This window comes from Streptomyces sp. NPDC053431, assembly GCF_044544925.1.
Classification (GTDB): Bacteria; Actinomycetota; Actinomycetes; order Streptomycetales; family Streptomycetaceae; genus Streptomyces.
Window position 1 is genome coordinate 510,299 of record NZ_JBITXX010000003.1, and the last position, 197,695, is coordinate 707,993.

The 197,695-nt window shown below is 73.1% G+C and carries 172 protein-coding genes, 2 tRNA genes and 1 pseudogene (1 of these 175 only partly in view); 113 read left to right on the plus strand and 62 right to left on the minus strand.

The window, feature by feature from the left end; translation table 11 throughout:
• On the minus strand, positions 1-1,593 hold the 5' portion of the coding sequence (locus ACIGXE_RS11830) for a prolyl oligopeptidase family serine peptidase (protein WP_399746025.1). The gene continues 279 nt to the left of window position 1, outside the view; 1,593 of the gene's 1,872 nt are visible here — the first part of the coding sequence; its start codon is at positions 1,591-1,593; the stop codon falls past the left edge of the window.
• Between the two features lie 70 nt (positions 1,594-1,663).
• On the opposite strand from ACIGXE_RS11830, the gene ACIGXE_RS11835 reads away from it, so the two are divergent.
• On the plus strand, positions 1,664-2,491 hold the full coding sequence (locus tag ACIGXE_RS11835) for a class I SAM-dependent methyltransferase (RefSeq protein ID WP_399746027.1): 828 nt from the start codon (positions 1,664-1,666) through the stop codon (positions 2,489-2,491).
• On the opposite strand, the gene ACIGXE_RS11840 is transcribed toward ACIGXE_RS11835, so the two are convergent.
• Together ACIGXE_RS11840 and ACIGXE_RS11845 are read right to left on the minus strand one after the other, a co-directional pair.
• A complete protein-coding gene (locus ACIGXE_RS11840; protein ID WP_399746029.1) occupies positions 2,472-2,780 on the minus strand; it encodes a DUF6191 domain-containing protein in 309 nt (102 codons plus the stop codon). The genes ACIGXE_RS11835 and ACIGXE_RS11840 overlap by 20 nt on opposite strands.
• A 27-nt stretch (positions 2,781-2,807) precedes the next feature.
• Positions 2,808-3,872 carry an Lrp/AsnC family transcriptional regulator gene (locus tag ACIGXE_RS11845; RefSeq protein WP_399746031.1) on the minus strand — a complete coding sequence of 355 codons (1,065 nt, stop codon included), beginning with the start codon at positions 3,870-3,872 and terminating at the stop codon, positions 2,808-2,810.
• A 176-nt stretch (positions 3,873-4,048) separates the two neighbouring features.
• On the opposite strand from ACIGXE_RS11845, the gene ACIGXE_RS11850 reads away from it, so the two are divergent.
• The 3 genes from ACIGXE_RS11850 to ACIGXE_RS11860 all read left to right on the plus strand — a co-directional run bounded on the left by ACIGXE_RS11850 (position 4,049) and on the right by ACIGXE_RS11860 (position 7,543).
• Positions 4,049-6,124 carry a hypothetical protein gene (locus ACIGXE_RS11850; protein ID WP_399746033.1) on the plus strand — a complete coding sequence of 692 codons (2,076 nt, stop codon included), beginning with the start codon at positions 4,049-4,051 and terminating at the stop codon, positions 6,122-6,124.
• Between the two features lie 73 nt (positions 6,125-6,197).
• The gene (locus ACIGXE_RS11855) at positions 6,198-7,217 is read left to right on the plus strand and encodes a YdcF family protein (protein ID WP_399746035.1); all 1,020 of its coding nucleotides are present in this window, start codon (positions 6,198-6,200) and stop codon (positions 7,215-7,217) included.
• 44 nt (positions 7,218-7,261) lie between these two features.
• Positions 7,262-7,543 carry a hypothetical protein gene (locus ACIGXE_RS11860; protein WP_399746037.1) on the plus strand — a complete coding sequence of 94 codons (282 nt, stop codon included), beginning with the start codon at positions 7,262-7,264 and terminating at the stop codon, positions 7,541-7,543.
• 144 nt (positions 7,544-7,687) lie between these two features.
• Here ACIGXE_RS11860 and ACIGXE_RS11865 read toward each other — a convergent pair whose 3' ends face one another.
• The 3 genes from ACIGXE_RS11865 to ACIGXE_RS11875 all read right to left on the minus strand — a co-directional run bounded on the left by ACIGXE_RS11865 (position 7,688) and on the right by ACIGXE_RS11875 (position 10,494).
• Entirely contained in the window at positions 7,688-8,857 is a 1,170-nt protein-coding gene (locus tag ACIGXE_RS11865) for a protein kinase (RefSeq protein ID WP_399746039.1), read from the minus strand.
• 237 nt (positions 8,858-9,094) lie between these two features.
• Entirely contained in the window at positions 9,095-9,412 is a 318-nt protein-coding gene (locus ACIGXE_RS11870) for a hypothetical protein (RefSeq protein WP_399746041.1), read from the minus strand.
• Between the two features lie 287 nt (positions 9,413-9,699).
• Positions 9,700-10,494, minus strand: a complete 795-nt coding sequence (locus ACIGXE_RS11875; RefSeq protein WP_399746043.1) for a helix-turn-helix transcriptional regulator — start codon at positions 10,492-10,494, stop codon at positions 9,700-9,702.
• A 435-nt stretch (positions 10,495-10,929) separates the two neighbouring features.
• On the opposite strand from ACIGXE_RS11875, the gene ACIGXE_RS11880 reads away from it, so the two are divergent.
• The 16 genes from ACIGXE_RS11880 to ACIGXE_RS11955 all read left to right on the plus strand — a co-directional run bounded on the left by ACIGXE_RS11880 (position 10,930) and on the right by ACIGXE_RS11955 (position 33,464).
• Positions 10,930-11,292, plus strand: a complete 363-nt coding sequence (locus tag ACIGXE_RS11880; protein ID WP_399746045.1) for a hypothetical protein — start codon at positions 10,930-10,932, stop codon at positions 11,290-11,292.
• A gap of 151 nt (positions 11,293-11,443) precedes the next feature.
• Positions 11,444-11,629, plus strand: a complete 186-nt coding sequence (locus tag ACIGXE_RS11885; RefSeq protein ID WP_399746047.1) for a hypothetical protein — start codon at positions 11,444-11,446, stop codon at positions 11,627-11,629.
• A gap of 30 nt (positions 11,630-11,659) precedes the next feature.
• Complete coding sequence (locus ACIGXE_RS11890) at positions 11,660-12,259, plus strand: helix-turn-helix domain-containing protein (RefSeq protein WP_399746049.1); 600 nt, start codon at positions 11,660-11,662, stop codon at positions 12,257-12,259.
• Positions 12,260-12,411: 152 nt separating this feature from the next.
• The gene (locus ACIGXE_RS11895; RefSeq protein ID WP_399746051.1) at positions 12,412-12,828 is read left to right on the plus strand and encodes a cobalamin B12-binding domain-containing protein; all 417 of its coding nucleotides are present in this window, start codon (positions 12,412-12,414) and stop codon (positions 12,826-12,828) included.
• Complete coding sequence (locus ACIGXE_RS11900) at positions 12,825-14,141, plus strand: methylaspartate mutase (RefSeq protein ID WP_399746053.1); 1,317 nt, start codon at positions 12,825-12,827, stop codon at positions 14,139-14,141. Before ACIGXE_RS11895 ends, ACIGXE_RS11900 begins: the two co-directional genes overlap by 4 nt.
• Before the next feature lie 256 nt (positions 14,142-14,397).
• On the plus strand, positions 14,398-15,414 hold the full coding sequence (locus ACIGXE_RS11905) for an asparagine synthetase A (protein ID WP_399746055.1): 1,017 nt from the start codon (positions 14,398-14,400) through the stop codon (positions 15,412-15,414).
• The gene (locus tag ACIGXE_RS11910; protein ID WP_399746057.1) at positions 15,411-16,700 is read left to right on the plus strand and encodes a glutamate synthase-related protein; all 1,290 of its coding nucleotides are present in this window, start codon (positions 15,411-15,413) and stop codon (positions 16,698-16,700) included. Before ACIGXE_RS11905 ends, ACIGXE_RS11910 begins: the two co-directional genes overlap by 4 nt.
• A complete protein-coding gene (locus ACIGXE_RS11915) occupies positions 16,693-17,946 on the plus strand; it encodes an MFS transporter (protein ID WP_399746059.1) in 1,254 nt (417 codons plus the stop codon). The genes ACIGXE_RS11910 and ACIGXE_RS11915 overlap by 8 nt, the downstream gene beginning before the upstream one ends.
• Positions 17,939-19,468 carry an amidase family protein gene (locus tag ACIGXE_RS11920; protein WP_399746061.1) on the plus strand — a complete coding sequence of 510 codons (1,530 nt, stop codon included), beginning with the start codon at positions 17,939-17,941 and terminating at the stop codon, positions 19,466-19,468. The genes ACIGXE_RS11915 and ACIGXE_RS11920 overlap by 8 nt, the downstream gene beginning before the upstream one ends.
• 93 nt (positions 19,469-19,561) lie before the next feature.
• Positions 19,562-19,765 carry an MbtH family protein gene (locus ACIGXE_RS11925; protein WP_399746063.1) on the plus strand — a complete coding sequence of 68 codons (204 nt, stop codon included), beginning with the start codon at positions 19,562-19,564 and terminating at the stop codon, positions 19,763-19,765.
• A 38-nt stretch (positions 19,766-19,803) separates the two neighbouring features.
• Entirely contained in the window at positions 19,804-26,163 is a 6,360-nt protein-coding gene (locus ACIGXE_RS11930; RefSeq protein ID WP_399746065.1) for an amino acid adenylation domain-containing protein, read from the plus strand.
• Complete coding sequence (locus ACIGXE_RS11935) at positions 26,160-30,140, plus strand: amino acid adenylation domain-containing protein (protein WP_399746067.1); 3,981 nt, start codon at positions 26,160-26,162, stop codon at positions 30,138-30,140. The genes ACIGXE_RS11930 and ACIGXE_RS11935 overlap by 4 nt, the downstream gene beginning before the upstream one ends.
• A gap of 40 nt (positions 30,141-30,180) precedes the next feature.
• Positions 30,181-30,585 carry a nuclear transport factor 2 family protein gene (locus ACIGXE_RS11940; RefSeq protein ID WP_399746069.1) on the plus strand — a complete coding sequence of 135 codons (405 nt, stop codon included), beginning with the start codon at positions 30,181-30,183 and terminating at the stop codon, positions 30,583-30,585.
• Between the two features lie 68 nt (positions 30,586-30,653).
• Positions 30,654-31,718 (plus strand): branched-chain amino acid aminotransferase, encoded by a 1,065-nt coding sequence (locus ACIGXE_RS11945; RefSeq protein WP_399746071.1) that lies wholly within the window; start codon positions 30,654-30,656, stop codon positions 31,716-31,718.
• Positions 31,719-31,858: 140 nt separating this feature from the next.
• Positions 31,859-32,839 carry an aldo/keto reductase gene (locus ACIGXE_RS11950; RefSeq protein WP_399746073.1) on the plus strand — a complete coding sequence of 327 codons (981 nt, stop codon included), beginning with the start codon at positions 31,859-31,861 and terminating at the stop codon, positions 32,837-32,839.
• Positions 32,840-32,855: 16 nt separating this feature from the next.
• Entirely contained in the window at positions 32,856-33,464 is a 609-nt protein-coding gene (locus tag ACIGXE_RS11955) for a hypothetical protein (protein WP_399746075.1), read from the plus strand.
• 181 nt (positions 33,465-33,645) lie between these two features.
• Here the strand turns inward: ACIGXE_RS11955 and ACIGXE_RS11960 are convergent, their stop codons facing one another.
• The 4 genes from ACIGXE_RS11960 to ACIGXE_RS11975 all read right to left on the minus strand — a co-directional run bounded on the left by ACIGXE_RS11960 (position 33,646) and on the right by ACIGXE_RS11975 (position 36,240).
• Entirely contained in the window at positions 33,646-33,999 is a 354-nt protein-coding gene (locus ACIGXE_RS11960; RefSeq protein ID WP_399746077.1) for a hypothetical protein, read from the minus strand.
• A 432-nt stretch (positions 34,000-34,431) separates the two neighbouring features.
• A tRNA-Pro gene (locus ACIGXE_RS11965) sits at positions 34,432-34,505 on the minus strand.
• Positions 34,506-34,543: 38 nt separating this feature from the next.
• Positions 34,544-35,275: a Pr6Pr family membrane protein gene (locus ACIGXE_RS11970; protein ID WP_399746079.1), complete on the minus strand. Its 732-nt coding sequence runs from the start codon at positions 35,273-35,275 to the stop codon at positions 34,544-34,546.
• Positions 35,276-35,301: 26 nt separating this feature from the next.
• The gene (locus ACIGXE_RS11975; RefSeq protein ID WP_399746080.1) at positions 35,302-36,240 is read right to left on the minus strand and encodes a metallophosphoesterase; all 939 of its coding nucleotides are present in this window, start codon (positions 36,238-36,240) and stop codon (positions 35,302-35,304) included.
• 74 nt (positions 36,241-36,314) lie between these two features.
• Between ACIGXE_RS11975 and ACIGXE_RS11980 the strand changes: the two genes are divergently transcribed.
• Complete coding sequence (locus ACIGXE_RS11980; protein ID WP_399746082.1) at positions 36,315-36,779, plus strand: GatB/YqeY domain-containing protein; 465 nt, start codon at positions 36,315-36,317, stop codon at positions 36,777-36,779.
• 87 nt (positions 36,780-36,866) lie between these two features.
• Here ACIGXE_RS11980 and ACIGXE_RS11985 read toward each other — a convergent pair whose 3' ends face one another.
• Positions 36,867-39,095, minus strand: coding sequence for a transglycosylase domain-containing protein (locus ACIGXE_RS11985; RefSeq protein WP_399746084.1), 2,229 nt, complete (start codon positions 39,093-39,095; stop codon positions 36,867-36,869).
• Positions 39,096-39,456: 361 nt separating this feature from the next.
• Between ACIGXE_RS11985 and ACIGXE_RS11990 the strand changes: the two genes are divergently transcribed.
• The gene (locus ACIGXE_RS11990; RefSeq protein WP_046910200.1) at positions 39,457-39,801 is read left to right on the plus strand and encodes a WhiB family transcriptional regulator; all 345 of its coding nucleotides are present in this window, start codon (positions 39,457-39,459) and stop codon (positions 39,799-39,801) included.
• Between the two features lie 80 nt (positions 39,802-39,881).
• On the opposite strand, the gene ACIGXE_RS11995 is transcribed toward ACIGXE_RS11990, so the two are convergent.
• Both ACIGXE_RS11995 and ACIGXE_RS12000 read right to left on the minus strand, forming a co-directional pair.
• Positions 39,882-41,207 carry an ArsA family ATPase gene (locus ACIGXE_RS11995; RefSeq protein ID WP_399746086.1) on the minus strand — a complete coding sequence of 442 codons (1,326 nt, stop codon included), beginning with the start codon at positions 41,205-41,207 and terminating at the stop codon, positions 39,882-39,884.
• Positions 41,204-42,166 carry an ArsA family ATPase gene (locus ACIGXE_RS12000; protein WP_399746088.1) on the minus strand — a complete coding sequence of 321 codons (963 nt, stop codon included), beginning with the start codon at positions 42,164-42,166 and terminating at the stop codon, positions 41,204-41,206. Before ACIGXE_RS12000 ends, ACIGXE_RS11995 begins: the two co-directional genes overlap by 4 nt.
• Positions 42,167-42,280: 114 nt before the next feature.
• Between ACIGXE_RS12000 and ACIGXE_RS12005 the strand changes: the two genes are divergently transcribed.
• From ACIGXE_RS12005 to ACIGXE_RS12025, 5 genes are all read left to right on the plus strand, one after another.
• Positions 42,281-42,442, plus strand: a complete 162-nt coding sequence (locus ACIGXE_RS12005; RefSeq protein ID WP_005314434.1) for a DUF4177 domain-containing protein — start codon at positions 42,281-42,283, stop codon at positions 42,440-42,442.
• Entirely contained in the window at positions 42,439-42,915 is a 477-nt protein-coding gene (locus tag ACIGXE_RS12010) for a RidA family protein (protein WP_399746090.1), read from the plus strand. The genes ACIGXE_RS12005 and ACIGXE_RS12010 overlap by 4 nt, the downstream gene beginning before the upstream one ends.
• A gap of 170 nt (positions 42,916-43,085) precedes the next feature.
• Entirely contained in the window at positions 43,086-43,985 is a 900-nt protein-coding gene (locus tag ACIGXE_RS12015) for an NUDIX hydrolase (protein WP_399746092.1), read from the plus strand.
• Positions 43,982-44,812: an MBL fold metallo-hydrolase gene (locus ACIGXE_RS12020; RefSeq protein ID WP_399746094.1), complete on the plus strand. Its 831-nt coding sequence runs from the start codon at positions 43,982-43,984 to the stop codon at positions 44,810-44,812. The genes ACIGXE_RS12015 and ACIGXE_RS12020 overlap by 4 nt, the downstream gene beginning before the upstream one ends.
• 83 nt (positions 44,813-44,895) lie before the next feature.
• Positions 44,896-45,780 (plus strand): SPFH domain-containing protein, encoded by an 885-nt coding sequence (locus ACIGXE_RS12025; protein ID WP_399746096.1) that lies wholly within the window; start codon positions 44,896-44,898, stop codon positions 45,778-45,780.
• Between the two features lie 138 nt (positions 45,781-45,918).
• Here the strand turns inward: ACIGXE_RS12025 and ACIGXE_RS12030 are convergent, their stop codons facing one another.
• Positions 45,919-46,593, minus strand: coding sequence for a Crp/Fnr family transcriptional regulator (locus ACIGXE_RS12030; protein ID WP_046910193.1), 675 nt, complete (start codon positions 46,591-46,593; stop codon positions 45,919-45,921).
• Positions 46,594-46,821: 228 nt separating this feature from the next.
• Between ACIGXE_RS12030 and nth the strand changes: the two genes are divergently transcribed.
• From nth to ACIGXE_RS12045, 3 genes are all read left to right on the plus strand, one after another.
• Positions 46,822-47,736 (plus strand): endonuclease III, encoded by a 915-nt coding sequence (gene nth / locus ACIGXE_RS12035; protein ID WP_399746098.1) that lies wholly within the window; start codon positions 46,822-46,824, stop codon positions 47,734-47,736.
• 170 nt (positions 47,737-47,906) lie between these two features.
• Positions 47,907-48,605: an NUDIX hydrolase gene (locus ACIGXE_RS12040; RefSeq protein WP_399746100.1), complete on the plus strand. Its 699-nt coding sequence runs from the start codon at positions 47,907-47,909 to the stop codon at positions 48,603-48,605.
• A gap of 47 nt (positions 48,606-48,652) precedes the next feature.
• On the plus strand, positions 48,653-49,852 hold the full coding sequence (locus tag ACIGXE_RS12045) for a MarP family serine protease (RefSeq protein WP_399746102.1): 1,200 nt from the start codon (positions 48,653-48,655) through the stop codon (positions 49,850-49,852).
• A gap of 376 nt (positions 49,853-50,228) precedes the next feature.
• Here the strand turns inward: ACIGXE_RS12045 and ACIGXE_RS12050 are convergent, their stop codons facing one another.
• The 5 genes from ACIGXE_RS12050 to ACIGXE_RS12070 form a co-directional block, all read right to left on the minus strand.
• Positions 50,229-51,176, minus strand: coding sequence for an alpha/beta fold hydrolase (locus ACIGXE_RS12050; RefSeq protein ID WP_399746103.1), 948 nt, complete (start codon positions 51,174-51,176; stop codon positions 50,229-50,231).
• Entirely contained in the window at positions 51,173-51,667 is a 495-nt protein-coding gene (locus tag ACIGXE_RS12055; protein ID WP_399746104.1) for a phage holin family protein, read from the minus strand. The genes ACIGXE_RS12050 and ACIGXE_RS12055 overlap by 4 nt, the downstream gene beginning before the upstream one ends.
• A 37-nt stretch (positions 51,668-51,704) precedes the next feature.
• Entirely contained in the window at positions 51,705-53,138 is a 1,434-nt protein-coding gene (gene nhaA, locus ACIGXE_RS12060) for a Na+/H+ antiporter NhaA (protein ID WP_399746106.1), read from the minus strand.
• A gap of 253 nt (positions 53,139-53,391) precedes the next feature.
• Positions 53,392-55,347 (minus strand): acetate--CoA ligase, encoded by a 1,956-nt coding sequence (acs, locus tag ACIGXE_RS12065; protein WP_399746108.1) that lies wholly within the window; start codon positions 55,345-55,347, stop codon positions 53,392-53,394.
• Between the two features lie 195 nt (positions 55,348-55,542).
• Positions 55,543-57,972 (minus strand): bifunctional SulP family inorganic anion transporter/carbonic anhydrase, encoded by a 2,430-nt coding sequence (locus ACIGXE_RS12070; RefSeq protein WP_399746110.1) that lies wholly within the window; start codon positions 57,970-57,972, stop codon positions 55,543-55,545.
• A 278-nt stretch (positions 57,973-58,250) separates the two neighbouring features.
• On the opposite strand from ACIGXE_RS12070, the gene ACIGXE_RS12075 reads away from it, so the two are divergent.
• Entirely contained in the window at positions 58,251-59,561 is a 1,311-nt protein-coding gene (locus ACIGXE_RS12075) for a hypothetical protein (RefSeq protein WP_399746112.1), read from the plus strand.
• A gap of 134 nt (positions 59,562-59,695) precedes the next feature.
• Here ACIGXE_RS12075 and ACIGXE_RS12080 read toward each other — a convergent pair whose 3' ends face one another.
• Positions 59,696-60,682: an ATP-binding protein gene (locus ACIGXE_RS12080; protein WP_399746114.1), complete on the minus strand. Its 987-nt coding sequence runs from the start codon at positions 60,680-60,682 to the stop codon at positions 59,696-59,698.
• Between the two features lie 102 nt (positions 60,683-60,784).
• Here ACIGXE_RS12080 and ACIGXE_RS12085 point away from each other — a divergent pair, with 102 nt between their 5' ends.
• Complete coding sequence (locus tag ACIGXE_RS12085) at positions 60,785-61,603, plus strand: oxidoreductase (protein ID WP_399746116.1); 819 nt, start codon at positions 60,785-60,787, stop codon at positions 61,601-61,603.
• A gap of 340 nt (positions 61,604-61,943) precedes the next feature.
• Here ACIGXE_RS12085 and ACIGXE_RS12090 read toward each other — a convergent pair whose 3' ends face one another.
• Entirely contained in the window at positions 61,944-62,798 is an 855-nt protein-coding gene (locus ACIGXE_RS12090) for an HAD family hydrolase (RefSeq protein ID WP_399746118.1), read from the minus strand.
• A gap of 499 nt (positions 62,799-63,297) precedes the next feature.
• Here ACIGXE_RS12090 and ssd point away from each other — a divergent pair, with 499 nt between their 5' ends.
• The 7 genes and pseudogenes from ssd to ACIGXE_RS12125 form a co-directional block, all read left to right on the plus strand.
• Positions 63,298-64,398: a septum site-determining protein Ssd gene (gene ssd / locus ACIGXE_RS12095; protein ID WP_399746362.1), complete on the plus strand. Its 1,101-nt coding sequence runs from the start codon at positions 63,298-63,300 to the stop codon at positions 64,396-64,398.
• Positions 64,395-65,546: a TadA family conjugal transfer-associated ATPase gene (locus tag ACIGXE_RS12100; RefSeq protein WP_399746120.1), complete on the plus strand. Its 1,152-nt coding sequence runs from the start codon at positions 64,395-64,397 to the stop codon at positions 65,544-65,546. Before ssd ends, ACIGXE_RS12100 begins: the two co-directional genes overlap by 4 nt.
• The gene (locus ACIGXE_RS12105; protein ID WP_399746122.1) at positions 65,543-66,412 is read left to right on the plus strand and encodes a type II secretion system F family protein; all 870 of its coding nucleotides are present in this window, start codon (positions 65,543-65,545) and stop codon (positions 66,410-66,412) included. The genes ACIGXE_RS12100 and ACIGXE_RS12105 overlap by 4 nt, the downstream gene beginning before the upstream one ends.
• Positions 66,409-67,167, plus strand: a complete 759-nt coding sequence (locus ACIGXE_RS12110; protein WP_399746124.1) for a type II secretion system F family protein — start codon at positions 66,409-66,411, stop codon at positions 67,165-67,167. Before ACIGXE_RS12105 ends, ACIGXE_RS12110 begins: the two co-directional genes overlap by 4 nt.
• A 48-nt stretch (positions 67,168-67,215) precedes the next feature.
• Complete coding sequence (locus tag ACIGXE_RS12115) at positions 67,216-67,413, plus strand: DUF4244 domain-containing protein (protein WP_399746364.1); 198 nt, start codon at positions 67,216-67,218, stop codon at positions 67,411-67,413.
• Complete coding sequence (locus tag ACIGXE_RS12120) at positions 67,400-67,816, plus strand: TadE family type IV pilus minor pilin (RefSeq protein WP_399746125.1); 417 nt, start codon at positions 67,400-67,402, stop codon at positions 67,814-67,816. The genes ACIGXE_RS12115 and ACIGXE_RS12120 overlap by 14 nt, the downstream gene beginning before the upstream one ends.
• Positions 67,813-68,082, plus strand: a pseudogene (locus tag ACIGXE_RS12125) (Rv3654c family TadE-like protein); the annotation flags it as partial. The gene ACIGXE_RS12120 and the pseudogene ACIGXE_RS12125, both read left to right, overlap by 4 nt.
• 40 nt (positions 68,083-68,122) lie before the next feature.
• On the opposite strand, the gene ACIGXE_RS12130 reads toward ACIGXE_RS12125, so the two are convergent.
• A complete protein-coding gene (locus tag ACIGXE_RS12130; RefSeq protein WP_399746127.1) occupies positions 68,123-70,675 on the minus strand; it encodes a DEAD/DEAH box helicase in 2,553 nt (850 codons plus the stop codon).
• 79 nt (positions 70,676-70,754) lie between these two features.
• On the opposite strand from ACIGXE_RS12130, the gene ACIGXE_RS12135 reads away from it, so the two are divergent.
• The 11 genes from ACIGXE_RS12135 (at position 70,755) to ACIGXE_RS12185 (ending at position 88,223) form a co-directional block, all read left to right on the plus strand.
• Positions 70,755-71,108, plus strand: a complete 354-nt coding sequence (locus ACIGXE_RS12135) for an STAS domain-containing protein (protein WP_265865258.1) — start codon at positions 70,755-70,757, stop codon at positions 71,106-71,108.
• Positions 71,109-71,164: 56 nt separating this feature from the next.
• A complete protein-coding gene (locus tag ACIGXE_RS12140) occupies positions 71,165-71,623 on the plus strand; it encodes an ATP-binding protein (protein ID WP_399746130.1) in 459 nt (152 codons plus the stop codon).
• Positions 71,624-71,902: 279 nt separating this feature from the next.
• Positions 71,903-74,257, plus strand: a complete 2,355-nt coding sequence (locus tag ACIGXE_RS12145) for a sodium-translocating pyrophosphatase (protein WP_399746132.1) — start codon at positions 71,903-71,905, stop codon at positions 74,255-74,257.
• A gap of 189 nt (positions 74,258-74,446) precedes the next feature.
• Positions 74,447-75,100, plus strand: coding sequence for a small secreted protein (locus tag ACIGXE_RS12150; protein WP_399746134.1), 654 nt, complete (start codon positions 74,447-74,449; stop codon positions 75,098-75,100).
• A gap of 298 nt (positions 75,101-75,398) precedes the next feature.
• The gene (locus ACIGXE_RS12155; RefSeq protein WP_399746135.1) at positions 75,399-76,952 is read left to right on the plus strand and encodes a methyltransferase; all 1,554 of its coding nucleotides are present in this window, start codon (positions 75,399-75,401) and stop codon (positions 76,950-76,952) included.
• 1,190 nt (positions 76,953-78,142) lie between these two features.
• A complete protein-coding gene (locus ACIGXE_RS12160) occupies positions 78,143-78,340 on the plus strand; it encodes a hypothetical protein (protein WP_399746137.1) in 198 nt (65 codons plus the stop codon).
• 226 nt (positions 78,341-78,566) lie between these two features.
• The gene (gene topA, locus ACIGXE_RS12165; RefSeq protein WP_399746138.1) at positions 78,567-81,392 is read left to right on the plus strand and encodes a type I DNA topoisomerase; all 2,826 of its coding nucleotides are present in this window, start codon (positions 78,567-78,569) and stop codon (positions 81,390-81,392) included.
• Between the two features lie 119 nt (positions 81,393-81,511).
• Complete coding sequence (gene tmk / locus ACIGXE_RS12170; RefSeq protein ID WP_399746140.1) at positions 81,512-84,901, plus strand: dTMP kinase; 3,390 nt, start codon at positions 81,512-81,514, stop codon at positions 84,899-84,901.
• A 172-nt stretch (positions 84,902-85,073) separates the two neighbouring features.
• The gene (locus ACIGXE_RS12175) at positions 85,074-86,276 is read left to right on the plus strand and encodes a DNA polymerase III subunit delta' (protein ID WP_399746142.1); all 1,203 of its coding nucleotides are present in this window, start codon (positions 85,074-85,076) and stop codon (positions 86,274-86,276) included.
• 220 nt (positions 86,277-86,496) lie between these two features.
• Entirely contained in the window at positions 86,497-88,053 is a 1,557-nt protein-coding gene (locus ACIGXE_RS12180; RefSeq protein ID WP_399746144.1) for an alpha/beta hydrolase, read from the plus strand.
• Positions 88,054-88,149: 96 nt separating this feature from the next.
• Positions 88,150-88,223: transfer RNA gene (locus tag ACIGXE_RS12185), tRNA-Thr, on the plus strand.
• A 184-nt stretch (positions 88,224-88,407) separates the two neighbouring features.
• On the opposite strand, the gene lepB is transcribed toward ACIGXE_RS12185, so the two are convergent.
• Positions 88,408-89,163: a signal peptidase I gene (gene lepB / locus ACIGXE_RS12190; RefSeq protein WP_399746146.1), complete on the minus strand. Its 756-nt coding sequence runs from the start codon at positions 89,161-89,163 to the stop codon at positions 88,408-88,410.
• A 161-nt stretch (positions 89,164-89,324) separates the two neighbouring features.
• On the opposite strand from lepB, the gene ACIGXE_RS12195 reads away from it, so the two are divergent.
• Both ACIGXE_RS12195 and ACIGXE_RS12200 read left to right on the plus strand, forming a co-directional pair.
• On the plus strand, positions 89,325-90,020 hold the full coding sequence (locus ACIGXE_RS12195; RefSeq protein ID WP_399746148.1) for a pyridoxamine 5'-phosphate oxidase family protein: 696 nt from the start codon (positions 89,325-89,327) through the stop codon (positions 90,018-90,020).
• Positions 90,021-90,154: 134 nt separating this feature from the next.
• A complete protein-coding gene (locus tag ACIGXE_RS12200; RefSeq protein ID WP_399746150.1) occupies positions 90,155-90,499 on the plus strand; it encodes a VOC family protein in 345 nt (114 codons plus the stop codon).
• A gap of 84 nt (positions 90,500-90,583) precedes the next feature.
• Here the strand turns inward: ACIGXE_RS12200 and ACIGXE_RS12205 are convergent, their stop codons facing one another.
• Together ACIGXE_RS12205 and ACIGXE_RS12210 are read right to left on the minus strand one after the other, a co-directional pair.
• A complete protein-coding gene (locus ACIGXE_RS12205) occupies positions 90,584-91,357 on the minus strand; it encodes a sigma factor-like helix-turn-helix DNA-binding protein (protein WP_399746152.1) in 774 nt (257 codons plus the stop codon).
• A gap of 24 nt (positions 91,358-91,381) precedes the next feature.
• Positions 91,382-91,783 (minus strand): DUF6479 family protein, encoded by a 402-nt coding sequence (locus tag ACIGXE_RS12210; protein ID WP_399746154.1) that lies wholly within the window; start codon positions 91,781-91,783, stop codon positions 91,382-91,384.
• 272 nt (positions 91,784-92,055) lie between these two features.
• Between ACIGXE_RS12210 and ACIGXE_RS12215 the strand changes: the two genes are divergently transcribed.
• A complete protein-coding gene (locus tag ACIGXE_RS12215) occupies positions 92,056-92,565 on the plus strand; it encodes a SigE family RNA polymerase sigma factor (protein WP_399746156.1) in 510 nt (169 codons plus the stop codon).
• Between the two features lie 298 nt (positions 92,566-92,863).
• A complete protein-coding gene (locus ACIGXE_RS12220; RefSeq protein ID WP_399746158.1) occupies positions 92,864-94,180 on the plus strand; it encodes a hypothetical protein in 1,317 nt (438 codons plus the stop codon).
• Between the two features lie 199 nt (positions 94,181-94,379).
• On the opposite strand, the gene ACIGXE_RS12225 is transcribed toward ACIGXE_RS12220, so the two are convergent.
• Both ACIGXE_RS12225 and ACIGXE_RS12230 read right to left on the minus strand, forming a co-directional pair.
• Positions 94,380-96,110 carry a bifunctional 3'-5' exonuclease/DNA polymerase gene (locus tag ACIGXE_RS12225; protein WP_399746160.1) on the minus strand — a complete coding sequence of 577 codons (1,731 nt, stop codon included), beginning with the start codon at positions 96,108-96,110 and terminating at the stop codon, positions 94,380-94,382.
• A 77-nt stretch (positions 96,111-96,187) separates the two neighbouring features.
• Positions 96,188-97,504: a LuxR C-terminal-related transcriptional regulator gene (locus ACIGXE_RS12230; protein ID WP_399746162.1), complete on the minus strand. Its 1,317-nt coding sequence runs from the start codon at positions 97,502-97,504 to the stop codon at positions 96,188-96,190.
• 203 nt (positions 97,505-97,707) lie between these two features.
• Here ACIGXE_RS12230 and ACIGXE_RS12235 point away from each other — a divergent pair, with 203 nt between their 5' ends.
• Together ACIGXE_RS12235 and ACIGXE_RS12240 are read left to right on the plus strand one after the other, a co-directional pair.
• A complete protein-coding gene (locus ACIGXE_RS12235; RefSeq protein WP_399746164.1) occupies positions 97,708-98,625 on the plus strand; it encodes an NADP-dependent oxidoreductase in 918 nt (305 codons plus the stop codon).
• A gap of 291 nt (positions 98,626-98,916) precedes the next feature.
• Entirely contained in the window at positions 98,917-99,396 is a 480-nt protein-coding gene (locus ACIGXE_RS12240; protein WP_399746166.1) for a DUF4265 domain-containing protein, read from the plus strand.
• Between the two features lie 82 nt (positions 99,397-99,478).
• Here ACIGXE_RS12240 and ACIGXE_RS12245 read toward each other — a convergent pair whose 3' ends face one another.
• The 3 genes from ACIGXE_RS12245 to ACIGXE_RS12255 all read right to left on the minus strand — a co-directional run bounded on the left by ACIGXE_RS12245 (position 99,479) and on the right by ACIGXE_RS12255 (position 103,218).
• Entirely contained in the window at positions 99,479-99,961 is a 483-nt protein-coding gene (locus tag ACIGXE_RS12245) for a DUF1877 family protein (protein WP_399746168.1), read from the minus strand.
• Positions 99,962-100,222: 261 nt separating this feature from the next.
• On the minus strand, positions 100,223-102,451 hold the full coding sequence (locus ACIGXE_RS12250; RefSeq protein WP_399746169.1) for an FtsX-like permease family protein: 2,229 nt from the start codon (positions 102,449-102,451) through the stop codon (positions 100,223-100,225).
• Positions 102,445-103,218, minus strand: coding sequence for an ABC transporter ATP-binding protein (locus tag ACIGXE_RS12255; RefSeq protein WP_399746171.1), 774 nt, complete (start codon positions 103,216-103,218; stop codon positions 102,445-102,447). Before ACIGXE_RS12255 ends, ACIGXE_RS12250 begins: the two co-directional genes overlap by 7 nt.
• A 599-nt stretch (positions 103,219-103,817) precedes the next feature.
• Here ACIGXE_RS12255 and ACIGXE_RS12260 point away from each other — a divergent pair.
• The 6 genes from ACIGXE_RS12260 (at position 103,818) to ACIGXE_RS12285 (ending at position 109,697) form a co-directional block, all read left to right on the plus strand.
• On the plus strand, positions 103,818-104,969 hold the full coding sequence (locus tag ACIGXE_RS12260; protein ID WP_399746173.1) for a DUF2786 domain-containing protein: 1,152 nt from the start codon (positions 103,818-103,820) through the stop codon (positions 104,967-104,969).
• A gap of 133 nt (positions 104,970-105,102) precedes the next feature.
• Positions 105,103-107,148, plus strand: coding sequence for an FUSC family protein (locus tag ACIGXE_RS12265; RefSeq protein WP_399746175.1), 2,046 nt, complete (start codon positions 105,103-105,105; stop codon positions 107,146-107,148).
• A gap of 88 nt (positions 107,149-107,236) precedes the next feature.
• Positions 107,237-107,815, plus strand: coding sequence for a hypothetical protein (locus tag ACIGXE_RS12270; RefSeq protein WP_399746177.1), 579 nt, complete (start codon positions 107,237-107,239; stop codon positions 107,813-107,815).
• A gap of 84 nt (positions 107,816-107,899) precedes the next feature.
• On the plus strand, positions 107,900-108,454 hold the full coding sequence (locus ACIGXE_RS12275; protein ID WP_399746179.1) for a SigE family RNA polymerase sigma factor: 555 nt from the start codon (positions 107,900-107,902) through the stop codon (positions 108,452-108,454).
• 28 nt (positions 108,455-108,482) lie between these two features.
• The gene (locus tag ACIGXE_RS12280; protein WP_399746181.1) at positions 108,483-109,244 is read left to right on the plus strand and encodes a hypothetical protein; all 762 of its coding nucleotides are present in this window, start codon (positions 108,483-108,485) and stop codon (positions 109,242-109,244) included.
• 240 nt (positions 109,245-109,484) lie between these two features.
• Positions 109,485-109,697 (plus strand): DUF397 domain-containing protein, encoded by a 213-nt coding sequence (locus ACIGXE_RS12285; protein ID WP_030219358.1) that lies wholly within the window; start codon positions 109,485-109,487, stop codon positions 109,695-109,697.
• A 65-nt stretch (positions 109,698-109,762) separates the two neighbouring features.
• On the opposite strand, the gene ACIGXE_RS12290 is transcribed toward ACIGXE_RS12285, so the two are convergent.
• Complete coding sequence (locus tag ACIGXE_RS12290; RefSeq protein ID WP_399746183.1) at positions 109,763-110,266, minus strand: ATP-binding protein; 504 nt, start codon at positions 110,264-110,266, stop codon at positions 109,763-109,765.
• Positions 110,267-110,591: 325 nt separating this feature from the next.
• On the opposite strand from ACIGXE_RS12290, the gene ACIGXE_RS12295 reads away from it, so the two are divergent.
• The 7 genes from ACIGXE_RS12295 to ACIGXE_RS12325 all read left to right on the plus strand — a co-directional run bounded on the left by ACIGXE_RS12295 (position 110,592) and on the right by ACIGXE_RS12325 (position 117,728).
• Positions 110,592-111,464 carry a helix-turn-helix domain-containing protein gene (locus tag ACIGXE_RS12295; protein ID WP_399746185.1) on the plus strand — a complete coding sequence of 291 codons (873 nt, stop codon included), beginning with the start codon at positions 110,592-110,594 and terminating at the stop codon, positions 111,462-111,464.
• A 94-nt stretch (positions 111,465-111,558) separates the two neighbouring features.
• Positions 111,559-113,034 carry an aldehyde dehydrogenase family protein gene (locus tag ACIGXE_RS12300; protein WP_399746187.1) on the plus strand — a complete coding sequence of 492 codons (1,476 nt, stop codon included), beginning with the start codon at positions 111,559-111,561 and terminating at the stop codon, positions 113,032-113,034.
• Positions 113,035-113,127: 93 nt separating this feature from the next.
• Positions 113,128-113,670 carry a DinB family protein gene (locus ACIGXE_RS12305; protein WP_399746189.1) on the plus strand — a complete coding sequence of 181 codons (543 nt, stop codon included), beginning with the start codon at positions 113,128-113,130 and terminating at the stop codon, positions 113,668-113,670.
• Between the two features lie 143 nt (positions 113,671-113,813).
• Positions 113,814-114,458 carry a PadR family transcriptional regulator gene (locus ACIGXE_RS12310; RefSeq protein ID WP_399746191.1) on the plus strand — a complete coding sequence of 215 codons (645 nt, stop codon included), beginning with the start codon at positions 113,814-113,816 and terminating at the stop codon, positions 114,456-114,458.
• A gap of 107 nt (positions 114,459-114,565) precedes the next feature.
• Positions 114,566-115,522: an ATP-binding cassette domain-containing protein gene (locus ACIGXE_RS12315; protein WP_399746193.1), complete on the plus strand. Its 957-nt coding sequence runs from the start codon at positions 114,566-114,568 to the stop codon at positions 115,520-115,522.
• Between the two features lie 32 nt (positions 115,523-115,554).
• Positions 115,555-116,283, plus strand: coding sequence for an ABC transporter permease (locus ACIGXE_RS12320; RefSeq protein WP_399746366.1), 729 nt, complete (start codon positions 115,555-115,557; stop codon positions 116,281-116,283).
• A gap of 428 nt (positions 116,284-116,711) precedes the next feature.
• A complete protein-coding gene (locus ACIGXE_RS12325; protein ID WP_399746194.1) occupies positions 116,712-117,728 on the plus strand; it encodes a WD40/YVTN/BNR-like repeat-containing protein in 1,017 nt (338 codons plus the stop codon).
• A gap of 8 nt (positions 117,729-117,736) precedes the next feature.
• Here ACIGXE_RS12325 and ACIGXE_RS12330 read toward each other — a convergent pair whose 3' ends face one another.
• Both ACIGXE_RS12330 and ACIGXE_RS12335 read right to left on the minus strand, forming a co-directional pair.
• Positions 117,737-119,152, minus strand: a complete 1,416-nt coding sequence (locus ACIGXE_RS12330) for a glutamate decarboxylase (RefSeq protein ID WP_399746196.1) — start codon at positions 119,150-119,152, stop codon at positions 117,737-117,739.
• A 28-nt stretch (positions 119,153-119,180) separates the two neighbouring features.
• A complete protein-coding gene (locus ACIGXE_RS12335; protein ID WP_399746198.1) occupies positions 119,181-120,449 on the minus strand; it encodes an ion channel protein in 1,269 nt (422 codons plus the stop codon).
• 115 nt (positions 120,450-120,564) lie between these two features.
• On the opposite strand from ACIGXE_RS12335, the gene ACIGXE_RS12340 reads away from it, so the two are divergent.
• On the plus strand, positions 120,565-121,326 hold the full coding sequence (locus ACIGXE_RS12340) for a MerR family transcriptional regulator (protein ID WP_399746200.1): 762 nt from the start codon (positions 120,565-120,567) through the stop codon (positions 121,324-121,326).
• A gap of 155 nt (positions 121,327-121,481) precedes the next feature.
• Here the strand turns inward: ACIGXE_RS12340 and ACIGXE_RS12345 are convergent, their stop codons facing one another.
• Positions 121,482-121,850 (minus strand): YbjQ family protein, encoded by a 369-nt coding sequence (locus ACIGXE_RS12345; protein WP_399746202.1) that lies wholly within the window; start codon positions 121,848-121,850, stop codon positions 121,482-121,484.
• A 159-nt stretch (positions 121,851-122,009) separates the two neighbouring features.
• On the opposite strand from ACIGXE_RS12345, the gene ACIGXE_RS12350 reads away from it, so the two are divergent.
• The gene (locus tag ACIGXE_RS12350; protein WP_399746204.1) at positions 122,010-122,711 is read left to right on the plus strand and encodes a DedA family protein; all 702 of its coding nucleotides are present in this window, start codon (positions 122,010-122,012) and stop codon (positions 122,709-122,711) included.
• Positions 122,712-122,737: 26 nt separating this feature from the next.
• Here ACIGXE_RS12350 and ACIGXE_RS12355 read toward each other — a convergent pair whose 3' ends face one another.
• Together ACIGXE_RS12355 and ACIGXE_RS12360 are read right to left on the minus strand one after the other, a co-directional pair.
• The gene (locus tag ACIGXE_RS12355; RefSeq protein ID WP_399746368.1) at positions 122,738-124,390 is read right to left on the minus strand and encodes a threonine/serine exporter ThrE family protein; all 1,653 of its coding nucleotides are present in this window, start codon (positions 124,388-124,390) and stop codon (positions 122,738-122,740) included.
• 144 nt (positions 124,391-124,534) lie between these two features.
• The gene (locus tag ACIGXE_RS12360) at positions 124,535-125,026 is read right to left on the minus strand and encodes an inorganic diphosphatase (RefSeq protein ID WP_365345955.1); all 492 of its coding nucleotides are present in this window, start codon (positions 125,024-125,026) and stop codon (positions 124,535-124,537) included.
• A 105-nt stretch (positions 125,027-125,131) separates the two neighbouring features.
• Here ACIGXE_RS12360 and dacB point away from each other — a divergent pair, with 105 nt between their 5' ends.
• From dacB to folE, 6 genes are all read left to right on the plus strand, one after another.
• Positions 125,132-126,556, plus strand: a complete 1,425-nt coding sequence (gene dacB, locus ACIGXE_RS12365; RefSeq protein WP_399746206.1) for a D-alanyl-D-alanine carboxypeptidase/D-alanyl-D-alanine-endopeptidase — start codon at positions 125,132-125,134, stop codon at positions 126,554-126,556.
• Between the two features lie 151 nt (positions 126,557-126,707).
• The gene (locus ACIGXE_RS12370; RefSeq protein WP_399746208.1) at positions 126,708-127,856 is read left to right on the plus strand and encodes a zinc-dependent metalloprotease; all 1,149 of its coding nucleotides are present in this window, start codon (positions 126,708-126,710) and stop codon (positions 127,854-127,856) included.
• Between the two features lie 197 nt (positions 127,857-128,053).
• Entirely contained in the window at positions 128,054-129,082 is a 1,029-nt protein-coding gene (gene tilS / locus ACIGXE_RS12375) for a tRNA lysidine(34) synthetase TilS (RefSeq protein ID WP_399746210.1), read from the plus strand.
• A gap of 42 nt (positions 129,083-129,124) precedes the next feature.
• Complete coding sequence (gene hpt / locus ACIGXE_RS12380) at positions 129,125-129,664, plus strand: hypoxanthine phosphoribosyltransferase (protein WP_132917781.1); 540 nt, start codon at positions 129,125-129,127, stop codon at positions 129,662-129,664.
• Positions 129,665-129,855: 191 nt separating this feature from the next.
• Positions 129,856-131,880 carry an ATP-dependent zinc metalloprotease FtsH gene (gene ftsH / locus ACIGXE_RS12385; protein ID WP_399746212.1) on the plus strand — a complete coding sequence of 675 codons (2,025 nt, stop codon included), beginning with the start codon at positions 129,856-129,858 and terminating at the stop codon, positions 131,878-131,880.
• A gap of 99 nt (positions 131,881-131,979) precedes the next feature.
• On the plus strand, positions 131,980-132,585 hold the full coding sequence (folE, locus tag ACIGXE_RS12390; RefSeq protein WP_399746214.1) for a GTP cyclohydrolase I FolE: 606 nt from the start codon (positions 131,980-131,982) through the stop codon (positions 132,583-132,585).
• A gap of 75 nt (positions 132,586-132,660) precedes the next feature.
• Here the strand turns inward: folE and ACIGXE_RS12395 are convergent, their stop codons facing one another.
• The 6 genes from ACIGXE_RS12395 to ACIGXE_RS12420 form a co-directional block, all read right to left on the minus strand.
• A complete protein-coding gene (locus tag ACIGXE_RS12395) occupies positions 132,661-133,149 on the minus strand; it encodes a DUF3180 domain-containing protein (protein ID WP_399746216.1) in 489 nt (162 codons plus the stop codon).
• Positions 133,150-133,206: 57 nt separating this feature from the next.
• Positions 133,207-133,806, minus strand: a complete 600-nt coding sequence (folK, locus tag ACIGXE_RS12400) for a 2-amino-4-hydroxy-6-hydroxymethyldihydropteridine diphosphokinase (protein WP_399746218.1) — start codon at positions 133,804-133,806, stop codon at positions 133,207-133,209.
• Complete coding sequence (gene folB, locus ACIGXE_RS12405; RefSeq protein ID WP_376626591.1) at positions 133,803-134,162, minus strand: dihydroneopterin aldolase; 360 nt, start codon at positions 134,160-134,162, stop codon at positions 133,803-133,805. Before folB ends, folK begins: the two co-directional genes overlap by 4 nt.
• A 120-nt stretch (positions 134,163-134,282) precedes the next feature.
• Positions 134,283-134,681 (minus strand): nuclear transport factor 2 family protein, encoded by a 399-nt coding sequence (locus tag ACIGXE_RS12410; RefSeq protein WP_399746370.1) that lies wholly within the window; start codon positions 134,679-134,681, stop codon positions 134,283-134,285.
• Positions 134,682-134,743: 62 nt separating this feature from the next.
• A complete protein-coding gene (gene folP / locus ACIGXE_RS12415) occupies positions 134,744-135,604 on the minus strand; it encodes a dihydropteroate synthase (protein WP_399746220.1) in 861 nt (286 codons plus the stop codon).
• Positions 135,605-135,672: 68 nt separating this feature from the next.
• A complete protein-coding gene (locus tag ACIGXE_RS12420) occupies positions 135,673-137,514 on the minus strand; it encodes a phosphatidylglycerol lysyltransferase domain-containing protein (RefSeq protein ID WP_399746222.1) in 1,842 nt (613 codons plus the stop codon).
• Positions 137,515-137,687: 173 nt separating this feature from the next.
• On the opposite strand from ACIGXE_RS12420, the gene ACIGXE_RS12425 reads away from it, so the two are divergent.
• Positions 137,688-138,800, plus strand: coding sequence for an alpha/beta hydrolase (locus ACIGXE_RS12425; protein WP_399746224.1), 1,113 nt, complete (start codon positions 137,688-137,690; stop codon positions 138,798-138,800).
• Here ACIGXE_RS12425 and ACIGXE_RS12430 read toward each other — a convergent pair.
• Positions 138,787-139,890, minus strand: a complete 1,104-nt coding sequence (locus ACIGXE_RS12430) for an ABC transporter ATP-binding protein (protein ID WP_399746225.1) — start codon at positions 139,888-139,890, stop codon at positions 138,787-138,789. The two genes, ACIGXE_RS12425 and ACIGXE_RS12430, sit on opposite strands and share 14 nt — an antisense overlap.
• 141 nt (positions 139,891-140,031) lie before the next feature.
• Between ACIGXE_RS12430 and ACIGXE_RS12435 the strand changes: the two genes are divergently transcribed.
• From ACIGXE_RS12435 to ACIGXE_RS12450, 4 genes are all read left to right on the plus strand, one after another.
• Positions 140,032-140,721 carry an ABC transporter permease gene (locus tag ACIGXE_RS12435; protein WP_399746227.1) on the plus strand — a complete coding sequence of 230 codons (690 nt, stop codon included), beginning with the start codon at positions 140,032-140,034 and terminating at the stop codon, positions 140,719-140,721.
• 1 nt (position 140,722) lies between these two features.
• Positions 140,723-141,388 carry an ABC transporter permease gene (locus ACIGXE_RS12440; protein WP_399746229.1) on the plus strand — a complete coding sequence of 222 codons (666 nt, stop codon included), beginning with the start codon at positions 140,723-140,725 and terminating at the stop codon, positions 141,386-141,388.
• Between the two features lie 15 nt (positions 141,389-141,403).
• A complete protein-coding gene (locus ACIGXE_RS12445; RefSeq protein ID WP_399746231.1) occupies positions 141,404-142,393 on the plus strand; it encodes an ABC transporter substrate-binding protein in 990 nt (329 codons plus the stop codon).
• 131 nt (positions 142,394-142,524) lie between these two features.
• Entirely contained in the window at positions 142,525-143,580 is a 1,056-nt protein-coding gene (locus ACIGXE_RS12450; RefSeq protein WP_399746233.1) for a hypothetical protein, read from the plus strand.
• Between the two features lie 230 nt (positions 143,581-143,810).
• Here the strand turns inward: ACIGXE_RS12450 and ACIGXE_RS12455 are convergent, their stop codons facing one another.
• Together ACIGXE_RS12455 and ACIGXE_RS12460 are read right to left on the minus strand one after the other, a co-directional pair.
• Positions 143,811-144,953 (minus strand): NADH-quinone oxidoreductase subunit D, encoded by a 1,143-nt coding sequence (locus tag ACIGXE_RS12455; RefSeq protein ID WP_399746235.1) that lies wholly within the window; start codon positions 144,951-144,953, stop codon positions 143,811-143,813.
• A gap of 203 nt (positions 144,954-145,156) precedes the next feature.
• Positions 145,157-146,107, minus strand: a complete 951-nt coding sequence (locus ACIGXE_RS12460) for an SAM-dependent methyltransferase (protein WP_399746372.1) — start codon at positions 146,105-146,107, stop codon at positions 145,157-145,159.
• 148 nt (positions 146,108-146,255) lie between these two features.
• Between ACIGXE_RS12460 and ACIGXE_RS12465 the strand changes: the two genes are divergently transcribed.
• Genes ACIGXE_RS12465 through ACIGXE_RS12475 form a run of 3 tightly spaced genes read left to right on the plus strand, consistent with a single transcriptional unit; the run spans position 146,256 to position 148,786 of the window.
• Positions 146,256-147,458 carry a sensor histidine kinase gene (locus ACIGXE_RS12465; protein WP_399746237.1) on the plus strand — a complete coding sequence of 401 codons (1,203 nt, stop codon included), beginning with the start codon at positions 146,256-146,258 and terminating at the stop codon, positions 147,456-147,458.
• A gap of 49 nt (positions 147,459-147,507) precedes the next feature.
• Entirely contained in the window at positions 147,508-148,176 is a 669-nt protein-coding gene (locus ACIGXE_RS12470; protein ID WP_399746239.1) for a response regulator, read from the plus strand.
• Position 148,177: 1 nt separating this feature from the next.
• Positions 148,178-148,786, plus strand: coding sequence for an ATP-binding protein (locus tag ACIGXE_RS12475; protein WP_399746240.1), 609 nt, complete (start codon positions 148,178-148,180; stop codon positions 148,784-148,786).
• A 6-nt stretch (positions 148,787-148,792) separates the two neighbouring features.
• Here ACIGXE_RS12475 and ACIGXE_RS12480 read toward each other — a convergent pair whose 3' ends face one another.
• Positions 148,793-149,881, minus strand: coding sequence for a DUF5937 family protein (locus tag ACIGXE_RS12480; RefSeq protein ID WP_399746242.1), 1,089 nt, complete (start codon positions 149,879-149,881; stop codon positions 148,793-148,795).
• Between the two features lie 100 nt (positions 149,882-149,981).
• Here ACIGXE_RS12480 and ACIGXE_RS12485 point away from each other — a divergent pair, with 100 nt between their 5' ends.
• A complete protein-coding gene (locus tag ACIGXE_RS12485) occupies positions 149,982-150,212 on the plus strand; it encodes a hypothetical protein (protein ID WP_399746244.1) in 231 nt (76 codons plus the stop codon).
• Positions 150,213-150,282: 70 nt separating this feature from the next.
• Here the strand turns inward: ACIGXE_RS12485 and ACIGXE_RS12490 are convergent, their stop codons facing one another.
• A complete protein-coding gene (locus ACIGXE_RS12490) occupies positions 150,283-151,470 on the minus strand; it encodes a threonine aldolase family protein (RefSeq protein WP_399746246.1) in 1,188 nt (395 codons plus the stop codon).
• A gap of 180 nt (positions 151,471-151,650) precedes the next feature.
• Here ACIGXE_RS12490 and ACIGXE_RS12495 point away from each other — a divergent pair, with 180 nt between their 5' ends.
• The 10 genes from ACIGXE_RS12495 (at position 151,651) to ACIGXE_RS12540 (ending at position 159,811) form a co-directional block, all read left to right on the plus strand.
• Entirely contained in the window at positions 151,651-152,640 is a 990-nt protein-coding gene (locus ACIGXE_RS12495) for a Rossmann-like and DUF2520 domain-containing protein (protein WP_399746247.1), read from the plus strand.
• The gene (gene panC / locus ACIGXE_RS12500) at positions 152,637-153,701 is read left to right on the plus strand and encodes a pantoate--beta-alanine ligase (RefSeq protein WP_399746249.1); all 1,065 of its coding nucleotides are present in this window, start codon (positions 152,637-152,639) and stop codon (positions 153,699-153,701) included. The genes ACIGXE_RS12495 and panC overlap by 4 nt, the downstream gene beginning before the upstream one ends.
• Positions 153,698-155,422, plus strand: coding sequence for an L-aspartate oxidase (locus tag ACIGXE_RS12505; protein ID WP_399746251.1), 1,725 nt, complete (start codon positions 153,698-153,700; stop codon positions 155,420-155,422). Before panC ends, ACIGXE_RS12505 begins: the two co-directional genes overlap by 4 nt.
• On the plus strand, positions 155,419-156,438 hold the full coding sequence (gene nadC / locus ACIGXE_RS12510; RefSeq protein ID WP_399746253.1) for a carboxylating nicotinate-nucleotide diphosphorylase: 1,020 nt from the start codon (positions 155,419-155,421) through the stop codon (positions 156,436-156,438). The genes ACIGXE_RS12505 and nadC overlap by 4 nt, the downstream gene beginning before the upstream one ends.
• Complete coding sequence (locus tag ACIGXE_RS12515) at positions 156,438-157,244, plus strand: type III pantothenate kinase (RefSeq protein WP_399746255.1); 807 nt, start codon at positions 156,438-156,440, stop codon at positions 157,242-157,244. Before nadC ends, ACIGXE_RS12515 begins: the two co-directional genes overlap by 1 nt.
• A gap of 115 nt (positions 157,245-157,359) precedes the next feature.
• Entirely contained in the window at positions 157,360-158,025 is a 666-nt protein-coding gene (locus ACIGXE_RS12520; RefSeq protein WP_399746374.1) for a hypothetical protein, read from the plus strand.
• 14 nt (positions 158,026-158,039) lie between these two features.
• Complete coding sequence (locus ACIGXE_RS12525; RefSeq protein ID WP_399746257.1) at positions 158,040-158,219, plus strand: hypothetical protein; 180 nt, start codon at positions 158,040-158,042, stop codon at positions 158,217-158,219.
• Between the two features lie 124 nt (positions 158,220-158,343).
• Positions 158,344-158,787 carry a BlaI/MecI/CopY family transcriptional regulator gene (locus ACIGXE_RS12530; protein ID WP_399746259.1) on the plus strand — a complete coding sequence of 148 codons (444 nt, stop codon included), beginning with the start codon at positions 158,344-158,346 and terminating at the stop codon, positions 158,785-158,787.
• A gap of 9 nt (positions 158,788-158,796) precedes the next feature.
• On the plus strand, positions 158,797-159,318 hold the full coding sequence (locus ACIGXE_RS12535) for an amino-acid N-acetyltransferase (RefSeq protein ID WP_399746261.1): 522 nt from the start codon (positions 158,797-158,799) through the stop codon (positions 159,316-159,318).
• Positions 159,319-159,472: 154 nt separating this feature from the next.
• Positions 159,473-159,811 (plus strand): Lsr2 family protein, encoded by a 339-nt coding sequence (locus tag ACIGXE_RS12540; RefSeq protein WP_399746262.1) that lies wholly within the window; start codon positions 159,473-159,475, stop codon positions 159,809-159,811.
• Here ACIGXE_RS12540 and ACIGXE_RS12545 read toward each other — a convergent pair.
• Entirely contained in the window at positions 159,790-160,428 is a 639-nt protein-coding gene (locus tag ACIGXE_RS12545; protein ID WP_399746264.1) for an SCO3374 family protein, read from the minus strand. The genes ACIGXE_RS12540 and ACIGXE_RS12545 overlap by 22 nt on opposite strands.
• A 463-nt stretch (positions 160,429-160,891) precedes the next feature.
• On the opposite strand from ACIGXE_RS12545, the gene ACIGXE_RS12550 reads away from it, so the two are divergent.
• Entirely contained in the window at positions 160,892-163,414 is a 2,523-nt protein-coding gene (locus ACIGXE_RS12550; RefSeq protein WP_399746266.1) for an ATP-dependent Clp protease ATP-binding subunit, read from the plus strand.
• Positions 163,415-163,508: 94 nt separating this feature from the next.
• Here the strand turns inward: ACIGXE_RS12550 and ACIGXE_RS12555 are convergent, their stop codons facing one another.
• Positions 163,509-166,442 (minus strand): NACHT domain-containing protein, encoded by a 2,934-nt coding sequence (locus tag ACIGXE_RS12555; RefSeq protein ID WP_399746268.1) that lies wholly within the window; start codon positions 166,440-166,442, stop codon positions 163,509-163,511.
• Between the two features lie 485 nt (positions 166,443-166,927).
• Between ACIGXE_RS12555 and ACIGXE_RS12560 the strand changes: the two genes are divergently transcribed.
• A complete protein-coding gene (locus tag ACIGXE_RS12560) occupies positions 166,928-167,641 on the plus strand; it encodes a M23 family metallopeptidase (RefSeq protein WP_399746270.1) in 714 nt (237 codons plus the stop codon).
• An 11-nt stretch (positions 167,642-167,652) separates the two neighbouring features.
• Here ACIGXE_RS12560 and ACIGXE_RS12565 read toward each other — a convergent pair whose 3' ends face one another.
• Positions 167,653-168,216, minus strand: coding sequence for a TetR/AcrR family transcriptional regulator (locus ACIGXE_RS12565; RefSeq protein ID WP_399746272.1), 564 nt, complete (start codon positions 168,214-168,216; stop codon positions 167,653-167,655).
• Positions 168,217-168,322: 106 nt separating this feature from the next.
• Here ACIGXE_RS12565 and ACIGXE_RS12570 point away from each other — a divergent pair, with 106 nt between their 5' ends.
• The 3 genes from ACIGXE_RS12570 (at position 168,323) to ACIGXE_RS12580 (ending at position 170,949) form a co-directional block, all read left to right on the plus strand.
• The gene (locus ACIGXE_RS12570; protein ID WP_399746274.1) at positions 168,323-169,903 is read left to right on the plus strand and encodes an MDR family MFS transporter; all 1,581 of its coding nucleotides are present in this window, start codon (positions 168,323-168,325) and stop codon (positions 169,901-169,903) included.
• Between the two features lie 154 nt (positions 169,904-170,057).
• Entirely contained in the window at positions 170,058-170,471 is a 414-nt protein-coding gene (locus ACIGXE_RS12575; RefSeq protein WP_399746376.1) for an AraC family transcriptional regulator, read from the plus strand.
• Positions 170,472-170,499: 28 nt separating this feature from the next.
• A complete protein-coding gene (locus ACIGXE_RS12580; RefSeq protein ID WP_399746276.1) occupies positions 170,500-170,949 on the plus strand; it encodes a VOC family protein in 450 nt (149 codons plus the stop codon).
• Positions 170,950-171,043: 94 nt separating this feature from the next.
• Here the strand turns inward: ACIGXE_RS12580 and cseC are convergent, their stop codons facing one another.
• From cseC to ACIGXE_RS12610, 6 genes are all read right to left on the minus strand, one after another.
• A complete protein-coding gene (cseC, locus tag ACIGXE_RS12585; RefSeq protein WP_399746278.1) occupies positions 171,044-172,363 on the minus strand; it encodes a two-component system sensor histidine kinase CseC in 1,320 nt (439 codons plus the stop codon).
• A complete protein-coding gene (gene cseB, locus ACIGXE_RS12590; protein ID WP_399746280.1) occupies positions 172,360-173,058 on the minus strand; it encodes a two-component system response regulator CseB in 699 nt (232 codons plus the stop codon). The genes cseC and cseB overlap by 4 nt, the downstream gene beginning before the upstream one ends.
• Positions 173,059-173,094: 36 nt before the next feature.
• Positions 173,095-173,727 carry a hypothetical protein gene (locus tag ACIGXE_RS12595; RefSeq protein WP_399746281.1) on the minus strand — a complete coding sequence of 211 codons (633 nt, stop codon included), beginning with the start codon at positions 173,725-173,727 and terminating at the stop codon, positions 173,095-173,097.
• Positions 173,728-173,771: 44 nt separating this feature from the next.
• Positions 173,772-174,353 carry a SigE family RNA polymerase sigma factor gene (locus tag ACIGXE_RS12600; protein WP_365345866.1) on the minus strand — a complete coding sequence of 194 codons (582 nt, stop codon included), beginning with the start codon at positions 174,351-174,353 and terminating at the stop codon, positions 173,772-173,774.
• 400 nt (positions 174,354-174,753) lie between these two features.
• Positions 174,754-175,692, minus strand: coding sequence for an A/G-specific adenine glycosylase (locus ACIGXE_RS12605; protein WP_399746283.1), 939 nt, complete (start codon positions 175,690-175,692; stop codon positions 174,754-174,756).
• Positions 175,693-175,808: 116 nt separating this feature from the next.
• Positions 175,809-176,456, minus strand: a complete 648-nt coding sequence (locus tag ACIGXE_RS12610; RefSeq protein ID WP_399746285.1) for a phosphatase PAP2 family protein — start codon at positions 176,454-176,456, stop codon at positions 175,809-175,811.
• A 184-nt stretch (positions 176,457-176,640) separates the two neighbouring features.
• Between ACIGXE_RS12610 and ACIGXE_RS12615 the strand changes: the two genes are divergently transcribed.
• The gene (locus ACIGXE_RS12615; protein ID WP_399746287.1) at positions 176,641-177,471 is read left to right on the plus strand and encodes a hypothetical protein; all 831 of its coding nucleotides are present in this window, start codon (positions 176,641-176,643) and stop codon (positions 177,469-177,471) included.
• A gap of 81 nt (positions 177,472-177,552) precedes the next feature.
• Here ACIGXE_RS12615 and disA read toward each other — a convergent pair whose 3' ends face one another.
• The gene (gene disA, locus ACIGXE_RS12620) at positions 177,553-178,611 is read right to left on the minus strand and encodes a DNA integrity scanning diadenylate cyclase DisA (RefSeq protein WP_399746379.1); all 1,059 of its coding nucleotides are present in this window, start codon (positions 178,609-178,611) and stop codon (positions 177,553-177,555) included.
• A 158-nt stretch (positions 178,612-178,769) separates the two neighbouring features.
• Positions 178,770-180,173 (minus strand): DNA repair protein RadA, encoded by a 1,404-nt coding sequence (gene radA / locus ACIGXE_RS12625; RefSeq protein ID WP_399746289.1) that lies wholly within the window; start codon positions 180,171-180,173, stop codon positions 178,770-178,772.
• A gap of 195 nt (positions 180,174-180,368) precedes the next feature.
• Between radA and ACIGXE_RS12630 the strand changes: the two genes are divergently transcribed.
• Positions 180,369-182,060, plus strand: a complete 1,692-nt coding sequence (locus ACIGXE_RS12630; RefSeq protein ID WP_399746291.1) for a hypothetical protein — start codon at positions 180,369-180,371, stop codon at positions 182,058-182,060.
• Positions 182,061-182,270: 210 nt separating this feature from the next.
• Here ACIGXE_RS12630 and ACIGXE_RS12635 read toward each other — a convergent pair whose 3' ends face one another.
• Complete coding sequence (locus ACIGXE_RS12635) at positions 182,271-183,056, minus strand: hypothetical protein (protein ID WP_399746381.1); 786 nt, start codon at positions 183,054-183,056, stop codon at positions 182,271-182,273.
• A 131-nt stretch (positions 183,057-183,187) separates the two neighbouring features.
• On the opposite strand from ACIGXE_RS12635, the gene ACIGXE_RS12640 reads away from it, so the two are divergent.
• From ACIGXE_RS12640 to ilvD, 4 genes are all read left to right on the plus strand, one after another.
• Positions 183,188-184,114: a Ppx/GppA family phosphatase gene (locus ACIGXE_RS12640; protein WP_399746293.1), complete on the plus strand. Its 927-nt coding sequence runs from the start codon at positions 183,188-183,190 to the stop codon at positions 184,112-184,114.
• Positions 184,115-184,209: 95 nt separating this feature from the next.
• Positions 184,210-185,055, plus strand: a complete 846-nt coding sequence (locus tag ACIGXE_RS12645; protein ID WP_399746295.1) for a sugar phosphate isomerase/epimerase family protein — start codon at positions 184,210-184,212, stop codon at positions 185,053-185,055.
• Entirely contained in the window at positions 185,052-185,666 is a 615-nt protein-coding gene (locus tag ACIGXE_RS12650) for a TetR family transcriptional regulator (protein ID WP_399746297.1), read from the plus strand. Before ACIGXE_RS12645 ends, ACIGXE_RS12650 begins: the two co-directional genes overlap by 4 nt.
• 94 nt (positions 185,667-185,760) lie before the next feature.
• Positions 185,761-187,614, plus strand: a complete 1,854-nt coding sequence (gene ilvD, locus ACIGXE_RS12655; RefSeq protein WP_399746299.1) for a dihydroxy-acid dehydratase — start codon at positions 185,761-185,763, stop codon at positions 187,612-187,614.
• An 897-nt stretch (positions 187,615-188,511) separates the two neighbouring features.
• On the opposite strand, the gene ACIGXE_RS12660 is transcribed toward ilvD, so the two are convergent.
• Positions 188,512-190,653, minus strand: coding sequence for a PQQ-binding-like beta-propeller repeat protein (locus tag ACIGXE_RS12660; protein ID WP_399746300.1), 2,142 nt, complete (start codon positions 190,651-190,653; stop codon positions 188,512-188,514).
• Between the two features lie 170 nt (positions 190,654-190,823).
• On the opposite strand from ACIGXE_RS12660, the gene ACIGXE_RS12665 reads away from it, so the two are divergent.
• The 5 genes from ACIGXE_RS12665 to proC all read left to right on the plus strand — a co-directional run bounded on the left by ACIGXE_RS12665 (position 190,824) and on the right by proC (position 194,423).
• Positions 190,824-191,120: an SH3 domain-containing protein gene (locus tag ACIGXE_RS12665; RefSeq protein WP_399746302.1), complete on the plus strand. Its 297-nt coding sequence runs from the start codon at positions 190,824-190,826 to the stop codon at positions 191,118-191,120.
• A gap of 36 nt (positions 191,121-191,156) precedes the next feature.
• A complete protein-coding gene (locus tag ACIGXE_RS12670) occupies positions 191,157-191,681 on the plus strand; it encodes a hypothetical protein (protein WP_399746304.1) in 525 nt (174 codons plus the stop codon).
• Between the two features lie 241 nt (positions 191,682-191,922).
• Positions 191,923-192,747, plus strand: coding sequence for an ABC transporter ATP-binding protein (locus ACIGXE_RS12675; RefSeq protein WP_399746306.1), 825 nt, complete (start codon positions 191,923-191,925; stop codon positions 192,745-192,747).
• Positions 192,744-193,529 (plus strand): ABC transporter permease, encoded by a 786-nt coding sequence (locus ACIGXE_RS12680; RefSeq protein ID WP_399746308.1) that lies wholly within the window; start codon positions 192,744-192,746, stop codon positions 193,527-193,529. Before ACIGXE_RS12675 ends, ACIGXE_RS12680 begins: the two co-directional genes overlap by 4 nt.
• An 84-nt stretch (positions 193,530-193,613) precedes the next feature.
• Complete coding sequence (gene proC / locus ACIGXE_RS12685; RefSeq protein ID WP_399746311.1) at positions 193,614-194,423, plus strand: pyrroline-5-carboxylate reductase; 810 nt, start codon at positions 193,614-193,616, stop codon at positions 194,421-194,423.
• A gap of 93 nt (positions 194,424-194,516) precedes the next feature.
• On the opposite strand, the gene ACIGXE_RS12690 is transcribed toward proC, so the two are convergent.
• Complete coding sequence (locus tag ACIGXE_RS12690; protein ID WP_399746313.1) at positions 194,517-195,116, minus strand: cysteine hydrolase family protein; 600 nt, start codon at positions 195,114-195,116, stop codon at positions 194,517-194,519.
• Positions 195,117-195,190: 74 nt separating this feature from the next.
• Between ACIGXE_RS12690 and ACIGXE_RS12695 the strand changes: the two genes are divergently transcribed.
• Positions 195,191-196,201, plus strand: coding sequence for a GlxA family transcriptional regulator (locus ACIGXE_RS12695; protein WP_399746315.1), 1,011 nt, complete (start codon positions 195,191-195,193; stop codon positions 196,199-196,201).
• Here the strand turns inward: ACIGXE_RS12695 and trpS are convergent.
• On the minus strand, positions 196,168-197,166 hold the full coding sequence (gene trpS, locus ACIGXE_RS12700; protein ID WP_399746317.1) for a tryptophan--tRNA ligase: 999 nt from the start codon (positions 197,164-197,166) through the stop codon (positions 196,168-196,170). The genes ACIGXE_RS12695 and trpS overlap by 34 nt on opposite strands.
• Between the last annotated feature and the right edge of the window lie 529 nt (positions 197,167-197,695).

A 197,695-nucleotide genomic window follows, 5' to 3' on the forward strand; every position in this document is an offset into this window, starting at 1 on the left:
CACCTCCTCGGGGGAGCCGCCGAGCAGGGTGCGGTCCAGCGCCTTCAGGGCCTCCATCTCGTCCTCGTACGCCGTCACGTAGTCGGCGACGGGCACGGCGGCCAGGCCGACCGCCCAGGCGTCCGGCTGGGTGCCGAGGCCGAGCAGGGTGAGATAGCCGCCCCAGGAGCCGCCGGCGAGGACCAGCCGCTCCGGGTCGGCGAGGCCGCTCGCCACCGCCCATTCCCGGACCGCGGCGATGTCCTCCAGCTCGATCAGGCCGACCCGGTGCTTGAGCGCGTCCGTCCACTCCCGGCCGTAGCCGGTGGAGCCGCGGTAGTTCACCCGCACCACCGCGTAGCCGTGGTCGACCCAGGCCGCCGGGCCGGAGGCGAAGGCGTCGCTGTCGTGCCAGGTCGGTCCGCCGTGCACCTCGAAGACCGTGGGGAACGGCCCCTCGCCCTCCGCCGGGCGCTGCACCAGGGCGTGCACGCGGCCGCCGGGGCCCTCCACCCACACGTCCTCCACCGGCACCGACGGCGGCGCCTTCGGGCCGGGCGGGTCGAGGACGACCGAGCCGTCCGTGGAGCGCACCACCGGCGGCCGGGCGGCCGAGGACCACAGATACTCCACGGACCCGTCCGGGCGGGCCGTCGCGCTCGACACCGTGCCCGCGGGAGTCTCCACCCGGACCAGGGCGCCGGTGGCGAGCTCGTACCGCCAGAGCTCGCTGCGCGCCTCGAAGCCGTGCACGATCAGGAGGCCGGAGCCGTCCGGATACCACTCGGCCGACACGTCGCCCGGCAGGTCGAGCCGCAGGTCGGTCTCGACGCCCGTGGCCACGTCCCACAGCATCGGCTCCCAGCGGCCGCGCCGCTGGTGCCCGACGAGCAGCCGGGTGTCGCCGGCCACCGGCGCGAAGCCGAGCACGCTCAGGCCGAGCTCCTCCGTGCCGCCCTTGGTGTCGTCGAGCTCGGCGAGCACCGACGCGTCCTCCGCGCGCAGCACACGGATCGCCGAGTGCATCGCGTCTCCGTGCTCGGTGTGCTCGACGGCGACGAGGCGCGCGTCGTGCGAGAGGTCGCCGACGCCCGCCGACTCCCGGTGCCGGTAGATCTCCACCGCGGCGTCCGCGCCCGGGCGCAGCAGGTGCACCGTCGAGCCGTCCTCGTCCGTGGAACGGCCCACCACCACCGTGCCGTCCCGGCCGAGGGCGAGGCCGGCCGGGTAGGAGGCGGCGAGTCCGGGCACGGCGGGCTCGTCCGGGCCGCTCGCGAAGGGCTGGCGCATCCACACGCCGAACTCGTCGCCGTCGGTGTCGGCGAACCACCAGATCCACCGCCCGTCCGGGCTGAGCGTGCCGTCCGTCGTGCCGTTCGGCCGGTCGGTGACCTGGCGCCGCGTGCCGGTCGCGCGGTCCCACGCGTACAGCTCGTACGTCCCCGTCGCGTTCGACACGAACAGCGAGCGGTCCGGGGCCTCCTCGGCCCACTCGGGCAGCGAGACCCGCGGGGCGCGGAAGCGCTGCTCCCAGGCGGGGGCCGCCGCGAAGTCCTCGAAGGCGCCGCCGGTGTCCGTGCCGGCGGCCGTGGTGTCGTCCGTGCGCTCAGTCATGGAGCCATCATGCTCTGCCCGGCCGGCAATTCGTTCGCCCCGTCCGCAGCCTGTGGATAACCTCCCGGGCATGTACGCACCGACCCCTGAGGACTGGCACGCGGCCAACCGGGCCCGCTGGGACGAGCGAGTTCCCCTGCACGTGGCCAGCGAGTTCTACGACCTGGACGCCTTCCGCGCCGGCAAGGACGCCCTGCGCGACTTCGAGCTCGCCGAGGTCGGCGACGTCACCGGACGCTCGCTGCTGCACCTCCAGTGCCACATCGGCCTGGACACCCTGTCCTGGGCCCGGCACGGCGCGGACCGCGTGGTCGGCCTGGACTTCTCCGAGCCGGCCGTGGACGTGGCCCGCTCCCTCGCGGCCGACCTCGGCCTCACGCCGGAGCGGGCCGCCTTCGTCGCCGCCGACGCCTACGACGCGGCCGAGGCCGTGCCGGACTCCTCGTACGACGTCGTCTACACCGGCGGCGGGGCGCTGAACTGGCTGCCCGACATCGAGCGCTGGGCCGAGACGGCCGCCTCGCTGGTCGCGCCGGGCGGCTTCCTCTACGTCGCCGAGTTCCACCCGATCACCGACTCGTTCGACGACGAGACGGCGACCCGGCTGGTCCACGACTACTTCGTGCGCGAGCCGTGGGTGGACACCTCGACCGGCACGTACGCGGACCTCGACGCCGCCACCGTCCACAACCGCAGCGTCGAGTGGGTGCACCCGGTCGGCGAGGTCGTCACGGCGATCGCGAAGGCGGGGCTGCGGATCGAGTTCCTGCACGAGCACGACGTGACGCTGTTCCCGCGCTTCCACGCGCTCGCGCGGCACGAGGACGGCTACTACCGCTTCCCGGCCGACCGGCCCCGCTTCCCGCTGATGTACTCGATCAGGGCCTCGAAGGCGTAGCGGAGGGCGTGAGCCTGATGACGGCGCGCCCGCCCGCCAGATCCACCGTGGAGTGGTGCGGCGGGGCGCCGTCCTCCTCGTCGTCGCGCATCACGAGGGAGCTCTGGCGCTCCTTCAGCTCGTTCTGCTTGCCCTGCGAGAAGGTGGCGTGGAGCTGCTCGAAACCGGTCGAGGAGACCTGGCCGCGGCGCCGCCCGCGCCCCGTGGCGCGCAGGATCTGATCGCCGAGGGCGAGCACCGTCAGCAGGATGACCAGACCGGGAAGCGTCACGAACACGGCGAACTCCATGCCCGCCATTCTCAACCGGTGCAGGCCTCAGCGGCATCGGTCGCGAGGAGGAGCCGGGCGCCGTATGTCCGGCCGTATGTGGTGCGTCCGGCGCCCGTCCGGGCCGAGGACCTGAGCGCCCGCCTTGTGGATCCGCAGCGACAGCGCCGTCCCGGTGATCCGGATCGACGGCGCGGCCCGCTCCATCCCCGTCGTGATCTCGCGGAGCTCGCCGACCGAGCGCAGCCAGGCCCCGACGGCCAGGTTGTGGCTGCCCGTCACGGAGGTGACCAGGCGGGTCTGCCGCAGCCGGGCCAGGGCCGTCGCGGTCGGCGTCACGGCGAGCGGCGGCACGTCCGCCTTGATCAGCGCCCACACCGGCCGCCCCGAGAAACGCGGCGCCGGTACGCAGTGGTGCACCAGCGCCCCGCCGTTCACCAGGGCGTCCAGCCGGCGCCGTACGGTCGACTCGCTCACCCCGCAGGTGCGGGCCAGCTCCGCCGCGCTGCGCCGGGCGTCCCCGGCCAGCTCCGTGATGAGGGCCTCGTCGAGCTCGCCGAGCGGCCGCGGCCGGCGCCGGCGCGCCCCCGGGCCGCCGGACCCCGGGCCCGCCGTCTCCGCGAGCTGCTGGACCTGGCCCGGGGTGAGCTGGTCGAGCCGCCACAGATCGCGTGCGCTGTGCACCCCGGTGACGACCTGGGTCCGGGACCGGCTCACCCCGGGCAGCCGCTGCACCCGGCGCGACAGGTAGTCGTCGAGCGCGTGGAGGTCGGGGCACAGGACCAGGAGCAGCAGATCCGCCTCCCCGGTCACCTGGTGCACGCTCAGGGTGCAGCCGTCGCCGGAGAGCTCGATCGCGGTCTCCTCGGAGCGGCCGCCCGCGCAGTCGACCTCCACCCACGCGTGGAGCGGCCCCTCCGGGCCGCGGGTGCGGGGCAGCAGGCTCGCCCACGCGTAGCCGCCGGACGTCAGGAGCTCCCAGCGGCGGGCGAGGGTGTCGGGGCTCGCGCCGAGGACCGTCGAGAGCTGGGTCCAGCTGGCCCGCGGGGTGATCTGCAGCGCGTGGATCAGCGCCAGATCCGCCTCTCCCAGGACGGATTCCCCGGTACGCATGTCCCTCCTTGGCCGATTGACGACAATCCGCTGGCCGGATCGGCCGGGGACCCCAGGATTTTCCCCCGGGGGCATATGCATTCAAGCGGTACGCGCGGCGCCCCACCACGAGGTCGGACTCCCGTCACAGGAAGTCACGGCGGTCACAGCGGTCGAAACGGGGTGGACAGGGGCAGATGGCGGAACCGGGAGCGCCGAGGGGCCGGGAGCGGGAACTCGCCGTGCTGCGCGGCCGCATACGTGACGGGGCACGGCTCGTGACCCTGACCGGGCCGCCGGGTGCGGCCAAGACCCGGCTGATCCAGGAGGCCGTACGGCACGAGGACCTCGGCGCGCGCTGGGAACCGGCGGGTTCGCTCGGCCCGCAGCACCTGCCGGACCTCGCCGGGCGGCTCCGGCAGGGCCTGGAGGACCCGGCGGCGCCTCCGCTCCTCGTCCTGGACGGCTGGGAACGCCTCGGCCGCGGCGGCCGGGCCCTCGTCGCGGGCCTGCTGCGCGAGGTCCCGGCCGCGGTCCCGCGCCTCACCGTCCTCGTCACGGCCCTGCGCCCGCTGTACCTGGAGGGCGAGGCGACGGTCGCCGTGGGCCCCGGGTCCCTCCGCCCCGGGTCCCTCCACGGTGGGTCCCTGCGCGCCGGGTCGCTCGGCGCCGAGTCCTCTCGCCCCGAGTTCCCTCGCCCCGAGGCGCCCTGCCCCGAGGCGCCCCGCCCCGAGCCCGCGCACCCCGGGTCCCTCGGCGCCGAGCCCGCGTGTGCCGAGGCCGCGCGCCCTGAGTCGGCGAGCCCCGAGCCCGCGCGCGCCGAGCCCGCGCGCCGTGGCGACGAGCGCCCCGCCGTCCCGGCCCGCCTCGCGCGGGTGGCGCGGGAGGCGCGGGAGGCTCAGGGAGCGCGGGTGGCGCGTGCGGTGCGGGTGGCCGGGGCTCCGGGTGACGAGCCCTGTGCGCGCCGACTGGCCGCCGCCGAGCAGGGCTACGCGCGGTGCGACCGGCTCGAACGGCTCCTGTGGGAACGCCTCTCCGTCTTCGAGGGCTCCTTCGGGCGGGAGGCCGTCAGGGAGGTCTGCGCCTCCGGCACGCTGCCCGCCGACGCCGTCCTCGACGTCCTGGACCGGCTCGCCCCGCTCGCCCTGCTCCCCGTGGACGACCGCGGATCCGGCGAGGACCGCTTCTGGATGCCGCAGCCGATGCGCGCCGTCGGCGCCCGCCGGCTGGCCGCGCGCGGCGACCGCCGGGCCGTCGTCCTCCGCCACCGGAGGTGGTACGTGACGGTGGCCCGCCGCGCCGCCGACTGGTGGCACGGCGGCCGGCAGTTCGACGCCCGCGACCTCGCGCTGCGCGAACTGCCGGACCTGGCCGCGGCCATGGACCCGACCACCGCGCCGCTGTCGCCGACCGCCGAGGCGGACGCCGCCGTCGAGATCGCGGTCTCCCTGTGGTTCCTGTGGGTGGCCTGCGGCCGGGTCACCGAGGGCCGCGCCCGGCTGCGGCACGCGCTCAGCCTCCATGCCGGGCCCGCCCCGGCCCGCGCCCTGTGGCTCGCGGCCTACCTGGAGCTGGAGGCCGGCCGCCCGGAGGAAGCCGACCCGCTCCTCGTCCGGGCCTGGGCGGCGGCCGTGCGGGAGGGCGACGACCGGTGCCTGGGGATGCTGGCGCACCTGCGCGGCGCGACCGCCCTGCACCAGGGGCGGACGGAGGCGGCGGCGGCCGAGTTCCGCGACGCCCTGGCCGTGACGGGGGAGTACCCGGACCTCGGCCCGACCCGGCAGCTGTGCCGGACCGCGCTGGCGCTGGCCCTCGTCCGTACCGACCCGGAGGCGGCACAGGAGGCCCTGGACCGGGCGGCGGAGCACAGTTGGGCAGGCCGCGACGTCTGGGCGGACGCCTGGGCGCAGTACGCGCGGGCCGAACTCCTCTACTGGGAGGGCGAGACGACCCGGGCCGCGGACCACGCCACGCGCGCGTTGCGCGGTCATCTGAAGCTCGGCACCGTCACCGGGGCGGCCTGCGCCGCCGAACTCCTCGCCCAGATGCGGATCCTGCGCGGCCGGGCCATGACCGCCGCCCATCTCCTGGGGGCGGTGGACCTCTTGAGGTCCGACACCTTCGACGACGGCTACCGTCCGGCCGACTTCTGCGCGCCCGGGCGCGCACGCAGTGAGACGGCCCTGCGCGACCGCCTCTCGGACGGCGAGCTGCGCAGGGCGTACGCGGAGGGCGCGCGGCGGGGCCTGGACGCGCTGGTCAGGGAGCCCTGACGAGACGTGAGTCCGCGGCCGGATCCGTACGAGAGGAGGCCGGGCTGTCGGAGGCGGTGTCTACGATGACGGCATGTTCGCCTATGTCGTGGCCGCCGTCTTCCTCCTCCTCTTCGGAGCCGGTGTGCTGCGCGACCGGCGGCGCTTCGGCAACGCGGTGTACCTGGGCCTCGCCGTGACGTTCCTCGGCCTCGGCCTGCTCGCCGGGCTCGCCGACGCCCCGCCCGGCGTCGGCGTGACGGTGGTGGTGATCCTGCTGCTGGTGCTGTCGCTCGGCCCGGTGGCCCTCGCCGGGCTGCTGTGCGCCAACGGGGTCAAGATGGTCCGCAAGGAGGGCCGGAGCCCCGCCAACCTGCTCTCGCTGCTCGCCGGACTGGGCATCCTCGGTGTGATGGGCCTGATGGCCGCCGCCGTCGTCACCCACTCGACGACCCTCGGCATAGTCGTCGGCACCCTCCTGATGGTCCTCGGCTACGTCTCCTTCCTCTTCCTCTGCTTCATCGGCTACGCCTTCCTCTACGGCCGGATGGGCATCCGCCGGGACGCCGACTACGTCGTCGTCCTCGGCTCGGGCCTGACCGGCGGCCGCCGCGTGCCGCCGCTGCTCGCGAGCCGGCTCGACCGCGGCCTCGAGGTGTACGCGACGCTGGCCGAGCGCCGCGAGGTGGACCGGACGCCCGTCCTCATCACCTCCGGCGGGCAGGGCCCCGACGAGGAGCTCCCCGAGTCGCACGCCATGGCGGACTACCTCGTGGAGCGCGGCTTCCCCGCCGACCGGATCGTGCGCGAGGACCGCTCGCGCACGACCGAGGAGAACATGCTCTTCAGCCACGCCCTGATGGAGGCCGAGCGCCCCGGCTCCGAGTGCGTGATCGTCACCAACAACTTCCACGCCTTCCGCGCCGCCCTGATGGCCCGGAAGGCGGGCGTCAACGGCCAGGTGGTCGGTTCGCCGACCGCCGCCTACTTCTGGCCGAGCGCGACCATCCGGGAGTTCGCGGCCGTCTTCCTCCAGTACAAGGCCGTGAACCTGGGGATCTGCGGGGCGCTGGTGCTGATGGGCGGGCTCGCGTACGTCGCCACGTTGGTCTGACCGTCCTACGCTGGGGGAGTCCCCCTGCACGCGGAGGCGACGTCATGAGAGCGCGGCACCACTTCCACATCGAATACCGGGGCCACTCGGTGAGCGCCACCGTCCAGACCGGCCACAGGCCGGTCCTCGAGGTGCTGGTGGACGGCAAGGAGACCGGCCATGCCGCGTCGCACGACGACCGCCCGGTGACCGTGCACGTCGAGCTGCCGACCGACCCGCCGATCCCCGTGACGGTCCGCGCGACCCCTGGGCCCGGCGTGCCGCGATGCCTGCTGATCGGGCCGGAGGAGCAGGAGGGGCACGTGATGGCCCCTCGCGTCTTCTAGGCGGCCCTCGCCTCGACCAGGGGCGAAGGGGGCCCTCGCTTCGACCAGGGGCACGCCCTTCGCGTCCACCAGGGCGGCGGCGCCCTGCCCCTGGCCCGCCGCACGGGCCCGTGGGCCCGTCTAGGCCGAGCCAGGCCGTTCCGATCAGCTCAGCCAGGCCATCCCGATCAGCAGGAAGATCACGAAGGCGACGGCTCCGGCCACGGCCGCTGTCCTGCGCGGACGGCGCCGCGAGATCGCCGCGAGCGGGTTCTCGGCGGGCGCCTGGGCCCGGCGGGAGCGGGCGGGAACGGCGGCGGGGGCCTGCTGCGGGCCGCGCGGGGGCAGGGAGTGCGCGCCGCGCTGGGGGACCGGCTGCGACACGGGCTGCCGCCGCGGCTGCGGCGCGGGCCGGTGGTGCGCCGGTGACGGGTGCGCCGGGGGCTGGTGCGCGAGCGGCTGGTGTGCGGGCGGTACGGGCAGGGGCGTGGGCGCGGTCCGCGGCATGGCCTGGGGGGCGCCGTGCGGCACCGCCTGCGGCAGCGGCAGCGGCTGGTCGCGCCAGGCGCCGGAGGTGAACCAGTCCGCGATGGCCTGCGCGGCGGGGCGCTGCTCCGGCTGCTTGGCGAGCAGCGTCAGCAGGAAGGCCTCGAAGGCGGCCGGCATCGCCGTGCCCCGCTGCCGTGGCGGCGTCGGCGGGGTGTCGATGTGCTGGTAGAGCAGCGCGGTCGCGGTGTCGGCGCGGAAGGGCGGCTGCCCGGTGAGCAGTTGGTAGAGCACGCAGCCCAGCGAGTACACGTCCGAGGCGGGCGACGCGGGATTGCCGAGGGCGCGCTCGGGTGCCAGATAGAGGCCCGTACCGACGATCTGCCCGGTGGTGGTGAGCGCCGCGGAGGGGTCGTCGACGAAGCGCGCGATGCCGAAGTCGGCCAGCTTCACCGTGCCGTCGGAGTCCCTCAGGAGGTTGCCCGGCTTGATGTCCCGGTGCACCACGCCCTGTCGGTGTGCCGCCGCGAGGCCCGCCGCCGCGTGCGCGGCCACGGTCGCGACCTGCTCGGCGGAGAGGATCAGCGGCTGCCCGGGGGTGGAAGCGAGGCTGTCGCCCTGCACCAACTCCATGACCAGGTAGAGCTTTCCGTCCCAGGTCCCGAAGTCGAAGACGCCGACCACGTGCGGATGGCTCAGCCGAGCCGCGGTCTGCGCCTCCAGGCGGAAGCGGTCGGCGGCCGAGGGGTCGTGCTCGTGACCCAGCATCAGCTTCACGGCGACATCGCGGCCGAGCACCTCGTCGGTCGCTCGCCACACCTCGCCCATGCCGCCCCGTCCGACACACACTTGGAGCCGATATCGGTCCGCGACCAGCACCTGTGACCCACCCTTCCCTCTGGACGCCTCATCGTAGAGCGGCTTTTGAAGGGTTCTTGCGGCGCGTCCGGGTCCCGGACGGGGAGAGGGAAGGGGCGCGGAGAGGGGGAGGAGCGGGGAAAGGGGTGGGGAGAGGGGTGGGGAAAGGGGAGACAGCGGTACGGCGCCGGGCCGGGGGACCGGCGCCGTACCGCTGTCCCGGTCTCCTCAGGCGGTACGCGTTCCCGCCATCCTGACCAGCAGGTGGCCGAGGGCTCCGCCCTGGGGGCCGAGCTCCGTCCCGTACCGGCGGATGACCCGGTTCTCGTGCGTGAGGTCGGCCGACGGGCGCCGCGCCGCCTGGCGGACGTCACGGAGCGCGGACGAGAAGGCGTTCCGGCGGGCGATCAGGGCGATGATCTGGTCGTCGACCGCGTCCAGCGAGTCGGCGAGCAGCTCCTCGGTGCCGGCGACGCGCGGCACGCGCGGGGCGCCGGGCCCCCGGACACCCGTCTCGGCGAGCATCGTGTCCAGCATGCGAACCATGGGGCTCTCCTTCTACGGGTCCGGTCCGGTCTCGTACGGGGTCCCCGCCGGCCCCGGCCCCATCGGCAGTGCCGTCGCCGGGGCGCCCGCGGCGAGATCCCCGGTGCGCCACCCTAGGGACGCCGGCGCGGCCCGACCGGCAGCTTCGGGCGGCGGTTCCGCCCTGCCTGCCGCCTGCCTCCTGCTGCCTGCCGCCTGCCGAGCGCCGCCTGCCGCCTGCGGTCTGCGGAGGAGCGGAGGGGGGAGGGGTGGAGGGGTGGAGGAGCGGAGGGGGGAGGAGCGGACGATCAGCAGACGTCGGCCGACAGCCAGCCCTTGGCCACCGCGCGGCAGCCCGCCTGGAAGCGGCTGCGGGCGCCGAGGAGCTCCATGAGGTCGGCGGCGATGCGGCGGGCCGTACGCGGCGAGACGCCCAGGCGTTTGGCCACGGCCTCGTCGGTGAGGCCCTGGCCCAGGAGGTGCAGGGCCGCCTGCTCCTGGGCGTTGAGGCCGTGCGCGTCGCGCTCGCGCGAGGGCGTGCCGAGCGGGGTGGCGCGGGTCCAGATGGTGTCGAAGAGCGCGACCAGGGCGGTGAGGGTGCCGGTTCCGGTCAGCACCAGCGCACCCGCTGAGGTGTTCTCGTCGTCGACGGGCACGATGGCGATCTTGCGGTCCAGGATGGTCAGCCGGACCGGGAGGGACGGGGCGGTGCGCACCTCGCCGCCGTACTCCGTGAGCCACTTCGCGTACGAGACGGTGGCGGGGCTGTTGCGGACGCTGTCGAGGTACAACGTCCGCATGCGGACGCCGCGTTCGAGGAGTGCCTGGTCCTGGGGGCGGGCCGCCGCCATGTTGGCCGCCTGCTGGCCGCCGCCGGGGGCCAGGGCGAGCACCTCTTCGCGGACGTCGCGGACCAGGAGCCGGATGCGGTCCCTGATCTCCTCCAGGCCGTCGAGGCGCTCGATTCCGTCGATGTTCTGGTGCGCGCGGGACGTGGTGAAATCCGCCGCCAATTGCGCGGCCGCCAAACGGATTTGTTCGGTCCGATGCTGTTCCGCCGCGACGCGTTCTTCCTGGCGGGCCATGAGGGCCTGAATCGCCATCTCGGGATTCACCGCGCGGAATGTGTACGGGCTGTCGAAAGGCGTGCGCACCAAAGCCAGTTCGCTTAGTTTGTCAAGTGCGTCGCGGAGTTCTGCCTCGGTCAGGTTCAACGAGCCCTGAAGATCGGGCAGGTCGGCCTGTGGATGGGCCAGTATCGCCCGATAGACCCGTGTGCAGGTTTCGTCTAACCCCAGGACATGCAGCAAGAGGTTCCCCGTTTGTGTCGGTCACGACGGTCGCTGGTGGGTGCGGCGGGTGGTGAAGCGTTTCTGCGCAGTGTGTGCACAGTGTGTGCGTCAGGAGGAGGATCGCCGAAACCCGGCGGAATGTGCAACTGGTCCGCCCTCGCCGTGGCGTGGCATATTCCGGCCATGGCCTCAATGGTCCCGGTTTGACACTTGATGACGGGTGCGTCGCCGTCCGACGCTCGTCTGATGATTCTCGTCCACGTTCGCATTCGATCACCCGAGGCTCTTCCCGAACGAGATGTGCTCGTGCGAATTCTTTCCGAGCACGTAACCCCCGGCGAACGCGTGGAACACTTCAGCGTCCATCCCGACGGCCCCGGCTCCGTCACCGTCGGCTGTTTCGTGCCGGCCGAATCCCTCTTGATCGCGGAAAGCGTGGCGCTCGCCGTCGCCCAGCGCGCCGTACGGTCCTCTCCGGCCCTGAAGGGCGCCTGGATCACCAGCAGTTCGGGCGCGATCGTCGCGGAGTACTTCGAGCGGCTCCGTGATTCCGCAGGTCACGATGGACGGTCTATGCGATTGCCGGATCAGGACATCGCGGATTGCTGACAGGGGCCCCGGCCCCGGGCGAATCTCTTCTCACCGAAGCGCACCGGCCGGGAACGACAGGCCGGGGCGGTCGGTGGCCGGGACCGTCACCGCGGGACGTACCGGTCATGGATCAGCCGTCAGCAGACCACCAGAAGCCAAGGAGTACGTCGTGTCTCGCAGCCGTGTCCTCTTCCCCAAGCTCGCCGCGGTCGTCACCCTCGTCGCCCTGCCCGCCCTGGGCACCGCCGCCTTCGCCGGCAGCGGTACGGCGTCGAGCACGCAGATCACCGCCGACGCCACGCCGGCGCCGTCCGTCACGCCGACCACGGGCAAGGACACCACGGGCTGGGAGTGAACCCGGCGCCGAGCCGGCCCTGGAGGTGACATGAGCATGTCGGTGGCCGTACGGCCAGGACTCTTCGCGACGCTCCTCCAGTCCTACCGGACGACCGAGGGGCTCACCCAGCAGCAGCTCGCCGACTTCGCCACCCTCAGCGTCCGGGCCATCCGCGACCTGGAGCACGGGAGGGCGGAACGCCCCCGACGGGACACCGTCCGTCTGCTCGCCGAGGCACTCCGGCTCGATCCGGCCCGGCGCGCGGAGTTCGAACGGGCCGCCCGAGGCGGCATCCTGTCCCGCACCGCCGGAACACCCGCGACACCCGCCGGGACCCACGTCGGACCGCGCGGAACATCCGCCGGAACGTCCGCCCGGACTCCCGACGGAGCAAAGGCCGGAACATCCGCCGGAACCCCCGCCGGAGCACCTTCCGACGCATCCGCCGACGCACGTCCCGACCTCATCGACCGGCCGTCCTCCGACGGCCCCCGCACCTACGAGTACAGCACCGTCCTGCTCGACTCGCTCGCGTCCGACTCGGGCGACGGCGAGTGGTCACGCGCCCTCAACGACCTGGCCGCGCACGCCTGGCGCCTGGTCTCGGTGGACCGCGGCGTGGCCTTCCTGGAGCGCCGGCTCGGCTGACCGCCGGGCCCGACCGTGCCCGCGCGCCGCGATCCGGCGCCGGCCCGCGCTCACAGGGCTCGCGGCCCCTCGTCTCTCGGACTTCCCTCCTGAAGGTTGATATGCAGCTATCACAGGCCGGGGCACCCCCCGCCAGGAATGCCCTGCACGTCGTGGTCACCAGCGTCGCCTCCGACTCCCACACCTGGAACCTGATCTACCTCCAGCTCCTCCTGGAGGAGCTCGGCCACCGGGTGACCAACCTCGGCGCCTGCGTCCCGGACGACCTCATGGTCGACGAGTGCCGCAGGCTGCGCCCCGACCTCGTCGTCATCAGCAGCGTCAACGGCCACGGCCACCACGACGGCCGGCGGGTCATCGGCCGGCTCCGCGACTGCCCGGAGCTGCGCGAGACCCCGATCGTCATCGGCGGCAAGCTCGGCATCACCGGCGGCGGTGACCGCGGTCCGCTGGAGGAGCTGCGCGCCGCCGGATTCGACGCCGTCTTCGAGGACGGCACCGGCATCGCCCGGTTCCAGGGCTTCGTCCGCGCCCTGCCGGCGAGAGTGATGGCGAGAGTGACGGCATGAGCGTCGGCTTCGGTGCCTTCGTCAAGGAGGCCCAGGACGTGGGCGACCTCGTGGTCCAGCCGCGCATGGGGATGAGCGACCCGGCCGAGATGCGCCGCGGCCTGCTCGCCACCAAGCACGCGACCGCGACCACCGTCGGCACCCTCACCCTGGACAGCTACACCCGCGTCAACGACATCGAGGCGGCCCGCCGGGCCCTCGCCGCCGGCGGCGCCCTCAACGGCTATCCGATCGTGAACCACGGCACCCGCCTCACGCGGGAGGTCCTCGACGGTGTCATGGACCCCGGCTTCCCGGTGCAGGTGCGGCACGGCTCCGCACAGCCCGAGGCCATCTTCCGCGCCCTCGTCGGCTCCGGGCTCACCGCCACCGAGGGCGGCCCCGTCTCGTACTGCCTGCCCTACAGCCGCGCGCCGCTCACCCGGTCGGTGGCCAGCTGGTCCCGGTGCTGCGAGGTCTTCGCCCGGCTCCGGGACGCCGGCGAGGAACCGCACCTGGAGACCTTCGGCGGCTGCATGATGGGCCAGCTCTGCCCGCCGGGACTGCTCGTGGCGCTCAGCGTCCTCGAAGCGCTCTTCTTCCGCGCCCACGGCCTGCGCAGCGTCTCGCTGAGCTACGCCCAGCAGACCAGCACCGCCCAGGACGAGGAGGCGCTGCGGGCGCTGGGCCGGCTCGCCGGCGAGCTGCTCCCCGACGTCGACTGGCACATCGTGCTGTACGCGTACATGGGGGTGTACCCGCGGACCGAGGACGGCGCGCTGCTGCTCCTGGGGCGGGCGGCCCGCCTCGCGACCCGGGCCGGCGCCGCCCGCCTGATCGTGAAGACGGCGGCCGAGGCGCACCGCATCCCCACCGTCGAGGAGAACGTCACGGCCCTCGAACTGGCCTCGGCGGCGGCCGCGGACGAACGCGCCCGCGCCCTGTCGGGCGGCCGGCCGCCGGCGGCCCCGGACACCGGGATCTACGAAGAGGCCCACACGCTCGTCCGGACCGTCCTCGACCTGGACCCCGACGTCGGCCGGGCCCTCGTGCGGGCCTTCGGCCGCGGGCTGCTCGACGTCCCCTTCTGCCTGCACCCCGACAACCCCGGCCGGTCCCGCGCCCGCGTCGACACCGACGGCCGGCTGCGCTGGACCGAGATCGGCGCCATGCCCATCGCGGGCGTCGCCGAGGTCACCCCGGCCTCCGGGATGACCTCGGACGCGCTGCTCAGCTCGCTCTCGCACGTCCAGCGCACCTACGACGAGCTCGCCCTGAAGGCGGCGGACCAGCGCCGCGCCGTGGCCGGCCGCCAGCCGGCGCTCCTGCCGTAGGGCCGCCGGCCCGATCCGGACGACGGGCCGCAGGACCACCGCCTGCCGGCCCGCTCCGCAAAAAAGGCCTCAGGTCCGCCTCCCGGCCCGCTCCGCAAGACAGGCCTCGGGTCCGCCCAGGACGGCCCACCGGTCCGACCGAAGGACAGGCCCGACGGCCGCCCGCCGGCCCGCTCCGAAAGACAGGCCAGGCCAGGCCCCGGCCACCACCCGTACGTCTCACGACCTCCCGACCCGACCGACAGGACGCGACATCATGACCCTGACCTCACCCGAGACGGCCGACCGGGGCGAGCTGCTGCCGCCCGCCGACCCCCGGGAGCACCTCAGCTCGCCGGTCACCCGGGCCGCGCTGCGGATCCAGCAGCGGCTGCTCGCCGGTGCCCGCGAGTACCTCACCGGTGCCGGCTTCGCGGAGATGATGCCGCCGATCATCGGCCCGGTGACCGACCCCGGCATCCGCGGCTCGAAGCAGGTCGACCTGGACTTCTACGGCCACAAGTACAAGCTCATGACCAGCGCGATCCTGTACAAGCAGGCCTCGCTGCTCGCCTTCGACAAGATCTTCTGCATCGCCCCGAACGTGCGCCTGGAGCCGCTGGAGACCGCGAACACCAGCCGTCACCTGGCCGAGTTCCACCAGATCGACGTGGAGATGGCGGGCGCCTCCCGCGACCAGATCACGCAGGTCGTCGAGGAGCTCGTGCGGCACATGATCGGCCGCGCGGTCGCCGAGTGCGCCGAGGACTTCGAGCTGCTCGGGCGGGACACCGGTGTCTTCGAGACGCTGCTCAAGGAGGCCTTCGGGCGCCGCACCCACGCCGACGCGGTGGCCGAGCTGCGCGCCGGCGGCCACCCGCAGAACCCGGACGCCGAGATCGACTGGCAGGGCGAGGTCATCGTCTCCGAGGCCGCCGACCGGCCCTTCTTCCTCACCGACTACCCCAAGGGCTCCCGCGGGTTCTACGACCGGGAGAGCGCCGAACGGCCGGGCGTGCTGCGGAACTTCGACCTGATCGCCCCCGAGGGCTACGGCGAGCTGTGCAGCGGCAGCGAGCGCGAGTTCGACTACGGCCGGATCGTCACCCGGATGCGCGAGACCGGCGAGAACCCCGCGAAGTACGGCTGGTACCTGGCCATGGTCCGCGAGGGCATCCCCGGCTCGGCCGGCTTCGGCATCGGTGTCGAGCGGCTCACCCGCTACGTCACCGGCCTCGACGCCGCCTGGCAGGCCAACGCCTTCCCCAAGCTCCCGGGCCGGGTGTCGCCGTGACCGGATTCCGCACCCCCGCCTTCCCCGAGGAACGGATACGCGAGCGGGCCCGCCTGGGCACCGCCGCCGCCTTCCCCGACCTGGACGCCTACGGCGCCACCGCCTTCGGCCAGGACGCCGCGGACGCCACCGGCCAGGACGCCCTCGACGCGCTCCGGATCGCCCCGCCGGTCTTCATGCCGCTGCGCTTGGAGAAGCTCATCGACCTGGGTCGCGAGCCGCTCCACTCGGACGTCGAACTCGGCACGCGGATCGGCGGGTTCACCTCCCCGCTGCCCGTGTACCTGTCCGCCTTCGGCTCCACCAAGGCGGCCGGCACCGACCACGTCCTGGCCCTCAGCCGGCAGGCCGGCCGGCTCGGCATCCCCATGGTCGTCGGCGAGAACATCATGCCGATCGCCGGCTACGGCCGGGCCGGGGAGGACAGTGGACGCACCGTCCTCGACCGGATCCACGCCTACACCGCGGAACTCCCCGACGGTCTCGGCGGTCTCGTCGTCCAGCAGAGCACCGAGGACGCCGACGCCGAGGTGTGGAACCTCGTCTACAGCGACCCGGGCGCCCAGGCCCTGCTCGACAGCGGACGCCTGGCCTTCGAGCTGAAGACCGGACAGGGCGCCAAGCCGGGCCTGGGCGGGCTCACCGTGCTCGACCGGGCCGAGGCCCGGCGGGTCGACGAGCAGTACGCCATCGAGCCGGTCTACGGCACCGAGGCCGAGCGCGTACTGCGCTGCAGCAGCCCCGGCACCTTCACCGAGGAGATCCTGCGGCAGCAGATCCACCTCATGCGCAACAACTACCCGCGCGCGAAGGTGTGGGTGAAGCTCCACCCCGGCCGGGACATCGGCCACGCCGCGGCCGTCGCCTGGGCCGCGGGCGCCGACGCGGTCACCGTCGACGGTGCCGAGGGCGGCTCCGGCTGGGCGCCGCGCGCCTTCCTCGCCCAGGTCGGGCTGCCGCTCGGCGAGTGCCTGAGCCGGATCGGCGGACCCGCCGGCAGCCTGCTGGCCTCCGGCCGGATCTGGGAGGGCGGCCGGGCCGCCAAGTGCCTGGCCCTCGGCGCGACCGCCGTCGGCCTCGGCCGCGGCGCGCTGGTCGCCGTCGACGAGGACGCCGAGAACGGCCTGGTCCACCTGGTCGACTGCCTCGCCCTGGAACTGAGGATGCTGATCAGCGCCCTGGGCAAGTACACGCCCCGGGACCTCGGCCCCGAGGACCTGTGGGCACCCCAGCCGCTCCTCCCGGCGGTCGCCGAGGAGCCCCGGAGGGCGGTCGCCCATGAGTGACACCGACACCGGCACCCAGACGGCCCCGGCCCCCGCGCGCCGCTCCGCCGGCCACTACCTGGGGTTCAACTACCTGACCTTCACCGGTGCGATGGGGCTCTCCGCGCTCGGTGACGCCGCCTGGTACGTGGCCCTCACCTGGACGCTGTCCCGCGAGGTCAGCGCCGCCGCGGCCGGCAGCCTGCTCGCCCTGGCCGCGCTGCCCCGGATGATCGCCCTGCTCGGCGGCGGCGTGCTCGCCGACCGCACCGGGCCCCGCCGCCTCATGGTCCTCACCGACCTGGCCCGCTGCGCGGTGATGATCGGCGCGGCCGGGCTGCTCCTCCTCACCCGCCCCTCCGTACCGCTGCTCTTCGTCACCGCCGCCCTGGTGGCGCTGCTCAGCGCCTTCTTCATCCCCGCGTCCGGAGCCATCAAGCCACTGCTCCTCGACGAGGCCCATCTGCTCCGCGGCAACGCCCTGTTCGTCCTCGGGCTGCGCGGCGGGCAGGCGGCCGGCGGACCGATCGGCGCCTCCCTGATCGCGCTCGGCGGGCTGCCGCTGATCGCCCTCACCAACGCCGTCGGCTACGCCGTGTCCGCCCTGGCGAGCGCCAAGGTGAAACTGGTCCACGACGTGCCGCCGCCACCGGAGCGCAAGCCGTTCCTGCGCGAACTCACCTTCGGGCTGCGCTACCTGCGGGGCGAGCGGCACCTCGGGCTCATCCTGGTCGTGCTCGCGCTGAGCGAGCTCAGCTGCGCCCCGCCCGTCAACCTCGGCCTGGTCGTGCTGTCCGACCGGGCCGGCACGGGGGCGGCCGGAGCCGGCTACCTGCTCACGGCCTACACCGTCGGCGCCGTCGGCAGCTCGTTCGTCACCATGCTGCTGCCGAAGGCGAAGCGGGTGGGGATGGCGCTGCTCGCGGAGACCGCCCTCGCGGCCGCCTGCCTGGCCGCCCTGGGCAGCGTCACCCACCTGTGGGCGGGGCTCGTCCTGTACCTGCTCCTCGGCCTGGTCACCGGGCTCTCCGGAGTCATCCTCGTCTCCCTGACGCAGCAGTGGACCGGAGCGGAGGTACGCGGCCGGGTCATGGCCGTGCTGTCCCTCGTCATCTTCGGTGCGGCCCCGCTGGCGAACGCCGTCTACGGCATGTCGCTCGACTGGCTCGGCTTCGCCCCCACCCTGCGTGTCTTCGCCGCCCTCTGTCTCGCGTCCACGGCGATCATCGCGCTGACTCCGACCCTGAGGAGCGCCCGCCTTGGCTGACAACCCACGCGGCGAATCCCGCGTCAGCGGCTTCCCCGCCCTCACCGACCTGCACCGACGGCTCCGCGGCGGCACCCTCACCAGCACCGCCCTCACCCGTCTGTGCCTGGACCGCATCGCCGCGGTCAACCCCGTCCTGAGCGCGGTCCTCGCGGTCGACGCCACCGCGCTGGAGCAGGCCGCCGAGGCGGACCGGCGCTACGCGGCCGGCGCCCCGCTCGGCCCGCTCGACGGCATCCCGGTCCTGATCAAGGACAGCATCGACACCGCCGGGCTCGCCAGCACGGCCGGCTCCCGGCTGCTCGCCACCGCCCCGCCCCGCCAGGACGCGGCGGTCGTGACACGGCTGCGCCGGGCCGGCGCGGTGGTCCTCGGCAAGACCAACCTCACCGAGTGGTCCAGCTTCCGTACGACCCAGGGCTGCGAGGGCTGGTCGGCGGTCGGCGGGCAGACGGTCAACCCGTACTCCCCGCAGCGCACCGCCTCCGGCTCCTCCTCCGGCTCCGCGGTCGCCGTCGCCACCGGCATGGCGCCGCTCGCGCTCGGCGCCGAGACGGACGGCTCGATCGTCAGTCCGGCCGGGGTCTGCGGGGTCGTCGGCCTCAAGCCGGCCCCCGGCACCCTGCCGCTCGACGGGGTCGTCCCGGTCTCGGACACCGAGGACTCGGTGGGCCTGCTCGCCGGGCGGGTCGCCGACGCCGCCCTCGCCCTCGACGTCCTCACCTCCGGCGCCCCGGCGCCGGGCGCCCCGGCCTCCGGCGCCCCGGCGTCGGGCGCCCCGACCTCCGGTGTGCCCCTGGCGTCGGGCGCGCCCCCGGCCCCCGGCTCGGACCCGGCCCTCGCGGCCCACGGCCCGCTCGGCGGCGCGGGGCGGCGGCTCGGCCTCTGGCGGGTGCCCCGGATGCCGGCCCAGGTCGGCGCCGTCCTGGACGCCGCCGCCGGATCGCTGCGGGCCGCCGGGTTCACCGTGGTCGACGTCGAGATCGACATCGACCGGGAGATCCTGGTCGACGGACTGCGTGCCATGTACGCCGAGTTCACGCCCAGCCTGGAGAAGTACCTGGCCGGCCGGGACGGCGTACCGCGCACCCTGGCCGAGATCGTCGAGGCCAACCGGGTTGACCCGGTGGAGCTCTCGCTCTTCGGCCAGGACCTGTTCGAGACGGTCCTCGGCCTCGCCGACGCCGACCGCGCCAAGGCGGAGGGCGGCCGGGCCAGGGCCGTGGAGCGCGCCGTGGACCTGCTCGACGGCACCCTGCGCCGGTACGGCGTCGAGGCCGTCGTCGCCCCCACCAACGAGCCCGCCTGGCTCGTCGACCACCAGCTGGGCGACCCGTACTCCCCGGGCAGCTCCACCCTGCCGGCGCTCGCCCGGCGGCCCAACGTCACCGTGCCGGCCGCCCACGGCGGACTGCCCGTCGGCATCTCGCTCTTCGGCCCGGCCGAGGAGGGCTCGCTGCTCCGGCTCGCCCTGGAGGCCGAGCACGCGCTGGCCCGGCAGCCGCACGCACTGCTCGTCTGACCCGTACGCCGCGGTCGCGGCCGCGCCGGCCCCGACCCGTACCCGCGACACCACACCCCCGTCCGACATCCGGAATCCGAGGAGGAGTCCGACATGACCAACCCCTTCGACCGTGACGACATCGAGTTCCTCGTCGTGGTCAACCACGAGAACCAGCACTCGATCTGGCCCGCCCGCACCGACGTCCCCGAGGGCTGGCGCCGGGTGCACGGCCCGGCCGGCCGCGCCGAGAGCCTCGCGTACATCGAGGAGAACTGGACCGACATCCGCCCGAGCTCGCTGACCGGCGCGGCCTGACCACCGCCACCGTCCCTGAAAGACCGATGGGAAGACCGATGACTCCGCTTTCCTACGCACAGGCACGGCTGTGGTTCCTCCAGCAGGTCGAGGGCCCCGGCCCGACCTACAACGTTCCCCTGACGGTCCGGCTGCGCGGCACCCTCGACACCCGGGCGCTGCGTGCGGCGGTCCATGACGTCGTGGCCCGGCACGAGGTGCTGCGCACGGTTTTCCCCGAGGTCGACGGCGAGCCCCGCCAGCAGACCCTGGACGCCGCCGAGAGCACCGTGCCCTGGACGGTCACGTCCGTGACCGAGGACGCCCTGCCGGACGCCGTGCGCCGGGCCGCGGCCCGGGGGTTCGACCTCGGGCGCGAACTCCCCTTGCGCGTGCACCTGTTCCGCGTCGCCGAGGACGACCACCTGCTCCTGCTCGCCATGCACCACATCGCCACCGACGGCTGGTCGCTGCGCCCCCTGCTGCGTGACGTGGCCGCGGCCTACGAGAGCCGGCTCGCCGACCGCGCGCCGATCTGGGAGCCGCTGCCGGTGCAGTACTCCGACTACACGCTCTGGCAGGAGGACCTGCTCGGCGCCGCCGACGACCCCGGGAGCACCGTCCGCCGCCAGCTCGACTACTGGCGGACGGCCCTCGGCGGCCTCCCCGACGAGCTGCCCCTGGTCTTCGACCGCCCCCGGCCCGGCTCCGCCTCGTACCGCGGCGGAGTGCTGCGCGCCTCGCTCGACGCGGATCTGCACCGCCGGATCGTGGCCTTCGGACGGGAGAGCCGGGCGACCGTCTTCATGGTCGTCCAGGCCGCCCTGTCGGGTCTGCTCACGCGGCTCGGGGCGGGTACGGACGTGCCGTTGGGTACGCCGGTGGCGGGGCGTACGGACGAGGCGCTGGACGATCTGGTCGGGTTCTTCGTGAACACGCTGGTGCTGCGTTCGGACGTGTCGGGTGATCCGACCTTCCGGGAGCTGGTGGCGCGGGTGCGGTCGACGGACCTGGAGGCGTACGCGCATGCCGACGTGCCGTTCGAGCGGCTGGTGGAGGAGCTGAACCCGCCGCGCTCGCTGGCCCGGCACCCCCTCTTCCAGATCATGCTGCTGCTCCAGAGCCACGAGCCGCCCGCCCTCCAGCTCCCCGGCCTCACCTCGGCCGCCACCGAGGTCGTCGAGCTGGACGTGGCGAAGTTCGACCTGACCGTCGAGCTCGCCGAGACCTTCGGACCGGACGGCGAGCCGGCCGGCATCAGCGTGCTGCTCAAGTACGCCACGGACCTCTTCGACCGGCCCACGGTGGAGCGCCTCATGGAGCGCCTCACCCGCGTCCTCACCCAGGCCCTCGCCGCACCGGACCTGCCGGTCGGACGCTGGGACGTGCTGTCGGCGGGGGAGCGGAACACGCTGCTCGCCGAGTGGGCGGGCGGCGAGGAGCGGTTCCCCGCCGAGTCCTGCGTCCACGAGGTGTTCGCCCGGCAGGCGGCGGCCACGCCGGACGCGGTGGCGCTCGTCTTCGGCGAGGACCGGGTCCCGTACGGGGAGCTGGAGGCGCGCTCGAACCGGCTCGCGCGCCGTCTCGTCGCCTCGGGTGTCGCGCGCGGCGACGTGGTGGGCGTGTACCTGCCCCGCTCGGTGGAGCTGGCCGTGGCCGTCCTGGGCGTCCTCAAGGCCGGCGGCGCGTACACGGTCCTCGACCCCGAGTTCCCGGTGGAGCGCGTCTCCGCGGTGCTCGGGCAGACCGGCGGCCGACTCGTGATCACCGAGAGCGCCCTGTCGGGACGCCTCGCCGGACTCGACGAGCTGGTCCTCGACCGGGAGGCGGACGCCATCGCCGCCCTGGACGGCTCGGCGCCGGAGCCGGTCGCCGGCCCGGCGGACGCGGCCTGCGTGATGTTCACCTCGGGCTCCACGGGCACGCCGAAGGGCGTCGTCTCCCCGCACCGCGCGATCGTCGGCACCCTGGCCGGCCAGCGGTACGTGGACTTCGACCCCGGCCAGGTGTGGCTGCAGTGCGCGCCCGTCTCCTGGGACGCCTTCGCCCTGGAGCTGTTCGGCGCGCTGCTGTCCGGCGCGACCTGTGTCCTCCAGCCGGGCCAGCGGCCCGAACCGGCCGTCATCTCCCGGCTGGTGGCGGAGCACGGGGTGACGACGATGCACGTGTCGGCGAGCCTGCTCAACTTCCTCCTCGACGAGTACCCCGGTGTCTTCGCCGGTCTCCGTCAGGTGATGACGGGCGGCGAGGCGGCCTCGGTCGCCCATGTGACCCGTCTGGTACGGGAGTTCCCGCAGGTGCGGCTGGTCAACGGCTACTCGCCGGCCGAGTCGATGATCTTCACCGTCGCCCACCGCATCACCGAGGCCGACGCCGGCTCCACCTCCATCCCGGTCGGCCGGGCGCTCAACAACAAACGCCTGTACGTGCTCGACGAGCAGCTGAACCCGGTCGCGCCCGGCGTGATCGGCGAGCTGTACATGGCCGGTGTCGGCCTCGCCCACGGCTACGCGGGCCAGCCCGCGCTGACCGCGGGGCGGTTCGTGGCCTGCCCGTTCGGGCCTCCCGGTGAGCGCATGTACCGCACCGGCGACCTGGTGCGCTGGCGTGCCGACGGCATCCTGGAGTTCCACGGCCGTGCGGACGACCAGGTCAAGATCCGTGGCTTCCGCGTCGAGCCCGGCGAGATCCAGAATGTCCTCGCCACCCACCCGACGGTCGGCCAGGCGGCCGTCGTCGTCCGCGAGGACACCCCCGGCGACAAGCGCCTCGTCGGCTACGTCGTCCCCGCCGACCCGCGGACGCGGCCCGACGCGGCCGAGCTGCGCGCCCATGTGGCGGACCGGCTGCCGGAGTACATGGTGCCGGCCGCCCACGTCGTCCTCGACGCCTTCCCGCTCACCCCGACCGGCAAGCTCGACCGGCGCGCCCTGCCCGCCCCGGCGTACGCGTCCCGGGCCGGCGGCCGCGCCCCGCGCGACGAGCGCGAGGAGGCGCTGTGCGCGCTCTTCGCGGAGCTGCTCGGCCGCGACAGCGTCACGATCGACGACAACTTCTTCGATCTGGGCGGCCATTCGCTCCTCGCCGCCAAACTCATCACCCGCCTCCGCTCCACGCTCGGCGTCGAACTCGCCGTACCGGATCTCTTCGAGGCACCCACAGTTTCCGACTTCGCGGCGCGCACCGTCGATGCCCGCCAGGCGAGAAAGGGCTCCAGCGTCATGGACCGACCCGAGGACATCCCTCTCTCCTACGCCCAGCGCAGGCTGTGGTTCCTCAACAAGATGGAGGGACCGAACAGCACGTACAACGTCGCCTTCGCGATCCGCCTGCGCGGCCCGCTGGACGTCGAGGCGCTGCGCACCTCGATCGTCGACGTCGTGGCCCGGCACGAGGCCCTGCGCACGGTCTTCGTCGAGCTGGAGGGCGAGCCGCACCAGCGGGTGCTGCCCTCGGCCGACGCACGGGTGAGCGTCGAGGTGACCCGGGTCGAGGCCGACGGGCTCGTCGTCGCGCTCGACACGGCCTCCCGCTACACCTTCGACCTCGGCACCACCCTGCCGGTGCGCGCCGACATCTTCGTCGTCAGCCCCACCGAGCACGTGCTGCTGCTCGTCATGCACCACATCGCCAGCGACGGCTGGTCCATGGGCCCCGTCCTGCGCGACCTGACCTACGCCTACGCGGCCCGCAGCGCCGGTGACACCCCGGTCTGGGAGCCGCTGCCCGTGCAGTACGTCGACTACACGCTCTGGCAGCAGGAACTGCTCGGCGACCCCGCCGACCCGGACAGCCTGATAGCCCGCCAGCTCGACTACTGGCGCGAGGCCCTCGACGGGCTCCCCGAGGAGACCCCCCTGCCGGTCGACCGGCCCCGCCCCTCCGACCCCTCCCACAAGGGGGAGATCACGGAGGTGATGCTCGGCAAGGACCTGCACCGGCGCATCCTCGCCTTCGCCCGGGAGTCCCAGGCGACCGTCTTCATGGTGATCCAGGCGGCCGTGTCGGGTCTGCTCGCCCGCCTGGGCGCGGGTACGGACGTGCCGTTGGGTACGCCGGTGGCGGGGCGTACGGACGAGGCGCTGGACGATCTGGTCGGGTTCTTCGTGAACACGCTGGTGCTGCGTTCGGACGTGTCGGGTGATCCGACCTTCCGGGAGCTGGTGGCGCGGGTGCGGTCGACGGACCTGGAGGCGTACGCGCATGCCGACGTGCCGTTCGAGCGGCTGGTGGAGGAGCTGAACCCGCCGCGTTCGCTGGCCCGGCACCCCCTCTTCCAGATCATGCTCGTGGTGCAGAACAACGCCGAGGCCAAGCTCTCCCTGCCGGGCGTCGAGGTGCAGGTCGACCCGGTCCTCACCGGCTCCGCGAAGTTCGACCTCACCTTCGGCTTCACCGAGACCTTCGACGCGAACCGGGAGCCGGCCGGCATCCTCACCGTCGTCGAGTACGCCACCGACCTGTTCGACGGCGCGTCCATCGAGGCCCTGGTGGCCCGGCTCGAACGCCTCATGGAGGCCCAGCTGGACGACCCGGACCTGCCGGTGGGCCGCTGGGACGTGCTGTCGGGAGCGGAGCGCACCGCGCTCCTCGACGACTGGGCGGGCGACGACGCCGAGTTCCCGGCCGAGTCCTGCGTGCACGAGATGTTCTCCCGGCGGGCGGCGGCCACCCCGGACGCGACCGCCCTGGTCTTCGAGGACCAGCGGGTGACCTACGGCGAGCTGGAGGCGCGCTCCAACCGGATGGCCCGCCATCTGACCGCGTCCGGCGTGCGGCGCGGCGACGTGGCCGGCGTGTACCTGCCGCGGTCGGTGGACCTGGTCGTGGCCGTCCTCGGTCTGCTGAAGGCCGGCGGCACCTACACGATGCTGGACCCGGAGTTCCCGGTGGAGCGGGTGTCCGGCGTCCTCGCGCAGACCGGCGGCCGGCTCGTCATCACGGAGAGCGCCCTGTCCGGACGGCTCGACGGCTTCTCCGAGGTCGTCATCGACCGGGACGCGGCGGCGATCGGCACCCTGGACGCCTCGCCGCTGGAGCGGATCGCCACCCCCGCGGACGGCGCCTGCGTCATGTTCACCTCCGGCTCGACGGGCACGCCGAAGGGCGTCGTCTCCCCGCACCGCGCGATCGTCGGCACCCTCACCAACCAGCGGTCCCTCCCGTTCGGCGCGGACGACGTCTGGCTGCAGTGCGCGCCCGTCTCCTGGGACGCCTTCGCCCTGGAGCTGTTCGGCGCGCTGCTCACCGGCGCGACCTGCGTCCTCCAGCCCGGCCAGCGGCCCGAGCCGGCCCTGATCTCGCGGCTGATCCACGAGCACTCCGTCACGTCCCTGCACGTCTCCGCGAGCCTGCTCAACTTCCTCCTCGACGAGTACCCGGGCGTCTTCGCCGGACTGCGCCACGTCATGACCGGCGGCGAGGCCGCGTCCATCCCGCATGTGATGCGCCTGGTGCGGGAGTTCCCGCAGGTGCGGCTGGTCAACGGCTACTCGCCGGCCGAGTCGATGATCTTCACCGTCGCCCACCACATCACCGAGGCCGACGCCGGCTCCGCCTCCATCCCGGTCGGCCGGGCCCTCTCCAACAAGCGCCTCTACGTCCTCGACGAGCAGCTCAACCTCGCCGCCCCCGGCGTGATCGGCGAGCTGTACATGGGTGGGGTCGGCCTGGCCCACGGCTACGCGGGCCAGCCGGCGCTGACCGCGGGGCGGTTCGTGGCCTGCCCGTTCGGGCCTCCCGGTGAGCGCATGTACCGCACCGGCGACCTGGTGCGCTGGCGTGCCGACGGCATCCTGGAGTTCCACGGCCGTGCGGACGACCAGGTCAAGATCCGTGGCTTCCGCGTCGAGCCCGGCGAGATCCAGAATGTCCTCGCCACCCACCCGGCGGTCGGCCAGGCGGCCGTCGTCGTCCGCGAGGACACCCCCGGCGACAAGCGCCTGGTGGCCTACGTCGTCCCCGCCGACCCGGCCGTGGCCCCGGACCCCGGAGAGCTGCGCGCCCACCTCGCCGACCGGCTGCCGGAGTACATGGTCCCGGCCGGTTACGTGACCGTCGACGCCTTCCCGCTCACCCCGACCGGCAAGCTCGACCGGCGCGCCCTGCCCGCCCCGGTGTACGAGTCCCGGGAGGGCGGCCGGGCCCCGCGCAACGAGCGCGAGGAGAAGCTGTGCGGACTGTTCGCCGAGATCCTCGGCCGTGACGGCGTCACCATCGACGACAACTTCTTCGACCTGGGCGGCCACTCGCTCCTCGTCACCCGCCTGATCAGCCGGGTCCGTTCGGTCCTCAGCGCCGAACTCACCATCAAGGCCGTCTTCGAGTCGCCGACCGTCGCCGGCCTCGCCGACCAGCTGACCACCGCCCCGAAGGCCCGCCCCATGCTCCGGGCCCGCAGGAGGGAAGGCTCCTCGTGATACCCCTGTCCTTCGCCCAGCGCCGGCTGTGGTTCTTCGAGCAGGCGCACGGTTCGACCGCCGCGTACAACCTGCCGTTCGCGCTCCGGCTGCGCGGCACCCTCGACCAGGACGCCCTGCGCACCGCGCTCGCCGACGTCGTCGGCCGGCACGAGGCCCTGCGCACCCTGTGCCTCACCGTGGCCGACGAGCCGTACCAGCGCGTCCTCGACCCCGGGGAGCGCGAGGTTCCCTGGCACGTCTCGGACTGCGCCGAGGAGGACCTGGCCGAGGCACTCGCCCACGGCCCGGTCGGCTTCGACCTCACCCGCGAACTCCCGGTGCGCGCCCACCTGTTCGTGACCGCACCGGACGACCACACGCTGCTCCTCGTGATGCACCACATCGCCACCGACGGCTGGTCCCTCGGCCCCCTGGTGCGCGACCTGGCCGCCGCCTACGAGGCCCGCCTCGCCGGCCGCGCGCCCGACTGGGAGCCGCTGCCCGTCCAGTACTCCGACTACACGCTCTGGCAGCAGGACCTGCTCGGGGACCCCGACGACCCGGACAGCCTGCTCGCCCGGCAGCTCCGGCACTGGACCGACACCCTGGCCGGGCTGCCCGAGGAGTCGGCGCTGCCCTCCGACCGGCCGCGGCCGGCCCAGCCCTCGCACCGCGGCGGCGCCACCGCCCTGACGACCGGCCCCGGACTGCACCACCGGCTGCTCGCGCTCGCCCGCGAGGAGCAGGCCACCGTGTTCATGGTGGTGCACGCCGCGCTGGCCGCGCTGATGCACCGGCTCGGCGCGGGCCCGGACGTGGTGATCGGCACCGCGACCGCGGGCCGCACCGACGACGCGCTCGACGACCTCGTCGGCTTCTTCGTCAACACGCTCGCGCTACGGACGGACCTCTCCGGAGACCCCACGTTCCGTGCGCTGCTCCGCCAGGTGAGGGAGGCGGACCTGGACGCGTTCGCCCACGCCGACGTGCCCTTCGAACGCCTCGTGGAGGAACTGAACCCGCCGCGCTCCCTGACCCGCCACCCGCTGTTCCAGATCATGCTCCTCGTCCAGCAGGAGAAGTCCGGGGAGGCCCTGAGCCTGCCGGGCCTGGCGGTCGCGCCGATGGGCGCCGGCACCAGGACGGCGAAGTCCTTCGACCTGACCATCGCCATCGGGGACACCTACGACGCCGACGGCGCCCCGGCCGGCCTCAGCCTCAACGTGGACTTCGCGGCCGACCTCTTCGACATGGGCACGGTCGACACGATCATCGAGCGGCTCGTACGGCTCCTGGACGCGGCCCTCGCCGACCCCGACGTCCCGGTCGGCCGGCTCGGCCTGCTGGCCGAGGACGAACTCGCCGCCCTGCCCGAGCGGTGGACCGGGCCCGCGCTCGACGTGCCGCCCGGCACCCGCGTCCCCGACGCGATCGCGGCGCACGCCCGGCGCACCCCAAAGGCCACGGCCCTGACGTACGGCACCGAGCACCTCACGTACGCGGAGTTCGACGGGCGCGCCAACCAGCTCGCCCACCACCTGGTGGACGCCGGCGTGCGCCCGGGCGACCTGGTGGGAGTGTGCCTCGGCCGCGGCCTCGACATGATCGTCGCGCTGCTCGGCATCCACCGGGCGGGCGCCGCCTACGTCCCGCTGGACGCGAGCTATCCCGCCGAGCGGCTCGCCTTCCTCATCGAGGACTCGCGGGCCACCGCCATCGTCACCGGCGGCGGCGTGCGGGCCCTCGTCCCGGACACCGGAGCGGTCGTCGTCGACCTCGACGCCGAGGCCGCGGCCCTGGCCGCCCGGCCGGTCGCCGCACCCGCGGCCGAGCTCACGGACGGCGACGCCGCGTACGTCATCTACACCTCCGGCTCCACCGGCCGCCCCAAGGGCGTCGTCGTCGAGCACCGCAACCTCGCCGACCTGTGCGCCTGGCTGACGGAGGAGTACGCGATCGTCCCCGGCGACCAGGTCAGCCAGGTGGCCACCCAGGGCTTCGACGCCTCCGTGATCGAGATCTGGCCCGCCCTGTTCGCCGGTGCCGCCCTCCGCATAGCCGAACAGGAGGTCCTGGACGACGCCGACGCCCTGGTCGACTGGGTCGCCGACGCGGGCATCACCTTCTGCCTGCTGCCCACCCCGCGCGTCGACCTCGTCCTCGACGACCTCACCGACCGGGCCCCCGCCCTGCGCTTCGTCTACTGCGGCGGCGACGTGCTGCGCAACCGGCCCCGCCCCGACGCGAGCTTCGTCTTCACCAACATGTACGGCCCCACCGAGTGCACCGTCGCCGCCACGGCCGGCGCCGTGGCCCCGCAGGGCGCCCCCGGCGCCCAGGGACTGCCGGACATCGGAGGCCCGATCGCCAACACCCGCTGCTACGTGCTCGACGACTGGCTGCGGCCCGTCCCCGACGGCGTCCGGGGCGAGCTCTACCTCGCCGGCGCCGGCGTGGCCCGCGGCTACCTGCGCCGGCCGGACCTGACCGCGGGCCGCTTCGTCGCCGACCCCTACGGACCGCCCGGCGCCCGCATGTACCGCACCGGCGACGCCGTGCGCCGGCTGCCCGACGGGCGCCTCGTCTTCGCCGGCCGCACCGACGAGCAGGTCAAGCTGCGCGGCCTGCGCATCGAGACCGGCGAGATCGAGTCCGTCCTCGCCCGCCACCCCGACGTCGGGGCGGCCGTCGTCCGGGTGGGCCGGGGCACCGGCGGCGCGGAGGCCCTGATCGCCCACGCGATCCCGGCCGGGGAGACCCGCCCGGACCCGGCCGCGCTGCGCGCCTTCGCCGCCGGCTCGCTCCCCGAGTACATGGTCCCCGCCCACGTGGTCGTCCTGGACGCCTTCCCGCTCACCCCCAACGGCAAGATCGACCTGCGGCGGCTGCCGGCCCCCGAGACCGGCCCCCTCGGCCAGGACGCCCGGCCCCCCTTCCGCCCGCCGCGCACCGAGCGCGAGCACCTCCTGTGCGGGATCTTCGCCGACGTGCTGCGGGTCGAACGGGTCGGCATCGACGACGGCTTCTTCGACCTGGGCGGCCACTCGCTCCTCGCCACCCGCCTGATCAGCCGGATCCGGGCCGCGTTCGGGGTGCGCTTCGGCCTCAGGACCCTCTTCGAGACCCCGACCGTGGCCGGCCTCGCCGGCCGCCTCGACAGCCCGGACACCGCCGAGGCGCAGGGCGTGCTGCTGCCGCTGCGCTCCACCGGCAGCCTGCCGCCGCTGTTCTGCGTCCACCCCTCCGCCGGTGTCGGCTCCGTCTACTCCGGACTGCTCACCGCGCTCGGCCCCGACCAGCCCGTCCACGGCCTCCAGGCCCGGGCGCTGACCGCACCGGACACCGCGCCCGACTCCGTGCGCGCCATGGCCGCCGACTACCTCGCCGAGATCCGCGCCGTACAGCCCGAAGGGCCGTACCACCTGCTCGGCTGGTCCTTCGGCGCGGGCGTCGCCCACGAGATGGCGGTCCAGCTCCAGGCCCGGGGCGAGGAGGTGGCCCTGCTCGCCATGCTGGACGGCTACCCGCCGGACCCCACCTGGGACCGCGCCTGGCGGGCCGACGCCCCCGAGACCCTGGCCGCGCTGCTGCTCAACCTCGGCCACGACACGGCACCGTGGGGCGCCGGCGGACCCTCGTACGCCGAGTACGAGGAGGCCGTACGGGACGTCCACGGGCCGCTCGGCGGACTGCCCGCGGACATCGCCGCGGCCCTCCCGGGTGCCTTCGCGGCCAACCTCAGCCTGCTGCCCGGCTTCACCCCCGGCGTCTTCGACGGCGACGTCCTCTACTTCCACGCCACCGCCGACAAGCACGAACTCTCGCCACGGCCGGAGTCCTGGCTGCCCCATCTCACCGGCCGGCTCGACCTGCACACCGTCGACTGCGACCACGGCGGCATGGTCCGCCCCGGCCCGCTGTCGGTCATCGCGCCCCGGCTGCGCGCCCGGCTCGCCGGGCGAACCCCGGTCGCCGCGGCGCTCCCGGCCGCCTGACCGCCGTACCCCGCCCTCTCTCCCACAAGGAGGCACGCCCATGACCACCGCCGCATCCCGGCCCACCGGCGCCCGCGGACAGCACGACACCAGCCACGGCGTCCGGCAGGTGATCCGCTTCTACGAGCGGGTCGACAGCGGCGACGCGCTCGCCATGTCCCAACTCTTCGCGCCCGGCGCCGTCTACACCCGCCCCGGCTACGAACCCTTCATCGGCCCGGCCGGACTCCTGCGCTTCTACACGGAGCTGCGCACCATCCGCGAGGGCGGCCACGTCCTCGACCGGATCGTCGAACAGGGCGACGACGTCGCCGTGTTCGGCGAGTTCCACGGCGTCCTGCACAGCGGCGCCCCGGTGGACCTGCGCTTCGCGGACTACTTCGGCCTCGGCTCCGACGGCCGCTTCGTGCGCCGCGACACCTACTTCTTCGCCCCGCTCGTCTGACCGGCCGCCACCCGGACCGGCCCGCACCCCACCGAACCTCCACCCGAACTCACCGAGGAGCCACCACCATGACCTCCGTCGTCGAACCGCCGCTCAGCCAGGTCGTCCGGAACCCCGGGCACGGCGAGTCCTTCACCGCCCACATGATCAGCATGGAGTGGTCCGAGGAGGGCGGCTGGACCAGCCCCGAGCTCATGCCGCTGTCCGACCTCGTCATCCACCCCGGGATGATCGGCCTGCACTACGGCCAGGTCACCTTCGAGGGGCTCAAGGCCCACCGCCGCACGGACGGCCGGATGGGCGTCTTCCGCCCGCGGGACCACGCCCGCCGCTTCCAGCGCTCGGCCCGCCGGCTCGCCATGCCCGAACTGCCCGAGGACACCTTCGTCGAGGCCGTCGAGCGTCTCATCGCCGTCGACGAGGTCCACCTCTCCGACGACCCCACGCACAGCATCTACCTGCGTCCCTTCATGTTCGCCACGGACACCACGCTCATGCTGCGCCCGTCCCGCACCTACCGCTTCCTGCTCATGGCCTTCGTGGCCGGCGGCTTCTTCGGCGAGAACGTCGAGTCGGTGTCCGTCTTCATCAGCCACGACTACGTCCGCGCCTTCCCCGGCGGCACCGGCGACGTGAAGATCGCCGGCAACTACGCCCCGTCCTTCCTCGCCCAGCGGCAGGCCGAGGCAGCCGGCTGCCAGCAGGCCGTCTGGCTGGACGCCATCGAGCGCCGCTACGTCGAGGAGATGGGCGGCATGAACATGTTCCTCGTGCGCGGCAGCGGGGCCGACGCGCACATCGTCACCCCGGAACTCACCGGCACGCTCCTCCCCGGCGTCACCCGCAACACCCTGCTCACCCTCGCCGAGCGCCTCGGCCACACCGCCTCCACGGAGCGCATCACCGTCGACCAGTGGCGCGAGGAGAGCCTCGACGGCACCATCACGGAGGTCTTCGCGTGCGGAACCGCCGCCGTGGTGACCCCGGTCGGCCACGTGCGCGACCCGAAGGGCGGCGACTGGACCATCGGCGACGGCCGGCCCGGCCCGGTCACCCTGCGCATCCGCCAGGCCCTGGTCGACCTGCACCACGGCGAACTGGCCGACCCGGACGGCTGGCTGCACCTCGTGTGACGGGCGGGCGGTCCGTCCCGGCGGGGACGGACCGCCCCCGCCGGGAGGGCCACGCCGTGCAGCGGTCCGACGCCAACTGCCCCGGAAATGCCGCCGCTTCCTGCCGGTCGGCACCGTCCGCCCGCCCCTACGGTCGCCGCATGACGCGACGACGACGCCTGCAGGGAACCGCACTCGACGTCCACCCGCTCTGCCTCGGCGGCAGTGTCTTCGGCTGGACCGCCGACACGAGCACCTCCCACCGGGTCCTGGACGCCTACGCCGACGCCGGCGGCAACTTCCTGGACACGGCCGACTCGTACAGCCAATGGGCCCCCGGCAACGACGGCGGCGAGTCGGAGCGGGTCATCGGCGCGTGGCTCGCCTCGCGCGGGAACCGCGACCGCATGGTCGTCGCCACCAAGGTGGGCCGTTCGCCACGGAACCCCGGCCTCGGGGCGGCGAACATCCGGCGCGCCGCCGAGGAGTCCCTGCGCCGGCTGCGCACCGACCACATCGACCTCTACTACGCCCACATCGACGACCCGTCCGTCCCGTTCGCGGAGACCCTCGGCGCCCTCGACGACCTGCGCCGCGAGGGCCTGGTCCGGCACATCGCCGTCTCCAACATCAGCGCCCCCCGCCTGGCGGAGGCCCTCACGGTCGCCGACCACGCGGGACTGCCCTGCTACAGCGCCCTGCAGACCCCGTACAACCTGGTGCGCCGCGCCGAGTTCGAGCGGGACCTGCGGCCCGTGTGCCTGGCCGCCGGACTTCCGGTCATCCCGTACTTCGCCCTGGAACAGGGCTTCCTCACCGGCAAGTACCGCCGCGGCCGCACGGTACGCAGCGCCCGGGCCGAGGCCGCCTCGGCACCGGGGCGCACGGCGGCGGGCCGGGCGGTCCTCTTCGCGCTCGACGAACTGGCGGCGGCCCGCGGGACGACCCCCGCGGCCCTCGCGCTGGCCTGGCTCGCGGGCCGGCCCACCGTCGCCGCGGCCCTCGCCAGCGCCCGCACCCCCGACCAGCTGGAGGAGCTCCTGGCCGGCACGGACCTGGCCCTGGAGGACGCCGAAGTCGCCTTCCTGGACACCGCCTCCCGCATCCCCGAGCCGCTGTACGTAGGGGCCTTCCGACCCTAGGAACCGAGGAGCACCCGTGACCGCGATCCCCGTACCCCCGGCCGTGGTGATCGGCCGTGACCTGCTGGCCCCCTTCCTGGCGGCCGCCCGGCAGGAGTACCGCGACTGCACCCCCGAGGCCCCACCGGGCTGTTTCGCCGTCCTCGTCGGCACCCTCGACGAGGACGCGGCGGAGGTCCTGCGCATCGAGCACGCCGAGAACGTCCGGGCCGTCGACCGCACGGCCGAGGCGGAGTTCGCCGCGTCGGTCGTCCCGTGCTTCGGCGCGGCCTACGCGAACCGCCGCCGCGGCTTCTGGTGCTCCTCCCGCGACCTGCTGCGCATCCACCGCGCCGCCGACCGCGACGGCCTGGAGGTCCTCGGCTCGATCCACCTGCACCCGGACTGGCACCACATCGGCCCACCCGCCGAACGCGGCCTCCGCATCAGCCAGCGCCCGACCCCCATGGACCGCTACATGTTCGCGCACACCGGCTACCCGGTGAACATGATCTGCTACCTGGAGACCCCGGACCCCACGCCCGCACCCACCCCGCCCCCCACGGACTTCCTCGCGGCCTGGGCCCCACCACCCCACCCGGACGCCCCGGAATGCCCGGAGCTCACCCTCAAATACCGCGACTGAACCGGGTCAGGGCTGCTTCCTTGGGCTGCTATGCGTCTCACCTGCGCTGAATCGTCGGACGGCGGCCTTGACGGGTCCTGCTCTGCTGCTTCGCCGCCCATGGCATCGAGCAAACGTTGCCGCGCCGCGTTCAACCGGTCGGCGTAGTCCGGCGTGACTGGCTGTTCATCCACGCGAGCTCCTACAGCTCTGTCCAAGTGTGTGGCTCTAGGTAGGCGTGCCATCCACGGAAGAACCAATCGGCGAGGTCTGACAGCCGTTCTATACACGCAACGTAGTAGTCGCTGGGCTCTGGCCGTGGGAAGTTCGGGTGGCTGGTCCAGGCAGGTACTTCGATGGCCACGTGGTAATAGCCTTCCGCCAGCCAGCGAGGAAACTCCTCCGCGGCTTCCATGCCCTGACAGACGGTGCGCATGGCCCGCTCAAGGCGAGAGAAGGCGCCTCGGTCCCAAACAAGGTCGGTTCGCAGCTGGAGAAGGAAGCTTCCCGGCTCGCTACGGAACTCGTGTTCCAGGGTCTTCAACGCTTCGTCCACGACAGGCATGGTCCCAGGTCATCCGTCGGCCAAGCTGCGCAGGTCGGCGAAGCGGCCACGTGTGGACCGCTCGGCTTGTCCTGGGCCGATGGCAGGCGGGGGGGAGTTCCCCACCGTCATCCCCCACCGGCCGGCACCCGCGTACGGTGCCCCCGCCGTCCCGGAGCCGGAGCGGCCCCGCCGGAGGCATGTCGGTGACCCGGGGCATCGGTGGCCGTTGGGACTCGACTCATGCCCGTGGGCCTGCATGTCCGGCCCGTGATCCAGACCGGTGTGGTCATGGACGGGATCCTCGGCGCCGACCGCGGCGGCCGCGCCGACCGCGGCGGCTGTGGACACGCGGGGAGCGGGCGTCACGCAGATGGACACGCAGACAGAAACAGGTGAGGCCGGTACTGAGATCAGTACCGGCCTCACCTGCTACTTCGGCTGTCGGGGTGGCGGGATTTGAACCCACGACCTCTTCGTCCCGAACGAAGCGCGCTGCCAAGCTGCGCTACACCCCGATGTCGCTGCTCTGTTCTTCACGTCGCGGCGACATCGATTACTTTAGCCCACCCGCGCCCAGAGACGAAATCCGGTTTTCGCGGGGCGCCACCGCAGGTCGGAAGCGGTCCGCGGTGACCAGGGCGAGACCGAGGGCGTAGAAGGCCAGGCCGAGGACGAGGGCGTTGGTGAGGACGCCGGGGTAGCCGTGGGCGGTGACGTCGAGGAAGGGGTACGTGTAGCGGGTCGGCGTGTCGGGGGAGACCAGGGCGCCGCGGACGAGGGCGAAGACCAGGTAGGTGCCGGGGGCGGCGAGCCACTGGGCGGCGTGGCGCCACCGGAAGGTGCCGGGCCGGGTGAGCAGGAGCCAGTCGAGGACCACGCCGATCGGCGTGACGGTGTGGAGGAGCTGGTTGGCGACGGCCCGGGCGCCGGTGAGGCGGGCGATCGCGGCGGCCTCGTTGAACTCGCTCGCCTCGTTGTCCAGGACCAGGTGGAAGACCAGCCCGACCACCGTGATGCACAGCAGCACCCCGCCGGTCCACAGCGCGGGCAGCGGCGGGCGCCGGGTCCCGGCGCGGACGGCGCCCAGGCCGAGGACGACGGCGACGGCGGTGTTCGACCAGATCGTGAAGAAGCTGAAGACCACCAGGGGGCTGCCCTCGACGCACTCGATCATGATGCCCGTCACCGCGGCCAGGGCGATCAGGCCGCGGAAGAGGGCGGTCACGGCGGGCGCGGTGGTCCCGGTGGGTGCGGTGGTCCCGGTCGGTGCGGGGCGATACGGCATGGGCTCACCGTATGCGCCGCCCCCGCTCAGTCGCGGGCGGTCAGCGTCAGGAGTGTCGCCTCGGGCGGGCAGGCGAAGCGGACCGGGGTGTAGCGGTTGGTGCCGCAGCCCGCGGAGACGTGCAGGTACGAGGTGCGGCCGGCCACCGTGTGGGTGGAGAGGCCCTTCACCCGGTCGGTGTCCAGGTCGCAGTTGGTGACCAGGGCGCCGTAGAAGGGGACGCAGAGCTGCCCGCCGTGGGTGTGCCCGGCCAGGAGCAGCTCGTAGCCGTCCGCCGTGAAGGCGTCCAGCGCCCGCAGGTACGGCGCGTGCACCACGCCCACCGTGAAGTCGGCGTCCGGGTCGGGGCCGCCCGCGACCCGCTCGTACCGGTCCCGCTTGATGTGCGGGTCGTCGATCCCGGTGAAGCCGAGCTCCAGGTCGGGCAGCTTCAGCCGGCCGCGGGTGTTCGTGAGGTTCAGCCAGCCCGCCGCGTCGAAGGCGTCCCGCAGCCCCTCCCACGGGTTGTGGACGGCGCCGACCACCGGCGGGTTGCCGTTCAGACCGTGCCGGCCCTGCATCTTCTCCTTCAGATAGAGGGCGGGGTTGCGCAGTCGCGGCCCGTAGTAGTCGTTGGAGCCGAAGACGTACACGCCCGGGAACTCCATCAGCGGCCCGAGCGCGTCGAGCACCTCGGGCACGGCCTGCGTGTCGGAGAGGTTGTCGCCGGTGTTGACGACGAAGTCGGGACGCAGCCCCGCGAGGGACTGGAGCCAGGCGCGCTTCTTGCGCTGGCCGCACACCATGTGGATGTCGGAGACCTGGAGGACCCGCAGGTCACGCATGCCCCGTGGGAGCACCGGGACGGTCACCCGGCGCAGTCGGAACGAGCGGGCCTCGAAGCCCGCCGCGTAGACGAGACCGGCCGCGGCCGTCGCCGTGAGACCTGCCGTGATCTTCAGGGGGATCCCGTACCGTGCGCGCATCCCCCTATCGTCGCAGACCCGACGGGCGGAAATGCGCGGGCGGTACGCCCCTGTCACCTGACACACTTGAGCCCATGACCACGCTCAAGGCCAAGCTTCAGGACGACCTCAACGCCGCGATCAAGGGCCGCGACGAGCTGCGCTCCTCGACTCTGCGGATGACCCTCGCCGCGATCACCAAGGAGGAGGTCGCGGGCAAGACCAAGCGCGATCTCTCCGACGACGAGGTGCAGAAGGTGATCGCCAAGGAGGCGAAGAAGCGCCGCGAGGCCGCGGACGCCTTCGCCCAGGGCGGTCGCGCCGAGCAGGCCGAGCGGGAGCTCGCCGAGGGCGGGGTCCTCGACGCGTACCTGCCCCAGCAGCTCTCCGACGAGGAGCTGGAGGGCATCGTGGCCGCCGCCGTCGAGGAGGCGAAGGCCGCCGGCGCCGAGGGGCCGCGCGCGATGGGCGCCGTCATGAAGATCGTGAACCCGAAGGTGGCCGGGCAGGCGGAGGGCGGCCGCGTCGCCGCCGCCGTGAAGAAGCTGCTCGCGGGCTGACCCTCGTACGCCGAAGGCGCCCCACCCGGTTCTCCGGGTGGGGCGCCTTCTCATGTGCGTCGTTCCAGGGCCGCGGCGCGGACGGGATCAGCGCCCGTTGCCGCCGCCATGACCACCGCCGCGGCCGGTGGTCCCGCCGATCAGGTCCGGCGGGATCACGATGCCGCCCGGCAGCGTCGCGCCCGGGCCCGGCTTGTTGTCCTCGGGGCGCTTGTTCTTCTCCTTGTCCTTGTCCGCGGGCTGCGCGCCACGCGGCACGGCGATCGGGACGAAGGAGGGGGTCTCGCCGGCGTTGAGCGCACCGGTCATCGCGATCCGCCAGATCGGGCCGGGGAGGCAGCCACCGCAGACCTTGTCGTAGTACTGGCCGCCGATGGTGATGTCGTACATCGACTTCTTCTCGCCGACGTCGTCACCGACCCACACCGCCGTGGACAGGTTCGGCGTGTAGCCGACGAACCAGGCGTCCTTGCGGTCGTTGGTCGTACCCGTCTTGCCCGCGTTGTCGCGGTCGCTCAGACCGGCCTTGGTACCCGTACCGTCCTCGACGACGCCCTTGAGCATCTGGTTGACGGTGTCGGCGGTCCGCTCGCTCATCGCCCGCGAGCACTCGGTCTGCGGGACCTTCAGCTTCTCGCCGTTGGCCGTCGTGATCGACTCGATGGCGATGGGCGTGCAGTACATGCCGCGGTTCGCGAAGGTCGCGTACACCGAGGCCATGTCGAGCGGGGTCGCCTCCTGGCCGCCGAGGGTGATGGAGGGGAGCTCCCTCAGCTTCTTGCCGAGCTCCCGCTCGTAGCCCATCTTCTGCGCCATCGTCACCGTCTCGCACAGACCGGCCATCTGCTCCAGCTGCGCGAAGTAGGTGTTGATGGACTTGCCGAGGGCGCTGGTCATGTCCCAGCTGCCAGCCTCGGACTGCATCTCGTTCTGCAGGTCCCAGCTGCCGGAGCCGGCGGGGCCGCCCGCGCAGGTGTTGTACGAGCTCATCGGCACCGAGATCTTCCACGGCGTCGAGAACGACTGTGCCGGGCTGAGGCCCTTCTCCAGGGCGGCCGCGGCCGTGATCGGCTTGAACGTCGAGCCGACCTGGAAGCCGTAGGTCGTGCCGCCCATCTTCTTGCCGACGGCGAGGTTGAGCGTCGTCTGGTGCAGCTTCTGGTCGAGGCCGTACGGGCGGGACTGGCCCATCGACAGGATCTTGCCGCTGCCGGGCTGGACCTGGACCACCGAGGCGGCGACTGGGTCGTCCTTGTCGACCTTGGCGACGGCGGCCTCGTTGGCGGCTTCCTGGGCGCGCGGGTCGAGCGTGGTCCGGATGGTCAGACCGCCCAGGTTCCACAGCTTCTGGCGCTCCTCGGCCGTCTTGCCGAAGACGGGGTCGTTGAGGATCGTCTTGCGGACGTAGTCGCAGAAGAAGCCGGCGCCGTCCACGGCGGTGATGCAGCCGTTCTTCGGCGCCTTCACCTTGAGCTTGACCGGGGTGGCCTTCGCCTGGTCGGCCTCCGCCTGGCTGATGTCCTTGACGTCGGCCATGCGCTGGAGCACGACGTTGCGGCGCTTGGTCGCCTCCTGGAGGTCGTTGACCGGGTCGTAGCGGCTCGGCGACTGCACGAGCCCGGCCATCATCGCGGCCTCGGGCAGGCTGAGGTCGGCGGCGTGCTTGGAGAAGTAGCGCTGCGAGGCGGCCTCGATGCCGTACGCCTGCTGCCCGAAGAACGTGATGTTGAGGTAGTTCTCCAGGATCTTCTTCTTGCCCAGCTCCTCCTCGACCTGGATGGCGAACTTCAGCTCGCGCACCTTGCGGCCCATGGTCTGCTGGGTGGCCTGGGCGACCTTCTCGGGGTCGTCGCCGGCCTCCTCGACGAAGACGTTCTTCACGTACTGCTGGGTGAGGGTCGACGCGCCCTGCGCGACCCCGCCCGACTGCGCGTTGCGGTTGATGGCGCGCAGCACGCCCTTGAGGTCGATCGCGCCGTGCTCGTAGAAGCGCGAGTCCTCGATCGCAACGATCGCCTTCTGCATGTACGGCGAGATCTTCTCGATCGGCACGACCTTCCGGTCGCGCGAGTACACCGTGGCGATGTGGCCGCCCTCGGCGTCGAGGATCGTGGTGCGCTGACTCAGCGGCGGTGTCTTCAGGTTGGACGGGATTTCGTCGAACCCCTCGACCGTGCCCTTCGCGGCCAGCCCCAGCGCTCCGGCCGCGGGCAGGGCGATGCCCGCCAGCACGGCTCCGGAGAGCACACTGACACCGAGGAACTTGGCGGCCTGCTGGGTCCCGGTCAGACCTCCGCCCGAGCGCTTCTTTGGCATGGGGGCAGCCTACGTTCTCATTCGCCGGACACACGTATATGCCTTGGCCTAAGCTGCTCCCAACTGTCACAGCAGTGGGGTCTCGCATCAAGACCCGTGCGTGACGTCGGCGTGAATTTCCGCGTACCCGAAGCGCGGTGACTTCATGCCTGAATCCGGCTCATGTCCGTTATGGGCATGATGTCCTGGGGTCACTCCCCTGGGTGATCTCACGCACACGCATAGTCCGTTCGGGCCATTCAAGATTGGGCCCGAAGGGGGTGTTGCGCTGTCCCCACCTTCCGTAACGTCCCAACTGGCAGCGGTGAATATGCCGCTACCGCCGTGGGGGAGCCTCGATTCGGGAGAGGACGGCGCCGGTATGGGCTGGGTAGCTGACTGGAGTGCGCAGGCGGCCTGCCGCACTACCGATCCGGATGAACTTTTCGTGCAGGGTGCGGCGCAGAACAGGGCGAAGGCGGTGTGCACCGGGTGTCCGGTGCGGACCGAGTGCCTCGCCGACGCCCTCGACAACCGCGTGGAATTCGGCGTGTGGGGCGGCATGACGGAGCGCGAGCGACGCGCCCTGCTGCGCCGCCGACCGACCGTCACCTCGTGGCGCCGGCTCCTGGAGACCGCGCGCACCGAGTACGAGCGGGGAGCGGGCCTGCTGCCCGTGGCGATGGACGACGACGCGACGTACGAGACGTACGCGGCGGTGGGCTAGGGCCGAGGGCCTGTCCCACGGCGCCGGACCCGTCGCTGGCCCTGTCGCCGTACCCGTCGGCGGACCGGTCGGCGTGCCCGTCAGGGCATACGACCGATCGTCAGACGGTCACCGATGGCCCGCAGCCCGTCGAGGTCGTGCACATCGCCGGGCAGGGCGGCCACTTCGGCGACCGCCACCTCGGGGTGGAGCGCGGTGAAGCGATCGCGCGTGCGCTGTTCGCGTGCGAGCACCTGCATCCGCTCGGCATGGAGACGGAGCAGTCCTGCGGTCAGTTGCTGAACATCCGTGTCCGCGTCGGCTGTGGGGGCAGCCTCGGACTCGGAACGTGCGGCGGCGGTGGCGAGGTCTGCGGTGGGGTCCGCAGTGGGGTCTGACTGCTCGGAAGAGGTGGCCCGGGAGCCACGCCCGGGAGCATTCCCGCCCCCCTGATCCACAATGCGCCCCTCGTCAAGATTTTCCGCGGCGGCCCGCGCCCGCTCGGCCGACAGCCGGGCGGCGCCGCTGCCGTGGACGCGATTGAGGACGAGACCGGCCAGCGGCATCTCCTCCGCGGCCAGCCGCTCCACGAAGTACGCCGCCTCGCGCAGCGCGTCCCGCTCCGGCGTGGCGACCACGAGGAAGGCCGTGCCCGGGGCCTGGAGCAGCTTGTACGTGGCGTCCGCGCGGGTCCGGAAGCCGCCGAACATCGTGTCCATCGCCGCCACGAAGGTCTGCACGTCCTTCAGGAACTGCCCCCCGAGCAGCTTGCCCAGGGTCCCCGTCATCATCGACATGCCGACGTTCAGGAACTTCATCCCGGCCCGGCCGCCCACCTTGGCCGGCGCCATCAGCAGCTTGATGAACTTCCCGTCCAGGAAGGAGCCGAGCCGCTTCGGCGCGTCCAGGAAGTCCAGGGCCGAACGGGACGGGGGCGTGTCGACCACGATCAGGTCCCACTCGTCCCTGGCCCGCAGCTGGCCCAGCTTCTCCATCGCCATGTACTCCTGCGTGCCGGCGAAGCCGGCCGACAGGGACTGGTAGAAGGGGTTCTCCAGGATGGCCCGGGCCCGGTCGGCGTCCGCGTGCGCCTCGACGATCTCGTCGAAGGTCCGCTTCATGTCGAGCATCATCGCGTGCAGCTCACCGCCGTCGCTGCCCTTGATGCCGTCCACCTTCCGCGGCACGTTGTCCAGCGAGTCGATGCCCATCGACTGGGCGAGCCGGCGCGCCGGGTCGATGGTGAGCACCACCACCCGCCGCCCGCGCTCCGCCGCGCGCACCCCCAGGGCCGCCGCGGTCGTCGTCTTGCCGACCCCGCCCGCGCCGCAGCACACGATGATGCGGGTGGCCGGGTCGTCGATCAGCGGATCGAGCTCCAGGACGGGCGCGGTGTCCAGGCCGCCGGCCGCCGTCTTCTCCGTCACGCGCCCACCCCTTGCCTCCGCAGCTCCTTCGCCAGCCGGTAGAGCCCGGCGATGTCCGCCCCGTCCCCGAGGAAGGGCAGCTCGAACGTCGGCACCCCGATGCCGTTCAGCGCCTCCCGCTGGGCCCGCTCCAGCTCCACCCGCTGGGCGTGCTCCGCCGCCTGTTCGAGCAGCGGCTCGACCAGCTTCGTGCCGCCCTTGATGCCGGCCGCCGCCAGCGTCCCGGCGACGGCGTCCCGGTGGGCACCGGACGCGGCCCGCACCGCCGCCTCGTCCAGGACGTGCGGCCGGACCATGTTCACGATGGCGCGGCCCACGGGGAGTTCGGCCGCGCGCAGCTCGGCGATGCCGTCGGCGGTCTCCTGGACCGGCATCTCCTCCAGGAGCGTCACGAAATGCACCGCCGTGTCCGGGGACTTCAGGAAGCGCATGATCGCCTGGGCCTGGTTGTGTATCGGGCCGATCCTCGCCAGGCCGGCCACCTCGTCGTTGACGTTGAGGAAGCGGGTGATGCGGCCGGTCGGCGGCGCGTCCATCACCACGTAGTCGTAGGTGAAGCCGCCCTGCTTCTCGCGGCGGCGCACCGCCTCGCACGCCTTGCCGGTCAGCAGCACGTCGCGGACGCCCGGGGCTATCGTCGTCGCGAAGTCGATGGCGCCGAGCTTCTTCAGGGCCCGGCCCGCGCTGCCCAGCTTGTAGAACATCTGGAGGTAGTCGAGGAGGGCGCGCTCGGCGTCGATCGCCAGGGCGAACACCTCGCCGCCGCCCGGCGCGACGGCGATCTTCCGCTCCTCGTACGGCAGCGCCTCCGTCTCGAAGAGCTGCGCGATGCCTTGTCTGCCCTCCACCTCGACCAGGAGGGTGCGCTTGCCCTCGGTCGCGAGGGCGAGCGCGAGTGCGGCGGCGACCGTCGTCTTACCGGTACCGCCCTTGCCGCTGACGACCTGGAGCCTGCTCACGTCTTCGAGCCTAACCACTGGCGGCCCGGACCAATCAGAGGGCCGCCCCGGACGCGCCCCTGATTGAGCCCCTACGGGAACAGGGCGCTCCGCCACAGCGGCTACAGTCGGCTCATGACCAAGTGGGAGTACGCGACTGTGCCGCTGCTGGTGCACGCGACGAAGCAGATTCTTGACACCTGGGGCGAGGACGGCTGGGAGCTCGTCCAGGTCGTGCCCGGGCCGAACAACCCCGAGCAGCTCGTGGCCTACCTGAAGCGGGAGAAGTCCTCGTGAGCGGGGCCGGAGCCGTCGAGGCGAAGATCGCCGAGCTGGGCCTGACCCTGCCCGAGGTCGTCCCGCCGATCGCCGCGTACCAGCCGGCCGTGCAGTCCGGCGTGTACGTCTACACCTCGGGCCAGCTCCCGATGGTGGACGGCAAGCTTCCGGTGACCGGCAAGGTCGGCGCCGAGGTGACGGCCGAGGAGGCCAAGGACCTGGCCGCCCGCTGCGCGCTCAACGCGCTCGCGGCCGTGAAGTCCGTCGCCGGTGACCTGGACCGGATCAAGCGGGTCGTGAAGGTGGTCGGCTTCGTCGCCTCCGCCCCCGACTTCACCGGGCAGCCCGGTGTCATCAACGGCGCCAGCGAGCTGCTCGGCGCCGTCCTCGGCGACAAGGGCGTGCACGCCCGCAGCGCCGTCGGCGTCACGGTCCTCCCGCTGGACGCCCCGGTCGAGCTCGAGGTCCAGGTGGAGCTCGTCCAGGACTGAGCCCCGTCCCGCGGAGGTCAGCCCTGAGCCCCGCCCCGGGGCAGGGCCGAGCCCCGTCCCGCAGGCCGCCCGCTCAAGCAGGCCGCCCGCGTCGTCCGTAGAGCCGGTTTCCTCCCGTCCGGAGGGAATCGGCTCTCGTGCATTTCGATGCTTGCGCATAGCATCCGGCCATGTCGAATGGTCAGTCGAACGGTCAGTGGTACCCCCCGGAATGGCCCGATCGCATCCGTGCCCTCGCCGCCGGTGAGCTCGTTCCCGCGACACCCCGGCGGGCCGCCACCGTGCTGCTCCTGAAGGACGGCCCGGACGGCCCCCTCGTCCACATGCTGCGCCGCCGTGCCTCCATGGCCTTCGCGGGCGGCGCGTACGCCTACCCCGGCGGCGGGGTCGATCCGCGCGACGAGCACCCCGTGCGCTGGGCGGGCCCCTCCCGCGAGGAGTGGGCGGCCCGCCTCGGGCTCACGGACCCCGCCGAGGCCCAGGCCGTGGTCTGCGCGGCGGTGCGCGAGACGTACGAGGAGGCGGGCGTCCTGCTCGCCGGCGAGACCGAGGACACCGTCGTCGGCGACACGACCGGCGAGGACTGGGAGAAGGACCGCGAGGCCCTGGTCGCCCGCGAGCTGTCCTTCGCCGACTTCCTCGACCGGCGCGGGCTCGTGCTGCGCTCGGACCTGCTCGGCGAGTGGGCCCGCTGGATCACGCCCGAGTTCGAGCAGCGGCGCTACGACACCTGGTTCTTCGTGGCGGCCCTGCCGGTCGGCCAGCGCACGCGGAACGCCTCCACCGAGGCCGACCGCACGGTGTGGATCCGCCCGGCGGACGCCGCGGCCGGCTACGACCGGGGCGAGTTCACCATGATGCCGCCGACGATCTCCACCCTGCGCGCCATCCAGGGGTACGCAAGCGCCGAGGCGGCCCTGGCCGCGTCGGCGGACCAGGACATGACCCCGGTCCTCGCGCAGGCCCGGCTCGACGGCGACCGGCTGGTGCTGAGCTGGCCGGGGCACGACGAGTTCACCAAGCACATCCCCACGGAACCGTCCGCGGGGGCCGCCGGAGGTGCGTCATGAGCGAGGCCGCCGCCCTCCCGGGGCAGCCGCGCGGGGCCGTGGTCTCCGGGCCCGGCACCACGCGCGCGTACAACATGCTCGCGCCCAACCCCTCCGCGATGACCCTGGACGGCACCAACACCTGGATCGTCGCCGAGCCGGACTCGGACCTCGCCGTCGTCATCGACCCCGGGCCGCTCGACGAGGGCCATCTGCGGCGGGTCGTCGAGACCGCCGAGAGGCTCGGCAAGCGCGTCGGCCTGACCCTGCTCACCCACGGGCACCCGGACCACGCCGAGGGCGCGGCGCGGTTCGCCGAACTGACCCGGACCACGGTGCGGGCGCTCGACCCCGCGCTGCGGCTCGGTGACGAGGGCCTGGCCGCGGGAGACGTGATCACCACCGGCGGGCTCGAACTGCGGGTCGTCCCCACGCCCGGGCACACCTCGGACTCGCTCTCCTTCCACCTCCCGGCCGACCGGGCGGTGCTGACCGGGGACACGATCCTCGGGCGCGGCACGACGATCGTGGCGCACCCCGACGGGCGCCTCGGCGACTACCTGGACTCGCTGCGGCGGCTGCGCTCGCTCACCCTGGACGACGGGGTGCACACGGTCCTGCCGGGGCACGGGCCGGTCCTGGAGGACGCCCAGGGCGCCGTGGAGTTCTACCTGGCGCACCGCGCGAGCCGGCTGGCACAGGTGGAGACGGCCGTCGAGAACGGCTACCGGACGGCTCCGGAGGTGGTGGCCCATGTGTACGCGGACGTGGACCGCTCGCTGTGGCCGGCCGCCGAGCTCTCCGTACGGGCACAGCTGGAGTACCTGAGGGAGCGCGGCCTGATCTGACCAGGGCGACCCCGCAACCGGGAGCGGCCGCGAAGTGTCTTACGCTCCGCTTACATCTGGCCGTAGCTCTTGGGGGGAAGCCCGTGTTCGTCATCGCCATCCTGCTGGTCATAGCGGCAGCGGTGCTCTACTTCATCGGCCGCGCGAACGACAGCGGCGGTCTCAAGCTCGGTGCGCTCGGCGCCGTGATCGCCGCGCTGTTCTCGCTGGTCGTGAGCATGACGTACGTGATCAGTGCCTACGAGGTCGGCGTCCCGGTCGCCTTCGGCAAGGTCGGCACGCCGATGACCTCCGGCATGCACCTGACGTCGCCGTTCACCAACGTCACGACCTTCTCCACGCGGCCCGTGGACCTCAACCTCTCCGACAAGGACGTGGTCGAGGTCCGCTCCTCGCAGGGCGGCGTCATGTACGCCGAGGTCACCGTGAAGTGGGCGGTCCACCCGTCCAAGGCCGTCGAGCTGTACAAGCTGGCCGGCAGCGAGGACGCCATCCAGCAGCGGCTGGTCTACCCGGACAGCCGCGAGATCGTCCGCAACGTCTTCGCCCGCTACACGAGCGAGCAGGGCTACGCCTCCGACCGCGAGAAGATCAACGCGGAGATCGCCGGCCTCATCAAGGAGCGCCTCGCCCCGCGCGGCATCGACGTCACCACCGTCAACCTGCGCAATGTGAAGCCCTCGCAGGCCCTGCAGGACCAGATCGACCGCAAGATCCAGCAGCAGCAGGCCACCGAGCGGGCCCTCGAGGCCGCCCGTACCGCCAAGGCGGAGTCCGACCGGCGCCGGATCGAGGCCGAGGGCATCGCCCGCGCCAACAAGATCCTCAACGACTCGCTGACCGACAAGGTCCTCATGAACCAGTGCATCGAGGCCTACAAGGAGGCCGCGGCGAAGAACCCGGTCTACGCGGTGCCCTGCGGGGGCGGCGGCTCGAACCCGCTGATCGTGGACGGCACCAAGCGCTGATCCCGGCGGCACGGCACGCGGAAGGGGGCCGCCCGGTTCGACACCGGGCGGCCCCCTTCTCGTGCGTACGTGCTGACGCGGGACGCGTACGTACGCGCCGTACGTTGCGACGCGTGCGTACGTTCCGACGCGGGACGTCTACCGCGAGCGCTTCGCGAGGCGCTCCACGTCCAGCAGGATCACGGCACGCGCCTCCAGGCGCAGCCAGCCGCGCTGGGCGAAGTCGGCCAGGGCCTTGTTGACCGTCTCGCGGGAGGCGCCGACGAGCTGGGCCAGCTCCTCCTGGGTGAGGTCGTGGACGACGTGGATGCCCTCCTCCGACTGCACGCCGAAGCGGCGCGACAGGTCGAGGAGCGCGCGGGCGACACGGCCCGGGACGTCGGAGAAGACCAGGTCGGACATCTGGTCGTTGGTCTTGCGCAGCCGGCGGGCGACGGCGCGCAGCAGGGCGCTGGCCACCTCGGGGCGCGCGTTCAGCCAGGGCTGGAGGTCGCCGTGGCCGAGGCCGAGGAGCTTGACCTCGGTCAGCGCGGTCGCCGTGGCGGTGCGCGGGCCCGGGTCGAAGAGCGACAGCTCACCGATGAGCTCGCCGGGGCCGAGAACCGCCAGCATGTTCTCGCGGCCGTCCGGCGACGTCCGGTGCAGCTTCACCTTGCCCTCGGTGACCACGTAGAGCCGGTCACCCGGGTCGCCCTCGTGGAAGAGCGCGTCGCCTCGGGCGAGCGTCGCCTCACTCATCGAGGCGCGCAGCTCGGCGGCCTGCTCGTCGTCGAGCGCCGCGAACAGCGGGGCGCGTCGCAGAACGTCGTCCACGAGTTCTCTCCTATGTCGACCTCAGTGCGATCAATCACAACAAGTTTGACTCACCGGACGGCCTTTCCGTACGTCAGGGGCCCGATTGGGTCGCGATCCGGTGCGCGCGGGGCGGATGTCGGTGGCGGCCCCTAGGCTGGCCGGGTGTCCAACTCGCCGGTGAGAGCACAGGCCAAGGGGGCTGGAAGAGTGCGGGACGAAGGTAATTCCGCTGTGGGCGAACACGGCGTGTCGAAACAGACGAAAGCGACGAAACGCGCACCGTCGAAGCGTTCCGGGGCGAAATCGGCGCCCTCGGAGAAGCCGGCGACGGCTGCGAAGGGGACCAAGGCGAAGAAGACCGCGAAGACGGCACAGGCACCGAAGGCGGCCAGGCCGGAGTCGCACCTGGCCATGGTCCGCCGCGCCCGGAAGATCAACCGCGAGCTGGCCGAGGTCTATCCGTACGCCCATCCGGAGCTCGACTTCCGCAATCCCTTCGAGCTCCTGGTCGCCACGGTCCTCTCCGCCCAGACCACCGACCTGCGGGTCAACCAGACCACCCCCGCGCTGTTCGCGAAGTACCCGACCCCCGAGGACCTGGCCGCCGCCGTCCCCGAGGATGTCGAGGAGCTGATTCGGCCGACCGGGTTCTTCCGCGCCAAGACCAAGTCGATCATGGGCCTCGCGACCGCCCTCCGGGACGACTTCGGCGGCGAGGTCCCCGGCCGCCTGCAGGACCTGGTCAAGCTGCCCGGCGTGGGCCGGAAGACCGCCTTCGTGGTCCTGGGCAACGCCTTCGGCGTGCCCGGCATCACCGTCGACACCCACTTCATGCGGCTCGCCCGGCGCTGGAAGTGGACCGAGTCCGACGACCCGGTCAAGATCGAGGCCGAGGTCGCCGCGATCTTCCCGAAGAGCGACTGGACCATGCTCTCGCACCGGGTGATCTTCCACGGCCGCCGGATGTGCCACGCCCGCAAGCCCGCCTGCGGCGCCTGCCCGATCACGCACCTGTGCCCCGCGTACGGGGAGGGCGAGACGGACCCGGAGAAGGCGAAGAAGCTCCTGAAGTACGAGAAGGGCGGCTTCCCCGGTCAGCGGCTCAACCCGCCCCCGGACTACCCCGGCCGCCCGGCGCCCCCGCTGGGAGCGGACGCGTGAGCCCGCGCCGGGCGGACGGCCCGGGTCCGGCGGCTCCGCTTCCCGCAGGCCCGAGACCCGCGGCCGCCGGACCGGTGACGGAACCGGTGACGGGTGCGGGGACGGGACCGGGGGCCGTGCCGGGGGAACGAACCCTTACGTCGACCGCGTTGTGAACCACGGGGGTGCCTATGACGCGCACTGGTGAAGAGATCCACGGAGCGGGCGGCCTGCTCGACCGCGAAGGCCTGCCCGACTGGCTGGCGCCGGTCGACCAGGCGGCCCGCACGGTCGCGCCCGAGCAGCTGAGCCGCTTCCTGCCGCCCAAGAACGGCGCGGGCCGGCAGTCCGCCGTGCTCATCCTCTTCGGCGAGGGCCCGCGCGGCCCCGAGCTGCTGCTCATGGAGCGCTCCGGCAGCCTGCGCTCGCACGCGGGCCAGCCCTCCTTCCCCGGCGGCGCCCTCGACCCCGAGGACGGCGACCCGGCCGAGGGCGGGCTGCTGCGGGCCGCGCTGCGCGAGGCCCGGGAGGAGACCGGGCTCGACCCGGCCGGCGTCCAGCTCTTCGGCGTGCTGCCCCGGCTCTACATCCCGGTGAGCGGCTTCGTCGTCACCCCCGTGCTCGGCTGGTGGCGCGAGCCCAGCCCCGTCGGGGTCGTGGACCCCGCGGAGACCGCCCGCGTCTTCACCGTGCCCGTGGCGGATCTCACGGACCCCCGGAACCGGGCGACCTCGATCCACCCGAGCGGCCACCGAGGCCCCGCATTCCTGGTCGAATCGGCCCTGGTCTGGGGTTTTACGGCCGGAGTGATCGACCGGATCCTGCACTACGCGGGCTGGGAGCGCCCGTGGGACCGGTCCAAGCAGGTCCCGCTCGACTGGCGGTCATGACAGGCTGACCCCGGGGCGACCGAGACGAATCTGCGAGGCTATTGACGGTGAACGTGCTGGACATCCTGTTGCTGCTCGCCGCCGTGTGGTTCGCGATCATCGGTTACCGCCAGGGCTTCGTGGTCGGCATCCTCTCCGTGATCGGTTTCCTCGGCGGCGGCCTCGTCGCCGTCCTCCTGCTGCCGGTCATCTGGAACCAGCTGACCGACCACAGCCAGGTCACCACCACGGCGACGGTCGTGTTCGTGATGGTGGTGATCATCTGCGCCTCCGTCGGCCAGGCCTTCACCACCCACCTCGGCAACAAGCTGCGCCGCCACATCACCTGGTCGCCCGCCCGCGCCCTGGACGCCACCGGCGGCGCCCTGGTCAACGTGGTGGCGATGCTGCTCGTGGCCTGGCTGATCGGCTCCGCGCTGGCCGGCACGGCGATGCCCACCCTGGGCAAGGAGGTCCGCAGCTCCAAGGTGCTGCTCGGGGTCTCCCGCGTGATGCCGGATCAGGCGCCGAGCTGGTTCGCCGACTTCACCTCGGCGCTCGCCCAGAACGGCTTCCCGCAGGTCTTCAGCCCCTTCGCCAACGAGCCCATCACCGAGGTCCGTCCGCCCGACCCGGCGCTCGCCGGCAGCCCGGTCGCCGAACGCGCCCAGCACTCCATCGTGAAGGTCGTCGGCACCGCCCCGAGCTGCGGCAAGGTCCTCGAAGGCACCGGCTTCGTCTTCGCCGACCGCCGCGTCATGACCAACGCCCACGTCGTCGGCGGGGTCGACGAGCCGACCGTGCAGATAGGCGGCGAGGGCAGGCTCTACGACGCCAAGGTCGTGCTCTACGACTGGAAGCGCGACATCGCCGTCCTCGACGTGCCCGAGATGCACGCCGAGCCGCTCCGGTTCACCGACGAGGACGCCCGCAGCGGCGACGACGCGATCGTGGCCGGCTTCCCGGAGAACGGCGCGTACGACGTGCGCTCGGCACGCGTCCGCGGCCGCATCACCGCCAACGGTCCCGACATCTACCACCGCGGCGAGGTGCGCAGGGACGTGTACTCGCTGTACGCGACGGTCCGTCAGGGCAACTCCGGCGGCCCGCTGCTCACCGAGGACGGCAAGGTGTACGGCGTGATCTTCGCCCGCTCCCTCGACGACGCCAACACGGGCTACGCGCTGACGGCCGACGAGATCCGCGAGGACATCACCCAGGGCCGCACCGCGAACCAGCAGGTCGACACCCAGGGCTGCGCGCTCTAGCGAAGGGCGCGGCGGCCCGGTACGGCCGTCAGGGGCCGGACCGGCCCCTGTGGTGGTCGCGGAGGTGCCGCCGGCGGCTATGTACGGGTATGACGCAACCGGGCGGAGACCCAGCGGGCCCGGCGGCGGAGGATCCGCGAGATCCCCATGTCCCGCGCGGGGTGCGGGTGGCCCTGGTCGTGCGCGCTGCCCCGGTCGGGGGATCCGGATCCGCCCATCGAGCGGCGGTCGTGTGCCGTGTCACCGTAGTCGTGCGTCCAGCCCATACCCGGACGTCTGCCCGGGGCCCAAGGTCGGTAACCTCCCGGGGGCCCGCCAATTGGCGTATGCGCGAGGCACATGGCAGTTCGACGCACGCCCGTGCGGCGGCCCGGGGTCAGCGGTCCGGCTCGGGGTCCTTCAGCCAGTTGACGAGCTCCGCGGTGAACGCGGCCGGGTCCTCCTCGTGCGGGAAGTGCCCCAGGCCGTCGAAGAGGCGCCAGCGGTACGGGGCCTCCACGTACTGCCCGGAGCCCGCCGCGCTGCGGGTCCGCATCACCGGGTCCAGCGAGCCGTGCAGATGCAGCGTGGGCACCCGCACGGGCCGCTTCATACGGCGGTTGAACTGGATTCCGTCCGGCCGGGCCAGCGAGCGCACCATCCAGCGGTACGGCTCGATCGAGCAGTGCGCGGTCGACGGGATGCACATGGCCCGCCGGTAGACGCCGAGGGCCTCGTCGTCGGCGGCGGACCGGGGGTGCGGCCCCGACCAGTCCTGGATCAGCCGGCCCACCAGCGCCGCCTCGTCCGCGACGAGCTGACGCTCCGGCAGCCACGGACGCTGGAAGCCCCACACGTACGAACCGGCCCGCGACTGGGCGAAGTCGGAGAGCATCGCCGAGCGCCAGCGGCGCGGGTGCGGCATCGAGGAGACGACCAGCCGGCGCACCAGCTTGGGCCGCATCACGGCCGCCGTCCACGCCAGATAGCCGCCCAGGTCGTGGCCGACGAGCGCCGCGTCCGGCTCGCCGAGCGAGCGGACCACGCCGGTGATGTCGAGCGCCAGGTTGGCCGGGTCGTAACCGCGCGGCGTGCGGTCGCTGCCGCCCACGCCCCGCAGGTCCATCGCCACGGCCCGGAAGCCGGCCTCGGCGAGGGCGGGCAGCTGGTGCCGCCAGGTCCACCAGAACTGCGGGAAGCCGTGCAGCAGCAGCACCAGCGGCCCGTCGCCCATCTCGGCGATGTGGAAGCGGGCGCCGTTGGCCGCCACGTCGCGGTGGGTCCACGGTCCGTCGATGCGGATCGGGCTCGCGCCGTTGGCGCTGCTGCTCTCAGGGACGGTCATGCAGACGAGCGTCCCACAGACGCGGCCTTGTCCAGCGCGAGCGGCACCGCGTCGGCGGCCGGGCGCGGGTGCGGCTTCACGTTCTGCATGATCGCCGCCGTCTGCTTGGCGGAGGCGATGGACTTCTCCGGCTTCTTCAGCTTGCGGAACTTCGTGTAGGCGAGCAGGCCGAACAGGCCGGCGATCAGCACGTTCGCCGCGAAGGAGAGCAGGAAGCACCAGACCATGTTCCAGCCGCCGTTGCCGTTGTGGCCGCCGGTCCAGGTGTTGATGGCGTAGGCCAGGGCGAAGCTCAGCATCGGCAGCGAGAACAGCAGCACCACACCGGCGGCGATGCCGGCGGCGCTGCCGATGGCACCGCGCTTCACGTCCTGGCGGATCTCGGCCTTCGCCAAGGCGATCTCGTCGTGCACCAGGGCGGACATCTCGGCGGTCGCCGAGGCGACCAGCTGGCCGAGGCTGCGCTCGCTTCCGTCGAACGGGTCGCTCATCGCTGCTCCCTCATCTCCTGTACGGTCCGACCTCAGATCATGCCGGACGGTCGGCCTCGTCGCGCGATGCCCCCGCCAGTTCGGCGCGCTGCCGGTGTTCGGCGGCCTTCCGTTCGTAGATCGCCGCCATCCTCAGGTGGTACTCCGGGTTGTCCTCCTCGTAGACGTCGGGGATGCCGTCGTCGTCCTCGTCGCGCTCCTCCTCGACCACCAGGGCCTGGTATCTGCGGACCCGCAGCTTCAGCAGCAGCGAGGCGAGGAGGGCGGCGATGAACGAGCCGACGAGGACGGAGGCCTTCACCTCGTCGGTGAGGGCCGCGTCGCCCGCGAAGGCGAGTTCGCCGATGAGTAGCGACACGGTGAAGCCGATGCCGGCGAGCGAGGCGACGGCGAAGACGTCCGGCCAGGCCAGGTCCGAGTTGAGCGACGCTCTGGTGAAGCGGGCGGCGAGCCAGGTCCCGCCGAAGATGCCGACGGCCTTGCCGACCACGAGTCCGAGCACCACGCCGAGCGTGACCGGCTGGGTGAAGACATCCCCGATGGCTCCGCCGGAGACGGTGACGCCGGCCGAGAACAGGGCGAACAGCGGCACGGCCAGACCCGCGGAGATCGGGCGGACCAGGTGCTCGATGCGCTCTCCGGGGGACTGCGCCTCCCGCTGCGGCCCGTCCGGCCCGGGGACTTCCCGGGTGGTGCAGCGCAGCATCAGGCCCATGGCGACACCGGCGATGGTGGCGTGGACACCGCTGTTGTACATCAGGCCCCAGATGACCAGGGCCAGCGGGACGTACACGTACCAGCCGCGGACGCCCTTGCGCAGCAGCAGCCAGAAGACGGCGAGGCCGGCGAAGGCCCCGCCGAGGGCCGCGAAGTTGAGGTCGCCGGTGAAGAAGACCGCGATGATCAGGATCGCGAACAGGTCGTCGACGACGGCGAGGGTGAGCAGGAAGGCCCGGAGCGCCGAGGGCAGGGACGTGCCGATCACGGCGAGGACGGCGAGCGCGAAGGCGATGTCGGTGGCGGTGGGCACGGCCCAGCCGTCGAGGCTGCCGTCGCCGATGGTGTTCACCAGCGTGTAGACGAGGGCCGGCGCGGCCATGCCGCATATCGCGGCGATGACGGGCAGGGCTGCCGCCTTGGGGTCGCGCAGCTCGCCCGCGACGAGCTCGCGCTTGAGCTCGATGCCGGCGACGAAGAAGAAGATCGCGAGCAGGCCGTCGGCGGCCCAGTGCTGGATCGAGAGGTCGAGCCCGAGTGCGGCCGGGCCGATGTGGAAGTCCTGGACGGCGGCGTAGCTGTCCTTGAGGGGGGTGTTGGCCCAGACGAGCGCGACCACGGTGGCGACCAGGAGCAGCACGCCACCGACGGTCTCGGTGCGCAGGGCGTCGGCGATGTACCGGCGCTCGGGCAACGAGAGCCGACCGAGGAACCTTCGGTCGGTGGCGGTGGGCTTGGGCGCGGTCGCGGGCACGAGAGCCTCCGGTCGGTGGGCAGCACAGAACACATGCCGACCAGACTTCCCGGCGCACCTAGGTCTTCCTGTCGCGTCATCGACGCGATACTTACTTTACCTAAATGCTCGGTGGTGTCCGGTGATCTTCACTTTAGGGGCATAGGCGGACACCAGCACCCCCTGTGGACAACGGCCTGTGGACAACCGCGGGGCCCACGCGAAGGCGCCCGCCCCGGGTCCCGGGACGGGCGCCTTCACGCGGTGCCGGGGCTCAGTCCTCGTTGGGCGCGGCCGGCAGCTTCGTCTGGATGAGGTCCATGACCGACGAGTCCGTCAGGGTGGTCACGTCGCCCAGCTCCCGGTTCTCGGCGACGTCCCGCAGCAGCCGCCGCATGATCTTTCCGGAGCGGGTCTTGGGCAGCTCGGCCACCGGCAGGATCCGCTTCGGCTTGGCGATCGGGCCGAGCGTCGCGCCGACGTGATTGCGCAGCTCGGCGACGAGGCCCTCGTCCTCGCTGGCCGTGCCGCGCAGGATCACGAAGGCGACGATCGCCTGGCCGGTGGTCTCGTCGGCGGCGCCGACGACGGCCGCCTCGGCGACGGACGGGTGGGAGACGAGCGCGGACTCGACCTCGGTGGTGGAGATGTTGTGGCCCGAGACGAGCATGACGTCGTCGACCCGGCCGAGCAGCCAGATGTCGCCGTCGTCGTCCTTCTTGGCGCCGTCGCCCGCGAAGTACTTGCCCTCGAAGCGGGACCAGTAGGTGTCGATGAAGCGCTGGTCGTCGCCCCAGATGGTGCGGAGCATCGACGGCCACGGCTCGGTGAGGACCAGGTAGCCCCCGCCGCCGTTCGGGACCTCGTTCGCCTCGTCGTCGACGACGGTGGCGGAGATGCCGGGCAGCGGGCGCTGCGCGGAGCCGGGCTTGGTCTCGGTGACACCGGGCAGCGGCGAGATCATCATCGCGCCCGTCTCGGTCTGCCACCAGGTGTCCACGACGGGGCACCTGTCGGCGCCGATGTGCTTGCGGTACCAGACCCAGGCTTCGGGGTTGATCGGCTCGCCGACGGAGCCGAGGACGCGCAGCGACGACAGGTCGAACTTGGCGGGGATGTCGTCGCCCCACTTCATGAAGGTGCGGATCGCGGTCGGCGCCGTGTAGAGGATGGTGACGCCGTACTTCTGCACGATCTCCCAGAACCGGCCCTGGTGCGGGGTGTCCGGGGTGCCCTCGTACATGACCTGGGTCGCGCCGTTGGCCAGCGGCCCGTACACGATGTACGAGTGGCCGGTGACCCAGCCGATGTCGGCCGTGCACCAGTAGACGTCGGTCTCCGGCTTGAGGTCGAAGACGGCGTGGTGGGTGTACGCGGCCTGGGTGAGGTAGCCGCCGGAGGTGTGCAGGATGCCCTTCGGCTTACCGGTGGTGCCGGAGGTGTAGAGGATGAAGAGCGGGTGCTCCGCGTCGAAGGCCTCCGGGGTGTGCTCGGCGGACTGGCGGGAGACGATGTCGTCCCACCAGACGTCGCGGCCCTCGGTGAAGGCGGTGTCCTGACCGGTGCGGCGGACCACGAGGACGTGCTCGACCTGCGGGCAGCGGGACACGGCCTCGTCGATGGCCGGCTTGAGCGCGGACGGCTTGCCGCGGCGGTAGCCGCCGTCGGCGGTGACGACCAGCTTGGCGTCGGCGTCCTGGATCCGGGAGGCGACGGCGTCCGCCGAGAAGCCGCCGAAGACCACGGAGTGGGCGGCGCCGATGCGGGCGCAGGCCAGCATCGTGACGGCGGCCTCGGGGATCATCGGCAGGTAGACGGCGACCCGGTCGCCCTTGCGGACGCCCAGCTCGGTCAGGGCGTTGGCGGCCCGGGACACCTCGTCCTTGAGCTCCGCGTAGGTGAGGGAGCGGCTGTCGCCGGGCTCGCCCTCGAAGTGGATGGCCACCCGGTCGCCGTGGCCGGCCTCGACGTGCCGGTCGACGCAGTTGTACGCGACGTTCAGCTGCCCGTCGGCGAACCACTTGGCGAACGGCGGGTTCGACCAGTCCAGGGTCTCGGTCGGCTCGGTGGCCCAGGTGAGCCGCTTGGCCTGCTCGGCCCAGAAAGCCAGCCTGTCCGCCTTGGCCTGCTCGTACGCCTCCGCCGTCACGTTGGCGTTCGCGGCCAGCTCGGCCGGCGGCGCGAAGCGGCGCTCTTCCTTGAGCAGATTGGCCAAGGATTCGTTGCTCACGACATCTCCCTTTCCCAGGGCGTCCTATGTGCCTGTGTGTCCCGCGTCATAGCTCATCAGGCGGACGCCCGGGTGACAAGAGCCTCCCGACAATTGGTTTAGACCTGTGAGGGGGCGCGCAGGGGTGGCCGCCGTCCCCCGAGCGGAGGGGGGCGGCGGCCACACACACTGACACGGACGATCGGAACGGAAGGTTCAGGACGCGCGGGCGATCTCCAGGGCCTCCGCGCCGGGGCCGGTCCGGCCCGACGCCGGCGGCACATGGTTGAACACGTCGTCGTAGCTGTGCACCTCGTCCGTGCCGGCCAGCAGATAGGCCTGGGCCTCCCCCACGTGGAAGTACATCCCGTGCAGGGTCAGCGTGCCCTCGGCGAGCCGCCGCGCCACCGACTCGTACGCCCGCAGGTGCTCCAGCTGCTGCACCACGTTGGTCAGGCACAACTGCTCGACCGCGTCGGCCGGCAGCCGCCCCGAGATCCTGGCCCAGGCGTGCCGCCGGCTCGCCATCCGGGCCAGACTCGGCCGGCCGTGCCGCAGCCAGCGCCGCAGCGGGGTCGGCGGGGCGTCGGGACCGCCGTTCAGCAGGGCCTGCATCGCGCCGCAGCCGGAGTGGCCGCAGACCGTGATCGACTCGACCCGCAGCACCTCCACCGCGTACTCGATCGCCGCCGCCACCGAGTCGTCCCCGCTCTCCTCGCCGGGCAGCGGCACCAGATTGCCCACATTGCGCACGGTGAAGAGATCGCCCGGTCCGCTCGACGTGATCATGCTGGTGACCAGCCGGGAGTCGGAGCAGGTGAGGAAGAGCTGCGAGGGCCGCTGCCCCTCCCGCGCCAGCCGGGCCAGCTCGTCCCGCACCAAGGGGGCCGTGTCCCGCTGGAACGCGCCGATGCCGCTCGCCAGCCGGTGCCCGGTCGTGCCGGGCTCGTCGGCGCCTGGGGTCTCGTCCGGGCCGCCGTCCGGCTGCTCCCCGCACTGGTGGTTGCGCCAGGGCGTCCAGGGGCGGCAGCAGGAGTGCCCGCCGGGTCCGGACCCCGCGTCGTCACCGGACGCGTCCGGCCTGACGGCCCCTCCGGTGTCGGTGAGCCGGCCACCGGAGGGGCCGGTCGTCTCCACCGCGCCGCCGCGGGCCAGGTGGGCGGCCTGCCAGTCGTGCAGCGTCTCGTAGGCCGCGTGGTCCATGAACGAGCCGTCCAGCTCCACCACCACGTCGGCGCCCGCCGGGATCTGGTGCAGCGCCCGGCTCAGCCGCGGCACCGCGAGGAAGGTCAACTGGCCCCGGATGCGGACCAGGTGGCGCCCGTCCCGCTCCTCGCGGGTGATCCGGGTACGGGCCAGGCGGTTCAGCGCGACGGCGACCGCCACCGCGATCCCCAGGGCGACGCCCTCCAGGATGCCGACGAACACCACGCCCGCCAGCGTCACCACGTACACCAGGACTTCACGGTGACGGGTGACGGTGCGGATATGCGTGATGCTGACCATCTGGATGCCGACGACCATGACGAGGGCGGCGAGCGCGGACAGCGGGATGAGGTCGAGGACCGGGACGAGGAGCAGGGCCGCGAGCACGATCCACACGCCGTGCAGTATCGAGGAGTTGCGGCTCACGGCCCCCGCCGAGACGTTCGCGACACTGCGCACCGCGACCCCGGCCACCGGCAGGCCGCCGAGCGCCCCGGACACCATGTTCGCCGCGCCCTGGCCCGCGAGTTCCCGGTCGAGCCGCGAGCGGGGCGCGGCGGCCGTGCCGGTGTCTGCGGCGCGCTTCGCCACCAGCTTGTCGACGGCGACGGCGGACAGCAGCGACTGGACGCTGGTCACGAGGGTGATGGTGAGCACCCCGGCCGCGATCCCGAGGAACGGCCCCTCCGGGAGCCCGGGCAGCGCGTGGCTGCTCCACGAGGGCAGGTCCACCCGCGGCACGCCGAGCCCGGCGAGCGCCGCGACCGCCGTGGCGGCGGCCACAGCGACGAGCGCGGCGGGCGCCGTGCGCAGCAGCCGTCCCGTACGCCCGGGAAGGCGCGGCCAGAGCATCAGCAGGCCGACGGTGAGGGCGCTCACGAGGAGCGCGGCGGGGGAGGTGTGCGCCAGCTGGGCGGGCAGGCCGAGGGCGTTGTCCACGGCGGAGCTCTGAGGGCTGCCGCCGAGCACGATGTGCAGCTGGGCGAGGGCGATGGTGACGCCGATGCCCGCGAGCATGCCGTGCACGATGGCGGGAGACACGGCGAGGGCCGAGCGTGCCACCCGCAGGGCCGCCAGACCGAGTTGGGCGAGTCCGGCGAGGACCGTGATGGCGCAGGTGGTGCGCCAGCCGTAGCGCTGGATCAGCTCGGCGGTGACCACGGTCAGCCCGGCCGCGGGGCCGCTGACCTGGAGCGGGGAGCCGCCGAGGCGGCCGGCGACGATGCCGCCGACGGCGGCCGCCACCAGGCCGGCCTGGAGCGGCGCGCCGGTGGCGAGCGCGATGCCCAGGGAGAGCGGCAGCGCGATCAGGAAGACGGCGACGGACGCCGACAGGTCCGCCCCGGCGATGCGGAAGCGGCGGCGCGGGCCGTCCGGCGGGCTGTGGGGCCGCTGGATGCGGGGCCGGTTGGTCGTGCGGTCAGGGGTGCAGAGAGTCATGTTCCCGTCTCCTCCGGGGCAGCGTGGTCGCGGCTCGTGCGGGGTGCAGCGGCGGGTCCATCGATGGCACCGAGTGATGCCGAGAGCAACGCTCGGTAAATGGATGGTAATGGAGAGTAAAGACTGCGGCATTATTTTCGGGGCAAACGGGGCAAGAATTCACCGGTTCCGGTGACAGAACGTAGTGATGCCGCTTGTCGTTGACGCTCCTCGGCCGTCCTGGTGCGACGTTGACGCCGCTTGTAGGGAAATCCGAGAAGTCGAGGAGAGGTGGGCGGATGTCAGTCGCGGGGAGAGGGACCGGGAGAAGGACCACTGTCCGGAAGAGGACGCTCGCCGTCGGCGCCCTCGCCGTTGCCCTGACGTCCGGCCTTGCCGGCTGCTCGGGCTCCGGCGGTCCGGCCACGACGGGGACGCCGGGTGGCACGGGTGCCAAGAAGGCGCCGGCCGCCGCCCCGCAGAGCGTGGTGCGGCTGATCGGTGACGGCTCCACCGCCTTCACCGGCAAGCAGCCCCATCAGCCGGTCTGGCAGAAGCTGGCGCCGGGTCAGCAGCCCCCGCAGTTCGTGGTGTTCTCCTGGGACGGCGCGGGCGAGGACAGCCAGAAGCTCTTCTCGCACTTCCGCAAGGTCGGCAAGCGCTACGGCGCGACGATGACGTACTTCCTCAGCGGTGTGTACCTGCTGCCGGAGGAGAAGCGTGAGCTCTACGACCCGCCGCAGCACTCCCCGGGCCGCTCCGACATCGGCTTCAACGACGTCGAGGGCATCCGCGACACCGTGCGCGAGCTGCGCGGCGCGTGGGAGGAGGGCAACGAGATCGGCACCCACTTCAACGGGCACTTCTGCGGCAAGGACGGGGGAGTGGGCACCTGGTCGGTCGACGAGTGGAAGAGCGAGATCAACCAGGCCAAGTCCTTCGTCAAGCACTGGAAGACCAACGCCGGCCTGAAGGCGGAGAAGCCGCTCCCGTTCGACTACGACAAGGAGCTGGTCGGCGCCCGCACGCCGTGCCTGGAGGGTCGAAAGAACTTCGTCCGCGCGGCCTCGCAGATGGGCTTCCGCTACGACACCAGCGGCGTCAACGACCAGATCTGGCCCAAGAAGGACGAGGGCCTGTGGGACCTGTCGATGCAGCTCGTCCCCGTGCCGGGCCGCGCCTTCCAGACCCTCTCGATGGACTACAACTTCCTCGTGAACCAGTCCGGCACGACGAAGGGTGACCCGTCGATGCACGAGTACTGGGGCAACCAGATGCGCGACGGCCTCGTGCAGGCCTTCGAGCGCTCGTACCGGGGCAACCGCGCGCCGCTGATCATCGGCAACCACTTCGAGTCCTGGAACGGCGGCACCTACATGCGGGCCGTCGAGGAGACGATCGCCAAGGTGTGTGTGCAGAAGGACGTCAGGTGCGTCTCCTTCCGCCAGCTCGCCGACTGGCTCGACGCCCAGGACCCGGCGGTGATCGCCAAGCTCCGCACCCTGCGGGTCGGCGAGGCCCCGCCGGCCGGCTGGAAGTCCTTCCTGACCCCCGAGCCGGCCGTTCCGGCAGGCGCCCCGGCGGCCCGCAAGCCCGCCGGCGACCACTGAGCCGCCCCCTCGACCGAACGCGGCCGGCCGGCGTCAGCTGGGCCGGCCGCTCGGCGTCAGCTGGGCTTGCCCTGGCCGGGGCAGGGCCAGACGCCCGGCTCAGGCTCGGCCGGCGTACGGCCCGTCGCCCGGCGTCAGCTCGGTTGGGGTACGGCCAGGCGCTCGTCCAGGACGAAGCCGGGGTCGACCTGCGCCGCCAGGTCGGCTCCCGTCTTGGCGTTGCCCCAGCTCTCCGCGTTCCGCAGGTGGAAGTGGACCATCTGGCGGGTGTAGCGCTCCCAGTCGCGGTGGGCGTACGAGTCGTCCGCCGCGTTCTGGAGGGACTCGAGGGCCGTGCGGTTGGTGGCCTCCAGGAGGTCGAAGCGGGGCGGCCGGCCCTTCTCCATGGCGCGGACCCAGTCCGAGTGGCCGACCGTCACCAGGAGGTCGTCGCCGACCTCGGCGCGCAGGAAGTCGACGTCGTCCGCGCCCTGCACCTTGTTGCCGACGACCTTCAGGGCGACCCCGAAGTCCCGCGCGTACTCCTTGTACTGGCGGTAGACCGACACGCCCTTGCGGGTCGGCTCGGCGACCAGGAAGGTCATGTCGAAGCGGGTGAACATGCCGGAGGCGAAGGAGTCCGAGCCGGCCGTCATGTCGACGACCACGTACTCGTCCGGTCCGTCGACCATGTGGTTCAGGCACAGCTCCACCGCCCCGACCTTCGAGTGGTAGCAGGCCACGCCGAGGTCCGACTCCGTGAACGGGCCCGTGGCCATCAGCCGGATCCCGCCGTCGTCGAGCGGCACCAACCGGGCGCAGGCCTCGTAGACCGGGTTGTCCTCGCGGACCCGGAGCAGCCGTGAACCCTCCCCGGGCGGCGTCGTCTTGATCATCGTGTCCGCGGAGGCGATCCGCGGGTTGGTCCCCCGCAGGTACTCCTTGATCAGCGGCAGATGCGCACCCATGGCGGGCAGCGCGCCCGCCTCCTCGTCGGAGAGACCGAGCGCCGCTCCGAGGTGCTGGTTGATGTCGGCGTCGACCGCGACGACCGGGGCTCCGGCGGCGGCGAGGTGTCGGATGAAGAGCGAGGACAGCGTCGTCTTGCCGCTGCCGCCCTTGCCCACGAAAGCGATCTTCATGTTCACCTAGCGTAGTGGCATGCTCGCGCCGCGTGGTCGAGGAGCGTGAAGAAGACCACTCCAAGGTGGGGCGGCCGCCCCGGGCGCGTAGCCTCCCTACTTATGAGTACGCACGCCTCTGACCCCCTGGCCGCCCTCGGCTCCCTGCCGGGCGTCGCCGATTCGGTGGACTCCGTACGCAAGGCCGTCGACCGGGTCTACGGCCACCGTGTGATGCGCCGCCGCAGCAACGAGATCACCGCCGAGGCTGCGCTGCGCGGGGCGCGCGCGTCGGCCGCGCTCTCGGGTGCCGACTGGGCGCTGGAGGAGGTCCGCCGGCGCACCGACTTCAGCGCGGACGCGGAGGCCCGGACGGTCGGCGCGGCCCTGCGGCTGGGCGCCGAGTGCGGCCAGCTGCTCTCCATCTGGCGCCAGTCGCCGCTGCGGGTGCTGGCCCGGCTGCATCTGGTCGCCGAGGGGGAACCGCGCGACTCGACGGGCCGTCCGCGGCACGCGGGCGAACCGGTGGACGAGCCGCTGATCGAGGCCCCGCTGCCGGATCCGGCGGAGGTGTCCGGCCGGCTCGACGGACTGGCGGACCTGATCATCGCGGGCAGCGGCGCCCCGGCCCTGGTCACCGCCGCCGTGGTGCACGGCGAGCTGCTCGCCCTGCGCCCCTTCACCTCGCGCAACGGCCTGGTCGCCCGCGCCGCGGAGCGGATCGTGCTGATCGGCAGCGGCCTCGACCCGAAGGCGATCTGCCCGGCCGAGGTCGGACACGCCGAGCTGGGCCGGGCGGCCTATCTGGCGGCCTTCGAGGGGTACCTGTCCGGGACGCCCGAGGGAATGGGCGCCTGGATCGCGCACTGCGGGCGCGCGGTGGAACTCGGCGTCCGGGAGTCGACGGCGGTCTGCGAGGCGCTCCAGCGCGGCGCGGCCTGAGCGGGCCCCGACAGGGGTTGCGGCGGTACCAGACTTCGGTACCGCCGCTGGCACGTCCACCCAGTTACCAAGCGTCCTCGATATGTGCCCATCAAGCGGGGATCTTCGCCCTACGCCTGGTGCGGCTGGCCCTTAATCGAAGGGTCGACGTCGCGTGGGTGCCAGGTTTCTGTGCATCAGGTCCGTGGGGCCGTTCTGCTCAACAGGTGATCCTCTCGGATGTCCTAGGTCTCGCGGGCCTGATTCCTTTCTACTCCTGTCCGGAACGAAGCGAAAGTCCTGGATCCGCTTCTTTGCCTTCACCCCAAATTCGGGCAAAGCGATCGGCAAGAGCGGCGGCTCAGGCGGTCCGCGCGGCCCGCGTCAGGGCCGCCTGTCTGCGGCGGCTGGCGTACCAGACGAGCCCCGCGGTCGCCGCCGCCGCTCCCACGGCCGCCGCGGCGACCAGGGCGGGGCGCGGCGGCATCCGGAACTCCGGCAGGCGCTGCTTCAGCCGGACCGGCCGGTCGAAGACGAGGATCGGCCAGTCCCGGGAGGCGGCCTCCCGGCGCAGGGTCCGGTCGGGGTTCACCGCGTACGGATGCCCCACCGCCTCCAGCATCGGCAGGTCGGTCGCCGAGTCGCTGTAGGCGTAGCACCGGGAGAGGTCGTAGCCCTCGGACTCCGCGAGCTCCCGCACCGCCTCCGCCTTGGTCGGCCCGTAGGCGTAGTACTCCACCTCGCCCGTGAAGCAGCCGTCCTCGCCGACCACCATCCGGGTGGCTACCACCCGGTCGGCGCCGAGCATCTCGCCGACCGGCTCGACGACCTCGGCCCCGGACGTCGACACGATCACGACATCCCGGCCGGCGGCGTGGTGGTCCTCGATGAGCGAGGCCGCCTCGTCGTAGATGATCGGGTCGATCAGGTCGTGCAAGGTCTCCGCGACGAGCTCCTTGACCTGCGCCACGTTCCAGCCTTTGCAGAGCGCGGAAAGATATTCGCGCATCCGCTCCATCTGGTCGTGATCGGCTCCGCCCACCAGGAACACGAACTGGATGTAGGCCGTCCGCAAGGCGGCACGGCGACTGATCAGTCCGCCCCGGTAGAAGGACTTGCTGAAGGTCAGCGTCGAGGACTTCGCAATGACCGTCTTGTCCAGGTCAAAGAAGGCGGCTGCGCGCGGCATCGAGTGGTTTTCCACGAGCCCGAGCATAGGTGCCCGCCATTCGGCGTACGCTGGGGCGCGTGGGTTTGCCTGAGAAGGCTCTCGGGTACACCATGGAAGTCACGGATCGTTCGCGACCGTGCTAACCCGGACCGGCTCCTCCCCCCCCGAGTCGGCCGGAGAGACGACCCCCGCTCTCCCCCCCGGCGGGGGTCGTCGCATGTCCGGACCCGTTTTGGTCCGCCTTTCCACCATCTCCACGCCTCCCTTCGTCCCGCACGCCGGCGACGCCCGGACGGTCGCGAGACCCCTCGATTCGTCACTCAGCGTAGTCGAAGGAGTGCTCTCCGGGCAGTGCCGGTTCGGGTGGCGAAGTTATTCACAAGCGCGGGGTTATCCACAGTTTTTGAGCAAGATCCACAAGATTTCCGAGACGGCTGCACGGTGATTCCGGCCGCGAAGTTCGCGGACCGTGGGAATCACGTGAGGGGTGTGTGCCGTGGAAGGTTCCAAGACTTCCGGAACGCCGGTGCGCGGCGGGTCCGCGATGCGCTCGGACGCGGGCTCGGGCGCGGTGGACGAAGGGGCGCGGCCGGCCCGGCCGCTGGTCGTGACCGAGGACCTCGCGCTCCTCGACGACCTGCTGCGGCTCTGCGCCGCCGCCGGCGCCGAGCCCGAGGTGCACCACACCGTGCCCGAGCGCCGGGCGGGATGGACCGACCCGCCGCTCGTCCTCGTCGGCGACGACGCGGCGGCCCGATGCCGGGGCGCCACGCGCAGGCCGGGGGTGCTGCTCGTCGGCCGGGAGCGCGACGACCCGGGGGTGTGGCGGCGGGCCGTGGAGACCGGAGCGGAGGACGTCCTGCTCCTTCCCGCCGCCGAGGGCCGGCTCGTCGACCTGATCGCCGACGCCGTCGAAGGGGGCGGGCGGCAGGCGCTGACCGTCGGCGTCATCGGCGGCCGCGGCGGTGCCGGGGCCTCGACCCTGGCCTGCGCCCTGGCGCTCGCCGCCGCCCGGGGCGGGCAGCGCACCCTCCTCGTCGACGCCGACCCGCTCGGCGGCGGACTCGACGTGCTGCTCGGCGGCGAGCGCGTCGAAGGACACCGCTGGCCCGACTTCGCCGCCTCGAAGGGACGCGTCGCGAGTGGGGCCCTGGAGGAGTCGCTGCCCTCCGTACGGGGCGTGCGGGTGCTCAGCTGGGACCGGGGCGACCCCGTCCTCGTGCCGCCCGAAGCCATGCGCTCGATGCTCGCCGCGGCCCGCCGCCGAGGTGGCGTGGTCGTGGTCGACCTGCCCCGCCGGACCGACGGCCCCGTCACCGAGGCCCTCGCCCAGCTCGACCTCGGCCTGCTGCTCGTCCCCGGCGAGCTGCGCGCCGTCACCGCCGCCCACCGGGTGGCCGCGGCGGTCGGCCCGGTGCTGCGGGATCTGCGCGCGGTCGTGCGCGGGCCCTACGCGCCCGGGCTCGACGAGCGGTGGATCGCCGACGCCCTGCGGCTGCCGCTCGCCGGTGAACTCCCCGACGACGCCGCGCTTTCGGCGGCCGGGGAGGGTGGACCGCCGCCCGGCGCCGACGCCCGAGGCGGGCTCGCCCGCTTCTGCGCCGCGTTCTGGCGGCGCGTGCTCGTGCCGGAAGGTGCGGCATGAGCGGGGCGGGGCTCCTCGACGCCGTGCGGCAGCGGCTCGCGGAGAGCGGCGCCGAACCGACACCGGCACGCGTCGCGGCCGCGCTGCGGGCCCAGGGGCGGTTGCTCGGGGACGCCGAAGTGCTGGGCGCGGCGGAGGAGTTGCGGAGCGAACTGATCGGCACCGGGCCGCTGGAGCCGCTGCTTGCCGACCCCAGGGTCACCGACGTCCTCGTCTCCGCGCCCGACCGCGTCTGGGTGGACCGCGGCGCGGGGCTCGAGCCGACCGAGGTGACCTTTCCGGACGCGGCGGCCGTACGGAGGCTGGCGCAGCGACTCGCGGCCGTGGCCGGCCGGCGGCTCGACGACGCCCGGCCCTGGGTGGACGCCCGCCTGCCGGACGGCACCCGGATGCACGCGGTCCTGCCGCCGGTCGCGGTCGGCTCGACCTGTCTGTCGCTGCGGGTGGTGCGGCCCAGGGCCTTCTCCGTGGCCGAGCTGACCGAGGCGGGCACCGTCCCGCCGGGCGGCGGGCCCGTGCTGCGGGCGCTCGTCGAGGCCCGTGTCTCGTTCCTGGTCAGCGGCGGTACCGGGTCGGGCAAGACGACCCTGTTGTCCAGCCTGCTGGGCCTGGTGGGCCCGCGGGAGCGGATCGTGATCGCCGAGGACTCGGCCGAACTGCGCCCCGACCACCCGCACGTGGTGCGTCTGGAGGCGCGCCCACCCAATCAGGAGGGCGCCGGACTCGTGACCCTGCGGGACCTGGTGCGGCAGGCGCTGCGGATGCGGCCGGACCGGCTCGTGGTCGGGGAGGTCCGCGGACCCGAGGCGGTCGACCTCCTCGCCGCCCTGAACACGGGTCACGAAGGCGGCTGCGGGACGCTGCACGCCAACACGGCGGCGGACGTGCCTGCCCGGCTGGAGGCCCTGGGCACGGCGGCGGGGCTCGACCGGGCCGCCCTGCACAGCCAGTTGGGCGCCGGGCTGTCGGCGGTCCTTCACCTGGTGCGGGACCGCTCGGGGCGCCGCCGGATCGCCGAGGTGCACGTTCTCGCACGGGACCGGGACGGACTGGTGGTGACGGTCCCCGCGCTGCGCTGGGCCCCTGGCGGGTTCGAGCGCGAGCGGGGCTGGGAGCGGCTGCGGTCCCTGATCGGAGGGGAACGATGACGACGCCCACGCTGCCGGGCGGGCTCCCGGTGCAGGGCGCGGCGGCCCTGTGTGCGGTGCTCGCGCTGTGGTGGACGGTCCGGCGGGAACGGGCGGTGCGCAGGGCCCGGGCGGTCCTGGCACTGCCGGGCGGTCCGGAGGCGCCCTGGTCGGCGGCCGCCGCCCGCTGGCGGAGCGCCCTGCGCGACCGGCGTGAGTGGCTGTGCCTGCCGGTGGCGGCCGTGGTCGCGCTGTTCGGCGCCTCGCCCCTGCCGCTGCTCGCGGGAGCGGTCGCGGTGCCGCTGGTGGGACGCGGACTGCGGACGGCCCGGGCGAGGCGCGAGCGGGAGGCGCGGGCCGACGGGGTGGTGGCGCTGTGCGGGGCGGTCGCGGGAGAGCTGAGAGCCGGCTGGCAGCCCGCGCAGGCGCTGTCGTTCGCGGCCCGGACGACGGGGGCGCTCGGCGACGAGGAGGCCGCGGTCCTCGCGGCGGCCCGGTTCGGCGGGGACGTGCCGGAGGCGCTGCGCGGTGCGGCGCTCCGGGACGGGGCCGAGGGCCTGGCCGGGATGGCCGCCTGCTGGCAGGTCGCCGTGGACGGCGGCGCGGGCCTCGCCGCCGGTCTCGACCGGCTGGAGGCCGCGCTGCGGGCCCACCGGGAGCAGCGGGAGCGGCTGCGGGCCCAACTGGCCGGGGCCTGGGCGACGGTGGCGGTCCTCGCCGTGCTGCCGGTCGCCGGGCTCGGCCTCGGTGCCGCCCTGGGCGCCCGCCCGCTGTGGGTGCTGTTCCACACCCCTGCCGGCCTGGGCTGCCTGGTCACCGGCGCGGCCCTGGAGGCGGTGGGCCTGTGGTGGGCGGCCCGGATCGTGCGAGGGGGTGAGCGGCTGTGACGGAGGTCCTCGCGGCGCTGTGCGCCCTCGCCGCGCTCGCCAATGCGCTGGCCGACAGGCGACGTACCCGCCTGGACCGGAGGCGGGTCGCCGGCCTGCTCGCCATGGCGCCCGCCCCCTCGCCGGCACGAAGGCCGGTGCTTACCGCCCGGGCGCGGGGCTGGGGAGTGCCCTGCGTGGTCGGCCTCGCCGGTTTCGCGCTGGTCGGCGGCTTCGTGGGACTTCTGGCCGGCGCCGCCGCCGCTTGGGGCCTCTGGCGCTGGCAGGCCCGGCGGCTGCGGGGCACGGAGGCGAAGGCCGGGGAAGCCGCGGAGACGGCACGTCAGCTGCCTCTAGCGGCCGATCTGTTGGCGGCCTGCGCGTCGGCGGGGGCCGGGCCGGGGGAGTCCGCCGAGGCGGTGGGCCGGTCGCTCGGCGGTCCGGTCGGGGAGCGGCTGATCCGCACGGCCGCCGAGCTGCGGCTCGGGGGCGAACCGGCCGAGGTGTGGCGGAGGTTCGGGGAGATACCCGGGGCGGAGGGGCTGGCCCGCTGCCTGGAGCGCGCGGTCTCCTCCGGGGCGCCCGCGGCGGAGGCCGTGGCGCGGCACGCGGAGGCCCTGCGGGCGGCCCGCGCCCGCGCGGCGGCGGCCCGGGCCCAGCGGGCCCAGGTGCTGATCACCGCGCCGGTCGGCCTGTGCTTCCTGCCCGCCTTCCTGGCCGTCGGGGTGGCCCCGGTGGTGATCGGCCTGGCGAGCGGGCTGCTCGCCGGCACATGAACACGACGAAGCGACACGAACGACACGAGGAGGCCCGGAATGAAGATCATGCGAGGTACCCGCGCGTGGTGGACGGCGCGGAAGGCGGCGGCCCGACGGGACGCGGGAATGAGCACGACGGAGTACGCCATGGGCACGATCGCCGCCGCGGCCTTCGCGGCCGTGCTCTACAAGGTCCTCACCAGCGGCACGGTCACGAAGGCCCTGGAATCGGTGATCGGGAAGGCCCTCGATGCGCCGTTCTGACCGGGGCTCGGTGACCGCGGAGGCGGCGGTCGCGCTGCCGGCCCTGGTCCTGTTCACGGCCGCCTTGCTGTGGGCGCTGGCCGCGGCGTCGGCACAGATCCGGTGCGTGGACGCGGCCAGAGCGTGGGCGCGGGCGGTGGCCCGTTCGGAGCCGGTCGCGGCCGCGGAGGCCGCGGCCAGGGCCGCCGCCCCCGAGGGCGCCCGGGTCGGAGTCGTACGGGAGGGCGAGTGGTGGCGGGTGACGGTGGAGGCGACGGCGCCCGGACCCGGCGGCCTGGGGCTGACCCTCCGGGCCGGGGCGGCGGCGCTGGCCGAGGACACGGTGGGGGAGGCGGCGCTCGCCCAGGACACGGTGGGGGAGGCGGCGCTCGCCCAGGACACGGTGGGGGAGGCGGCGTCATGAGACGGGACCGGGCCGACCGGGGAGCGGCGACGGTGTGGACCGCGTTCGCGGCGTGCGCCCTGTGCGTGGTCTTCGGGGCCGTCCTCGCGCTCGGGCAGGCGGTCACCGCCCGGCACCGCGCGGGCGGCGCGGCCGACCTGGCCGCCCTCGCCGCCGCCGACCGTGCCCTGTGGGGCGAGCCGGACGCGTGCGCCGCCGCGACGCGCGTGGCGAGCGCCCAGGGCGCCGCGCTGACGCGCTGCCAGGTCCGCGAGGACATCGCGGACGTCACCGCGCGGGTCTCCCTCGGCCCGTGGACGACCGAGGTCAGGTCGAGGGCGGGCCCTCCGGCCCCCTGGGCGCTTCCTGATCGGCGGGGCCTTCCGGGGCCGCCGAGTCCCCCTGGTGCGCCGACGGATCCGGTTCTCCCTCGTCGGGAGCCTCTCGGAGGAGTTCCGTGAGCAGGCGGACGGCGCCGCGCTTGTGGAGCGGATCGTTGCCGTTGCCGCACTTGGGGGACTGGATGCAGGAGGGGCAGCCGGAGTCGCACTCGCAGGAGGCGATGGCCTCGCGGGTGGCGGTGAGCCAGGCGCGGGCGGTGTGGAAGGCGCGCTCGGCGAAGCCGGCGCCGCCGGGGTGGCCGTCGTAGACGAACACGGTCGGCAGCAGCGTGTCCGGGTGGAGCGGGACGGAGACGCCGCCGATGTCCCAGCGGTCGCAGGTGGCGAACAGCGGCAGCATGCCGATGGAGGCGTGCTCGGCGGCGTGCAGGGCGCCGCCGAGGATCTCCGGGTTGATCCGGGCGGCGTCCAGCTGGTCCTCGGTGACCGTCCACCACACGGCCCGGGTGCGCAGGGTGCGGGGCGGCAGGTCGAGCTTGGTCTCGCCGAGCACCTCGCCGGTGATCAGACGGCGGCGGAGGAAGGAGACGACCTGGTTGGTGACCTCGACGGAGCCGTAGCAGAGGCGGCCGGCTCCCCACGGGATCTCGGTGTCGGTGGACAGGACGGAGATGGAGGTGGTGTCGCGGGCGGTGGTCGAGTACGGCGGGTTCGCCTGCTCGACGAGGGCCACGGAGTCCTTCAGGTCGAGCTCGCGGACGAGATAGGTGCGGCCCTGGTGGAGGTGGACGGCGCCCTCGTGGACGGCGGTGTGCGAGGCGGCCTCGTCGACCGTGCCGAGCAGCCGGCCCGTGCCGGCCTCGACGATCCGGACGGGGCTGCCGCCGCCGCCCCGGATGTCGGTGAGGTCGGCGGCCCGCTCTCGGCGGGTCCAGTACCAGCCGGTGGTACGGCGGCGCAGCAGCCCGGCGGACTCCAGCTGGGGCAGCAGTTCGGGTACGGCCGGGCCGAAGAGCGGCAGGTCGGCCTCGGTCAGCGGCAGCTCCGCCGCGGCCGCGCACAGATGGGGGGCGAGGACATAGGGATTGTCGGGATCGAGAACGGTCGACTCCACCGGACGGCGGAAGATCGCCTCCGGGTGGTGGACCAGATACGTGTCCAGCGGGTCGTCGCGGGCTACCAGCACCGCGAGCGCTCCCTCGCCCGACCGGCCGGCGCGGCCCGCCTGCTGCCACAGGGAGGCACGGGTGCCCGGATAGCCGGCGATCACCACGGCGTCCAGGCCGGAGACGTCCACGCCCAGTTCCAGGGCGGTCGTGGCGGCCAGGCCGAGGAGCTCCCCGGAGTGCAGGGCCCGCTCCAGGGCGCGCCGCTCCTCGGGCAGATAGCCGCCCCGGTAGGCGGCGACCCGGCGGGCGAGGGAGCGGTCGACCTCGGCGAGGCGTTCCTGGGCGATCACCGAGATCAGCTCGGCGCCGCGCCGGGAGCGGACGAAGGCGACCGAGCGGACACCCTGGACCGCCAGGTCGGTCAGCAGGTCGGCCGTCTCGGCGGTGGCGGTGCGGCGCACCGGGGCGCCCTGCTCGCCGTGCAGCTCCGTCAGCGGCGGCTCCCACAGGGCGAAGACCAGCTCGCCGCGCGGGGAGGCGTCGTCGGAGACCTCCGTGACCGGCAGGCCGGTGAGGCGGCCGGCGGCCAGGGCGGGCTCGGCCGAGGTGGCCGAGGCGAGGAGGAAGACGGGCTCGGAGCCGTACCGGGCGCAGACGCGGCGCAGCCGGCGCAGGACCTGGGCGACGTGGGAGCCGAAGACGCCCCGGTAGGTGTGGCACTCGTCGACGACGACGTAGCGCAGGGAGCGCAGGAAGGAGGACCAGCGGGGGTGGGACGGGAGTATGCCCCGGTGCACCATGTCGGGATTGGTGAGCACGTAGTTCGCGTACTGGCGGACCCACTCGCGCTCCTCGACCGGGGTGTCGCCGTCGTAGACGGCGGGCCGGATGCGGGTGCCGAGCGGGGCGGCCAGCTCGCGCACGGCACGCCGCTGGTCCGCGGCGAGCGCCTTGGTGGGGGCCAGGTACAGGGCGGTGGCGCCGCGCCCGTTCGCGGCCTCCGCGCCGTCCAGAAGGGTGGAGAGCACGGGGGTGAGATAGGCGAGCGACTTGCCCGAGGCGGTCCCCGTCGCGATCACCACCGAGGTGCCGTCCAGCGCGTGCTCGGCGGCCTCCGCCTGATGGGCCCACGGGTGCTCGATCCCGGCCTGCTCGATCGCCGCGATCACTTCCGCGCGGATGCGGTGCGGCCAGACGGCATGCCGGCCCGCACGTGGGGGCAGATGCTCCGTATGAGTGATGCGCGCGGCCCGGCTCTCGCCTCTGGAGAGCCGGTCGAGGACCTGGCCGGGAGAGGGGCGGTGGCCCGTTTCTCCGGCGGGTCGGCTGGGGCGGTGATTCTCGGCCATCGGCACCGAGTGTGTCACCGGCGTGACGGACAATGCTCCCAAGGCGTCGTGCATGGCTGCCGGTAAGTGATTGAATGCCATCGCGGCCGGCGATCCGTCCCGTGACTCCGCACGGGGGTCCCGAGGGACGGCCGCTCGATAGCTAGGTGCTGGAGGACCCGTGGACCTGTCTCTGTCGACTCGCACTGTGCCCGGCCCCAACGGCGACCGTACGGTCGTCGAGGTCGGTGGCGAGATTGATGTGTATACCGCGCCCAAGCTGCGCGAGCAGTTGGTCGAGTTGGTGAACGACGGCAGCTACCACCTGGTTGTCGACATGGAAGGCGTGGACTTCCTCGACTCGACCGGTCTCGGCGTGCTGGTGGGCGGTCTGAAGCGCGTGCGCGCGCACGAGGGATCGCTGCGCCTGGTCTGCAACCAGGAGCGCATTCTGAAGATCTTCCGGATCACCGGGCTCACCAAGGTGTTCCCGATCCACACGTCGGTCGAAGAGGCCATCAACGCCGCCGACTGAGGTCACGCGCAGCCGTCGCTCCGCGCAGCAGTCGCCGAGAATCCCAGGGGGATCGCATGGCCACCGTTGAACTCCTCTTCAGCGCCCAGCCCGAGCACGTCCGCACGGCCCGTCTCGTGGCCGCCGCGGTCGCCCGCCGGGCCGGGGTCGACGAGGCGGTCCTCGACGAGGTCCGGCTCGCCGTCGGCGAGGCCTGCTCCCGCGCGGTCGGGCTGCACCGGAGCAACGGGGTCACCACTCCCGTCCGGGTCGTGCTGACCGAGGAGGAGAAGTCCTTCTCGATCGCGGTCGGCGACGAGGTTCCGGGCGCGGGCGTGGCGGCGGCCGACGCCGTCGGCGTGCCCGGCTCGCGGGACGCGGCGCCGGCCGAGGACTTCGACGACGCGGACGGTGAGGACGAGATGGGGCTCGCGGTGATCCGCGGCCTCGTCGACGACGTCGAGGTGAGCGCCGGCGAGGAGGGCGGCACCATCCGGATGAGCTGGCCCGCCAACCCGGACGCCCCGCTCGCCTGACGCCGGCACGGACCGGCGGGAGGCCCTCCGGGTGGCTTCGTCACCCGGACGGCCCAGTGCGCCCGAAAGCTTTCAGAAGAGGCCCTGCCCCCGCAGGGCCTCTTCTCATTTCCGGTCCCGGCGCATCCACCCGGACGGCGGTGAATGCTTTCGCCCCATTACCGCATTCGGCGGTACTTGTGAGGTATTCGGGAATTCCAATTGCGGCGCCCTGTTTTGATCAGGTTTCCCTCCTTACAATCCGCCTTGTCTTGACCTCGCAACGTCAAGGAGGACGGAATGGCGGGTCTTGCAGCCGCGGTGCTCACTCAGGAGAACCGCGTGATCGTGGTCGTCGTCGCGGGCGTCGCGCTCGCGGCGCTGGTGGTGGCCCAGCTCCTCGTACGGCAGGTCCTCGCGGCCGGCGAGGGCACGGATGCCATGAAGAAGATCGCGGCCGCTGTGCAGGAAGGCGCCAACGCCTATCTCGCCCGGCAGCTGCGCACCCTCGGCGTCTTCGCCGTCGTCGTGTTCTTCCTGCTCTTCCTGCTGCCGGCCGACAACTGGTCGCAGCGGGCCGGACGCTCCCTGTTCTTCCTGGTGGGCGCGCTTTTCTCGGCGGTCACCGGATACATCGGAATGCGGCTCGCCGTCCGGGCGAACGTACGGGTCGCGGCGGCGGCCCGGGAGGCCACCCCCGCCGAGGGCGAGCCGGAGAAGGACCTGACCTCGGTCTCCCACCGGGCCATGAAGATCGCGTTCCGCACCGGCGGCGTGGTCGGCATGTTCACGGTCGGACTCGGCCTGCTCGGGGCGTCCTGCGTGGTGCTCGTCTACGCCGCCGACGCGCCGAAGGTCCTGGAGGGCTTCGGCCTCGGCGCCGCGCTCATCGCGATGTTCATGAGGGTCGGCGGCGGCATCTTCACCAAGGCCGCCGACGTCGGCGCCGACCTGGTCGGCAAGGTCGAGCAGGGCATCCCCGAGGACGACCCGCGCAACGCCGCCACCATCGCCGACAACGTGGGCGACAACGTCGGCGACTGCGCCGGCATGGCCGCCGACCTCTTCGAGTCGTACGCGGTGACCCTGGTCGCCGCCCTCATCCTCGGCAAGGCCGCCTTCGGCGACCTCGGCCTCGCGTTCCCCCTGATCGTGCCGGCGATCGGCGTGGTCACCGCGATGATCGGAATCTTCGCGGTGGCCCCGCGGCGCGCCGACCGCAGTGGGATGACCGCCATCAACCGCGGCTTCTTCATCTCCGCGCTGATCTCGCTCGCGCTCGTCGCCGTGGCCGTCTTCGCCTACCTGCCGTCCTCCTACGCCGACCTCAAGGGGGTCACCGAGCCCGGCATCCCCACCCACGGCGGCGACCCGCGCGTCCTCGCCCTGGTCGCGGTCGCCATCGGCATCGTGCTCGCCGCCCTGATCCAGCAGCTCACCGGCTACTTCACCGAGACCGGCCGGCGCCCCGTGCGGGACATCGGCAAGTCCTCGCTGACCGGGCCCGCCACGGTCGTCCTCGCCGGCATCTCCATCGGCCTGGAGTCGGCCGTCTACACGGCCCTGCTGATCGGCCTCGCCGTCTACGGGGCGTTCCTGCTGGGCGGCGCCTCCATCATGCTGGCCCTGTTCGCGATCGCCCTCGCCGGCACCGGGCTGCTCACCACGGTCGGCGTGATCGTCGCCATGGACACCTTCGGCCCGGTCTCCGACAACGCGCAGGGCATCGCGGAGATGTCCGGTGATGTCCAGGGCGCCGGGGCGCAGGTCCTGACCGACCTCGACGCGGTCGGCAACACCACGAAGGCGATCACCAAGGGCATCGCGATCGCCACCGCCGTCCTCGCCGCCTCCGCACTCTTCGGCTCCTACCGGGACGCCATCGCGACCTCCGTCGCCGACGTCGGCGCGAAGGCGAGCGAGACGAACCTGTCCATGAACATCTCGCAGCCCAACAACCTCTTCGGCATGGTCCTCGGCGCCGCGGTCGTCTTCCTCTTCTCCGGACTCGCGATCAACGCGGTCTCCCGGTCGGCCGGGGCGGTGGTCTACGAGGTGCGGCGGCAGTTCCGCGAGCACCCCGGGATCATGGACTACAGCGAGACCCCCGAGTACGGGCGGGTCGTCGACATCTGCACCAAGGACGCGCTGCGGGAGCTCGCCACGCCCGGGCTGCTCGCCGTGATGGCGCCGATCGCGGTCGGCTTCAGCCTCGGCGTCGGCGCGCTCGCCTCGTACCTCGCGGGGGCCATCGCCACCGGCGCGCTGATGGCCGTCTTCCTCGCCAACTCCGGCGGCGCCTGGGACAACGCGAAGAAACTGGTCGAGGACGGGCACCACGGCGGCAAGGGAAGCGACGCCCATGCGGCGACCGTCATCGGCGACACGGTCGGCGATCCCTTCAAGGACACCGCCGGTCCCGCGATCAACCCGCTGCTCAAGGTGATGAACCTGGTCGCGCTGCTGATCGCGCCGGCCGTCGTGCAGTTCAGTTACGGGGACGACGCCAGCGTCTGGCTGCGGACGCTGGTCGCGGTCATCGCCGTCGTCGTCATCGTGGGGGCCGTACGCGTCTCCAAGAGGCGCTCGGTGGCAGTCGCGAACGACGAACCTGATCGGGACGGCTCGTCGAAGGACGCCACCGTTGCGCGGTAAGGCCGAGACCGCAAAGCTTGATGAGTCTCTGTCAAGGTGGGGGCGGACGGCGTCTTCTGACGTGATGTCCGCCCCTGTCTGCTTGGTTCAAACGGCTGCAATATCGGATGAATCGGTCGCACGATCGGTGGATGTCACCCGCACGGCGTGTATGTTCCGGGGCCGAGAGCCTTGGAAGGGACCGATCCGGTGAACAAGAAGCTTGCGGCCGCACTGTCCGGCGGCGCGGTACTGATGCTCGTGCTGTCCGGTTGCAGCGACGACAAGAGCGACAAGGTCAACGACTGGGCCAAGACCTTCTGCGACCAGGCGCAGCCGCAGATTCAGAAGCGGGCGAACGCGAACCAGCTGATCATCTCGACGGCGGCCGACAGCAAGCCCGCCACGATCAAGGCCGCCGACTCCAAGGCCTTCCAGGACATCGCCGCCGCGGACCGGGCCCTCGCCAAGGCCGTCGAGAGCGCCGGGGCGCCGCCCGTCGACAACGGCGAGAAGATCCAGCAGGACGCCATCAAGGAGCTCAACGCCACGGCCGTGGCATACGACGGGCTGAAAAAGCAGGTCGACGCGCTCGACACCACGAACCAGCAGAAGTTCGCCGACGGGCTCAAGGTCGTCTCCGACAGCCTGGCGAAGATCCAGACCATGGACCAGGACGCCGTCGCGAAGCTGCAGGCCGGCGAGCTCGGCCAGGCCATGGCCAAGCAGCCGGGCTGCCAGACCCCGAAGGCCTCCGTCCCGCCGAGCGCCTCCCCGAAGGCCGGCGCCCCGGCCACCACCCCGGCCACCAAGCCCGCCACTCCGGCCACCAAGCCCACCGCCTCCGCCAAGAGCGGGGAGTAGGCCCCCGGGGCACGGTGGACACCCGTGCCCCGGCCACGGTGGACAGCCGTGCCCCGGCCACGGTGGACACCCGTGCCCCGGCCACGGCGGACAGCCGTGCCCCGGCCACGGTGGACACCCGTGCCCCGGCCACGGCGGACACCCGTGCCCCGGCCACGGTGGACACCCGTGCCCCGGTCACGGCGGACAGCCGTGCCCGGCCACGGCGGACGTCCGCCGCGTCCGCCGTTCGACGGCCGCCGGGGCGTACCCGCCCGTCCGATGTCGGTGGCGACGGTTGTCGGTGGCGGCCGTCACAATGGGGCACGTGAGTACGACCAGCACGACCCCCAGCCTTCCGGTGCCCACGCACGCCGCCCGACTCCGCGAGGCCCTGCTCGCCGCCGACTTCACCGCCGACGGCCTGCTCGACCTGCTCGGCGCGCAGGCCTACGCGGCCCTCGCGCGCAGCGAGACCGTGCCCGCCCTCCGGGCCACCCGCGGGGACTCCCCGCTGGAGACCCTCGTCCGCCTCTTCCTGCTCCAGCGGGCCGTCGAGCACGAGCGGGCCGCCGCCGCGCTGCCCCTCGACGACGCGCTCGCCGACGGCTGGCTGGTCCGCGAGGACGACACCGTGTACGCGACGGTCGACGTGCGGCCGTACGGCGGACCGGACGGCGAGGACTGGTTCATCGTCTCCGACCTCGGCTGTGCCGTCGGCGGCGCGGGCGGCATCGGCAAGAAGGACGAAGGGGTCGTCCTCGGCGTCGGCGGGGCCTCCACCACCCTGGCCGGCATCACCGTCCGCCGGCCCGTCGCCACCGCCCTCGACCTCGGCACCGGCTCCGGCATCCAGGCGCTGCACGCCGCGCAGCACGCCACCCTGGTCACCGCCACCGACCTCAACCCGCGGGCACTCGACTTCACCCGGCTCACCCTCGCGCTCTCCGGGGCCCGCGGCGCCGAGTTGCTCCAGGGGTCGCTCTTCGAGCCGGTCGACGGGGACACGTACGACCTGATCGTCTCCAACCCGCCGTTCGTCATCTCCCCCGGTTCCGGTCTGACCTACCGGGACGGCGGCATGGGCGGTGACGACCTGTGCCGGACCCTCGTGCAGCAGGCCGGCGAGCGCCTGAACGACGGCGGATACGCCCAGTTCCTCGCCAACTGGCAGCACGTCGAGGGCGAGGAGTGGCAGGACCGGCTGCGCTCCTGGGTGCCGCGCGGCTGCGACGCCTGGATCGTGCAGCGCGAGGTCCAGGACATCACCCAGTACACCGAATTGTGGCTGCGCGACAGCGGCGAGCACCGCGGCGACCCGGACGCGTACCGGCTGGCGTACGGGCGGTGGCTCGACGAGTTCGAGGCCCGCGGCACCAAGGCGGTCGGCTTCGGCTGGATCACCCTGCGCAAGAACCCCGCCGTCGCCTCCGGCGAGGTCGAACCGTCGATCGTCGTCGAGGAGTGGCCGCACCCCGTCGAGCAGCCGCTCGGCGACACCGTGCGCGCCCACTTCGAGCGCCAGGACTACCTGCGCGGCCACGACGACGCGGCCCTGCTCGCCGACCACTTCGTCCTCGCCGCCGAGGTCGTGCAGGAGCAGGTCGGCCTGCCCGGCGCCGAGGACCCCGAGCACGTGCTGCTGCGGCAGAACCGGGGCATGCGTCGCGCCACCCGGGTCGACCACGTCGCCGCCGGCTTCGCGGGCGTGTGCGACGGCACGCTGAGCGCCGGGCGGATCCTCGATGCTATCGGGCAGCTCACCGGCGAGGACCCGGTCATGCTGCGGGACCGCACCCCGCAGGCGATCCGGCTCCTCGTGGAGGAGGGCTTCCTGCTGCCCGCCCGGGACGGGGAAGGCAGCGCTGTCTGATCGGAACGAGCTCGAGGAGGCCACGCTCGGCGCGACCCAGATCGCGATGAGCCTGCTGCGGGACGCCTTCTGCGCCCTCCACCTCCCGCTCCCGTGGCGGAACCCCTCCTGGCCGTAGCAGGAGGGGTGGGCCACGCTGGACCTGCTGCGGGCCGGCGACCCGCGTTCGTCCGCGCCCAGGCCGCCGTCCGCTAGCCGGGCATGGCCGACGAGCCGTTCCTGCGCCCGTATCTGACGGACCCGCAGGCCGCCGGTGCGGGCGCTCGCCGACACGTACGCCGTTTGGTGGGAGGTGGCCGTCGCCCCATGCTGGCCGGTGACGCGCCGGCTCTCGAGGACGAAGTCCTCGCCCGGACCCGGAAGGCTCGGGCTGCTCCTCGGGCTCGGGCGGGCCGCCACGCTCGCCCTCGCCTGAAAGGCCACCAGAGGTGTTCCGTTTCCTCGGCTCCGCGCGGCTCGTGCTCGTCGGCGGGGCCCTCTCGTGCCGCGCCCTGTTCAACTGGACCACGCTGCCCATGTCATCGGAACGCTGCTGGTGGGGCCGCTGCTGCAGGTCTTCTTCTTCGTCTTCCTCGGGCGGGAACCCGGCGTCGCCCAGACCCGTTTCCCTCTTGTCGGCAACGCCGTGCTCGCAGCTTCCGCCTCCTGCGTGTACCGGCGGGTGCCCTGCCCCGGCTCGCCCTGGTGCGGCTCGTGGGAGCCGCGGCCTGCCCGGCGTTCCGGCTCGCGCTCGGCGCGCTCGGGCTGCGCTTTTGTGACATGTCCTGGTCTCGAACGTCGCGAGCCGCGCTCCTGCTCCTGACCGGCGCCGTGCCGTGCCGCGGGAAACCCGTCAGCTCGGCCCCGACCAGCCGCCCACCGAGCCCGTCGAGCCCGCCGCCCGTCGAGCCCGCCGCCCGGAGGCGGACGGGCCGGGAGCGAGCCGTCGTGGGTGGCGCTGCCGCCGGGATGTGAGAGAGGCGACAGAAGGGAAGGGCTGACGAAAGGGGGAGGCTGGGGAAGCGGGGAGGTGCTCCGAGGTGAGAACGTGACGAAGGAGGGCAGGCGGAAGGGGAAGTACCGGCCATCCTCGTGAAACCGTTCGGGCCCGTCCTTGCCGTTCACCGGGAGTTCGCCCTCATGACGCCGCGAGGTGCCAGCCTCGGCTCCGGGGGCCTCAGGGCCACGGGCGAGGGAACGGGGGACTGGGGATGGAGAGCGGGCCGGCGATCTTCGCGGGGACGGCGTTCGTGCTGTTCGGGGCCGCGCTGCTGCTCTGGACGGGGGTGCGGGTACGGCAGGGCGAGCCCGTCGCGCTCGGGGTCGAGCCGCGTGCCGCAGCCGTCCTCGCCGGCCTCTTCGGGATCGTCTTCGTGCTGCTCGGGATCTGGTGCTTCGGGCGTCTGTGACGAGGGCCCGGCCGGATGGACGCCCCGCCCGTCAGGGAGTCCGGGCGGCAGGAAGGGCAGGAGTCGGGTTACCGTTCGAGTGGCCGTTGCGGGCTTTCCCCTGTTTGACACGGGGGCGGGTTGTACCGTCACACTCCGCAGCGACGACAGTGTCACCGTACGTGCCGCTGCCGTGCGTGCCAGCGCCGTACGTGCCAGAGAGCGTCGACCGGAGAGAAGAGCGAAGTTGTCCCCGACCAGCGAGACCGCACAGGGCGGCCGCCGACTCGTCATCGTCGAGTCGCCTGCCAAGGCGAAGACGATCAAGGGCTACCTCGGCCCCGGCTACGTCGTCGAGGCGAGCGTCGGGCACATCCGCGACCTCCCGAGCGGCGCCGCCGAGGTGCCCGAGAAGTACACGGGCGAGGTGCGCCGGCTCGGCGTCGACGTCGACCACGACTTCCAGCCCATCTATGTCGTCAACGCCGACAAGAGGGCCCAGGTCAAGAAGCTGAAGGACCTGCTCGCCGAGTCGGACGAGCTCTTCCTCGCCACCGATGAGGACCGCGAGGGCGAGGCCATCGCGTGGCACCTGCAGGAAGTCCTGAAGCCCAAGGTCCCGGTCCACCGGATGGTCTTCCACGAGATCACCAAGGACGCGATCCAGCAGGCCGTCCGCAATCCGCGCGAGCTGAACAAGCGGATGGTCGACGCCCAGGAGACCCGCCGCATCCTCGACCGCCTCTACGGCTACGAGGTCTCGCCGGTCCTCTGGAAGAAGGTCATGCGCGGCCTGTCCGCGGGCCGCGTGCAGTCCGTGGCCACCCGGCTCGTCGTCGAGCGCGAGCGCGAGCGCATCGCCTTCCGTTCCGCCGAGTACTGGGACCTCACCGGCACCTTCTCCACCGGCCGCGCCGGCGACCCCTCCGACCCGTCCTCCCTGGTCGCACGGCTCGCGACGGTCGACGGCAAGCGCGTCGCGCAGGGCCGAGACTTCGGCGCCGACGGGCAGCTGAAGACCGCGAACGTGCTCCACCTCGACGAGGAGAAGGCCCGCGCGCTCGCCGCCTCCCTCGCCGACACCCGCTTCGCCGTCCGCTCGGTCGAGTCGAAGCCGTACCGCCGCTCCCCGTACGCCCCGTTCCGCACCACGACCCTCCAGCAGGAGGCCAGCCGGAAGCTCGGCTTCGGTGCGAAGGCGACCATGCAGGTGGCCCAGAAGCTGTACGAGAACGGCTTCATCACCTACATGCGTACGGACTCCACCGTGCTGTCCGACACCGCCGTCGCGGCGGCCCGCGCCCAGGTCACGCAGCTGTACGGCGCCGAGTACCTGCCGGAGAAGCCGCGCGTCTACGCCGGCAAGGTCAAGAACGCCCAGGAGGCGCACGAGGCGATTCGTCCTTCGGGTGATCGTTTCCGCACCCCGGCGGAGACCGGCCTGACCGGCGACCAGTTCAGGCTCTACGAGCTGATCTGGAAGCGGACCGTGGCCTCCCAGATGAAGGACGCGACCGGTAACTCGGTCACCGTGAAGATCGCCGGCGCCGCGGCCGACGGCCGCGACACCGAGTTCTCGGCCTCCGGCAAGACGATCACCTTCCACGGCTTCATGAAGGCCTACGTGGAGGGCGCCGACGACCCGAACGCGGAGCTCGACGACCGCGAGCGGCGCCTGCCGCAGGTCGCCGAGGGCGACGCGCTCGCCGCCGAGGAGATCACCGCCGACGGGCACGCGACCAAGCCGCCGGCCCGCTACACCGAGGCCAGCCTGGTCAAGGAGCTGGAAGAGCGCGAGATCGGCCGCCCGTCGACCTACGCCTCGATCATCGGCACCATCCTCGACCGCGGCTACGTCTTCAAGAAGGGGACGGCGCTCGTGCCGTCGTTCCTCTCCTTCGCCGTCGTCAACCTCCTGGAGAAGCACTTCGGGCGGCTCGTCGACTACGACTTCACCGCCAAGATGGAGGACGACCTCGACCGCATCGCGCGGGGCGAGGCCCAGGCGGTGCCGTGGCTGAAGCGTTTCTACTTCGGTGAGGGCGGCGGCTCCGGCGAGGGCGGCGCGGCCGACGCCGGCAACGGCGACGGCGACCACCTCGGCGGTCTGAAGGAGCTGGTCACCGACCTCGGCGCCATCGACGCCCGGGAGATCTCCTCCTTCCCCGTCGGCAGCGGCATCGTGCTGCGCGTCGGCCGCTACGGCCCGTACGTCGAGCGCGGCGAGAAGGACCAGGAAGGCCACCAGCGCGCCGACGTCCCCGACGACCTCGCGCCCGACGAGCTCACCGTCGACTACGCGGAGGAGCTGCTCGCCAAGCCGAGCGGCGACTTCGAGCTGGGCACCGACCCGCAGAGCGGCAACCAGATCGTCGCCAAGGCCGGCCGCTACGGCCCGTACGTGACGGAGATCCTGCCCGAGGACACCCCGAAGACCGGCAAGAACGCGGTCAAGCCGCGCACCGCCTCGCTCTTCAAGTCGATGTCCCTGGACACCGTCACGCTGGAGGACGCGCTCAAGCTGATGTCGCTGCCGCGCGTCGTCGGCACCGACGCCGAGGGCGTCGAGATCACCGCGCAGAACGGCCGCTACGGCCCGTACCTGAAGAAGGGCACGGACTCGCGCTCCCTCACCGACGAGGAGCAGCTGTTCACGATCACGCTGGACGAGGCGCTGGCGATCTACGCCCAGCCCAAGCAGCGTGGCCGGGCCGCCGCCAAGCCCCCGCTGAAGGAGCTCGGCACCGACCCCGTCAGCGAGAAGCCCGTGGTCGTCAAGGACGGCCGCTTCGGCCCGTACGTGACGGACGGCGAGACCAACGCCACCCTGCGCACCGGCGACAGCGTGGAGACGATCACGCCCGAGCGCGGCTACGAGCTGCTCGCCGAGAAGCGGGCCAAGGGCCCCGCGAAGAAGGCGGCCAAGAAGGCGCCGGCGAAGAAGACGGCCGCCAAGAAGACCACCACGGCGAAGAAGACCGCCGCCAAGAAGACGGCGGCGAAGAAGACCACGACGGCCAAGAAGACGACGGCCGCCGCTGCCAAGAAGACGGCGGCCGCGAAGCCCGAGTGACGTTCCGGAGTGACTCTCCTGACACCGCGGGGAGGGCAGGGGCCGTGGCCCTCGCCCTCCCCGCTCCTTTGTTCGGGCGAAGGCCGCGAGGAGTAAGGGGGTCCGGATAGGGTGGACGGATGACGCGAGCAGAGCAGCCAGACACCGACGCCGCACTCGTCGCCGATTCCCGCGAGCGCGCCGTACGGGCCCTCTTGCGCCATCAGCCGCTGCGGCGGCTGTGGAGCGCCCAGTTCGTCGGCGGCACGGGCGACGCCCTCGCCCTGCTCGTCCTGATCCTGCTCGGCCTCCAGGCCGCCGTCGCCACCGGGGCGCTCGGCGGCGGATACCGCGGCGCCGCGTTCGCCGTGGCCGCCGTCATCGGCGCGCGGATGCTCGCCGCCGTCCTCTTCGGCGCCGTCCTGCTCGGCCCGCTCACCGCGCTGACCGCGCCCGGCGGCCCGCTCGACCGCCGCTGGACCATGATCGGCGCCGACGGCGTACGGATCGCGCTGCTCGTCGTCGCCCCGCTGTGGATCGACTGGACCCCCGACAAGGCGCTCTGGTTCCTGCTCGGCACCGTCTTCGTCGGCGGCGCGGCCGAGCGTCTGTGGACGATCGCCAAGGAGGGCGCCGCGCCCGCGCTGCTGCCCGCCCCGCCGATCGAGGGGGCCGCCGTCCGGCCGCTGCCCGACCACCTGGGCGCACTGCGCACGCTCAGCCTGCGCACCGGCTTCCTCGCGGTGCCCGCGGCCGCCGCCGTCCTGCTGCTCGCGACGCTCCTCGGCAACCTGCTCGGCGCCGGGATCGACTGGTTCACCGAGCACCAGGCCGCGCTCGGCTCCTACGTCGCCGCCGGTCTCTTCGCCGCCTCGGTCTCCGTCCTCTCCCTCCTCGAGCTGCCCGGCGGCTACACCCCGCGGCCCCGCTCGCCCCTGGAGGGCCTGCGCCGGCCGTCCGCCGCCGGCGACCAGGGCGCCGAGAAGGGCCGTACCGGCGCCCTCGGACTGCTCGTCCTCGCCTGCGCCACCGTCGCCTGCGCCATCGCCGCCGCCGCGGCCGTCGCCGTGCTCCACGCGTACGACCTGGGCGGCGGGCCCGTCACGTACGCGCTGCTGATCCTCGGGCTCAGCGGCGGCACCGCCGTCGGCATCCGCACCGCCGGATCCGTCCTCACCGTGCTCTCCCGGCGCCGGCTGCTGGCCCTCGCGCTCGCCGCCACCGGCATCGCCCTGATCGCGACGGGCCTCGTGCCGGACACCGCGTCCGTGCTGATGATCGCCGCCTTCGCCGGTTACGCCGCGGGGGTCGCCGCCCGCACCGGGCACAGCCTCGTCGACCAGGAGACCGAGGAGCCCCGCCGGGCCCGTTTCACCGAGCACCTGCAGGCCGTCGTCCGGGTCGGCATGGGCGTCGGCGCCCTCGGCGCCCCGCTGCTCGCCGCCGCGATCGGCCCGCACCGGCTCGCCTCCGGCAGCTTCGTCTTCGCCCACGGCGGCGCCGCCTTCACCCTCGTGCTGGTCGGGGCGCTGCTCCTGCCGGTCGCCGCGCTCGTCCTCGCCAAGACCGACGACCGGGCGGGTGTCCCGCTCCGCCGCGACCTGCGCGACGCGGTCCGCGGCGCCGACCCGGCCCAGGCCCCGTCGCCGACCGGCTTCTTCATCGCCCTGGAGGGCGGCGACGGCGCCGGGAAGTCCACCCAGGTCCAGGCGCTCGCCGAGTGGATCCGTGCCAAGGGCCACGAGGTCGTCGTCACCCGCGAGCCCGGCGCCACGCCGATCGGCAAGCGGCTCCGCTCGATCCTGCTCGACGTCTCCAGTGCCGGGCTGTCCAACCGCGCCGAGGCCCTGCTCTACGCGGCCGACCGCGCGGAGCACGTCGACTCCCTCGTCCGCCCCGCCCTGGAGCGCGGCGCGGTCGTGATCTCCGACCGCTACATCGACTCGTCCGTCGCCTACCAGGGCGCCGGCCGCGATCTGTCCCCGACGGAGATCGCCCGCATCAACCGCTGGGCGACCGGCGGGCTCGTCCCGCACCTCACCGTGCTCCTCGACGTCTCCCCGGAGACCGCCCGCGAGCGCTTCACCGAGGCCCCCGACCGGCTCGAGTCCGAGCCGCCCGAGTTCCACGCGCGCGTGCGGGCCGGTTTCCTCGCCCTCGCCGCCGGCGACCCCGGCCGCTACCTGGTCGTCGACGCCGGCCAGGAGCCGGAGGCCGTCACCACCGTCGTACGCCACCGGCTCGACCGGATGCTGCCGCTCTCCGAGGCCGAGGTGAAGGCCCAGGAGGAGGCCCGCCGCAAGGCCGAGGAAGAGGCCCGCAGGCGCGCCGAGGAGGAGGCCGCCCGCAAGGCCGAGGAGGAGCGCCTGGAGCGCGAGCGCCAGGAGCAGCTCGCCAAGCTGCGCGCCGAGGAGGAGGCGCGGCGGAAGGCCGAGGAGGAAGAGGCCCGTCGCCTGGAGGCCGAGCGCCAGGCGGAGGAGGCCCGGCAGCGGGCCGAGGAGGCCCGGATCGCCGCCGAGGAGGAGCGCAAGCGGCGCGAGGCCGAGGAGAAGATCCGCCGCGAGGAGGAGGAACGGCGCCGCAAGCAGGCCGAGGAGGAGGCCCGGCTCCGCGCCGAGGCCGAGGAGCGCCGCCTCGAGAAGCAGCGCAAGGCCGAGGAGGCCCTGCTCCGCGCCGAGGAGGCCCGCAAGCTCGCGGAGGCCGCCGCGGCGAAGGCCGCGGAGGAGGCTGCCCGGAAGGCGGCCGAGGAAGCCGCTCGCAAGGCCGCGCAGGAGGCCGCCGCCGAGGCGGCCGCCCGTCGGGCCGCCGCGGAGAGCGCCCGTGCGGCGGAGACCGCGCGCCGCGAGGCCGAGGCGAAGGCGGCGGCCGAGCGGGCTGCCGCGGAGAAGGCCGCGGCGGAGAAGGCGGCGGCCGAGCGGGCCGCCGCGGAGAAGGCCGCCGCAGCGCGTGCCGCCGCCGCCAAGGCGGCGGAGGAGTCGGCGAACGAGATCACCGTCTCGACGCCGATCGTGCAGCCGGACGCGCCCTCGGACGACGCCCAGGGCCGGAAGCCCGGCCGGGGGGCGTCGGCGGCGCCCGAGGACGACGAGGCCACGCCGACCGTGTCCCCGAACGAGGTCACCGTCCCGACGCCGATCGTGTCCCCGAACGAGATCACCGTCCCCACGCCCGTCGTGAAGCTGGACGAGGAGACCACCGTCATCCCGCGGATCCGGGACGTCGACGAGACGGCCGTACTCCCGTCCGTACGGGCGACGGATCCGGTCGACCGGGTGCCGCAGGACTTCTTCCGCGAGGAGCGCGGCGAGCGCGTCGAGCGGGGCGAGCCTGACGCGGGTGACGCACGCGAGGAGGCCGCGGGGGAGAACGACCGCACCCGCGAGCTGCCCCAGGTCGACGAGCAGGGCCGTCCCCGGCGCCGCTCCGACTGGGCCGAGGAGACCCCGCTGGACGACCTGCCGACGCTGGCGGACGAGCTCTTGGGCGCGTTCGACGACGAGGACGACGACCGGCGCGGCCGCCGCCGCTGAGCGAACCGGTCGTTCGCCAGGGCACTCCCGCCGACCCTGCGGGAGTGCCGGAGCGGCCCTGCGGGAGTGCCGGCGACGGCGGGGGGTCAGCGACCGGGAGTGCCGGCGGCCCGGCGGGAGTGTCAGAGCGGTGCCCCACAATGGAAGGCGTACCTGAGGAGGGGCAGCAGACATGGCCGTATGGGACGACCTGGTGGGCCAGCCGCGGGTCGAGGAGCAGTTGGCCGCCGCCGCGCGTGACGCCGACGCGCTCGTGACCGCGCATGCCGCCGGCGAGCCCGCTCCCGAGGCCTCCAAGATGACGCACGCCTGGCTGTTCACCGGCCCTCCCGGGGCCGGGCGGGACACGGCGGCCCGGGCGTTCGCGGCGGCGCTGCAGTGCGTGAGCCCGGACCGGGCACTCGGCGGGGCGCCGGGCTGCGGCTTCTGCGACGGCTGCCACACGGCGCTCGTCGGCACCCACGCCGACGTCGAGGTGATGCGGACGGATCTGCTCTCCATCGGTGTGAAGGAGACCCGCGACCTGGTCCGCCGGGCCCAGCTGTCCCCGGCCGGCGGCCGTTGGCAGGTGATCGTCCTGGAGGACGCCGACCGGCTGACCGAAGGCGCGGCCAACGTGCTCCTGAAGGCGGTGGAGGAGCCCGCGCCGCGCACGGTGTGGCTGCTGTGCGCGCCGTCCCTGGAGGACGTGCTGCCGACGATCCGCTCCCGCTGCCGGCACCTGACGCTGAGCACGCCCTCGGTGGCGGCCGTCGCCGACGTGCTGATCCGCCGTGACGGCGTCGAGCCGGAGGTCGCGCAGGCGGCGGCCCGCGCCACCCAGGGCCACATCGACCGCGCGCGCCGGCTCGCCACGGACGAGCGGGCGCGGGCCCGCCGCGCCGTGGTCCTGAAGCTGCCGCTGCGGGTCGGGGACGTCGGCGGCGGGCTGCGGGCGGCCCAGGAGCTGATCGACGCGGCGGCCGAGGACGCCAAGCAGGTCGCGGAGGAGATCGACGTCAAGGAGACCGAGGAGCTGAAGGCGGCGCTGGGCGCGGCCCAGGGCGGCCGGATGCCGCGCGGCACGGCCGGGGCGATGAAGGAGCTGGAGGAGCGCCAGAAGCGGCGCCGTACGCGGACCCAGCGCGACAGCCTCGACCTGGCCCTCACCGACCTCACCGGCTTCTACCGCGATGTGCTCGCCCTGCAGCTGCGGGCGGCGTCGGCCCTGGCCAACGAGGACGTGCGCGACTCGCTGGAGCGGATCGCCCGCGACACGACGCCGGAGCGCACCCTGCGCCGGATCGAGGCCGTGCTGGCCTGCCGCGAGGCCCTGGACCGGAACGTGGCGCCGCTGCTCGCCGTGGAGGCCATGACGATGGCGCTGCGCGACTGACGCGACGACCCGCCCCCGGCGCGTCCCCCCCACGACCCGTCCCATGGTCGTCTCCACGGCCCCATCCCTTGGTCGTCCCCACGACCCCGCCCCCTGCTCGTCCCTCGACCCCCCTGGTCGTCCACAGCCTTCGACGGCCGACGTGTGCCGATCCGGCGGTTGTCCACAAGGGCGGTGGGTGATTGGACACGATACGTGCGGATCCCGATACGCTCCGGGAATGGACTCCAGGCGTCTCTTCCGCACCTCCGCCACGGCCCTCGCGGCGGCCGGGCTCATCCTCTCCGGCTGCACGGGCGGCAGCGACGCGGCCGCGCCCGCGCCGCCCGCCCGGTCCGGGGCGCCGTCCGCCGCGTCCGGGGCGCCGTCCGCCGCGCTGCAGAAGTACTACGCGCAGAAGGTGTCCTGGCGGGACTGCGGTGTCGCCGACTTCCAGTGCGCGACCGTGCGGGCCCCGCTCGACTACGCGAAGCCGGAGGGCGACCAGATCGATCTGGCCGTCTCCCGGGTGAAGGCGACCGGCCCCGGCAAGCGGCTCGGCTCGCTCCTGGTCAACCCGGGCGGACCGGGCGGCTCCTCCGTCGGCTACCTCCAGGGGTACGCGGGCATCGGCTACCCCGCCCCGGTCCGGGCGCGGTACGACATCGTGGGGGTCGACCCGCGGGGCGTGGCCCGCAGCGCGCCGGTCGAGTGCCTGACCGGCCCGCAGATGGACACGTTCACGCAGGTGGACGTGACGCCCGACAGCGCGGCCGAGAAGAAGGTCCTGGAAGCGGCGTACAGGGACTTCGCGGGGGCCTGCGAGAAGCGTTCGGGCAAGGTGCTCCCGCACGTCTCGACCGTGGAGGCGGCGCGCGACATGGACATCGTGCGGGCGGCCCTCGGCGACAAGAAGCTGACGTACGTGGGGGCCTCCTACGGCACGTTCCTCGGCGCCACCTACGCCGAGCTGTTCCCGCAGCGGGTCGGACGGCTGGTCCTGGACGGGGCGATGGACCCGTCCCTCTCCGCCGAGAACCTCAACCGGGAGCAGACCGAGGGCTTCCAGACCGCGATCAAGGCCTTCGCCGCGGACTGCGTTAAGCAGGCCGAGTGCCCGCTCGGCAAGGAGTCCGTCCCGGCGGCCCTCGCCAACCTGCAGCGCTTCTTCCGCGAGACCGACGCGAAGCCGGTGCCGACGGGCGAGAGCCGGCAGCTCGGCGAGTCCCTGGCGACCACCGGCGTGATCACCGCGATGTACGACGAGGCCGCCTGGCCGCAGCTGCGGGAGGCGCTGAGCCGGGCGATGGGCGGCGACGGCTCGTCGCTGCTGGCCCTGGCCGACAGCTACTACGAGCGGGAGCCGGACGGCTCGTACGCGAACCTGATGTTCGCCAACGCCGCCGTGAACTGCCTGGACCTCCCGCCGGCCTTCTCCGGCCCGGCCGCGGTCGACGGCGCGGTGGCGTCCTTCGAGAAGGCCTCCCCGGTCTTCGGCCGCAACCTCGCCTGGGCCGCCCTGAACTGCACCTACTGGCCCACTCCGGCCACCGGCCGCCCGCACCGCATCACCGCCGAGGGCGCCGCGCCGATCGTCGTCGTCGGCACCACCCGCGACCCCGCCACCCCGTACAAGTGGGCCCAGTCCCTCGCCGGCCAGCTCTCCTCCGGCACCCTCCTCACCTACGAGGGTGACGGCCACACCGCCTACGGCCGCGGCAGCGACTGCATCGACACCGCGATCAACACCTACCTCCTGGAAGGCACCGCCCCCAAGGACGGAAAGCGCTGCTCATAGCCCCGGAACCCGCCGCCATCGGGGGTGGTCGGAGCACCCCGGGAAACTGTGTAGACTTGGCGACGCTGCTGCACCCACCATGGGAACGCACGGCATGCCGCCTTAGCTCAGTTGGCCAGAGCAACGCACTCGTAATGCGTAGGTCTCGGGTTCGAATCCCGAAGGCGGCTCAGCGAAGACCCCAGGTCGGAAGTTTCCGACCTGGGGTTTCTCTGTTTCTGGGGATGTTTCTGGGGCCTGTTCCTGGGGGCTGTTCCTGAAGGCCCTTCCTGAAGCCCGTTCCTGGGGTCACCCCCCGGCGGGCGGTTGCCGTACGGGGGGTGTCACGAGGCATCAGCCATACCCTGCCTGAGCTCAGTTGGCGGGCGTCAGGCCCGGCTGGTCGAAGGTGTCGGGGACCGGGAGGGTGTCCCAGTGGGGGATCGGCCAGGCGATGACGACGGCGCGGCCCACGACATCGGTCAGGGGGACCATGCCGCCACGGGGGTCCGACTGGTGGTAGCGGGAGTCCAGGGAGCTCTGGCGGTGGTCGCCCATCACCCAGAGGTGGCCGGTCGGGACCGTCACCTTGAACTGGCCGGGGCCGTCCGAGCTGCACGGGGTGTTGCCGGCGAAGACGTACGGCTCGTCGAGCGGCTTGCCGTTCACCTTCAGCGGGCCCGTGCCCTTGCATTCGATCGTGTCGCCGGCGACGCCGACGACCCGCTTGATCAGGTGCTGCTCCCCGGCCGCCGGCATCAGGCCGATGAAGCTCAGGAACTTCTGGGCGGCGTTGGGCTCCGCCACCGGGCGGCCCGCCAGCCAGTCGCCGGGGTCGCGGAAGACCACGACCGCGCCGCGGTCGGGCTCCGAGCCGAACCACGGGGTGAGCTTGTCGACCAGGACGCGGTCGTCCTGCTGCAGCGTGTTCTGCATGGAGCCCGACGGGATCAGGAACGCCTGCAGCAGAAACGTCTTGATCAGGAAGGCCATCACCAGCGCGATCGCGGCGAGGAGCGGAAGCTCCAGCCAGGCGGGGCGGTTTCGCTTCGGCCGCCGGCCGGAGGGCCGGGTCGCGTCGCCTTCCGGCTCCTCCTGATCGGACCGCGCCTCGATCGCCACGTCCCCCACTTCCACTCCCCGGTCTCGTCGCACACCTGCCATGGCATCGGACCCTATGCCCCGCGCCGCCCCCGGCGGTGCCCGTAGGCCGCCCCGCACCACGTTCGAGTGACCCCGAAGGGGTGGCAATAGGGTGGCGGCCGACGCCACGAACACGGGGAGGGCACGACATGGGCGAAGAGCTCGAGGTCACCGAGCGCACGCGGCTGCGGCGGATGCGGCACAAGGGGAGTCACCGGCGGGCCGATCTCGACGCCGTGCTCGCCGCCGGATTCCTCTGCCACTTCGGGGTCGTCGTGGACGGCGCCCCCATGGTCGTGCCGACCGTGTACGGGGTCGACGGCGACCGGATATACGTGCACGGCTCGGTCGCCAGCCGCAGCCTCGTGCAGGCGCCCGACGGGGTCGTGTGCCTCAGCGTCACGCACGTCGACGGGCTCGTGCTCGCCCGGTCCGTGTTCGAGCACGGCGTGAACTACCGCAGCGCGATGATCTATGGCGTTCCGCGGATCGTGACCGACCCCGAGGAGAAGCTGCGCGGGCTGCGTGCCCTCACCGAGCAGTCCTCGCCCGGCCAGTGGGACTACGTGCGGCAGCCCAGCCGCAAGGAGCTGGCCGCGACCGCGCTCGTCGCGCTCGACCTGACCGAGGCCTCGGTGAAGGTCGCGAGCGGGCCTCCGGACGACGGGGAGGGGCCGGACGCGGAGCTCGGGCTCTGGGCCGGCGTGCTGCCGCTCGTCACCCGGTTCGGCGAGCCGGTGCCCGACCCCCTTCTGCCGGCCGGCATCGAGCCCCCCGCCCACATCGCCGAGCGAGCCGGGCGGGCGGCCTGGGCGTCCGAGGGGGAGGCGGCCGCTGCTCCGTGACCCGTTCGGGTCTGCCCGGGGCTGTTTCGGCGGGCCTCGGGCGCCGGCGGCGGGTGTCATGGCGGGGAGAGAGCGCGTTCGGCGCCTCCCGGGCCACGTCACCCGTAATCCGTCGCGATCCCCAGGAGCACCCCATGGCCATGAACACGGTGATCTTCCCCGTCTCGGACCTCGACCGCGGGAAGGCCCTGCTCACCGCGCTGCTCGGGACCGGGCCCGGCATCGACGAGCCGTACTACGTCGGCTTCGACGTCGACGGCCAGCACTTCGGGCTCGACCCCAACGGCCACGGAAAGGGGCTGACCGGACCCGTCGCCTTCTGGGACGTCGACGACCTGCACGGCACGCTCCAGAGCCTGCTCGCCGCCGGGGCGCAGACCGTCCAGGACGTGCAGGAGGTGGGAGGCGGCATGCAGATCGCCACGGTGAAGGACGCCGACGGGAACATGATCGGGATCAGGTCGTCCGCCGGTCGCTAGACGGTAGTCGGCCGGTCGCCGGTCGCCAGACGCCAGACGCCAGCCGGCCGCTGGTCGGGCCGGCAGTCGGTCGGGAGCGGGGCGTCAGGTCAGGTTCAGCTCGTTCAGGGTCTCCCTGGCCGCCAGGACGTCCACCGCCGTGATGCGGCCTTCCAGGACCGTGAAGGCCAGGACCGTCTCCGGGTCGTCGTCCGGTGCCGGCCGCACCAGGCCCGTCGCGCCGTCCACCAGCGTGAGGCGGGCCTCACGGGCCCGGCCCGCCAGGCTCCGCGCCACCGCCCGCGCCCCGTGCGCGGGCTCGGCTCCGGTCCGTACCGCCTCGGCGTCCGCCCGGAGCACCACGTCCGGGTCCATCAGCGCCGTCAGCGCCTCGGTGTCGCCGCTCCGTGCGGCGGCCAGGAAGGCCGTGACGACCTCCCGCTGGCGCGCCAGGTCGGGTTCGGGCATCTCCTCCGTGCCCTGCACCCGGCGCCGGGCCCGCGCGATCAGCTGCCGGGTGGCGGCGGGCGTCAGCTCGACGACGGGGGCGATCTGCTCGTGCGACACCCCGAAGGCGTCGTGCAGCACGAAGGCCAGCCGCTCCGAGGGCGGCATCGTCTCCAGCACGGCCGCCTCCGGCTCCCGCCGGTCGGCGGGCCGGGGCGGCCGGGTCTCCCCGCCCCGGGGCTCCCGCCGGGCCGCGCGGGAGCGCAGGCGGTCCAGGCAGACCCGGGCGAGGGCGTCCAGATCCGCTTCGGTGCCGGTCAGCCGGGCGCCGACCGCCGTCATGGCCTCGTCGGCCTCGTCGTACGAGCCGAGCAGCCGGAACGCGACCGCTCGCAGTCGCGTCCGGTGCTCCTCCACGCTCACGGTGAGCACGGCGTGATCGTCCATCGGCCGGTGTCAGTCGCCGTGGCCCGTTCCGCCGCTGCCGAAGCCGCCGCTGGAGATCCCGCCCCACTTGCGCTTCTCCTCGGTCGGCGGGTCGGGGTTGGTCTCACTGCCCGAGGTGCCGCCGTCCTTGAGCTGGTACGGCATGAGCCGGTGCTCACCGTCGGTCTGCGGCATCTCGGCCGGCCGGCGGTACTCGGACATCTCGCCGGGCAGCCGGTCGGTCTCGGGCCGGTGCGGCTGGGACTCCGGATCGGGCGGGGGGAGTTCCTTGTTCTTGATCCTGATCCCGAGCGCGAAGGCGCCGATCAGAACGAGGACCACGACAAGACCGCCGATGACCTGGGCGAGGCCGGACTGCCAGACACCGGCCGCCGTGGTGACCTGTGCGGAATCCACGAGGAAAGTGTTCATACTCCAGGTTTACCCCCTTTCCGCCCGTTTGTTCCTATGAGTCTTCAGAGAGGGCGAAACCGGGCGCGGAACCCCGGGCGGGGCGGCGCGAAACCCCGGGCGGGGCGGCGCGAAACCCCGGGCGGGGCGGCGCGAAACCCCGGGCGAGATCCGGGGTGAAACATTTCCCCCGACTCGTCGCGTCAATCAGGTGTGAGCGCGAACAAGCGCCATGAAGCACCGATCACGAACACCACTCAAGCGGACTCGTGACAGCGATGGAGGGGAGGGGCATGAGAACGTCCCGCGCGGACGAGTTCCTGGAGTTCGCCTCCGCCCGGACAGGGCATCTGTTCCGCTCGGCATGCTTGCTGACCAGCGGCGACACCCATCTCGCGGAGGACCTCACACAGGAGACGCTGGGCCGGATGTACGCCCTCTGGGGGCGGGCGAACCGCATCGGCAACCCCGCGGGCTACGCCCAGACCGTGCTCGTACGGACCTTCCTCAGCCATCAGAGGCGCCGCTCGGCCACCGAGCGCCCCCTCGGTGAGCTGCCGGACCGGGCTCCGGAGACGGGCGAGGATCCGGCCCTGCGGATCGCGCTGCTCGACGCCCTCGCCGGGCTCGCGCCCAAGGACCGGGCGGTGGTGGTCCTGCGGTACTGGGAGGACCGCAGCATCGAGGAGACCGCGGACGCCCTGCACGTCAGCTCGGCCGCCATCCGCACCCGCTCGGTGCGCGCCCTCGCGAAGCTGCGGGAGCGGCTCGGGGGCAGCATCACCGAATTCGCCGCCCGCTGACCGCCCGCACACCGGCGCCGGCCCACGGACCGGGCTGCCGACAGGCCCACCGGCCAACGGGACCGCCGACAGTTCCACCGACCAACGACGAACGACCGACAAACGACGAACGACCGACCAACGACGAACGACCGACCAACGACGAACGACCGACCAGGACCAACCCACTACAGCCCAGCGACCAGCCCGCGGGCCGGCCGGCCGACCGGGCCGCTCACCGCACGGACGACCGCTCGGACGGTCGTCCCGCTGTCCCACAGACTTTCCCACCCACGAAACCGGAGACGGTGATCTCGGCATGCCTCGACACGGAGAGCACGGAGCGCTCGAAGAGCACGACCCGAAAGACGGATGGTTCGAGGAGGAGCTCGGCGCCGTCCTGCGCCACACCGGCGAGGGCTTCGCCGCCGACGACCGGCGCGAGCTCGTCACCGGCGGCCTCGCCCGCGGCCGCCGCCGGCTGTTCCGCCGCCGCCTCGCGATGACCGGCGGCGCCCTCGCCCTCGCCGCGATCGGCGTGGGCGGGGTGTACGGAGGCGCGGTCCTCGGCGGCGCGGAAGGCACGGAGCAGGTCTCGGTCGCCGCGCCCAAGCCGACCGGCGGTTCGAACGGCACGCCCCAGAAGCCGTCCGACGTCGCCACGATCCCCGTCGCCGACCTCGCGGCCGTCCTCAAGGCGAACACCCCGGCGGGGGACTGGGAGATCGACAACCTCGGCGGCACCGGCCAGGCCGTCGCCGGAATCTACGACGACGGCAAGGGCAAGGCGGCCGTCTCCGTCGGCCTCTATCGCGCGGGCAAGAGCGACGAGAGCGGTGTCGGGCAGGTGACCTGCCCGGACAAGGCGGCCGTCCCGTACGACGCCTGCACCAGCGAGCGGCTGCCGGGCGGTGGCCGGCTCATGGTCTTCCAGGGGTACGAGTACCCGGACAAGCACGTCCTCACCAAGAACTGGCGGGCCGTGCTGCTGACCGCGGACGGCTTCCTCGTCGACGCGAGCGAGTACAACGCAGCGGCCGAGAAGGGCGCCGACATCAGCCGCGAGAACCCGCCCTTCGACCCGGCGCAGCTCAAGGCCCTGGTCACGGCGGAGGGCTGGCGCCCGCTGCTGAAGAAGATCCCGGTCCCCGCGCCCGTGAAGAAGCGGCCCGGCGCCACCACCGTCCAGCCGCCGGAGCCCAGCGCCGCCGCCGTCCAGGCGACCCTGCGCTCGCTGCTGCCCCGGGGCCTCAAGGTCGTCGACAAGGGCGGCGAAGGGGAGTACGGCTACCTGGTCGTCGACGACGGCAAGGGCAAGAGCCTCGTCGGGATCAACGTCCAGCGCGACATGAACAGCGTCCGCGACCAGCTCTTCGGCTCGGGCGACGTGCAGACCCTGCCGGACGGCACCGTCGTGAAGCTGGAGAAGCGGGCCGGTGAGAAGGGCGGCGAGGGTGTCGTCTGGTGGAGCGCCGACACCATGGCCAAGGACGGCTTCCGGGTCGTCGTCTCCTCCTTCAACACGGCCGCCCAGCACGAGGCCGCGACCCGCGCCGAGCCGGCGCTGACCACCGAGCAGCTGAAGACGATCGCACTCAGCCCGAGGTGGCGGCAGCTGAGCCAGAACCCGCACTGAGCGGTGTCGTGAGGGTGAGGGGCCGGGCCTCGGCGGGGGCCCGGCCCCTCCTTACGTGCTCCTGGTGGGCCGTGGCCTCGGGCGGGCCTTGGTCCCTGGCAGGTCGTGGCTCCTGGCGGGCCGTGGTCGCCCGCCGGCCGTGGCCGCTGTCCGGAGCCCTGCGCGCCCCGGCGCGCGCCCGTCCCGGCCGCGGCCGTCCTCACTTCGCGTCCGAGTACCTTTCGACGGTCGCCGTCGTGAACGGAAACCGCACCGGCGTCTCCCCGAACGCGATCCGGCCCGCCTCGTCGCCCGCCGCGTGGATCGCCGCCGTCACCGCCTCGGCCTCCTCCGCCGGGCAGTGCACGATCACCTCGTCGTGCTGGAAGAAGACCAGCTCGGCCCGCATCCCGGCGGTGGCGCGCCGCAGCGCCGCCAGCATCAGCAGGGCCCAGTCGGCGGCGCTGCCCTGGACGACGAAGTTACGGGTGAACCGGCCGCGGGCGCGGGCGTCCGTCGACGCGTACCCCGGGACGTACCCGTCGGCTCCTCCCTCCTGGGGACCTGGCGAACCCTGCGCCTCCGAAGCCTGCGCGGGAAGCTCGCTCTGCGGGATGCCCGCCTCCCCGTCCTCGTCGCCGCCCGCCGCCCGAGGGCTGGTGCGGCCCAGCCAGGTCCGTACGAGCCGGCCCTCCTCACCCGCCCGGGCCGCCTCGTCCACGTACGCCACGGCGCGCGGGAAACGGCGGCGCAGGGCGGCCAGGTTCTTCAGGCCGTCGCCGCTGGTCTGCCCGTAGATCGCGCCGAGCAGCGCGATCTTGGCATGGTCGCGGTCGCCGGAGAAGGCCCGGTCGGACAGCCGGGTGTACAGGTCGTCGGGGTGTCCCGCGACCTCCATCAGGCCCGGGTCGCGGGAGATCGCGGCGAGCACCCGCGGCTCCATCTGGTCGGCGTCGGCGACCACCAGCCGCCAGCCCTCGTCGGCGACGACGGCCTGCCGTATGACCTTGGGGATCTGCAGCGCGCCGCCGCCGTTGGTGGTCCAGCGGCCGCTGACCGTTCCGCCCGGCAGGTACTCCGGGCGGAAGCGCCCGTCCCGCACCCAGTCGGCCAGCCACGACCAGCCGTGCGCGGTCCAGATCCGGTACAGCTTCTTGTACGCGACGAGCGGGGCGACCGCCGGATGGGAGATCTCCTCCAGCTCCCAGCGCCGGGTGGACCGCACCCGGATGCCGGCCTGTGCGAACGCCTTCAGCACGTCGGCGGGCAGATCGGGCCGCACCCGGCGTCCGAACGCGGCCGACACCTCGTCCGCCAGCTCCGCGAGGCGGCGCGGCTCGCCGCCGCCCGCGTACCGCTCGCCGAGCAGCTCGCGCAGCAGTTCCCGGTGCACGTCGGCTCGCCACGGCAGCCCGGCCCGGTGCATCTCGGCGGCGATCAGCATGCCGGCCGACTCGGCGGCGGTGAGCAACCGCATCCGGCCGGGGTGCTCGGCCCGGTCGTGGCGGCGCTGCTGCTCCGCGTACACCGCGAGGAGCGCGTCGAAGGGGAGGGCGGTGGCGGTGACGGCGGGCTCGAAGAGGGAGTCCTGCGTCGTCGGCTCGGCGGCTCTGAGCGGTGGGTCGGGCGGCACCGGCGCGTTCCGCAGCCGGGCCCACGCGGCCGCGGCCGAGCGGGGCTCGCCGAGCCGCCCCTCGTGGCCGAGGAGGAGCTGCTCGGCGTCCTCGACGTCGTAGCACCGCTCCACCCGCACGCCGGCGGCGAGCAGCCGCGGATAGACCTCGGCGGTGCTGCGCCACACCCAGCGGGCGACGTCCGGGCGGGAGCGGACGGCCGCCACCAGGTCCGGCTCGTGCCGCACCTCCCCGACGGGCAGGCCGTCGCCGCCGAGCGGAACGAGCAGCGCCCCGTCCCCCTCCGGCTCGGGCGCGATGGCCCACCTTTCGTTCACGGGTGCGAGTCTGGCACCCGCCACTGACAAAGGGCGCTTCTGCGCGGCTTGGCGCTTCTGTGTGGCTTGGTCCTAGGTTATGCCGCTTTGTGGAACAGGGCGGCGGCCTCGCCGCGGGAGCCGACGCCGAGCTTGTTCAGGATGTTGGCGACGTGGAACTTCACCGTGGACTCGCTGATGTGCAGCTCCTGCGCGATCTGGCGGTTGCGGTGCCCGAGGGCCAGATGCCCCAGGACCTCGATCTCGCGCTCGCCGAGTCCGCTCAGCGGGTCCATGGCGGCGACCGGGGCGTCCGGGGTGGACAGCGGCAGGGTCGCGGCGAGGGTGGTGCCCCAGCCGGGCACGGCGTCGAGCTCCAGGCGCCCGCCGAGCACCTCCAGGCGGTCGGTCACGCTGCCCGCGCCCACCGGGCAGGCGTCCAGGAGGCCGGGGCCGTCGTCCCGCACGGTCGCGCGCAGTTCGTGCTCCGTCAGCGTCCAGCCGACGTGCACCCGGGACACCGCCTCCTGCTCCAGGACCACCAGGAGCAGCGCCCGGACGATCGCGCGGGCGCCGTGCGCCAGGTCCGCCGGGAGGGTGCGGGTGGCGTCCGGGCCCTCCGGCGGGCCGAGTTCGAGCCGTACGGGGCTGTGCCGCAGCATCGGGCGCAGGTCGTCCGCCAGCCGGGCGAAGGCCTCGAAGACGGGCTCCTCCGCCACCGAACGGTCCCGCTGGGACTCGGCCCGCAGCTCGATCAGCGCCGATACGGCCAGGTCGGTGGCGGTCGCGCGGGCCGCGGAGTCGTCCAGGGCGCGGCTGCGGAGCACTCCGAGCAGACCGGAGAGCGCGGCGGCGTGCGCGGTGGTCAGCTCGGCGGTGACCCGCGCCCGCGTGTCGGCGGCCGCCCGCGACCGCGCCAGGGCGCCGGGCATCGCCTCGCTCGCGAACCGGTCGAGGTGGCTGGTCACCAGGTCCCACAGGGCCTGCGCCAGGGCGAGTTCGGCCGGCCCGACGGGCGCGGCGCCGTCCTCCCGTACGAGCACGAGCACCGAACCGCGGGGCGTGGCGTCGCTCCGTACCGCGACCACCTCCCGCTCCGCCCCGCCGACGGCCGACGCCCGCCCCTGCCAGGGGCGGCCGGCGTCGACGGCCGAGAGGAGCGGGGTCAGTTCGGCGGCCGTGAAGGGCACGCCGTCGTCACCGGTCCGCTTGAAGGGCGAGTGCGCGCAGTGCGTGGAGAGTTCGGCGGCGGCGCGGTGCGGGATGAGCGGGGCGAGCAGCTCGGAGAGGCGGGGCAGGATGGCGCCGAGGGGTTGGCGCAGGATGTCGTGGGCGGCCAGGAGGGCATTGAGAGCGGCGAGTTGTGAGCTGAGCTCGGGAGTGGGCGGTGGGGTGACCTTCGCCGGTGGGTCCATGGGTGGGGGCATAGGTGGGTCCATTGGTGGGTCCACCGGTCGGTCCACCGGGAGACGCGTCGGGAGGTCCGCCGTGAGTTCCATGCGGTCAGCGTACGGCCGTCCTTTCGGACAGGTGGGCCTGTCCGTTCGGATGGCGGGGTCGGGGTGGTGCGTGGCGGAGGCTTGTCCCATCGAAACCGAGTTCAGGACATGGGGGAACCATGGAAGCGATCGTGTACGAGGAGTTCGGCGGTCCCGAGGTGCTGCGCCACGAGGCGGGCGTGGACGTGCCCCAGCCCGGGCCCGGCGAGGTACGGGTGAAGGTGGCGGCCGTCGGCGTCAACCCGGTGGACTGGAAGCGCCGTTACGGCTGGGTGGAGGAGTTCTACCCGACGACCTTCCCGGCGGTGCCCGGCCTGGAGTTCGCCGGAACGGTCGACGCACTCGGCGAGGGCGTCACCGAACTGCGCGTCGGCGACGAGGTGTTCGGCTGGACCAAGACCGGCTCGTACGCCGAGTACGCCATCGCCGGTGTCGTCGCCCGCAAGCCCGAGGCTTTGGCGTGGGAGACGGCCGCGAGCATCCCGGTAGCCGGCGAGACCGCCCGGCGAGTGCTCGAACTGCTCGGCGTGGAGCGCGGCGAGACCCTGCTCCTGCACGGCGCGGCGGGCGCGGTCGGCGCGGTCGCCGCCCAGCTGGCCGTGGCGGCCGGTGTGACGGTGATCGGTACGGCCTCCGAGCGCAACCACGCCTTCCTGCGCGAGCTGGGCGTGACCCCGGTGACGTACGGGGAGGGCCTGGGCGACCGGGTCCGCGCGGCGGCGCCGCAGGGCGTGGACGCGGTCTTCGACGCGGCCGGTCGCGACACGCTGCCCGTGTCGATCGAGCTGCTCGGCGGCGAGACCTCGCGGATCGTGACCATCGCGGCCACGGACGCCGCCGAGCACGGCATCGTCTTCTCCGGTGTCACCGTCGAGGCGGCGACCGCCCGCGAGTGGCTGACCGGGCTGGCGGCCGAGGCCGTGGAGGGCCGGCTGCGCCTGGACATCGCCGAGACCCTCCCTCTGAAGGAGGCGGCGAGGGCGCAGGAGCTGAGCGAGGCGGGGCACGTGCGGGGGAAGCTGGTCCTGCTGCCGTAGGAAGCGGGGGAGGGGGGAGGGGGAGGGCGGGGATTCCGGGACCACGGGGGTGTTCCGGCCCTGGCCCCGGCCCTGGCCCTGCCTCCGGCCACGCCCCGGCTCTGGCTCCGGCTTTGCCCCGGCCCCGGCCTTGGCCCTGGCCACGCCCCGGCGCCGCCCGGCCCCCGCGCCGGTTCGGCCACGGACTTCGCGCCCGGCCCCCTCGCGCCGGCTTCGGCCACGGACTTCGCGTTCGGACCACGGTCCCGCCCTCCGGGGGCGGGGCGCGGTTGGCGGGGCTAACCTCGCCGGGTGACTGAGACACCCACCGACCGCATCAAGATCTGGTTCCGTTTCGTCCCCCGAGAGGGCTGGCTGCCGCAGGACACCGAGGGGTTGTGGGCCGTGCGGGTGGGCGACGACACCGCTCGGGTGGCCAATGTTCCGTTCCTGCAGGACGGGGTGGCCGAGGGGGACGTCGTGCGGTACTCGACCGACGCCGAGGGCATGCACTGGGCCACGGGCCGGGCGGCCGCGTCCGGCAACGTCACGGTCCGGGTCCTGCCCGAACGCTCCGGGCCCCTCGGTCCGAGCGCCCGCGCCGTCCACGAACGGTTCGCCCCCTTCGGCCTCGGCGGCGAGTCCTTCAGCAAGGAGTTCCCGCTCGTGGCCCTCACCGTTCCGGCCGATGCGCCGATGACGGAGATCAAGGCGCTGCTGGAGCGGGGCACGGAGGACGGTTGGTGGCACTGGGAGACGGGGTGCACGACGGAGGCCTGGAACGCGGCCTGACCCCCTCTGCCCCCGCCCCCGAACGAGCCCCTGAACGAGCCCCGTGGACGGCCCCCGGGACGAGCCCCCTGGATCGGGCTCCCTAGAACCAGCCTGCTTTGACGACCGCGTGGCCCGAGGCCGCCGCCCGTTCGTAGAAGGCGCGCAGGCCCCGGTGGTGGGACCGGAAGATGTCGCGGAGCGTGGACTCGGACCAGCCGGGGCCGAAGGAGTCGCGTATCCCGGCCCCCGCACGGGACCACAGGTCGTCGAAGGACACCGCCGTGAGGAAGGCCGCAGCCCGGACCGTCTCGTCAGGTGCGAGCAGCATCAGGGGCGGGTGGGGGAGCCGGTCGGTGGGGGCGCCGGCGGGCTGACGGCCGCCGAAGACCGGGAGCACGGCGTCCTCCTCGGCGCTTGCCGCGTACAGCTCGTGGAGCGTCCGGAAGTCCTTCTCCACGGAGTCGGACACCCCGGCCGCGTACTCGACCTCGTGGTTCTCCCAGGCCGTGCCCATGAAATCGGTCAGCCACGCGTGGTCGTCCCTTAGGTCCGTCTCCGCCGCGGCACGCAGGTGCAGATGCACAGCGACCCCCCTTTGCCACCGATTCGGTCATCTCCTAAGCGCAAGTTATCGGCCGCCACTGACAGCCGCCTCGGTCCGGCGAGCCGTGGGCTGCGGGCTGTGAGCCGTGATCGGGGCGCTGTGGGCCGCGGGGCGTGAGCGGCGGGCCGCCGGCCGCGCGGGCCGTGAGCCCTGGGCCGAGGGCGTGAGACAGGCGGGACGGGACAGTGACCCGGCTCCGACCCCAGTCCCTGTCCCGTCCCGATTCACCAGCCTCGCCCCTCAGCGCGTCAGCCGCCACGCGGGGAGGACCGTCGCCGTCGTCGCGACGGCCGCGCAGAGGCCCGCCGCCGCGGCGAGCGGGCCCCAGGGGACGGTCAGGGCCGCCGGGGCGGACAGGGCCGCGAGGCCCGCGCCGAGGGCGCCGAGGAAGAGGGCGGTGACGGCCAGACCCAGAACCGTACCGATCGCCGTGGCCAGCACCGACTCGCCCGCGACCACCCGCAGCACCTGCGCCCTGGTGGCGCCGGCCAGGCGGAGCGCGGTCAGCTCGGGACCGCGGACCGACGTGGCCATGAGCAGGGTGTTGGCGAGGGCGATCACCGTGTAGAGGAGCGCGATGCCGAGGACCAGCAGCAGGCCGAGCCGGGTCTGCGGGGTCGTCGACGGGTGGGTGGCGGCCGCCCAGGCGTCGGCCGTGCGGACGGTCCCGCCGGGCAGCGGCACCGGGCGGTCCGAGTCGATCCGGTCCACCCTCGCGCCCGGCGCGTTCGCCCAGGTCACGTACGGGCCGTTGTCACCCGTCCCCTTCGCGAGCACCGCCACGACACGCAGCCGCACGGGCCCCCGGCCGTCCGCCCGCCATACCTCGACGGTCTCGCCGACGGTCCGCCGCTCGAACTCCTCGTTCACGACGATCGACCCGTCGTCCAGCTTCCGCGGGTCGCCCGCGACCACCGGCAGCCGGGCGTACGAGGCCCACGCGGCCGGGTCGGCCACGGCCCGCGCCCCGTACTTGACCAGGGCCTCGGCCCCCTCCCGTACGAACACCGAGGTCGCTCCGGTGGCGGCGCCCGACGGCCGGGCCGAGGGCGGGGACGGGTGCGAGGGCGAGGGCGGGGACGAGTGCGACGGCGGGGACGGGTGCGAGGGCGAGGGCGAGGACGGGTGCGACGGCGAGGGCGAAGGGGAGGGCGAGGGCGAGGGCGCGGAGCGCGGGACCTCCTGGCCCGGTGTGGTCACGTACGCCGCCGTCGTCTGCTGCCGTGCCTCCGCCGCCTTGGCGGCCGTCACGGTCGCCGCCGAGCCGAGGAGGGTGCCCGCGAGGGCGACCGTCACCAGGACCGGGGCGGCGACGGCGGCGGTACGGCGTACGGCGGCCGCGCTGTTCTCCCGTACGAGCATCCCCGTCGCCCCCCGCAGCCGCACCGCCCGCGCGACGGGCCGCACGAGGAGCGGGGAGAGCAGGGCGACGCCGCTGATCAGCAGCATCGGCTGGGTCGTGTACGTCTTGCGCTTCAGGAGCTCGGCCGGCTCCGTCACGCCCGTCCACACCGTCAGGCCGACGCCCGCGAGCAGCAGCCCCGCGCCGAGCAGCGCCCGGCCGCGCGGCAGGACGTCGGTGTCGACGTCCGCCTCGCGCAGGGCGGCCGTCGGTCCGACCCGCCCGGCCCGCCGGGACGCGGCCAGCGCGCCCGCCAGGGCGACCGTCACACCGGTCCAGAAGGCCACGTGGTACGGCCAGGCGGCCGCGCCCGGGTCGATCGTGAACCAGGACGGCGCCACTCCGCCGTCCACCAGCGCCCGGGCGAGCCGCGGCGCGCCCCAGGAGCCGAGCAGGCAGCCCGTGGCGGAGGCCGCGAGCCCGACGCCCGTCGCCTCGGCGAGCAGCATCCGCCGCACCTGCCCGGGGGTCGCGCCGGCCATGCGCAGCAGGCCGTACTCGCGGCGTCGCAGCGCCACGGCGAAGGCGAAGGTGGAGGCGACGACGAAGACGGAGACGAAGGCCGTCACGCCGCCGGCGGTGCCGAGCAGGGCGTTGAGGGTGACGAGCGCCCGGGCGTCCCGCGCCGCCTCGGGGTCGACCGCCCGCCGCTCCGCGCCGGTGAGGACGCGCGCCCGGTCGCCGACGAGGGCCCGGACCTCGGCCGCCGGGGCGTCGACCCCGACGGCGTCGGGGCCGGCGGAGGGGACGGGGCCGGAGGTCGTGACCGTCCATCGGGCCCGCAGGTCGCGCAGGAGTTCGTCGTCCACAGGCTGTGGACGGTCCAGCGGTGCGGTGACGACACGCGTTTCCGGTCCGCGCCGCACCACCAGGGCGATGCGGTCCTGACCCTGCACGACCACGGGCGACGACGCGAATCGCTCCGGCGCGCGCTCGGGCGCACGAACGGTGGCGGACAACCCGAGCCCCATGACGGCGACGAGCCCGACCCCGAGTGCCAGCGCGGTGAATCCGCCGAGGAAGGAGGCCCAGCGGGCCCGCAGCCCGGCGAGCACGACGGTCAGCACGCCGTACCTGCCTTTCGCGTGTCGGGGGAGGAGGAGGGGGAGGGGGCGGCCCACGTGACCGTCTCCAGCCCCGCCATCCGTGCCGCCACGGCCTCCGCCGTCGGCCCGGTCAGTTCCCCCTGGACCCGTCCGTCCACCAGGAACACCACCCGGTCGGCGCACGCCGCCGCCACCGGGTCGTGGGTCACCATGACGATCGTCTGGCCGTGCCCGTCGACCAGCTCGCGCAGCATGGCCAGGACCTCGCGGCCCGTCGTCGAGTCCAGGGCGCCGGTCGGCTCGTCGGCGAACAGGACCGCCGGGCGGCTGATGAGGGCGCGGGCGAGGGCGACGCGTTGCTGCTGGCCGCCGGAGAGTTCTCCGGGGCGGTGGCGTTCGCGGCCCGCGAGGCCGACGCGGGCGAGGGCTTCCCGTACCTGCGCACGGGACGGGCGGCGGCCGGCCAGCCGGAGCGGCAGGCCCACGTTCTGGGCGGCCGTGAGCGAGGGCAGCAGGTTGAAGGACTGGAAGACGAAGCCGATCCGGTCCCGCCGCAGCAGTGTGAGGCGGCGCTCGCTCAGTCCCGCGAGCGGGACGCCGTCGACCTCCACGCGGCCCGCCGTCGGCCGGTCCAGACCCGCCGCGCAGCGCAGCAGCGTCGACTTCCCCGAACCGGACGGCCCCATCACGGCGGTGAACGTCCCCGCGGGAAAGTCGAGGTCGACGCCGTCGAGGGCGCGGACGTCCCGGTGGTGCCGGCGCAGTCCGCGCAGCCGTACCGCCGGCACCGCAACGGCGGGCGGGGGCGGGGGCGAGGGCGAGGGGGCCGAAGGCCGAGGGGTCGAAGCCGAGGGTGCCGAAGGCCGAGGGGTCGAAGCCGAGGGTGCCGAAGCGGAGGGGGCCGAAGGCGAAGGCGCCGACGGGGAAGGGGTCGCAGAGGGGAGTGCCGAGCGGTTCGGTGTCATGTCCTCAGCGAACCGTTTCCGCCCCGCCCGATCACGACCACCAGCGGGCGTCCCGAAGGTAGTGCCAGGCCTACCCCTCGTGCCGAGGGTGACACCGTCGCGACCGGCGACCCGCTCGGCGACCCGCTCGGCGACGAGCGAGCCGAGAGCGCCGGGAGACGCCGGGGGACGCCGGGGACGCCGGGGATGCCGGGGATGCCGGGGATGCCAGGGCCGCCGGGGCCGCCGGGGACGAGCAGCATGGACTCCCCCTGACCATGGATGATGGCGGTGAAGTGAGCGCCCGGCCGTCGTGCCGAGGCGGGGGCGATCCTGGAAGGAGGCACATTGATGTCGGAGGGGACCACCGGCGTACCCACCCCCGTCGTCAGCGGCGCCGGCGAGTGCGGCGTACGGGATGCCGGCGCCGCGAGGAACCCGGCATGAGCGGCACCGGGAGCAGGAACGACGGCAGGAGCACCGTCGACGAGGCCCTCAAGGCGCTCTACGGGGACCGGCGCGACGACCACGCCCTCGACACCGCCGCCTCCCTCCTCGCCGCCGACCGCTCGGCCGACGCCGAACTCGCTCGGCGCGGGCGCGAGTTCGTCCGCACCCTCTGGACCCGGGGCTGGCAGCCCGCCGACCTGGTCCGGATGGCCCGCCGTGAACTCGCCGACGAGCACGTGCGGGCGCTCGTCGCGCTCGTCCGGTCGGAGACCGCCGGCTACGAGCGGCTGCCGCACCGCTGGCAGGCGCAGCTCGACGCGCTCGACGCCGAGGAGGCGGCCCCCACCGACCGCTTCTCGTACGCCACCACCGTCCTGGAGCTCTACCGGCTGCTCGTCCGGCTGCCCCGCCTCGACGCCGTGGGGCCCGTGCCCGGCGAGGCGCTGCCGCCCGCGGCCGAGGGCGAGCCGAAGATGCTGACCAGGATCCGCGCGCTGCTCGCGAAGGCCGAGGCGACCACGTACGCCGAGGAGGCCGAGGCCCTGACCGCCAAGGCGCAGGAGCTGATGGCCCGGCACAGCCTCGACGAGGCGTCCCTGGCCGCCGGCGCGCCCTCGCCGGAGACGCCCGGGGCGATCCGGATCGGGGTGGACCCGCCGTACGAGCAGGCCAAGGCGATCCTGCTCGACGCGGTCGCCACGGCGAACCACTGCCGGGCCGTGTGGAACGAGGCCTACGGCTTCTCGACGGTGGTCGGCTTCGAGGCCGACCTGGACCCGGTCGAGCTGCTCTACACCTCCCTCCTCGTGCAGGGCACGGCGGCGATGACCCGGGCCGAGGCCGAGCAGCGGAAGGGCGGCCGCAAGCGCACCAAGTCCTTCCGCCAGTCCTTCCTGCTCGCCTACGCGAACCGGCTCGGCGCCCGCCTCTCGGCGACGACCCGCCGGGTCGCCGCCGAGACACCGACGCTGCTCCCGGCCCTGGCCTCCCGCGAGGTGGCGGTCGGCGCCCGCACGGACGAGCTCTTCCCGGAGACCCGGACGACCCGGGTCCGCGCCGCCTGGGACGAGGCGGGCTGGGACCACGGCACGTCGGCGGCGGACCGGGCGGGCCTGGGTGCGCCACCCCGCGGCGAGATCCGCTAGGCACGCCCCGCACGGAAGGCGCCCGCCCCCCAGCCTCACCCTGGCGCCCGGCCCCCACCCCCATTCCCACCCCGACCCCCACTCCCCCGCCCCGAATGCCCGATTCGCCCGCCGTCGCGACTAGGCTCGCCCCATGAGCTGGCTCCGCGCGCTGAAGGAGACCGCGCGCTCGGGGCTCAGGGTCGAGCGGCGGCGGCTGGAGCCGGCCGTGGCCGCGCGGGGCGCGCTCGGGCTGGCGTCGGTCGTGGGGGTTTCGCTCGCGCTGTTCGGGCCGGCGGTGGCGACGTCGTCGGCGTTCGGTGCGTTCCAGGCGGCCATCGCGACCTTCCAGCGTTCGTACCGGCCGCGTCCCACGCTGGCGCTCGCCTCCGGGGCGAGTCTCGCCGTGTCGACGTTCCTCGGCTATCTGACCGGGGCCCACCTCGGGCTGTTCCTCCTGCTCCTCGGGCTGTGGACCTTCCTGTCCGGGCTCGCGTGGGCGGTCGGTCCGACCGTCGGGATCATCGCCTCCTCCAACGTGGCGATGATGCTCGTCACCGTCACCCTCCCCACCTCCGTCGCGACCGCCGCCGGCCACGCAGCGATGATCGCCGTCGGCGGCCTGGTGCAGGCCGGGCTGATCGTGCTGCTGCCGGTGCGCCGTTGGGGCGCGCAGCGCGACGCGCTCGCCGACGCGCTCGCGGCGGAGGCGGACTACGCGCGGCGGCTGCGGCACGATCCGACCGCCGCCTTCGACCCCGTCCCGCTGATGACGGCCCGCAGCGCGGCCGCCGTCACCCCGCGCCAGGCCCGCCGCCGCCCCGCCGAACTGCACGGCGCACGCGGGCTGGCCGAGCGGATCCGGCCGGTGCTGGCCTCGCTCGCGGACCCGGCGGTGGGTGCGGCGGACGAGGGCCCGGAGCGGGACCGGGTGCGGGAGCTGCTCGGCGCGGCGGGCGAGGTCCTGGACGCGTGCGCGCACGCGGTCCGGCACGGCGAGCCGGTCGAACTGCCGCCGGCCGCGCTCGCCGCGCTCCGTACGCCGGACACGGGCGCGATCCTGTCCGGCGCGCCCAGGCGGGCCGCGGCCCGCCTGGCGGCGCTGCTCGGGGACGTCGTGGAGACGGTGGAGCCGCGTACGGAGACGGCGGCCGGGGCCCGCAGCCGGCCCACCCTGGTGCGGCTGCTGCCGGTCGCGCTGGCGCGGATGCGGGCGGAGCTGCGGCACGAGTCGCCGGTCCTGCGGCACGCGATCCGCGTCACGGCCGTGGCGACCGCCGGTTACCTCCTCGGCACCGCGCTGCCGCTCGGGCACGGTTACTGGGCGCCGCTGGCCTCGGTGATGGTGATGCGCCCGGACTTCTCGCAGACGTACGGGCGTTCCGTCGCGCGCTTCGGCGGCACCCTCGTCGGGGTGGCCCTCGCGACGGGGATCGTGCAGGCCGGCGACCCGGGCACCTACGCGCTGGCGGCCCTCGCCGTCCTCTGCGCCTTCGGGATGTACCTGCTGATGCGGACCGGGTACGCGGTGACGCAGGCCTTCGTCGGCGCGTACGTGGTCTTCCTGCTCGGCATGGCCGGCGAGGGCGCCGCCCAGACCGTCCGCGACCGGGTCCTCCTCACGCTCCTCGGCGGCGTGCTCGCGATGCTGTCGTACGCCGTCTACCCCGCCTGGGAGACGCCCCGCCTGCGCGGTCGCCTCGCCGACTGGCTGAAGGCGGGCGGGCGGTACGCGGCCTCGGTCGCCGGCCACTACGCGGACCCCGCCGGGCCCGCCGGCCCGGACGTGCGAGAGGCGCTGCTCGAGACCCGCGCGGCGCGCGTCGCCTGGCAGGAGGGCGTGGCCCGGGCCACGCACGAGCCGGTGCGGCACCGCGGCCTGTCGCCCGCGGCGGCGGACGACGCGGAGCACGCCCTGGCCCAGTTCGGGCGGGTCGCGATGCTTCTGGAGGCGCATCTGCCGGAGCGCGGCGCCCCGGCGGTGCCGGAGGCCGCGGTCCTGGCGGAGGCGCTGCGACGGACGACCGAGCGGGGCGCCAAGGAGCTGCGGGAGCGCAAGACGCCCCGGTGGGACGAGCTGCGGGAGACGGTCGCCGCCTGGGAGGCGGACGGCCCGGACCATTTCCTGCTGCGCAAGGGGGCCGTGCTGCTCCTGGAGGCCCTGGACGAGCTGGCGGCGGCTCTCCGCGACGGTCGTTGAGATTTTTTCCTACGGCATGTCATCCGGCGGACGCCGCTACCGGGTTGGAAGGGGTGAGGACCGCTCATCGGACACCAGGAGCAACCGAATGAAGAACTACCTGCTGGCGGCGGCCGTGGTCGTGGCCGCGTGCGCGACCGCCGCCGCGCCCGCCGTCGCGGCCCCCGGCCAGACCCTTCGCGCCACGGTCGTCGGCGACGCGTCCGTCCGGACCGCGGCCGTGCCCGCCTCGTCCGTGGCCGCCCAGGCGCCCTCCCCCGTGCAGGTCGTCGGCTCCGGTGAGCGCGTCGACGCCGGCCGCGGCTGGACGGTGTGGCTGACCGAGGAGGGCAAGTACTGGTCGGGGCCCGACGGCTACGAGAACTTCCGCAGCGTCGTCGACGGCAACGTGGACCTGTCCCGTCCGGGCGTCAGCCACCAGTCGGAGGGCGACGCGGCCGGCGTCTTCCACTCCGGTCTCTACTACGGCACCAAGAAGGCCGGGAAGGTCGTGCTGACGGGGACGGACGGCACGAAGACGCCCGCCACGCTGCTCGAACTGCCCGGCCGGCCCGGCTGGGGCGTCTGGTACGCGCACACCGGGCCGGAGAACGAGGGCGGCGCCTCGGTCGCGCTCTACGACCGCAACGGGCGGCTGCTCGCCGAGCTGCCGGGCTGGAACGTCTGACCCCTCGTCATGCGTGTCTCATGGCAGGGCCCGGCACGGGGCGGGCCCTGCCCCTCACCCGCAGCGAGCACGAGGTCCGTCACCGTGTCGTACGAGCCCGCATCGCAGGAGTTCCAGGAGTCCACCGACGCGGACGACGGCTTCGCCGCGTTCGCCGTCGCCGCCTGGCCCCGGCTGGTGCGTACGGCGCAGCTCCTGACGGGCGACTTCCACGAGGCCGAGGACCTGGTGCAGACGACCCTGGCCAAGGTGTACGGGCGGTGGCGGCGGGTGCCGCGCGAGGAGATCGACCTGTACGTGCGGCGGGCGCTGATCAACAACAACCTCAGCCGGCTGCGTCGCAAGCGGGTGGTGCACCTGCTGACGCCGGTGCTGCCGGAGTCGCTGCGGCACGCGTCCGCGGGGCACGCGGAGGCGGTGGAGCAGCGCACGGCACTGCTCGCCGCGCTGGCCGACCTGCCGGCGCGGCAGCGGGCCGTGATGGTGCTGCGCTACTGGGAGGACCTGGGCGAGCAGGAGATCGCGACGGTGCTCGGCTGCTCGATCGGTACCGTCAAGACGCATGCCCGGCGCGGCCTCGCGGCGCTGCGGAGCCATCCGGGCCTCACCCTTCCCGCCACCTCCACCGGAGCCCGCTGATGCCCGACACCCCCACCGGAGCGCGACGATGACCTCCCCCGCCGGTTCCGACGCCGAGCCCGGTTCCGACGCGGACGGGGAGCTCCGGGCCGTGTTCGCGCGGGCCGCGCACGAGATCACGCCGGGTCCGGTGCCGCTGGCGGACGTCCGGCGCAGGGGACGGGCCCGCCGGCGGCGGCGGGCGGTGACGCTGGCGGCCCTGGCGGTGCTGTCGGTGTCCGGCGCGGCCACGGTGGCGGCGCTGTCCCTGCCCGGCGAGCCCGGCCGGCCGGTCCGGGTCGCCCCGCTGGTGCCGCCGGTCCCGCCGCTGCCGACGGTCGCGGCCGGGCCGGGCCAGGTGACCACACCGGAGGTGCCGAAGGTGACGGAGGTGCGCCTGGTGCGGGCGGGGCAGCGGGTGGACGCGGGCCGGGGCTGGAAGGTGTGGCTGACGAGTGAGGGGAAGCACTGGGCGGGGCCGGACGGCTACGAGAACTTCCGCAGCGTGACGGACGGCAACGTGGAGACCTCCGCGCCCGGCATCTCGTACCAGTCCGAGGGGGACACGTCCGGGATCTTCCAGTCGGGGCTCTACTACGGCACGCGCGCGGTGGGGCGGGTCGAGCTGCGGGACGCGGACGGCCGCACCGCGCTCGCGACCCTGCTGGAGCTGCCGGGCCGGCCGGGCTGGGGCGTCTGGTACGCGTACACCCCGGCCTCGCGGCGCGATCCCGGCAGCACGCCGGACGTCGCCCTCTACGACCGTACGGGCCGGCGGCTGGCCGGTCTCGACGGTCTGCCCGGCTCGTGAACCGGAGGGGCCGTCACGACGTCCCAGCTCGTGTGGGTCAACATGCCGGTCGGAGCTGTCCGTTCCCCCCCGTACCGGGGAGTAGCACGCTGAGTCGTGTAGTCACTACGCCACCCCGCGTGCACGTGCATCTGCTCATGCATCGGCATATGAACACAGCTATGATCCGAGGAAGTTGACACCTGCACCAATGATCTCGGGGAGCTACCAGTGCATCACGCGGACCACGCGTACAACGGCATGGCGGCCACGGAGCTTCGTGGTGTCGTGTGGCAGAAGAGCCGGCACAGCAACTCCCAGGGTTCCTGCGTGGAGTTCGCCAAGCTGCCGGGAGGGAACGTCGCCGTGCGCAACTCGCGCCACCCCGACGGCCCCGCGCTCGTCTACACGCCCGCCGAGATAGAGGCCCTCCTCCTGGGGGTCAAGGACGGGGAGTTCGACCACCTGGTGTGAACCGCGGAACGAGAAGGGCCCCGGCGGCTGATGCCACCGGGGCCCTTTCCGTACGTCGTCGGGGGCTACTCCGGCCCCAGCCGGAACAGCGCCCACACCACCTTGCCCTGGAGCGTGCCCGCGAGCGGGTGCCAGCCCCAGCTGTCGCTGAACGACTCCACCAGGAGCAGCCCGCGGCCCGACTCGGCGGCGAAGTCCTCCTCGCTCCTCCGTGCCTCCGGGCTCTCCCGGCTGGGGTCGCGCACGGCGCACACCAGGCGCGAGGCCCAGCGCATGAGGTGCAGCCGGACCGGTGGATTCAGGCCTTCCTCGTGCTCCGGGGCCGCCTCGCCCGGCACCGCGTGCCGCAGCGCGTTCGTGACCAGCTCGGACACGACGAGGGCGACGTCGTCGAACCGCTCGGACAGATCCCAGTTGTGGAGCGTCTGACTTGTGAACTTCCGCGCGCCGCGGACCGCTTCGTAGCGGGGCGGGAGGGCACAGGAGGCGGAGTTGGAGACGGTCGCGGGATCGATCGGCGGAAGCCCCTGCCGTAACGGCTCGAGCATGGTCGATCCATTCGGTCCCATGCGAGGCACTCCCGGGAATCGCGGCGGTGGTGCGACAAAGGCGGTGCGACAACGGTGCGGCAGCACGCGCGAGTACGCGCTGCGCGAGCACCATGGTTCCGAATGCGCCCAAGGGATGCAAGGGCAGATGCACGTGCACGCGCCGGACCTGTCCGGCCCCGTGCCGAATCTGTGCATAAGTCGTCCACCCCGCGGCCCGCCGGTGCCCGGAACCCGCCGTCTATCCGTAATCGAATGTGTACGCGCTGAAGCGTTTAGTGGCAGAATCCGGGGCTCGACGGGGGCTCGACAGCGAGAGCAGCACCGTGAAGGGGAGGCTGGAGCCGTGACGGCAGGCGAATCGAGCGGGGCGAGCGGGAGCGTGGTGCGCCGCATCCTGCTGGGCTCCCAGTTGAGGCGACTGCGCGAATCGCGTGGCATCACCCGGGAAGCAGCCGGCTATTCGATCCGAGCGTCCGAATCCAAGATCAGCCGTATGGAGTTGGGAAGGGTGAGCTTCAAGGCCAGGGACGTCGAGGATCTGCTCACTCTCTACGGCGTCAGCGACGAGAGCGAGCGCGGCGCGCTCCTCAGCCTCGTCCGCGAGGCCAACGTGGCCGGCTGGTGGCACAGCTTCGGCGACGTGCTCCCGGGGTGGTTCCAGACCTACATCGGTCTGGAGGGCGCCGCCTCCCTCATCCGCTTCTACGAAGTGCAGTTCGTCCACGGCCTGTTGCAGACCGAGGCCTACGCCCACGCCGTCGTGACCCGGGGCATGCCCGGCGCCCCGCGGGCCGAGATCGAGCGCCGGGTCGCGCTGCGTCTGGAGCGCCAGAAGGTCCTGGTGTCGGAGAACGCCCCGCACCTCCACGCCGTCCTCGACGAGGCCGCCCTGCGTCGCCCGTACGGGGATCGCGCGGTCATGCGGGGCCAGTTGCGGCATCTGATCGAGATCTCCGAGCACCCCCACGTCACGCTGCAGGTCATGCCCTTCAGCTTCGGCGGGCACGCGGGCGAGAGCGGCGCCTTCACCATGCTGAGCTTCCCCGAGTCGGACCTCTCGGACGTGGTCTATCTGGAACAGCTGACCAGCGCCCTCTATCTCGACAAGCGCGAGGAGGTCGCCCAGTACGGACGGGTGCTGGAGCGGCTGCAGGCGGACAGCCCCGATCCCGCGGAAAGCCGTGATCTTCTCCGAGGACTCCTCCAACTCTCCTGATACGTCAGTACGATGACGAGACATCAGTGGGGCAGTCGTGACGCGGCGGCTGCCCGTGCCGGAATCCGCCACCGCGGGTAAGGGGTCTCGTTCCATGGCGTCTGCTTCGTCCTCGGCCTGCTTCACCGAACTGGCTCACCAGTACATCGACGGCGAGTGGAAGCCCGGCAGCGGGTCGTGGGACATCATCGACTTCAACCCGTACACCGGGGAGAAGCTCGCCGCCATCACCATCGCCACCGTCGCCGAGGTGGACCGCGCCTACGGGGCCGCCGAGCGCGCCCAGGCGGAGTGGGCCGAGACCAACCCGTACACCCGCCGGCTCGTGTTCGAGCGCGCGCTGCGGATCGTCGAGGAGCGCGAGGAGGAGCTCGCGGCCGCGATCGTCGCCGAGCTCGGCGGCACGCGTCTGAAGGCCGCGTTCGAGCTGCACCTGGCCAAGGAGTTCCTGCGCGAGGCGATCCAGCTCGCACTGCGGCCCGAGGGGAGCATCCTGCCCTCGCCCGTGGACGGCAAGGAGAACCGCGTCTACCGCCTCCCGGTCGGCGTCGTCGGCGTCATCTCCCCGTTCAACTTCCCCTTCCTCCTGTCGATCAAGTCGGTGGCCCCGGCGCTCGCCCTCGGCAACGCGGTCGTGCTCAAGCCCCACCAGAACACCCCGATCTGCGGCGGCACCCTGGTCGCCAAGGTCCTGGAGGACGCCGGCCTGCCGGCCGGACTGCTCAACGTCGTCGTCACCGACATCGCCGAGATCGGCGACGCCCTCCTCACCCACCCGGTCCCGAAGGTCATCTCCTTCACCGGCTCCGACCGCACCGGCCGCCACGTCGCCACGGTCTGCGCCCAGCACTTCAAGCACGCCGTGCTCGAACTCGGCGGCAACAGCGCCCTGATCGTCCTCGACGACGCCGACGTCGACTACGCGGTGGACGCTGCGGTCTTCAGCCGATTCGTGCACCAGGGGCAGGTCTGCATGGCGGCCAACCGCATCCTGGTGGACCGCACCCTGGAGGCGGAGTTCACCGAGAAGTTCGTCGCCAAGGTCAAGACCCTGCGGGTCGGCGACCCGGCCGATCCCGCCACCCACATCGGCCCGCTCATCAACTCCCAGCAGGCGGAGGCGGTCTCCGCGCTCGTCGAGCAGACCGTCGCGGGCGGCGCGACCGCCCTGCTGCGCGGCTCGGTCGAGGGCAGCCTGGTCTCCCCGACCGTCCTCACCGGCATCGCCGCCGACGCGCCCGTCCTGAGCCAGGAGATCTTCGGCCCGGTGGCCCTGATCGTGCCCTTCGACGGCGAGGACGAGGCCGTACGGATCGCCAACGACACCCCGTACGGGCTCAGCGGAGCCGTCCACACCGGCGACGTCGAGCGGGGCGTGCGGATCGCCAAGCGCATCCACACCGGCATGATCCACATCAACGACGGCACCGTGCACGACGAGCCGATCGTGCCGTTCGGCGGCGAGAAGCGGTCGGGCATCGGCCGGCTCAACGGCGAGGCGATGATCGAGGCCTTCACGACGCAGAAGTGGATCTCGATCCAGTACGGGCGCAGCCGTTTCCCCTTCTAGGACATCAACTGTCCTAGAAGGCCCGTAGCGTGGTCGGTGTCGGTGGGGCTGCGGCCCGCCGGCGGACGACTACGGCTACGGAAGGCGGACATCATGGTGGCTCTTGTTCCCGCGGAGGCCCCCGGCGACGAGCGGGGCGCGTTCCTCAACTTCGTCGAGGCCCAGCGCGCCGCGATCGTACGGGCGACCCTCGGCCTCTCCGAGGAGCAGGCGGCGAGCCGCCCCAGCGCCAGCGAGCTCAGCCTGTCCGGTCTGGTCAAGCACGTCGCGGAGGTCGAGCTCAACTGGCTGCGGCTCGCGCAGCAGCGGCCGAACGAGCGGCAGCGGACCCAGGAGACCTGGGGCGAGGCCTTCCGGCTGGTCGACGGCGAGACCGTGCCGCAGATCGTGGCCTTCTGGCAGGGAGTGGCGAAGGAGACGGAGGAGTTCGTCCGGAGCGTGCAGAGCCTGGACGACACCTTCCCGCTGCCCCCGGCGCCCTGGTTCCCCAAGGACGGCCGGGTGTCGGTCCGCTGGATGCTGCTGCACCTGGTCCAGGAGATGGGCCGGCATGCCGGGCACGCGGACATCATCCGGGAGTCGCTCGACGGCAAGGGGTCCTTCGAGCTGATCGAGCTGGAGAAGCAGCAGGCCTGATCGAGCTGGAGAGGCAGCGGGTCTGGTCGAGCCGGAGAGGCAGCGGGTCCGGTCGAGCCGGAGAGGCAGCGGCTCCGAACGGGTCCCTGCCCGCCCTCGTCCCTGGCCTACCCTGGTCGAAATTGACCAGGGAGGTCCGTGGAATGTCGGCGATCCGCCTTCTCGTCCTGGGCGCGGTCAAGATGCACGGCCGCGCCCACGGCTACCAGGTGCGCAACGACCTGGAGTACTGGGGCGCGCACGAGTGGTCCAACGCCAAGCCCGGCTCGATCTACCACGCGCTGAAGCAGATGGCGAAGCAGGGACTGCTGGCCGCCGACGAGATCGCGCCCAGTACGGCGGGCGGGCCGCCGCGGATCGAGTACGAGATCACGGACGCGGGCCGGGAGGAGTACCTCCGGCTGCTGCGCGAGGCCCTGTCCACGTACGACCAGGCCATGGACGTCCTGTCGGCGGCGCTCGGCTTCGTCGTGGACCTGCCGCGCGCGGAGGCCGTGGAGCTGCTGCGGGCCCGGGTGCGGGGCCTGGACGAGTGGCGGGCGTCGGTCACCGAGTACTACACCCCCGCGGGCGGCCCCGGGCAGCTGGGCCACATCGGGGAGATCATGCACCTCTGGGTGCACTCGGCCGACACGAGCCGGGAGTGGACCCTCGGCCTGATCGACCGGATCGAGGGCGGGGCGTACGTGTTCGCGGGGGAGGGTGAGCCCTTCGTGGGGGTCCTCGCGGAAGGCGAGGAGAACCCGTACGCGACGGGCCCTCACCCGGACGACGCGAAGATGAGCTGAGCGCCGATCCGGCGTTAATCAAGTTTGACTAGTGTCCCTGTGCGGGCATAACCTCCCCGGCCGTGGCAGTAGTCAAAATTGACTACGCCGTTATCTGGAGGAAAGGGATGTCAGTGGACGACGCGATCCTCGTGAAAGGCGCACGGAAGCGGTACGGACCGAAACAGGCACTCGACGGACTCGACCTGGCCGTCCCGCGCGGCACCGTGCACGGGCTGCTCGGCCCGAACGGCGCCGGGAAGACCACCACCGTCCGGGTCCTGGCCACCCTGCTCCGGCACGACGGGGGCGAGGTGCGGGTGGCCGGGCACGACGTACGGCGGGAGGCGGCCGCGGTGCGGCGGCGGATCGGGCTGCTCGGCCAGCACGCGGCGCTCGACGAGGAGCTGTCCGGCCGGCAGAACCTGGAGATGTTCGGGCGGCTGTACCACCTGGGCGCACGGGGCGCGGGCCGGCGCGCGGACGAGCTCCTGGAGCGCTTCGGGCTGGCGGACACCGGCCGCAGGCCCGTACGGCAGTACAGCGGCGGAATGCGCCGGCGGCTCGACCTGGCCGCCTCGCTGCTCACCGACCCGGAGGTGCTCTTCCTCGACGAGCCGACCACCGGCCTCGACCCGCGCGGGCGCGGCGAAGTGTGGGAGTCCGTGCGCTCCCTGGTCGGCGGGGGCACGACGGTGCTGCTCACCACCCAGTACCTGGAGGAGGCCGACCGGCTGGCCGACCGGATCTCGGTCGTCGACCGGGGCCGGGTGGTCGCCGACGGCACCCCCGACGAACTGAAGACCCGGGTCGGCCTGGACCGGATCGACGTGGTCGTACGGGACGGGGCACGGCTCGACGAGGCGGTGCGGCTGCTGCCGTCCGGGGCGGCCGAGGCGGACGTCGACCGGGACCGGCGGCGGATCAGCGCGCCCGTGCGCGACCGGATGGCCTCGCTGGCGGAGACCGTACGGGCCCTGGAAGCGGCCGGGATCGAGGCCGAGGACATCGCCTTGCGGCGGCCCACGCTCGACGAGGTCTTCCTGCGTCTGACGGGCGCGCGGGCCGAGGAGGTGGCCGCGTGAGCGCGGCGTACGCGGTGAGCGACTGCTGGACCATGACCCGGCGCGAGCTGGCCCACTGGGCGCGGCAGCCGGTGCGGGTGGTGGTGGGGCTGGTCTTCCCGGTCATGATGCTGCTGATGTTCGGCTACCTGGTCGGCGGCGGTCGGGCGATCGAGGGCGACTACGTCGACTTCCTCGTGCCCGGAATGCTCACCCTGACCATGGTCTTCGGCCTCGAAGGGACGATGACCGCGGTCACCCAGGACCTGAACAAGGGCGTGATCGACCGCTTCCGCGCCATGCCGATGACGGACGGCGCGGTGCTCGTGGGGCGGGCGGCGGCCGACATGCTGCAGTCGGCGGTGGGGCTGCTCCTGATGATCGGCGTCGGCCACGCGATGGGCTGGCGGACGCACGGCGGCCTCGGCTCCTTCGCGGCCGCGGTGGGACTGCTGCTCCTGCTGCGCTTCGCGATGCTCTGGATCGGGATCTTCCTGGCCCTCGTCGCGGGGCGCGCGGAGCTCGTGCAGGCCGTGCAGATCCTCGTCTGGCCGGTCGGCTTCCTCTCCAACGCCTTCGCGTCGCCCGAGGCGATGCCGGGCTGGCTGGGCGCGGTCGTGGAGTGGAACCCGATGTCGGCGACCGCGACCGCCGTGCGCGAGCTGTTCGGCGGTCCCGGCGGGGAACCGGGCTGGGTGGGTGCGGCGGTGGTGTGGCCGCTGGCGCTGCTCGCGGTCTTCTTCCCGCTGGCGGTACGGAGGTTCGGGCGGCTCGGGACGTAGCCGGGCAGTGCGGGAGAGGGGGGAAGGGGGGAGCGCGGACCGGGAAGCGGGGGAGCGGTCGTGCGGGTGCGAGGGCAGGGGTGGGGGCCCGGAAAAGTGGTGGGCCGGAAGTGGGAACCCCGAGGCGGTGAGCGGTGTAACAGAAGCAGACGTGGAACGTGGAGGAGAACAGGGGGAGTTCGATGCGCGGTTCCTGGAGGGCGGCCTGTGCCGCCGTGCTGCTGATGACACTCGCGACGGCCTGTACGGGGACGCCCGCGAAGCCCTCGCCGTCCGGAGGCCCCGGGGCGCCGGGGGCGTCGGGCGGTCCCGGAAAGCCGGCGGCTTCGGGTGTCCGTGACGCGTTCGGGGCCCCGGCGCGGATTCCTTCCGCGCCGGGGCTCCCGGGGGCCGCGCACAGCGTGGGCTTCGCGGCCGACGGGAGCGGAATGGTGCTGCTCGTTCAGTGCGTGACCGACCGGGACCGGCCGGAGAACGGCTTCTGCCGGCAGCGGGTCGCCGCTCTCGACCGGGGTGCGCGGTCCTGGGTGCCGCGGAGCAGTCCGTTGCCCGAGATACCGCCGTCGAGGGGTGTCACGGCGGGGCTGACCGTGCTCGGGCCGGGGCGGGCGCTGATCGAGGACGGCGGCGGGGAGGAGCCGGAGCGGAGCTGGTTCACCGCGGACGGCGGGCGGAGCTGGCGCACGGTCGGCCGGCGCACGGTCGGGATCACACCGGTGATACCGGCGGGCGCGGTCCTCGGCACCGACTGCGTCCCGCCCGCTCCCGAGCCGGTGCAGGAGTGCGCGCGGGAGCGGATCGTCGTCATCTCGCCCGAGGACGGGCGGCGGCGGGCCCTGGCCCGGCCGCCGCGGCTCGGGGACCGGCCGCGGCCGGCCGCCGTGGCCGAGCCGGACGGCTCCTGGTGGGTCTCGGGCCGCGATCCGGTGTCCGGGCGGGACGCGGTGGCCTTCTCCCGGGACGGGGGCCGCAGTTGGACGTCGAGCGTGCTGCCGAGCTCGCCCGCGGTCGGGAGCCTGCCGCCGCTGTGGGCCGTGCGGGTGGCGGTCGGTCCGGACGCGGTGTACGCGGCGGAGGTGGGCGAGCTGAGGGGCGGCGAGCCGGGGAAGAACCCGATGCGGGCCCTGCACCGCTCGCTCGACGGCGGTCGCACCTGGACCCGGGTGTGGACCACGGGCCCGGTGGGCGAGCCGCGCACGATCACCGGCCTGCCGGTGCCCGGTCCGGCCGGCCGGGTGACGGTCCACGGGGAGCGGGCGCCGTACGAGAGCGTGGACGGCGGTCGCAGCTTCTTTCCGGCCGCGGGGGGCACCTCCTGGATACGCCGCACCGGCATCGGTCTGCTGAAGGAGGGGGACCGGTGCCGGTACGCGACGACCCGGGACGGGGTGCGCTGGTCGGAGTTCGGCCTCGCCTGCGAGGACTCCCTTCCGGTGGGCGGGTAGCGGCGCGCTCAGTGGTGGAAGGAGGTCGCCGCGTCCTTGTCGTGGGTGAGCGGGTGCGGCTGGCGCCGTAGTTCGGGCAGCAGGCGCTTCAGGTCCTCGACGAGGAGGCCGGCCAGGTCGGCGGAGAAGCCGTTGCGGCAGACGATGCGGAGGACCGACAGGTCCTCCCGGTTGGCGGGGAAGGTGTAGGCCGGGACGAGCCAGCCGTGTTCGCGCAGCCGGCGGGAGACGTCGAAGACGTCGTAGCGGGTGACCTCGGGGGAGGTGGTGAAGGCGAAGACCGGGAGCTCGTCGCCGCGGGTGAGCAGGCGGAAGTCGCCGAGTGCCTCGATCCGTTCGGCGAGTCCTCGGGCGACGTCCCGGCTGGTCTGCTGGACGGTCCGGTAGCCCTCCCGGCCCAGCCGCAGGAACGTGTAGTACTGCGCGACCACCTGCGCGCCGGGGCGGGAGAAGTTGAGGGCGAAGGTCGGCATGTCGCCGCCGAGGTAGTTGACCCGGAAGACCAGCTCCTCGGGGAGTTCGGCGGGCGAGCGCCACAGCGCCCAGCCGACGCCCGGGTAGACCAGTCCGTACTTGTGACCGGAGGTGTTGATCGAGGAGACGCGGGGGAGCCGGAAGTCCCACACCACCTGCTCGTCCAGGAAGGGGGCGACCATGGCGCCGGAGGCACCGTCGACGTGGACGGGGATGTCGAGGCCGGTGCGTTCCTGGAGTTCGTCGAGGGCGGCGCAGATGTCGGCGACGGGTTCGTAGGAGCCGTCGAAGGTGGAGCCGAGGACGGCGACGACGCCGATGGTGTTCTCGTCGCAGAGTGCGGCGGCGGAGGCCGCGTCCATGTGGAAGCGGTCGCCGTCCATGGGCACCAGCCGGGCTTCGACCTCCCAGAAGTTGCAGAACTTCTCCCAGCAGACCTGCACGTTGACGCCCATCACCAGGTTGGGCCGGTCTGCGGGGTAGCGGTCGGCGTTGCGCTTCGTCCAGCGGCGCTTGAGGGCCATGCCGGCGAGCATGCAGGCCTCGCTGGAGCCGGTGGTGGAGCAGCCGACGGCGGCCGAGGGGGCGGGGGCGTGCCAGAGGTCGGCCAGCATGGCGACGCAGCGGCGCTCGAGTTCCGCGGTGCGCGGGTACTCGTCCTTGTCGATCATGTTCTTGTCGCGGCACTCGCCCATGAGCACCCCGGCCTGCGGTTCCATCCAGGTGGTGACGAAGGTGGCGAGGTTGAGGCGGGAGTTGCCGTCGAGCATCAGTTCGTCGTGGACGAGCTGATAGGCGCTCATCGGCGGCAGCGGGCCGTTCGGCAGGCGGTGGCGCGGGGGCGCCTCGGTCATGCCGCCGACCGGGTTGGCGTCGCCGTAGAAGGGGTTGAAGGCGAGCCGGCGGAAGTGCGAGGTCTCCTGCTCGTCCGGACCCTTGTGCAGTGCCACGGGGGCTCCTTCTTCTAGGGGTGTCGGCTCAGCGCAGGGCCTTGCCGTGCTCGTCGAGTTGCAGGAAGGGGCGGCCGGTGACGACCAGCCAGGCGGGCAGGGAGGCGAGGCAGAGCAGGGAGAGCATCGCCGGCGAGGCGGCGACCACGGCGGCGACGAAGAGGCTCACCCACCCCTGCCGGGTGGTGGCGAGCAGGACACCGAGGACGCCGGCGGAGACGGCGACGGTCGGGTCGATCTCCGGTACGAGCGCCTGGGCACAGAGCCCGAACGCGGCGCCGACGAAGACGGCGGGGAAGACCCGGCCGCCGCGGAAGCCGCAGGCCGAGGCGACGAGGAGGGCGACGAACTTCACCACGGCGAGTTTGGCCAGCTCTCCGGAGCCGAGGCTGCCGATGGACTGGACGATCTCCTTGGTCTCGGTGAGGCCCTTGAACAGCGTGAGATGTCCGCCGAGGGCGCCGAGGAGGCCGAGGAGGAGGCCGCCGAGCGGAAGAACCAGCATCGGATGGCCCAGCCGGGTGAAGGCCCGGTGGAGGTGGGGGAAGAGGTAGCAGGCGAGGAGGCCGAAGACGGCGGCCAGGGTGGCGAGGACGAGGGCCGCGAGGAGGTCCTCGTAGCCGGGGTGCTCCAGTGGCGGCAGCCCCATGTCGAAGCTGGGGTTGGAGCCCAGCTGGGTGGTCATGGCGCCGGCGCCGGCGGCCAGCAGCGGGGCGAAGAGCTGGTCCCACAGGGATCCGCGGCTCGGTCGGGAGGCCAGGGCCTCGGAGATGACGAGGGCCGCGGCGACGGGGGTGCCGAACAGGGCGCCGAGGGTGCCGGCGATGCCCAGGGAGACCCAGAAGGCGCCCGGCACGTCCGGCCGGAACCGGTGGCCCGCCCAGTACGTGAGGGCGATGGCGGCGCCGATCGTGGGGCTCTCCGGTCCGAGGCTGACGCCACCGGCGAGGCCGAGGGTGCTGGCGAGCAGCAGACCGGGCACCACGACGAGCGGCAGCGGTGGCCCGCCGAGCCCTTCGGTGGCCGGGTCGTGGCCGGCGTGTCCGGGCACCTTCCAGACGATCAGGCCGACCGCGACGCCGGTCGCGGTGAGCATGACGATCATCCAGAGCGCGGAGTAGTTGCCGACGCCGAGCGCGTCCGGGAGGTCGTTCCACAGCACGTGCTGGAGCTGGTCGGCGAGCTCGCTGATCCCCAGGAACAGCAGGCCGGAGCCCACGCCGACCACGAGAGCGGGCAGGATCTGGGGCAGCAGCAGCCTCGCGGGCGCCTCGGGTGCGTGTGTCTCGGTGGCCACCGACTCACCATAAGCGAGCAAATCGCCCAAATCGCGCCGAACTTCGGACTTGCACCTCACGTCGCGTCAGGAACCAGGCTGGAGCGCGAACCGACACAGGAGGAAGGGGGAGCCGATGAGCCACTCCGTGGGACAGGTCGCGGGCTTCGCCGGGGTCACGGTGCGCACCCTGCACCACTACGACGCGATCGGGCTGCTCTCGCCGAGCGCCCGCAGCGCGGCGGGCCACCGCCGCTACGACGACGCGGACCTCGACCGGCTGCAGCAGATCCTGTTCTACCGGGAGCTCGGCTTCCCCCTCGACGAGGTCGCCGTCCTGCTCGACGACCCCCACGCCGACCCGCGGGAGCACCTGCGGCGGCAGCACGCGCTGCTGACCACGCGCATCGGGGAGCTCCGGCGGATGGCGGCGGCCGTGGAACGCGCCATGGAGGCGAAAAGGATGGGCATCAACCTCACGCCCGAGGAGAAGTTCGAGGTCTTCGGCCACAAGGACCCGGAGGTGTACGCGGAGGAGTCCGCCCGCCGCTGGGGCGGCACCCACACCCACGAGCAGGCGCAGGCCCGCGTCGCCACGTACACCAAGGACGACTGGCAGCGCATGAAGGGAGAGATCGACGCCTGGGGCGCCGCGTACAGCGCCCTCATGGACGCCGGCGAGGCCCCCGGCTCCCCGGCCGCCATGGACCTCGCCGAGGCCCACCGCGCCCACATCACCACCTGGCTCTTCGACTGCCACCCGAAGATCCACCAGGGCCTCGCCGAGATGTACGTCTCCGACGAGAACTTCCGCGCCTTCTACGACTCGATCCACGAGGGCCTGGCCGAGCACCTGCGCGCCGCGATCCACGCGAACGCGCGCCGCCTGGCGGCCTGAGGACCCGGCGGTCCGGCGGATCCGGCGACGGCGGCCGCGCGGCGCGATCCGGCCGGTTCCGCGGATCAGGCGGCGAAGGCCGCGCGGCGCGATCCGGCCGGTCCCGCGGATCAGGCGGCGGCGGCCGCGCGGCGCGATCCGGCCGGTCCTGCCGATCAGGCGCGCGGCGCGATGACCACGGCGGTCCCGTAGGCGCACACCTCGGTGCCCACGTCGGCGGCCGCCGTGACGTCGAAGCGGAACATCAGGACCGCGTTCGCGCCGCGCGCCCGCGCCTGCTCCACCAACCGCTCCATCGCCTGGTTACGGGTCTCCACCAGGGTCTTCGTCAGACCCTTCAGCTCCCCGCCGACCAGCGACTTCAGGCCCGCGCCGATCTGGCTGCCGACGTGCCGCGAGCGGACGGTCAGCCCGAAGACCTCGCCGACCACCTGCTTCACCTCGTACCCGGGTACGTCGTTGGTCGTGACCACCAGCACATCCGACTGGGCCGTCTGGCCGCCGCCGTACTCGTCGATGCCCATACGCATCCACCTCCTGCGCCACAGCCTGGGGCCGCGGCCCGTCCCCCGCATCCGGAGGGGGCCGGGTGGAACCCGGGGTGTTCACCCCGCGTTGATAGCTTGGGGAGGCACTCCGTACGATCGCCCCCTCTTCCCCCCGACCGCAGGAGCCCGGAACCCGTGAACACGCTTGCCCTCGGACCGAGCTGGCTGGACCCGGACTACCTGATCCAGACCTTCGGTCTGATCGGTGTCCTCGTCATCGTCTTCGCCGAGTCCGGACTGCTCATCGGCTTCTTCCTGCCGGGCGACTCGCTGCTCTTCACCACCGGCCTGCTGGTCACCACGGGCAAGCTCGACTACCCCCTGTGGCTGGTGTGCACCCTGGTGGTCGCGGCGGCGGTCATCGGCGACCAGGTGGGCTACCTCTTCGGCCGCAAGGTCGGCCCGGCCCTCTTCAAGCGCCCCGACTCCAAGCTCTTCAAGCAGGAGAACGTGGAGAAGGCGCACGCGTTCTTCGAGAAGCACGGCCCGAAGTCCCTGATCCTGGCCCGCTTCGTGCCGATCGTCCGGACCTTCACGCCGATCATCGCCGGCGTCAGCCGGATGAACTACCGCTCCTTCATCACCTTCAACGTGATCGGCGGTCTCCTGTGGGGCGCCGGCGTGACGCTGCTCGGCTCCGCCCTCGGCAAGGTCGAGTTCGTCCACAAGCACATCGAGCTGATCCTGGTCGCGATCGTGCTGATCTCCGTGGTCCCGGTCGTCATCGAGGTGCTGCGCGCCCGCTCCCAGGCCAAGAAGGGCGCGGTCGACGCCTACGACGCCCCCGGCAGCCCGGACAACCCGCCGGCCGAGCGCGGCCGCCACGCCAAGCGCTAGACACACGAGCCCGGCAGCGGTCCGTCCTAGAAGCCGCGGGTGCGCTTCGCGGCGCGGCGGGCCGCCGCCGCGCCCGGGGCCTGCATGAACAGGCGGGCCAGCTCGCCTCCCAGGTTCACGCCGATCGCGATCGCCAGGGCCAGGGCCGCCGCCTTCGCCAGCGAGGCGAAGCCCTGGTCCAGGTTGTTCTGCGCGATCTCGAGCACCCCGAAGTAGGTCGCCGAACCGGGCAGCAGCGGCCCGATCGCCGCCGTCACGTACGGCAGCGACGAGGTGTGGTGATAGCGGGCGATCAGCTGGCCGAACAGGCCCACCAGACCGGCCGCGACCGCCGTCGCCATCACCGCGGAGCCGTTCGCCGTCACCGCGATCGACGCGTAGATCACCCAGGCCACCCCGCCGTTCAGCGTCGCGAACAGCACGGTCGCCCGCGACTGCTGCAACAGGACCGCGAAGGTCGCGCACAGCACCATCGACGCCGCGATCTGCACCCAGGGCCGCTCGACCGCCTTCAGCGCCACCTCCGGATTGAGCTCGGCGCCGAACTGCACCGCCAGGTACAGCACCGACAGCACGCCCACCACGATCGCGACGAAGAAGTACCCGACCTCCAGGAGCCGGGCCGAGGCCGTGATGTAGAAGCCGGTGAGACCGTCCTGCACGGCCGCCACCAGAGCCCGCCCCGGGATCAGCGCGAACAGCCCACCGGTGATCACCGCCGAGGGCCGCAGATCCGTGTGCAGCAGCGTCAGCGCCACACCCACCGCCGCCGGCGGCATCGCCGCCACCAGGAACTGGTAGAACTCCGGCAGCCCGCGCCCCGCGCACAGCCACGCCAGCCGGTCGCCCAGCATGGCGCCCAGCGCCGCCACGAAGAACACCGTCGGCCCGCCGCCCAGCAGCACCGAGGCGGCGCCGGCCAGCACGCCGGCCGCGGCGGTCAGCGCCCAGCCCGGGTAGGGGTGCCGGTTGCGCCGGATCTCCGCGAGCCGCCGGTACGCCTCCTCCGGCGACACCTCGTGGTCGTTGATGTCGGCGAGCAGCAGGTACACCGCCGCCAGCCGGGTGTAGTCGGTGCCACGGCGCCGTACCGTACGGTTCGCCGTCACCGGGTCGTCCACCAGCGACGGCTGGTACGTGATCGACAGCAGCGTGAAGGTCACCGTCGGCTCGCAGCGGTCCAGCCCGTACGACCGGCAGATCGCGAACATCGCCGCCTCGACGTCCTCCGCGCCCTCGCCGCCCGCGAGCAGCAGCTCGCCGATACGGAGGGTCAGGTCGAGCACGCGCGGCACCGGCGGACCGGCCTCGTCGTCCTTGCGCGGCGCCTCCGGCACCGGCCGCTCGCCCACCGGCAGCCGCAGCATGGTCCGCATCCGGTCCTGCCACGGCGCGTCCTGCGACAGCTTGACCAGCGGTATGCCGTACGCGGGCGTGAACGCGGGCGGCGAGTTCTGCGCCGAGTACGTGGACGGCGGAGCGAAGGCGGAACCTTCCTGCTCCACCGGCGGCTCGGGCGCGAGCCCCTCGGGCAGGGCGAACTCGGAGGTCGGGTGCTCCTCCTCCGGCGGTTCCGGTGGCTCCACCCCGGCCGGCGGGGTGAACGCGCTGCGTGCCTCGTCCGAAGGCGGCTTCCGGTCCTCCGGGTCCTCCTCGGACCCCTCCGGCTTCGCCACCACTCTGTTCGCCCTCATTCCGGCCTGGTACCCACGCGGTCACACCCCATACGGGCCCGCCACCAGCCCAGTATGTACGCGCGAAGGGCGGCGCACCTCAGCAGGTGCGCCGCCCTTCACAGGTCAGCGGCTCGGGAGAGCGAGGGCTCAGTGGCCGCCCTGCTCCTTGAAGCGCTGGTACGACTTCTCGATCTCGGCCTCGGCCTCGGCGCGGCCGACCCAGTCGGCACCCTCGACCGACTTGCCCGGCTCCAGGTCCTTGTAGACCTCGAAGAAGTGCTGGATCTCCAGGCGGTCGAACTCGGCCACGTGGTGGATGTCGCGCAGGTGCTCCATGCGCGGGTCCGTCGCCGGGACGCACAGCAGCTTGTCGTCGCCGCCGGCCTCGTCCGTCATGCGGAACATGCCGATGGCGCGGCACTTGATGAGGCAGCCCGGGAAGGTCGGCTCGTCCAGGATGACCAGCGCGTCCAGCGGGTCGCCGTCCTCGCCCAGGGTGTTCTCGACGTAGCCGTAGTCCGTCGGGTAGGCGGTCGACGTGAAGAGACGGCGGTCCAGGCGGATCCGACCGGTCTCGTGGTCGACCTCGTACTTGTTCCGCGACCCCTTGGGGATCTCGATGAGAACGTCGAACTCCACGGGTGGATCTCCTCCTGAATCAACACATGTCAATGCTCGCGACGACGCGCGGTGGTTAAGTGTCTCTCACGCACGCTCTTGATCGCGAAAGGGGCTGGTCATCACATGCCGGAGCCGAGAACCTGGCAGGTCGCGGCGGGGTCCGCCGTGCTCGGTCTGGCCCTGGCCGCCGGTGCGGTGGCCGCGGCCGGCCCGTGGGACTCCGGTCAGCGTAAGGCCGAGCGAGCCCTCGCGGTCTCCACCGACGGCCGAGGTGGCACACATCACGCCGGCGCCCCCGGCGCCGCCGCGCCCCTCCGCCCCGCCCCGGCCCCCAGCGCCGCCGGCGTCCTGCGCGCCCTGGGCGGCGCACCGCGGGCCGCGGGGATCACCCGGTCGGGCGACGACCTCGCCGCCGTGCTCGTGCCGCTCCTCGCCGACCCCGGCCTCGGCCCGCTGCGCACCGCCTCCGTCGTCGACACCGCCACCGGCCGGCAGCTGTACGGCGAGGGCGCGAGCACCCCGATGACCCCCGCCTCCACCGTCAAGATCGCCACGACGGCCGCCGCGCTCTCCGCCCTCGGCCCCGACCACCGCATCGCCACCACCACCGTGGCCTCCCCGGACCACCGCACGGTCACCCTGGTCGGCGGCGGCGACCCCACCCTCGACCGGACCCGCCTGAAGGCCCTCGCCGACGCCACCGCCCGCGCCCTCAAGGCCCACGGCGCCGCCCCCGCGCCCGTCCGCCTCGGCTACGACACGAGCCTCTACAAGGGCCCCCGGCTCCACCCCATCGGCCCCAACGAGAACCTCGCCCCCGTCGCCGCCCTGATGACCGACGAGGGCCGCCTCGACGACAGCCGCAGCGGGCCCGCCCCGCGCGCCGGCGACCCGGCCGCCGACACCGCCACCACCTTCGCCGCCCTCCTCGAGGACGCCGGCGTCACCGTCCAGGGCCCGCCCAGGCCCGCCAAGGCCCCTCAGGGCGCCCCCCTCGCCCGTACCGACTCCGCGCCCCTCGCCGACCTCGTCGAACGCACCCTCACCCACAGCGACAACGACCTCGCCGAGGCCCTCGCCCGGCAGACCGCCCTCGCCCGCAGGCAGCCCGCCAGCTTCGCCGGCGCCGAGAAGGCCGTCCACGACGAGCTCGCCCGCCTCGGCCTCCCCCTCGCGGGGACCCGTTTCGCCGACGGCAGCGGCCTCGACCGGCGCGACCGGGTCTCCGCCGCCCTGCTCACCGGCATCCTCACCCGCGCGGCCGACCCGGCCCGCCCCGCACTGCGGCCCGTCCTCACCGGACTGCCCGTCGGCGGCTTCAGCGGCACCCTCGCCGGACGCTTCGGCTCCGGCGCCGCCGCGTCCGGCGCCGGCCTGGTCCGCGCCAAGACCGGCACCCTCACCGGCGTGAACACCCTCGCCGGCACCGTCGTCACCGCCGACGGCCGGCTCCTCGCCTTCGCCTTCCTGGCCGGCCGCACCAGCTCCCCGGACAGCGCGCAGCCCGCCCTCGACCGCCTCTCGGCGGCCCTCGCACCCCCACGCTGACCCCGCAACCGGCCCGACCCCCACGCTGACCCCGCAACCGGCCCGACCCGCACGCTGTCCCCCGCCCGACCCGCACGCTGTCCCCCGCCCGACCCGCCCCGTACTGTCCCGAACCCTCACCGAACAGGCGCCGAGAACGTACGGTTGACGCATGACGAGCATCGGTGGTGCAGGCACATCGGGGATGGTCGACTGGAATCTCGCCGTCGCGACGGCGACCCGCCTGGTACGCCCGGGCCCCGAGGTCACCCGGGACGAGGCCCGCGAGGTCGTCGCCGAGCTCCGCAGACACGCCAAGGCCGCCGAGGAGCACGTCCGGGCCTACACCCGCATGATCCCCGAGGGCCACGACCCCGCCGACTTCACCGACACCCCCGTCCTCGTCGTCGACCGGGCCGGCTGGATCAAGGCCAACGTCGCCGGATTCCGCGAACTGCTCTCCCCGCTCCTCGACAAGATGCAGCAACGCCGCTCCGCCAACCCCGGCGGCGCCATGCTCAGCACCGTCGGCGGCAAGGTCACCGGCGTCGAGCTCGGCGTGCTCCTGTCCTTCCTGGCCTCCCGCATCCTCGGCCAGTACGAGACCTTCGCCCCCGCCACCCGCGAACTGCCCGCCGGCACCGACGGCGGCGGCCGGCTGCTGCTCGTCGCCCCCAACATCGTCCACGTCGAGCGCGAGCTCGAGGTCTCCCCCCACGACTTCCGGCTCTGGGTCTGCCTCCACGAGGAGACCCACCGGACCCAGTTCACCGCCGTGCCCTGGCTGCGCGACCACCTCCAGGGCGAGATCCAGTCGTTCCTGGCCGCCACCGACGTCGACCCCTCCACCGTCGTCGAACGGCTCCGCGAGGCCGCCCAGGCCCTCGTCGGCGGCCGCCCCGAAGGCGAGCGCGACGAGCCCGCGCCCTCCCTCGTCGAACTCGTCCAGACCCCCGAACAACGCGAGATCCTCGGCCGCCTCACCGCCGTCATGTCCCTCCTGGAGGGCCACGCCGACCACGTCATGGACGGCGTCGGACCCGACGTCGTGCCCTCCGTCGCCGAGATCCGCGAGAAGTTCCAGCAGCGCCGCGCCCGCGGCGCCTCCCGCCTCGACCTCGCCCTGCGCAGACTCCTCGGCCTCGACGCCAAGCTGCGCCAGTACCGCGACGGCGAACGCTTCGTACGGGCCGTCGTCGACCAGGTCGGCATGGACGGCTTCAACCGCGTCTGGACCTCGCCCAACACGCTGCCCACCAAGGCCGAGATCGCGACACCGGCCGACTGGGTGGCGAGGGTGCACCGTAAGGCAGACTCGTGAGACAGGTGCGTCGGATGACGGAAGTACACCGCACCAATCACCCATCCGAGGGACCGTAGACGGCGGGTGAGGCGTGCAATGCTCGGGTAACGGCCAGGTTCTGTCACCATCGACGCACTCTGAGTGACCGAACCCCCACTTCCGACCGTTAAGACTCCGACCGAGGCACCCCAATCTCTCCACGAAGGGCACCGGACATGGGTCCCCATCCTGCGGTCGCGGCGATACGCCTGGCGGTCCGCCGCGTACTCCACGACGTCCTCACCGAGCACCAGACCGACACGGCCACCACCCCGAACACCGGAGCCGGCCCGCACCCCCTCGTGCTCGTCGCCTGCTCCGGCGGCGCCGACTCCATGGCGCTCGCCTCCGCACTCGCCTTCGAGTGCCGCAAACTCGACCTCCGCGCCGGCGGCATCACCGTCGACCACGGCCTCCAGGCAGGCTCCGCTCAGCGCGCCCGCGAGGTCGCCGAGCGCATGACCGCCCTCGGCCTCGACCCCGTCGAGACCGTCGCCGTCACCGTCGGCCGCGACGGCGGGCCCGAAGCCGCCGCCCGCGACGCCCGCTACGCCGCCCTCGACGCCGCCGCCGAACGCCACGGCGCCACCGCGATCCTGCTCGGGCACACCCGCGACGACCAGGCCGAAACCGTCCTCCTCGGCCTCGCCCGCGGCTCCGGCATCCGCTCCCTCTCCGGCATGGCCGCCGTCTCCGGCACCGCAGGCCGCTACCGCCGCCCCTTCCTGGAGCTCGACCGGCAGACCGTCCGCAAGGCCTGCATCGCCCAGGAACTCGCCGTATGGGACGACCCGCACAACAGCGACCCCGCCTACACGCGCTCCCGGCTCCGCCACGAAGGCCTCCCCGCCCTCGAGAAGGCCCTCGGCAAAGGCGTCGTCGAAGCCCTCGCCCGGACGGCCCAACTCTCCCGCGACGACGCCGACGCCCTCGACTCCTGGGCCGCCGACGTCGAGGCCGCCGTACGCGACGAGGCCGGCCGCCTCGAATGCGCCAAGCTCTTCGGACTTCCCCCCGCCGTACGCCGCCGCGTCCTGCGCCGCGCCATGATCGCCGAAGGCGCCCCCGCCGGCTCCCTCTTCGCCCGGCACATCGAAGAGGTCGACCGGCTGATCACCGGCTGGCGCGGTCAGGGAGCCATCAACCTGCCCGGCCGCGTCGAGGCACGCCGTCAGGGTGGCAGACTGGTCATTCGGCAAGGCTGACGCAAGGCTGCAACGAAAGTGACCCGGGTGAACGAGAAGGACATGGGCACCGACCTCAAGTCGGTGCTCATCACCAAGGAAGAGATCGACGCGAAGCTGGCCGAGCTGGCCGCGAAGATCGACGCGGAGTACGCGGGCAAGGACCTGCTCATCGTCGGCGTCCTCAAGGGCGCCGTGATGGTGATGGCGGACCTGGCGCGCGCGCTGTCCACCCCCGTCACCATGGACTGGATGGCCGTCTCCTCCTACGGCGCCGGCACCCAGTCCTCCGGCGTGGTCCGCATCCTCAAGGACCTCGACACCGACATCAAGGGCAAGCACGTCCTGATCGTCGAGGACATCATCGACTCGGGCCTGACCCTGTCGTGGCTCCTGTCCAACCTCGGCTCGCGCGAGCCGGCCTCCCTGGAGGTCTGCACCCTCCTGCGCAAGCCGGACGCCGCCAAGGTCGCGATCGACGTCAAGTGGATCGGCTTCGACATTCCGAACGAGTTCGTCGTCGGATACGGCCTGGACTACGCCGAGAAGTACCGCAATCTCCCGTTCGTCGGCACCCTCGCCCCCCACGTCTACGGCGGCTGAAGGCGGCAGACGGCCCAGGGAACCCGCACCGTCTTCCCTCCGTTGAACCATGGGAAGGCGGTCGCGGGTGACAATGCTGAGGTACCTTCCGAAGAACAGCTTTTTCATACCGCAGCTCCAAACAACCGCAGCTACTGAGCAGCATTCACCTACGGGCAGGAGGGACGGGGCGTCGTGTACGCCCCGTATGGATGGACGTGAAGCGATACTTCCGCGGGCCGGTCATGTGGATCGTGCTGGCCGTCCTCGCCGTGGTCGTGCTGATGCAGGTCGTCGGCTCGTCCGAGGGCTACAAGACGGTGGACACCGGCAAGGTCGTCCAGGCGATCGACAAGAACCAGGTCAAATCCGCAAAGCTCACCACCGGTGACGAGCAGATCGTCAAGATCGAGCTCATCGACGGCCAGAAGATCGACAAGAGCAGCAAGGTCCAGGCCAGCTACATCGGCACCCAGGGCGCCGACCTGGCCGACAAGCTGCAGGAGAAGTTCGAGGCCGGGCAGATCGAGGGCGGCTACACCGTCTCCCCGACGAAGCAGTCCCCGTTCGTCTCGGTCCTGCTCTCGCTGCTGCCCTTCGTCCTCATCGTGGTCGTCTTCCTCTTCCTGATGAACCAGATGCAGGGCGGCGGCTCCCGCGTCATGAACTTCGGGAAGTCCAAGGCCAAGCTCATCACCAAGGACACCCCCAAGACGACCTTCGCCGACGTGGCGGGCTCGGACGAGGCGGTCGAGGAACTCCACGAGATCAAGGAGTTCCTCCAGGAGCCGGCCAAGTTCCAGGCCGTCGGCGCCAAGATCCCCAAGGGCGTGCTGCTCTACGGCCCGCCCGGAACCGGCAAGACCCTCCTCGCCCGCGCCGTCGCCGGCGAGGCCGGAGTGCCGTTCTACTCGATCTCCGGCTCCGACTTCGTCGAGATGTTCGTGGGTGTCGGCGCCAGCCGCGTCCGCGACCTCTTCGAGCAGGCCAAGGCGAACGCCCCGGCCATCGTCTTCGTCGACGAGATCGACGCGGTCGGCCGCCACCGCGGCGCCGGCCTCGGCGGCGGCCACGACGAGCGCGAGCAGACCCTCAACCAGCTGCTCGTCGAGATGGACGGCTTCGACGTGAAGGGCGGCGTCATCCTGATCGCCGCCACCAACCGGCCCGACATCCTCGACCCCGCCCTCCTGCGCCCCGGCCGCTTCGACCGGCAGATCGCCGTCGACCGTCCGGACATGCAGGGCCGCCTGGAGATCCTCAAGGTCCACCAGAAGGGCAAGCCGGTCGCCCCGGACGTCGACCTCGGCGCCGTCGCCCGCCGCACCCCCGGCTTCACCGGTGCGGACCTCTCCAACGTCCTGAACGAAGCGGCCCTCCTGACCGCCCGCTCGGACAAGAAGCTGATCGACAACAAGGCGCTCGACGAGGCGATCGACCGCGTGGTCGCGGGCCCGCAGAAGCGGACCCGGATCATGTCGGACAAGGAGAAGAAGATCACCGCGTACCACGAGGGCGGCCACGCCCTGGTCGCGGCGGCCTCGCCGAACTCCGACCCGGTCCACAAGATCACCATCCTGTCCCGCGGCCGGGCCCTGGGCTACACCATGGTCCTCCCGGACGAGGACAAGTACTCGACCACGCGCAACGAGATGCTCGACCAGCTGGCCTACATGCTGGGCGGCCGCGCCGCCGAGGAACTGGTCTTCCACGACCCGACCACCGGCGCCGCGAACGACATCGAGAAGGCCACCGCCACGGCCCGCGCGATGGTCACCCAGTACGGCATGACCGAGCGGCTCGGCGCCATCAAGTTCGGCGGCGACAACACCGAGCCCTTCCTCGGCCGTGAGATGGCGCACCAGCGCGACTACTCGGAAGAGGTCGCCGCGCTGGTCGACGAAGAGGTCAAGAAGCTCATCGAGACCGCGCACAACGAGGCGTGGGAGATCCTCGTCGAGAACCGTGACGTCCTCGACAACCTGGTCCTGGCCCTCCTGGAGAAGGAGACCCTGGGCAAGGAGGAGATCGCCGAGATCTTCGCGCCGATCGTCAAGCGCCCGGCCCGCCCGGCCTGGACCGGCTCGGCCCGCCGCACGCCGTCCACCCGCCCGCCGGTGCTCTCCCCGAAGGAGCTGGCCCTGACCAACAGCGCCAACGGCTCCTCGTCGGCGACCACCCCGGTGGACACCACCAAGGGCATCGAGGTGGCCCCGGAGGACACCCCGGAGCCGTAGGCCCCACAGGCCCGGAATGGAAGCCGCGCCCCCACAGGTTCTAGCCTGTGGGGGCGCGGCTCTTTTCGCGCCAAGTCAGACAGACGGAACGAGGCACAGATGACCGACCCGGTGACGCTGGACGGCGAGGGCACGATCGGCGAGTTCGACGAGAAGCGCGCCGAGAACGCCGTGCGAGAGCTTCTCATCGCGGTCGGCGAGGACCCGGACCGCGAGGGCCTGCGGGAGACGCCGGCGCGGGTGGCGCGGGCGTACAGGGAGCTTTTCGCGGGTCTCTGGCAGAAGCCCGAGGACGTCCTGACGACGACGTTCGACCTGGGCCACGACGAGATGGTCCTCGTGAAGGACATCGAGCTGGTATCCCAGTGTGAGCATCATCTGCTCCCGTTCCATGGCGTAGCTCACATCGGTTACATTCCTGCCGAATCGGGCAAGATCACCGGCCTGTCGAAGCTGGCCCGCCTGGTGGACGTCTTCGCCCGTCGCCCGCAGGTGCAGGAACGCCTGACGACCCAGATCGCCGATTCGCTGATGAGGATCCTCGACGCGCGCGGCGCGATCGTCGTGATCGAGGCCGAGCACATGTGCATGGCGCTGCGCGGCGTCCGCAAGCCGGGGGCGAAGACGACGACCTCGGCGGTGCGCGGACAGCTTCGTGACGCCACGACACGGGCCGAGGCGATGTCCCTGATACTGGCCCGCTAGCGGCGGGGCCGGTGAACCGGGGGACGGCGGCGTCTCCTGGTGAACGGCCCCCTCGTGCGCGAGGCCTGCTAGGTCCTACGCGACCGGGGCGCGGCCCGGGCCGTTGTTGTCCTCGTCTTCCGGGAGCTTGCAGACGTGTTCCAGGAAGAGGGCGGCGGCGATGACGCCGATGGCGGCGAGGACCGAGAAGCCGGCGTAGATGGCCTGGTCGCGGCGGGCCGGGACGTCGAGGGAGCCGAGCAGGAAGACGCCGGTGCCGGCGTACATGCCGGCGACCAGGGCGGCGACCAGGGCGCTGGCCTGGCCGAAGACGACCGCGCGGGCGGCCATCAGGGGTTCGACGCCCTTGGCGCCCGGGCGGCGCTCGCGCTGGGCCCTGAGGCGGGCGCGCAGCGAGAGGGCCGTGGCGGTCAGGACGACGGCGATGGCCGCCAGGACGATGGGGGCCGCGAGTGGCACGCTGGGCAGCGTGCCGACCGAGTCCCACAGCCGTGCGGCGCCCCAGGAGAGGACGCCGGCCGCGATGAACAGTCCGGCGAGCACCTTGAGCCGCAGTTGTTTCACCGGGTGTCGTCCTTCGTGTGGTCCGGGCCGTGTGGGTGTCCGTGACGAGACTAACGACTACTCGGGGAGTCGGAGTTCCAGGTCGGTGCGCGGCACGACTCCCTCGTGGCCGACGGCGGCGAGGAGGGCGGCGACGGGGCCGTGCCCGGGGAGCTGGGCCTCGGGGTCGACGTCGTGCCAGGGGGCGAGGACGAAGGCGCGCTGGTGGGCGCGCGGGTGGGGCAGGGTGAGCACGGGGTCGTCGGAGACGACGTCCGCGTACGTGATGATGTCGACGTCGATGGTGCGGGCACCCCAGCGCTCCTCGCGGACCCGGAGGAAGGCCTCCTCGACGGCGTGGGCCCGCTCCAGGAGGGAGGACGGGGGGAGCGTGGTCTTCGCGAGGAGGACGGCGTTGAGGTACGAGGGCTGGGAGCCGGGGTCGACGCCCCAGGGCTCGGTCTCGTAGACGGGGGAGACGGCCTTGACCCGGAGGCCGGGGGTGTCCTCGAGGGCGTCGACGGCGCCCTGGAGGGTCTCCAGGCGGTTGCCGAGGTTGGCGCCGAGGGCGAGGACGGCCCATTTGGGGTTGGAGAGGGTGACGTCGGCCGCGTCGACGGCGGCGGTCACGGCCGCCGGTACGGGCTGCACGGTCGGATCGCTGTGCTGGGGCTTCATGCGCGGCTCCGGGTGATGGTGATGGTCACGTCGTCGAAGGGGACGGTGATCGGTGCGTCCGGCTTGTGGACGACGACCTCGACCTCCTGGACGCCGGCGTGCTTCAGGCACTGCTGGGCGATGCGTTCGGCGAGGGTCTCGATGAGGTCCACCGGTTCGCCCTGGACGACGTCCACGACCTCTTCCGCGACCACGCCGTAGTGCACGGTCTTCGTCAGGTCGTCGTCGGCGGCGGCGGCGCGGGTGTCCAGGCCGAGGGTGAGGTCGACGATGAACGTCTGCCCTTCCTCGCGCTCCTTGGGGAAGACGCCGTGGTGCCCTCGGGCCTTGAGGCCGCGCAGCGCGACACGATCCACGCGAATCACTCCTGCTGTCGTAGTTCGGTGGCCACGCAGCCGGGTGCGGACGGCCGGGTGTCCAGCATCGAATCTACCTGCGGGGACGGACAGCCGGGTCGGGGGCTCGGCCCGGCGGGCTCAGTCGGCGGTCTCGCCGTCCTCGCCGGCGCCGTCCTCGGGGATCACGGGCGAGCCGTGGTGGGACCAGATCCGCCACCCTTCCGACGTGCGGCGGAACACGTTGGTGGCGACGACGAGCTGTCCGACGAGGGGGCCGAGCGCGGCGCCGTCCTCGGCCGGTCCGCCGCTGAGGATGTTCTCCGTGCACGTGACGACCGCCACGTCGCCGGAGAGGGAGATCTCGACGTCGGTGAGGAAGAACTGGATGTAGTCCGTGTTCGCCATGATGAGGGCGTAGGAGCGGAGCACCTCGCCGCGGCCGGTGAGGACCGGCCAGCCGGGGTGGACGCAGGAGATCTCGGTGGCGCCGTCGTCGAGCCAGAGCTCGGTGATGCCGTCGAAGTCGCCCTGTTCCATCGCCTCGTAGAAGGCGGTGTTGGCGGCTTCGACGGCCGCCCGGTCGGCCTCGCGGGCGGGGGTCACCTGGCTCCCTCGACGGCTCTGGCGACCCGTACGGCGTCGGCGCTGGCGCGCACCTCGTGGACGCGGACGGCCCAGGCGCCCTCGTGGGCGGCGAGGGCGGAGACGGCGGCGGTGGCGGCGTCGCGTTCGCGGGCGGGCGGTGGGGCGGCGCCGTCGTGGGCGAGTACGTGGCCGAGGAAGCGCTTGCGGGAGGCGGCCACGAGGAGGGGGCGGCCGAGGGCGCGCAGCTCGGGGAGGTGGGCGACGAGGGCGAGGTCGTGCGGGGCGTGCTTGGCGAAGCCGAGGCCGGGGTCGAGGACGATCCGTTCGGGGGCGACGCCGCCGTCGATGACGGCTTCCATGCGGGTGCGCAGTTCGGTGACGACTTCGCCGACGACGTCGTCGTAGACGGCGAGGCTGTTCATGTTCTCGCTGAAGCCGCGCCAGTGCATGACGACGAAGGGGACCTGGGCGGCGGCGACGACGGGGACCATCTCGGGGTCGGCGAGGCCGCCGCTGACGTCGTTGACGAGGACGGCGCCGGCTTCGACGGCGCGGGCGGCGACGGAGGCGCGCATGGTGTCGACGGAGACGGTGACGCCTTCGGCGGCGAGGCCGCGGACGACGGGGACGACCCGGCGGAGTTCCTCGTCCTCGTCGACGCGGGTGGCGCCGGGGCGGGTGGACTCGCCGCCGACGTCGACGAGGTCGGCGCCCTGGGCGACGAGGTCGAGGCCGTGTTTGACGGCGGCCGTGGTGTCGAACCAGCGGCCGCCGTCGGAGAAGGAGTCGGGGGTCACGTTGACCACGCCCATGACCGCGCAGCGGTCCCACTCCGGCAGGCCGAGCGCCGTGCCCCGGTCGATCGTCGTACTCATGCGTCCAGCGTAGGGCCCGGTGTGCCGATCGGGCGCCTCCGGGGCGTGGCCCCGGGGGCGCCCGCGGGTCAGGCGGCGCGGACCTCGTGCTCGCCCTGCGAGGGGACGATGTGGGCGCAGGGGCGGGGGGTGGCGGCGCGCGAGCGGCGGGCCAGGGGGCGGGGCAGCGAGAAGGTCACGAAGCCCTCGGCCTGCATGGCGGCGAAGCCGATGCGGGGGAGGTCGCGGCTCTTGCGGTAGACGACGAAGCGGGGTTCCCAGCGGGGCTGGAACTTCGCGTTGAACTTGTAGAGGGACTCGATCTGGAACCAGCGGGAGAGGAAGACGAGCAGTCCGCGCCAGACGCGGAGCACGGGGCCGGCGCCGATCTTCTCGCCGCGGGCGAGGGCGGAGCGGAACATGGCGAAGTTGAGGGAGACCCGTTCGATGCCGAGGCGGGGTGCGTTCTGCAGGGCGGCGACGATGAGCAGCTCGTTCATGCCGGGGTCGGCGCCGCGGTCGCGGCGCATGAGCTCCAGGGAGATGCCGTCGGTGCCCCACGGGACGAAGTGGATGATCGCCTTCAGGTCGCCGTAGGGGGAGTCGGCGTTCCCGGGGTCGTCCTTGTGGGCGGTCGCTATGACCGCGTCCCCGTCGCCGGGGTCGCCGATGCGGCCGAGGGCCATGGAGAAGCCGCGTTCGGTGTCGGTGCCGCGCCAGTCCTCGGCGGCGCGGTGGATGCGGGCGAGTTCGCCGTCGCTGAGGTCGGCGACTCGGCGCACTTTGGTGGTGTAGCCGTTGCGTTCGATGCGCTTGACCATCTGGCGGACGTTGCGCATGGCGCGGCCGGAGAGGGAGAAGTCGGCGACGTCGACGATCGCCTCGTCGCCGAGTTCGAGGGCGTCGAGGCCGGTCTCGCGGGTCCAGACCTGGCCGCCGGTCTCGGAGCAGCCCATGACGGCGGGGGTCCAGGAGTGGGCCTTGGCCTCGTCCATGAAGCGTTCGATGGCGCCGGGCCAGGCCTCGACGTCGCCGATGGGGTCGCCGCTGGCGAGCATGACGCCGGAGACGACGCGGTAGCAGACGGCGGCCTTGCCGCTGGGGGAGAAGACGACGCCCTTGTCGCGGCGGAGCGCGAAGTGGCCGAGGGAGTCGCGGGCGCCGTGCTTGTCGAGCAGGGCGCGCAGCCTGGTCTCGTCGTCCTCGGTGAGCCGGGCGGCGGGGTGCTCGGGCCGGAAGGCGAAGTAGATGGTGGTGAGTGCGGTCAGCATGCCGAGGGCGCCGAGCGAGTAGCCGACGGTCCAGTCGACGTTGCCGGTGTAGGCGACGGGGCCTTCGACGCCGAACAGGCCGTAGAGGACGTGTTCGAGGCGGTCGGCGAGGCTGGGGTTGCCGACGACGCGGCGCGGGTGGGCGCTGACGATGACGAGGCCGAGGGCGATGGATCCGGCGCCCATGACGACGAAGTTCGCGAGGGCCCGCCAGCGGCTGCGGGGGTCGGGCAGCGCGGCGAACTGGTCCCGGTGGCGTACGAGCAGGGCCAGCAGGGCGAGCGAGAGCACCGCGCCGGTGACGGAGTGGCGCCATACGAACTGGGCGAGGGCGCCCAGCGGCAGCAGGACCACCGTGGCCCGCCAGGCGCGGCGCTTGTTGCGCTTGAGGCCGTGGGCGAGGAGCAGCAGGAGGACGCCGGCGCTGAGTGAGAGGGCCGCGGAGAGCGGCCCGAGCGTGCCGGGGAGCACCTCGGCGACGGCGTGCATGCGGCTGGCGCGGAACCGCGGGAACACGCCCGCGGCGACGTCGATCAGGCCGATCAGTGTGCAGGCCGTACCGACGAGTGCGGGGACCCTCTCGGGTCGGGGTCCGCGCAGAATCCGGCGTACGTGATCCGGAACCGATCCGGATTTGTCCCCATCTACCGTGACAGACATCGCTTCCCGTGCTTCCCGTGGCTCCGCGAGAGATCGTTGATCCGGTGGGCCGCGCTGGTCGGGCGGGCCGTCCCGGAGGTTTTGCGCCTTCTAGGACGGAGCAGCGATGTGGCGGGTTCACTCGCCGTCAGGGAAATCTCAGGCAAATATCAGGAAGAAAGCTCGGACGTCTCATGGGTCTCACCAGCAACAAGGTCCTCGCGCTGGCGGTCACGCTGGCCGTGGTGCTGTTCGTCGCGACGATCTGGCTGTGGCCCAGGCTCGCGCGCGGTGGCTGGAGGTCCGTCCTGGGGCGGGTCGGGCTGCTGCTCGCCACCCAGTTGGCGCTGTTCGCCTCCGTCGGTCTGGCGGCGAACAACTCGTTCCTGTTCTACGGCTCCTGGGCCGACCTCTTCGGGCAGGAGCAGGACATGGGCGTGGTCGTGGACCACTCGGCCGGCTCCAAGGACCTGAGGGTCGTCGGCACGCAGGCGCTCGACGTGCCGGGCGGCGGTCGTCCCTCGGTCGGCGGACAGATACAGAAGGTCGTCATAGCGGGCGGCAAGTCCAAGATCGACTCGCCTGCGTACGTGTACCTGCCGCCGGAGTACTTCCAGAGCCGGTACGCGAAGTCCACGTTTCCCGCCGCCGTGGTGCTGACCGGCTACCCGGGTACGGCGGAGAACCTGCTGAAGGGCCTGAAGTACCCCAAGACGGCCTACCAGCAGGCCAAGGACAAGAAGATGCAGCCGATGATCCTCGTCATGCTGCGCCCGACCGTGGCGCCGCCGCGGGACACCGAGTGCGTCGACATCCCGGGCGGGCCGCAGACCGAGACCTTCTTCGCCGAGGACCTGCCGAAGGCCGTCTCGCAGGCCTACCGGGTGGGGACGAAGGCGCGGAACTGGGGCTTCATGGGGAACTCGACGGGCGGATACTGCGCTCTGAAGATCGCCTTGCACCACCCGGACCGGTTCGCGGCGGGCGCGGGCTTCTCCGCGTACTACAAGGCGGCCGACGACGTGACGACCGGCGATCTGTTCCAGGGCGACAAGGCGGCGAAGAAGCGGGCCGACCTGCTGTGGAGCCTGGACCACCTGCCGCAGGGGAACTCGTCGTTCCTGGTGACGACGTCGAAGCACGGCGAGGGCAACCTCAAGGGGACGCGGGCCTTCGTCGAGAAGGTGAAGGCCCCGGCCCGGGTGTCCTCGATCACGCTGGAGAGCGGCGGCCACAACTTCAACACCTGGAACCGGGAGATCCCGCCGGGCCTGGTGTGGATGAGCGGGCGGCTCAGCGCGAACTGACCGCCTCGCTCTCGGGGCCCGCGTCCCCGGCGGGCCCGGCCCCCGCGGCGGAGGCCGTCCCCGCCTCAGGGGCCGTCCCCGCCTTGGTGGCCGTCCCCGCCTTGGTGGCCGTCCCCGCCTCGGAAGTCGTCCCCGCCTCGGGGGTCGTACGGCGCAGGGCGCGGTGGACGCCGGCCGCGGTGAGCGAGCCGAGCACGCGGCCCGGGTCGCCGGGCGCGTGCACGGCGACCCGGCCGGCGTCGTGCTGGAGCAGCGCGGCGAGGGCGTCCTTGAGGGAGGCGCCGAGCGGCACGGCCGGGCCCGCGTCCCCGGCGGGCTCCTCCAGATCGGCCTCGCCGACCGGGGTGACCGCGAGCCGCTTGAGGCCCCGGTCCGCGCCGACGAAGCCGGCGACGTACGGGGTGGCGGGGGCGCCGAGCACGGTGGCCGGGGTGTCGAACTGCTCGATGCGGCCCTGCCCGTAGACGGCGATGCGGTCGCCGAGCCGCACCGCCTCCTCCAGGTCGTGGGTGACCAGCAGCACCGTCTTGCGGACGGTGGCCTGGAGGTTGAGGAACTCCGTCTGGAGCCGCTCGCGCACCACGGGGTCGACCGCGCCGAAGGGCTCGTCCATGAGCAGCACCGGCGGGTCGGCGGCGAGCGCGCGGGCCACGCCGACCCGCTGGCGCTGCCCGCCGGAGAGCTGTTCGGGATAGCGGTGCCCGTACGTGCCCGGGTCGAGGCCCACCAGGTCGAGGAGTTCCGCGGCGCGCTCCCTGGCCCGGGCCTTCTTCCAGCCGAGCAGGGCGGGCACGGTGGCCGTGTTGTCGAGGACGGTCCGGTGCGGGAAGAGCCCGACCTGCTGGATCACGTAGCCGATGGTGCGGCGCAGCCGGACCGGGTCGACCGAGGCGACGTCCTCGCCGTCGAGCAGGACGCGGCCCTCGGTGGGTTCGACGAGCCGGTTCACCATCTTCATCGTCGTCGTCTTGCCGCAGCCGGACGGGCCGACGAGCGTGACCAGCTCCCCCTCGGCGACCTCGAAGGAGAGGTCGTCGACGGCGGTGGTGCCGTCCGCGTAGCGCTTCGTCACGTGCTCGAACCGGATCATGGTTCCCCATTCTGACCCTTCGCGGCCCGGCTTGTGTGAAGGAAGTATTGCCAGAGCGTGGCGGTCCCCGGCGATTGTCAGCGGCGGGGGTTAGGGTCGCCAGACAGATGTTCGGAGGCGCGTGGCGAAGGGGGGTTGCGCATGGCCGCGGCGAACTGCCTGGTGGCGAACGACTGGATCTGCGGGGAGTATCTGCGCACCCGTGCCCAGGAGTTGACCGACGCCACCCTCCAGCATGTGGGAATCACCGTGGTGTCGGTGCTCCTCGGTCTGGTCGTCGCCTTCCCGCTCGCCCTGCTCGTCCGGGCCAGGCCGCGGTTCGCCGGACCGGTCCTCGGGCTCACCACCCTGCTCTACACGATTCCCTCGCTCGCGATGTTCTCGCTGCTGCTGCCCTTCCTCGGGCTCTCGTCCGCGCTCGTCGTGACCGGCCTCGTGCTGTACTCGCTGACGATCCTGGTGCGCGGCGTCCTGGCCGGACTCGCGGCCGTCCCCGAGGAGACCCTGGAGGCGGCCCGCGGCATGGGGTACGGGTCGGGCCGGATGCTGTGGGAGGTCGAACTCCCGCTCGCGCTGCCCGCGTTGATGGCCGGCCTGCGGATGGCGACGGTCTCCACCATCGCCCTCACCACCGTCGGCTCCATCGTCGGCCGCGGCGGCCTCGGCAATCTGATCGAGGACGCGCTGCCCACCTTCTTCAAGGCCCAGGTGCTCGCCGCCGCCGTCCTCTGCGTGCTCCTCGCGATCGTCGCCGACCTGCTGCTCCTCGGTCTCCAGCGGCTCCTGACGCCCTGGACGCGGATAGGCGCCGGCCGGACGGGAGGGGCCTGACATGGACGTCGTCACGGACGCCTGGTCCTGGCTGGCCACCGGCGCCAACTGGGCGGGCGAGGGCGGGGTCTGGCGCCGGCTCGCCGAGCACCTGTACGTGAGCGGGACGGCGCTGCTCCTCGCCTGCGCCGTCGCCCTGCCGCTCGGCCTCTGGCTCGGGCACCTCGGCAAGGGCGGCGCGCTCGCCGTCAACCTCTCCAACGCCGGCCGGGCGATCCCCGTCTTCGCGGTCCTCGCCCTGTTCATGGTCTCGCCGCTGCGCAACGCCGGGTACGTGCCGACGGTGATCGCGCTCGTGCTCTTCGCGATACCGCCGCTGCTCACCCACGCCTACGTGGGCGTGCGGGAGGTCGACCGGGCCGTCGTGGAGGCCGCCCGGGGCATGGGGATGTCCGGCGGGCAACTCTTCCTCGGCGTCGAACTGCCCCTCGCCCGGCCCCTGCTGATGACGGGTATGCGCTCGGCGGCGGTGCAGGTGGTCGCCACCGCGACGATCGCCGCCATGGTCGGCCAGGGCGGCCTCGGCCGGATCATCACCGCCGGATTCAACACGTACAACACACCGCAGGTGGTCGCGGGCGCGGTGCTCGTGGCCGTGCTCGCCCTCCTCGTGGAGGCGCTCCTCGTGGCCGCGGACCGGCTCCTCGGCCGCGGGGTCCCGCGGTGACGGACGACGACTGAGATGGGTGATCTTGTGAGCAGGACCTCGCGCAGGGCGAGTGCGGTACTGGGCGTGGCGGCGCTGACGTTCTCGCTGGCCGCGTGCGGCGGCGACAGCCTGGAGAAGTCGAAGGACGGCGGCGCGGACACCGGCGCGGGCGGGAACAAGGGCTCGGTCGTCGTCGGGGCGGCCGCGTTCACCGAGTCGAAGATCCTCGCCGAGCTGTACGCGCAGGTGCTCGACGACGCCGGATACGCGGCGAGCGTCACCACCGTGAAGAATCGCGAGCTGTACGAGCCGTCCCTGGAGAAGGGCGAGATCGACGTCGTACCGGAATACGCGGCGACGCTCGCGGAATTCCTCAACGCGAAGGTGAACGGGCCGAAGGCGCCCGAGGAGAAGCCGGTCGCGTCCGGAGACCCGGCCGCCACCACCGAGGCGCTGAAGAAGCTCGCCGAGCCGCGTGGACTGAAGGTGCTCGCGGTCGGCTCCGCGGTCGACCAGAACGCCTTCGCGGTGAGCCGGGAATTCGCGGAGAAGAACAAGCTGACGACCCTTTCCGATCTCGGCCGGGCCAAGATCAAGGTGAAGATCGCGGCAGGCGACGAATGCGAGATCCGCCCCTTCTGCGCGCCGGGTCTGAAGAAGACCTACGGGATCGACGTGACCGGCGTCGACCCCAAGGGCGTGGGCACCCCGCAGGCCAAGCAGGCCGTCAAGGACGGGGTGGACCAGCTCGTCCTCACCACGACGACGGACGCCACCGTCGAGTCCTTCGGACTCGTCTTCCTCACCGACGACAAGAAGCTGCAGAACGCGGACAACGTGCTCCCCGTGGTCAATGCCGCCGACGCCGGATCGCCCGCGATAGCGGCCGCCCTCGACAAGATCACCAAGGTCCTGACGACGGCGGATCTCGCCGAACTCAACCGGAAGGTGGACGCCGAGCGGGCGAAGCCGGAGGACGTGGCCAAGGCCTATCTGGAGTCGAAGGGGCTGCTCAAGAAGTAGGCACCGGGTAAGGGGAGTCGGCCGGGTCCCGCCCGGGAATGGGGACGGCCCGGTCGCCCAGGGCGAGAACTCGCCAAGAGATTGCCGGGCCGACCCCCCATTCGGCGCCTACGCACGGTAAATTTCAGGCCATGCCACGTGGACGCCACCGCCATTCCCCGCCTCTGCACAAGCTCCTGCCGCCCTCGGCGGTCGCCGGGGCGTCGGTCGTGTGCGCCGCGGCCGCCTGGCTGCTCGGTGATCCCCTGGCGCTGCGGCTGCTCGTCGCCGCCGCGGCGGCCTCGGCCGTCACGGGCGCCGTCCTCATGCGCAGTTGGGACCGGAGCGCCGGCCGGCAGGTCGCCGAGCTGACCCGGGCCCGCACCGCGGACCAGTGGAAGACCGAGGAGCGGATCGCCGAGCTGGAGTCCGACCTCGAGGAGTCGCGCGAGCTGCGCACCCGCCTCGACGCCAAGCTGCGCGCCAAGCGCGTCGAGCTGGCCGGCCTCCGCAGCGAGCACGCCGACCTCCTGCGCCGGTACGCCACGGCGGAGACCGAGCGCGCCAGCGCCCTGGAGGGCCGCCGGATGCTCGCCCTGGAGTCGACGGCGGCGACCGCGACGAAGGCGCTGCCCGCCGCGGGCTCCACGCCGACCCCGGAGGCCTACCGCCGGGCCGCGGAGGCGCTGCGCAACCTGGCCGCGAAGGCGGAGAAGAAGACGGAGCCGGACACCGACGGGAAGTCCGGGGCGCGGGCCGAGGCGGGAGCCGAGGTGGCGTCCGGCCCGAAGGCCGAGGTCGAGCCCAGGGCCAAGGGCGAAATGGTGGCCACCGAGCCCGGGACCGCCGAGACCGCCGACGCGGCCCCGGCCCAGGAGGAGGCCCAGCACACCAAGGCCGCCGCGATGCGGCACGTGCCCGCCGCGGCCGCGATCGTCCCCTACGCGGCGCGCCGGCCGGTCCCGCGCCCCTCGGGCGGTTTCGACTACTTCGGCACCCACGGCGCGCAGAGCGCGAAGAAGGCCGCGGCCGCCATCGAGGCCGTGCAGGACGCGGACCTCGCCGACGTGGTGGGCGAGGAGGTCCTCGCGTCCGCCACGCAGCGCCCCGCCGAGCAGCGGGCGATCGGCCAGGTCATCGACCTGACGGCGCACGACGAGACGGAGCAGCTCGACGTGGCGGAGCTGCGCGGAGCGGTCAACTCGTAACGGCGCCCGCGGAGACGGAAGCACGGAGCACGAGGCACCGAACGCGAGACACGAGCACGAGGCACCGAGCACAAGGCACCGAGCACGAGGCACGAGCACGAGACACGAAAGCCGGTGGACACGGTCCACCGGCTTTCGGCATGTCAGGGGCGAGGACCTGCCGACGACGCACTGTCGAAGACGGCCTCCGACGACGACCGGTCGGCGGCGCCCGGCGCCCCGCCCGCCGACTACTTGTCGATGTCGCCGACGACGAAGAACAGCGAGCCCAGGATCGCCACCATGTCGGCGACGAGCGTCCCCGGAAGCAGCTCGGTCAGGGCCTGGATGTTGTTGTACGAGGCCGAGCGCAGCTTGAGCCGGTACGGCGTCTTCTCACCCTTGGAGACCAGGTAGTAGCCGTTGATGCCCAGCGGGTTCTCGGTCCACGCGTACGTGTGGCCCTCCGGCGCCTTGAGCACCTTCGGCAGGCGCTGGTTGATCGGCCCCTGCGGCAGCGCGTCCAGCCGGTCCAGGCAGGCGTCCGCGAGGTCCAGGGAGTTGTGGGTCTGGTCGAGCAGGCACTCGAAGCGGGCCAGGCAGTCGCCCTCGGTCCGGGTCACCACCCGCAGGACGTCCCGGAGCTCCCCGTACGCGAGGTACGGCTCGTCGCGGCGCAGGTCGAAGTCGACGCCCGAGGCGCGGGCGATCGGCCCCGAGACGCCGTACGCGTGGACGGTCTCCGGGCGGAGCACCCCGACCCCGCGGGTGCGGCCCCGGAAGATCTCGTTGCCGAGCACCAGCCGGTCGTACACGTCCATCCGCGACCGTACGTCCGCGACGGCCGCCCGGGCCCGCCCCAGCCAGCCGGCGGGCAGGTCCTCCTTGAGGCCGCCGACCCGGTTGAACATGTAGTGCATCCGGCCGCCGGAGACCTCCTCCATCACGGCCTGGAGCTCCTCGCGCTCGCGGAAGGCATGGAAGACCGGGGTGATTCCGCCCAGTTCGAGCGGATACGAACCGAGGAACATGAGGTGGTTGAGCACCCGGTTCAGCTCGGCGAGCAGCGTCCGCGTCCACACGGCCCGCTCAGGGACCTCCATGCCCAGCATCCGCTCGACGGCCATGACGACCCCGAGCTCGTTGGAGAAGGCGGAGAGCCAGTCGTGCCGGTTGGCCAGCATGATGATCTGCCGGTAGTCCCGCGCCTCGAAGAGCTTCTCGGCCCCCCGGTGCATGTATCCGACCACCGGCTCGGCCTCGCGCACCACCTCGCCGTCGAGCACGAGCCGCAGCCGGAGCACGCCGTGCGTGGAGGGATGCTGCGGCCCGATGTTCAGCACCATGTCGGTGCTCTCCGCCGCGCCGCCGATTCCGACCGTCGTCTCCGTCATGCGGGACAGTATCCGTCACCGAGGGCCCCGACGGCCCCGGCGGCCCCGGCGGTCCCGGGCGTGACGGCCCGGTCGGCTTCAGCCCGGCCTCGCTCCGGACATGAGCCCGGCCTAGCTCCACACGTGAGCCCGGCCTGGCTCCACACGTGAGCCGGGCCCCGCTCCGAACATGAGCCCGGCCTCGCTCCCGGCGTGGGTCCGGTCTACGGAGCCCCCCTGCGCAGGCCCACCCGCTGGGTCAGCCACAGGAAGTCGCCGAGCCCGCCCCGCGCCGTCAGTTCCGCCGCCTCGCCCGCCCCGGCGAGGGCGCGGACGTAGCCGGCGGGGTCCGTCGTGGCGAGGGAGAGCGGCGGCCGGGTGCCCATGACCCCGAGCTCCCGCAGCGCCTCCCGCTGCGTCACGATCCCGGACGGGGCACCGGCCCCGGCGCCCGCGGCCGCGCAGGCGTCCAGGGCCACGTGGGCCGTCAGGTCGCAGGTGCCGTCCGGGACCGGGGCCACCTCGCGGCCGTTCCGATAGCCGGTGAGGGTGCCGAAGAGGGGGCGGGCGGGGTGCAGGTGGCTGTAGTCGACCGCCACCGCCGTGCCCGCCGCGAGGGCGCCGACCGCCGCCGCCCAGGCGTCGTCGCGCGGGCGGCCGATCTCCGCGCGCTCGCCGGTCTCGCGCAGCGGCCACCAGCGGTCCAGCCACTCCGCGTCCGGACCGGACACCTCGGCGCCCAGCCGTTCCGTGCCGTCGCACCGCACCTGGACGTAGCGGGCGGCCCCGTCGGCGTCGACCTGGGCGATGTCCACCGGCACGTTGTCGAGCCACTCGTTGGCGAAGAGCAGGCCGCGCTCGCCGTCCGGGATCCGCTCGGTCCACCGAACGCGGGGGTCCAGGCCGGCCGGCCGGGACGCGCGCTCCACCCCGTAAGGGCGGACCCGGAGGCCCTCCGGGGCCGCCGCGAGCACCGCGGTGAGGAGCTCGCCCCGCCCCGCGCCCACGTCCACGAAGGCGACCTCGTCCGTGCCGAGCTCCTCCGCGACCCGGGCCAGGAGCCGGGCCACCGCGCCCGCGAAGAGCGGGGAGGCGTGCACCGAGGTGCGGAAGTGGCCGGCCGGGCCCTCGGGGCGCAGGAAGAAGCCCCCGGGGCCGTACAGGGCCCGTTCCATGGCCGCCCGCCACCCGAGCCACCCGTCCCACTGACACGTCTCATCCGTCACGGGCCCCAGTCTCCACCTTGGGGAGTACGGGCCTCGCGGGAAGGATCGCTCCCACGGTTGACCCCTGCACCTATCCGCCTTCCCTACGCTGGGTGACGTGCAGCGCCTCTACGACTTCATCCGCAGACACCCGACAGGCGTCGACTGCTTCTGGGCGGTCGTCCTGTTCGGGTTCTCCCTGCTGTGGGTGGGTTCGACCTACCCGTCGGTCGGGACGCCCGTCGCGTACGGCGTCGTCGCCGCGCTGTTCTCGCTGGTCGTGGCCCTGCGCCGGCGCATGCCGGAGAAGATGCTGGTGCTGGCGGTCGCCCTGGGCCTGGCCCAGCTCGCGTTCGGGCTCGTGCCCTTCATGGCCGACTTCGCCATGCTCGTGATCATCTACACGGTCGCCGCCCACGACGGGCCCCGCTGGGCGTCCCGGCTCGCGCTCGCCGGCGGACTGACCGCCGCCACGCTGTCCCAGCTCCGCTGGCCGATGTCCGAGACGGAGTCCTCCGCCGCCCGCGTCTTCTTCACGGTCATCATGACCGTGCCCTTCGCGCTCGCCTGGGTCCTCGGCGACTCCCTGCGCACCCGCCGCGCCTACTTCGCGCAGCTGGAGGAGCGCGCCTCCCGCCTGGAGAAGGAGCGCGAGGCGCAGGCCAAGGTGGCCGTCGCCGCCGAGCGCGCCCGGATCGCCCGCGAGCTGCACGACGTCGTCGCGCACAACGTGTCGGTGATGGTCGTGCAGGCGGACGGCGCCGCGTACGTCATGGACACCTCGCCCGAGACCGCCCGGCAGGCGCTGGAGACCATCGCCGGCACCGGCCGCCAGGCCCTCGCCGAGATGCGCCGGCTGCTCGGCATCCTGCGCACCGGCGAGCACCAGGAGGCGGGGGAGTACGTGCCCCAGCCCGACGTCGAGCAGATCGAGGACCTGGTCGAGCAGGTGCGCGGCGCCGGGCTCGCCGTCGACTTCAAGATCGAGGGCACCCCGCGGCCGCTGCCCAGCGGCGTCGAGCTCACGGCGTACCGGATCGTGCAGGAAGCCCTCACCAACACCCGCAAGCACGGCGGCCCCGACGTCGGTGCCAGCGTCCGGCTGGTCTACTTCGACGACGGCCTCGGGCTGCTCGTCGAGGACGACGGGCGAGGCGCGCCGCAGGAGATGTACGAGGACGGGGGCGCCGACGGCCGCGGCCACGGCCTGATCGGCATGCGCGAGCGCGTCGGTATGGTCGGCGGCACCCTCGACGCCGGTCCGCGCCCCGGCGGCGGCTTCCGCATCAGCGCCCTGCTCCCGCTCAAGACCGCCCACTAGTCCCTGGCCCGCCCGCTCTCCCTAAGCTCCCTGGAAGGGGACCCCTGACATGTCCATCCGCGTGATGCTCGTCGACGACCAGGTGCTGCTCCGCACCGGTTTCCGTATGGTGCTCGCCGCTCAGCCGGACATGGAGGTCGTCGCCGAGGCCGGCGACGGCGTGGAGGCCCTGGAGGTGCTGAGGGGCACGAAGGTGGACGTCGTCCTGATGGACGTGCGGATGCCCAAGCTGGACGGCGTGGAGGCGACCCGGCGGATCTGCTCGCAGCCGGACGCCCCCAAGGTGCTGATCCTGACCACCTTCGACCTCGACGAGTACGCCTTCTCCGGGCTCAAGGCCGGGGCCAGCGGCTTCATGCTGAAGGACGTGCCGCCGGCCGAGCTGCTCGGCGCGATCCGCTCCGTGCACAGCGGCGACGCGGTCGTCGCCCCGTCGACCACCCGCCGTCTGCTGGACCGCTTCTCGCCGATGCTGCCGTCCTCGGGGCGCGAGCCGGAGCACAAGGAGCTGGACAGGCTCACCGAGCGGGAGCGCGAGGTGATGCTCCTGGTGGCGCAGGGCCTGTCGAACGGGGAGATCGCCGCCCGGCTCGTGCTGTCCGAGGCGACCGTGAAGACCCATGTGGGCCGCATCCTCACCAAGCTGGACCTGCGCGACCGGGTGCAGGTCGTCGTCCTCGCGTACGAGACGGGCCTCGTGCGCGCGGGCGGTCGCTGACGTGCTGCTCTGGATCAACGGGCCCTTCGGCGGCGGCAAGACCCAGACCGCGTACGAGCTGCGGCGGCGGCTGCCGGGGAGCGTCGTGTGCGATCCGGAGCACGTCGGTTTCGGGCTGCACCGCACCCTGCCGCCGGAGCTGCGCGGCGACTTCCAGGACCTGGCCGCCTGGCGGCAGGGCGTGTACGAGGTGCTCGACCTGGCGCTGCGGAAGCACGAGGGGCCGGTGCTGGTGCCGATGACGCTGGTGGAGCCCGCCTACTTCGAGGAGATCGTCGGGCGGCTGCGGGCCGCGCACGGCGAGGAGCGGGTGCGGCACTTCGCGCTGCTCGCCGACCGGGAGACGGTGCTCGGGCGGCTCACCGAGCGGGGGCTCGGGCGGGGGCTGAAGCGGGAGAGCTTCGCCGTGCGGAAGCTGGACGGCTGCCTGGCCGCCCTCGCCGAGCCGCGGTTCGCCCACCACATCCGTACGGACGAGCTCACGGTCCCGCAGGTCGCCGACCGGATCGCCGGGCTGGCCGGGCTCCGGATCACGCCGAACACCGACGGGGCGCTGCGGCACCGGCTGCGGCGGATCCGGGTGGGCCTCGCGCACATCCGCTTCGACTGACCTCGGTCAGCGGAGGACGGACTCCAGGAAGTCGCTGCCCAGGCGGGTGACGACGGAGGGGTTCAGCTGGTGCAGCACGTAGCGGCCCCGGCGCTGGGTGGTGAGGAGGCCCGCCTTCTTCAGGACGGAGAGGTGGCGGGAGACCTCCGGGGCCGTGATGCCGTACGCGTCGGCCAGCTCGCTCGTCGAGAACGGGCCGCGCGCCAGGCTCCGGCACAGGCGCATCCGCATCGGGTGGGCGATGGCCTCCAGACGCAGCTTGACCGTCTCGACCGGCTCGGCGCCGCCGATCTCGCCGGCGTCGGCGGGGTACTGGATCACGGGCTGCCAGCCGGGCGCGGACAGGGCGAAGAGGTGCGGCCAGCCGAACGCGGTCGGGACCAGCGTCACGGCCCCGCCGTGGGCCTCGGTCCGGCCGTGCACCAGCTTGTCGACGACGATCCGGGAGCCGCGCTCGTCCTCCTCCAGGGCGAGTGCGGGAGAGGCGGCCGTCAGGGCCTCGGCCAGGCCCCGGCGGCGCAGCAGCTCGGTCTTGTGCCGGGCGTCGGCGGCGAGCTGGACGCGGACCCGGCGCCAGGTGTCGGCGAAGAACGCCTGGTCGCAGTCCTCCAGGAGGCGGCGGATCCACGCGCGCGTGGCGGTCGGCTCGGCCAGCATCCGCTCCACGAACGCGGCCTGCCGCGGGCCGCGCGCCGCGGCCAGGTCGAGAGCGCGGCGCCGGGACCGCTCGTCGACCAGCGGCGAGGGGATGCCGTCGGTGTTGAGGGTGCTGCACGAGATCTCCAGGGCCGCCCCGACGAACTTCTCGTCGTCCATGCGGTCGAGGTCGTCCAGCTCCTCGACGAGGGTCTCCCGGGGCCTGGCGGGCAGCAGGAAGTCGGAGCGGGTGGACCGCCACATGAACTCCGCCTCGTGGAGCCGGTCGGCGAGCTCGGGCTTGAGCGCGGCGGCGGTGGTGGTCGTCCAGGCGTGCAGCCGGGCGTGGTGGCCGGGCTCGGCGAGGGCGTGCAGGGCGTTGCCCAGCTCGGCCAGCGGCGAGGGGCAGAAGGCGATCCGCTCGTGCGGCAGTCCGGTGATGTCGATCGTCACGCTCACGGACCCATGGTGCGGGGTGCGGTGGGGTGCCTGTCCTGCCGTTTGACGAGCCCCGTCAATCCGCGGGCCGTACGAGGCGGCCGCGGCGCACGGTGGGGCCGTGAACGCACTCCACCAGTACCTCTTCGACGCCTACCGGGCCGCCCGGCAGGACGAGCCCCCGCCGCCCGTGCCCGGCGCCCTCGACGTCGCGGCGCTGCGGGCGGTCCGCGACCACCGCCGCTTCGAGGCGGTCCTAACCGGCCGCCCCGCCACGGGCCGTGTCCGCGGCGCCCTCGGACGATGGCTGCGCCCCGGCGCCGGCCGAGGGCCGCGGTCCCCGTCCTCCTGACGGGGCCAGGTCCGCTGTCGTCGAACTCCCGTCGTCGCCGGGGGGCAGGCGGGGAGTCCGACGACAGGGCCTACAGCCGCCGCAGGAAGTCCCGTACCGCCTCCTTGACGTCCTCCGCCGTCCACTCCAGGCCCGGCGCGGTGATCGTCACCTCCGTCGCCGCCACGCCCGGCGGGCCGCCCGCGGGGGCCGGGAACCAACGGCGGAACAGGACGGTGCCGGTGTCCTCCGTCAGGGACAGCGCGGCCGCGGTCAGGGCGTCGGCTCCGTACGGCAGCCAGACCTGGAACTGGTGGGTGTGCGGGACCTCCGGGTGCACCCGGGACCAGCCGAGGCCGGCCTCCTCGAAGGCCTCCCGCAGCGCGGCCGCCACCACGCGCGCGTGCTCCACGTACGAGGGCAGCCGGGGCAGCTCGGTGTCCAGGCCGCGCAGGGCCGAGAGGGCCGCCGGGTACTGCTGGAAGACCTGGCCGCCGTAGCGGTGGCGCCACAGCCGCGCCTCCTCCACCAGCTCCTCGGGGCCGGCCAGCACGGCGCCCGACAGACCGCCGAGCGACTTGTAGAAGGACACGTAGACGCTGTCCGCGAGGCCGGCGATCTCCGGCAGCGAGCGGCCGAAGTGCGTCGGGCAGTCCCACAGCCGCGCCCCGTCGAAGTGGACCACCGCGTCCCGCTCCCGGGCCGCGTCCACCACGTCGACGAGCTCGTCCCAGGTGGGCAGGACGAAGCCGGCGTCACGGAGGGGCAGCTCCAGCATCAGGGTCCCGAACGGCTCGGGGTGCCCGCGGACCTCGTCGGCCGTCGGCAGCCGCGGCTCGTCCGTCGGGTGGGTCGTGCGCAGTCCGCTCACCCGGCCGAAGGCCTGGTTCTCGTGCACCTCCGGGTGGGCGAGCGGGTGCAGGGCGACCACCTGGTTCCCGGTGCGCCCGGCCCAGCAGCGCAGCGCCACCTGCTGGGCCATGGTGCCGGTCGGGAAGAACGCCGCCGCCGGAAGGCCCAGCTCCGCGGCGACCCGGCGCTCCAGCCGCTCGACCACCGTGTCGCCGTAGGTGTCGACCTGGTCGTCCGCGTGCGGCGTGCCGGCGGTCCAGTCGGCCAGCTCGCGCAGCCGCGCCCCGACGGTGCCGTCCATCGAGGCGTCCCACAGTTTGCGCGGGGCCCCGCCCCACACCCTGGCCCGGTGCGCCCGGGCCGACTCCTCCGGGGCCTGCCCGGCCCCGGCCGTTCGCTGCTCTTCCGCGAGCTGATCGGATTCCATGGCCCGATCATGGTCCATGGGGCCGTCACCCTCCACGTGCTTTTCCACAGCCCCCGGCCATTCGTCGTACCGCCGCCCACACCCTGTGGACAGCCGCCGGAGGGCGCGAAACGCTGGCGTAGCATGACCAGAAATCGTCCGGTACCCCCCGAGGACTGGAACGGAAGGCCGACCCGAACAGTGAACGCACCACCAGAACCCCGGCACCCCCAGGCGGACCGGGCCGAGGACCGCCCCGCCCGCCTCGGCGTCGGCGTCGTGGGCGCGGGCCGCGTGGGCCCCGCCCTCGCCGCCGCCCTCCAGCTCGCCGGACACCGCCCGGTCGCCGTCTCGGCGGTCTCCGACGCCTCCCGCCGGCGCGCCGCGGCCCTGCTGCCGGACGTGCCCGTCGTGGAGCCGGCCCGGGTGCTCGCCCTCGCCGACCTGGTCCTGCTCACCGTCCCCGACGACGCCCTGCCCGGTCTCGTCGAGGGCCTCGCCGAGACCGGCGCGGTGCGGCCCGGCCAGCTCCTGGTGCACACCTCCGGGCGGTACGGGGTGCGGGTCCTCGACCCGGCCCGCCGGGCCGGCGCCCTGCCGCTGGCCCTGCACCCCGCCATGACCTTCACCGGCACCTCCGTGGACGTCCAGCGGCTGGCCGGCTGCTCGTTCGGCGTGACCGCCCCCGAGGAGCTGCGGCTCGCGGCCGAGGCGCTCGTCATCGAGATGGGCGGCGAGCCCGAGTGGATCGCCGAGGAGAACCGGCCGCTCTACCACGCGGCCCTCGCCCTCGGCGCGAACCACCTGGTCACCCTGGTCGCCCAGGCCATGGAGCTGCTCCGCTCGGCCGGCGTCGCCGCCCCCGACCGGATGCTCGGCCCGCTGCTCGGCGCCGCCCTGGACAACGCGCTGCGCTCGGGCGACGCGGCCCTGACCGGCCCGGTCGCCCGCGGCGACGCCGGCACGGTCGCCGCCCATGTGGCCGAACTGCACAAGCACGCGCCCGGCACCGTCGCCGGCTATCTCGCGATGGCCCGCGCGACCGCCGACCGGGCCCTCGCGCACGGCCTGCTCAAGCCCGAACTGGCCGAGGACCTGCTGGGCGTGCTCGCCGCCGACACCCCGGCGGGCCCGGCCGGGACCACCGGCACGACCGGACCCGCCGACGGGCCGCAAGGAGACGACCGATGAGCCTGTCCGCCCGTGACCGCGCCGACGGCGACCAGCCCGTCCGCCACCCGGCCGAGCTCCTCCCCGCGGTCGCGGACCTGGAGGACTTCGTCGGTCGGCGGCAGCGCGGCGGCCTCGCCGTGGTCATGACCATGGGCGCCCTCCACGAGGGGCACGCCACCCTGATCCGTACCGCCCGCGAGGAGGTCGGGAAGCAGGGCACCGTCGTCGCCACCGTCTTCGTGAACCCGCTCCAGTTCGGCGCGGGCGAGGACCTCGACCGCTATCCGCGCACCCTCGACGCCGACCTGCTCCTGGCGGCCGGGGCCGGCGCCGACGCCGTCTTCGCCCCGTCCGTCGACGAGGTGTACCCCGGCGGCGAGCCGCAGGTCCGGATCACGGCGGGGCCCATGGGCGAGCGCCTGGAAGGCGCCTCCCGGCCCGGGCACTTCGACGGGATGCTCACCGTCGTCGCCAAGCTCCTCCACCTCACCCGGCCCGACCTGGCGTTCTTCGGGCAGAAGGACGCCCAGCAGCTGGCCCTGATCCGCCGCATGGTCCGCGACCTGAACTTCCCGGTCCGCGTCATCGGCGTGCCGACCGTCCGCGAGACCGACGGTCTGGCCCTGTCCAGCCGTAACCGCTACTTGTCGGCCGAGGAGCGGCAGACCGCCCTCGCGCTGTCCCGCGCGCTGTTCGCGGCCCGCGACCGGCTGGCCGCCCAGGAGGCGCTGCGCGCCCGCGCCGCCGCCCTGCCCGGCGCCCAGGGACGGGGCGAGAACCGCGCCGAGGCGCTGTCCCGGCTCGGCGAGGCCCGCGCCGCCGCCGACGCCCACGCGGTCGCCCAGGCGGCCGAGGGCGGGGGCGCCGACGCCGTGCGGGCCGCCGCCCGCGCCGTGCTCGACGACGCGGCGAAGGCGCGGACGCCCCTCACCCTGGACTATCTGGCCCTGGTCGACCCGGCCGACTTCACGGAGGTCGCCGACGACCACGACGGAGAGGCGATCCTCGCCGTCGCCGCGCGCGTGGGAAGCACGCGGCTCATCGACAACATCCCCCTGACCTTCGGAGCCACGAAGTGACCGGAATACGGCTGCACGCGCCCGCCCCCGGCTGGACCGTCGACGCCGACGTCGTCGTGGTCGGCTCCGGTGTCGCCGGCCTGACGGCGGCCCTGCGCTGCACCGCGGCCGGGCTGCGCACCGTCGTCGTCACCAAGGCCCTCCTCGACGCCGGCTCCACCCGCTGGGCCCAGGGCGGCATCGCCGCGGCGCTCGGCGAGGGCGACACCCCCGACCAGCACCTCGACGACACGCTCGTCGCGGGCGCGGGGCTGTGCGACGCGCGGGCCGTGCGCGCCCTCGTCACCGAGGGGCCGGACGCGGTGCGCCGGCTCATCGAGACGGGCGCCTCCTTCGACCGCACCGCGGACGGCGCCATCGCGCTGACCCGCGAGGGCGGCCACCACCGCCGCCGGATCGCGCACGCCGGCGGCGACGCGACCGGCGCCGAGATCTCCCGCGCGCTGGTCGAGGCGATACGCGAGCGGGGCGTGCGCACCATCGAGCACGCGCTCGTCCTCGACCTGCTCAAGGACGCCGAGGGCCGCACGGCGGGCGTGACCCTGCACGTGATGGGCGAGGGCCAGCACGACGGCGTCGGCGCCGTCCACGCCCCCGCCGTGGTCCTGGCCACGGGCGGCATGGGCCAGGTCTTCTCCGCGACGACCAACCCGGCCGTCTCCACGGGCGACGGCGTCGCGCTCGCGCTGCGCGCCGGCGCGGAGGTCTCCGACCTCGAGTTCGTGCAGTTCCACCCGACGGTGCTCTTCCTGGGCGCCGGCTCCGAGGGCCAGCAGCCGCTGGTCTCCGAGGCGGTCCGGGGCGAGGGCGCCCACCTGGTCGACGCCGACGGGGTCCGCTTCATGGTCGGGCAGCACGAGCTGGCCGAGCTGGCGCCGCGCGACATCGTCGCCAAGGCGATCACGCGCCGCATGCAGGAGCGGGGCGCCGAGCACATGTACCTCGACGGCCGCCACTTCGGCGCCGAGATGTGGGAGCACCGCTTCCCCACCATCCTGGCCGCCTGCCGGTCGCACGGCATCGACCCGGTCACCGAGCCGATCCCGGTCGCCCCGGCCGCCCACTACGCCTCCGGCGGCGTGCGCACCGACCTGCACGGCCGGACGACCGTGCCGGGCCTGTACGCGTGCGGCGAGGTCGCCTGCACCGGAGTGCACGGCGCCAACCGGCTGGCCTCGAACTCCCTCCTGGAAGGCCTGGTCTTCGCCGAGCGGATCGTCGCCGACATCACGGCGCACGGCCCGCACCGCGCGGGGCTGCCCGAGGTCCCGGCGGTGGCCGCCGAGGGCGGGGCGGACTCCCCGGCCGAGGCCACGGAGCTCGCGCTGCTCGCCCCGGAGGTCCGCCGGGAGATCCAGCGGATCATGACCGAGGGCGCGGGCGTGCTGCGTTCCGCCGACAGCCTGGCCGTCGCGGCGGACGCCCTCGAACGTCTGCGGCTGGACGCCGAGGAGGACCGCAAGGCGGCCGAGCCCGGCGTGGAGGCCTGGGAGACCGCCAACCTGCTGTGCGTCGCCCGGGTCCTCGTGGCCGCCGCCCGCGCGCGCGAGGAGACCCGCGGCTGCCACTGGCGCGAGGACCGCCCCGACCGCGACGACGCCACCTGGCGTCGCCATCTGGTCGTCCGCCTGACGTCCGACCGGCGACTGGTGGTGCGGCGCACCACCGGCGCAGACTTTCCGCCCGTAACCCCCGACGCACCCCTGGAGCCGCTGTCGTGAGCACGCCCGAGGAAGCACGTCCGCAGCCCGTGGACGTCCCCCTGATCCACATCAACGCCGCCCCGGCCGAGTCCGCCGGCGGCTGCGGCGACGGCTGCGGCTGCGGCGAGGCCGACGAGTTCGAGTGCGGGCTCGACCCGGCGCTCGCCCAGCTGCTCGCCGACGCCGGCCTCGACCCGGTGCAGGTCGAGGACATCGCCCACCTGGCCATCGCCGAGGACCTCGACGGCGGCGTGGACGTGACGACCGTGGCGACCGTCCCCGAGGACGCCGTCGCGACCGCCGACTTCACCGCCCGAGAGGCCGGTGTCGTGGCCGGCCTGCGGGTCGCCGAGGCGGTCCTGTCGATCGTCTGCACCGACGAGTTCGAGGTCGAGCGGCACGTCGAGGACGGCGAGCGGGTCGAGGCCGGCGACAAGCTGCTCAGCGTCACCGCCCGCACCCGCGACCTGCTGACCGGCGAGCGCAGCGCCCTCAACATCCTGTGCCGCCTGTCCGGCATCGCCACCGCCACCCGCCGGTGGGCCGACGCCCTGGAGGGCACGAACGCGAAGGTCCGCGACACCCGCAAGACCACCCCGGGCCTGCGCGCGCTGGAGAAGTACGCGGTGCGCTGCGGCGGCGGCGTCAACCACCGCATGTCGCTGTCGGACGCCGCCCTGGTGAAGGACAACCACGTGGTCGCCGCTGGTGGCGTGGCCCAGGCCTTCAAGGCCGTACGGGAGCTGTTCCCGGACCTGCCGATCGAGGTCGAGGTCGACACGATGCACCAGGTCCGCGAGGTCCTGGACGCGGGCGCCGACCTGATCCTGCTGGACAACTTCACCCCGATCGAGACGGAGGAGGCGGTCGCCCTGGTCGCCGGCCGCGCGGTGCTGGAGTCCTCCGGCCGGCTGACGCTGGAGAACGCGGCGGCGTACGCGGCGACCGGTGTGGACTACCTGGCGGTGGGCGGCCTCACCCACTCGTCGCCGATCCTCGACATCGGCCTCGACCTGCGCGAGGTGCGCTCCTGATGCTGCTCACGATCGACGTCGGCAACACGCAGACGGTGCTCGGGCTCTTCGACGGTGACGAGATCGTCGAACACTGGCGGATCTCCACCGACCCGAGCCGCACCGCCGACGAGTGGGCGGTTCTGCTGCAGGGCCTCATGCGCATGCATCCGCTGCTCGGCACGGAGCTGAGCAGCGGCATCGGGGGGATCGCGATCTGCGCGACGGTCCCCTCGGTCCTCCACGAGCTGCGGGAGGTGACCCGGCGCTACTACGGGGACGTCCCGGCGGTGCTGGTGGAGCCGGGCGTGAAGACCGGCGTCCCGGTCCTCACGGACAACCCCAAGGAGGTCGGCGCCGACCGCGTCATCAACTCGGTCGCGGCCGTCGAGCTCTACGGCGGCCCGGCGATCGTCGTGGACTTCGGCACGGCGACGACGTACGACGCGGTCACCGCGCGGGGCGAGTACGCGGGCGGCGCGATCGCCCCGGGCATCGAGATCTCGGTCGAGGCGCTCGGTGTGAAGGGCGCGATGCTCCGCAAGATCGAGCTGGCCCGTCCGCGCAGCGTGATCGGCAAGAACACGGTCGAGGCGATGCAGTCCGGCATCGTCTTCGGCTACGTCGGCCAGGTGGACGGCGTGGTCGCGCGGATGAAGCGGGAGCTGGTCGGCGCGAACGGGGACCCCTCGGACGTGACGGTGATCGCGACCGGCGGCCTGGCGCCGATGGTGCTGGCCGACTCCAAGGAGATCGACGCGCACGAGCCGTGGCTGACCCTGATCGGTCTGCGCATGGTCTACGAGCGGAACGTCGCCCGGATGTAGGCCGGGGCCGGGCGCCGTCCGGCCCCGACCCGCCGGGAAGATCGATAAGCGACAGATTTGTCCGATTAGCGCGTATCGTCGGCCCATGCCCACGCCCTACGGACCCCGTGGCGGCATGGCGTTCAGCGCGGACGAGCTGCGTGTGCTCCGACGCGCCCTCGCCACCGCACTCAACCCTGCCCCCCTTCAGGACGACGACGTCCAGGACTGCCTGCGCCTGGCCGACTCCGTGGACGAGGCGGTGCGCGAGGCAGGCCGTGAGCGCGCCTTCCTCCTCGCCGACCTGGTCCGCTACCGCCAGGCCCTGCCCGGCTCGCTGACCGGCTATCTCGGCCTCCTCCAGGACGCCCTGGCGGCCGGCTACGACCCCGGGGCCGACGACCTGGCCGCCCTGCGCGCCCTGCGCTCCCATCCCGCGGCCGGCGCGCTCCTGGCCCGCTGCCAGGTCCTGGCGGAACGATCCGTCCGCGCCCGCCTCGCCCGCGTCGCCCGGCCCCGGACGACCCCGGCCCCCACGGCCCCGTTCGGTGCGGCTCCCGCCCGTACCCCGGTCCGTACGGCGCCGGTCCGCCCCGCGCCCGCCCCGCGCGCCCGGCTGCTCGCCCTGCCCGGCGGCCGCGCCTCGGAGGAGGAACCCAGGCCGGCGTCCCCGGGCGGGCCCGCGAAGCCCGCCCCCAAGCCGCCCGCGCCCGAGCGCCCGGTGCCCAAGCCCTCCGAGGTGTTCCCGCCGCGCCGACGGCCCGTTCCGCCGCCCCCGCCCGAGGAACGGGCGGCCGGATAGCTACTCTGGACGCCATGGACTACGTATCCGCGCTCGTGCCCCCCGTGGTGATGGCCGCGTTCTTCATCGCCCTCGTCGTCACGATCGTCAAGAGCCAGGGCGGACCGAACAAGGCCAAGGAGGACGCGGCCGTGGACGCCGCCCTCGCCCGCGCCGAGGCCGCCCGCCAGCAGGGCGGCAGCACCGCCCCGTAACGGGCCCCGCAAGTCCCGAGGACGTACGACCGCCGCACCAGGCCGTACGTCCTTTTTGCTGTCTTTCGAGGCGTTTTCTCCTCAAATGGGCTCGTATGCGGTGAATCCGCACTAAGGTGGCGCTGTGCCCCGTCAATTGGGAGAGCTCGAAGACGCGGTGATGACCCGCGTCTGGCAATGGAACCGCCCGGTCACCGTCCGGGAAGTCCTGGAGGATCTTCAGCAGGAACGGTCCATCGCCTACACCACCGTCATGACCGTATTGGACAATCTCCATCAGAAGGGCTGGGTGCGCAGGGAAGTCGAAGGCCGCGCCTATCGATATACGGCGGTCTCCACCCGGGCCGCCTACTCGGCCGCGCTGATGAACGAGGCGTGGGCGCAGAGTGACAACCCCGCCGCGGCCCTGGTCGCCTTCTTCGGCATGATGTCGCCCGAACAGCGCGAGGCGCTGAACGACGCCATCCGTATCGCCCAGCGGGCCACCCCCGAAGGCGGCCCCGCCGGCCCCGCCGCCCCCGCCGGAACCACCCAGGGCGGCGCCGGTCCCGAGGGCCCCGGGCGATAACGTCCCCCCATGTCATCCGCTTCCGCCAATGCCGTCACCGTGCGCCGGGCCCGCACCTCCGATGTCGCCGCGCTGCGCCGTCTCGTCGACCCCTTCGTGCGCCGCGGCATCCTCCTCGACAAGGCGACGGTCACCCTTTACGAGGACATCCAGGAGTTCTGGGTCGCCGAACGTGACGACGACGCCACGGTCGTCGGCTGCGGCGCCCTCCACGTGATGTGGGAAGACCTCGCCGAAGTACGCACTCTCGCGGTCGATCCGGAGTTCAAGGGCGCCGGAGTGGGACATCAGGTGCTCGACAAGTTGCTGCACACCGCCCGATGGCTCGGGGTGCGCAAGGTTTTCTGCCTCACCTTCGAAGTGGACTTCTTCGCGAAGCGCGGCTTCGTCGAGATCGGTGAGACTCCGGTCGACGGAGATGTCTACAGCGAGCTCCTGCGTTCCTATGACGAGGGTGTCGCGGAGTTCCTGGGTCTCGAACGAGTGAAGCCGAACACCTTGGGCAACAGCCGGATGCTTCTGCACCTGTGAGCAGAGCGCGGATGGGCATGGATCGGAGGGCCTATGTCCGAATCGCGCACGTTTCCCGCGTTGCCGGGGTTCTGAACCTCTGCCAGGGGTTTGTGTTTTTCCAGGAAAAGCGGTTTCCTTTCCGCGTACTGCATTTTCGATGAAAGGAAATCCGGTGGCACAGAAGGTTCAGGTCCTTCTTGTCGACGACCTCGACGGCGGCGAGGCGGACGAGACCGTGACGTTCGCGCTGGACGGCAAGTCCTACGAGATCGACCTCACCACCGCCAACGCGGACAAGCTCCGTGACCTGCTCGAGCCGTACACCAAGAGTGGCCGTCGTACCGGCGGGCGCAGCGCCGGTGCCCGTGGCAAGGGTCGCGTCGCCGCTTCCGGCGCCAGCCCGGACACCGCGAAGATCCGCGCGTGGGCCAAGGAGAACGGTTACAACGTGAACGACCGCGGCCGCGTGCCCGCGGACATCAAGCAGGCCTACGAGGACGCGAACCGCTGAGCGGTCAGCTGCCGAGCGCCCGTCCCCGGCTCCGGCCGGCGGCCCCGGGCGGCGTCCAGCAGCCGGGCACGATGGCACTCGGCGGCGGCGACGGAAACGAGCCGCGCCAGACAGGGGGCGGCCCCTTCCGCCGCGGCACGCCCCCGCAGCGGGGGCCGCAGGGCCGGCAGCGAGGACTCGACCTCGCGCCCCGGCTCCGGGGCCCTCAGCCACACCGCGGCGCCCGGCGCGCCGGAGCCGCTCCGACCGGTGGGTCTCCAGCCAGGGGGCAGGGGGGCGGTCATCCGGCCGTCGGCGCCCAGCATCCCCAGATCCAGTGAGATCCCGCCCCACTCCAGCCAGTCCAGGAGTCCGGGCAGCTCCTCCGCGCTCCCCGCGGCCACGAGCAGCCGCATCCGCCGGCCCATGAGAGCCACCGGGCCGACGGCGGCCCCCATCCGGCGCAGCACGCCCCGGCCGGCCGCCGCGGGCAGCTCCAGGACGTCGAAGCGGAGCCCCGTCACCAGCTGCACCGGGGGTCCGGCCGCGGTCGCCCAGCCCAGCTCGTGCTCGTACCACCGCGCCGGCGCCCCGCCGCTGTCGAGCGGCGAGCGGGGGAGAGGGACGGTGAGAGCCATACCGAGGGAACGCCGCCGGGGGCCCGCGGGTTACGCCTCCGGTCACGCACCGTCCTCGATCCGGAGCTCTCGGTGTCCATGATGGGGGCGTACGGGTGCATTCGAGAGCGCAAGGTTGTTCGCCCGTAGCGGAGGGAACCGGGGTGTGCCGCATGGAGTGTCAGTCCTTACGGGTAAGACATTCCATGTGAGGAGGGGCGTCTCGCGGGCTGAAGCGTCTCACGTTCGCCATCGGCGTACTGGAGGCGCGGGTAACAGCTTGGCCTGCGGGAACATCGTCTCGCACCATCGAGTTGGAGCATTTGTCGGCTGTTCGGCAGCAGGTCTCCCCAAGAAGTAAGGGGGTGATCCGGACGGATGTCGGCAGTTGGAATGAGCGGTCCCCGCTTGCGGGACTAAGCTGCGGAAGGACAGGGAGGGGATCGACCCCTAACTGACTGACCGCTCTGAGGAGCGATTAACGATGTTCGAGAGGTTCACCGACCGCGCGCGGCGGGTTGTCGTCCTGGCTCAGGAAGAAGCCCGGATGCTCAACCACAACTACATCGGCACCGAGCACATCCTCCTGGGCCTTATCCACGAGGGTGAGGGTGTCGCCGCTAAGGCCCTGGAGAGCCTCGGGATTTCGCTCGAGGCGGTCCGCCAGCAGGTGGAGGAGATCATCGGCCAGGGCCAGCAGGCCCCGTCCGGGCACATCCCCTTCACCCCTCGTGCCAAGAAGGTCCTGGAGCTGTCGCTCCGGGAGGCCCTCCAGCTCGGCCACAACTACATCGGCACCGAGCACATCCTGCTCGGCCTGATCCGCGAGGGCGAGGGCGTCGCCGCCCAGGTCCTCGTGAAGCTGGGCGCCGATCTCAACCGGGTGCGGCAGCAGGTCATCCAGCTGCTCTCCGGCTACCAGGGCAAGGAAGCCGCCACCGCCGGCGGTCCTGCCGAGGGCACCCCCTCGACGTCCCTGGTCCTCGACCAGTTCGGCCGCAACCTCACCCAGGCGGCCCGCGAGTCCAAGCTCGACCCGGTCATCGGGCGCGAGAAGGAGATCGAGCGGGTCATGCAGGTGCTGTCCCGCCGTACGAAGAACAACCCGGTCCTCATCGGCGAGCCCGGCGTCGGCAAGACGGCGGTCGTCGAGGGCCTGGCCCAGGCGATCGTCAAGGGCGAGGTGCCCGAGACCCTCAAGGACAAGCACCTCTACACCCTGGACCTCGGCGCGCTGGTCGCCGGCTCCCGCTACCGCGGTGACTTCGAGGAGCGCCTCAAGAAGGTCCTCAAGGAGATCCGCACCCGCGGCGACATCATCCTGTTCATCGACGAGCTCCACACCCTGGTGGGTGCGGGTGCCGCCGAGGGCGCGATCGACGCCGCCAGCATCCTCAAGCCGATGCTGGCCCGCGGTGAGCTCCAGACCATCGGTGCCACCACGCTCGACGAGTACCGGAAGTACCTGGAGAAGGACGCCGCGCTGGAGCGCCGCTTCCAGCCCATCCAGGTCGCCGAGCCGTCGCTGCCGCACACGATCGAGATCCTCAAGGGTCTGCGTGACCGGTACGAGGCCCACCACCGGGTCTCCATCACGGACGAGGCCCTCGTCCAGGCCGCGACCCTGGCCGACCGCTACATCTCCGACCGCTTCCTGCCGGACAAGGCGATCGACCTGATCGACGAGGCCGGTTCCCGGATGCGCATCCGCCGGATGACCGCGCCGCCGGACCTCCGCGAGTTCGACGAGAAGATCGCCGCCGTCCGCCGGGACAAGGAGTCCGCGATCGACTCGCAGGACTTCGAGAAGGCCGCCTCCCTGCGCGACAAGGAGAAGCAGCTCCTCGCCGCGAAGACCAAGCGGGAGAAGGAGTGGAAGGCCGGCGACATGGACGTCGTCGCCGAGGTCGACGGCGAGCTGATCGCCGAGGTCCTCGCGACCGCCACCGGCATCCCGGTCTTCAAGCTGACCGAGGAGGAGTCCTCGCGTCTGCTCCGCATGGAGGACGAGCTCCACAAGCGCGTCATCGGCCAGAAGGACGCCGTCATCGGTCTCTCGCGCGCCATCCGGCGTACGCGAGCCGGCCTGAAGGACCCGAAGCGTCCCGGTGGTTCGTTCATCTTCGCCGGCCCGTCCGGTGTCGGTAAGACCGAGCTGTCCAAGGCGCTCGCCGAATTCCTCTTCGGCGACGAGGACGCGATGATCTCCCTCGACATGTCGGAGTTCAGCGAGAAGCACACCGTCTCGCGTCTGTTCGGTTCTCCGCCCGGATACGTCGGCTACGAAGAGGGCGGCCAGCTCACCGAGAAGGTGCGCCGCAAGCCGTTCTCCGTGGTCCTCTTCGACGAGGTCGAGAAGGCCCACCCCGATATCTTCAATTCCCTTCTCCAGATCCTGGAGGACGGTCGCCTGACCGACTCCCAGGGCCGGGTCGTGGACTTCAAGAACACGGTCATCATCATGACGACCAACCTCGGGACCAGGGACATCTCGAAGGGCTTCAACCTCGGCTTCGCGGCCCAGGGCGACACGAAGTCCAACTACGAGCGGATGAAGGCGAAGGTCAGCGACGAGCTGAAGCAGCACTTCCGCCCGGAGTTCCTCAACCGTGTGGACGACATCATCGTCTTCCCGCAGCTGACCCAGGACGACATCCTCCAGATCGTCGACCTCATGATCGGCCGCGTCGACGAGCGCCTGAAGGACCGGGACATGGGCATCGAGCTCTCCCAGTCCGCGAAGGAGCTCCTCGCGAAGAAGGGCTACGACCCCGTGCTCGGCGCCCGTCCGCTCCGCCGGACGATCCAGCGCGAGATCGAGGACAGCCTGTCCGAGAAGATCCTCTTCGGCGACCTGCGCCCCGGCCACATCGTGGTCGTGGACACGGAGGGCGAGGGCGAGGAGCGCACGTTCACCTTCCGCGGCGAGGAGAAGTCGGCCCTGCCGGACGTCCCTCCGGTGGAGGCGGCGGGCGGGCCCGGCCCGAACCTGTCCAAGGACGCGTGACGCCACGCTGAGCGGCTGAACTGCCGAAGGGGCGGCCCCGGGATCCGAGAGGATCCCGGGGCCGCCCCTTTTCCGTGCCGCGGGTCTTCTCCCGTCAGGCCGTCACGACCCGGACCTGACCCGCCTCGTCGACGAGTTCGAGCCGTTCCAGAGACGGGCAGCTCCGCTCCAGCCGTGCGAGCTCCGGTTCGTCGAAGTACTCGAGACGGACCGTCCGCACCCCCGCCAGGACGACGTCCTCCGGGCACGACGGGAGATGGTCTTCCGCGACGGCGAGGGTGCGCAGCCCCGGGAGGGTGGCGAGCGCGCGCCAGGTGTCGGCGGAGAAGTCGACCGGCTGCACGTCCCACAGGTTCAGCGAGGTCAGGGCGGGGAGCCCGGCCAGTCTCCCCAGACCGTCCGCCGGCAGGGTGTCCGGCAGGTCGAGGTGGCCGAGAGGGGCTCGCGCGGGCAGGTCGTCCGTGGACCAGACGGCGTCGAAGCGCAGCCGCAGGGTGAGCGACCGCAGGCGGGTCACGGTCCGCAGGGCCGACAGATCGGGCCGCTGCCCGTCGCGCTGAAGGGTGAGGGACCAGGGATCGCACGCGGTGAGGAGCCGGGCGAGAGCGTCTGCCGGAAGGTTCTCGTCGACTTCGAGCAGGGAACGGCCCAGTTCCAGCCGGAGCAACTCGTCGACGTGTTCGGCGCTCTTCACGTAGTACCGGAGCCCGCTCGGATCGAGCCGCCTGACGACCTCCTCCGCGTACGCGCGGGCGTCGAATTCGGACCAGGCGTAGATCAGCTGGGACCGGATGCGCAGGGCGGGGTGGGCGGCGAAGCGCGCCAGGTAGGGGAGGGCCGCGTCGCCGCGGATGTGGCAGGCCGTGATCACCGAGTGGTACGCGTCCCGGTCGTTCAGCTCCTCGGGCTCGCCGAGCAGCCGCAGGACCGCCGGACCGCCGGTCGCCAGATGCCGCGCCTCCTCGATCGAGCGGGGCGGGATCACCTCGGCGGTCCGGGCCAGGATCTCCCTGCGCACGCGCGGGGCGACCTCCGTGGCGTGGTCGAGGGCGGTCGCCGCGAGGACCAGGACGCGCAGCTGCGTCTCGCGGTCCTTGGCGGCGTCGGCGGCGGCCAGCAGCTCGCCCAGGATGTCGGCGCACTCCCGGGGGCGGGCGTGGCCGACCGCCATGCGGATGACGTCCTCCCACTGGTCGTCGGAGGCGTGGCCGGTGAGGACGCCGATGTCCCACTGCTCGACCAGGGCCTTGGCCGCCAGGTAGTCCTGGAAGGTGCGGTGGACGAAGTCGACCGTGTCCGCGGTCGGCTCGCGCAGCAGGCCGCTGCGCTGCAGGAGGTGGCTGAAGACCGCGTCGGGTTCGTACGCGGAGGCCTCCTGGACGGCGAGGACGGCCGAGTGCACGAGCGACTCGGCGTGTCCGCGGTCCATCTGGGTGCGGCCGTTGAGCGTGAGCCAGTACGCGAGCCGCTGGATCAGCTGGATCTGCGCGGCCTCGCTCAGCGTGATGCCCGAGGGACTGCCCATGTCCCGCTCCCGGTCGCGGCGGCTGAGCAGCATCGACAGGGCCGCTTCGTAGAGCGCCATCCGGCCCCGGGGGAGAAAGCCCCGGCGGTCGCGGTGGAGGGCGCAGATGAGGCCGCACATCAGGGGGTTCGTGGCGAGGCGGGCGACGTCCTCGGTGGTGCGGAGGGCGTCGAGCAGGGGTTGCTCGTACGGAGCGGCGTCGGGACCGGCGGCCCGGTGCCAGCGCTGTACGAACGTGGCCACCTCGGCGCTGGACATCGCGGAGAGCGTGAGCTCGGTGAAGCCGTCGGAGGCCAGCCAGTCGTCGCCCACGGCCGTGGGGCGCGAGGTCACCAGCCAGCGGTTGCCGTGCCCGTAGGCGGCCAGGAGGTCGCGCAGCCATCGGCGGGCTCTGGCGCGTTCGGCCTCGGGGATCTCGTCGATGCCGTCGACGAGGACCAGGCCACGTCCGGCGGCCAGGACCCGGTCGACCCAGCCCTCGGGGGCGGTGAGGGGGCAGCCGGCGGCGGAGAGGAAGTCCTGGGCGGCCGGGAGCCGCTCGCCGTGCCGGGTGAGGGTGCGCAGGGGGAGGACGAAGGGGATGCGGCCGTGGAGGTAGTCCATCCCTTCCGTTCGGCCGTGGGCCGCCGCCGAGGTGGTCAGCCACTGCACGAGGGTCGTCTTGCCGGAGCCGGCCAGTCCGCGCAGGAGGATCCGGTCGTGCCGGGCGAGGGCGAGGTCGGCGCGTACGGTGTCCCGCTGCGGGGGAATCAGGCGCCCTTCCTCTTCGAGGGTCCCGACGGTCGGGTCCGCCCCGGTCGCCTCCAGCGACAGGTACGCCATGTCCAGCGGCCACTCGTCCGGCGAGTGGTGCAGGTCGATGCCGTAGATGGTGAGGCGGCCGTGCTTGTGCGCCAGCTGGTCGAGGTAGCGGCGCTCGAAGGCGGCGTCCCGGACGTCCGGGTGCGGAACGCGGGCGAGGAGGGTGTCGGTCTTCGCGTGCAGGGCCGCCTGGCCGCGGGACTGTTCCACGAGGGTCCGGGGCACGAAGGTGGAGCGCTGGGTGAAGAACTCCAGGATGTGGCGGCAGGCCGCCTCGGTGACCGCGTCCAGGAAGAGGACGGAGGCGGTGGCCAGGCCGTCCGGGGGTGGCGCGGCGGCCCGCAGGCGCTGGGCGAGGGCGTGGTGGCCGAGGCGGACGGCCTGGACGTCGTCCATGTCGAGGTCGCCCAGGGCGAGGAGGGTGGCCGCGAGGGCGTCGGTGACGGCCTCGGTCTCGTCCGCGGGGAAGGGGGCCTCGCCCGGGCCCGTGGCGGCCCGTTCCACCAGGGTGGCGGCGAGGCGACGGACGTCCTTTTCGGTCAGCGTGCGCTTCTCGCCGCGGAAGGAGACGAGGCCGGAGAGCCGGACGCGGCGGGCCGAGCCGGGGAGGCCGGCCCCGGCGCCCTCGCTGACCAGCAGTTTCTTCAACAGCGGTGTGATCGCGCCGCCGGCGAGGCGGGCGCCGATGAGCGCCGGATCCATTGGTGTCCCCCCGCGGTCTCCGCGTCCGTACCCGAAGGCGTCAGCGTAGTGCGGGACGGGGCCTCGGAGGGCTCGGTCGCGTGACCCAGGTCGCAATGGCGGGGGCGCCGTGGTGACAAGGCGCACAGGCGTTTCGAAGGGTACTAGGCGGAATAGTGGCGACTTTTGGTCTGGATTCGGGACGTTCGGGACGCAACCGGCGGGACTTCCGTCCCGGATGGGGCGGAAGCGGACGCGGGCCTGCGTTTCGGGCCGTTCGCGGGGCCGCGACATGGGGTTAAACAGGTCTACGCGGGTCGCTTTGTCCGATTTCGTCCGCCCTCGGGAAGCTCGTCAAGAGCTGAACTTCCTGGGAGATCGCTACGACGTGATGTCGTAGATGGGGTGTTTTGGCCGGGATGGGAGTCCGGGTTACCAAGGATGAGCAAGCCCGACGCCGAACCCTTTCGCGTCGGGTCCCGTTCTGTCCGGAGGTTCTCCCCCGTATGTCGAAGCGCGTCACGAAGCCCAGCATCCGTACCACCGCCGTCGCCCTCGCCGCCGCGGGTCTGGGAGCGTCGCTGGTGGCCGGTGCCGGCTCCGCGTTCGCCGCCGAGGGCAACGCCGCCGTCGCGAAGCCGCAGACCGCGGTCGCCGCCCTGGCCAAGCAGGCCGACGTCCAGGCCCAGGTCGCCGCGCAGCTCAAGGCCGCCCAGGTCAAGGCCGCGCAGGTCAAGGCCGCTCAGGTGAAGGTCGCCGCCGCCAAGGCGCAGGCCAAGCCCGTCGCCGCCAAGAAGGTCGCGTCCTGGATCAAGCCGGTCAGCTCCTACACCCTGACCGCCAGCTTCAACCAGGGCGGCGCCATGTGGGCCCACAAGCACTCCGGCCAGGACTTCGCCGTTCCGGTCGGCACTCCCGTCAAGGCGGCCGCCTCCGGCACCGTCGTGAAGGCCGGCCCGTACGGTGGCGGTGACGGCCCCGCGTACGGCAACGCCATCGTGATCAAGCACGCCAACGGTACGTACTCGCAGTACGCCCACCTGTCGAAGATCAAGGTCAGCATCGGCCAGAAGGTCGCCGTCGGCCAGCAGATCGCGCTGTCGGGCAACACCGGCAACTCGTCCGGCCCGCACCTTCACTTCGAGATCCGCACCACCCCGAACTACGGCTCCGCCGTGAACCCGGCCGCGTTCCTGCGGGCGCACGGCGTCACCATCTGACGCCTGACGGTCTACCGGCCCTGATGGGCCTGACCGATCAGATCGAGGGCGACCTCGAGGACGGCTTCCTGCTTCTCCTCGGGGTCGCCCTCGACGTGCTGCATGAAGAAGGCGCCGGCGTGCAGCGTGAAGATCGCGCTGACCGAGCGGACCTTGTCCGTCATCGCGAAGTCCTCGTCCTGGAGCAGCCCCGACAGCGCGATCATGCGCCGCTTGAAGGTGAGGCCGACGCTCAGCTTGCCGACCGCGGCCTGGTTCTCCTGCATGAAGCGGAAGAGCGGGGCCGCGGCGAGCAGCGCCTGCTGGTAGCGGCGGAGGACCTCCTGCCGGGTCTCCAGGGTGCGCGGCTGGTCGCCCGCCCAGTCGATCAGCTCGTCCATGGGACGGGTGAGGTCCTCGAAGATGCTGACGAGGATGTCTTCCTTCGTCTTGAAGTGGTAGTACAGCGCGGCTTTGGTGACGTCGAGGCGCTCGGCGATCTCGCGCAGGGAGGTCGTCTCGTATCCCTGCTCGGCGAAGAGTTCGAGGGCAACGTCCTGGATGCGCTGACGGGTGTTGCCTCGGGCCTGGGCCATGGTCGCTCGCTTCCACCAAACTTACTTGACGACCGGCTAGTTACCGGTCTACCTTCCCCAGTGTAGTAACTAGCCGGGCGGCAAGTAAGGAAGTGACGGGGACGACATGGCAACGACCGAGAAACCGACCACAGCAGCAGAGGAGACGGCCGACCAGCCGCGCAGCGTCCGCGTCGTCCTCCTGGCCCTCATGATCGCGATGCTGCTCGCGATGCTGGACAACATGATCATCGGCACCGCGATGCCGACGATCGTCGGCGAGCTCGGCGGCCTGGAGCACCTCTCCTGGGTCGTCACCGCCTACACCCTGGCCACCGCCGCCTCCACCCCGATCTGGGGCAAGCTCGGCGACATGTTCGGCCGGAAGAGCGTCTTCCTCACCTCGATCGTGATCTTCCTGATCGGTTCGGCGCTCAGCGGCATGGCCCAGGACATGGGCCAGCTCATCGGCTTCCGCGCCGTGCAGGGCCTGGGCGCCGGCGGTCTGATGGTCGGCGTCATGGCGATCATCGGCGACCTGATCCCGCCCCGGGACCGCGGCAAGTACCAGGGCATGATGGCCGGCATCATGGCGCTCGCCATGATCGGCGGACCGCTGGTCGGCGGCACCATCACCGACCACTGGGGCTGGCGCTGGTCCTTCTACATCAACCTGCCGCTCGGCGCGGTCGCCCTCGCGATGCTGGCCACCGTGCTGCACCTGCCGAGGAAGCAGCGCGCCGCCGGCACCCGGATCGACTTCCTCGGCGCCGCCCTCCTGACCCTCGGCATCACCGCGATCGTCCTGGTCACCACCTGGGGCGGCACCGAGTACGCCTGGGGCTCGGCCACCATCGTCGGCCTCGCCGTCGGCGGCGTCGCGGCCCTCGCCGCCTTCCTCTTCGTCGAGACCCGGGCGAGCGACCCGATCATGCCGCTGCACATCTTCCGCAGCCGCAACTTCACCCTGATGTCCGTGATCGGCTTCCTCACCGGCTTCGTGATGTTCGGCGCGGTGCTCTTCCTGCCGCTGTTCCAGCAGTCCGTGCAGGGCGCCTCCGCGACCAACTCCGGCCTGCTGCTCCTGCCGATGCTGCTGTCGATGATGGTCGTCTCGATGATCGCCGGCCGGGTCACCACCACCAGCGGCAAGTACAAGATCTTCCCGATCGCCGGCGGCGCGTTCATGGTCGTCGGCCTGTACCTGCTGTCCACGATGGACACCGACACCACCCGCCTCGTCTCGGGCGTCTACATGGCCGTGCTGGGCGCCGGCATGGGCTTCCTGATGCAGATCACGATGCTGGTCGCGCAGAACAGCGTCGAGATGAGGGACATGGGCGTCGCCTCCTCGTCGACCACGCTCTTCCGGACCCTCGGCTCCTCCTTCGGCGTCGCGATCATGGGCGCCCTGTTCAACCACCAGGTCCAGAGCGAGATGGCCGCCCGCGGCGGCAGCGCCGCGACCGCCCGCTCGGCGCAGCTCGACGCCGCGAGCCTCGCCAAGCTGCCGGTCGCGGTCCGCGAGGCCTACCAGCACGCGGTGGCCGCCGGCACCCACTCCGCCTTCCTGGTCGGCTCGGTCGTCGCCGTCCTGGGCTTCGTGCTCGCCTTCTTCGTCAAGGAGGTGGCCCTGCGCGGGACCGGCCTCCCCAAGAAGGAGACCGAGGACAGCGACGGCGCGGTCAAGGTCGCCGAGACCGTCTGACCGCACCCCCGCCGAACGACCCGCGGCCCCGTCGTCCCTGTGGACGACGGGGCCGTTGTCAGTGGCGCGTGCCAGGCTTTCGTCCGTGGAGACCAGCACCCCCGCGGGTGCGCGGCTGGCCCTGCTCCGCCGGCTGCGCCTCGCCAAGGACGCGATGGACCGCGACTGGGCCGAGCCGCTCGACCTGGACGCGGTGGCCGGCCATGCCGGCTATTCGCGGTTCCACTTCGTCCGCGCCTTCAAGGCGGCCTACGGGGAGACGCCCGGGCAGTATCTTTCGCGCCGCCGCATCGAGCGGGCGCAGGAGATGCTCCGCACCGCGGATCTGACCGTCACCGAGATATGCGCCCTGGTCGGCTTCAGCAGCCTCGGCACCTTCTCCACCCGCTTCAAGCGGCAGACCGGACTCAGCCCGAGCGAGTACCGCGCCCGGCACGTGGGGCGCGGGGCCGCGCTCATACCCGGCTGCTTCGCCCTGCTGTACGCGGGCGCCTTCCCGGGCCGGGAGCCGCGCGCCCCGGCCGAGCAGCGCTCCCCGGCCGGGCAGCGCAATTCCGAAGAAGCCTGAGGAGTAGGCGGCCGCCTACGGTGGACGCATGATCAAGGGACTGGGCATCACCACCGTCTGGACGCTCGACCAGGAGCGCACCAGGAAGTTCTTCACCGAGAAGCTGGGCTTCGAGGTGCGCACCGACCTCTCCATGGGGTCCATGCGCTGGATCACCGTCGGCGCCGAGGACCAGCCGGACGTCGAGCTGGCCCTGATGAGCCCGGACGGCCCGGCCATGGACGAGGAGTCGGCGACCGCCCTGAAGACGCTGGTCAGCAAGGGGGTGCTGGGCGCCGGGGCGTTCCGCACCGACGACTGCCGGGGGGACTACGAGACCTTCAGGGCGAGGGGGGTGGAGTTCCTCCAGGAGCCGCAGGAGCGGCCGTACGGGATCGAGGCGATCTTCCGCGACGACAACGGCAACTGGTACTCGCTGACCCAGAGGAACGAGGAGCTCGACCTCTCGAAGGACTTCGGGGCCCCGCCCGAGCGCTGATCGGCCCACGCGGCGATCGGGCGGCCCGTGATCGGCCCGCAGGGCGATCCCATCGCGCGCTGCTCGGTCCCGCGCCGATCCGTCCGCGCGGTGGTCAGTCCGGGAACCGCAGCAGCGGGAAGCTGCCCGTGTTCGTCGGGGCGTGGTCCGGCAGCCACAGAACGGCGATGGCGCCGCCCCCGCCGTTCAGCGTGCCCTCGGGGGCCGCGTTGCGGAAGGTGAGGCGGGCGCCGAGGACCCGCGCCTGGCCGGTCGCGATGGTGAGGCCCAGGCCGTGGCCCTGGCCCGCGCGGTCGGGACTGCCCGTACGGAAACGGCTCGGCCCCTCCTTGAGCAGCGCCTCGGGGAAGCCCGGACCGTGGTCCCTGACCCGGACCACCCGGCCCTCGACGGTGACCTCGACCGGGCCGGGGCCCTTGCCGTGCTTGGCGGCGTTGGCGAGCAGATTCCCCAGAATGCGTTCCAGGCGGCGCGGATCGGTGTTGACCCAGGACTCGTGGACGACCCGGACCACCGCCTCGGGATCGAGCACCCGCACCCGCCGCTCGACGAACTCGCCGAGCGCGATCTCCTGGAGCTCGGCCCGCTCCGACGCGCTGTCGAGCCGGGCCACCTCCAGGACGTCCTCGACCAGCGTCCGCATGGCCTGGGCCCGGTCGCGGACCAGCTCGGTCGGGCGGCCCGGCGGCAGCAGTTCGGCCGCCGTGAGCAGCCCGGTCACCGGGGTGCGCAGTTCGTGCGCGATGTCCGCGGTGACCCGCCGCTCGGCCTCGATCCGCTCCTGCAGGGCGTCCGTGAGCCCGTCGATGGCGCGGGCCAGTTCGTCGGTCTCGTCGCGGACGACCCCGCCGACGGCGTCGCGGACCCGTACGTCGGTGTTGCCCTGGGCGACCCGCCCGGCGGCCGCGGCGGCCTTGCGGAGCCGGCGGGACAGCTGGCCGCCGATGAGCACGCCCAGCGCGCAGCCGCCGAAGACCACCGACACCGAGCCGATGATCAGCGCCCGGTCGAGGTCCTTCATGATCGTGGCGCTGCGGTCGGTGAAGGGCACGTGCAGCGACAGCACGTCGCCGTTGGCGAGCGGAACGGCCGCCCACACGTCCGGCGGACCGCTGCGGTGCTCCTGCACGTAGGTGCCGCGGCGCCCGTCACGCATCAGCTGGTCGAGCTGGGGCGGCAGCGCCGGGTCGTTGACCTTGGTGCCGAAGCGCGGCTCCTTCGGCTTGGAGGTCTCGTACACGCGCTGGGCGAACAGCAGCCGCCACATCTGCGCGTCGCGGGCGTTGTCGAGCATCGAGACGCGGGCCGCGTTGTGGACGACGAGGCTGAGCGTGACCGCGATGAGCGCGCCGACCGCCGCGATGGCGACGGCGATCTTCCAGCGGACCCCCGTACGGAGGGCGAGACCCTTCATCCCTTGAGCTTGTAGCCGAAGCCGCGGACCGTCTCGATCCGGTCCTGGCCGATCTTGCTGCGGAGCCGCTGCACGTGCACGTCCACGACGCGGGTGTCGCCGCCCCAGCCGTAGTCCCAGACCCGCTCCAGGAGCTTGTCCCGCGACAGCACCGTGCCCGGCGCCGACGAGAACTCGAGCAGCAGCCGCATCTCCGTCGGGGTGAGCGCGACCGGCGCCCCGCCCTTGCGGACCTCCATGCCCTCGGTGTCGACCTCCAGCTCGCCGAAGACCAGCACCCCGCCCGCGGCCTCGTCCTCGCCGTCGCCGGCGCCCGCGTCCGCCGCGTGGTTGAAGCGGCGCAGCACGGCGCGGATCCGGGCCATGAGCACGGAGCCGTCGAAGGGCTTGGTCACGTAGTCGTCGGCCCCGGCCTCCAGGCCGAGGACCACGTCGATGGAGTCGGCCCGCGCCGACAGCATGATCACCGGAACGGTCGACTCGTCGCGGATGCGCCGGCACAGGCTGACGCCGTCCATGCCGGGCAGCATGACGTCGAGCAGCGCGATGTCGGGCCGGTTCGCCCGGAAGGCCTCCAGACCGGACAGCCCGTCGGGCATGGCGGTCACCGTGAAGCCGTCCCGCTCCAGGGCGAGCTGGGTGGCCTCACGGATGACGTCGTCGTCCTCGACGAACAGGACATGGGTCTCGGCCATGGTGCGTGCGCCTTCCGGGTACTTCGGATCAGGGGGTCAGTTCGAGAGCGACTCGCTCGGCGCGGGGACGGCTCCGTCCATGCCGCCGTCGCCCACCGCCTTGCTGTAGTCGTTGTGCACCCAGTCGTGCTGGGTGAACTTGTTCCCCGTCCAGCGGTAGGTGATCACGTCCTCGCCCGAGGGGTACGCGACCGGGTCGCCCTTCGCGTACACCTGCTTGGTGACGATCAGATCCCCCCGGTCGATCGTCGCGTAGACGGCGGCGTCCTCGGCCATGAAGACGTTCGTGTACCGGTTGTTCTCCTCGCGGAACACGTACGTGCCGATGCCGACCGAGTCCCCGCAGGTCATCAGATTGACGACGACGTCCGGCGCGGTGGAGTTGGTGAGGTTCCCGTAGGAGGTGTCCACCGGGTAGGCGTCCGCCGCGCAGGGCTTCAGATCGGCCTTGACCCGCTCGCCGATCTTCGGGTCGCCCTTGAGGAGCGCGATGGGGTCGACCTTCTTCAGGTTCGTCCCGCCGTCCGTGCCCAGCGACGCCGAGGGGGTGGGGGTGACCGGCGCGGTGGAGGCGGCCTCGTCCGAGCGGGCCGCGCCCTCGTCGCGCGAGCCGGTGCCGCCGGTCGAGCAGCCCGTCACGAGCACGCCGACGGCGGCGAGCCCGGCCACCGCCGCGACGCCCGCCGCCCGCTCTCTGGCACTCCAAGCCGGTCTTAGGCCGCGCACCGCTCCTGCTTCCGCTCGTCGCCTCGTACGGTCGTGCGCTCCAGGACACCCGCGTCCAGAGCCCGGGTGTCGCCCTCGGCGGCCCGGCTCTCCAGTTCCTGGCGCAGTCGGGCCAGGGCGCGGTGGAGCGTGCTCTTCACCGTACCGGTCGACATGCCGAGCGCGGCCGCGGTCTCCTCGGTGCTCATCTGCTCCCAGTGCCGCAGCACGACGACACTGCGCTGCTTGGGCGCGAGCACCTTCAGGATGTCCATGAGCAGGGCGCGGTCGGCGTGCTGCTCGGTGGCGTCCTCGACGCGCGCGTCGGGAAGCTGCTCGGTGGGCACCTCTTCGAGCTTGCGGGCCCGCCACCACTCGGTCCGGGTGTTGATCATGACCCGGCGCAGGTAGGCGTCGGCCAGCGACTTGTCGGCGATGCCGTCCCAGCGGCCGTAGGTGCGGACCAGCGCGGTCTGCAGCAGGTCCTGGGCGTCCACCGGGTCGGGCACGAGACGCCGGGCGCTGCGCAGCAGCGCGTCCTGCCGCGTGCGTACGTACTCCTCGAAATCGAGCACCTCGCCGTGCGCCATCCCGAACCGCCTCCGATCCCCGTGACCAGCCCTGTTTCTCTTACGTCGACGACGCTACGGAGCGGTTGTCACGAGGTTGTGCGGGGCAGCCCTCGGCGGGCGCACGGCTACCCATCGGTTGTGTAACAGCGGATCCAAAGGTTCCGGATCCTTCGGATCGAAGGCGGTACGGGCCGAGGCCCACGGAAGCCGGTGCGGGCCCTCCGGCGGTGGCCGGCGGATACGGCCCGGCGGCCGGCCGGTGGACCCGGGCCGGCGGCAGCCGGTGGACTCGGGCCCGGCGGCAGCCGGTGGGGTCAGGCCGGCGGCAGCCGGTAGCGACTCCAGCCAGTGGCAGCCGGGAACCACTCCAGCCAGTGGCAGCCGGTAGCGCCTCAGGCCGGCGGCAGCCGGGAGGGACTCAGGTCAGCGGCAGCCGGTAGCGGCCGCCGTCCAGCGGCTCGACCAGGCCGTCGGCGACCAGGCCGTCGAGCGCGCGGGCGCGCTGCACCGGCTCGTCCCAGACCGCGTCCAGGTCCGCCTGGTCCACCGGGTCCACGGCCTCCCGCAGCACGGCGAGCAGCTTGCCCCGCACCTGCCGGTCCGTGCCCGCGTACGTCTGGCCGCGGCGCGGCGGTCCGTCGTGGGCCGGCTTCCCGGCCAGCCGCCACGCGCACCGGTCGGCCAGCGGGCAGCGCGCGCAGTCCTCGTTCTTCGCCGTGCAGACCAGCGCGCCCAGCTCCATGGAGGCCGCCGCCCAGCGGGCGGCCGTCGTCTCCTCCTCGGGCAGCAGCGCCCGGGCCAGCCGGCGCTCGGCGGCGGTCGTGGCGTTCGGCGGGTACTGCACGCCGGTCGCCGCCCGGGCGAAGACGCGGCGCACGTTCGTGTCGAGGACCGCGTGCCGCTGCCCGTACGCGAAGGAGGCCACCGCGGCCGCCGTGTACTCGCCGATCCCCGGCAGCGCGAGCAGCTGTCCGTGGTCGCTCGGTACGTCACCGCCGTGCCGCTCCGTTATGGCCACGGCCGCCGCGTGCAGCCGCAGTGCCCGGCGCGGATAGCCGAGCCGGCCCCAGGCGCGCACCGCCTCGCCGGGGGCCTCGCCGGCCAGGTCGGCGGGGCGCGGCCAGCGCGCCAGCCACTGCTCGTACACGGGCAGCACCCGTACGACCGGGGTCTGCTGGAGCATGAACTCGCTGACCATCACGCCCCACGCCCCGGCCTCGGGGCGGCGCCACGGCAGATCGCGGGCGTGCCGGTCGAACCAGGCGAGGACGGGCCCGTGCAGCTCGGCGGGGGCCACGGGGACGGCCACGGAGGCGGTCTCGGGGGAATCGGGGGATGCGGAGGAAGCGGTAGTCATGGCACCCCCGATCCTGGCACGTTCCCCGGACGATCAGCACGTGCCGTGACCCACGCCCCCGGGGCGCGCGGGGGCGTGAGCAGGGAGCGCGGGGGCGTGTCCTCCCGGCCGGGCGATCAGCGCACGGGGTCCGGCACGGGCGCGGGGGAGACTCCTCCGCGCCCCACGCACCACACCACCGCGCCGCTGCGGCTCGACCGCGCCGACTCCACGAGCGCGCGGACGGGACGCCGCGCCGCCTTGACGACGACGAAGGCGACCACGGCGCCGGCCAGCAGGCCGACCGTCACGTCGTGCGGGTAGTGGACGCCGACGAAGACCCGGGAGAAGGCCATCAGCAGGGCCATCGGGGCGGTCAGCCAGACGATCCCGCGCCAGGACAGGGCGAGCGCGACGGCCGCCGCGCCCGCGATGGCCGAGTGGTTGCTGGGGAAGGACCAGTCGCCGTGCGGCGGGCAGGCGACGAGCGACACCGGTGCCCCGGCCACCGCCCGGCACGGCCGCTCCTCGTCGATCAGCGACTTCAGGGCCTCGCTCACCAGGTAGCCGAAGGCCGTGGCGAGCGGGGCGAGGAGCGCGAGCGCCATGGCGTCGGACGACCCCCGGCGCATCCGCCACCAGCCGGCGACGAACAGCACCGCGAAGAGCAGCAACCCGAGTTCGGTCCACACCTCCGCGAGTTTCTGGAACCAGTGCGGGGTGGAGTGGGCGAACCTCGCGATGTCGAGGTACAGGCCGTCGGAGAGATGGGGCAGGGTGTTCATGGGCACGGACGTTATCTCGGAGCCGGGAGTCCCCGCCCGGGCCGAAGGACGACGGCCCTCCCCGACGAAAGCAGGGGTGAGGTGCGAGTTCCCGCTTCGGGCGGATGTGATCATCGGCAAAACTTGGTGCCTGGGGCGGCATGGGGGGCGGGAGTTGGCCCTGTTCTCTCGTAAGGTTCGTGCCGTGGGATCTCTGCGCAATCCGGTCGGGCCGCTTCCCTCCTCCATCTACTGGCGTCGGAGGGCGGTCGCGCTGTGCCTGATCGGCCTGCTCGCGCTGCTCGCCGTGTGGGCCGTCACCTCCGGTGGTGACCCCGGGGGCAGGAAGACGAACGACGGCGCCAACGGCGCTTCCCCCGCGCCCTCGATCACACCCGGCCCCTCCGGCACCGGCCCGGCGATCAGCCAACAGCCCGGCGGGCGCGACGAGTCGGGCGCCGGCGGCGACACCGAGGGCGGCGACGGCACGGGTGCCGGCGACGGCGGTACGGACGCGGGCGCGGACACCGGGGTCTCCGGCGGACAGAACGGCGGCAAGAACGGCGACACGGACGGCGCGGGCGGCGACGGCGGCGCGGGCACCGGAGCGGCACAGCAGGTTCCGGCCAATTCCCCGCTTCCGAACTGCGCGGCCGGCGCCCTGCAGTTGACCTTCCGCAGCACCAAGGTCGCCTACGAGCCCGGCGAGAAGCCCCGCTTCCAGCTGGTCGTCAAGAACACCTCGGCCACCGACTGCAAGGCCGATCTCGGCCCGAAGGCCGCCGTGTTGACGGTCCGTGACACCAAGGGCGTGCTGTGGTCCTCGAAGGACTGCCCGCGCGTCGCGCCCCCGCTGTTCCTGAAGGTCCCGGCCGGCACGACGGTCACCCACACCGTGGAGTGGGACCGCCGGCGCAGCGTCGCCCAGTGCGCGACCGCCCCGGCGGGCGAGGTCGGCCCCGGCAACTACCTGGTGGAGGCGGCGGTGCCGGGCCTGACGGTGTCGCCGGTGGCGTTCCGGCTGGACAAGGACTGAGCCGCGGCCCGAGGCGCCGGCCGAGCCGGGGCCGGATCGGGCCGGGGTGGGAGCACCGGCCCCCGACCTGTCCGGACCCCCTTAGACGTACCGCTCCAGGATCGACGACTCCGCGAGCCGCGACAGGCCCTCGCGGACGCTGCGCGCCCGGGCCTCGCCGACGCCGTCCACGGTCTGCAGGTCGTCCACGCTCGCCGCGAGCAGCTTCTGCAGCCCGCCGAAGTGCTCCACGAGCCGCTCGATGATCGCGCCCGGGAGGCGCGGCACCTTGGCGAGCAGCCGGTAGCCGCGCGGGGAGACCGCGGAGTCCAGGGTCTCGGGGGAGCCGCTGTAGCCGAGCGCCCGCGCCACTATGGGCAGTTCGAGCAGCTCGGCGTGGGTCAGCGCGTCCAGCTCGGTCAGCGCCTCGGCGACCGTACGGGACCGCTTGGCCGTCGGTTCGGGCACGTAGTCGCGGATGACCAGCTCGCGCTCCGGCTCCACGCCCGCGATCAGCTCGTCGAGCTGGAGCGAGAGGAGCCGGCCGTCGGTGCCGAGCTCGACGACGTACTCCGCGATCTCGGTGGCGATCCGGCGCACCATCTCCAGGCGCTGCGCGACGGCGGTGACGTCCCGGACGGTCACCAGGTCCTCGATCTCCAGGGCGGAGAGCGTGCCGGCCACCTCGTCCAGGCGCAGCTTGTACCGCTCCAGGGTCGCCAGGGCCTGGTTGGCGCGGGACAGGATCGCCCCCGACTCCTCCAGGACCCGGCGCTCGCCGTTGACGTACAGGGCGATCAGGCGCATCGACTGCGAGACCGAGACGACCGGGAAGCCGCACTGCTTGGAGACCCGGTCGGCCGTACGGTGCCGGGTGCCGGTCTCCTCGGTCGGGATGGACGCGTCCGGGACCAGCTGCACGCCGGCCCGCAGGATCTTGCTGATGTCCTTGTCGAGGACGAGCGCCCCGTCGAGCTTGCACAGCTCGCGCAACCGGGTCGCGGTGAACTCGACGTCGATCACGAAACCGCCGGTGCACATCGCCTCGACGGACTTGTCCATTCCCAGGACGATCAGGCCGCCGGTGTTGCCGCGGAGGATGCGTTCGAGCCCGTCACGGAGGGCGGTGCCGGGGGCGACGGCACTGAGCGACGCACGCATCAGTGCCTCGTTGTCCTTGGCTGCCACTGCACTCCTCCGGCTCGTACGGATGGGCGAGACCAGGGCAAAGTCTAGCGACACCGCCCCGCCGCCCTCCGCCGCGCGCCGGGAGCCCGCCCCCGGACCGGGCGGGCCACGTCCCTCTCGCCGTCCCTGTCCTACCCCTCCGCCTCCTGCGGCGCACGCGTCCGGCGGCTGCGCGGCAGCACCCGCAGGGCGTCGCCCATGTCGGCCACCTCGGTGACCTTCATGCCCGCCGGGACCTTGCCGGGATCGCTCGGGACCAGCGCGTGCGTGAAGCCGAGCCGGTGCGCCTCCGCGAGCCGGCGCTGGACGCCCGTCACCCGGCGGACCTCGCCCGCGAGGCCGACCTCGCCGATCGCGACCAGGTTCTTCGGCAGCGGGGTGTCGCTGGCGGCGGACGCCAGGGCGAGCGCGATGGCCAGGTCGGCGGCGGGCTCGGACAGCTTCACGCCGCCGACCGTCGCGCTGTAGATGTCGCGCTTGCCCAGCGCGCTGATCCGGCCGCGCTGCTCCAGGACCGCCAGCATCATCGAGACCCGGGAGGTCTCCAGACCGGAGGTGGTGCGGCGCGGAGAGGGGATCTGCGAGTCCACCGTCAGCGCCTGCACCTCGGCCACCAGTGGCCGGCGGCCCTCCAGCGTGACCGTCAGACAGGTGCCGGGCACGGCCACGTCCCGGCGGGTCAGGAACAGGCCCGAGGGGTCGGCGAGCCCCGTGATGCCCTCGTCGTGCAGCTCGAAGCAGCCGACCTCGTCGGTCGCCCCGTACCGGTTCTTCACGCCCCGGACCAGGCGCAGCCGGGCGTGCCGGTCGCCCTCGAAGTGCAGCACCACGTCCACCAGGTGCTCCAGGAGCCGGGGGCCGGCGATCGCGCCGTCCTTGGTGACGTGGCCGACGAGCAGCGTGGACATGCCCCGCTCCTTGGAGGCCCGGATCAGGGCGCCGGCCACCTCACGGACCTGGGCCATGCCGCCGGGCGCGCCGTCGATCTCGGGCGAGGCGACGGTCTGCACCGAGTCGAGGACCAGCAGCGAGGGCTTGACCTCGTCCAGATGGGCGAGCACGGCGGACAGGTCGGTCTCGGCCGCCAGATAGAGGTGGTCGCTGAGCGCGTTGATCCGGTCGGCGCGCAGCCGGACCTGGCTCGCGGACTCCTCGCCCGTGACGTACAGCGTGCGGTGGGCGTCGCTGGCCGCCTTGGCCGCCACGTCGAGCAGCAGCGTGGACTTGCCGACGCCCGGCTCGCCGGCGATCAGCACCACCGCGCCCGGCACCAGCCCGCCGCCGAGCACCCGGTCGAGCTCGTCGACCCCGGTGCCGCGGGCGGTCGCCTGCCGCCCGTCCACCTGCCCGATCGGCAGCGCGGCGCTGGAGACCCGCCCGGCCGCGGTGGTCCGCACGGCGGGCGCGCCGTACTCCTCGACCGTCCCCCAGGCCTGGCACTCCGGGCAACGTCCGAGCCATTTGGCGGTCTGCCAGCCGCACTCGGTGCAGCGGTAGGACGGCCGGTCCTTGGCGGTTTTGGTACGAGCAGCCATGAGCGACACCGTAGCCCCCGCCACTGACAGCCCGGACCCGACGAGGACGGATCGGTGGAGGAGCGACTTCGAACACACAGGAATCCGGACGGAGGTCCGGGTTCCTGTCCCCCTTCGTGTAGCGCCTTCACCCGTACGGATTAAAAGCGTGCAAGCGGTACGAAGACCCCCCGCCCACCCGCCTACGGTCGCCCAGTGACGAGCAGCAGGCTGGAACAACCCCCCCGAAGCACCGGAGGCCCCCGCACCCTCGGCCAGCGGCCCCCCGCCCGGTACGAGGAGTACCTGGACGGCCTCTTCACGTACTGCCTCTCGGTGCTCTGCGACCACGACGCGGCCACCGCCGTCCTCGGCGACGTCCTCGCCGTCGCCGAGCGCCATCACGGCCGCTGCCCCGCCGACGAGTCCGGCCGCCGGGCCTGGCTCTACGCCCTGGCCCGCTGGGCCTGTCTGCGCAGCCTCGGCGAGCAGCGCCGCAAGCGGCAGGGCGCCCACACCGGCCGCCCCGCGGCCGCCGAGCCCGCCGGGCGCCGGGTGTCGCCCGAGGTCGCCGAGCGGCGCCGGGCCGAACTCGCCGCGCTCGCCTGGCCCGAGGCTGCCGGCACCACGCCGGAGCAGCGCGAGGCCCTGGAGCTCGCCGTCCGGCACGGGCTCGGCCACCGGGAGGTCGCCGCCGTGCTCTCCCTCGACCCGCTCGCCGCCCGGGAGCTGCTCTCCTCCGCCGGCTGCGAGGTCGAACGCACCCGCGCCGCCCTCGCCGTCGTCGAGACCGGCGACTGCCCCACCGTCGCCCGGCTGACCGGCGACCACCAGGTGCTGCTCTCCGCCGCGCTGCGCGCCGAGCTCGTCCGGCACGTCGACGACTGCCCGCGCTGCCGCCGCGCCGCCGAACGGGCCGGCGCCGGCGGCCCCTGGCCGGGCGCCGCCGCCACGCCGGCCGGCCGGCTCCCGATCGTCGAGGCGCCGCGCGCCGCCGCGTACGTCGCGATGCTGCACGTCCCGCGGGCCCGGGCCGCCGCCCCCCGCTTCGGACCGACCGGCTTCCCGATGGACCCGAAGGACCACGCGGCCCGCCGCGACCGGATGCGGGCCCGCGCCGTGACCACCACCGTGGTCGCCGCGGTCGTCGCCGCCCCGGTCCTCGCCCTGTGGGCCTCGTACCGGGGCACGCCGGTCGCGGAGGAGGGCCCGGACGGCGCCCGGATCAGCGCGCGCGAGGCCGACCAGCCGGGCGGCTCGCGCGGCGGCACCGACGGCCGCGCGGGCGGGCGCTACGAGAACGCCGGCAACGCCCGCACCGACCCCGACCCCCGGTTCACCCGCGGCAGCCGCTCCCCGGACGTCTCGGTCGAGGTGATCAGCCCCGGCGCGCCCCCCGGCCCGCCCCTGCCGGGCCGCCCGGCGCCCGCCCGGATCACCGTCGCCGCGCGCGGCAGCGGCGCCACGACCCTGCTCACCCTCACCAACGAGGGCGGCGCGCCCACCGCCTGGGCGCTCTGGTCGGACGCGCCCTGGCTGTACGTGAGCCAGGCCTCCGGCACCCTCCACCCCGGCGAGTCCGTCACCGTCCGGATCTTCGTCGACCGCTCCCACGAGCCGCCCGGCGCCTGGAGCGCCCGGGTCGGCGTCAATCCCTCGGGCGCGGTGGTGCGGATCGACGGGAACGGGGCGACGCCGCCCACCACGGAGCCGACCACGCCGCCGGCCACCCAGGAGCCGACGACCCCCCAGCCGACCAGCGAACCGCCGACCACCCCGCCGCCGACGACGACCGAGCCCACGACGCAGCCCCCGACGACGGAACCCACCACCGGTCCGACGACGCAAGCGCCCACGGACCCGGCCACCGACCCCCCGAGCACGGACCCCGCACCCTCCGCCCCGTAGGGGGCGGAGGCTACGGGGAGCGGGAGCTACGGCGGGCGGCACCTACGGTGGACGGACCCACCGCGGACGGGCCCTGGGTCGGGCGGCACCTACGGTGGGCGGGCCTACCCGCAGGCGGGCCAGGGCAGGCGGGCCAGGGCGGGCGGGCCAGAGCGGGCGGACCGACGGAGGGCGGCCCTACGCAGGGCGGCCCCCACGGCGCACCGGGACCTACGGCGCCGGGTCGGCCGGGTGCGGTGCGACCAGCGGCAGCTGCGAGGCGAGCCGCGCCTCGCACAGCCCGACCAGCACGTCGTACGCCGCCTGGCCCATCATCTCGACGAGCTCCGGCCGGTAGGAGACGAACACCGGCTCCTTGCCGACGTGGGCCGAGCTCGCGGTCGTGCAGTACCAGTGCAGGTCGTGGCCGCCCGGACCCCAGCCGCGCCGGTCGTACTCGCCGATCGACACCTGGAGCACCCGCGTGTCGTCGGGCCGGTCGATCCAGTCGTAGGTCCGCCGCACCGGCAGCTGCCAGCACACGTCCGGCTTGGTCTCCAGCGGCTCCCGGCCCTCCCGCACGGCCAGGATGTGCAGCGAGCAGCCCGCGCCGCCCGCGAAGCCGGGGCGGTTCTGGAAGATGCAGGAGCCCTGCCAGCGGCGGGTCTGCCGGTCGCCGTCCTCGTCGACCTGCACCCAGCCCGACTCCGTACCCACGCCGTGGAACTCCCACAGCTCCGGTGTGAGCCGGGCCACGTGCTCCGCGACCCGCTTCTCGTCGTCCTCGTCGGAGAAGTGCGCGCCGAGCGTGCAGCAGCCGTCGTCGGCCCGCCCCTCCTGGATGCCCTGGCAGCCGTTGCCGAAGATGCAGGTCCAGCGGGACGTCAGCCAGGTCAGGTCGCAGCGGTAGACCTGTTCCTCGTCCTCCGGGTCGGCGAACTCCACCCAGGCCCGCGGGAAGTCCAGGCCCTTCTCGTCGGGCTCCTCGCCCTTGGCCCGCTTCTTCCCGACCTTCACGGCCTTGGCCGCGTGCGCGGCCCTCGCGGCCTTCGCGGCGCTCTCGTCGGCACTGGCTTTGTCCGGCTTCGCCTTTTTCGTCTTTGGCACAAGTCCAAGCGTATGCGGGTGCGCGCAGTAGCGTTCCGTCCATGAGACTCGGAGTCCTCGACGTCGGTTCGAACACAGTGCACCTGTCGGTGGTGGACGCCCACCCCGGCGCCCGTCCGCTGCCCGCCCACTCGCACAAGGCGGAGCTGCGGCTCGCCGAGCTCCTCGACGAGCGCGGAGCGATCGCGGACGCGGGGGTCGAGCGGCTCGTCGCCACGGTCTGCGACGCGCTCACGGCCGCCGAGGACAAGGGCTGCGAGGAGGTCCTGCCGTTCGCGACCTCGGCGGTGCGCGAGGCCAGCAACGCCGACGCGGTGCTCGCCCGCGTGTACGAGGAGACCGGGATCGCGCTCCAGGTGCTCACCGGCGAGGAGGAGGCCCGGCTCACCTTCCTGGCCGCCCGGCGCTGGTTCGGCTGGTCCGCGGGCAAGCTCTTCCTCCTGGACATCGGCGGCGGCTCGCTGGAGGTCGCCTTCGGCATCGACGAGGAGCCCGACACGGCCGTCTCGCTGCCGCTCGGCGCCGGCCGGCTCACCTCCGGCTGGCTGCCGGGGGACCCGGCGGACCCGGAGGACGTGAAGGCGCTGCGCCGCCACGTGCGGGCACAGATCGCCCGGACGGTCGGCGAGTTCAGCCGCTTCGGCCGCCCCGACCACGTCGTGGCCACCTCGAAGACCTTCAAGCAGCTGGCGCGCATCGCCGGCGCCCCCGGCTCCGGCTTCGGGCTCTACGTCCAGCGCACCCTCACCCGCAAGGCCCTGGAGGAGTGGCTGCCGCGGCTCGCCGCCATGACGGTGGCCGAGCGCTCCGCCCTCCCGGGCGTCTCCGAGGGCCGGGCCGGCCAGCTCCTCGCGGGCGCCCTGGTCGCGGAGGGCGCCATGGACCTGTTCGGCGTCGACGAGCTGGAGATCTGCCCGTGGGCGCTGCGGGAGGGCGTGATCCTGCGCCGCCTGGACCACCTCCCGTAGCGGGCGTCCCGCCCCCTCCGTGGCCGGCGACCCGACGGCACCGGGGTGACCGGAACCACGCCCCGGTCCTCCGGCCCGCCCCGTACGCTGTCTCCGTGGCAGAACCAGCGGTGCGCATCCCGGATGCGAAGGTCGCGCTGTCGACGGCCTCGGTGTATCCGGAGTCGACGGCGACGGCCTTCGAGGTCGCCGCGCGCCTCGGCTACGACGGGGTCGAGATCATGGTGTGGACCGATCCGGTCAGCCAGGACATCGAGGCCCTGCGCCGCCTGTCGGACTACCACCAGGTGCCGATCCTCGCCGTGCACGCCCCCTGCCTCCTGATCACCCAGCGCGTCTGGTCCACCGACCCGTGGGTCAAGCTCCAGCGGGCCCAGGCGGCGGCCGAGAAGCTCGGCGCCTCGACGGTCGTCGTGCACCCGCCGTTCCGCTGGCAGCGCCAGTACGCGCGGGACTTCGTCACCGGCATCTGGCGGATGGCCGACGAGACGGACGTGCGGTTCGCGGTGGAGAACATGTACCCGTGGCGGTACAAGGACCGCGAGATGCTCGCGTACGCCCCCGAGTGGGACGTCACCAAGGACGACTACCGGCACTTCACCGTCGACCTCTCGCACACGGCGACCGCCCGCACCGACACCCTCGCGATGGTCGACCGCATGGGCGACCGCCTCGGTCACGTCCACCTCGCCGACGGGCGCGGCTCCGCCAAGGACGAGCACCTGGTGCCGGGCCGCGGCAACCAGCCGTGCGCCGAGCTCCTGGAGCGGCTGGCCCGCAACGGCTACGACGGGCACGTCGTCATCGAGGTCAACACCCGCCGCGCCATGTCCTCCGCCGAACGCGAGGCCGATCTCGCCGAGGCCCTCGCCTTCACCCGGCTCCACCTGGCCGCCGCCCCGGGGGCCCCGGCGGTTCCGCCCCGGGTGCCCGGCGCATGACGGACCCGTCCCCCCGGCGGCGCGGCCGCCCCTCCCGTACCGCCGCGGAGGAGAGCGGACCGGGCGCGCGCGAGCGGATCCTGGAGGCGGCGCGGACCCAGTTCGCCGAGCGGGGCTACGACAAGACCTCGGTGCGCGCCATCGCGAAGGCCGCCGGGGTCGACCCGGCGCTCGTGCACCACTACTTCGGCACGAAGGACGAGGTGTTCGCGGCGGCCGTCGAGGTCTCCTTCGAGCCGGCGGCCGTCGTGCCGGCGATCGTCGGCGGCCCGCGCGAGGCGATCGGCGAGCGGCTCGCCCGCTTCTTCATCTCGGTGTGGGAGAACCCGGCGACCCGCGCCCCGCTGCTCGCGATCATCCGTTCCGCGCTGACCCACGAGGCGGCGGCGAAGGTGCTGCGGGGCTTCGTGCTGCGCCGGCTGCTGGAGCGCATCGCCGCCGAGCTCGATGTACCGGAGCCGAAGTTCCGGGCCGAGCTGGCCGCCTCGCACATGATCGGTATCGCGATCCTGCGGTACGTGATCCAGGTCGAGCCGCTGGCCTCGGCGGATCCGGAGGAGATCGTGGCGCAGGTGTCGCCGACCCTCCAGCGCTACCTGACCGAAGGCTGAACACCCGTCCCGCATAGCGGACGGCATGTCCAGATCTTGGAGTCGAAGCGTACGCTCGACTTCAGACACATCCATCCCTGAGGAGCGAGCGACGATGCCCCAGCTGAGGTCCCGCACTGTCACCCACGGCCGCAACATGGCGGGCGCCCGCGCCCTTATGCGCGCCTCCGGTGTACCGGGCGCGGACATCGGACGGAAGCCGATCATCGCGGTGGCGAACTCCTTCACCGAGTTCGTCCCCGGTCACACCCACCTGCAGCCGGTGGGCCGGATCGTCTCCGAGGCCATCACGGCCGCCGGCGGCATCGCGCGCGAGTTCAACACGATCGCCGTCGACGACGGCATCGCCATGGGCCACGGCGGCATGCTCTACAGCCTGCCCTCCCGCGACCTGATCGCCGACAGCGTGGAGTACATGGTCGAGGCGCACTGCGCCGACGCCCTGATCTGCATCTCCAACTGCGACAAGATCACCCCCGGCATGCTGATGGCCGCCCTGCGCCTCAACATCCCGACGGTCTTCGTCTCCGGCGGCCCCATGGAGTCCGGCCGCGCCACGCTCGTCGACGGCACCGTCCGCACCCTCGACCTGGTCGACGCGATCTCCGAGGCCGTGAACGACAAGGTCTCCGACGAGGACATCCTCCGCATCGAGGAGAACGCCTGTCCGACCTGCGGCTCCTGTTCCGGCATGTTCACCGCCAACTCGATGAACTGCCTGACCGAGGCCATCGGCCTCTCCCTGCCCGGCAACGGCACCACCCTCGCCACCCACACCGCCCGCCGCGCGCTGTACGAGAACGCCGCCCGCACCGTCGTCGACCTCACCCGTCGCTACTACGACGAGGACGACGCCTCCGTGCTCCCGCGGAGCATCGCCACCCGCGCCGCCTTCGAGAACGCCATGGCCCTCGACATCGCCATGGGCGGCTCCACGAACACGATCCTGCACCTGCTCGCCGCCGCGCAGGAGGCCGAGCTGGACTACGGCCTGAGCGACATGGACGCCGTCTCGCGCCGCGTTCCCTGCCTGGCCAAGGTCGCCCCGAACGTCGCGCCGCGCGGCACGTACTACATGGAGGACGTGCACCGGGCCGGCGGCATCCCCGCCATCCTGGGCGAGCTGCACCGCGCGGGCCTGCTCAACGAGGACGTCCACGCCGTCCACAGCCCGTCCCTCGCGGACTGGCTGAAGAACTGGGACGTGCGCGGCGGCTCCCCCTCCGAGGAGGCCGTCGAGCTGTGGCACGCGGCCCCCGGCTGCGTCCGCTCCGCCGAGGCCTTCTCGCAGTCCGAGCGCTGGGACAGCCTCGACACGGACGCCGAGGGCGGCTGCATCCGCGACGGCGCCCACGCCTACTCCAAGGACGGCGGCCTCGCCGTGCTCCGCGGCAACATCGCCGTCGACGGCTGCGTCGTGAAGACGGCCGGCGTCGACGAGTCCATCTGGACCTTCGAGGGCCCGGCGGTCGTCTGCGACTCGCAGGAGGAGGCCGTCGAGAAGATCCTCAACAAGCAGGTCAAGGACGGCGACGTGGTCGTCATCCGCTACGAGGGCCCCAAGGGCGGCCCCGGCATGCAGGAGATGCTCTACCCGACCTCCTTCCTCAAGGGCCGCGGCCTGGGCAAGACCTGCGCGCTGGTCACCGACGGACGCTTCTCCGGCGGCACCTCGGGCCTCTCCATCGGCCACGCCTCCCCGGAGGCCGCCTCGGGCGGCACGATCGCCCTCGTCGAGGACGGCGACCGGATCCGCATCGACATCCCGAGCCGTGCGATCGAGCTCCTGGTCGACGACGCCACCCTGGCCGCCCGCCGCGAGGCGCTGAACGGCGTCTACGCCCCGAAGAACCGCGAGCGCAAGGTCTCGGCGGCGCTGCGGGCGTACGCGGCGATGGCGACGAGCGCCGACAAGGGCGCAGTCCGCGACGTCACCAAGCTCACCTGACCCTCCCCCGCAGTGGCGGCCCCACCGGGGGCCGCCCCCCCACCGGCCCGGGCTCACAATGCGCGGCTGCCCCCCCACCGGCCGGGGCGGCTCCCGCCGGGGGCGCCGTCCCCACCGGGCCGGCTCCCACCCCGAGGGCGCGCCCGACGTCGCCCCGTTGCGTCCTCGCAAACCGGCCGCGACCCCGCCAGCCGTCGGCACCGCCCAGCCTGAACCCGGCCCGCCCTGCCGCGTGCCGCGCCCGCCCTGAACCGCGCCCGCCCTGCCGCGTGCCGCGCCCGCCCCTCGCTGGGCGCTGACGACGCTCGCCGTCCTCGTTGTGGGCAGTCGTTCCGCTGGGGCGGAACGGGTGGGCACAACGGAACGCAGCGCCTTGCCGCGCCCAGGCCCCTACCGCCCTGACGCTCGCCACGGGAGCGCGGCGCCGTAAAGGGCTGGCGTAGGTGCAGTGAGCGGGGCGCGCCGCCAGGCGCGGTCCCGTGTGCCCACCCGTCCCGCCCCAGCGGGACGATTGCCCACACGGAGGCCGGCGGGCGTGCCCACCCGCGGGGGCGGCGGGCGTGTCCGCAGGGGGCGGGGGCCCGCACCGTGGTTGGGCGTGGCCCCCCGGAGCGGGTGCGCTCTCGCGGAGGGCGGCGGACGTGTCTGCAAGGGGGACGGGGCCAGCACTGTGGATGGGCCCAGCCGGAGGCGGGCGTGCTCGCGCCGACGTCGGCGGGCGTGTCCGCACGGGGGTCGAGGGCCCGCACCCGGGTGGGCGTGTCCGCGCGGAGGTCGGGGGCCCGCACCGGGATGGGGCGTGCCCGCGCGGGGGTCGCGGGGCCCGCACCGGGATTGGGCGGGTCCGCGGGGAGGTTTGGCGGGGGCCGGGCCGCGGGCGGTGCCGCCCGGTGGGGGTTACCAGGTCGACGGGTCGCGGCCGTCCACGGCGAAGACCGAGCCGTCCGGAGCCGTCCCGTACACCCGGTTCCCGGCCGCCACCGGCGCCGGCACCGACGGCACGTACCCCAGCCGCCCACCCCCCAGCCGCGGCCGCGTCTGCCCGAGGAGGAGACCGCGCGCCGTGTCGACGGCGAGCAGCCGGCCGTCGGAGGCGGAGACGTACAGCCGGTCCCCGTCGGCGGGCGTGGGCGCCGACACGTTGCCGCTGCCGGTCTCCAGCTCCCACAGGATCCGCTGCCCGTCGAGGTCGACGGCCATCAGATGCCCGAGCCCGGTCAGCAGGTACGCGGTCGAGCCCCGCACGGCGATCGCCGGGTTGTCCACGCGGTACGGCAGCGCGAAGCGCCGGGTCTCGTTCCGCGCGGGGTCGTGACGGACCAGGGCCTGGGCCGCCGTACCCCGGTAGGCGTCGGACAGCACCAGCGCGCCGCCGTCCCCGTACCCGACCGGCGTCAGATCGCCCTTGAGGCGGTGCGACCAGAGGACGTCGCCGGTGGCCGGCCGTATCCCGCTGACCTGGGTGTGCCCGCCGTCGGCGGCCCGCTCGTAGACGGTGAGCAGCCCGCCGGCGGGGTCGTACGGGCCGAGCTGCGGAACGCCGTGTCCGGGCAGGGCGTGGCGCCACACCTGCGCACCGGTGCGGGTGTCGACGGCGCGGAGCTGCCGGGTGTTGTCGGAGAGGACGACGACCGGACCGGCCGGCCGCCGGTTCTCCGCCACGGACGGATGGGTGCGCCAACCGGGCCGGCCGTCCCCGGCGGCGAGACCGCGCAGGTCTCCGCCCGCGCCGGCGACGGCGACCGTGTCGCCGGACAGCACGGCGGGGGCTTCGGTCACGCCCAAGGAGCCGCTCTCGGCGGGCCGCGACCAGACGACCCGTCCGGTCGAGGCGTCGAGCCGGGCGACGGCGACACCGGGGCCCGAGCAGTAGAGGGCGTTCCCGGCGAGCGCGCAGGCGGGCGCGGCGGGCACGTCGCCCTCGGCGAGCGGCGTCTGCCAGCCGCTGAACGACTTGGCGGCCTCCGCGGGGTGCGCCGGTGCGGCCGGCGCCGTGCCGTCCCGGGCCCCGAGCAGGGCGACGGTGCCGCCCGCCGCCAGGGCGAGCAGGACGCCGAGGGCGATCGGCAGCCGCCGGCCGCGACGCTTGCGCGGGACCGCGGACCGTACCGGCGTGTCGGCGTCCCACGCCCCGGAGGGGACCGCGGCGGGGGAGGGCGCGGCGGCGGGGCTCAGGGCGCGCCGCTGGGCGGGTATGAAGGCGGTCGCCTCGTACGAGGGCGGCAGCAGCGCCGCCATGATCTCGGCGGGCGTGGGCCGTTCGGCCGGCTCCTTGGCCAGGCAGCGGGCCACCAGCGGCGCCAGCTCCTCCGGAACGCCCGTCAGATCCGGCTCGTCGTGGACTACCTGGTACGCCACGATGTACGGGCTGTCGGAGTCGAAGGGCCCGTGACCGGTGGCCGCGTGCACGAGGACGGAGCCGAGCGCGAACACGTCCGCGGCCGGCCCGACCTCGCGGGGCCGCTGGAACTGCTCGGGCGCCATGAACGGCGGCGAGCCGATCAGCTTCCCGGTCTCCGTGCGCAGATCGCTGTCGACCGGCCGGGAGATCCCGAAGTCGATGACCTTCGGCCCGGAGTCGGTCAGCAGGACGTTGCTCGGCTTGAGGTCGCGGTGGACCACGCCCGCCCGGTGGATGTCGCGCAGCGCCTCCGCGAGTCCGGCGGTGAGCCGGCGCAGCTCGGCGCGGGACAGCGGGCCGCTCCGCTTCACCTGGTCGGCGAGGGTGGGGCCGGGCACGTAGAGGGTGGCCATCCAGGGGCGTACGGCGTCGGGGTCGGCGTCCACGACGGGCGCGGTGAAGGCGCCGCTCACCCGGCGCGCGGCCGCGACCTCCTGCCGGAAGCGGGCCCGGAACTCCGGGTCCTCCGCGTACTGCCCGTGCACCACCTTGACCGCGAGGCGCAGCCCCGAGGCGGAGGTGGCGAGGTGGACGACACCCATGCCGCCGGAGCCGAGGCAGGCCTGGAGCCGGTACTCGCCCGCGTAGTCGGGCTCTTCCGCGCCCCGGCCGGCACCGGTACTGCGCAACGGCGGCATCGCCAACCCCCGTGTGGTTCCCCGTCGAGTCCGCGCGCGTGCGCGACGCACGGAGCCTAGTCGATGGTGCTGCCGAAGTCGGTGGGGCTTGCTAGCCTGCGCGTCGCGCAGCGTGAAATTCACCGGAGCGCTTTCGAGGAAGCGCTTGTGCGCCGGACGGGGGAGTGGAAATGAGCACCGAGAACGAGACGCTGGAGTCCGTGACGGCCACGACGGAGGTCGCCTCCTACCCGGTCGCCCCGGGGTACCGGGTGAACGTGCGCTCGGGACCGGGCACCAAGTACCCGGTCGTGCGCGTGCTGCCGGCGGGTGCCTGGGTGTCGATCTACTGCCAGACGCCGGGCGAGCGCATCACCGGCCCCTACGGCACCACCGACATCTGGGACAACATCGGCAGCGGCCAGTTCATCTCCGACGCCTATGTGCACACCGGCAGCGACGGCTACGTGACCCGCCGCTGCGGCTGACGGCGGCCGTCTCCCCGCCCGGGGATAATCGATTCCGTGAGCGATGAGAAGCCCGTGATCGGCGAGCACCAGAGCAAGGCCGGCACGCCCGCCGGGCCACGGCCCGAGGAGCTCCGCTTCTTCGGCACGACATGGGTGGACCACAGCGGCCGTTACGGGCTGCGCCGCGTCGGCGTGGCCCTCGGCTCGCTCGCCGCCGCCGTCGCGGGCTGCCTCGTGCTGCGCTTCGCCTACGAGGGCCTGGAGATCGCGGACGTCGGCGGCTTCGTCAACGGGCTCGTGGTGGTGATGTTCGCGGTCTGCAGCGCGATCGCCTTCCGCAAGACCTGGGAGGGCTTCGTCCGCCGGCCGGCCGACCCGGCCCGCGAGGAGGCCCTGCGCAGCCTGAAGGCCATCGGCTTCATCGGCTCGCTCCTCGCGTACTTCGTGCGCAGCCTCACCGAGGCGCCCGGCGAGAGGCTGCTGCGCACGGAGTACGAGGAGGCCGTGACGCGCTACGAGAAGCGCCGCTCCGGCCGCACGGGCAACCCGTCGGCCCGCAAGAAGCCCAAGCGCCGCTAGCGGGCCACCCGGAGGGCCCGTCTTCCCGGTGCTCCCCGGGGCCTGTCTTCTCGACGTCCCCCGGGGCCTGTCACCAGACACCCCCCCAGGGCCGGTCTTCCCGCCCCCCAGGGCTCGTCTTCCCGACGCCCCCCGGGGCCTGTCTTTCCAACACCCCCCAGCAGACCCCTTCCAAGGACCCCGGACGAGATCTCGTCCGGGGTCCTTGACGTGCGGCACCCTCCGGCCCACTATTCATCACATGATGAATAAAACCGGTGAGGCCGGCCCCGGCGCCCCCGTCGAGGCCGCCCCGACCGCCGGCGCAGCCATCACCGCGACCGCCCTCACCGTCGTACGCGGCGACCGCACCGTCCTGCGCGGCCTCGACTTCACCGTCCCCCGCGGCCGCATCACCGGCCTCCTCGGCCCCTCCGGCTGCGGCAAGACGACGCTCATGCGCGCCGTCGTCGGCACCCAGGCCAAGGTCACCGGCACCCTCGACGTCCTCGGCCGGCCCGCCGGCGACCTCGCCCTGCGCTCCCGCATCGGCTACGTCACCCAGGCGCCCTCCGTCTACGACGACCTCACCGTCCGCCAGAACCTCGACTACTTCGCCGCCGTGCTCCTCCCCGGCCGGGCCCACCGCGCCGAGCGCCACGCCGCCGTCGACCGGGCCATCGCCGACGTCGACCTCACCTCCCGCGCCGGCGCCCTCGCCGGCCGCCTCTCCGGCGGTCAGCGCAGCCGCGTCTCGCTCGCCGTCGCGCTCCTCGGCGCCCCCGAACTCCTCGTCCTCGACGAACCCACCGTCGGCCTCGACCCGGTCCTCCGCCGCGACCTGTGGGACCTCTTCCACCGCATCGCCGCCGACCGCGGCACCACGCTCCTGGTCTCCTCCCACGTCATGGACGAGGCCGAGCGCTGCCACCGGCTGCTCCTGCTCCGCGAGGGAGAACTCCTCGCCGAGGACACCCCGGAGGCCCTGCGCCGCCGCAACGACACCGCCACCGTCGAGGACGCCTTCCTCCACCTCGTCGACGCCGCCGCGGCCCGCGCCGCCCAGGCCACCAAGGAGCAGCCGTGACCGCCCGCCCGACGCCCACCACCCCTGCGAGCACGCGCCTCGCGGACTCCTGCTCCCGCGCCCTCGCCACCGCCGCCCGCGTGCTGCGCCAACTCCGCCACGACCCGCGGTCGATCGCCCTGATGCTCCTCGTGCCCTGCCTGATGCTCGTCCTGCTCCGCTACGTCTTCGACGGCAGCCCGCAGACCTTCGACGGCATCGGCGCCTCGCTCCTCGGCATCTTCCCGCTGATCACCATGTTCCTGGTGACCTCCATCGCGACCCTGCGCGAGCGCACCTCCGGCACCCTCGAACGCCTCCTCGCCATGCCCCTCGGCAAAGGCGACCTGATCGCCGGCTACGCCCTCGCCTTCGGCCTGGTCGCCGTCGTCCAGTCCCTCCTCGCCACCGGCCTCGCCGTGTGGTTCCTCGGCCTCGACGTCATCGGCTCCCCCTGGCTGCTCCTCCTCGTCGCCCTCCTCGACGCCCTGCTGGGCACCGCCCTCGGCCTCTTCGTCTCGGCCTTCGCCGCCTCCGAGTTCCAGGCCGTCCAGTTCATGCCGGCCGTGATCTTCCCCCAGCTGCTGCTGTGCGGCCTGTTCACCCCGCGCGACCGGATGGCCCCCGCCCTCGAAGCGATCTCCGACGTCCTGCCCATGTCCTACGCCGTCGACGGCATGAACCAGGTCCTGCGCCACACCGACGTCACCGCCGACTTCCTCCGCGACGCCCTGGTGGTCGCCGGCTGCGCCGTCCTCGTCCTCGCCCTCGGCGCGGCCACCCTCCGCCGCCGCACCGCATGACCGCCCCTCGGACACCCGCGCCACGGCGGGCGGCCCGGTGCGAGGATGGCGACACGTAACCCTTCCGGCGAGGTGAACAGAGCCATGACCCAGACCGTCGCAGTCCTCGGCACCGGCAAGATCGGTGAAGCGCTCCTCAGCGGCATGATCCGCGCCGGCTGGCGCCCCGCCCACCTCCTGGTCACCGCCCGCCGCACCGAACGCGCCGAGGAACTCCACGCCCGCTACGGGGTCGAGGCGGTCAGCAACGCGGACGCCGCCAAGCGCGCCGACACCCTCATCCTCGCCGTGAAGCCCCAGGACATGGGCCGGCTCCTCGACGAGCTCGCCCCGCACGTCGCCGACGACCGCCTCGTCATCAGCGCCGCCGCCGGCATCCCGACCGCCTTCATCGAGGAGCGCCTGGCCCCGGGCACCCCGGTCGTCCGCGTCATGCCCAACACCCCCGTCCTCGTCGACGAGGGCATGTCCGTGATCTCCGCCGGCAGCCACGCCACCCACGAACACCTCGTCCACACGGAGGAGATCTTCGGTGGCGTCGGCAAGACCCTGCGCGTCCCCGAGTCCCAGCAGGACGCCGCCACCGCCCTCTCCGGCTCCGGCCCGGCCTACTTCTACTACCTCGTCGAAGCCATGACCGACGCCGGCATCCTCCTCGGCCTGCCCCGCGCCCAGGCCCACGACCTGATCGTGCAGGCCGCCATCGGCGCCGCCGTCATGCTCCGCGACAGCGGCGAACACCCGGTCAAGCTCCGCGAGGCCGTCACCTCCCCGGCCGGCACCACCATCTCCGCCATCCGCGAGCTGGAGAACCACGGCGTCCGGGCCGCCCTCATCGCCGCCCTGGAAGCCGCCCGCGACCGCAGCCGCGAACTCGCCTCCGGCAACGGCTGACGCCCGGGGCGCGGATGGGGCCGCCCCGGCCGCGAACGGCCGACCCGCGCACCCACCAACGGCTGACCGCCCCCGGCCGCCGCGCCGGCGTCGCTAGCGCGCGCCCGCCCCCTTCAGCACGTCCTCCGTGGTCACGACCCGGGCGAACCGCCCACCGTGCAGCGACACCGCCGTCGCCCGGGTCAGCTCCTCCGCACTCCGCGTCCAGCCGAACGGCCCGGCCAGGTCGAAGGTGTGCATCGCGTCGATCGGGAACACCACGTCGTACCCGAGGTTCCCGCCCATCCGCGCGGTCGTCTCGTTGCACATGTTGGTCTGGATCCCGACGATCACGATCTGCCCGACCCTCGCGCCCTTCAGCCAGGCGTCCAGATCCGGCTCCCCGTAGAAGGCCGAGTTCACGCTCTTCGTGACCAGCAGCTCCGGCCCCGCCCCCTTTCCCCGCCGCTCCTCGACGACGTCCTTGAACTCGTTGCCCACCGTCCCCGCCTGAAGCGGCGACCCCTCCCGCGGCGAGTCGTGCCGCACGAAGACGACCGGCCGCCCCGTCTCCTGCCACCGCTCGATCAGGGCCGCGATGTTCCCCTCGGCCTCCGGGTTGTCCCGCCGCCCCCAGAACCCCTCGTCGTCGAACCCCTTCTGTACGTCGATGACCACCAGCGCCGCGTTCTCGTTGATCTCCGTGATCTCCATGCCCACGATCCTGCCGCCGGTCCTCCGCCCACCCCAGAGGAAGAAAAGCCGGCGATCGATGGGTTACTGCCACCATGACGGCAGACCACGCGACCCCTCAGCGCATCGCCCTCCTCGCCTTCCCCGGCATCCGGGCCTTCGACGTCTCCGTGATCACCGAGGTCTGGGGCAGCGACCGCCGCACCCGGGGCGTCCCTCCCTTCGAACTCCGCCGCGTCGCCACCGACCCGGCCACCCCCGTCCCCCTCCGCGGCGGACTCCACCTCACCCCCGACCGCCCGCTCGACTGGCTCGACGGACTCACCACCACCGACCTCGTCCTGGTCCCCGGCATCGAGGACCCCGACGCCGACTTCCCCCCGCCCGTCCTCGACGCACTACGCCGCGCCCACACCGCGGGCATCCCGGTCGCCTCCCTCTGCGCGGGCGCCTTCGTCCTCGCCCGTGCCGGCCTCCTCGACCACCGCCGCGCCGTCACCCACTGGCACCTGGCCGCGACCCTCGCCGAGCGCCACCCCCAGGTCACCGTCGAACCCGAGGCCCTCTACGTCGAGGACACCGGTATCTGGACCTCCGCCGGCACCGCCGCCGGTATCGACCTGTGCCTCCACCTCGTCCGCACCGCCCACGGCGCCGAAGTCGCCGCCACCATCGCCCGCTCCATGGTCACCGCCCCCTTCCGCACCGGCACCCAGGCCCAGTTCATCGAACGCCCCACGCCGCGCGCCGACCGCGACGCCGACGCCCTCGCCGCCGTCCGCGCCCACGCCCTCGCGACCCTCGACCAGCCCCACACCGTCGCCGGCCTGGCCGCCCACGCCGGCATGTCCCCCCGCTCCTTCGCCCGCCACTTCCAGGCCACCACCGGCACCACCCCCCTCCACTGGCTCATCACCCAGCGCGTCGCCGCCGCCCAGAAACTCCTCGAACTCACGGATCACCCCCTCCCCGAAGTGGCCCGCCGCGCGGGCTTCGGCAGCGAGGTCACCATGCGCCAGCACTTCGCCACACACCTCGCCACCAGCCCGCGCGACTACCGCAACGCCTTCCGTCAGACGGCCGGCAACAGCCCGATCGCCCGATAGGCCGCGTCGACCAGCGGCCGCGCCGTCCCGCGCGCCCGCTCCGCCCCCTCCCGCAGCACCTTGTCCACGTGCCCCGGATCCGCCGCGAGCTCGGCATGCCGCTCCCGCACCGGCCGCAGCAGCTCCACCACCGCCTCCGCCGTGTCCTTCTTCAACGCTCCGTACGACTCGTATACACCGGCAAGCTCGATCGGGTTCCCACCTGTCGCCGCCGCCAGCAGATCCAGCAGGTTCGCGACCCCAGGACTGGCCTCCGGGTCATGGACGACCTCACGCCCGCTGTCCGTCACCGCCCGCATGACCTTCCGCCGCACGGTGTCCGCGTCGTCGAGCAGATAGACGATCCCGGCCCCGTTCTCGTGCGACTTCCCCATCTTCGACGTCGGGTCCTGCAGATCCATGACCCGCGCCGCCACCACCGGGTTCGTCGCCTTCGGCACCGTGAACACATGCCCGTACCGGTGGTTGAACCGCACCGCGAGATCCCGTGCCAGCTCCACGTGCTGCGTCTGGTCCTCGCCGACCGGCACCTCGTCGGTCCCGTACGCCAGGATGTCCGCCGCCATCAGCGCCGGATACGTCAGCAGCGACAGCCGCACGCCCTGCCCGGCGTCCCGCGCCCGGACGCTCTTCTCCTTGTACTGGATCATCCGGCGCATCTCGCCGTCCGTGGCCACGCACTCCATCAGATACGAGAGCCGCGCGTGCTCGTCCACATGGCTCTGCACGAACACCGTGCACCGCTCCGGATCCAGCCCCGCCGCCAGCAGCAGCGTCGCCGCCTGACGGCTCAGCCGTCGCACCCGCGCCGGATCGTGCTCCACCGTCAGCGCGTGCAGGTCCACGACGCTGAACAGCGCGTCCGCCCGGTGCTGGTCCACCTCGACCCACTGCCGCACGGCCCCGAGGTAGTTGCCCAGCGTCAGGTGCCCGGTCGGCTTCACCCCACTGAAGATCCGCTTCATCGTGCTCTTCTCCCTCTCTCCTGGCTGCTCTCTGTCTGAGCGCCGCCGACCCGTCGGCCGGACTCCCGGAGGGGGAAGCACGAACGGCCGCCGAGGCGGCGGCCGTGTCTCCACGCGTGAGTACGGGCCGCCGTCAGGCGGCCCACCACTGGGTGGTGTGCGCACGCGTAGTCATACGCGGAGGGTACGCCCCAGGCCCGGGGTTGACACGGGATTAAGCGATCCGTAGTGTTCTCCGGGTTGTCCGACGTGAGCACCGACTCCGGTCGGCCCCGGACAGCCATTCCGCAAGAACCACCAACGCCTGACGGCGTCGATTCGTCGTGCCGTCCTGTGTTTCCGTGCGTTTTTGCGAAATGAGGAATCCGCGTTCGAAGGTTTGAGCGCGAGCCGCCGATTAGCGTCGGGGGCGGGGAATCCGCTAAAGTCTCACTCGTCGGAACGGCCCAACAGCCGGGAAGACAACTCCCGCTGACTGGGAATCAGACGCCGAAAGGATCTGATAGAGTCGGAACCGCCGGAAGGGCCC

What these genes read in the sequence shown, in the direction of transcription:
- ACIGXE_RS11835 (WP_399746027.1), top strand. Translation starts at nt 1,664, where the DNA reads ATGTACGCACCGACCCCTGAGGACTGGCACGCGGCCAACCGGGCCCGC.
- ACIGXE_RS11840 (WP_399746029.1), bottom strand. Translation starts at nt 2,780, where the DNA reads ATGGAGTTCGCCGTGTTCGTGACGCTTCCCGGTCTGGTCATCCTGCTG.
- ACIGXE_RS11845 (WP_399746031.1), bottom strand. Translation starts at nt 3,872, where the DNA reads ATGCGTACCGGGGAATCCGTCCTGGGAGAGGCGGATCTGGCGCTGATC.
- ACIGXE_RS11850 (WP_399746033.1), top strand. Translation starts at nt 4,049, where the DNA reads ATGGCGGAACCGGGAGCGCCGAGGGGCCGGGAGCGGGAACTCGCCGTG.
- ACIGXE_RS11855 (WP_399746035.1), top strand. Translation starts at nt 6,198, where the DNA reads ATGTTCGCCTATGTCGTGGCCGCCGTCTTCCTCCTCCTCTTCGGAGCC.
- ACIGXE_RS11860 (WP_399746037.1), top strand. Translation starts at nt 7,262, where the DNA reads ATGAGAGCGCGGCACCACTTCCACATCGAATACCGGGGCCACTCGGTG.
- ACIGXE_RS11870 (WP_399746041.1), bottom strand. Translation starts at nt 9,412, where the DNA reads ATGGTTCGCATGCTGGACACGATGCTCGCCGAGACGGGTGTCCGGGGG.
- ACIGXE_RS11875 (WP_399746043.1), bottom strand. Translation starts at nt 10,494, where the DNA reads ATGGCGATTCAGGCCCTCATGGCCCGCCAGGAAGAACGCGTCGCGGCG.
- ACIGXE_RS11880 (WP_399746045.1), top strand. Translation starts at nt 10,930, where the DNA reads ATGATTCTCGTCCACGTTCGCATTCGATCACCCGAGGCTCTTCCCGAA.
- ACIGXE_RS11890 (WP_399746049.1), top strand. Translation starts at nt 11,660, where the DNA reads ATGAGCATGTCGGTGGCCGTACGGCCAGGACTCTTCGCGACGCTCCTC.
- ACIGXE_RS11900 (WP_399746053.1), top strand. Translation starts at nt 12,825, where the DNA reads ATGAGCGTCGGCTTCGGTGCCTTCGTCAAGGAGGCCCAGGACGTGGGC.
- ACIGXE_RS11905 (WP_399746055.1), top strand. Translation starts at nt 14,398, where the DNA reads ATGACCCTGACCTCACCCGAGACGGCCGACCGGGGCGAGCTGCTGCCG.
- ACIGXE_RS11915 (WP_399746059.1), top strand. Translation starts at nt 16,693, where the DNA reads ATGAGTGACACCGACACCGGCACCCAGACGGCCCCGGCCCCCGCGCGC.
- ACIGXE_RS11925 (WP_399746063.1), top strand. Translation starts at nt 19,562, where the DNA reads ATGACCAACCCCTTCGACCGTGACGACATCGAGTTCCTCGTCGTGGTC.
- ACIGXE_RS11930 (WP_399746065.1), top strand. Translation starts at nt 19,804, where the DNA reads ATGACTCCGCTTTCCTACGCACAGGCACGGCTGTGGTTCCTCCAGCAG.
- ACIGXE_RS11940 (WP_399746069.1), top strand. Translation starts at nt 30,181, where the DNA reads ATGACCACCGCCGCATCCCGGCCCACCGGCGCCCGCGGACAGCACGAC.
- ACIGXE_RS11945 (WP_399746071.1), top strand. Translation starts at nt 30,654, where the DNA reads ATGACCTCCGTCGTCGAACCGCCGCTCAGCCAGGTCGTCCGGAACCCC.
- ACIGXE_RS11950 (WP_399746073.1), top strand. Translation starts at nt 31,859, where the DNA reads ATGACGCGACGACGACGCCTGCAGGGAACCGCACTCGACGTCCACCCG.
- ACIGXE_RS11970 (WP_399746079.1), bottom strand. Translation starts at nt 35,275, where the DNA reads ATGCCGTATCGCCCCGCACCGACCGGGACCACCGCACCCACCGGGACC.
- ACIGXE_RS11975 (WP_399746080.1), bottom strand. Translation starts at nt 36,240, where the DNA reads ATGCGCGCACGGTACGGGATCCCCCTGAAGATCACGGCAGGTCTCACG.
- ACIGXE_RS11980 (WP_399746082.1), top strand. Translation starts at nt 36,315, where the DNA reads ATGACCACGCTCAAGGCCAAGCTTCAGGACGACCTCAACGCCGCGATC.
- ACIGXE_RS11985 (WP_399746084.1), bottom strand. Translation starts at nt 39,095, where the DNA reads ATGCCAAAGAAGCGCTCGGGCGGAGGTCTGACCGGGACCCAGCAGGCC.
- ACIGXE_RS11990 (WP_046910200.1), top strand. Translation starts at nt 39,457, where the DNA reads ATGGGCTGGGTAGCTGACTGGAGTGCGCAGGCGGCCTGCCGCACTACC.
- ACIGXE_RS12005 (WP_005314434.1), top strand. Translation starts at nt 42,281, where the DNA reads ATGACCAAGTGGGAGTACGCGACTGTGCCGCTGCTGGTGCACGCGACG.
- ACIGXE_RS12015 (WP_399746092.1), top strand. Translation starts at nt 43,086, where the DNA reads ATGTCGAATGGTCAGTCGAACGGTCAGTGGTACCCCCCGGAATGGCCC.
- ACIGXE_RS12020 (WP_399746094.1), top strand. Translation starts at nt 43,982, where the DNA reads ATGAGCGAGGCCGCCGCCCTCCCGGGGCAGCCGCGCGGGGCCGTGGTC.
- ACIGXE_RS12040 (WP_399746100.1), top strand. Translation starts at nt 47,907, where the DNA reads ATGACGCGCACTGGTGAAGAGATCCACGGAGCGGGCGGCCTGCTCGAC.
- ACIGXE_RS12050 (WP_399746103.1), bottom strand. Translation starts at nt 51,176, where the DNA reads ATGACCGTCCCTGAGAGCAGCAGCGCCAACGGCGCGAGCCCGATCCGC.
- ACIGXE_RS12055 (WP_399746104.1), bottom strand. Translation starts at nt 51,667, where the DNA reads ATGAGCGACCCGTTCGACGGAAGCGAGCGCAGCCTCGGCCAGCTGGTC.
- ACIGXE_RS12070 (WP_399746110.1), bottom strand. Translation starts at nt 57,972, where the DNA reads ATGACTCTCTGCACCCCTGACCGCACGACCAACCGGCCCCGCATCCAG.
- ACIGXE_RS12075 (WP_399746112.1), top strand. Translation starts at nt 58,251, where the DNA reads ATGTCAGTCGCGGGGAGAGGGACCGGGAGAAGGACCACTGTCCGGAAG.
- ACIGXE_RS12080 (WP_399746114.1), bottom strand. Translation starts at nt 60,682, where the DNA reads ATGAAGATCGCTTTCGTGGGCAAGGGCGGCAGCGGCAAGACGACGCTG.
- ACIGXE_RS12085 (WP_399746116.1), top strand. Translation starts at nt 60,785, where the DNA reads ATGAGTACGCACGCCTCTGACCCCCTGGCCGCCCTCGGCTCCCTGCCG.
- ACIGXE_RS12090 (WP_399746118.1), bottom strand. Translation starts at nt 62,798, where the DNA reads ATGCTCGGGCTCGTGGAAAACCACTCGATGCCGCGCGCAGCCGCCTTC.
- ssd (WP_399746362.1), top strand. Translation starts at nt 63,298, where the DNA reads ATGCGCTCGGACGCGGGCTCGGGCGCGGTGGACGAAGGGGCGCGGCCG.
- ACIGXE_RS12100 (WP_399746120.1), top strand. Translation starts at nt 64,395, where the DNA reads ATGAGCGGGGCGGGGCTCCTCGACGCCGTGCGGCAGCGGCTCGCGGAG.
- ACIGXE_RS12105 (WP_399746122.1), top strand. Translation starts at nt 65,543, where the DNA reads ATGACGACGCCCACGCTGCCGGGCGGGCTCCCGGTGCAGGGCGCGGCG.
- ACIGXE_RS12115 (WP_399746364.1), top strand. Translation starts at nt 67,216, where the DNA reads ATGCGAGGTACCCGCGCGTGGTGGACGGCGCGGAAGGCGGCGGCCCGA.
- ACIGXE_RS12120 (WP_399746125.1), top strand. Translation starts at nt 67,400, where the DNA reads ATGCGCCGTTCTGACCGGGGCTCGGTGACCGCGGAGGCGGCGGTCGCG.
- ACIGXE_RS12130 (WP_399746127.1), bottom strand. Translation starts at nt 70,675, where the DNA reads ATGGCATTCAATCACTTACCGGCAGCCATGCACGACGCCTTGGGAGCA.
- ACIGXE_RS12140 (WP_399746130.1), top strand. Translation starts at nt 71,165, where the DNA reads ATGGCCACCGTTGAACTCCTCTTCAGCGCCCAGCCCGAGCACGTCCGC.
- ACIGXE_RS12145 (WP_399746132.1), top strand. Translation starts at nt 71,903, where the DNA reads ATGGCGGGTCTTGCAGCCGCGGTGCTCACTCAGGAGAACCGCGTGATC.
- ACIGXE_RS12155 (WP_399746135.1), top strand. Translation starts at nt 75,399, where the DNA reads ATGGGGCACGTGAGTACGACCAGCACGACCCCCAGCCTTCCGGTGCCC.
- ACIGXE_RS12160 (WP_399746137.1), top strand. Translation starts at nt 78,143, where the DNA reads ATGGAGAGCGGGCCGGCGATCTTCGCGGGGACGGCGTTCGTGCTGTTC.
- tmk (WP_399746140.1), top strand. Translation starts at nt 81,512, where the DNA reads ATGACGCGAGCAGAGCAGCCAGACACCGACGCCGCACTCGTCGCCGAT.
- ACIGXE_RS12175 (WP_399746142.1), top strand. Translation starts at nt 85,074, where the DNA reads ATGGCCGTATGGGACGACCTGGTGGGCCAGCCGCGGGTCGAGGAGCAG.
- ACIGXE_RS12180 (WP_399746144.1), top strand. Translation starts at nt 86,497, where the DNA reads ATGGACTCCAGGCGTCTCTTCCGCACCTCCGCCACGGCCCTCGCGGCG.
- ACIGXE_RS12195 (WP_399746148.1), top strand. Translation starts at nt 89,325, where the DNA reads ATGGGCGAAGAGCTCGAGGTCACCGAGCGCACGCGGCTGCGGCGGATG.
- ACIGXE_RS12200 (WP_399746150.1), top strand. Translation starts at nt 90,155, where the DNA reads ATGGCCATGAACACGGTGATCTTCCCCGTCTCGGACCTCGACCGCGGG.
- ACIGXE_RS12210 (WP_399746154.1), bottom strand. Translation starts at nt 91,783, where the DNA reads ATGAACACTTTCCTCGTGGATTCCGCACAGGTCACCACGGCGGCCGGT.
- ACIGXE_RS12215 (WP_399746156.1), top strand. Translation starts at nt 92,056, where the DNA reads ATGAGAACGTCCCGCGCGGACGAGTTCCTGGAGTTCGCCTCCGCCCGG.
- ACIGXE_RS12220 (WP_399746158.1), top strand. Translation starts at nt 92,864, where the DNA reads ATGCCTCGACACGGAGAGCACGGAGCGCTCGAAGAGCACGACCCGAAA.
- ACIGXE_RS12230 (WP_399746162.1), bottom strand. Translation starts at nt 97,504, where the DNA reads ATGGACCCACCGGCGAAGGTCACCCCACCGCCCACTCCCGAGCTCAGC.
- ACIGXE_RS12235 (WP_399746164.1), top strand. Translation starts at nt 97,708, where the DNA reads ATGGAAGCGATCGTGTACGAGGAGTTCGGCGGTCCCGAGGTGCTGCGC.
- ACIGXE_RS12260 (WP_399746173.1), top strand. Translation starts at nt 103,818, where the DNA reads ATGAGCGGCACCGGGAGCAGGAACGACGGCAGGAGCACCGTCGACGAG.
- ACIGXE_RS12265 (WP_399746175.1), top strand. Translation starts at nt 105,103, where the DNA reads ATGAGCTGGCTCCGCGCGCTGAAGGAGACCGCGCGCTCGGGGCTCAGG.
- ACIGXE_RS12270 (WP_399746177.1), top strand. Translation starts at nt 107,237, where the DNA reads ATGAAGAACTACCTGCTGGCGGCGGCCGTGGTCGTGGCCGCGTGCGCG.
- ACIGXE_RS12280 (WP_399746181.1), top strand. Translation starts at nt 108,483, where the DNA reads ATGACCTCCCCCGCCGGTTCCGACGCCGAGCCCGGTTCCGACGCGGAC.
- ACIGXE_RS12285 (WP_030219358.1), top strand. Translation starts at nt 109,485, where the DNA reads ATGGCGGCCACGGAGCTTCGTGGTGTCGTGTGGCAGAAGAGCCGGCAC.
- ACIGXE_RS12290 (WP_399746183.1), bottom strand. Translation starts at nt 110,266, where the DNA reads ATGGGACCGAATGGATCGACCATGCTCGAGCCGTTACGGCAGGGGCTT.
- ACIGXE_RS12300 (WP_399746187.1), top strand. Translation starts at nt 111,559, where the DNA reads ATGGCGTCTGCTTCGTCCTCGGCCTGCTTCACCGAACTGGCTCACCAG.
- ACIGXE_RS12305 (WP_399746189.1), top strand. Translation starts at nt 113,128, where the DNA reads ATGGTGGCTCTTGTTCCCGCGGAGGCCCCCGGCGACGAGCGGGGCGCG.
- ACIGXE_RS12310 (WP_399746191.1), top strand. Translation starts at nt 113,814, where the DNA reads ATGTCGGCGATCCGCCTTCTCGTCCTGGGCGCGGTCAAGATGCACGGC.
- ACIGXE_RS12315 (WP_399746193.1), top strand. Translation starts at nt 114,566, where the DNA reads ATGTCAGTGGACGACGCGATCCTCGTGAAAGGCGCACGGAAGCGGTAC.
- ACIGXE_RS12320 (WP_399746366.1), top strand. Translation starts at nt 115,555, where the DNA reads ATGACCCGGCGCGAGCTGGCCCACTGGGCGCGGCAGCCGGTGCGGGTG.
- ACIGXE_RS12325 (WP_399746194.1), top strand. Translation starts at nt 116,712, where the DNA reads ATGGTGCTGCTCGTTCAGTGCGTGACCGACCGGGACCGGCCGGAGAAC.
- ACIGXE_RS12340 (WP_399746200.1), top strand. Translation starts at nt 120,565, where the DNA reads ATGAGCCACTCCGTGGGACAGGTCGCGGGCTTCGCCGGGGTCACGGTG.
- ACIGXE_RS12345 (WP_399746202.1), bottom strand. Translation starts at nt 121,850, where the DNA reads ATGGGCATCGACGAGTACGGCGGCGGCCAGACGGCCCAGTCGGATGTG.
- dacB (WP_399746206.1), top strand. Translation starts at nt 125,132, where the DNA reads ATGCCGGAGCCGAGAACCTGGCAGGTCGCGGCGGGGTCCGCCGTGCTC.
- ACIGXE_RS12370 (WP_399746208.1), top strand. Translation starts at nt 126,708, where the DNA reads ATGACGAGCATCGGTGGTGCAGGCACATCGGGGATGGTCGACTGGAAT.
- tilS (WP_399746210.1), top strand. Translation starts at nt 128,054, where the DNA reads ATGGGTCCCCATCCTGCGGTCGCGGCGATACGCCTGGCGGTCCGCCGC.
- hpt (WP_132917781.1), top strand. Translation starts at nt 129,125, where the DNA reads ATGGGCACCGACCTCAAGTCGGTGCTCATCACCAAGGAAGAGATCGAC.
- ftsH (WP_399746212.1), top strand. Translation starts at nt 129,856, where the DNA reads ATGGACGTGAAGCGATACTTCCGCGGGCCGGTCATGTGGATCGTGCTG.
- folE (WP_399746214.1), top strand. Translation starts at nt 131,980, where the DNA reads ATGACCGACCCGGTGACGCTGGACGGCGAGGGCACGATCGGCGAGTTC.
- folK (WP_399746218.1), bottom strand. Translation starts at nt 133,806, where the DNA reads ATGAAGCCCCAGCACAGCGATCCGACCGTGCAGCCCGTACCGGCGGCC.
- ACIGXE_RS12410 (WP_399746370.1), bottom strand. Translation starts at nt 134,681, where the DNA reads ATGGAACAGGGCGACTTCGACGGCATCACCGAGCTCTGGCTCGACGAC.
- folP (WP_399746220.1), bottom strand. Translation starts at nt 135,604, where the DNA reads ATGAGTACGACGATCGACCGGGGCACGGCGCTCGGCCTGCCGGAGTGG.
- ACIGXE_RS12420 (WP_399746222.1), bottom strand. Translation starts at nt 137,514, where the DNA reads ATGTCTGTCACGGTAGATGGGGACAAATCCGGATCGGTTCCGGATCAC.
- ACIGXE_RS12425 (WP_399746224.1), top strand. Translation starts at nt 137,688, where the DNA reads ATGGGTCTCACCAGCAACAAGGTCCTCGCGCTGGCGGTCACGCTGGCC.
- ACIGXE_RS12430 (WP_399746225.1), bottom strand. Translation starts at nt 139,890, where the DNA reads ATGATCCGGTTCGAGCACGTGACGAAGCGCTACGCGGACGGCACCACC.
- ACIGXE_RS12435 (WP_399746227.1), top strand. Translation starts at nt 140,032, where the DNA reads ATGGCCGCGGCGAACTGCCTGGTGGCGAACGACTGGATCTGCGGGGAG.
- ACIGXE_RS12440 (WP_399746229.1), top strand. Translation starts at nt 140,723, where the DNA reads ATGGACGTCGTCACGGACGCCTGGTCCTGGCTGGCCACCGGCGCCAAC.
- ACIGXE_RS12445 (WP_399746231.1), top strand. Translation starts at nt 141,404, where the DNA reads ATGGGTGATCTTGTGAGCAGGACCTCGCGCAGGGCGAGTGCGGTACTG.
- ACIGXE_RS12450 (WP_399746233.1), top strand. Translation starts at nt 142,525, where the DNA reads ATGCCACGTGGACGCCACCGCCATTCCCCGCCTCTGCACAAGCTCCTG.
- ACIGXE_RS12455 (WP_399746235.1), bottom strand. Translation starts at nt 144,953, where the DNA reads ATGACGGAGACGACGGTCGGAATCGGCGGCGCGGCGGAGAGCACCGAC.
- ACIGXE_RS12460 (WP_399746372.1), bottom strand. Translation starts at nt 146,107, where the DNA reads ATGGAACGGGCCCTGTACGGCCCCGGGGGCTTCTTCCTGCGCCCCGAG.
- ACIGXE_RS12470 (WP_399746239.1), top strand. Translation starts at nt 147,508, where the DNA reads ATGTCCATCCGCGTGATGCTCGTCGACGACCAGGTGCTGCTCCGCACC.
- ACIGXE_RS12490 (WP_399746246.1), bottom strand. Translation starts at nt 151,470, where the DNA reads ATGGAATCCGATCAGCTCGCGGAAGAGCAGCGAACGGCCGGGGCCGGG.
- panC (WP_399746249.1), top strand. Translation starts at nt 152,637, where the DNA reads ATGAGCCTGTCCGCCCGTGACCGCGCCGACGGCGACCAGCCCGTCCGC.
- ACIGXE_RS12515 (WP_399746255.1), top strand. Translation starts at nt 156,438, where the DNA reads ATGCTGCTCACGATCGACGTCGGCAACACGCAGACGGTGCTCGGGCTC.
- ACIGXE_RS12520 (WP_399746374.1), top strand. Translation starts at nt 157,360, where the DNA reads ATGGCGTTCAGCGCGGACGAGCTGCGTGTGCTCCGACGCGCCCTCGCC.
- ACIGXE_RS12525 (WP_399746257.1), top strand. Translation starts at nt 158,040, where the DNA reads ATGGACTACGTATCCGCGCTCGTGCCCCCCGTGGTGATGGCCGCGTTC.
- ACIGXE_RS12535 (WP_399746261.1), top strand. Translation starts at nt 158,797, where the DNA reads ATGTCATCCGCTTCCGCCAATGCCGTCACCGTGCGCCGGGCCCGCACC.
- ACIGXE_RS12545 (WP_399746264.1), bottom strand. Translation starts at nt 160,428, where the DNA reads ATGGCTCTCACCGTCCCTCTCCCCCGCTCGCCGCTCGACAGCGGCGGG.
- ACIGXE_RS12550 (WP_399746266.1), top strand. Translation starts at nt 160,892, where the DNA reads ATGTTCGAGAGGTTCACCGACCGCGCGCGGCGGGTTGTCGTCCTGGCT.
- ACIGXE_RS12555 (WP_399746268.1), bottom strand. Translation starts at nt 166,442, where the DNA reads ATGGATCCGGCGCTCATCGGCGCCCGCCTCGCCGGCGGCGCGATCACA.
- ACIGXE_RS12560 (WP_399746270.1), top strand. Translation starts at nt 166,928, where the DNA reads ATGTCGAAGCGCGTCACGAAGCCCAGCATCCGTACCACCGCCGTCGCC.
- ACIGXE_RS12565 (WP_399746272.1), bottom strand. Translation starts at nt 168,216, where the DNA reads ATGGCCCAGGCCCGAGGCAACACCCGTCAGCGCATCCAGGACGTTGCC.
- ACIGXE_RS12570 (WP_399746274.1), top strand. Translation starts at nt 168,323, where the DNA reads ATGGCAACGACCGAGAAACCGACCACAGCAGCAGAGGAGACGGCCGAC.
- ACIGXE_RS12575 (WP_399746376.1), top strand. Translation starts at nt 170,058, where the DNA reads ATGGACCGCGACTGGGCCGAGCCGCTCGACCTGGACGCGGTGGCCGGC.
- ACIGXE_RS12580 (WP_399746276.1), top strand. Translation starts at nt 170,500, where the DNA reads ATGATCAAGGGACTGGGCATCACCACCGTCTGGACGCTCGACCAGGAG.
- cseC (WP_399746278.1), bottom strand. Translation starts at nt 172,363, where the DNA reads ATGAAGGGTCTCGCCCTCCGTACGGGGGTCCGCTGGAAGATCGCCGTC.
- cseB (WP_399746280.1), bottom strand. Translation starts at nt 173,058, where the DNA reads ATGGCCGAGACCCATGTCCTGTTCGTCGAGGACGACGACGTCATCCGT.
- ACIGXE_RS12600 (WP_365345866.1), bottom strand. Translation starts at nt 174,353, where the DNA reads ATGGCGCACGGCGAGGTGCTCGATTTCGAGGAGTACGTACGCACGCGG.
- ACIGXE_RS12605 (WP_399746283.1), bottom strand. Translation starts at nt 175,692, where the DNA reads ATGACTACCGCTTCCTCCGCATCCCCCGATTCCCCCGAGACCGCCTCC.
- ACIGXE_RS12610 (WP_399746285.1), bottom strand. Translation starts at nt 176,456, where the DNA reads ATGAACACCCTGCCCCATCTCTCCGACGGCCTGTACCTCGACATCGCG.
- disA (WP_399746379.1), bottom strand. Translation starts at nt 178,611, where the DNA reads ATGCGTGCGTCGCTCAGTGCCGTCGCCCCCGGCACCGCCCTCCGTGAC.
- radA (WP_399746289.1), bottom strand. Translation starts at nt 180,173, where the DNA reads ATGGCTGCTCGTACCAAAACCGCCAAGGACCGGCCGTCCTACCGCTGC.
- ACIGXE_RS12640 (WP_399746293.1), top strand. Translation starts at nt 183,188, where the DNA reads ATGAGACTCGGAGTCCTCGACGTCGGTTCGAACACAGTGCACCTGTCG.
- ACIGXE_RS12650 (WP_399746297.1), top strand. Translation starts at nt 185,052, where the DNA reads ATGACGGACCCGTCCCCCCGGCGGCGCGGCCGCCCCTCCCGTACCGCC.
- ilvD (WP_399746299.1), top strand. Translation starts at nt 185,761, where the DNA reads ATGCCCCAGCTGAGGTCCCGCACTGTCACCCACGGCCGCAACATGGCG.
- ACIGXE_RS12660 (WP_399746300.1), bottom strand. Translation starts at nt 190,653, where the DNA reads ATGCCGCCGTTGCGCAGTACCGGTGCCGGCCGGGGCGCGGAAGAGCCC.
- ACIGXE_RS12665 (WP_399746302.1), top strand. Translation starts at nt 190,824, where the DNA reads ATGAGCACCGAGAACGAGACGCTGGAGTCCGTGACGGCCACGACGGAG.
- ACIGXE_RS12675 (WP_399746306.1), top strand. Translation starts at nt 191,923, where the DNA reads ATGATGAATAAAACCGGTGAGGCCGGCCCCGGCGCCCCCGTCGAGGCC.
- proC (WP_399746311.1), top strand. Translation starts at nt 193,614, where the DNA reads ATGACCCAGACCGTCGCAGTCCTCGGCACCGGCAAGATCGGTGAAGCG.
- ACIGXE_RS12690 (WP_399746313.1), bottom strand. Translation starts at nt 195,116, where the DNA reads ATGGAGATCACGGAGATCAACGAGAACGCGGCGCTGGTGGTCATCGAC.
- ACIGXE_RS12695 (WP_399746315.1), top strand. Translation starts at nt 195,191, where the DNA reads ATGACGGCAGACCACGCGACCCCTCAGCGCATCGCCCTCCTCGCCTTC.
- trpS (WP_399746317.1), bottom strand. Translation starts at nt 197,166, where the DNA reads ATGAAGCGGATCTTCAGTGGGGTGAAGCCGACCGGGCACCTGACGCTG.